General features: G+C 34.3%; 222 protein-coding genes, 21 pseudogenes, 1 riboswitch and 1 other annotated feature (2 of these 245 running past the window's edge). Of the genes and pseudogenes, 65 read left to right on the top strand and 178 right to left on the bottom strand.

Annotated features, from left to right (window positions below; genetic code table 11):
- Positions 1 to 889, top strand: a pseudogene (locus MKY70_RS12695) (glycoside hydrolase family 10 protein); its annotated part reaches 56 nt to the left of the window's first position; the annotation flags it as partial.
- A gap of 57 nt (positions 890 to 946) precedes the next feature.
- Here the strand turns inward: MKY70_RS12695 and MKY70_RS12690 are convergent.
- The 3 genes from MKY70_RS12690 to MKY70_RS12680 form a co-directional block, all read right to left on the bottom strand.
- On the bottom strand, positions 947 to 1,780 hold the full coding sequence (locus MKY70_RS12690) for a DUF3974 domain-containing protein (RefSeq protein ID WP_002035109.1): 834 nt from the start codon (positions 1,778 to 1,780) through the stop codon (positions 947 to 949).
- A 24-nt stretch (positions 1,781 to 1,804) separates the two neighbouring features.
- Entirely contained in the window at positions 1,805 to 2,917 is a 1,113-nt protein-coding gene (locus MKY70_RS12685) for a toxic anion resistance protein (protein ID WP_002085564.1), read from the bottom strand.
- A 348-nt stretch (positions 2,918 to 3,265) separates the two neighbouring features.
- Positions 3,266 to 3,859 carry an O-methyltransferase gene (locus tag MKY70_RS12680; protein WP_002085565.1) on the bottom strand — a complete coding sequence of 198 codons (594 nt, stop codon included), beginning with the start codon at positions 3,857 to 3,859 and terminating at the stop codon, positions 3,266 to 3,268.
- Positions 3,860 to 4,164: 305 nt separating this feature from the next.
- Between MKY70_RS12680 and MKY70_RS12675 the strand changes: the two genes are divergently transcribed.
- Positions 4,165 to 4,323, top strand: coding sequence for a hypothetical protein (locus MKY70_RS12675; protein ID WP_002085567.1), 159 nt, complete (start codon positions 4,165 to 4,167; stop codon positions 4,321 to 4,323).
- A 35-nt stretch (positions 4,324 to 4,358) separates the two neighbouring features.
- Here the strand turns inward: MKY70_RS12675 and MKY70_RS12670 are convergent, their stop codons facing one another.
- The 3 genes from MKY70_RS12670 to MKY70_RS12660 form a co-directional block, all read right to left on the bottom strand.
- Positions 4,359 to 5,228, bottom strand: coding sequence for a sigma-70 family RNA polymerase sigma factor (locus MKY70_RS12670; protein ID WP_002141760.1), 870 nt, complete (start codon positions 5,226 to 5,228; stop codon positions 4,359 to 4,361).
- Positions 5,206 to 6,516, bottom strand: a complete 1,311-nt coding sequence (locus MKY70_RS12665) for a phytoene desaturase family protein (protein WP_088033030.1) — start codon at positions 6,514 to 6,516, stop codon at positions 5,206 to 5,208. Before MKY70_RS12665 ends, MKY70_RS12670 begins: the two co-directional genes overlap by 23 nt.
- Before the next feature lie 86 nt (positions 6,517 to 6,602).
- Complete coding sequence (locus tag MKY70_RS12660; RefSeq protein ID WP_088033028.1) at positions 6,603 to 6,914, bottom strand: luciferase domain-containing protein; 312 nt, start codon at positions 6,912 to 6,914, stop codon at positions 6,603 to 6,605.
- A gap of 205 nt (positions 6,915 to 7,119) precedes the next feature.
- On the opposite strand from MKY70_RS12660, the gene MKY70_RS12655 reads away from it, so the two are divergent.
- The 3 genes from MKY70_RS12655 to MKY70_RS12645 all read left to right on the top strand — a co-directional run bounded on the left by MKY70_RS12655 (position 7,120) and on the right by MKY70_RS12645 (position 9,726).
- Entirely contained in the window at positions 7,120 to 8,508 is a 1,389-nt protein-coding gene (locus MKY70_RS12655) for an HD domain-containing protein (protein WP_341024458.1), read from the top strand.
- Between the two features lie 293 nt (positions 8,509 to 8,801).
- Entirely contained in the window at positions 8,802 to 9,434 is a 633-nt protein-coding gene (locus MKY70_RS12650; protein ID WP_002189603.1) for a cupin domain-containing protein, read from the top strand.
- 124 nt (positions 9,435 to 9,558) lie between these two features.
- Positions 9,559 to 9,726, top strand: coding sequence for a hypothetical protein (locus tag MKY70_RS12645; RefSeq protein WP_002136295.1), 168 nt, complete (start codon positions 9,559 to 9,561; stop codon positions 9,724 to 9,726).
- An 81-nt stretch (positions 9,727 to 9,807) separates the two neighbouring features.
- Here the strand turns inward: MKY70_RS12645 and MKY70_RS12640 are convergent, their stop codons facing one another.
- Positions 9,808 to 11,178, bottom strand: coding sequence for an exosporium glycoprotein BclB-related protein (locus MKY70_RS12640; RefSeq protein WP_341074516.1), 1,371 nt, complete (start codon positions 11,176 to 11,178; stop codon positions 9,808 to 9,810).
- A 485-nt stretch (positions 11,179 to 11,663) separates the two neighbouring features.
- Between MKY70_RS12640 and MKY70_RS12635 the strand changes: the two genes are divergently transcribed.
- On the top strand, positions 11,664 to 11,954 hold the full coding sequence (locus MKY70_RS12635) for a DUF4183 domain-containing protein (protein WP_088033024.1): 291 nt from the start codon (positions 11,664 to 11,666) through the stop codon (positions 11,952 to 11,954).
- A 62-nt stretch (positions 11,955 to 12,016) separates the two neighbouring features.
- Here MKY70_RS12635 and MKY70_RS12630 read toward each other — a convergent pair whose 3' ends face one another.
- Positions 12,017 to 13,243, bottom strand: coding sequence for a DUF4183 domain-containing protein (locus MKY70_RS12630; protein WP_341074515.1), 1,227 nt, complete (start codon positions 13,241 to 13,243; stop codon positions 12,017 to 12,019).
- A 323-nt stretch (positions 13,244 to 13,566) separates the two neighbouring features.
- On the opposite strand from MKY70_RS12630, the pseudogene MKY70_RS12625 reads away from it, so the two are divergent.
- Positions 13,567 to 13,990: pseudogene (locus tag MKY70_RS12625) on the top strand (BclA C-terminal domain-containing protein).
- A gap of 324 nt (positions 13,991 to 14,314) precedes the next feature.
- Here the strand turns inward: MKY70_RS12625 and MKY70_RS12620 are convergent.
- Complete coding sequence (locus tag MKY70_RS12620) at positions 14,315 to 14,872, bottom strand: helix-turn-helix domain-containing protein (RefSeq protein ID WP_113735048.1); 558 nt, start codon at positions 14,870 to 14,872, stop codon at positions 14,315 to 14,317.
- Between the two features lie 107 nt (positions 14,873 to 14,979).
- On the opposite strand from MKY70_RS12620, the gene MKY70_RS12615 reads away from it, so the two are divergent.
- The 3 genes from MKY70_RS12615 (at position 14,980) to MKY70_RS12605 (ending at position 17,344) form a co-directional block, all read left to right on the top strand.
- Complete coding sequence (locus tag MKY70_RS12615; RefSeq protein ID WP_131247146.1) at positions 14,980 to 15,564, top strand: LysE family translocator; 585 nt, start codon at positions 14,980 to 14,982, stop codon at positions 15,562 to 15,564.
- Between the two features lie 837 nt (positions 15,565 to 16,401).
- A complete protein-coding gene (locus MKY70_RS12610; protein WP_341024450.1) occupies positions 16,402 to 16,917 on the top strand; it encodes a DUF3231 family protein in 516 nt (171 codons plus the stop codon).
- A gap of 178 nt (positions 16,918 to 17,095) precedes the next feature.
- Complete coding sequence (locus tag MKY70_RS12605; protein ID WP_088033018.1) at positions 17,096 to 17,344, top strand: WGxxGxxG family protein; 249 nt, start codon at positions 17,096 to 17,098, stop codon at positions 17,342 to 17,344.
- A 228-nt stretch (positions 17,345 to 17,572) separates the two neighbouring features.
- Here MKY70_RS12605 and MKY70_RS12600 read toward each other — a convergent pair whose 3' ends face one another.
- The 8 genes and pseudogenes from MKY70_RS12600 to MKY70_RS12560 all read right to left on the bottom strand — a co-directional run bounded on the left by MKY70_RS12600 (position 17,573) and on the right by MKY70_RS12560 (position 21,282).
- On the bottom strand, positions 17,573 to 18,025 hold the full coding sequence (locus MKY70_RS12600; protein ID WP_088033016.1) for a spore coat protein: 453 nt from the start codon (positions 18,023 to 18,025) through the stop codon (positions 17,573 to 17,575).
- A gap of 14 nt (positions 18,026 to 18,039) precedes the next feature.
- Positions 18,040 to 18,240 (bottom strand): spore coat protein, encoded by a 201-nt coding sequence (locus MKY70_RS12595; RefSeq protein ID WP_088033014.1) that lies wholly within the window; start codon positions 18,238 to 18,240, stop codon positions 18,040 to 18,042.
- A gap of 371 nt (positions 18,241 to 18,611) precedes the next feature.
- Entirely contained in the window at positions 18,612 to 19,265 is a 654-nt protein-coding gene (locus MKY70_RS12585; protein WP_341024449.1) for a spore coat protein, read from the bottom strand.
- A gap of 132 nt (positions 19,266 to 19,397) precedes the next feature.
- A pseudogene (locus MKY70_RS12580) lies at positions 19,398 to 19,487 on the bottom strand (N-acetylmuramoyl-L-alanine amidase); the annotation flags it as partial.
- Positions 19,488 to 19,544: 57 nt separating this feature from the next.
- On the bottom strand, positions 19,545 to 20,279 hold the full coding sequence (locus MKY70_RS12575; protein WP_088033010.1) for an N-acetylmuramoyl-L-alanine amidase: 735 nt from the start codon (positions 20,277 to 20,279) through the stop codon (positions 19,545 to 19,547).
- Positions 20,279 to 20,720 (bottom strand): annotated as a pseudogene (locus MKY70_RS12570) (phage holin family protein). Before MKY70_RS12570 ends, MKY70_RS12575 begins: the two are co-directional and overlap by 1 nt.
- 36 nt (positions 20,721 to 20,756) lie before the next feature.
- Positions 20,757 to 21,044, bottom strand: coding sequence for a hypothetical protein (locus tag MKY70_RS12565; protein WP_341026448.1), 288 nt, complete (start codon positions 21,042 to 21,044; stop codon positions 20,757 to 20,759).
- A 115-nt stretch (positions 21,045 to 21,159) separates the two neighbouring features.
- Complete coding sequence (locus tag MKY70_RS12560; protein ID WP_088033006.1) at positions 21,160 to 21,282, bottom strand: DUF3983 domain-containing protein; 123 nt, start codon at positions 21,280 to 21,282, stop codon at positions 21,160 to 21,162.
- Between the two features lie 678 nt (positions 21,283 to 21,960).
- Here MKY70_RS12560 and MKY70_RS12555 point away from each other — a divergent pair.
- Positions 21,961 to 22,116 carry a DUF4021 domain-containing protein gene (locus MKY70_RS12555; protein ID WP_088033000.1) on the top strand — a complete coding sequence of 52 codons (156 nt, stop codon included), beginning with the start codon at positions 21,961 to 21,963 and terminating at the stop codon, positions 22,114 to 22,116.
- Positions 22,117 to 23,420: 1,304 nt separating this feature from the next.
- On the opposite strand, the gene MKY70_RS12550 is transcribed toward MKY70_RS12555, so the two are convergent.
- From MKY70_RS12550 to MKY70_RS12535, 4 genes and pseudogenes are all read right to left on the bottom strand, one after another.
- On the bottom strand, positions 23,421 to 23,873 hold the full coding sequence (locus tag MKY70_RS12550; RefSeq protein ID WP_088032998.1) for a nucleoside triphosphate pyrophosphohydrolase family protein: 453 nt from the start codon (positions 23,871 to 23,873) through the stop codon (positions 23,421 to 23,423).
- Positions 23,874 to 23,890: 17 nt separating this feature from the next.
- Positions 23,891 to 24,142 (bottom strand): helix-turn-helix domain containing protein, encoded by a 252-nt coding sequence (locus MKY70_RS12545; RefSeq protein ID WP_088032996.1) that lies wholly within the window; start codon positions 24,140 to 24,142, stop codon positions 23,891 to 23,893.
- Between the two features lie 25 nt (positions 24,143 to 24,167).
- Positions 24,168 to 24,239: pseudogene (locus MKY70_RS12540) on the bottom strand (DUF3954 domain-containing protein); the annotation flags it as partial.
- Positions 24,239 to 24,445, bottom strand: a pseudogene (locus MKY70_RS12535) (cell division protein SepF); the annotation flags it as partial. The pseudogenes MKY70_RS12535 and MKY70_RS12540, both read right to left, overlap by 1 nt.
- 229 nt (positions 24,446 to 24,674) lie before the next feature.
- On the opposite strand from MKY70_RS12535, the pseudogene MKY70_RS12530 reads away from it, so the two are divergent.
- Positions 24,675 to 24,821: pseudogene (locus MKY70_RS12530) on the top strand (site-specific integrase); the annotation flags it as partial.
- A 192-nt stretch (positions 24,822 to 25,013) separates the two neighbouring features.
- On the opposite strand, the gene MKY70_RS12525 reads toward MKY70_RS12530, so the two are convergent.
- From MKY70_RS12525 to gabT, 6 genes are all read right to left on the bottom strand, one after another.
- Positions 25,014 to 26,810 (bottom strand): ABC transporter ATP-binding protein, encoded by a 1,797-nt coding sequence (locus MKY70_RS12525; protein ID WP_341024447.1) that lies wholly within the window; start codon positions 26,808 to 26,810, stop codon positions 25,014 to 25,016.
- Positions 26,803 to 28,557 carry an ABC transporter ATP-binding protein gene (locus tag MKY70_RS12520; RefSeq protein WP_289403867.1) on the bottom strand — a complete coding sequence of 585 codons (1,755 nt, stop codon included), beginning with the start codon at positions 28,555 to 28,557 and terminating at the stop codon, positions 26,803 to 26,805. The genes MKY70_RS12525 and MKY70_RS12520 overlap by 8 nt, the downstream gene beginning before the upstream one ends.
- Before the next feature lie 262 nt (positions 28,558 to 28,819).
- Positions 28,820 to 29,416 carry a DUF1349 domain-containing protein gene (locus MKY70_RS12515; protein ID WP_002127357.1) on the bottom strand — a complete coding sequence of 199 codons (597 nt, stop codon included), beginning with the start codon at positions 29,414 to 29,416 and terminating at the stop codon, positions 28,820 to 28,822.
- A 33-nt stretch (positions 29,417 to 29,449) separates the two neighbouring features.
- Positions 29,450 to 30,334: a GNAT family N-acetyltransferase gene (locus MKY70_RS12510; RefSeq protein WP_002031966.1), complete on the bottom strand. Its 885-nt coding sequence runs from the start codon at positions 30,332 to 30,334 to the stop codon at positions 29,450 to 29,452.
- A 262-nt stretch (positions 30,335 to 30,596) separates the two neighbouring features.
- Positions 30,597 to 31,286: an MOSC domain-containing protein gene (locus tag MKY70_RS12505; RefSeq protein ID WP_341024443.1), complete on the bottom strand. Its 690-nt coding sequence runs from the start codon at positions 31,284 to 31,286 to the stop codon at positions 30,597 to 30,599.
- 14 nt (positions 31,287 to 31,300) lie between these two features.
- Positions 31,301 to 32,626, bottom strand: coding sequence for a 4-aminobutyrate--2-oxoglutarate transaminase (gene gabT / locus MKY70_RS12500; protein ID WP_002085627.1), 1,326 nt, complete (start codon positions 32,624 to 32,626; stop codon positions 31,301 to 31,303).
- Between the two features lie 129 nt (positions 32,627 to 32,755).
- On the opposite strand from gabT, the gene MKY70_RS12495 reads away from it, so the two are divergent.
- On the top strand, positions 32,756 to 33,658 hold the full coding sequence (locus MKY70_RS12495) for a LysR family transcriptional regulator (RefSeq protein WP_341026385.1): 903 nt from the start codon (positions 32,756 to 32,758) through the stop codon (positions 33,656 to 33,658).
- 308 nt (positions 33,659 to 33,966) lie between these two features.
- Here MKY70_RS12495 and MKY70_RS12490 read toward each other — a convergent pair whose 3' ends face one another.
- The gene (locus MKY70_RS12490; RefSeq protein WP_341024440.1) at positions 33,967 to 34,290 is read right to left on the bottom strand and encodes a heterocycloanthracin/sonorensin family bacteriocin; all 324 of its coding nucleotides are present in this window, start codon (positions 34,288 to 34,290) and stop codon (positions 33,967 to 33,969) included.
- Positions 34,291 to 35,121: 831 nt separating this feature from the next.
- The gene (locus MKY70_RS12485; RefSeq protein ID WP_113736047.1) at positions 35,122 to 35,349 is read right to left on the bottom strand and encodes an ArpU family transcriptional regulator; all 228 of its coding nucleotides are present in this window, start codon (positions 35,347 to 35,349) and stop codon (positions 35,122 to 35,124) included.
- 181 nt (positions 35,350 to 35,530) lie between these two features.
- Here MKY70_RS12485 and MKY70_RS12480 point away from each other — a divergent pair.
- A pseudogene (locus MKY70_RS12480) lies at positions 35,531 to 35,617 on the top strand (tyrosine-type recombinase/integrase); the annotation flags it as partial.
- Positions 35,618 to 35,729: 112 nt separating this feature from the next.
- On the opposite strand, the gene MKY70_RS12475 reads toward MKY70_RS12480, so the two are convergent.
- Positions 35,730 to 35,981: a hypothetical protein gene (locus tag MKY70_RS12475; protein WP_445662077.1), complete on the bottom strand. Its 252-nt coding sequence runs from the start codon at positions 35,979 to 35,981 to the stop codon at positions 35,730 to 35,732.
- Positions 35,982 to 36,046: 65 nt separating this feature from the next.
- Positions 36,047 to 37,171 (bottom strand): C45 family peptidase, encoded by a 1,125-nt coding sequence (locus MKY70_RS12470; RefSeq protein WP_341024433.1) that lies wholly within the window; start codon positions 37,169 to 37,171, stop codon positions 36,047 to 36,049.
- A gap of 391 nt (positions 37,172 to 37,562) precedes the next feature.
- On the opposite strand from MKY70_RS12470, the gene MKY70_RS12465 reads away from it, so the two are divergent.
- A complete protein-coding gene (locus MKY70_RS12465; RefSeq protein WP_131247167.1) occupies positions 37,563 to 37,994 on the top strand; it encodes a hypothetical protein in 432 nt (143 codons plus the stop codon).
- Between the two features lie 107 nt (positions 37,995 to 38,101).
- Here the strand turns inward: MKY70_RS12465 and MKY70_RS12460 are convergent, their stop codons facing one another.
- On the bottom strand, positions 38,102 to 39,145 hold the full coding sequence (locus tag MKY70_RS12460) for an aspartate-semialdehyde dehydrogenase (RefSeq protein ID WP_341024430.1): 1,044 nt from the start codon (positions 39,143 to 39,145) through the stop codon (positions 38,102 to 38,104).
- A 129-nt stretch (positions 39,146 to 39,274) separates the two neighbouring features.
- Here MKY70_RS12460 and MKY70_RS12455 point away from each other — a divergent pair, with 129 nt between their 5' ends.
- A complete protein-coding gene (locus MKY70_RS12455; RefSeq protein WP_341024427.1) occupies positions 39,275 to 40,144 on the top strand; it encodes a LysR family transcriptional regulator in 870 nt (289 codons plus the stop codon).
- Between the two features lie 113 nt (positions 40,145 to 40,257).
- Here MKY70_RS12455 and MKY70_RS12450 read toward each other — a convergent pair whose 3' ends face one another.
- The 3 genes and pseudogenes from MKY70_RS12450 to MKY70_RS12440 form a co-directional block, all read right to left on the bottom strand.
- Positions 40,258 to 40,863, bottom strand: a complete 606-nt coding sequence (locus MKY70_RS12450) for a PRK06770 family protein (protein ID WP_088032967.1) — start codon at positions 40,861 to 40,863, stop codon at positions 40,258 to 40,260.
- A gap of 102 nt (positions 40,864 to 40,965) precedes the next feature.
- Positions 40,966 to 41,739 (bottom strand): Cof-type HAD-IIB family hydrolase, encoded by a 774-nt coding sequence (locus MKY70_RS12445; protein WP_088032965.1) that lies wholly within the window; start codon positions 41,737 to 41,739, stop codon positions 40,966 to 40,968.
- 476 nt (positions 41,740 to 42,215) lie between these two features.
- Positions 42,216 to 42,550: pseudogene (locus MKY70_RS12440) on the bottom strand (replication-relaxation family protein); the annotation flags it as partial.
- A 166-nt stretch (positions 42,551 to 42,716) separates the two neighbouring features.
- Between MKY70_RS12440 and MKY70_RS12435 the strand changes: the two are divergent.
- Positions 42,717 to 42,938 (top strand): hypothetical protein, encoded by a 222-nt coding sequence (locus MKY70_RS12435; protein WP_000807684.1) that lies wholly within the window; start codon positions 42,717 to 42,719, stop codon positions 42,936 to 42,938.
- Between the two features lie 87 nt (positions 42,939 to 43,025).
- Entirely contained in the window at positions 43,026 to 43,325 is a 300-nt protein-coding gene (locus MKY70_RS12430) for a hypothetical protein (RefSeq protein WP_088032963.1), read from the top strand.
- Positions 43,326 to 43,651: 326 nt separating this feature from the next.
- On the opposite strand, the pseudogene MKY70_RS12425 reads toward MKY70_RS12430, so the two are convergent.
- The 4 genes and pseudogenes from MKY70_RS12425 to MKY70_RS12410 form a co-directional block, all read right to left on the bottom strand.
- Positions 43,652 to 43,759 (bottom strand): annotated as a pseudogene (locus MKY70_RS12425) (N-acetylmuramoyl-L-alanine amidase); the annotation flags it as partial.
- A 590-nt stretch (positions 43,760 to 44,349) separates the two neighbouring features.
- Positions 44,350 to 44,616, bottom strand: a pseudogene (locus tag MKY70_RS12420) (hypothetical protein); the annotation flags it as partial.
- Between the two features lie 734 nt (positions 44,617 to 45,350).
- Positions 45,351 to 46,010, bottom strand: a complete 660-nt coding sequence (locus MKY70_RS12415) for an AAA family ATPase (RefSeq protein WP_088032961.1) — start codon at positions 46,008 to 46,010, stop codon at positions 45,351 to 45,353.
- Positions 46,010 to 46,906, bottom strand: a complete 897-nt coding sequence (locus MKY70_RS12410; protein WP_088032959.1) for a CPBP family intramembrane glutamic endopeptidase — start codon at positions 46,904 to 46,906, stop codon at positions 46,010 to 46,012. The genes MKY70_RS12415 and MKY70_RS12410 overlap by 1 nt, the downstream gene beginning before the upstream one ends.
- A gap of 382 nt (positions 46,907 to 47,288) precedes the next feature.
- Between MKY70_RS12410 and cspD the strand changes: the two genes are divergently transcribed.
- The gene (cspD, locus tag MKY70_RS12405) at positions 47,289 to 47,492 is read left to right on the top strand and encodes a cold-shock protein CspD (RefSeq protein ID WP_002012849.1); all 204 of its coding nucleotides are present in this window, start codon (positions 47,289 to 47,291) and stop codon (positions 47,490 to 47,492) included.
- An 86-nt stretch (positions 47,493 to 47,578) separates the two neighbouring features.
- Positions 47,579 to 47,764 carry a cold-shock protein gene (locus MKY70_RS12400; protein ID WP_000286202.1) on the top strand — a complete coding sequence of 62 codons (186 nt, stop codon included), beginning with the start codon at positions 47,579 to 47,581 and terminating at the stop codon, positions 47,762 to 47,764.
- 43 nt (positions 47,765 to 47,807) lie between these two features.
- On the opposite strand, the gene MKY70_RS12395 is transcribed toward MKY70_RS12400, so the two are convergent.
- Positions 47,808 to 48,359 carry a GNAT family N-acetyltransferase gene (locus MKY70_RS12395; protein WP_002031946.1) on the bottom strand — a complete coding sequence of 184 codons (552 nt, stop codon included), beginning with the start codon at positions 48,357 to 48,359 and terminating at the stop codon, positions 47,808 to 47,810.
- A gap of 230 nt (positions 48,360 to 48,589) precedes the next feature.
- Between MKY70_RS12395 and MKY70_RS12390 the strand changes: the two genes are divergently transcribed.
- The gene (locus tag MKY70_RS12390) at positions 48,590 to 49,138 is read left to right on the top strand and encodes a hypothetical protein (RefSeq protein WP_016092619.1); all 549 of its coding nucleotides are present in this window, start codon (positions 48,590 to 48,592) and stop codon (positions 49,136 to 49,138) included.
- A gap of 65 nt (positions 49,139 to 49,203) precedes the next feature.
- On the opposite strand, the gene MKY70_RS12385 is transcribed toward MKY70_RS12390, so the two are convergent.
- The 4 genes from MKY70_RS12385 to MKY70_RS12370 form a co-directional block, all read right to left on the bottom strand.
- On the bottom strand, positions 49,204 to 50,604 hold the full coding sequence (locus tag MKY70_RS12385; RefSeq protein WP_002031950.1) for a protoporphyrinogen oxidase: 1,401 nt from the start codon (positions 50,602 to 50,604) through the stop codon (positions 49,204 to 49,206).
- A 60-nt stretch (positions 50,605 to 50,664) separates the two neighbouring features.
- Complete coding sequence (locus MKY70_RS12380; protein WP_002141734.1) at positions 50,665 to 51,393, bottom strand: alpha/beta fold hydrolase; 729 nt, start codon at positions 51,391 to 51,393, stop codon at positions 50,665 to 50,667.
- A gap of 115 nt (positions 51,394 to 51,508) precedes the next feature.
- Entirely contained in the window at positions 51,509 to 51,658 is a 150-nt protein-coding gene (locus MKY70_RS12375; RefSeq protein ID WP_002012842.1) for an aspartyl-phosphate phosphatase Spo0E family protein, read from the bottom strand.
- Between the two features lie 241 nt (positions 51,659 to 51,899).
- Positions 51,900 to 52,850, bottom strand: a complete 951-nt coding sequence (locus MKY70_RS12370) for a hypothetical protein (RefSeq protein WP_341024425.1) — start codon at positions 52,848 to 52,850, stop codon at positions 51,900 to 51,902.
- A 442-nt stretch (positions 52,851 to 53,292) separates the two neighbouring features.
- Here MKY70_RS12370 and MKY70_RS12365 point away from each other — a divergent pair, with 442 nt between their 5' ends.
- Positions 53,293 to 53,478: a hypothetical protein gene (locus tag MKY70_RS12365; protein WP_060751765.1), complete on the top strand. Its 186-nt coding sequence runs from the start codon at positions 53,293 to 53,295 to the stop codon at positions 53,476 to 53,478.
- 322 nt (positions 53,479 to 53,800) lie between these two features.
- Here the strand turns inward: MKY70_RS12365 and MKY70_RS12360 are convergent, their stop codons facing one another.
- The 5 genes from MKY70_RS12360 to MKY70_RS12340 all read right to left on the bottom strand — a co-directional run bounded on the left by MKY70_RS12360 (position 53,801) and on the right by MKY70_RS12340 (position 60,680).
- Positions 53,801 to 53,926 carry a hypothetical protein gene (locus tag MKY70_RS12360; RefSeq protein WP_254904968.1) on the bottom strand — a complete coding sequence of 42 codons (126 nt, stop codon included), beginning with the start codon at positions 53,924 to 53,926 and terminating at the stop codon, positions 53,801 to 53,803.
- Positions 53,927 to 54,164: 238 nt separating this feature from the next.
- Positions 54,165 to 55,370, bottom strand: coding sequence for a Ger(x)C family spore germination protein (locus tag MKY70_RS12355; protein ID WP_088032953.1), 1,206 nt, complete (start codon positions 55,368 to 55,370; stop codon positions 54,165 to 54,167).
- The gene (locus MKY70_RS12350; RefSeq protein WP_088032951.1) at positions 55,354 to 56,457 is read right to left on the bottom strand and encodes a spore germination protein; all 1,104 of its coding nucleotides are present in this window, start codon (positions 56,455 to 56,457) and stop codon (positions 55,354 to 55,356) included. The genes MKY70_RS12355 and MKY70_RS12350 overlap by 17 nt, the downstream gene beginning before the upstream one ends.
- Positions 56,454 to 58,034 (bottom strand): spore germination protein, encoded by a 1,581-nt coding sequence (locus MKY70_RS12345; protein WP_088032949.1) that lies wholly within the window; start codon positions 58,032 to 58,034, stop codon positions 56,454 to 56,456. Before MKY70_RS12345 ends, MKY70_RS12350 begins: the two co-directional genes overlap by 4 nt.
- A gap of 411 nt (positions 58,035 to 58,445) precedes the next feature.
- Positions 58,446 to 60,680, bottom strand: a complete 2,235-nt coding sequence (locus MKY70_RS12340) for an MMPL family transporter (RefSeq protein ID WP_088032945.1) — start codon at positions 60,678 to 60,680, stop codon at positions 58,446 to 58,448.
- A 122-nt stretch (positions 60,681 to 60,802) separates the two neighbouring features.
- Between MKY70_RS12340 and MKY70_RS12335 the strand changes: the two genes are divergently transcribed.
- Complete coding sequence (locus tag MKY70_RS12335; RefSeq protein WP_140152383.1) at positions 60,803 to 61,426, top strand: TetR/AcrR family transcriptional regulator; 624 nt, start codon at positions 60,803 to 60,805, stop codon at positions 61,424 to 61,426.
- A 126-nt stretch (positions 61,427 to 61,552) separates the two neighbouring features.
- Here the strand turns inward: MKY70_RS12335 and MKY70_RS12330 are convergent, their stop codons facing one another.
- A complete protein-coding gene (locus tag MKY70_RS12330) occupies positions 61,553 to 62,206 on the bottom strand; it encodes an MBL fold metallo-hydrolase (protein ID WP_002031870.1) in 654 nt (217 codons plus the stop codon).
- Between the two features lie 82 nt (positions 62,207 to 62,288).
- Positions 62,289 to 62,696, bottom strand: coding sequence for a GNAT family N-acetyltransferase (locus tag MKY70_RS12325; protein ID WP_002085668.1), 408 nt, complete (start codon positions 62,694 to 62,696; stop codon positions 62,289 to 62,291).
- A gap of 673 nt (positions 62,697 to 63,369) precedes the next feature.
- Here MKY70_RS12325 and MKY70_RS12320 point away from each other — a divergent pair.
- Entirely contained in the window at positions 63,370 to 63,810 is a 441-nt protein-coding gene (locus MKY70_RS12320) for a MarR family winged helix-turn-helix transcriptional regulator (protein ID WP_050000737.1), read from the top strand.
- 45 nt (positions 63,811 to 63,855) lie between these two features.
- On the top strand, positions 63,856 to 64,677 hold the full coding sequence (locus MKY70_RS12315; RefSeq protein WP_088032941.1) for a class I SAM-dependent methyltransferase: 822 nt from the start codon (positions 63,856 to 63,858) through the stop codon (positions 64,675 to 64,677).
- 364 nt (positions 64,678 to 65,041) lie between these two features.
- Here MKY70_RS12315 and MKY70_RS12310 read toward each other — a convergent pair whose 3' ends face one another.
- From MKY70_RS12310 to MKY70_RS12285, 6 genes are all read right to left on the bottom strand, one after another.
- Entirely contained in the window at positions 65,042 to 65,545 is a 504-nt protein-coding gene (locus MKY70_RS12310; RefSeq protein WP_002012819.1) for a GNAT family N-acetyltransferase, read from the bottom strand.
- Between the two features lie 154 nt (positions 65,546 to 65,699).
- Positions 65,700 to 66,170 carry a DMT family transporter gene (locus MKY70_RS12305; RefSeq protein ID WP_002127321.1) on the bottom strand — a complete coding sequence of 157 codons (471 nt, stop codon included), beginning with the start codon at positions 66,168 to 66,170 and terminating at the stop codon, positions 65,700 to 65,702.
- 19 nt (positions 66,171 to 66,189) lie between these two features.
- On the bottom strand, positions 66,190 to 66,882 hold the full coding sequence (locus tag MKY70_RS12300; protein ID WP_088032939.1) for a Crp/Fnr family transcriptional regulator: 693 nt from the start codon (positions 66,880 to 66,882) through the stop codon (positions 66,190 to 66,192).
- 18 nt (positions 66,883 to 66,900) lie between these two features.
- Entirely contained in the window at positions 66,901 to 67,326 is a 426-nt protein-coding gene (locus MKY70_RS12295) for a DMT family transporter (protein WP_002127319.1), read from the bottom strand.
- A gap of 181 nt (positions 67,327 to 67,507) precedes the next feature.
- Positions 67,508 to 67,957 carry a DUF2798 domain-containing protein gene (locus tag MKY70_RS12290; RefSeq protein ID WP_229180808.1) on the bottom strand — a complete coding sequence of 150 codons (450 nt, stop codon included), beginning with the start codon at positions 67,955 to 67,957 and terminating at the stop codon, positions 67,508 to 67,510.
- Complete coding sequence (locus tag MKY70_RS12285; RefSeq protein ID WP_232301881.1) at positions 67,875 to 68,111, bottom strand: hypothetical protein; 237 nt, start codon at positions 68,109 to 68,111, stop codon at positions 67,875 to 67,877. The genes MKY70_RS12290 and MKY70_RS12285 overlap by 83 nt, the downstream gene beginning before the upstream one ends.
- Before the next feature lie 111 nt (positions 68,112 to 68,222).
- Between MKY70_RS12285 and MKY70_RS12280 the strand changes: the two genes are divergently transcribed.
- Positions 68,223 to 68,825 carry a DUF2441 domain-containing protein gene (locus MKY70_RS12280; protein ID WP_078422461.1) on the top strand — a complete coding sequence of 201 codons (603 nt, stop codon included), beginning with the start codon at positions 68,223 to 68,225 and terminating at the stop codon, positions 68,823 to 68,825.
- Positions 68,826 to 68,858: 33 nt separating this feature from the next.
- Complete coding sequence (locus MKY70_RS12275; RefSeq protein ID WP_088032936.1) at positions 68,859 to 69,812, top strand: nucleoside hydrolase; 954 nt, start codon at positions 68,859 to 68,861, stop codon at positions 69,810 to 69,812.
- Between the two features lie 163 nt (positions 69,813 to 69,975).
- On the opposite strand, the pseudogene MKY70_RS12265 reads toward MKY70_RS12275, so the two are convergent.
- Positions 69,976 to 70,551: pseudogene (locus MKY70_RS12265) on the bottom strand (MBL fold metallo-hydrolase); the annotation flags it as partial.
- 175 nt (positions 70,552 to 70,726) lie between these two features.
- Here MKY70_RS12265 and MKY70_RS12260 point away from each other — a divergent pair.
- Positions 70,727 to 71,644: a tyrosine-type recombinase/integrase gene (locus MKY70_RS12260; protein WP_098776487.1), complete on the top strand. Its 918-nt coding sequence runs from the start codon at positions 70,727 to 70,729 to the stop codon at positions 71,642 to 71,644.
- A gap of 151 nt (positions 71,645 to 71,795) precedes the next feature.
- Positions 71,796 to 72,578: a helix-turn-helix domain-containing protein gene (locus MKY70_RS12255; protein WP_341024416.1), complete on the top strand. Its 783-nt coding sequence runs from the start codon at positions 71,796 to 71,798 to the stop codon at positions 72,576 to 72,578.
- A gap of 420 nt (positions 72,579 to 72,998) precedes the next feature.
- Here MKY70_RS12255 and MKY70_RS12250 read toward each other — a convergent pair whose 3' ends face one another.
- On the bottom strand, positions 72,999 to 73,766 hold the full coding sequence (locus MKY70_RS12250) for a GNAT family N-acetyltransferase (protein ID WP_341024415.1): 768 nt from the start codon (positions 73,764 to 73,766) through the stop codon (positions 72,999 to 73,001).
- Between the two features lie 1,142 nt (positions 73,767 to 74,908).
- On the opposite strand from MKY70_RS12250, the gene MKY70_RS12245 reads away from it, so the two are divergent.
- The gene (locus tag MKY70_RS12245) at positions 74,909 to 75,130 is read left to right on the top strand and encodes a hypothetical protein (RefSeq protein ID WP_341024413.1); all 222 of its coding nucleotides are present in this window, start codon (positions 74,909 to 74,911) and stop codon (positions 75,128 to 75,130) included.
- A 339-nt stretch (positions 75,131 to 75,469) separates the two neighbouring features.
- Here the strand turns inward: MKY70_RS12245 and MKY70_RS12240 are convergent, their stop codons facing one another.
- The 11 genes from MKY70_RS12240 to MKY70_RS12190 all read right to left on the bottom strand — a co-directional run bounded on the left by MKY70_RS12240 (position 75,470) and on the right by MKY70_RS12190 (position 84,136).
- Positions 75,470 to 75,718, bottom strand: coding sequence for a DUF4176 domain-containing protein (locus MKY70_RS12240; protein WP_098167296.1), 249 nt, complete (start codon positions 75,716 to 75,718; stop codon positions 75,470 to 75,472).
- A 6-nt stretch (positions 75,719 to 75,724) separates the two neighbouring features.
- On the bottom strand, positions 75,725 to 75,916 hold the full coding sequence (locus tag MKY70_RS12235; protein WP_098167295.1) for a hypothetical protein: 192 nt from the start codon (positions 75,914 to 75,916) through the stop codon (positions 75,725 to 75,727).
- Positions 75,917 to 75,920: 4 nt separating this feature from the next.
- Complete coding sequence (locus tag MKY70_RS12230) at positions 75,921 to 76,805, bottom strand: WXG100 family type VII secretion target (RefSeq protein WP_098167294.1); 885 nt, start codon at positions 76,803 to 76,805, stop codon at positions 75,921 to 75,923.
- 213 nt (positions 76,806 to 77,018) lie between these two features.
- Positions 77,019 to 77,297 (bottom strand): hypothetical protein, encoded by a 279-nt coding sequence (locus MKY70_RS12225; RefSeq protein ID WP_341024407.1) that lies wholly within the window; start codon positions 77,295 to 77,297, stop codon positions 77,019 to 77,021.
- A 365-nt stretch (positions 77,298 to 77,662) separates the two neighbouring features.
- The gene (locus tag MKY70_RS12220) at positions 77,663 to 78,154 is read right to left on the bottom strand and encodes an HGGxSTG domain-containing protein (RefSeq protein WP_341024405.1); all 492 of its coding nucleotides are present in this window, start codon (positions 78,152 to 78,154) and stop codon (positions 77,663 to 77,665) included.
- Positions 78,155 to 78,320: 166 nt separating this feature from the next.
- Complete coding sequence (locus MKY70_RS12215; RefSeq protein ID WP_341024403.1) at positions 78,321 to 79,064, bottom strand: hypothetical protein; 744 nt, start codon at positions 79,062 to 79,064, stop codon at positions 78,321 to 78,323.
- 205 nt (positions 79,065 to 79,269) lie between these two features.
- The gene (locus MKY70_RS12210) at positions 79,270 to 79,947 is read right to left on the bottom strand and encodes a hypothetical protein (RefSeq protein ID WP_341024402.1); all 678 of its coding nucleotides are present in this window, start codon (positions 79,945 to 79,947) and stop codon (positions 79,270 to 79,272) included.
- Between the two features lie 82 nt (positions 79,948 to 80,029).
- A complete protein-coding gene (locus MKY70_RS12205) occupies positions 80,030 to 80,752 on the bottom strand; it encodes a BRO family protein (protein WP_341024400.1) in 723 nt (240 codons plus the stop codon).
- 17 nt (positions 80,753 to 80,769) lie between these two features.
- Positions 80,770 to 81,162 (bottom strand): winged helix-turn-helix domain-containing protein, encoded by a 393-nt coding sequence (locus MKY70_RS12200; protein ID WP_341024397.1) that lies wholly within the window; start codon positions 81,160 to 81,162, stop codon positions 80,770 to 80,772.
- A gap of 636 nt (positions 81,163 to 81,798) precedes the next feature.
- Positions 81,799 to 82,008 (bottom strand): helix-turn-helix domain-containing protein, encoded by a 210-nt coding sequence (locus tag MKY70_RS12195; RefSeq protein WP_328070191.1) that lies wholly within the window; start codon positions 82,006 to 82,008, stop codon positions 81,799 to 81,801.
- Between the two features lie 1,006 nt (positions 82,009 to 83,014).
- The gene (locus MKY70_RS12190) at positions 83,015 to 84,136 is read right to left on the bottom strand and encodes a protein kinase family protein (protein ID WP_341024395.1); all 1,122 of its coding nucleotides are present in this window, start codon (positions 84,134 to 84,136) and stop codon (positions 83,015 to 83,017) included.
- Positions 84,137 to 85,173: 1,037 nt separating this feature from the next.
- Here MKY70_RS12190 and MKY70_RS12185 point away from each other — a divergent pair.
- Positions 85,174 to 85,500 (top strand): hypothetical protein, encoded by a 327-nt coding sequence (locus MKY70_RS12185; RefSeq protein ID WP_341024393.1) that lies wholly within the window; start codon positions 85,174 to 85,176, stop codon positions 85,498 to 85,500.
- A 123-nt stretch (positions 85,501 to 85,623) separates the two neighbouring features.
- Here MKY70_RS12185 and MKY70_RS12180 read toward each other — a convergent pair whose 3' ends face one another.
- From MKY70_RS12180 to MKY70_RS12155, 6 genes and pseudogenes are all read right to left on the bottom strand, one after another.
- On the bottom strand, positions 85,624 to 86,169 hold the full coding sequence (locus tag MKY70_RS12180) for a hypothetical protein (RefSeq protein WP_341024391.1): 546 nt from the start codon (positions 86,167 to 86,169) through the stop codon (positions 85,624 to 85,626).
- Between the two features lie 586 nt (positions 86,170 to 86,755).
- Positions 86,756 to 87,328, bottom strand: coding sequence for a recombinase family protein (locus MKY70_RS12175; RefSeq protein WP_078175535.1), 573 nt, complete (start codon positions 87,326 to 87,328; stop codon positions 86,756 to 86,758).
- Positions 87,329 to 87,817: 489 nt separating this feature from the next.
- The gene (locus MKY70_RS12170; protein ID WP_098776311.1) at positions 87,818 to 88,567 is read right to left on the bottom strand and encodes a DUF4362 domain-containing protein; all 750 of its coding nucleotides are present in this window, start codon (positions 88,565 to 88,567) and stop codon (positions 87,818 to 87,820) included.
- Between the two features lie 596 nt (positions 88,568 to 89,163).
- Positions 89,164 to 89,523 (bottom strand): annotated as a pseudogene (locus MKY70_RS12165) (MBL fold metallo-hydrolase); the annotation flags it as partial.
- A 645-nt stretch (positions 89,524 to 90,168) separates the two neighbouring features.
- Positions 90,169 to 91,524: an RNA-guided endonuclease TnpB family protein gene (locus MKY70_RS12160; RefSeq protein ID WP_088032933.1), complete on the bottom strand. Its 1,356-nt coding sequence runs from the start codon at positions 91,522 to 91,524 to the stop codon at positions 90,169 to 90,171.
- 353 nt (positions 91,525 to 91,877) lie between these two features.
- Positions 91,878 to 93,191 carry a hemolysin family protein gene (locus MKY70_RS12155; protein WP_033709060.1) on the bottom strand — a complete coding sequence of 438 codons (1,314 nt, stop codon included), beginning with the start codon at positions 93,189 to 93,191 and terminating at the stop codon, positions 91,878 to 91,880.
- A gap of 473 nt (positions 93,192 to 93,664) precedes the next feature.
- Between MKY70_RS12155 and MKY70_RS12150 the strand changes: the two are divergent.
- A pseudogene (locus MKY70_RS12150) lies at positions 93,665 to 93,766 on the top strand (ArsR/SmtB family transcription factor); the annotation flags it as partial.
- 11 nt (positions 93,767 to 93,777) lie between these two features.
- On the opposite strand, the pseudogene MKY70_RS30830 reads toward MKY70_RS12150, so the two are convergent.
- Both MKY70_RS30830 and MKY70_RS30825 read right to left on the bottom strand, forming a co-directional pair.
- Positions 93,778 to 94,476 (bottom strand): annotated as a pseudogene (locus MKY70_RS30830) (DUF7003 family protein).
- A gap of 365 nt (positions 94,477 to 94,841) precedes the next feature.
- Positions 94,842 to 95,015: pseudogene (locus MKY70_RS30825) on the bottom strand (SAM-dependent methyltransferase); the annotation flags it as partial.
- Between the two features lie 141 nt (positions 95,016 to 95,156).
- Here MKY70_RS30825 and MKY70_RS12130 point away from each other — a divergent pair.
- Both MKY70_RS12130 and MKY70_RS12125 read left to right on the top strand, forming a co-directional pair.
- Positions 95,157 to 95,894 carry a ZIP family metal transporter gene (locus MKY70_RS12130; RefSeq protein WP_341024382.1) on the top strand — a complete coding sequence of 246 codons (738 nt, stop codon included), beginning with the start codon at positions 95,157 to 95,159 and terminating at the stop codon, positions 95,892 to 95,894.
- Between the two features lie 82 nt (positions 95,895 to 95,976).
- Positions 95,977 to 97,677 carry a pyruvate oxidase gene (locus MKY70_RS12125; RefSeq protein WP_341024381.1) on the top strand — a complete coding sequence of 567 codons (1,701 nt, stop codon included), beginning with the start codon at positions 95,977 to 95,979 and terminating at the stop codon, positions 97,675 to 97,677.
- A gap of 44 nt (positions 97,678 to 97,721) precedes the next feature.
- On the opposite strand, the gene MKY70_RS12120 is transcribed toward MKY70_RS12125, so the two are convergent.
- The 4 genes from MKY70_RS12120 to MKY70_RS12105 all read right to left on the bottom strand — a co-directional run bounded on the left by MKY70_RS12120 (position 97,722) and on the right by MKY70_RS12105 (position 102,486).
- Positions 97,722 to 98,726 (bottom strand): ABC transporter permease, encoded by a 1,005-nt coding sequence (locus MKY70_RS12120; protein ID WP_341024379.1) that lies wholly within the window; start codon positions 98,724 to 98,726, stop codon positions 97,722 to 97,724.
- Between the two features lies 1 nt (position 98,727).
- Complete coding sequence (locus MKY70_RS12115; RefSeq protein ID WP_341024377.1) at positions 98,728 to 99,594, bottom strand: ABC transporter permease subunit; 867 nt, start codon at positions 99,592 to 99,594, stop codon at positions 98,728 to 98,730.
- A gap of 227 nt (positions 99,595 to 99,821) precedes the next feature.
- On the bottom strand, positions 99,822 to 101,705 hold the full coding sequence (locus MKY70_RS12110; protein WP_088032925.1) for an FtsX-like permease family protein: 1,884 nt from the start codon (positions 101,703 to 101,705) through the stop codon (positions 99,822 to 99,824).
- 13 nt (positions 101,706 to 101,718) lie between these two features.
- Positions 101,719 to 102,486, bottom strand: a complete 768-nt coding sequence (locus MKY70_RS12105; protein WP_140152381.1) for an ABC transporter ATP-binding protein — start codon at positions 102,484 to 102,486, stop codon at positions 101,719 to 101,721.
- Positions 102,487 to 102,881: 395 nt separating this feature from the next.
- Here MKY70_RS12105 and MKY70_RS12100 point away from each other — a divergent pair, with 395 nt between their 5' ends.
- Together MKY70_RS12100 and MKY70_RS12095 are read left to right on the top strand one after the other, a co-directional pair.
- The gene (locus tag MKY70_RS12100) at positions 102,882 to 103,364 is read left to right on the top strand and encodes a DUF2975 domain-containing protein (protein ID WP_341024373.1); all 483 of its coding nucleotides are present in this window, start codon (positions 102,882 to 102,884) and stop codon (positions 103,362 to 103,364) included.
- A gap of 10 nt (positions 103,365 to 103,374) precedes the next feature.
- Positions 103,375 to 103,593 (top strand): helix-turn-helix domain-containing protein, encoded by a 219-nt coding sequence (locus MKY70_RS12095; RefSeq protein WP_341024371.1) that lies wholly within the window; start codon positions 103,375 to 103,377, stop codon positions 103,591 to 103,593.
- Positions 103,594 to 103,758: 165 nt separating this feature from the next.
- Here the strand turns inward: MKY70_RS12095 and thrS are convergent, their stop codons facing one another.
- From thrS to MKY70_RS12060, 6 genes are all read right to left on the bottom strand, one after another.
- Positions 103,759 to 105,678 (bottom strand): threonine--tRNA ligase, encoded by a 1,920-nt coding sequence (thrS, locus tag MKY70_RS12090; RefSeq protein WP_341024369.1) that lies wholly within the window; start codon positions 105,676 to 105,678, stop codon positions 103,759 to 103,761.
- Between the two features lie 304 nt (positions 105,679 to 105,982).
- Positions 105,983 to 106,206, bottom strand: a binding site (T-box leader).
- Positions 106,207 to 106,327: 121 nt separating this feature from the next.
- Positions 106,328 to 107,035 (bottom strand): pseudouridine synthase, encoded by a 708-nt coding sequence (locus MKY70_RS12085; protein WP_002085707.1) that lies wholly within the window; start codon positions 107,033 to 107,035, stop codon positions 106,328 to 106,330.
- A 444-nt stretch (positions 107,036 to 107,479) separates the two neighbouring features.
- Positions 107,480 to 107,845: a VOC family protein gene (locus MKY70_RS12075; protein ID WP_002031902.1), complete on the bottom strand. Its 366-nt coding sequence runs from the start codon at positions 107,843 to 107,845 to the stop codon at positions 107,480 to 107,482.
- A gap of 99 nt (positions 107,846 to 107,944) precedes the next feature.
- Positions 107,945 to 108,574 (bottom strand): YdbC family protein, encoded by a 630-nt coding sequence (locus tag MKY70_RS12070; RefSeq protein WP_088032915.1) that lies wholly within the window; start codon positions 108,572 to 108,574, stop codon positions 107,945 to 107,947.
- 24 nt (positions 108,575 to 108,598) lie between these two features.
- Positions 108,599 to 108,856, bottom strand: coding sequence for a PhzF family phenazine biosynthesis protein (locus MKY70_RS12065; RefSeq protein WP_341026383.1), 258 nt, complete (start codon positions 108,854 to 108,856; stop codon positions 108,599 to 108,601).
- Between the two features lie 156 nt (positions 108,857 to 109,012).
- Positions 109,013 to 109,831: a nucleotidyltransferase gene (locus MKY70_RS12060; RefSeq protein WP_088032911.1), complete on the bottom strand. Its 819-nt coding sequence runs from the start codon at positions 109,829 to 109,831 to the stop codon at positions 109,013 to 109,015.
- 435 nt (positions 109,832 to 110,266) lie between these two features.
- Positions 110,267 to 110,386: riboswitch (glycine riboswitch) on the top strand.
- Positions 110,387 to 110,493: 107 nt separating this feature from the next.
- Between MKY70_RS12060 and MKY70_RS12055 the strand changes: the two genes are divergently transcribed.
- A complete protein-coding gene (locus MKY70_RS12055; RefSeq protein ID WP_002012784.1) occupies positions 110,494 to 111,861 on the top strand; it encodes an alanine/glycine:cation symporter family protein in 1,368 nt (455 codons plus the stop codon).
- 49 nt (positions 111,862 to 111,910) lie between these two features.
- Here the strand turns inward: MKY70_RS12055 and MKY70_RS12050 are convergent, their stop codons facing one another.
- Complete coding sequence (locus MKY70_RS12050; RefSeq protein ID WP_002085719.1) at positions 111,911 to 112,441, bottom strand: DinB family protein; 531 nt, start codon at positions 112,439 to 112,441, stop codon at positions 111,911 to 111,913.
- Positions 112,442 to 112,455: 14 nt separating this feature from the next.
- A complete protein-coding gene (locus MKY70_RS12045) occupies positions 112,456 to 113,223 on the bottom strand; it encodes a DUF3891 family protein (protein ID WP_088032909.1) in 768 nt (255 codons plus the stop codon).
- 204 nt (positions 113,224 to 113,427) lie between these two features.
- Here MKY70_RS12045 and MKY70_RS12040 point away from each other — a divergent pair, with 204 nt between their 5' ends.
- A complete protein-coding gene (locus MKY70_RS12040) occupies positions 113,428 to 113,700 on the top strand; it encodes an HU family DNA-binding protein (protein ID WP_002012780.1) in 273 nt (90 codons plus the stop codon).
- Between the two features lie 64 nt (positions 113,701 to 113,764).
- Here MKY70_RS12040 and MKY70_RS12035 read toward each other — a convergent pair whose 3' ends face one another.
- The 10 genes from MKY70_RS12035 to MKY70_RS11990 all read right to left on the bottom strand — a co-directional run bounded on the left by MKY70_RS12035 (position 113,765) and on the right by MKY70_RS11990 (position 130,405).
- Entirely contained in the window at positions 113,765 to 114,307 is a 543-nt protein-coding gene (locus tag MKY70_RS12035; RefSeq protein ID WP_088032907.1) for a cold-shock protein, read from the bottom strand.
- Positions 114,308 to 114,343: 36 nt separating this feature from the next.
- Entirely contained in the window at positions 114,344 to 115,093 is a 750-nt protein-coding gene (gene sfp, locus MKY70_RS12030; RefSeq protein ID WP_341024364.1) for a 4'-phosphopantetheinyl transferase Sfp, read from the bottom strand.
- 64 nt (positions 115,094 to 115,157) lie between these two features.
- Positions 115,158 to 116,600 (bottom strand): MDR family MFS transporter, encoded by a 1,443-nt coding sequence (locus MKY70_RS12025; protein WP_289403832.1) that lies wholly within the window; start codon positions 116,598 to 116,600, stop codon positions 115,158 to 115,160.
- Positions 116,600 to 116,824, bottom strand: a complete 225-nt coding sequence (locus MKY70_RS12020; RefSeq protein ID WP_000184075.1) for an MbtH family protein — start codon at positions 116,822 to 116,824, stop codon at positions 116,600 to 116,602. The genes MKY70_RS12025 and MKY70_RS12020 overlap by 1 nt, the downstream gene beginning before the upstream one ends.
- Complete coding sequence (locus MKY70_RS12015) at positions 116,821 to 123,981, bottom strand: amino acid adenylation domain-containing protein (RefSeq protein WP_341074513.1); 7,161 nt, start codon at positions 123,979 to 123,981, stop codon at positions 116,821 to 116,823. Before MKY70_RS12015 ends, MKY70_RS12020 begins: the two co-directional genes overlap by 4 nt.
- A gap of 33 nt (positions 123,982 to 124,014) precedes the next feature.
- The gene (locus MKY70_RS12010) at positions 124,015 to 124,908 is read right to left on the bottom strand and encodes an isochorismatase family protein (RefSeq protein WP_088032897.1); all 894 of its coding nucleotides are present in this window, start codon (positions 124,906 to 124,908) and stop codon (positions 124,015 to 124,017) included.
- A 24-nt stretch (positions 124,909 to 124,932) separates the two neighbouring features.
- Positions 124,933 to 126,549 carry a (2,3-dihydroxybenzoyl)adenylate synthase gene (locus MKY70_RS12005; protein ID WP_002192926.1) on the bottom strand — a complete coding sequence of 539 codons (1,617 nt, stop codon included), beginning with the start codon at positions 126,547 to 126,549 and terminating at the stop codon, positions 124,933 to 124,935.
- A 12-nt stretch (positions 126,550 to 126,561) separates the two neighbouring features.
- Complete coding sequence (gene dhbC / locus MKY70_RS12000) at positions 126,562 to 127,761, bottom strand: isochorismate synthase DhbC (RefSeq protein WP_341024362.1); 1,200 nt, start codon at positions 127,759 to 127,761, stop codon at positions 126,562 to 126,564.
- A gap of 26 nt (positions 127,762 to 127,787) precedes the next feature.
- On the bottom strand, positions 127,788 to 128,573 hold the full coding sequence (gene dhbA / locus MKY70_RS11995; RefSeq protein ID WP_002012767.1) for a 2,3-dihydro-2,3-dihydroxybenzoate dehydrogenase: 786 nt from the start codon (positions 128,571 to 128,573) through the stop codon (positions 127,788 to 127,790).
- Positions 128,574 to 129,202: 629 nt separating this feature from the next.
- On the bottom strand, positions 129,203 to 130,405 hold the full coding sequence (locus MKY70_RS11990; RefSeq protein ID WP_341024361.1) for an L-lactate MFS transporter: 1,203 nt from the start codon (positions 130,403 to 130,405) through the stop codon (positions 129,203 to 129,205).
- Between the two features lie 693 nt (positions 130,406 to 131,098).
- On the opposite strand from MKY70_RS11990, the gene MKY70_RS11985 reads away from it, so the two are divergent.
- Positions 131,099 to 131,284, top strand: a complete 186-nt coding sequence (locus tag MKY70_RS11985; RefSeq protein ID WP_002012762.1) for a YkvS family protein — start codon at positions 131,099 to 131,101, stop codon at positions 131,282 to 131,284.
- A 68-nt stretch (positions 131,285 to 131,352) separates the two neighbouring features.
- Here MKY70_RS11985 and MKY70_RS11980 read toward each other — a convergent pair whose 3' ends face one another.
- Positions 131,353 to 131,652, bottom strand: a complete 300-nt coding sequence (locus tag MKY70_RS11980; RefSeq protein WP_002012759.1) for an ArsR/SmtB family transcription factor — start codon at positions 131,650 to 131,652, stop codon at positions 131,353 to 131,355.
- Between the two features lie 336 nt (positions 131,653 to 131,988).
- Between MKY70_RS11980 and MKY70_RS11975 the strand changes: the two genes are divergently transcribed.
- A complete protein-coding gene (locus MKY70_RS11975) occupies positions 131,989 to 132,162 on the top strand; it encodes a hypothetical protein (protein WP_002157923.1) in 174 nt (57 codons plus the stop codon).
- A 160-nt stretch (positions 132,163 to 132,322) separates the two neighbouring features.
- On the opposite strand, the gene MKY70_RS11970 is transcribed toward MKY70_RS11975, so the two are convergent.
- The 4 genes from MKY70_RS11970 to MKY70_RS11955 all read right to left on the bottom strand — a co-directional run bounded on the left by MKY70_RS11970 (position 132,323) and on the right by MKY70_RS11955 (position 137,263).
- The gene (locus tag MKY70_RS11970) at positions 132,323 to 135,412 is read right to left on the bottom strand and encodes an AAA family ATPase (protein WP_088032893.1); all 3,090 of its coding nucleotides are present in this window, start codon (positions 135,410 to 135,412) and stop codon (positions 132,323 to 132,325) included.
- Complete coding sequence (locus tag MKY70_RS11965; RefSeq protein WP_341024358.1) at positions 135,409 to 136,566, bottom strand: exonuclease SbcCD subunit D; 1,158 nt, start codon at positions 136,564 to 136,566, stop codon at positions 135,409 to 135,411. The genes MKY70_RS11970 and MKY70_RS11965 overlap by 4 nt, the downstream gene beginning before the upstream one ends.
- A gap of 15 nt (positions 136,567 to 136,581) precedes the next feature.
- Entirely contained in the window at positions 136,582 to 136,821 is a 240-nt protein-coding gene (locus MKY70_RS11960; protein WP_002085739.1) for a DUF2584 family protein, read from the bottom strand.
- A 184-nt stretch (positions 136,822 to 137,005) separates the two neighbouring features.
- Complete coding sequence (locus MKY70_RS11955; RefSeq protein WP_002012747.1) at positions 137,006 to 137,263, bottom strand: hypothetical protein; 258 nt, start codon at positions 137,261 to 137,263, stop codon at positions 137,006 to 137,008.
- 350 nt (positions 137,264 to 137,613) lie between these two features.
- Here MKY70_RS11955 and MKY70_RS11950 point away from each other — a divergent pair, with 350 nt between their 5' ends.
- Both MKY70_RS11950 and MKY70_RS11945 read left to right on the top strand, forming a co-directional pair.
- Positions 137,614 to 138,666 (top strand): enoyl-CoA hydratase/isomerase family protein, encoded by a 1,053-nt coding sequence (locus MKY70_RS11950; protein ID WP_002065275.1) that lies wholly within the window; start codon positions 137,614 to 137,616, stop codon positions 138,664 to 138,666.
- 160 nt (positions 138,667 to 138,826) lie between these two features.
- Positions 138,827 to 139,459 (top strand): LysE family translocator, encoded by a 633-nt coding sequence (locus MKY70_RS11945; RefSeq protein WP_088032889.1) that lies wholly within the window; start codon positions 138,827 to 138,829, stop codon positions 139,457 to 139,459.
- Between the two features lie 106 nt (positions 139,460 to 139,565).
- Here MKY70_RS11945 and MKY70_RS11940 read toward each other — a convergent pair whose 3' ends face one another.
- The 8 genes and pseudogenes from MKY70_RS11940 to MKY70_RS11905 form a co-directional block, all read right to left on the bottom strand.
- Positions 139,566 to 141,026 (bottom strand): CoA-acylating methylmalonate-semialdehyde dehydrogenase, encoded by a 1,461-nt coding sequence (locus MKY70_RS11940; RefSeq protein ID WP_002031853.1) that lies wholly within the window; start codon positions 141,024 to 141,026, stop codon positions 139,566 to 139,568.
- Between the two features lie 39 nt (positions 141,027 to 141,065).
- Entirely contained in the window at positions 141,066 to 141,956 is an 891-nt protein-coding gene (locus MKY70_RS11935) for an NAD(P)-dependent oxidoreductase (RefSeq protein WP_002031851.1), read from the bottom strand.
- Between the two features lie 16 nt (positions 141,957 to 141,972).
- On the bottom strand, positions 141,973 to 143,682 hold the full coding sequence (locus tag MKY70_RS11930) for an acyl-CoA dehydrogenase family protein (RefSeq protein WP_044439787.1): 1,710 nt from the start codon (positions 143,680 to 143,682) through the stop codon (positions 141,973 to 141,975).
- Positions 143,683 to 143,837: 155 nt separating this feature from the next.
- Positions 143,838 to 144,746: a methylisocitrate lyase gene (gene prpB / locus MKY70_RS11925; RefSeq protein ID WP_002168448.1), complete on the bottom strand. Its 909-nt coding sequence runs from the start codon at positions 144,744 to 144,746 to the stop codon at positions 143,838 to 143,840.
- A gap of 18 nt (positions 144,747 to 144,764) precedes the next feature.
- Entirely contained in the window at positions 144,765 to 146,201 is a 1,437-nt protein-coding gene (gene prpD, locus MKY70_RS11920) for a 2-methylcitrate dehydratase (protein WP_341024352.1), read from the bottom strand.
- Between the two features lie 98 nt (positions 146,202 to 146,299).
- Positions 146,300 to 147,421, bottom strand: a complete 1,122-nt coding sequence (gene mmgD, locus MKY70_RS11915; RefSeq protein ID WP_002127276.1) for a citrate synthase — start codon at positions 147,419 to 147,421, stop codon at positions 146,300 to 146,302.
- Between the two features lie 415 nt (positions 147,422 to 147,836).
- Positions 147,837 to 148,063: pseudogene (locus MKY70_RS11910) on the bottom strand (HesB/YadR/YfhF family protein).
- Entirely contained in the window at positions 148,044 to 149,198 is a 1,155-nt protein-coding gene (locus MKY70_RS11905; RefSeq protein WP_341074512.1) for an MFS transporter, read from the bottom strand. The pseudogene MKY70_RS11910 and the gene MKY70_RS11905 overlap by 20 nt, the downstream one beginning before the upstream one ends.
- A 235-nt stretch (positions 149,199 to 149,433) precedes the next feature.
- Between MKY70_RS11905 and MKY70_RS11900 the strand changes: the two genes are divergently transcribed.
- Positions 149,434 to 149,712: a hypothetical protein gene (locus MKY70_RS11900; RefSeq protein WP_341024346.1), complete on the top strand. Its 279-nt coding sequence runs from the start codon at positions 149,434 to 149,436 to the stop codon at positions 149,710 to 149,712.
- Between the two features lie 82 nt (positions 149,713 to 149,794).
- On the opposite strand, the gene MKY70_RS11895 is transcribed toward MKY70_RS11900, so the two are convergent.
- Positions 149,795 to 152,296 (bottom strand): PBP1A family penicillin-binding protein, encoded by a 2,502-nt coding sequence (locus MKY70_RS11895; protein WP_341024344.1) that lies wholly within the window; start codon positions 152,294 to 152,296, stop codon positions 149,795 to 149,797.
- 466 nt (positions 152,297 to 152,762) lie between these two features.
- Between MKY70_RS11895 and MKY70_RS11890 the strand changes: the two genes are divergently transcribed.
- Positions 152,763 to 152,972 (top strand): KTSC domain-containing protein, encoded by a 210-nt coding sequence (locus MKY70_RS11890; protein ID WP_002035375.1) that lies wholly within the window; start codon positions 152,763 to 152,765, stop codon positions 152,970 to 152,972.
- Positions 152,973 to 153,039: 67 nt separating this feature from the next.
- Here the strand turns inward: MKY70_RS11890 and MKY70_RS11885 are convergent, their stop codons facing one another.
- From MKY70_RS11885 to MKY70_RS11870, 4 genes are all read right to left on the bottom strand, one after another.
- Positions 153,040 to 153,252, bottom strand: coding sequence for a YqaE/Pmp3 family membrane protein (locus MKY70_RS11885; protein WP_002085763.1), 213 nt, complete (start codon positions 153,250 to 153,252; stop codon positions 153,040 to 153,042).
- A gap of 300 nt (positions 153,253 to 153,552) precedes the next feature.
- Positions 153,553 to 154,212, bottom strand: coding sequence for a DUF6944 family repetitive protein (locus MKY70_RS11880; protein WP_002035373.1), 660 nt, complete (start codon positions 154,210 to 154,212; stop codon positions 153,553 to 153,555).
- A 158-nt stretch (positions 154,213 to 154,370) separates the two neighbouring features.
- Positions 154,371 to 155,081 (bottom strand): SDR family oxidoreductase, encoded by a 711-nt coding sequence (locus tag MKY70_RS11875; protein WP_002085764.1) that lies wholly within the window; start codon positions 155,079 to 155,081, stop codon positions 154,371 to 154,373.
- Positions 155,082 to 155,406: 325 nt separating this feature from the next.
- Positions 155,407 to 155,745 carry a hypothetical protein gene (locus MKY70_RS11870; RefSeq protein ID WP_088032883.1) on the bottom strand — a complete coding sequence of 113 codons (339 nt, stop codon included), beginning with the start codon at positions 155,743 to 155,745 and terminating at the stop codon, positions 155,407 to 155,409.
- Positions 155,746 to 155,957: 212 nt separating this feature from the next.
- Here MKY70_RS11870 and gerPF point away from each other — a divergent pair, with 212 nt between their 5' ends.
- Complete coding sequence (gene gerPF, locus MKY70_RS11865; protein ID WP_001141569.1) at positions 155,958 to 156,173, top strand: spore germination protein GerPF; 216 nt, start codon at positions 155,958 to 155,960, stop codon at positions 156,171 to 156,173.
- Between the two features lie 285 nt (positions 156,174 to 156,458).
- Here the strand turns inward: gerPF and MKY70_RS11860 are convergent, their stop codons facing one another.
- From MKY70_RS11860 to MKY70_RS11840, 5 genes and pseudogenes are all read right to left on the bottom strand, one after another.
- A complete protein-coding gene (locus MKY70_RS11860) occupies positions 156,459 to 156,794 on the bottom strand; it encodes a YolD-like family protein (RefSeq protein ID WP_088032881.1) in 336 nt (111 codons plus the stop codon).
- Positions 156,795 to 156,904: 110 nt separating this feature from the next.
- Positions 156,905 to 157,177, bottom strand: a pseudogene (locus MKY70_RS11855) (zinc ribbon domain-containing protein); the annotation flags it as partial.
- A 565-nt stretch (positions 157,178 to 157,742) separates the two neighbouring features.
- Entirely contained in the window at positions 157,743 to 157,964 is a 222-nt protein-coding gene (locus MKY70_RS11850; RefSeq protein WP_002012623.1) for a hypothetical protein, read from the bottom strand.
- 575 nt (positions 157,965 to 158,539) lie between these two features.
- Positions 158,540 to 159,391 carry a peptidylprolyl isomerase PrsA gene (locus MKY70_RS11845; RefSeq protein ID WP_002031835.1) on the bottom strand — a complete coding sequence of 284 codons (852 nt, stop codon included), beginning with the start codon at positions 159,389 to 159,391 and terminating at the stop codon, positions 158,540 to 158,542.
- 143 nt (positions 159,392 to 159,534) lie between these two features.
- A complete protein-coding gene (locus MKY70_RS11840; protein WP_341024338.1) occupies positions 159,535 to 160,530 on the bottom strand; it encodes a glycoside hydrolase family 25 protein in 996 nt (331 codons plus the stop codon).
- 567 nt (positions 160,531 to 161,097) lie between these two features.
- On the opposite strand from MKY70_RS11840, the gene MKY70_RS11835 reads away from it, so the two are divergent.
- Complete coding sequence (locus MKY70_RS11835; RefSeq protein ID WP_002085768.1) at positions 161,098 to 161,292, top strand: hypothetical protein; 195 nt, start codon at positions 161,098 to 161,100, stop codon at positions 161,290 to 161,292.
- 350 nt (positions 161,293 to 161,642) lie between these two features.
- Here MKY70_RS11835 and MKY70_RS11830 read toward each other — a convergent pair whose 3' ends face one another.
- Positions 161,643 to 162,146 carry a MepB family protein gene (locus tag MKY70_RS11830; protein ID WP_002141670.1) on the bottom strand — a complete coding sequence of 168 codons (504 nt, stop codon included), beginning with the start codon at positions 162,144 to 162,146 and terminating at the stop codon, positions 161,643 to 161,645.
- Positions 162,147 to 162,366: 220 nt separating this feature from the next.
- Between MKY70_RS11830 and MKY70_RS11825 the strand changes: the two genes are divergently transcribed.
- A complete protein-coding gene (locus tag MKY70_RS11825) occupies positions 162,367 to 162,579 on the top strand; it encodes a hypothetical protein (RefSeq protein WP_002031831.1) in 213 nt (70 codons plus the stop codon).
- A 92-nt stretch (positions 162,580 to 162,671) separates the two neighbouring features.
- On the opposite strand, the gene MKY70_RS11820 is transcribed toward MKY70_RS11825, so the two are convergent.
- From MKY70_RS11820 to MKY70_RS11805, 4 genes and pseudogenes are all read right to left on the bottom strand, one after another.
- Positions 162,672 to 163,229: a C1q-like domain-containing protein gene (locus tag MKY70_RS11820; RefSeq protein WP_002031830.1), complete on the bottom strand. Its 558-nt coding sequence runs from the start codon at positions 163,227 to 163,229 to the stop codon at positions 162,672 to 162,674.
- Positions 163,230 to 163,366: 137 nt separating this feature from the next.
- The gene (locus MKY70_RS11815; protein WP_002012631.1) at positions 163,367 to 163,942 is read right to left on the bottom strand and encodes a C1q-like domain-containing protein; all 576 of its coding nucleotides are present in this window, start codon (positions 163,940 to 163,942) and stop codon (positions 163,367 to 163,369) included.
- A gap of 785 nt (positions 163,943 to 164,727) precedes the next feature.
- Positions 164,728 to 164,913, bottom strand: a pseudogene (locus MKY70_RS11810) (hypothetical protein); the annotation flags it as partial.
- 516 nt (positions 164,914 to 165,429) lie between these two features.
- Entirely contained in the window at positions 165,430 to 165,651 is a 222-nt protein-coding gene (locus MKY70_RS11805; RefSeq protein ID WP_002189525.1) for a hypothetical protein, read from the bottom strand.
- 76 nt (positions 165,652 to 165,727) lie between these two features.
- Here MKY70_RS11805 and MKY70_RS11800 point away from each other — a divergent pair, with 76 nt between their 5' ends.
- From MKY70_RS11800 to MKY70_RS11785, 4 genes are all read left to right on the top strand, one after another.
- Positions 165,728 to 166,336, top strand: coding sequence for a hypothetical protein (locus tag MKY70_RS11800; protein WP_002012636.1), 609 nt, complete (start codon positions 165,728 to 165,730; stop codon positions 166,334 to 166,336).
- A gap of 282 nt (positions 166,337 to 166,618) precedes the next feature.
- Positions 166,619 to 167,176 carry a site-specific integrase gene (locus MKY70_RS11795; protein WP_254904972.1) on the top strand — a complete coding sequence of 186 codons (558 nt, stop codon included), beginning with the start codon at positions 166,619 to 166,621 and terminating at the stop codon, positions 167,174 to 167,176.
- A gap of 57 nt (positions 167,177 to 167,233) precedes the next feature.
- Complete coding sequence (locus MKY70_RS11790) at positions 167,234 to 167,548, top strand: thioredoxin family protein (RefSeq protein WP_000658777.1); 315 nt, start codon at positions 167,234 to 167,236, stop codon at positions 167,546 to 167,548.
- Positions 167,549 to 168,122: 574 nt separating this feature from the next.
- Positions 168,123 to 169,004 (top strand): cation diffusion facilitator family transporter, encoded by an 882-nt coding sequence (locus MKY70_RS11785; protein WP_140152379.1) that lies wholly within the window; start codon positions 168,123 to 168,125, stop codon positions 169,002 to 169,004.
- On the opposite strand, the gene MKY70_RS11780 is transcribed toward MKY70_RS11785, so the two are convergent.
- From MKY70_RS11780 to MKY70_RS11760, 5 genes are all read right to left on the bottom strand, one after another.
- Positions 168,994 to 169,629, bottom strand: a complete 636-nt coding sequence (locus MKY70_RS11780; protein WP_140152378.1) for a phosphatase PAP2 family protein — start codon at positions 169,627 to 169,629, stop codon at positions 168,994 to 168,996. The genes MKY70_RS11785 and MKY70_RS11780 overlap by 11 nt on opposite strands.
- A gap of 77 nt (positions 169,630 to 169,706) precedes the next feature.
- On the bottom strand, positions 169,707 to 170,462 hold the full coding sequence (locus MKY70_RS11775; protein WP_088032872.1) for a sporulation protein: 756 nt from the start codon (positions 170,460 to 170,462) through the stop codon (positions 169,707 to 169,709).
- Complete coding sequence (locus tag MKY70_RS11770; RefSeq protein ID WP_088032870.1) at positions 170,444 to 171,265, bottom strand: serine/threonine protein kinase; 822 nt, start codon at positions 171,263 to 171,265, stop codon at positions 170,444 to 170,446. The genes MKY70_RS11775 and MKY70_RS11770 overlap by 19 nt, the downstream gene beginning before the upstream one ends.
- Positions 171,265 to 171,447 carry a hypothetical protein gene (locus MKY70_RS11765; RefSeq protein WP_000473368.1) on the bottom strand — a complete coding sequence of 61 codons (183 nt, stop codon included), beginning with the start codon at positions 171,445 to 171,447 and terminating at the stop codon, positions 171,265 to 171,267. Before MKY70_RS11765 ends, MKY70_RS11770 begins: the two co-directional genes overlap by 1 nt.
- Before the next feature lie 110 nt (positions 171,448 to 171,557).
- Positions 171,558 to 171,737, bottom strand: coding sequence for a YozD family protein (locus tag MKY70_RS11760; protein ID WP_002012644.1), 180 nt, complete (start codon positions 171,735 to 171,737; stop codon positions 171,558 to 171,560).
- Positions 171,738 to 171,886: 149 nt separating this feature from the next.
- Here MKY70_RS11760 and MKY70_RS11755 point away from each other — a divergent pair, with 149 nt between their 5' ends.
- Positions 171,887 to 172,042, top strand: a complete 156-nt coding sequence (locus MKY70_RS11755; protein ID WP_002018281.1) for a DUF3930 family protein — start codon at positions 171,887 to 171,889, stop codon at positions 172,040 to 172,042.
- A 4-nt stretch (positions 172,043 to 172,046) separates the two neighbouring features.
- Here MKY70_RS11755 and MKY70_RS11750 read toward each other — a convergent pair whose 3' ends face one another.
- From MKY70_RS11750 to MKY70_RS11705, 10 genes are all read right to left on the bottom strand, one after another.
- Positions 172,047 to 172,709 carry a hypothetical protein gene (locus MKY70_RS11750; RefSeq protein ID WP_044441863.1) on the bottom strand — a complete coding sequence of 221 codons (663 nt, stop codon included), beginning with the start codon at positions 172,707 to 172,709 and terminating at the stop codon, positions 172,047 to 172,049.
- A gap of 273 nt (positions 172,710 to 172,982) precedes the next feature.
- Positions 172,983 to 173,198, bottom strand: coding sequence for a YozE family protein (locus MKY70_RS11745; protein WP_002085796.1), 216 nt, complete (start codon positions 173,196 to 173,198; stop codon positions 172,983 to 172,985).
- Between the two features lie 72 nt (positions 173,199 to 173,270).
- Positions 173,271 to 173,543, bottom strand: coding sequence for a YokU family protein (locus MKY70_RS11740; protein ID WP_002085797.1), 273 nt, complete (start codon positions 173,541 to 173,543; stop codon positions 173,271 to 173,273).
- The gene (ablA, locus tag MKY70_RS11735) at positions 173,540 to 174,958 is read right to left on the bottom strand and encodes a lysine 2,3-aminomutase (protein ID WP_002012651.1); all 1,419 of its coding nucleotides are present in this window, start codon (positions 174,956 to 174,958) and stop codon (positions 173,540 to 173,542) included. The genes MKY70_RS11740 and ablA overlap by 4 nt, the downstream gene beginning before the upstream one ends.
- Positions 174,959 to 175,168: 210 nt before the next feature.
- Positions 175,169 to 176,554: an arginine utilization transcriptional regulator RocR gene (gene rocR / locus MKY70_RS11730; protein WP_002012652.1), complete on the bottom strand. Its 1,386-nt coding sequence runs from the start codon at positions 176,552 to 176,554 to the stop codon at positions 175,169 to 175,171.
- Between the two features lie 178 nt (positions 176,555 to 176,732).
- Positions 176,733 to 177,632, bottom strand: a complete 900-nt coding sequence (gene ablB / locus MKY70_RS11725) for a putative beta-lysine N-acetyltransferase (protein ID WP_002085802.1) — start codon at positions 177,630 to 177,632, stop codon at positions 176,733 to 176,735.
- Positions 177,629 to 178,897 carry a peptidase gene (locus tag MKY70_RS11720; RefSeq protein WP_088032869.1) on the bottom strand — a complete coding sequence of 423 codons (1,269 nt, stop codon included), beginning with the start codon at positions 178,895 to 178,897 and terminating at the stop codon, positions 177,629 to 177,631. Before MKY70_RS11720 ends, ablB begins: the two co-directional genes overlap by 4 nt.
- A gap of 15 nt (positions 178,898 to 178,912) precedes the next feature.
- On the bottom strand, positions 178,913 to 179,575 hold the full coding sequence (locus MKY70_RS11715; RefSeq protein WP_002127246.1) for a CoA transferase subunit B: 663 nt from the start codon (positions 179,573 to 179,575) through the stop codon (positions 178,913 to 178,915).
- Positions 179,560 to 180,258: an acetate CoA-transferase subunit alpha gene (gene atoD, locus MKY70_RS11710; protein WP_341074511.1), complete on the bottom strand. Its 699-nt coding sequence runs from the start codon at positions 180,256 to 180,258 to the stop codon at positions 179,560 to 179,562. Before atoD ends, MKY70_RS11715 begins: the two co-directional genes overlap by 16 nt.
- Positions 180,255 to 181,565: an aspartate aminotransferase family protein gene (locus MKY70_RS11705; RefSeq protein ID WP_033708325.1), complete on the bottom strand. Its 1,311-nt coding sequence runs from the start codon at positions 181,563 to 181,565 to the stop codon at positions 180,255 to 180,257. The genes atoD and MKY70_RS11705 overlap by 4 nt, the downstream gene beginning before the upstream one ends.
- Positions 181,566 to 182,366: 801 nt before the next feature.
- Between MKY70_RS11705 and MKY70_RS11700 the strand changes: the two genes are divergently transcribed.
- Entirely contained in the window at positions 182,367 to 183,116 is a 750-nt protein-coding gene (locus tag MKY70_RS11700; protein ID WP_002012659.1) for a DUF4397 domain-containing protein, read from the top strand.
- Between the two features lie 33 nt (positions 183,117 to 183,149).
- On the opposite strand, the gene MKY70_RS11695 is transcribed toward MKY70_RS11700, so the two are convergent.
- The gene (locus tag MKY70_RS11695) at positions 183,150 to 184,283 is read right to left on the bottom strand and encodes a BA2291 family sporulation histidine kinase (protein WP_002031784.1); all 1,134 of its coding nucleotides are present in this window, start codon (positions 184,281 to 184,283) and stop codon (positions 183,150 to 183,152) included.
- A 241-nt stretch (positions 184,284 to 184,524) separates the two neighbouring features.
- Between MKY70_RS11695 and MKY70_RS11690 the strand changes: the two genes are divergently transcribed.
- Complete coding sequence (locus tag MKY70_RS11690) at positions 184,525 to 184,917, top strand: YueI family protein (protein ID WP_002085811.1); 393 nt, start codon at positions 184,525 to 184,527, stop codon at positions 184,915 to 184,917.
- Between the two features lie 120 nt (positions 184,918 to 185,037).
- On the opposite strand, the gene MKY70_RS11685 is transcribed toward MKY70_RS11690, so the two are convergent.
- Both MKY70_RS11685 and MKY70_RS11680 read right to left on the bottom strand, forming a co-directional pair.
- Entirely contained in the window at positions 185,038 to 186,462 is a 1,425-nt protein-coding gene (locus MKY70_RS11685; RefSeq protein ID WP_002085816.1) for an aldehyde dehydrogenase family protein, read from the bottom strand.
- Between the two features lie 143 nt (positions 186,463 to 186,605).
- Positions 186,606 to 187,961: a hemolysin family protein gene (locus MKY70_RS11680; RefSeq protein WP_002127238.1), complete on the bottom strand. Its 1,356-nt coding sequence runs from the start codon at positions 187,959 to 187,961 to the stop codon at positions 186,606 to 186,608.
- Positions 187,962 to 188,324: 363 nt separating this feature from the next.
- On the opposite strand from MKY70_RS11680, the gene racA reads away from it, so the two are divergent.
- Entirely contained in the window at positions 188,325 to 188,867 is a 543-nt protein-coding gene (gene racA / locus MKY70_RS11675; RefSeq protein ID WP_002012665.1) for a chromosome-anchoring protein RacA, read from the top strand.
- Positions 188,868 to 188,968: 101 nt separating this feature from the next.
- Here the strand turns inward: racA and MKY70_RS11670 are convergent, their stop codons facing one another.
- The 14 genes from MKY70_RS11670 to MKY70_RS11605 form a co-directional block, all read right to left on the bottom strand.
- Positions 188,969 to 189,565: a hypothetical protein gene (locus MKY70_RS11670; protein WP_002085820.1), complete on the bottom strand. Its 597-nt coding sequence runs from the start codon at positions 189,563 to 189,565 to the stop codon at positions 188,969 to 188,971.
- 321 nt (positions 189,566 to 189,886) lie between these two features.
- Positions 189,887 to 191,737: a hypothetical protein gene (locus MKY70_RS11665; protein WP_002136129.1), complete on the bottom strand. Its 1,851-nt coding sequence runs from the start codon at positions 191,735 to 191,737 to the stop codon at positions 189,887 to 189,889.
- Positions 191,727 to 193,544, bottom strand: a complete 1,818-nt coding sequence (locus MKY70_RS11660) for an AAA family ATPase (protein ID WP_002012669.1) — start codon at positions 193,542 to 193,544, stop codon at positions 191,727 to 191,729. The genes MKY70_RS11665 and MKY70_RS11660 overlap by 11 nt, the downstream gene beginning before the upstream one ends.
- A gap of 107 nt (positions 193,545 to 193,651) precedes the next feature.
- Positions 193,652 to 193,912: a hypothetical protein gene (locus tag MKY70_RS11655; RefSeq protein ID WP_002085825.1), complete on the bottom strand. Its 261-nt coding sequence runs from the start codon at positions 193,910 to 193,912 to the stop codon at positions 193,652 to 193,654.
- Between the two features lie 76 nt (positions 193,913 to 193,988).
- Positions 193,989 to 195,416, bottom strand: a complete 1,428-nt coding sequence (locus MKY70_RS11650; RefSeq protein WP_002085826.1) for a basic amino acid/polyamine antiporter — start codon at positions 195,414 to 195,416, stop codon at positions 193,989 to 193,991.
- A gap of 213 nt (positions 195,417 to 195,629) precedes the next feature.
- Positions 195,630 to 197,141: an ABC transporter permease/substrate-binding protein gene (locus MKY70_RS11645; protein WP_002031797.1), complete on the bottom strand. Its 1,512-nt coding sequence runs from the start codon at positions 197,139 to 197,141 to the stop codon at positions 195,630 to 195,632.
- 3 nt (positions 197,142 to 197,144) lie between these two features.
- Entirely contained in the window at positions 197,145 to 198,092 is a 948-nt protein-coding gene (locus MKY70_RS11640; protein WP_033709046.1) for an ABC transporter ATP-binding protein, read from the bottom strand.
- Between the two features lie 102 nt (positions 198,093 to 198,194).
- Entirely contained in the window at positions 198,195 to 198,752 is a 558-nt protein-coding gene (locus MKY70_RS11635) for a YdcF family protein (protein ID WP_002165881.1), read from the bottom strand.
- A gap of 63 nt (positions 198,753 to 198,815) precedes the next feature.
- Entirely contained in the window at positions 198,816 to 200,045 is a 1,230-nt protein-coding gene (locus MKY70_RS11630) for an MFS transporter (RefSeq protein ID WP_341024318.1), read from the bottom strand.
- 1 nt (position 200,046) lies between these two features.
- Complete coding sequence (locus MKY70_RS11625) at positions 200,047 to 200,583, bottom strand: NADPH-dependent FMN reductase (protein ID WP_002031805.1); 537 nt, start codon at positions 200,581 to 200,583, stop codon at positions 200,047 to 200,049.
- Positions 200,584 to 200,728: 145 nt separating this feature from the next.
- Positions 200,729 to 201,625, bottom strand: coding sequence for a phosphogluconate dehydrogenase (NAD(+)-dependent, decarboxylating) (gnd, locus tag MKY70_RS11620; protein WP_002012680.1), 897 nt, complete (start codon positions 201,623 to 201,625; stop codon positions 200,729 to 200,731).
- An 18-nt stretch (positions 201,626 to 201,643) separates the two neighbouring features.
- Complete coding sequence (locus tag MKY70_RS11615; protein WP_328011124.1) at positions 201,644 to 202,993, bottom strand: GntP family permease; 1,350 nt, start codon at positions 202,991 to 202,993, stop codon at positions 201,644 to 201,646.
- Positions 202,994 to 203,007: 14 nt separating this feature from the next.
- Complete coding sequence (gntK, locus tag MKY70_RS11610; protein ID WP_341024310.1) at positions 203,008 to 204,546, bottom strand: gluconokinase; 1,539 nt, start codon at positions 204,544 to 204,546, stop codon at positions 203,008 to 203,010.
- Positions 204,525 to 204,731 carry a hypothetical protein gene (locus tag MKY70_RS11605; RefSeq protein WP_341024308.1) on the bottom strand — a complete coding sequence of 69 codons (207 nt, stop codon included), beginning with the start codon at positions 204,729 to 204,731 and terminating at the stop codon, positions 204,525 to 204,527. The genes gntK and MKY70_RS11605 overlap by 22 nt, the downstream gene beginning before the upstream one ends.
- Positions 204,732 to 204,940: 209 nt before the next feature.
- Here MKY70_RS11605 and MKY70_RS11600 point away from each other — a divergent pair, with 209 nt between their 5' ends.
- Both MKY70_RS11600 and MKY70_RS11595 read left to right on the top strand, forming a co-directional pair.
- On the top strand, positions 204,941 to 205,843 hold the full coding sequence (locus tag MKY70_RS11600) for an ABC transporter permease subunit (RefSeq protein ID WP_341024305.1): 903 nt from the start codon (positions 204,941 to 204,943) through the stop codon (positions 205,841 to 205,843).
- Entirely contained in the window at positions 205,840 to 206,859 is a 1,020-nt protein-coding gene (locus tag MKY70_RS11595) for an ABC transporter permease (protein ID WP_341024303.1), read from the top strand. Before MKY70_RS11600 ends, MKY70_RS11595 begins: the two co-directional genes overlap by 4 nt.
- A gap of 152 nt (positions 206,860 to 207,011) precedes the next feature.
- Here the strand turns inward: MKY70_RS11595 and adhP are convergent, their stop codons facing one another.
- From adhP to MKY70_RS11570, 5 genes are all read right to left on the bottom strand, one after another.
- Positions 207,012 to 208,049 (bottom strand): alcohol dehydrogenase AdhP, encoded by a 1,038-nt coding sequence (gene adhP, locus MKY70_RS11590; RefSeq protein ID WP_341024301.1) that lies wholly within the window; start codon positions 208,047 to 208,049, stop codon positions 207,012 to 207,014.
- Between the two features lie 380 nt (positions 208,050 to 208,429).
- Positions 208,430 to 209,284: a MurR/RpiR family transcriptional regulator gene (locus MKY70_RS11585; protein ID WP_002031820.1), complete on the bottom strand. Its 855-nt coding sequence runs from the start codon at positions 209,282 to 209,284 to the stop codon at positions 208,430 to 208,432.
- A 286-nt stretch (positions 209,285 to 209,570) separates the two neighbouring features.
- Positions 209,571 to 210,206 (bottom strand): response regulator, encoded by a 636-nt coding sequence (locus tag MKY70_RS11580; RefSeq protein WP_002031722.1) that lies wholly within the window; start codon positions 210,204 to 210,206, stop codon positions 209,571 to 209,573.
- A gap of 14 nt (positions 210,207 to 210,220) precedes the next feature.
- Positions 210,221 to 211,318, bottom strand: coding sequence for a GAF domain-containing sensor histidine kinase (locus MKY70_RS11575; RefSeq protein WP_341026382.1), 1,098 nt, complete (start codon positions 211,316 to 211,318; stop codon positions 210,221 to 210,223).
- 172 nt (positions 211,319 to 211,490) lie between these two features.
- Positions 211,491 to 212,384 carry a mechanosensitive ion channel family protein gene (locus MKY70_RS11570; RefSeq protein ID WP_016102084.1) on the bottom strand — a complete coding sequence of 298 codons (894 nt, stop codon included), beginning with the start codon at positions 212,382 to 212,384 and terminating at the stop codon, positions 211,491 to 211,493.
- 251 nt (positions 212,385 to 212,635) lie between these two features.
- Here MKY70_RS11570 and MKY70_RS11565 point away from each other — a divergent pair.
- Together MKY70_RS11565 and MKY70_RS11560 are read left to right on the top strand one after the other, a co-directional pair.
- Positions 212,636 to 212,865: pseudogene (locus MKY70_RS11565) on the top strand (hypothetical protein).
- 105 nt (positions 212,866 to 212,970) lie between these two features.
- Positions 212,971 to 214,166, top strand: a protein-coding gene (locus MKY70_RS11560; protein WP_154214651.1) for an IS3 family transposase whose coding sequence is annotated in 2 segments (ribosomal slippage) — positions 212,971 to 213,277 and positions 213,277 to 214,166 — 1,197 coding nt in all. Because the reading frame shifts where the segments join, the coding sequence is not laid out codon by codon here.
- A gap of 54 nt (positions 214,167 to 214,220) precedes the next feature.
- Here MKY70_RS11560 and MKY70_RS11555 read toward each other — a convergent pair.
- Together MKY70_RS11555 and MKY70_RS11545 are read right to left on the bottom strand one after the other, a co-directional pair.
- On the bottom strand, positions 214,221 to 214,769 hold the full coding sequence (locus MKY70_RS11555; protein WP_002012695.1) for a cysteine hydrolase family protein: 549 nt from the start codon (positions 214,767 to 214,769) through the stop codon (positions 214,221 to 214,223).
- 566 nt (positions 214,770 to 215,335) lie between these two features.
- Positions 215,336 to 215,824, bottom strand: coding sequence for a hypothetical protein (locus tag MKY70_RS11545; RefSeq protein WP_002065200.1), 489 nt, complete (start codon positions 215,822 to 215,824; stop codon positions 215,336 to 215,338).
- Between the two features lie 412 nt (positions 215,825 to 216,236).
- Here MKY70_RS11545 and MKY70_RS11540 point away from each other — a divergent pair, with 412 nt between their 5' ends.
- Both MKY70_RS11540 and MKY70_RS11535 read left to right on the top strand, forming a co-directional pair.
- Positions 216,237 to 216,671, top strand: a complete 435-nt coding sequence (locus MKY70_RS11540) for a GNAT family N-acetyltransferase (protein WP_080449899.1) — start codon at positions 216,237 to 216,239, stop codon at positions 216,669 to 216,671.
- 273 nt (positions 216,672 to 216,944) lie between these two features.
- Complete coding sequence (locus MKY70_RS11535; protein WP_341024295.1) at positions 216,945 to 217,631, top strand: IS6 family transposase; 687 nt, start codon at positions 216,945 to 216,947, stop codon at positions 217,629 to 217,631.
- Between the two features lie 37 nt (positions 217,632 to 217,668).
- On the opposite strand, the gene MKY70_RS11530 is transcribed toward MKY70_RS11535, so the two are convergent.
- The gene (locus MKY70_RS11530; RefSeq protein ID WP_088032854.1) at positions 217,669 to 218,220 is read right to left on the bottom strand and encodes a hypothetical protein; all 552 of its coding nucleotides are present in this window, start codon (positions 218,218 to 218,220) and stop codon (positions 217,669 to 217,671) included.
- A gap of 514 nt (positions 218,221 to 218,734) precedes the next feature.
- On the opposite strand from MKY70_RS11530, the gene MKY70_RS11525 reads away from it, so the two are divergent.
- Together MKY70_RS11525 and MKY70_RS11520 are read left to right on the top strand one after the other, a co-directional pair.
- Positions 218,735 to 220,225: a WXG100 family type VII secretion target gene (locus MKY70_RS11525; protein ID WP_341024291.1), complete on the top strand. Its 1,491-nt coding sequence runs from the start codon at positions 218,735 to 218,737 to the stop codon at positions 220,223 to 220,225.
- Between the two features lie 25 nt (positions 220,226 to 220,250).
- A complete protein-coding gene (locus MKY70_RS11520) occupies positions 220,251 to 220,592 on the top strand; it encodes a hypothetical protein (RefSeq protein ID WP_088032852.1) in 342 nt (113 codons plus the stop codon).
- Between the two features lie 58 nt (positions 220,593 to 220,650).
- Here the strand turns inward: MKY70_RS11520 and MKY70_RS11515 are convergent.
- The 8 genes and pseudogenes from MKY70_RS11515 to asnB form a co-directional block, all read right to left on the bottom strand.
- Positions 220,651 to 220,719 (bottom strand): annotated as a pseudogene (locus MKY70_RS11515) (N-acetylmuramoyl-L-alanine amidase); the annotation flags it as partial.
- 204 nt (positions 220,720 to 220,923) lie between these two features.
- Positions 220,924 to 221,571, bottom strand: coding sequence for a nitroreductase family protein (locus MKY70_RS11510; protein ID WP_088032849.1), 648 nt, complete (start codon positions 221,569 to 221,571; stop codon positions 220,924 to 220,926).
- Between the two features lie 98 nt (positions 221,572 to 221,669).
- Positions 221,670 to 222,545 (bottom strand): D-amino-acid transaminase, encoded by an 876-nt coding sequence (dat, locus tag MKY70_RS11505; RefSeq protein ID WP_088032847.1) that lies wholly within the window; start codon positions 222,543 to 222,545, stop codon positions 221,670 to 221,672.
- Positions 222,546 to 222,677: 132 nt separating this feature from the next.
- Entirely contained in the window at positions 222,678 to 223,640 is a 963-nt protein-coding gene (locus tag MKY70_RS11500; protein WP_002127211.1) for an ABC transporter substrate-binding protein, read from the bottom strand.
- A 234-nt stretch (positions 223,641 to 223,874) separates the two neighbouring features.
- Complete coding sequence (locus MKY70_RS11495) at positions 223,875 to 224,861, bottom strand: N-acetylmuramoyl-L-alanine amidase (RefSeq protein ID WP_088032845.1); 987 nt, start codon at positions 224,859 to 224,861, stop codon at positions 223,875 to 223,877.
- Between the two features lie 106 nt (positions 224,862 to 224,967).
- On the bottom strand, positions 224,968 to 225,303 hold the full coding sequence (locus MKY70_RS11490; protein WP_341024289.1) for a hypothetical protein: 336 nt from the start codon (positions 225,301 to 225,303) through the stop codon (positions 224,968 to 224,970).
- Positions 225,304 to 225,348: 45 nt separating this feature from the next.
- Positions 225,349 to 225,708 carry a GNAT family N-acetyltransferase gene (locus MKY70_RS11485; protein WP_002012705.1) on the bottom strand — a complete coding sequence of 120 codons (360 nt, stop codon included), beginning with the start codon at positions 225,706 to 225,708 and terminating at the stop codon, positions 225,349 to 225,351.
- Between the two features lie 91 nt (positions 225,709 to 225,799).
- Entirely contained in the window at positions 225,800 to 227,701 is a 1,902-nt protein-coding gene (gene asnB, locus MKY70_RS11480) for an asparagine synthase (glutamine-hydrolyzing) (RefSeq protein ID WP_002012706.1), read from the bottom strand.
- A 217-nt stretch (positions 227,702 to 227,918) separates the two neighbouring features.
- Here asnB and MKY70_RS11475 point away from each other — a divergent pair, with 217 nt between their 5' ends.
- Entirely contained in the window at positions 227,919 to 228,386 is a 468-nt protein-coding gene (locus MKY70_RS11475; RefSeq protein WP_002012708.1) for an Hsp20/alpha crystallin family protein, read from the top strand.
- A 36-nt stretch (positions 228,387 to 228,422) separates the two neighbouring features.
- Here MKY70_RS11475 and MKY70_RS11470 read toward each other — a convergent pair whose 3' ends face one another.
- Complete coding sequence (locus MKY70_RS11470) at positions 228,423 to 229,010, bottom strand: SCO family protein (protein WP_088032839.1); 588 nt, start codon at positions 229,008 to 229,010, stop codon at positions 228,423 to 228,425.
- Between the two features lie 335 nt (positions 229,011 to 229,345).
- On the opposite strand from MKY70_RS11470, the gene MKY70_RS11465 reads away from it, so the two are divergent.
- On the top strand, positions 229,346 to 230,320 hold the full coding sequence (locus tag MKY70_RS11465; protein WP_341024286.1) for an MBL fold metallo-hydrolase: 975 nt from the start codon (positions 229,346 to 229,348) through the stop codon (positions 230,318 to 230,320).
- 182 nt (positions 230,321 to 230,502) lie between these two features.
- On the opposite strand, the gene MKY70_RS11460 is transcribed toward MKY70_RS11465, so the two are convergent.
- Positions 230,503 to 230,686, bottom strand: the 3' portion of a protein-coding gene (locus MKY70_RS11460) for a DegV family protein (RefSeq protein ID WP_060750483.1). The gene runs 659 nt beyond the window's last position; 184 of the gene's 843 nt are visible here — the last part of the coding sequence; its start codon lies off the right edge, out of view — the gene reads right to left on this strand; its stop codon occupies positions 230,503 to 230,505.

Here is a 230,686-nt window from a genome sequence, read left to right as displayed (position 1 = left end):
ATCATATAATAATGAGAATTTTTCAACTATCGAAGATTGGCGTCGCAATAATGTAAATGAACTCGTAAAAGGTTTAAATACTGCTATAAAACAAGAAAAATCATACGTGAAATTTGGCATTAGTCCATTTGGCGTATGGCGAAATATAGCTGACGATCCAACTGGCTCTAATACAACCGCAGGTCAAAGAAACTACGATGACCTTTATGCTGACACACGTGAGTGGATACAAAAAGGGTACATTGACTACATTACACCTCAAATATATTGGAATATAGGTTTCACACCTGCTGCATATGATATATTAGTAGAATGGTGGGTAAAAGAAACAAATAACAAACCGATTCACCTATACATCGGTCAAGCGGCCTATAAAATTAATAACAACTCTGCCCCTGCTTGGTCTGATCCTGAAGAATATCCAAAACAAATCGCATTAAATCGTCAATATCCTGAAATAAAAGGAAGTATGCATTTTAGCTTAAAAGATATTAATAACAATCCACTTGTAATTAAAGATAGACTCTCAAAAGACATATATAAACACCCTGCATTAATTCCACCTATGCCTTGGCTTGATCATGATCCACCAAAACACCCTACTTTAAAAGGTGCCATTCCAAGAGATGAAGGTATTGCCGTGGGAATAATTGACAATAGAGATAATGACTCTTCTTATTACGCCATTTACCGTGTGAATGGAAAAAATGAAGTGGATATACAAAACCCAAAACATTTACTTACTACTGTAAGAAAAACAAAACTTGGAGAAATTTACGTAGATAAAACGGCTATTTCTGGAGAAACGTATACGTATGTGGTAACTGCAGTTGATCGATTGCATAATGAAAGCATTCCTTCTAGTTTTACTACCGTTAAGGCAAAATAAAATCTCAAAAAAAAACGCCTTAAAGCTGAGAAATACTTAGCTTTTAAGGCACCTTTTTTATTTATTCTTAAACTTCTCAGTCGCTGCTCTCATCTTCACATTCAAATCATGATCAATGGAGTCACGAATATCACGCTCTACTACTTCCATTTCCTTTTGGAAATTTTGCAAGTATATTTTTAGTTCTTCTTCTTTTTCAGGACGTTGTGATGGTGGTAATTGTACCACTAATGATAACATCGCTGTTAAATCTTTCATTAAGAACGTTTCAAGTTTATGTTGTTGTTCAAACATGCGTTGTTCTTGATAGTACGGCAATGCATTTAATACTGAAATTGTAATGTCATCAACCGTTCTTTGTAGTGAAGGATTAATCGAGCGTTTATATGCTTGAATTGTATTTAATGCATCTGGATATCGATCATAGAAATACAATTTATAAAACGATAAGTCTGTCGGTTTTACAGTTTGCTGCGTTTCTTGTCTTAAGAAATCTTTCACTTTCATCGCGGCCACATCGATATCTTCATTTGTAAGCTTTTTCGTTGTTTTTGCCATTACATGCACTTTTTTCTGTTTTTCTTTCGGTAACATTGAAAATACTTGTTCTCTCGTACGTTGACCTGATGTACAGAAAAGAGTATTCAATGTATGTTGTTCTTTCTTTCCTTCCGTACGAATCCAGCGATAAAAGAGTGGATGTTGCGTAAACTCTTGTAAAAACGGTGTCGATTTGTTTGATAATTTCTCAATGGAATCTTGTGCTCTCTTATATGGTTTCGTCCATGAAAAATAAAGTTTACGTCCGAAGTATACAACTAAAACAACGACAGTAAATGCGATTAAAAGTAATGATCCTAATAGTAATAATACTCCTTGAATGAAACTCATTTTTTCACCTCCTCTAAAAGTCTGTTATTTCCTTGGACGCTGAATGAGTTTCTGCTTCATCTCATCATTAAATGTATCTAGTTCAATTACAAATTTCTTACTAGACTCAATAATACGTTCTGACGATTTCTCAGATGCTTCAATAGCGGCAAATACATTTTGGAATGATTCACGTAATTTATCCATGCTAATTGCAGGATTTTCAAGGAGTTTTGTTGTTTCTTCTGTATTTTGTTTTAATGCTTGAGAATTGCTTAATACCATTGATTCAATCGCTTCATTTGTCGCATTAACTGCATCAATTGTTTTACGTTGATTTGTTAATGCGAGCTGAATTGCAGCTGAAACCGTTATAACGTTTTGCGTCATCGTAATTGCATTACGAATTGCCTCTGATAGCTTTTCATTATTTTTCTTAATGATGTCTACAGATGCGATAGATTGTAATAATACACTTTTTGCTTGTTGCATATTACGAGTACGCACAAGTATCTTTTCTAATGCATCATTTATTAACGGAATATCCCTTTGACGTTCTGGATTTTGTTTCTCAGCTTCAAGCATACCAGCAAGTTTTCTTCCTAAGTATACTTGTTTATCAAGAGCGTGAATTTTATCGTGTGATTGCTCTTTTAACATTTCAAGACCAACCGTATCCTCTTGCAAGTTATCACGGCCAATGAGAAGTGATCTTATAATCTCCTCGATTTGCTTATCTATAGATTGATATTTATGCACGTAATTTTCAAGCGGATTTTTCTTAAACACTTTAAACATAAGTTTCTTCATACCAGTTGCTTTTAATGAGTTTGGATCAAGTTCTGATACCACTTTTCGTAATTCTAACAATGTATTTGGAATTTCTTCATTCTTTCCATTCATCATCGCTGTCACAGGACGTTTTAAAGCTGATAGCGTTTGTCCTGCCGCTTGCTGCTCTTTATCCCCTAAGTCTCCAAGCTGCGACAATACTTTTGATAAATCTGTATTTTGCTCGCTATTTAACTTTTGTACATAAAGATCTGCTTCTTTATTCAGTTCTTCAAGTTCTGCATCTTTTATTACTGTATCCACTACTACTTCTACATTATTATCTTTCACAATCGATACAGGTTCTTTTTTCTCGAGTTCAGTCAACAAAATCGCTCCTTTATTTATATGTGCGAATTTATGTGCACTATATTTCATCTAATATATCGTATTTCATATACATTTTTGCTTGCTTGAAATCGATTTTTCAAGAAATACCTGCTTATGCAGTCATTCCCTGTTTCATAGTATAAGTATACCTGTTCTCGTCATTATTTTCCTCAGACTTAAGACCTAGAGAACAACATACTGAAGACGGATTCTTCATAGCTTACCTTACTTATCACCACTGACTATTAATTTGAAATTCCATTTAGTTACCTTCTTAAATTCATACAATGCTCTATCTTTTGACATATACTATCTTTCAATGTGATAATTATATTAGGTCCACTTCTAATTATTCTTCCGCGCAACAAATGCTCCCTTTTGAAAAGCTAATAACACGGTTTCAAACGTAACGTCTTCTTCAATCATCTTTATAAATCCAGCTAATTCCCCCGCATGAGAAGTTGCATTATCAATTACAAGAAAACCTTTTGGCTCTAAAATACGTTTTATATGTTCCCACCACCACATGTATTGCGTGCGCTCTGAATCTAGGAAAATAAAATCAAATGAACGATCTACTTGCGAATCTAAAAATGCCCCAGCCTCTTGATTATGAATATCGATTCTCTGTGTAAGATTTGCCCTTTCAAAATTTCCAAGTGCCTCTCCAACCCGTTCTGAAGAAAGTTCTACAGTTATAACATTTCCATTTGTTTCTTCTACCGCATTTGCTAGCCACAATGTAGAATAGCCATTTGAAGTTCCAATTTCTAAAATTTTTTTTGCATTGCAGCCCTTTACTAATACTGATAAAAACTGCCCCATTTCACGAGAAATATTTCTTAATTTTTCTTCTCTTTTTTCTTTATGTCGATCATGCTCTTCTCCATATTGTTCAAGTTGCAATAATAATGAATCTAGAGTATTCATTTTCTCCATCGCCTTTCCAAGCAATATGATGAAAAAGTACATGATGCCCGTCTACTTTTCATTATATGCGAAATGCACACCTTTTTCCTGTTATACGACAAAGAATTAAAATTTTTTATAGCATATTGTTTCGTTTTTTGGTAAAGTTAATTTCTACGTGCAATTATTTAATTCACATTATTTTACAATCAGTTTTCAATTATAAGATAATCTAAACCCCATTTAAATGAATCGGTATTTCTAATTCAACTAAGCGCCCTTTTCGGACGCATTTTCTTTTGTTTATATATTTCTGTAAGAAAGGATGCTTACACATGAACGTGATTAACTTAGATGCTGCTAGAAGACGTAAACAGCATAAAAAACTAATGATAACTATACCGATTATTAAACGCATTTATGAAGAAGACGGGGAAATTAAATTCGAGGTAGCCGGCGAAAAAGATGTACCTCTTGAAATGTTAGAAAAATAAAAAAAAAGACGCACTTCTAAAGAAATGCGTCTTTTTTATACTATTACATTTAAGTGCATAAGTTTTTCTGGATTAACCATCATATAAATGTTTGAAATTTTCTCATCCTCAAATATGAATGAAAGTACATACGTCACTTTATTATTTATTGTAACTATAACGCCTGGTGCACCATTTACTATTTTGAAATCAACACTATACTTTTCTGGCAATCGTTTTGCAATTCCAAAGAACAAACGTATAATTTTATCTGCAGAATAAATCGGATTAATTGCAGTTGTAACTTTACCACCACCATCTGCTTTAAATATCGCATCTGTTTTTAAAACTTCTAACATGCCTTGCGTATCCCCACACTGCAATGATGATACAAATTTCTCCACGTAAGCAGCCATCTTCTTCGTACTTAATGTTGACTGCTTCGGCTTATCTAAAATACTTTTTCGTGCACGTTGAAAGATTTTTCGGCAATTCACACTACTCTTTTCTACAATCGAAGCGATTTCTTCGTAGTCATAACTAAAAACCTCTCTTAATATGAAAACAACCCTCTCTACCTCAGTCAGTTGTTGTAAAAGTAATAAATATGCCGTAGAAATTGATTCTTTCATTACAAATGACTCTGATGGATCATCAATCTCTTCCACAAATGGCTCTGGCAACCACATTCCGACATATACGTTACGTTTATGTGCTGCCGAACGTAATTTGTCAATTGAGCGATTTGTTACCATTTTACATAAATAGGCTCTCATATTTTCTATAGATTGAACGTCCTCCATATTATTAAACGATATAAATACGTCATGGACGATATCTTCAGCATCCATAACACTCCCAAGGATTCTATATGCTAACGAAAATAATAATGGTTGATACGCTTCATATAACTGCTCCGTTTCCATGATGAACTGCCTCACTTTCAAATTTCTTTAAAATGTGTAACGCTGCACGTTTCCCGCTTGCTACCGCAGCATCAGCTAATATTTCATCATGCCCAGCCCAATCTCCTGCAACGTAAACACCTGGCATTTCAGGTATATTAGGGCCTGGTTTTTCAACACGGTCAATATGAGGAAAATCATGTACTACCGTTATTTTCGGTAAATATTGCTGTGCAACAACTTCTCTTTTCCAATTCGGATGTAACAATTCCATCATATTTTCTAACTGTTCTTTCTCTTCTTGAATATGATTCAGTTCTAGTACAGGGTTATGGTATTTAATTAGACTCACTACAATTGATCCATCTTCACTTAATTTAGCTGCTCTCGATTGATTCGTGAAAAATATAGGTTGATCCAATCCCAATGCAAAATGATGCAAAGGATTTGGTAATTGTTTTAAACCAATATCTAACGCTGCCACGGTCACTTGTATAGATTGTTCACTCCATTTTTGCAAACTTGTTCCTTCTGTACCTTTTATAATTTTACATGCCTCTTTCGGTGGAGTTGTTACAATAACTGCCCCTGCTTCAAATACTTCATCGTCAAAACAATGTATTCTTTGTTTTCCTTCACAATGCTCTATTTTTAAAACATGCTTTTTAGCCAGAAATTGTACACCACTAGTATTCGCTATTCCTCTTAAATTTGTTATTATCGTCTCCCAACCACCATCTACATAAAGTACTCCTTCTTTCATAGAAAGCTGTATTTGCTTTAGTACGGAAGATGCTAATTGTATTGTAGGAGCATACGTATATGTTGTTGTTCGGCATAATGCATAAAATATATTTCGAACCATTGGATCTTTAATTTCATTTTCTGCCCATGTAGTTAGGCTTATTTTCGGAACTTTTTCTACATCTAAGTTTCCTAAATGAATCATAAGACGAGCGAACTGTACTTTTGCAGACCATGAAAGTAACGGTGTTGATAAAATAGAGCGAAAATCTGTTGGAATGGTATAAATATCCCCTTTCCATATTCCATGTGCTTTTGTAGATGGGATTCCACCTGGAAGATTTACTCCTAGCTCATTAAAAGTTATAAACGCTTCTCCACCTCTATATAAAGCATGTGCACCAAGATTCATACAAATGCCGTTTTTATTTATAGTCATCCCTCGACCACCGAAGTGACTGGACTTTTCTAATACAATAACTTTCCTTCCAGCTTTCGCTAAATATATAGATGCTGTTAATCCAGCAAGCCCACCACCAACAATTGCTACATCAAAATGTTTCATAATAAAATCCCTCCTTATCCGTTCTACATACGAGACGAACGATTAAGGAGGGATGTGACATGAAAATATATTTTTACTTATCTATTTTATTTCATTTTTTTTATTCTGTCATATTGCATACGAAATAACTCAATTGCAAATGGAATATCCTCTTCACTCTTTATATAATAACTTATCCATCCTGATTCAGGTAATACGTGATGTGGTTTCACCAATCCTTGGCTCACTAATTCATCCCGCTTTACCTTTGGAAATGGTAAATCAACTAACTTATCGCCATGCAAATGACCAAGTTCTTTCTTACCATAATTTATTTCAATACCCCCAAATCGATGCGGCTTTTCAGAAACACCTGCCCAGCCAAGTACTTCATTTCTAATCATTTCACTAAATGACATGAACCTTCACCCCTTTTTAATGATTGATGTAATATTAAATTAACACGTTCATTACTTTTTTCCATCAATCCAAAGTATGAATGGATATACGAATATAGTTTAATCTCAATATCTTTATTTTTTTACACACTTAAAACAATTTCAAAGGGTATTTATTCTATTATATAGAATTATTATTAAAAATAAATTTAAGGGATGGATATATATGAGCAAGGTATTATTACAAAAGGCAAATTATCTAAGATCTGATGAATTAAAGCTTTTGAAAAAAGCTATACATTTTGCAGAGCAAGCACATGATGGACAATACCGTCAAACTGGAGAACCATATATTATTCACCCTTTCGCGATTACAGAAATACTGCTAAATTATAAAGCTGACATTACAACATTGATTGCTGCTTTATTACACGATGTTGTAGAAGATACCGAATACTCTCTAGAAGAAATTGAATCACATTTTGGTGCGACTATTCAATATATTGTAAATGGATTAACAAAAGGAAAAAAACTACAAGATCAAAACAAAGTATTATACGAAGCAATTAATTTCAAAAAATTACTAGTATCCTCTCAACAAGATATACGTGTTGGCATTATTAAAGTTATAGATCGCCTTCACAATATAAAAACATTGAGTGTTAAAAAACCCGCAAAACAAGTAGCTTATGCGAATGAAACATTAACACTATTTGCGCCACTTGCAAAGCGATTAGGGTTATATACAATCCAGCATGAATTAGAAAATCTTGCTTTTCAATATCTACATAAAGAAAGATATACTGAAGTACATAAATTTTTAACCGAATATGTGCCACACCTTCAAAAAAATATAACTCATTTAAGAAAAGGGATACATTCTTTTTCTAATACAAACCTTTCATTTGAAATAAACTATGAGTTTCCCCCAGTATATACTGCATACTCACAATTACAAGAAATACAAAATGTATCAGGTATTTCACAAATTTGTATTACAACTACAAGTGTACTAGATTGCTATAAAATTCTTGGAATAATACATCAATTATATAAACCAACTATAAACTATTTCGAGGATAATATAGCACTTGAAAATAGCCATTTTAATAACAACTTAAAAACTAAAGTCAATATGAATGATGCTGAACAAACAATTATCATTCAAACACAATTAGCAAAAACGTTGAAAGATAACGGTATTTTTTCTTTATTGAATGATAGAACTGCAAATATTCAAGCAATATCTTATAAAATAATGGATGATACAATTGTGAATAACAATTTATTAACTACAGATCCAATCACTTTCCGTAGTTTAGTATCGTATGAACTATTTGAAAATACTATTACAGCTTATACTACAGATTTACAACCAGTTTATTTACCTGATGGTGCTACAATCATTGATTTTTCTTTCTCTGCATTTCCAAAAATTGCACATAGCATGAAAAAAGTAAAAGTAAATGGGATGCCTGTTCCACTTAAAACAAAGGTATCTCATTTTGACGTCATCGAAATCCATTTCGATTTAAAACAAAGCTTGGAATTAGAGTGGCTAAATTACGCCAATACTGCTAAAGCACAATTAATGATTCATCAAAAACTATCTTAAATAAAAGGCCAATTCCTTTCTATAAGGCATTGGTCTTTTCATATAACGTAACCATTAAAATATACGAAATAAATTTCAATATTTTTACTCCTAACCTAACATCAATAATTCCGACTTTCATTAGTTCGCTCTAATTTTTATCCGTATTTACATTATGAGAAATAAGAAGCACAACCTATATTCTTTATAAAACAGGTGAATTTATTATGATACAGACAAATGCACATAACTAACACTAGGCACATATCCTAAAGTTGTATCCATACTTACCTATAGAAAGGCAGGTAATACGATTGACTTCTACTATTGACTACACCTCTCCTTCAACGAACTTCACTCATGATTTAAGTAAAAGTAATTTTTTTAAGAAAGATGCCCAAAATTATATAAATGTACTTGGCATAAAACAATTAAACACTCTAGAAAATACTTCTTTATTAGATATTTATTTAAGTACAGGCAACGTTGTAGAACCACATATTCATCAAAATGCAGCTGAACTTGTTTACTGTATTTCAGGATCTGCTGTTGTTTCTTTACTTAATCCATTTACGAATCAAATATTAAACTTACCGATAAAACCAGGGCAAGTTGCCAACATTCCACAAGCGTGGTGGCATTATGAAATTGCTTCAGCAGATAATACTCATTTATTAGCTATATTCGACGCCCCAACCCCAGAAGTTATTTTTGGTTCTGATATTTTAAGATTAACTCCCGCTAATATGATGGCTCATACTTATTGCCTCAATGAACAACAATGGAAACAAGCAGTATCCCCAATTCAATCCACTACAGTAATTGGTCCTCCCGGAAACTGTAATCAAAACCGCGACATGATAAATCAGTCAACTCAGCCCCCTACTCAACAACAAAATCTATATTACCAAGATTCTTATTACTTCCCTCTATACTGGGGGTATTAATTAGTATCATTTTAATAGAACCACCATTTATCTCCTCGGAAAATATCGAGGAGATTTTTTATCGTAACAATTAATAGAGTACATACATATAATATTTATATATTTAATTGGAGGTGATAGTACTATGAGTAATTATAACTATCGAAAAAACTACTCTAATAATAAAAATAGTAGCTCTTCAGCATCCTCTCAATCTTCGAACTCTCAATCTTCCGATTCCCAGTCACAAAGAGATTTAGCCGATCAAGGCTATGTAAAGAAAAAAGGATGTAACTGTAATAAAAATAAATAAGATCTTTTTTAGCTATACAAAAAGGAATACTCTTAAAAAGAGTATTCCTTTTTTCAATGCTCACAATTTAAGACGCGATGCTTAGACGAATGTTATCCCTGCACTTGCGAATCCTGTAATAGCAGTAGCTATATCAAAACCTGGTGTAGTTGATGAAACAACAAGTAATATCTTATCTTGTGGAGCGACCGCAATTGCTTGTGCGCTAATACCACTCGAAGTAGCACCGATAGCAATAAGACCACTAAATGCTGGTGTTAATAGTAACGGTGTACCTACTGGCGTGAAAGTATTACTTGCTGCTGGTGCGCTGTACAACTGCATTTGAATTTGTATGCTTCCTAATGCTAAAGCAACCGCTACAGTTACACTAAAGAATCCTGCTAACGAAGTAATTGTACCTGCGCGAGGAGCTACAAATGCGAAATCAAATACTGGAGGTACAGGACCTATAGTAATTGGGCCACCAGGTGGGACAATTACAGGGAAGAATGAACTTCCAAATCCAAGAAGTGCTCCTGTGTTTGCTAATCCACCTAAAACAGTTGCTAATGTTACTGGTCCACCTGATGCATACGGAATAACAGCTCCGCCTCCTGTTGCACCAGTTGCTCCTGTTAGGCCTGTTAGGCCTGTTGCACCAGTTGCTCCTGTTAGGCCTGTTAGGCCTGTTGGACCTGTTGGGCCTGTTGGACCTGTTACTCCTGTTGCTCCTGTTGCTCCTGTTGCTCCTGTTGCTCCTGTTGCTCCTGTCGCTCCTGTCGCTCCTGTTGCTCCTGTTGCTCCTGTTGCTCCTGTTGCTCCTGTTGCTCCTGTTGCTCCTGTTGCTCCTGTTGCTCCTGTTGCTCCTGTTGCTCCTGTTGCTCCTGTTGCTCCTGTTGCTCCTGTTGCTCCTGTTGCTCCTGTTGCTCCTGTCGCTCCGCCTCCTGTTGCTCCTGTTGCTCCTGTTGCTCCTGTTGCTCCTGTTGGACCTGTCGCCCCTGGAGTAGCATTGATTAATTGAATTAATAAATTAAAAAGAAGTTGTAAAGTTGCAGAATCAACATTTGAGTTGCAGGATATAGGGATAAGATCTAAAGCGAAGAAGAATTGTGCAAGGGCGCTATAAAATTGTTGCAATAATGTTGACAATTGTCCTAAATTAGGTGCTGGAGATTGTAATAAAACTATAATACTTTGAGTTAATTGTTTCAAAAAATTAACTTCTGGGGAAGGTAATAAGGAATTTAAGAAAATTAAAAATTGATTAAATAAATCGAGTAACGCTAATCTGTTTGCATTACTTGGATTTGCAAAAAATGCTGAAATAGCTGATACTAATGAGTTTAGTAAAGTAATTAATTGACTTAATTGTTCCCTAGTAATAGGAACTGACTGTGGATTTTTACAACAATCTGCTGAAAAAACAATCGGATTGCAGTTATTATGATCAAAACAATCATTATGTTTCATTTATTTCCTCCTTACTTTTCTTATAGTTGAGTGTTTTCCTATTCTAAGTACTATAAAAGATGCGATTGAAAAAAGTAGTTAAGTTATATGTTTCTCTTAAAATAGGAAACATGAATTATAATCAAACTTGAAAACGTAATTTAATTATGTTCATGACTCACATATTAATTATATGTTTTTAATAATTGAGTGCTTAGATTAAACACCTATACTGAGGAGCATATTTTAATTTTCCGCACTTATCTTCCAAATTCCATGATATTTTAATTTTGTTATCCATATTAACTACTAAAACAATCAATACTATACTTTCCACTTGTAAAAAAGTACGATTTTAATATAGATGATATTTTATTTATATTTAAATTGTGCTTTTACTATAGTCACGAAGCCGTTTCTAATATGGAAATTTCTCATAAAATATAATATTGGACAAGTTATTCTTTATTTGATCCCAATAAATTTAAAATAGGAGTGAGAAATAAATGCCTATCATTCAACCATTTATGGCATCTAGAAGATTCACATCTACGCTTGGAGTTGGAACAGGTACAGGAGCGGCTTTCGCGATTGCTGCTACAGCTTGTTTAAACGATGCTGGCACTACTGCAACTGCCTTCCCAACTTTTACGTATTACAACCTCTATATAAACGGTATTCTTCAGCCTAGTGTAAACTCCAGTGTTACTACTGGTCCTACTGGTGCTATTACAATTCCTGGCGGTGATGCATTAGACGGTGGAATTCCAATTACAATTGAATTTATCGTCACTTAATTTTAACTAACCAAATTTAGAACAAAAAGGGCAGATTTCTCTTTATAGGAAATCTGTCCTTTTTAATTGATAATAATAAATTGTAGGATAATTGAAGATCCTTGTGAGGGTGGTTCAGCATCTAATAAAGTTAACTGACCAGCTGTAACTTCATAAAAAGGTTGTGGTTGAAGAATTCCATTTATAAATAGATTAATATACGAAACTTCACTTGGTGATAAGATTTGTGTTGTACCGTATTGTGCTATACCATCTGCATTAGTATATATAAGTTTTTCCCCATCTGAAAAAGTAAAATATAATAGGTTTGTTGTTGTGATTGTTTCCGGTATTCCCGTTGGGCCGGTTATTCCTGTTACTCCGGTTGCCCCTGTTACTCCTGTTACTCCTGTTGCTCCTGTTGCTCCCGTTGCTCCCGTTATTCCTGTTACTCCTGTTGCTCCGGTTGCTCCTGTTTCTCCTGTTTCTCCTGTTATTCCTGTTACTCCGGTTGCTCCTGTTTCTCCTGTTTCTCCTGTTACTCCGGTTGCCCCTGTTTCTCCTGTTACTCCGGTTGCCCCTGTTTCTCCTGTTACTCCTGTTGCTCCTGTTGCTCCCGTTGCTCCCGTTATTCCTGTTACTCCTGTTGCTCCTGTTGCTCCTGTTTCTCCTGTTTCTCCTGTTATTCCTGTTACTCCGGTTGCTCCTGTTTCTCCTGTTTCTCCTGTTACTCCGGTTGCCCCTGTTTCTCCGGTTGGGCCGGTTACTCCTGTTATTCCTGTTACTCCCGTCTCTCCTGTTATTCCTGTTTCTCCGGTTGCTCCTGTTTCTCCTGTTACTCCGATTGCTCCTGTTTCTCCGGTTGCTCCTGTTTCTCCTGTTTCTCCGGTTGCCCCTGTTTCTCCTGTTTCTCCGGTTGCCCCTGTTTCTCCTGTTTCTCCTGTTTCTCCTGTTTCTCCTGTTTCTCCTGTTTCTCCTGTTTCTCCGGTTGCTCCTGTTTCTCCTGTTTCTCCGGTTGCTCCTGTTTCTCCGGTTGCTCCTGTTTCTCCTGTCGTTCCTGTCGCTCCTGTTTCTCCTGTCGCTCCGGTTGCTCCGGTTGCTCCTGTTTCTCCGGTTGCTCCTGTTTCTCCTGTTTCTCCTGTCGCTCCGGTTTCTCCTGTTTCTCCTGTTTCTCCTGTCGCTCCTGTTTCTCCTGTTACTCCGGTTGCTCCGGTTGGAAAATTAATAGACGGAAGAGGTGGAAATGTAGGACCAATATTTTTAGAATCCATAACTTCCTTAGACATTGGTAATTTGTCATATCGATTCAAATTTGCATCTCCCTCCTATAGTATTTATTAAATGTTAGATGTTCCGAAATGTTAAAAGGATTATCTAAAAAAACACTATTAATCTCTCGATTAAAATCTTTGTACAAAATCAATTTTAATGTAACTTACTAAAAATGAATGTATTTTAAACAGCATGCCGTTACTATAAAAAATATTATTAATAGAATATATGAAAAGTATCTCCTTTATCATAAAAATGAGGTGATTTTAATTAAAAATAAAGATAGAGAAAATCCCCAAAATAATGACGTACAATTATCCTTCCTTATAGACTAACTAGTCCTACTGGTAGTACTGGACCCATGAGTAATACCGGAGCATAAACGTTACAACAAATTCTATGTTTGCAAATAATACAGTGGGTGGAACAGTTTCAGTGGTACTAACATACTACTCTCAAACAATCAAAGCCTTGATAGCTTTGCAGTCAATAGTGCGAATGATTTATTTACAGTCCCTGTAACGGGACGTTATTATCTTTGTTATCAAATTAATACTACAACTGTACTTCTTGCGGGTTCAAGACTAATTTTAAACGGATCTACATCACTTCTGGGCTCAATTCTATCTCCTGCCTTATCTACTTCAAGTTATAATAATAATTTAATTACAATATTAAATGCAGGTAATACTATTTCTCTTCAAATATTCGGTCTCTTATCAATTGTCAATTTAGTCGGTGGTGGATCAACTGGCGCCTCTCTAACAATTATACGAGTTGATTAATAAATGATTCATTTTTTCTTCTTACCTTTAAATGTCATTCCCCTATACAGATAGTAGAAACTATCTATACTAAATATTCCGGATAAACATTATCAATTTACTCTATACGCTATCAATGTTAAGTTATTTATGAAGACAGTTTCTCCTTTACTAATCATCTCAATATGTATTTGAGAAACATCCTCCAATCCTATACGCGAGAGAAATACTGTATTGACACTCAAATGAGTGTCTTTTTTTTGTAATTTTTCACATAATAAAAACCACCTTGTATAGATGGTTTTATAATTACGCTTCCCTTATATTTTTTATGTACATAAAAAATTATGAAGCTGGATAATAAATTGTCATACTCAACCGAGTTAACGTACTTCCTGAATTATAATAAGCGTGAGGTCTATCCGCCTTAAACCTGATTGAGTCTCCACTATTTAATCTATATTGACAATTATTTACCTCAATTGTCAGTTCACCATCAAACACAGTTATAAATTCCTCTGTTCCTTCTTTATGCGCTTCAGCATATAACTTTCCTTCTGTTTCAATTTCAACAGTATAGATTTCAAAATGTCTATCATCTTGGAATGGAAAAGATGGATAAACTTTATATTTCCCATTGTCTTCAGCCAATACTTGAACATCATTTCGTAAAATAACTTTCGTATCTGGTTGTGGATTATTTATTAAAGAAGTAAAAGACACTTTCAGTCCATTAGCGATTTTCCAAATTGTTGTAAGTGTTGGGCTTGATTCTCCCCTTTCAATTTGTCCGATCATCGTTTTACTTACACCACTTAATTGAGAAACTTTTTCTAAGCTCAGCTTTTCTTTTTCTCGAATAGCTTTTAAATTTTTTGCAAGGATAAGTTGAATTTCCTCCATAAAAAAACACTCCTATACAATATAACGACCATTATGTATAATAAAAAGCACACGTTATATTGTTCTTTTCGGTCATTATAACATACAAAATCAAAGGAGGTTTTGAAATGCCTATATTTTCTTTTTTATTATTCGTCTTTATTAGTAGCTTCACACCAGGCCCTAACAATTTTTTATCCATGACATACGCCAACCAACATGGGTTAAAAAGAAGCATTAAATTTTGCTTAGGAGTGGCTTTCGGCTTTTTCATCATCACTTCATTATGTAGTTTCTTTAATATTATACTTATAAACATTCTGCCAATAATTGAATTTCCTTTAAAAATTTTAGGTGTAGCTTATATGCTGTATTTAGCTTTTAAAATACTCACTAGTAAAAATAGTGCAAACACAAATGATAAAAGCAATAAAAACTTATTTTTAGTAGGAATTATGCTTCAATTCGTTAATCCAAAGGGAATATTATTCGGACTGACTGTAGTATCAACTTTTATTCTCCCTTATTACAATTCATATTCTAGTTACCTTCTTTTTTCATTATTTTTAGGAGTAGTCGGTTTAATGAGTACGTTTAGTTGGAGCCTATTCGGTTCAATGTTCCAAAAACTTTTATTAAAACATAACCAATTCTTTAACATCATTATGGCAGTATTATTAGTTTTTAGCGCTATTTCAATTGTTATCAACTAGCTCCATAACCATCCTAATTCTTAATTTAACAGTCAATTTGATATAAATAATTATCCTTCCACCTATCATCTTTTTTTAGTTTTAAGATGGGGGAACCTTCTAGTGATAAGATTTCCACCGTATTATACTAAATAAGAAATTTACTATATAAGGAGGAGGGTTTCAACATCTAGTCGTTTACGTAATTACAAGCTTATTTTAACGATAGAATCATTAAGTAGGGTTCATAAATTTATATCTCTACTTATACATTTTGTCAGTAATACAAGGGCTGCAGTTAAAACAATTAGCGAAAGACTATTCAGATAGAAATGTTTGCAAATACAAAAAATGCGGTTTCTCTTTTCACGAGAAACCGCATTACATCAATAATTTTGTTGAATTTTAAACTGAATTGTATACAAATCAAAGTTGTAGACTCGCATTTTTAAATGCTTGATTTTTGTACTATTTTATTAGAATATCACATGTTTAAAATGTATATATCAGCGATATTTTATGTCTATTTTGTATAGGTGTTAGCAAGTTAGTTTGCAAACTTGTTAACACTTTTTTATTTCTTCTACAAATATATTTCCTCATAAATCCAATTATATTTACTACCATTGTTACATTTTCTTTCCTCTTCAGTTTTTAATTCAAATTTCTATCCCAAGTTACGTAGAATATATTATTTAAATTTGTACATTATAAAAAAAGAAAGTATTACTTGTAGTTAGGGTGTTCCAAATGAATTTTAGAAACCTATTTTCTTTATTACGGAACATTTTTAAAACCATTTTTTCATTGATAAAAAGTCTTTCAAAAAATTTATTCATTTTAAGGAGGCATATTAAAATGGGAGTTTTAAGTGGCAATCCCCAAAATGAGCCAATGCATTACGGAGAAGTCTTTGGAATTTGGAGTTATCTTGCAGCGGCACAAGGTGCAATTGCTGGTTATCAAGTTCTTATTAACCATACAGGGGATGAGGACTTAAAGAAATTTTTAGAAAACCTTGTAGAGAATGATATCCAATCAGAAGTTGAAGAATTGAAAAATTTATTAAAATTAAATGGTGTTGCATTACCACCAGCACCTCCAGAAAGACCAGTTGCATCTATTGAAACGATTCCTCCTGGTGCTCGTATAAATGATGCAGAAATTGCAGCAACGGTTTCTGCAGGTCTTGCAGCAGGTTTGGTAGCATGTAGCCAAGCTATGGGACAATCTCTTCGAGAAGATGTAGGAATGATGTTTGGAAAATTCCATATGAAGAAAGCACAAGCAGGTGCTACTTTACTACGATTAAATAAGAAAAAAGGTTGGATTATTCCCCCTCCTCTACATGTTCTTCAATCTGATCAAGCATAACATGAAGTAAGCGGTTAACTTTTGTTAACCGCTTCGTTGTATTTACCTGTACTTTTAATACTGGATATTAAAGATATTCCTCATAATTTTAGCCTTATGGTTATGGTTTAGAAACTATTAAACGAAGAATGTACAAAAGAGCTGGAGAAATTAATGCATAAGAAAGGAGGGGAAAAATATGAAGAAGAAATTATCATCTATTTTAAGCGTTTTAGCATTAGCTATTATGTTTTTAGGTACAAATTCCCATGCTGAATACGATGGAAATAATATGAATAGAGTTAATAATGATGTAAGAACTCGAAATGTAAATACGACAAATGATTTAAATGATAATCGTGATAGAAATAATAATTGGGCTTGGCTTGGTTTATTAGGACTAGCAGGTTTATTTGGTCTTAGAAGAAGAGACAAGGAAACACGCTAATGTAGAACATTTTTTCACAAACAATAATCTCTTTATTAAAATAAGTATAAAAGATAAATCGTCTTTCTAAAGGCGATTTATCTTTATTAAAAATAAATTCACTTTAATACTTCGGCAATGGTGAATCTTTAATCCAATCATGATAAATACCCATAGCTTGTACTACAATTAAAACAGTGGATATTCACCTATAAAGAACCACTACATTTAAAGAGCAGGATAAACATTTTATAAAATGTTCAATTTAACTAGTAAAGCTAATAAGATTTGGAGAAGGATTTGAACATTTACTGCTATATCTGTATCAGTTGTTGTTACGGTTACATTTCTAGAATTCCGAATAACAGTTTCTTGCTTATTAACTTGTTTAACAGATGATTTTTGAAATAATTCTTGTGCTACACGGTCAGCTTTTTCACTGTCTGCTATAGAAATACTTATTACAACCACAATAGCTGCTTGTAATGCTGCTTGGATAGATAACGCAGCTTTTGTATCTGTAGTAGTAACTTCTACATCTGCTGAATCAACAATTGTAATAGATTCTTCAGAGATTTGGTAAGTTTTACTTTCTTGTGTAGCCACTTCTGAAACGTTAGCATTTTTAAAAGACGGATGCGGATTTGAAGAATCTAATGCACTCCACTTTTTATTTTCATCTGAATGGCATGCTTTGTCCATAAGTTCACCCCCTTTCAATCCAAATAATTATTAACCTGTGATTGTATTTCAGAAACAATACTTTTAATTTGCTGCTTTTTTTCTGGCGATAAATTTTTTAACTTTTCTTCATTTATCCCATGCCTATTAAAAACATCTGAGAGTAAAAGGTCTATGATTATATTCTTTTGGTCCTTATCAAATTTAAAGGAAGAAAATTTGTTTAAATTATCCATTTACAATATTCACTCCAATCAAATTTACTATAAAAATTTCGAATAACTACCAGCATTATATGTATTTTAATAAGAATTGCTTGGACAAGTAACTTAATCTTCTATTTTCACTTCTTTTTACCAATAAAATTAAAAAGCTGGCTTCTAATAAGAAGGCAGCTTTCCTATACTTCACATATACATAAGTTTCATTTACTGTTAAATAATATGTTTTCCCTTTGCTATTGTGTAGTTATCTACACTTACTTTCGCATTAATCTTGAATATTAATCCAGTCATTATAAGGAGTCCAAGCTTGTACCACTTACTACAACAACGTAATATTTACCTAGAGTGAACCCTTATAGCTAAATATAAACGGGATAAACACTTTATAAAATGTTTAATTTAACTAGTAAAGCTAATAAAACTTGAAGAAGAATTTGAATATTCACTGCAATATCTGTATCAGTAGTTGTTACGGATACGTTTCTGGAATTTTTAATAAGCAATTTTTGTCTATTAATTTGTTTAATAGATGATTTTTGAAATAATTCTTGTGTTATTTTATCTGCTTTTTCACTATCTGCTATAGAAATACTTACTACAACCACAATAGCTGCTTGTAATGCTGCTTGGATAGATAGCGCAGCTTTTGTATCTGTAGTAGTAACTTGTACATCTGCTGAATCAATTATTTCAATATACTCCTCAGAAACTTGATCAATTTCATCTTTTTGTATAGCTTCTTCTAAAAAATTAGCATTTTTAATAAATGAATAAGAGTTTAATGTTTCAGAATCCTGATTTTTTGGTTCAAAATCCTGATTTTCCGGTTCAGAATCCCGTTTTTTTGGTTCAAAATCCTGATTTTCCGGTTCAGAATCCCGTTTTTTTGGTTCAAAATCCTGATTTTTCGGTTCAGAATCCCGTTTTTTTGGTTCAGAATCCTGATTTTTCGGTTCAGAATCCCGTTTTTTTGGTTCAGAATCCCGGTTTAATGGATCCCGGTTTTTCTTTCTTCTACAAACTTCACATTCACACATAAAATCACCCCTTTTAATCTAAAAAAGTAGCAATATGAAAATATTGGCTAACTACTAGCATTTTATGTTTTTTTAAAAAGAATTGTTTGGACAAGTAACTTAATTTTCTATTTTTACTTCTACTTCTTTTTGTTAATTCACATACACATAGGCTTCTTTTTCTGTTATATAGTATGTTTTTCACTTACTGTTGTGTACTTTGTACTGTGGTGATCCATTGACAAAAAAGGCCCCCCAATTAAGGACCCCCTTTGTTTTTTACCAAACTATTCTTTTGTTTTATTTCACATAAGAATAATACCACTTCCGCTCGTCCAACCAAGCCGTGAACTTATCGATATTTCCGGATGGGTATCCATTTGTTACAGCATATCCAATACCGTCTTTCTGAATAACAATTTGTCCGTCAATACCCGCGTCAACCATTGCTTGGGATAAGGCTTGTAAATTACTGAATCCTACGCCTCCAGTTTGTACTTTGAGCAATTGAACTGCCCCGCCTCCAGTTTGTCCTGTAAGAGCATACACAATTGAGTTAGCGATGTTATCAACATTCCATTTAGCCATGTCGGATTCGTTATCAATGAATCCTAATTCGATAAGAATAGCTGGTGCTTTAGTTCCGTTCAGTACCGCTAGATCTGTACGTTGCTTTGCACCACGATCACGCCATCCAATATCTTTTGCTAATTGAGACGAAATTTTAGCCGCCAGATCTTTCTGATCATAATACAGAACTTCCACACCTTGTCCATTTCCGTCACTTGCATTAAGATGAAAAGAAATAACCAAATCCACATTATGAGAATTACTATTACGAACGATATTATTTAAATTTTGCGCTTGAGTGCTTCCTACTTCGTCTGTATCATCATAGACTGTGTGTCCTAAAGCTCTTAACTTAGCTGCAACCGCATCTTTCACCTGACGATCCATAATATGCTCTTTTCGATTTCCATAATTAGCCCCTTGTACAATACCGTTGTGTCCTCCATGTAAACTATAACGTGCCATTACTCAACATCTCCTTTTTTATTAGTATATTCAGAGCTTGTCTTATTGCTCTTACCATCCAAAATCTCAACTGCATTTGTTAAAGTTTGTGGGAGTGGAATCCCCATACGACCAGCATTTTCCAAAAAGTGAAAGTAACTCATTACCCATGAAGAAGAAAATAGTCGCTTCACGAATAGCACTGTTACTTCCAAACGCTGCATCTAATTGAGCTGCAACCCCAACCAAAAGAAAAAGCAACACCTTTTTGGCGATGCCTTTGAAACCAACTTTACTTTTTATTTCTCCGTTATAACCTGCTGCAATCATGCCAGTTAAATAATCAATAACTGCCATCGTCACTAAGATTTTTAATGTTGCATTCCATCCTCCCAAGAAATACCCACAGAAGCCACCAAATGTAGCTATAAATGCTTTCAGTAATACATCAATACGATCCATCTTTTCCTCTCCTTTTCTAAAAATAAAAAAGACCAGCTATTGCTGCTCTTTTTGTATTGTATTTTCATTAGTTGGTGGTTCTTGTGGAGGAGTTTTATCAGTAAATTCAAAATAATCATCTACACAAATGCGTCTTTTAGCAACTCCTAAGTCCAATTCATATAGTTTGGCTCCACGTCTACGTTCATAGCGTGGCCCACGGATTCCCATTAAATCTTCAATGTCACGAGTGCTTAAATTCTCTTTTTGTTTTTGCTTGTTTTTCTTCTTTGCTTGTTTTGATTGTCTATTCCATTCACGTAATTGATCTTTTAGTTCCTTCATTTCCCCATCTCCCTTTTCAAAATAAAAAGGACACCTATTCCTAAAACAGCTCTCATTGCTGCTTTAATGAATTGGTGTCCTCTAGTTTTCTAGCCGGACGATATTTATTATTCGTTTACTTTAAAATACCAGCTTGTACAAAAATGTTTTTCCAAGCGTTATTGACTTGATGTTTCTCCACTGCTTTTTTACGACGAGCAATAGCTTTCCTAGTTTTTCTTTTCTTTAAACCTTTCATTCTCCCAACCTCGCTTTAAAAGAATTATTTTGTTCAGATTCTAGAAAAGTGTTAATATTCTTAACAAAGGAGGTCTACTGATGGAAAAGACTTTTTTAGTTATTTTCATAGCAATTTTCCTTTTAATAATTTTATATTTTGTTGACATGTCACTTTTTTGGAAACAACCCTAAATTACATTCAAAAAACAATTCCCTTGAATAGATCTCAATTTCCTGTCAATACTATAGATACACCAGTCTCCAATTTCCCTGGAGATGAGCAGTTAGCTTTTGCTAGCTGCTCTTTTGTGTGTGCAGGTTTTCTATAAAATAATTTTTAAAACCCTATCCATACTAAACTTGGACTTATATAGCTCAATCAATTGTTCATTCACTAGGCAGACAGTTTATTTAATAAATTGTCTGTCTAATCAATTTGATTATTCTGCTTTATATTAAAATGAAATTTTTATTAAGCTCTTTTTCTCTACCGCATAACATGTTTAATTCTGCTTATACTATAGCTGTAACCTAAAGTTACATATCATTTACTTGTAGGGCCTAATTTTCTTTTGTACAGCAAGTAGTTAGCTAATTATGCTGGCTGCTTTGTTGTGCAAAATGAAGTTTTTATCATGAAACAAACCTTGAATGTTTATAACACTATTAGACATCCTAAAAATAGGAGGTGATATATATGAATAACTCTAAAAAAGAAAAAAATGATGTGACAAATAATACTGTGCTTGGTCTTGATTTAGATGAACAAGCTATGAACGGGTTATACGGAATGCCTGAAACTGATATTGAAGAAAAAGATCACCGTAAAAAAAGCAATTCACCTAAAATCTAGTACATATTTACACATAACACCTTTTTGATTAGGAGCACAATGCAAAAGTGCTTCTAATTTTCGGAGATTAAACCAAATAGCGTTTTGTTAAAAACTTTTCACACTTAAGCTGGACAAGCATATACTATTGTATGGAGACTCTCCATTCATAGAGATCCGCCTTTCTTATCGAAGATCATGCTTATATGTGTGCTCTTTTTACTTACAATGAAATAACGATTTTGTTTAAAAGTTGCACAACCATAAAAATACATGCATACACTATCATGTGAATCTTTTTTCTATATATGCCTTGGTCATAAAGCGCCTTAAAAAGCGCTCTTATTAATTAAATAAGACTTTTAATTAATAACATTCGATATTTTGCTAATACTAATCACATTACAATCTGCTTCTTAACCAGGTTGTATCCAAAAGGGCAGTTGATACAACTTACTGCTCTTTTTTAAAATTTATTACATAACCTTGAGATTTCTGCCCATACTTTACTTAACCATGTAATTTTGTACTCCTTAAATTCATGGATGTAATTTTCTCATTGCAGTTAGCTTTTGTTAACTGCTCTTTCATTTTCATTAGCCTGTCACCATTTGATGAGTCAAACATACACTATGGATATAAGGTATCTTCACTCATATGCCCTCACATTGAAAGAGGGCCTTTTTATTACTTTCGCTACCGTATAAAATCTCTAATTCCGTTTATACTATAACTGTAACTTCAATTTACATATCTTTGCTTGTATGTATGGGCTTCTTTCTTAACAAATCGCAATAGAGCAGTTAGCTAATTGAGCTAGCTGCTTTGTTGTTTCATTCTTCATTCCACGATTTTTTTACAATATATTTTTCTAAAGAATCCTGCTTCAATCTCTTTTCGAATAATCTTTTTTGTATTACACATAATACATTTGAGCCGACTTCCCACCGGCTGTACTCTTTCTAAACGGAGCTCTCTCCTCCGTGTCGGTTAAGAACAGGCAGACAACTTAATTTGTTGCCTGCCATTTTTACGTATACTCGTAAAATTTCTTGTCCATACTGTTTAGAGAAGACATCTTATGCCATTTGGATCGACCTCTAGCACATGATAATTTTACAACCGTTCCTATACAAGGAACGGTCTTATTTTTATCTTCTTGCTCCCTCTTTTTAATTAGAATAACTATTTTGTTTAATTTTTTTCATATTTAAACCGGACAAGCATATGTTATTGTATGGAGATTCTCCACGCATAGAAATCTACCTTTCTAAGAGCATACTTATTAGTGTGCTCTTTTTTAATAAAATTCAAATTTAGTATCACTATATGTCAAAACGTTTTTGACTAGCTTCCCTGCTAAACCCGTCTGGATACCTTTTTGCTAGCTTAGAAATGTTCATTTGCGCAATATCTTCTAAGGTATATCCCATTTCGTGAGACATGATGGAAATGTAATACAAGATATCTCCTAACTCTAAAGCCAATTTATAAGTATTCCCTTCTTCTTCTCCTGGACAATGAGCTGGATCGAATCCATGACCATGAAAAATAGCTTTTTTTACAATATCCGCAACCTCACCAGCTTCTCCCGTAAGTCCTAATGCTGCATTTAATATGCGTCCACCGAAGTCGTTATTTGCATTCCATGTACGTAATGTTGCTTCTTGATATTGATCTAATTCACAAATTTGATTGATATTCATTACAGCTTGTCCTCCCTTTGATTCACTAACTAATTTAGTTGCTGCATATACACCGTTTTCCATTGCTTTCATTTTGTTTTCCCCTCTCTTTAACAAACTCCTAATCCCATTGGACGGTTTTCAATCATATATTTATCAGCTTGATCTATAATAAGAAGTGCCACCTCTGATTGGTGTCTCCTTAATGCTTTTGCCATTTCTGGTAAACTCATATCTTGTTTCCACATTTCACGAAATCGTATAATGTCCCTTTCATCCCAAATGAAGTTAGCTTCTTCTAAAGCGATGTATATTTTCAAACGTGATTCCTTCATCGCTTCATGATTTCTTACTACGCTCATAAGCGAACCTACCTTCTAAAAATCATTATTTTATCTTTTCAGTAAAGTTAGTATGCACGCGATCAACTTTACCATTAACCCAAATTGCAACTTGCTCGCTATTACATATTGTTCAAAGATATCATAACGATCATCTTGTTTGGTTGTGCATGGTAATTCATCCGTACCCTTTGCACTCTTTGGAACTTGGACACGTACATCAGCATATGTAACGCGTCCAGTTCCTTTCTTTACATTAACTTTCATTACATCGAATTGACAAATTGCTGGCTCTACATCGAAAATATTTAATTGTTTAGGCATTTACCATCGAACTCTTTTCGATGAGGCTCAGTAACTCACTTGCGCCTTCTTTACTTAAATACATTCTTCCGTATTGATACTAGATACAAAAACTTCAAGTTCTTGACGATCAATCTCTATTGTTGAAAAGACTATTGAAGCATTACAAAAACATAAAATAAAAATAAATGCTGATAAATTAAGATTGGGTCAAGCATATTTAGATTATGATTTAGTTGTATGTAACAAAATGGGTAAACTGGTTTATCGCGATGGCTTTCATGATACATTTAAAACCTATTTGAAAAAATCCGGATTAAAAAACATTAGATTTCATGATTTACGAAACACCCATGCAACGCTTCTTTTAATACAAGGAGTACATCCAAAGATTGTAAGTGAACGATTGGGCCATAAGGACATTTTCATAACTTTAAATCGCTATTCACATGTTTTACCGGAATGCAAGAGGATGCTGTTAAAACATTTAGTGAGAGACTATTCGGATAGCAATGTTTGCAAAATGTTTGCAAATACAAAAAATGCGGTTTCTCTTTTCACGAGAAACCGCATTACATCAATAATTTTGTTAAATTTTAAACTGACTTGTATACAAATCAAAGTAGAATCCTTTCTTTTCCATAAGAGATTCATGATTTCCTCTTTCAAAAATACTACCATCTTTAATTACAAGTATTTGATCTGCTTTTTCAATTGTTTTGAGTCGATGAGCGATTACAAAACTTGTTCGCCCTCTCATTAAATTATTTAATCCAGATTGAATTTGTAATTCTGTTCTCGTATCAATATTAGATGTTGCTTCGTCGAGAATTAATATATCTGCATCTGCTAAAATCGCTCGTGCAATCGCAAGGAGTTGTTTTTGTCCTTGACTTAAATTCGAACCTTCTGAAGCAATTTCCGTTTCATATTGATTCGGTAGATGTTTTATAAAAGAATGTGCTGATGCTGCTTTTGCTGCTGCAACTACTTCTTCATCACTTGCATCTAAACGTCCATATCGAATATTTTCCATAATCGTTCCTGCGAATAAATACGTATCCTGTAAAACAACCCCTATTTTACTCCGCAAAGAATTAATATCATAATCCTTTATATCTTTTTCATCAATGCTAATTTGCCCTTTTTGAATGTCATAAAAGCGAGTTAACAAATTAATAATTGTTGTTTTTCCTGATCCAGTTGGACCGACTAAAGCGATTGTCTCCCCAGGATTCGCCTCGAGACTCACATCTTTTAAAATCATGTTGTCCTGTGCGTATCCAAATGAAACTTTCTCAAGCCTAACATGTCCTTGTAAATTTTGTACAAGGACTGCATCTTTTTTATTTTGAATTTCTGGTACTTCATCCATAATTTCAAAGACACGTTCTCCTCCAGCAACTGCCGCTTGAATCGTATTCATTAAAGTTGCAAATTGACTAAGTGGTCTTGAAAATTGTCGAGAATAATTAATAAAAGCTGCAATGACACCTACTGTTGTCATTCCGTTTAATACCATTACCGATCCAGTTCCAATTACAAGCCCCATTCCTAAGTTATTAATAAAGTTCATACTTGGAAAAATAAATGCTGAAAACGTTTCAGCCTTCGTTGCTGAAATTCTTAGCTGTTCGTTAATTTCATTAAAGTTATGTACGGTTTCTTTTTCTTTTCCGTATAACGTAGTTACGTCTGCGCCTGTAATAGCTTCCTCAATAAATCCATTTAATTCTCCTAAATCCTTTTGACGCTTCGCAAAGTTTTTCCCACTATAAGCAACTAGTTTTTTCGTAACGAAAAACATAATAGGTACTGTAATTAAAGTTACAATCGCTAAAATCCAATCTAATGAAAACATCGCAATTGTTACACCTATAAACGTTAACGCTGATGAAATGATTTGCACAACACTTTGTGTCAAAGCTTGATTTAAGTTATCAATATCATTTGTCACACGGCTCATTAAATCACCTTGAGAACGTACATCAAAGAATCGTAGAGAAAGTGTTTGGATTTTTTCAAAAATATCTTGTCGTATTTTTTGTATAGTCTTTAATGCAACATTAATCATTACAAATGTTTGTAACCATGTTAATAATACGGTTATCCCATATATTGCAATGAGTAGCATGCACATTCTGGCTGTCCCGCTTAAATCCTTCGGTACAATGTATTCATCAATGATGACCCCCATATAATATGGCCCAAGTAAACCTAGTAATGTCGTGATAAATACAAGAATAATAACGAACATAAGAGATGCTTTTTGATACCCCATATAGTTCCATACTCGCATTATAGTTCCTTTAGTATTCTTAGTTTTTCCCGAATTCGGATTGTTACGTCCACCTTTATTTCCAAATTGTCCTTGAAAATTACGCACGCTCTTCCCCTCCTTCTTGCTGCAGGCTACCACCTTGGGAAAGATAAATTTCCTGATACACTTCACAAGTTGCCAATAAATCCTCATGCGTACCATTTCCAACTAATTCACCGTTATTCAAAACGAGGATTTTATCAGCATCTATAATAGAAGATATTTTTGATGCAATTAAAAATGTCGTTGTGCCACTATATCTTGTCCTTAACGCTTCCTGTATTACAGCTTCTGACTTCGCATCAACTGCCGATGTAGAATCGTCTAATACAAGAATAGATGGCTTTCTCACTAGGGCTCTTGCAATAGATATACGTTGTTTTTGACCACCAGATAGATTGGTTGCACCTTGTGTTAAGTTATATTCATAAGAGTCTTCCAGCTTATTGATAAACTCAGTCGCACAAGCAGATGAAGATGCTAATTCCAATTCATCATAAGTTGCATCTTCTTTGCCATAACGTAAATTCTCTTCTATACTGCCTGAAAAAAGAAGTGCCTTTTGTGGAACGAAGCCAATGGAAGCACGAAGTTTTTGCAAATCGTACGCTTTCACATTAACATCATCTATACATATTTCACCTTGATCAACATCGTAAAGTCGTGGCAATAGTTTCGCCAATGTAGATTTACCACTTCCGGTCGATCCAATAATCCCTATTTTTTCACCTTTACGTACAGTAAAGGAAATATCTTTTAAAACATATTCATTATTTTTCGTATAACTATAGCTAACATTTTTAAACTCTACATTACCACCCACTTGTTTTGGTTCATATACGTCGCCTTCAGTTGTAATATCAACTTCAGTATGTAAGACTTGTTGTACACGATCAGCTGATGGAAAAGCACGGGCAATTTGAATAAATACCATACTAATAGACATAAGTGACATTAAAATGATATTTAAATAGTTAATAAAAGCTAAAATGGCCCCTACTTGGAGTGTACCGTTAAAAACTTTCTCGCCACCAATCCATAAAGTTGCTACAATTCCGCTATTTACAACTAGCATAATAATTGGCATCATCAATGAAATAATTTGTATTGCACGAATATTTATTTCAGTTAAACTTGTATTAACTTTCTCAAACTGTGCGATTTCATATTTTTGTCTTACATATGCTTTTATAACACGTACACCGGATAAATTTTCTTGTAGCTTTGTGTTTACTTTATCTAATGCTTCTTGTACTCGCTTAAATGAACCGCTCGATTGACCTGCAATCAATACAATTGCAACTAATAATACGGGTACCACAACAAGTAAAATTGGAAATAGGTCTCTCGCTGTTACAAAGACTATAATGATACTTCCAATAAATAATAACGGTCCACGGACAAGTACACGTAACGTCATCGTCATTGCCGATTGAATAGATGTAATATCATTTGTCACGATTGTTAATAATTTACCTGTTCCAAATGAATCACGATTTTTGCTAGAAAATGTTTCTATTTTCGCAAACACATCTTTTCGTATGTCTGTAGCGAAATTAATAGCTGCTTTTGTAGAGTACATCATACAGCCAAGTCCACCAATTAATCCAAGCGCCGCCGCTCCTATCATTAGAAGCCCCATTTTTATTACATAATTCAAATCCCGGTTTGCAATTCCAACATCAATAATATGTTGCATAATTGTCGGTTGAATTAAGTCCATCGCAACCTCAAGTACCATAAATAGCGGTCCAATAATAGCGAAGAACATGTATGGTTTTAAATACTGTAACAACTTGCGAAATGATTTCATACATAATCTCCTTTTTTCATGAAATTACCATTGAATAATTCATATTCCTCCTTATTTAAGCGATATAGTCTGTAATTTCTTCATTAGTCCTATTATATTATGTAAATTAATATTTAACATTATTAAATGATAAGTTTTAAATCATTTTTAGTCAATAAAATGGAACTTTAATCTACCAGGCATTTTCACTGCCAGTTGATGTGAATACTCTTTAACTTAATAAAAACCGCATTCTCATTTAGTAAGAATGCGGTTTTCCCATCTATATTTGTTCAATTTTAAAATCGAAAACCTCGGTCTCGAATCCATTATTTTCAGAAGGACTACACGTATAAAAACCAATTTTAACAGGCTCATTACCTATGTCCTCCATCAAATGAGCGATTCTTATTTGTTCCCATCGCTGACTCGTTTTCACATATATTGTATAATCGCCAAGTTTTCGAATAATTCGAAAACGTAATTGTTGCTTAGCAAACTCATTTGGATAGTCTTGCGTTGACCAATCAGAATAGCCATTATTCGTTACGACAGCACCTAAATGTGATGGGCCCTCAGGAATATATTCTAAAGATGTTTTTAACCAACACTTCTCAGAAATCATAACAAATAAACCCGCTTGATCGTATGTCGCATTTGGATTCATGCGCAATTGAACCTCAGCCTGAAAATCTGTCATTATCTCATCATAAAATACATGGCCATTCATTACTTCAAAACCATAATGGGTTTTCAGCCAAAAATCTGTTTCTTCTTTCGAATGGACAATGAATGTATCATTGTCTTCAAGTTTGTAAAATTTAGGTGCGTTCATTACAGTAAGTTGCTCAATATGATTTGGTATATATGATGTTTTCATAATTCCTCCATAAAAAAGCATTTAAATTAATATTTAAAACTCAGTTAATACCGGGAATTTATAACCTTTAAAATCTAATTCTTTATTACTTCGAACCATTAAATACTTACTAGTCTGTAATTCTGTATATTGTACATCATCAATTCCTAATTGATCTGGGTAGAAATAAAATTCAATCTCCGTAAATTCCCCAGAGATTTCCTCACATAATTCATCTAAAATCGGAATTACCGGCGCAAATACTCCAAATAATTTTAGTTTTTGATTTTCTACTGTAAAAACAATCAGCGCATCTAATTTCTCTGAATAATAAAGGTTTTCATTCCATGTTGAATCATACATATTTAAATAAAACGAAGAGCGGTAATTTAACGTTGAAAATTTATTAGAAAGCCTTTGGCCATTTTCAATAATCTCATGTATTAATTGTCTATCCTCTTCATTATAAAAATCTAACTTTTTAAGTTGAGAATCTTTGTAACCTTTATTTTCGTATGATACTGTCATCAAATATTCTTGCACAATTTGAAAACCAAATGGTTTATATAGTTCCGGATTTTCAGTAAACAAGACCGCACACTCGCATTGCTCATCAATTTCCTCTATCATCTTACTAAACAATTGTTTCATTAATCCTCGTCTACGATAATTCGGATGTGTCATTACTGATTGAATACCCGTTGCATTTATTTTTTCACCATTAATTAAAAGCGGAAGTGAAAATGCCGCAACATTTGCAATCGCATTATCATCTTGTAAAAATGATAATGCTTTATATGTATAATCCCAATACCCTTTCTCTGAAAAATCCTGCAATGTTTGGCTCGTAATCCCAAACACTTCTTCAAATAAAGGAAATAACTGTTCTCTTCTCGGTTCTTCTAATAGAAAGTTTGCCATTTTTTCAACATTCCCCATGTTGTCCCTCCATACGTCGATTCCATTAATTTAGATATACTTATATGACCTACTCTCAAAAAATAGGCCTTTCAAATCAATATAGTATCATAAAACTTTTAAAAATGGTTTAATTTATTTTATGTTTTGATTATTAAAAAACAAGTCGAATAAACTAGTATTAAGATTTTTGAATAATATCATGTTTATTATATAACAAATGGTGCTTCCTACTTATCTTTCCGATAATAGAAATACACCATTTTATGCAAATATAATTCACCTATTCTTTGGTTCCCTCAAGTCGCTCCTTCGTACTAATTTCTTCTCCCTTCACTCGCTTTTCAAACGTCTTTCTCCAACTAGTAGACAGTGCATTTACTTCTAAAATCCTTTTTAATCCTTCAGAGTTTTGTTTTTCTTTATGCATTATGCGATTCGCAAACAAAATTGACACACCTTTTGAATCAGGCTTCAACAATTTTAAAGTATCTACCGGTAATATCCACCCTTCTTTTAATACTCGAAAATAAAAACCTGTGTATCCTGTATCTTGAAAATATAATGGCAACTTTGGAATATTATATTTCTTCGCTAATTTAAAACAAGGTTGTCTTGGCTGCGTTACTTGTACAATCGCTTCTCCGAGTTGAAACGTGTCACCAATACAAACATCTTCTTCACGCATTCCGCTTACTGTTATATTTTCACCGAAAGCCCCATATACAAGTTCCTGATTCAACTCTTTTTCCCAGTAAGGATAGTGGTCACCAGTATAAACACAAACCGCTTTATCTACCCCTCCATGATGAACTAAATCCGCCTGTCCATCTCCATTAAACTTTAAAAATGATAAAAAAACAGGTTCCTTTACTTGCTTTTTATTTATCCCTGTTTGAATTAACTTCCCACCATACATAACCTCTTTTGGCAATCCTAGATTTAAAGATAGGATTTCATATACTTTAGTCATTCAAATCCCTCCTCTTACTTGCGGCACAACTTTTCAAAAGACTCATTTATTATTTCAAATCCTCTATCTATTTCTTCGTTTGAGATAACTAGAGGTGGTAAAAAGCGTAGTACATTATCAAATATCCCCGCTCCAATACTTATAAGCCCATTCTTCCAAAAATCTTCAATTAGCTTTACTGTTAGTTCTTTTGCAGGTTCTTTCGTTATGCGATTCGTTACAAGTTCCATTGCAACCATCGCACCGATTCCACGAACATCACCAATCACTTCGTACTTTAATTGCATTTGATGTAGATGTGACATTATTCTATTTCCAATTTGCTGAGCCCTTTCAACTAGATTTTCTTCTTCCATTATTTCAAATACAGCAAGACCGGCTGCACATGATAACGGACTCCCGGCAAAAGTTCCACCAATTTGTCCTCTCCCAGGAATGTCCATCAACTCCGCACGACCGACAATAGCACTTAATGGTAAACCGCCAGCAATTGATTTTGACAAAGTCATTATGTCAGGTTCTATATGAAAATGTTCCGTTGCAAACCATTTCCCTGTTCGGCCAAATCCAGTTTGCACTTCATCCATTATCATTAAAATACCGTATTGATTACAAATTTCTCGTAATCGTTTTACAAATGAAATGGAAGGAACAATAAACCCACCCTCTCCTTGTACTGGTTCCATTACGATCGCTGCTACTTTTTCAGGTGATACTTCTTCTAAAAACTTTTCAAACTGATAGATGACTTGAGAATCCACTTCTTCAGGAGAAACTCCTTCTTCAGCTCTGTAATAGTACGGATACGGCAATATATGCATGTCTGAAACGAACGGACCAAATCCTGCTTTATATGGAGTTTCTTTGGTCGATAGAGACATTGTCATTAATGTTCTCCCATGAAATCCTCGTTCAAACGAAATTACTTTACTCCTCCCTGTTACTTTACGTGCGATCTTTACAGCATTTTCAATCGCTTCCGCACCACTATTGGCAAACATCGTTTTTTTCTTACTTGTACCTGGCACTTTCTCATTAATTTTCTCCGCTAAAGTAATATAATTTTCATATGGAGTTACATGAAAACAAGGATGTATAAATGATTCTGCTTGTTTTTGTACCGCTCTTACAACTTTCGGATGACAATGTCCAACATTTTGCATACCAATTCCACCAGCAAAATCAATAAACTGATTTCCATCTACATCTGTTATTATCGCTCCCCTTGCTTCTTTTACATATAAAGGCGTTAAATGATATATTCCTGTCGGTACAGCCTCCTCATACCTTTTTTGAAGTACTTGTGAATAACTGCCCGGTAATACACTAGATTTCAACAATTCTTCTTCACCTCATCTAATTTTTTAATCAATCCATTTCTGATAAAGTGATTATATATCCCACAAAACCATTGTTCAATTCAATTATTTATATAATAATGATAGGTATATCCTATGATTAAACTTGAGGTGATTTCAATCGAATTACGACAATTAGAATACTTTTTAGCTGTTTCGAAAGAATTACATTTCACAAAAGCAGCCGAGAAATTAAATATTTCACAACCTTCACTAAGCCAACAAATACGTGCATTAGAACATGAAGTAGGCATGCCACTTTTCGATCGAATTGGTAAAAAAATATCTTTAACTGAAGCAGGAAGAGTTTTATTATCGCACAGTAAAACAATCTTTCACGAAGTCGAACAAGCTCGTTCTGCCATTCAAGATTTAAATGGATTACATCATGGTTCCTTAACAATAGGATCTTTGTTAACCGTAGTAAATTATTTACTACCACCAGCTATATTAGATTTCAATAAGCAATATCCAAATATCGAACTCTCTGTGTTGGGGCTTCGTACAGGAGAAATTCGTGAAAAATTATTACAAAATGAATTAGATATTGGTATTACATTTCTCCCGGTGCAAGATAAAGAGATTGTTTCTATCCCACTATATAAAAGTGAACTTACATTAGTTGTGCCAACCAGCCATTCTTTAACTGAACGTAAGTATGTATCTATTGAAGAATTACAGGGCTATCCTTTAATTCTTCTACCTAAAAATTTCTATTTAACAGAACTAATTACATCTCATTGCCAAAACTTTAACTTTAAACCAAAGCCAATTTTAGAAATTAGTACAATGGAATCTTTAATTCAAATGGTCGCACAAGGTATGGGGATTACCGTGTTACCAAAACCGTATATAGACTTTTTGCAAAATGAGCACATACAAGCTATTAAAATTGAAAATCCTACTCCGACAATAGATATAGGACTTATTTATAGGAAAGATAAATATATGTGCGCTGCTACCCGAGAATTTATTGAACAACTAAAGTTAACAGTACATTCTCTACAAAATTAAACATAAAAAGAGATTATCCTATGCAGCCGTTACACAACGCCCTATTAGAATAATCTCTTTTTATAATGATATAAAACATTACATTTTATGGTTTCTTTTCTAATAACCTATTATTCATTATAAGTGCTAAATTATTATCGTATTATTAAGCTACACATCGGCGATATTTTATGTCTATTTCGTATTGGTGTTAGCAAGTCCGTTTGCAAACTTGTTAGCACATTTTTATAAAAATTATATAATGCTTCACAAAGTAGGAATCCGTTTCGATCAATCTTTTTTCAAAATGGATTCCTTTTTGTCTCTTATCAATATTCAAATGTTACAGTAGTACCATTAAAACCATCAAAACAATTAGAGCAATTAGAGCAATTAGAGCAATTAGAACAATTAGAGCAACCACCACAACCAAAACAACTAAAGCAACCGAAGCAACCAAAACAACGGAATCCACCACAACGACCACCGCCACAACGACCACCGCCACCACAACGACCACAACCGCCACAGCGACGAGCATCATCTGTAATATAGTAATATGGATATTGGTTTTGCTGGTCCCAATACACAATATTTCCAGACTGATAATCATTAAGGCTTAACGCTTGTAGTTCTTGTTGAAACTTATTCATTTTCATGACCTCCGTTTATAAACTACAACCCCATCGATGCTTTCCTATATTTCTGCTCGTTAAATCTAAGTAGAAATAGCGCTATAAAGTAAAACTTTAATCAGTGGGGCGTTTACGGGCAGCCCGACTCCCATCTAACTTCTTTGCTCCAGTCGAATTTTGAGGTGGGAGTTTTACTGCCCACAAATAGCGGGTTAAACTAAGTTCAATACGTACACCTACAAAATATGACCTATCACTAGATGATGTACCTTGTTCATATACCTATTTTTAGGTTGTTTTTACTATGGGCTCATTTTTACAAATGGAAATTATAAAATATGAATTTAAACAATAACATTTAGATTTATGTTATCATTTTCTAGTTCTATAGTCGTATATTCCATAATTTTGTTTGGTCATCTTCGTATTTCCAATATGCACTCCCATCATTATTTTTCTTCGCTTCAATAACTGCTAAATCAGAGCTAATTTTATAAGTATTTATAATTAGTGCTTTCTGCTAAGAAAAGTCTATTTTTATGAATGGCAAATCAGCGATGTTTTATGTCTATTCCGCATACGTGTTAGCACTTTTTTATATTTCTTCTATTGCATACACCTTCATAATTTCAATATATTTGCCCTTACCACATGGACATGGTTGCTCTCTTCTATATGATTCTTCCCAGCTCATTTAAACACACCTCTTTAACTACTTAATTTATATTATTATATAAAAAAGCCCTGCCACAAGGCAGAGCGAGTAAGATGGATTACACGTATCATATAACAATTTATATCAGTAACACAAAAGATCATAATTTCATCTTCACTAAAATAAAACCACGTTCATATAATCCCTAAAGCAGTAGCTATCAAACGGATAGCTATTTTTTTATTCTCATAAAAACTATCACGCCTTATCATCAATTCATTATAAACATAGGAATCTTTGACTTTCTCACTCCCAAAATACTTCAATTCAATTATCTGACGTTGATCATTATCAAGAGCATATTTCAATGTCCGTTCAATTTGTTTAAAACGTATCTCATGATTCTTATCGTCACCTTTCATTTTCCAACGATAGTACCCCACTTGCCAGCTACATTTACTCGCATACCCATGTAAGCAAAATGTAGATTTCGGTGGTTCTGCATTTTCTTGAAAGCTTTTTCAGCGCTGTACATCTGCTTGATGTCAAAAACACCTTCGTTCTCGCACTTTACAAACTTCATGAATTCTGTCATTGGCATTTGATATCTCTTTAACTTTAAGGGTATATTCTCATGTCTTACCCAATATGCAAGAAGATGCAGCGAAAACATTCGCGAAGAGTATATTTCGATATGTGTTTACAAAATGTTTGCAAACACATATCGAAATGCTCAAAAGCATTGATTTAAAGGCATCTATAGCACATTGAAATAAAACATTACATATAAACTCATGTAATTTTAGTGCACCTTTTTTGAGATTGGAATATATTTTGTAAAATACGCCCCCACTAGCAACAATACGATTGAGACTAGCCAAGTAAAAATACCGCCAAAATGAAGCCAATATGCAAACAAATTTAAGGTTGCAATTAAAAAGCAACAAATAGAAGTTAATGAACTTTTTAATCCTTTTATCCCCGCTTTTTTTCTTTTTTGATATGTTATATACATCAAAGCGACTAGAAAAAGGATTAGAACAATTAGTAACATAGCTTGTAGCAATGGCAATCCCTCCTGTCTATTCCCACCCCTTCATTTCACCATCTTATTCCTTTTTAATCTTTAGGAGTCATTTCATTTTTCTCTTCTCTCCAAAAGTCAGCATAAGTTTTATTTTTAAAGTTCACATTCACTTCGGAAAACGGAAGGCTTTCTCCAACTTTCAATGAGTACCACTCGTTTAAAAGTGGCGATCCGAAGCAAATATTCAATGTACGATCCTGCAAATCAATTAATACAGAATGCAAAGTCCCAAACCACTCTTCATAATTATGCACCGTCACCCCGATAGGATATTCTTCTTCTACTAATCCTTTTAAAGATTCCATGCTCACCTGTTCATTTCGATTTAAATACTCATGTAAAATGTGATATCTTTTTGTAGATTGTTCTAATTTCCTATTATTTAATTTCTGAATAGGTGAACTGACTGCATGGTTTGTTGATACGGTAAAAGCTTGACTTTCCTCATTAATTGTTGTTATTGATTTATGCCCGTCAAATATTTCAATATGTGCTGCGTTTAAAGGATCCGCTACAATTATATTAATATTACTTGCTATAGGCATTTCTTTTATTAAAGATGTAGCTTCATGCGTATTTCTACATTTCTCCAATATTACTCGAATTACCGCAAAACATTGCAAACCATTTACCATCGGTTTTCTTAAACCTTCAATATTCCCTACAGGTTGACCACATGCTGAAAATGTAATAGATAACCCATGCTCATTAACTCCTTCTGTTCGGCCAAAATATTGAGTAGAAAAGCCACTATGTGCATATGCACCTTCAACATGCGTCGAACAAAAACGCATATCATCTATTTTGGGTGATAAATCAAAATTTCTTAATACATATGTATGCTTTAAATCAGTTTTTTTAGGTAATACTGCACAATGACTACAACCTGCTTTTAATAATGTCTGATAATAATACATCATATTCCTTGAAGGAATTTTCAATACTTCGCAAAAGCCTTCAATTTCTTCATTAATTCCTGGACAATATTGTTTTAGTACATTTCTAGATTCTGTCCAATGGTTATCCCATATTAAATTTTCTTGCTGTATAAATTGTGGAATAAGATACGGATGTTTCTTTACGAATTCTCCTTGTTGCTTACCAATTTCATAATGATTTCCTTTTAGTGACGAAAAATACCCCTTTATTTGATACACATTAAATTCCCCCTCACATTGAATATATCCATATTATACCAAAATCTTCTTGTTCATTCTTGATGTTTTTCGCTCTTTTCCACATACATTAACAATCCTTTTTTCTTTTCAATCAGGTCAGTTAATAACTATTTGATACCTACTCAAAACATTGTTAAAATTACAGTAAGAACAAGTGTTCGAGAGGTTATTAGGATGAGCACAGTATTTCGAAACTAGTTAAAATAATATCAATTGGAATAAACTCTACATTGAACCTGTTTATTAGCGTTCAACTAATTATGAAAATGCGAAAACTTGTATTTCAAAGGGATGCAAATGGCCATATTGTTCAGTTAAAGAAAGAATTTTTTAAATCACCCATTTATTATGATAAAGGGAGTAATTGTATATGAATAAAAGCAAACCAGTTGATGAATTGACTATTGAAGACTTGAAACAAAACCCGATATGGGAATGGGCAATAGATGAAGAGGAAAATGAAGAGTGCGATGAAACGTGGGTAAAACCAGTGGAAACTATAAATTTCACAGAAGAATTAAACGGTTCAATAGTACTGGGCGAATTAATAATACATAATGATGAGAAATCCCCTATGATGTGTAGTATTGATATTGAAAATAACGAGGTATTAATTAGTTCCATTGTTTTTTATAACGAAAAAGAAAATGAGTATTTTGCTATAGAAGATGTAGTGAAAAAGGTTGAGATGCCAATCTCAATTAATATTTATCTCACAATTAATGGAGAGCCTAGATTTTTAAAATTCTCTGCAAATAAAATTGATATTTATAAAAACACTATAAAAACTAACTTAAATTAAATTCAAATTGAAGTTAGGAGAATACTCATTAAGTAAAAAATGGGAAACCATTATAATTAACGGTTTCCCATATATCCTCCTATTTTCAATGTTTATATAAATTTATACTAAATAATCCCCTTTTCCACCAATGTCTCTGCGATTTGAACTGAGTTCCAAGCCGCACCTTTTAATAAATTATCAGAAACAATCCAAAGATGGAATCCTTTTGGCGTATCCGGATCTTTGCGTATTCTACCTACAAATGTATCTCTTTTACCCTCTGCATATAATGGCGTTGGATAAATTTGTTCACTAGGATTATCTTGTAAAATAACACCTGGTGCATTCAGTAGTACTTCTTTAATTTCTGCAACGGTCGCTTCTTTTTCAAGTTCAATATAAACCGATTCAGAATGCCCCGATACAACTGGAACTCTGACGCAAGTAGCTGCCATTTTCAGATTTGGATCTTCTAAAATTTTCTTCGTCTCTTGAATCATCTTTACTTCTTCGAATGTGAAATCGTTGTCTGTAAATATATCCACTTGCGGCAAAACATTAAATGCAATTGGATAATGTTTTTTATCTTTTTTCGCTGGTAATATAGTACTCTTCACTTCTTCTCCTGTAAGTATTGACTTAGCCTGTTCTTTTAATTCATGAATCGCATGAATTCCTGATCCTGATACGGCTTGATACGTTGAAACAATAATTCGTTCTATACCAAATGATTTCCGAATAGGTTGAAGAGCTGTTACCATCTGTAGTGCTGAGCAATTCGGAACTGCAATGATCCCTTTATGTTTCCTTAAAGTATGTGCATTTACTTCTGGAACGACGAGTGGTACATCGTGTGCCATTCGGTATTCACTTGTGTTGTCAATTACAATTGCACCACTAGAAACTGCATGATTTACATATTGTCTAGAAACTTCTCCTCCCGCACTAAAAAATGCAATGTCTACACCTTCAAAACTAGTTGATTTTGTCTCTTGTACAATTATCTCTCGTCCTTTAAATTGCACTACCTTACCAGCGGATCGTTTTGATGAAAGCAATATAACTTCAACTATATTAAATTTAGTTTCTTTCTCTAACAGTTCAATAATTTTCTGCCCAACTGCACCTGTAGCTCCAACAACAGCTACATGATAACCTTTTTTGATCATCTTTTCTCCTCCAATATCACTTAAATGAATATTGCTACAATTTCATTTTATAAAGAATTTAATCATTTGGAAAATTGAAATACATGATATAATCATTCACAAATTATGATAATAAAAGAGGGATTGCTTATGGAAATGAGACATGTTAAAACATTTTGTGCGATTGTTAAATATGGTGGTTTTTCTAAAGCTGCTCATGCGTTAGGTTATGTGCAATCTACTGTGACAGCGCATATGAAAGCATTAGAGAACGATTTACATCTCCCTCTTTTCGATCGATTAGGGAAAAAAGTACTTCTTACAAAAGCAGGTCGTCAATTTCATCCTTATGCCCTAGAATTACTTGCTATTTATGAAAAAGCGCAAGAAATCCCTCAAAATAGTGATAATTTAGAGGGAACATTAACAATTACCTCTAACGAATCATTAGCAGTGTATCGTTTACCACAATTATTACGTACTTACAAACAGGAAAATCCGAAAGTAAATATCGTACTGGAAACAACTACAAACGAACAAGCAATGAATAAGCTGCGTGAAGGAGAAACAGATGTTATTTTCATAATTGGAGAAAGTATGGAACATAATGATTTTATTACGTGTAATTTATGTAATGAAACATTTGGATGGATTTTCCCTGCTCATTTCCCTTCAAACACTGATCCGCTCCTTTTATTACAAAATACTCAATTTATATTTACTGAACAAAGCTGCGGCTATAGACCGATGGTAGATCGTTTTTTACGTCAAAGTGGGAATATTCCCGCTAAAACATTCGAAACTTCCAATGTTGAAGTCATTAAACAATCTGTGATGTGTGAGTTAGGAATTTCAATTCTCCCTTACATCGTTGTACAAGAAAGTTGTCAAAAAGAGCAACTCTGTTTTCAGCCCATCGAAACTCCAGCAGTCATTCAAAGCCATGTAATCTATCATAAATCTAGATGGATATCACCCGTTTTACAATCGTTTCTTACATTATTAGAGAGAATAGAATAGAAAAGTAAGCGAGTAATAACAAAAATGAGTAACTGCTCTAAAAAGCAATTACTCATTTTTGTTAAAACATTTGTGTTCATAACAGTAAAGGTGTTTCAAAATCAATATGTATATTATTTATTAGCTTGTACCTCACCTGCAATTAATTTACTACCTGAATATGTACCTTTTTGTATAAAAACTTGATTAATTAATTCTTTTTGCTCCTTTTCTGACATTACTCCTTTCCCTTCTCCTAAATTTCCACTTTGCAATTTCCAAATCTTGTTGTGGTCCACATCAACCTTTTCATATTTTCCTTGTTTCCATCGTTCTAAAATATCCACATATGTACTTTTTTGTGCAACATCATTACTATTTATAATTTCAAGTAAACTTTCAACACGTTCTTGTGTAATAAAAATATAGCCCCACTTTTGATCAGCTTTTGTTTTTTGATGTGCCATTTCATGTAATGCTGTCTGTATGTTCTCATCTGTCCATTTGAAATTTTTATTAAAGCCACTATTCGGCAATGAATAATTTCCATTTTCTAATATCTTCGCATCTTCGGCTTTTAAATTACTATCAGCTAATACTTCTACTGCTGGAGCGGCTGGTGATACCTTTTTCGCAGCTGGTTTACTGTGATTCAAATAATACAATATCCCATATGTTAAACCTACCCCAATTACTACCATCCCCGCGATAATTCCTAATACTTTAAATAGTGTTTTCATCTCGCCTGTTTCCTCCCACATAGCCCTTTTCATAATTTCTATCTATCAAAAACAGATGTAGCTTCTCTTTTTTCGCAACTTACTGCAATTCATTTTTTCATATTAATTAACATAAATATAACTATTACTTTCCAGAAATGTAGTAACTCCATCCTCATCGTTACTTTTGGCAATAAATTTAGCGACGGATTTTAATTCTTCAACAGCATTGCTCATCGCTACGCCAATCCCACACTTTTCTATCATTTCCATATCATTGTAGTCATCTCCAAATGCAATTACTTCAGATACATCTCGATTTAAGTGCTGTAGAACATGCTGAATGCTATTCCATTTTGAAACATCCGTATGCATAATTTGACATAATGTTCCGTTATCTGTAATGACTGCCTTACACTCATCAGGCAATTCCTTAGTGAACTCCTTATTTATTGAGCCATTAGTACAAACAATTAATTTAGAAGCTTTTTCAAAGTTTAATTTTCTTATATCCATGACTTCACACGGCACATCACCAAAATAATCAGTAACATCAAAATTTGAGTACAGCTTATCATTTATTTCAAGACAAATCTGATGAAGATTATACTTTTTTGCTATTTCTATAATTTCTAAAATATTATTTTTAGAAATCTTCATTTCATATAAAATATCATTACCTTTAAGAACTAGAGCTCCGTTATAACAAATGATAATCTCACTTTTTAACACGTTGGGAATATACTGTTTTATAGCCCTTGGAGGCCTTGCCGTAGCAAAAATCAATTCGTCTCCATTATTTTTACATTCCCTCAAAATATTAATAGATTTCTCTGAAATTGTTTTATCACTTCTTAATAAAGTCCCATCAAGATCTGAAATAATAATCTTTTTCATACTTACATTTATTCTCCTTTCACAAATAATAACTCGAAACATTGATTATTTGTTGAATCAACTGAGCTTTTACGGGTAGTTAATCTCTACCTACTTTTGGTCTCAATTCAATTTTGAGTCTCATTTTCATTTATTACATATTTTCTATTTCCTGAATCATATATGTATTTCCTTATATTGTATTTCTTTTCTTTATAAATTGAAAGATTATTCCGTCAAAAATCCCCATCTTTTTCAAATGCAAATCCCACTCTAAGCATTTCGTTTTAAATTTATAAAAATATGTGCTAGCCTAATATTTTTAGTAGCTGCATAAATATGAGTTTATTGTATGATGGTTTAACATTTTCAAACTTTGATTATATAAGGTTTTAGAGGACATATCAGCGACCATTTCCCTCTTACCATTACTAAGAAGTATTCGTTTAGTTTGCATTTTTGTTTGCAATCTGGTTTGCAAACTTGTTAGCACTTTTTTATATTTCTTCTATATACTTAACTGCTAGCTCTTCTAATTTCTTTTCTCTATATTTGGTTACTGTAAAAAAATGAATGACTGGCATTTCCCCATTATGCTTCGTTTATAAATTCGGGTGAACTCTTCATACTTTTTTAACTTCTCTTCATTCACTTTCATTTTCTGCGAGCGATCTACCTCAACTGCATGAAGTATATTTCCTTCATCACGGAACTTCACATTTGGGACAATCTTCTTTTTCTCTTCATTCTTTTTATATCGTATTTCCGTTTCAATCTGCCAATCATACGGGCAGAATAAGTGTAACCAAGATTCGTTTCTAAGTAACGCATGTATTTCATATCACCAATCAACCCAGCAACTCTACATACTTATAAAAGGATTATTTTATAAAAATATAAACTTGCAAAATACTTACTAGTGTACTAAGTTATTAATCCAATCCTTCTATTAAATTTATTCATATATTAATAGCAAACCGAGAAAAGGAGGTTTTTATTTGGCTGAGCATACAAAATGTGTTTGCGAACAATTAGAAAGATTACAGTTAGGTACAGAAGTAGATGTTTTCCTCACAGGAACAACACTTGAGGATCTCATTTTCACTAACTTTAATCCAGATAATTTTTGTGTAACATTTGTGGATAATACAACAGAACCTGGCTCTATAATTGTTTTGGACTGTCGTGATATTCAAGCGCTGAGAATTGAAGCTGAGTAGAGTAAAGATGGGGCTTTGAAAAAAGCCCCATTTCGTAATTCCCTAAGCATATTTCAATATAAATTATAAAATAGAGGAGCCGGAAAAATGTCAGTTTTCATAAACTATGCTATTACTCCCAAAGTATTTAATCCTAATCTAACGTCTCTTCCGAATAACCAATCTTCTTTTATCCCAACCAAAAAAGAGCATTCTAAAGATATTTGCTATCTTTTAGAAACATTTTACTTAGGAAAAAAAATAAAACAACTTTTAGTTAACGGCACAATATTAAAAGCTTCTATATTTGTAGGTTTCCATAATAGATCATGCCTGGCTACGTTTATAGATGAAAACGGAGATATCACTGTAGTTAACTGTGAGCGTATTGATGCGATTGTGCTCTAATTGTGAATTTACATGTGAATAAATAATCATTATTTTCAAGATAAACGTGTAGTTCTTACACATAACGCCAGTAACTGTTACTATAAGAGACTAGGTCTGAAGAGCACTAATATACAGTTCTTTTTTAGGCTCAACCGAATAAAACTCAACATTCCGTCAATACTTTAGATAGGCATTAGCCAAAACTCATTTAAAGTCCCTAAACTTTCTCCGATCCCCACGGAGAACCAGCCGAGCAGATAGCTTTTGCTAGCTGCTCTTTTGTTTGAAATTAAAATAGTGTTTTTGTTCACCAAACTATTCTTTTGTGAAAAATCACTTCGGCTTCATTTGTTGTTGTGTATTTTATATTGTGGCGATCCATTAACGCTTACTTTAGCATCAATTGTAAACATTAATCCTGCATCTACAGAACCAGCAACACCTTTATCCTGCAAGACGTAGTACCACCATGATTATTTATTTTATTTATATTAATTTAATACACCTTTTAATATGTTTCTCATACTATAAAAACCAAATCCATATGTAATTAAATTAATTATTTGTTGATACATTATAAAGTGTTTCTTTCAAATAAATCGAAGAAAGAAACACTTTAGTTGGTCGTTTGATTACTTTAACTGAGTCCGTATTTTTTCTGATTGGATCATTAGTTGCGGTAATTGTTGCTTTTAATTCATATCAAAAAGCACTTACTAGTCAATAAATATTCTCCTTACCAATTTAATATCAAAGGAGACCAAGATAAATATGTTACCGAACAGAACCTATTCACCTTATCTAAGTTATCGCCCTGTCTATGGTCATTTTCCAATTTCATATATCTACCATATAAACCCTATACACATTCAAAACTTTCCGAAGTACTCCACCCCTGATTACTTCCTACCACCTCATATACAGCATTCATATCCAGTTAGCAGTATTTATACAACTCCCTTTTATAAAAATTTCAACCATATAATAACAGCAAAAACATGGGATAACTAAGAAACTATATATACTCACTTAAAATAAAAACAGGCTCCCTATTTTTATTCATTTCACGTACACGCTCCGGAGTAAGACCGTTGGGTATATTTTTTCGTTTTCCACCTCGCTCTTTCGGGTGTGTATCAAGGTATCTACCCAGTTGGTGTAATTCTTGACCAGTCGGGCAGTTTTTACAAACACTAATACTAAAACAAGCATTATCTGAACGATTGTAATAACAACGTCTGTATTTCTGCTCTATGATATCGCCAATTTCGTATGTGATTTGGATGCATTCTACTTTCGTTTCACTCATTAACCGAATTATTTCACATACACTATTCACTATCGATGCCAATCTTCTCTTCATCCCTTGAATAATTTTTCCAAATCAATACATACTACTTCCAAGCCACTTAATCCACGGCTGGTACTTCTTTCTATTGTTATAGTAGTAACCAGGTAGGTTCGTCACTTATCTGCTTTCTCTGTATATTTTTTAAAATATCGAAAATACTACCTACAAGCTGTTTGAACTAGCAGCTTCACTCTTCTTAAAATGGGACAGCAATTTATCACAATTGACTAACTCATTCGAATTGCTGGCAGACAACCAAAATTGTTGTCTGCTTTTTGTATGGGATTTTTTATTTTGCATATACTACTTTTGAGCCTGTTTACCAATGCAAGCCATTTGGGTGTTTTGAATTCCGACTAAGCTTTTTTTGTTGCATAGATTATTACATCTTTGACAACACTGGTTAAAAGCGCGTTTTCTGGTTATTCGTAGTTCTAATCCAGAATAATTTTTCTCCTAAAAAGGACGGCAGGTACGACTGCTCGTCCTTTTTTACTTATATCGCATACTTTCCCTTTTGACAGCTATGAACTACATTACCCTCATCATCATAGTAAGCAATCTCCCAATAAGGATGGCAGTTGTACGGTTCTATTTCCCCATCGAACAAAACAAACAAATTAGAATACGAACTCACATATTCAATATGTATAAAAAAACAACGAGTACCTTATAAGGCACTCGTTGTTTTTTTATGCTCGATTCTCTTTTAACCACTTCGTAATAGCATCCAGCCTCGAAACATCAAAACGTCTTTCTTCACACACGTTTAAGCTGTTTAAACTTTTCACAATTTCTAATTCATTCGACTTTATACTTTTTGCTTCAATCAATTTACAGTACCCGTCTGTGACGGTATTTAAATTTTCATAATAACGCTGCAACTGTTTTGATATATGTAAATGTTTTTCAAAATTTCTTCTGCTTCTCGTCTCATCAAATTCTTTCCGTTTTCTAAGCTCTTCATCATTCGTATATAAATAAAAATATTGATCCGGAAAACCAATTTCCCTATTTATCATCTTTTCTTTATAAAAGTCTTCTATCAAGGATAATGGCTGATTAAATATATCAAAATGAAAACACCAATTATAACTAAGTGGCTGATATATATCCCCATCAAGTATTACTAATTCATGTTGCTTCGACTTCTGCACTGCCATATTCCAGCGCTCCACTTGTTTTTCAAAATACCATGTTCTATGTTCATTTTTTGGTCTTTCAAATAATAGATTAACTTCAGGTATAATAAATGCACCGTAATTTTTTTCTAATTCACGACATGTTGTACTTTTACCAACAGCGCTCGCTCCCTCAAACGCTACAATCCCCATATTTTCTCCCTCTTTCATTAGCTAATATCTCGTTGTTTCACTTTTCGCCCCCATAACTGTTTCCATAAAACGATTGAAGCGATAGAAAGCATTATTGTTGTAATGATACTACCTTCAATACCAAATGAGCCTCCATGAAGCACTTCTGACCCATTTGTTACAGGTTTAAATAGCGGCGTTGAATATATCGTCATGCCACTAACTGCAAAACCATAGACGTTATATTGCGCCCAATTCCAAATGGAATGCCACGCGCATATCCCCCAAAGACTACTGTCTTTTAAAACGTAAAATGCTGCAAATACACCAACTAATATTATATTCGATATTGAAAGAATTGTAATACCAGGATTAAGTAAATGAAGAAAACCAAATAAAAAGGACGTCACTATAATCCCAACCCATATACGACTTTTAACAGAAATAACTGGAAACAACCAGCCTCGTACAATAATTTCTTCCGTTGCACCTTGTATTAAAAAAGCAATTAAAGATCCTACAATACCAAATATGGCGGTTGCCGTAATTTGTTGCATTTGTAGTTTTACAATCCCTGTTAATATAAGCACAATTACTGGTATTGAAATGAAGAAAAATCCTATTAACGCACCTCTCAAATACTTTCTCATCCATTGCACTTTCCAAAAACCAATGGATGCAAATGACCTTTTCTCTACAAACCTAATCCATAAAAAAATAAAAAATATAGCCCCACCAAACGTTAATATCATCTCAATATTATTATACATTGCCTTTACAAATGATGTATCCGCTTTCGGTAAAAACAGCATAAACAACATGAAAAATTCACCTAAAGTTAAAAATACAATTGCAAGTATAACAGCGAAAATAGGATGAACTTTTCTTCTTCCTTCTTTTGCTGCTTCAATTATTTTAAATTGTTTATTTAGCAATATTCTATCCTCCTTATTATTGTAATCATCTGTATTCTTAAAATATATATCGTTTCCCTTAAACATATTTTTTAAAATAAATGATTTCTGTTTGGAATAAATTCAGATTAGGAATAATATATAAATAAAAGAGATGTCTTCGTGCCTTTTACCAGTATCACCCAATTCATTCGCTGGTATTACCAGCACTTGCTATTTCCCACCATTTGTTGTAAGATAGTAATTAAGGTCAATTTAGCACTATACTTTCTTTGCATATTATCAAGTATCAATCAGGAATGTTTTGTACTCCTTATGGATTTTTGATAATATGTGAACTTTTATTTTCAATCGAATAAGGCCGATCATATTGTAATCTTTTTAAATTTTAGGAGGCATTACCATGACATTAACAGGTAAAGTAAAATGGTTTAACAGCGAAAAAGGTTTCGGTTTCATCGAAGTTGCAGACGGTAGCGACGTATTCGTTCACTTCTCAGCTATCACTGGCGACGGCTTCAAATCTCTTGACGAAGGTCAAGAAGTTAGCTTCGAAGTTGAAGACGGTAACCGTGGACCTCAAGCTAAAAACGTTGTAAAGCTATAATTCAATCAATAAAAAGGTTGTTACCAGCTCGGTTAACAACCTTTTTAATATATAACTAAAAATTTTTACATAAAAGGAGTGGTTACATGTATCGCAATCGAAAGAACGATGTAGCAGAAGTACCACCAGAACAAACCCCTGTTTGGGAATGTGAATCAGAGGATTGTTTAGGATGGATGAGAAAGAACTTTTCATTTGAAGAAGAGCCTAAATGCCCTTTATGTAAAAGTAGTATGAAAAGCGGAGAACGTTTATTACCTAAAATAGGTTGATTTTTACAAGCCCCTCTTATTTAAAATAAGAGGGGCTTTTTTATTAATAATGAATATCCTCTACATCTGTTCGTACAATAGAATACATTAATGCATCGTGTTGTTTATTTCCTTGATGAATGTATCCACGTAACAGCCCTTCTTGTTGAAAACCTAATTTAGATAACATATTACACGAAGTTATATTTTCAGGATATGTAATAGCTCCAATTCTAAATAAGCCTAAATCTCGAAATCCATAAGTAATAATCTCCCTGGCTGCTTCAGAAGCATAACCATTCCCCCAATAACGAGGATGCAAATCATATCCAATCTCTGAGCGTTTACTCCAAAGTTGTAAATTATTTAATCCAATTGTTCCTACTAAATTATTTGTGTCTTTTAATACAATCCCCCAACGCATTGCCTTTTTCTCAAAGTAATTTTTTGAAAAAGATTCAATCATACGTGAAGCTTGTCCAAACTCAGTAAAAGAATTCATACCGTAATAACACGTTACCTCATCTAATGAGAATATTTCATATATTTTTTGACAATAAGATTGTTCTATTTCAACTAAGCGCAAGCGTTCTGTTTCTAACATAGGAAATACCATAGGATCACTCCTTTCTCTCTACTCATTTATTATAGCAGAAAAAGTATTTATAATTAGGAAAGTCCTTAATGTCCCACAAATCAAATATTTCTAGCGATGTTTATCTTATTAATAATATATAACTTCGTTGTATTTATTAATTCCCCTCTAAAAACCACCCCTAATTTATACCCTCTCATGTTAAAATATAGAAAAACAGTAAATATTTCTTACGGAGGTGCTTAAACTTTATGTATATTTTCATTGGCTTATCCCTCTTGCTCATTTTACTCATTTTTTTATTCGCAAAAAAATTCACACCAAACTCATTTATGATGACAAGTTTTAAAGGAAATAGCTTTAAGACATTTTCAGTTGGTATATTAATCGCTGCCACACTCTCTCTTTCATACGGAATGTATCACGCAGCAACATATCAACCTAGATATTTAGATATTAAATTGCAAAATCAAAATTTCACTGTTTTTGGTAATGTTGGTGAGTTTGGTTATTTCTCAGAAGAATTACTAAAAAAAGATGCAGAAGTTGAACTGTATTTTGTCTCTTGGGAAACAATACAATTAAATAATCCAGAAATAATAGTAGACTACCCTTCAGGCAAACAGGAAACATGGAAGCCTAATATAACATTAATTCCTACAAATAAATTAAAAGAAAAACATAGTATTAAAGAACTTTATCGGCTCTCACCGTATTCCTTTGAAGAATCTGGAAAAATAACATTAACTATTAAAGAGAATAAAGCCAATCATAAAAAGATTGCAATTAATGTTAAATAATTACAAATAAAATGTCCCTCCATTATGTTGGAGGGACATTTTATTTACATATGTATTCAATATTATTATTTTGACTGTTCATTCAATGTCGTAATTATTTCATTGGCAGTATTTTTTCCGTTTCCAATACAAGCACCAATTCCTACACCGTAATATGAAGCACCAGCTAAGTATACATTAGGATAAAGCACGGCCAATTTTTCTTGTAATGATTGAACAGCTTGATTATGTTCTAAATGATATTTCGGCATTAAATCTTTCCAATTTGTAACTTCAATTACTTCCGGTTCACCTTTAATTCCGAGGCTCTTTTCAATATCATATAAAGCAACTCGTACTAATTCTTCTTCACTATAACTTTTGATCGTTTCATATACTGGATTAGTGCTCTTATAAAACATTCTTACTAATAGCTTTTGTTTACCAGATGTATGTTTCCACTTCCTGCTTGTCCATGTGCAAGCATCACAATGTAAATCACTGTTTTCCGTTACGATAAAACCTGTGCCGTCAGCCGGTAGTTGTTCATCTAGTATGTCAAAACCTAAGTAAATACTTATAAGCGATGAATTTTTAAATTTATTAAAATGCTCATTTAACTCATTAGACTGTAATAACGTTTGTGCGATATCATGTGGAGCTGCTAAAACGACATAATCAGCTTGTATTGTCTCATGATTTGCAAAAGAAACCTCATACCGATCCCCTTTTTTACTTATCACTGTTGTTACAGCACCTTTATTAATGACAGTCTCCGTCAGCACTTCTTCTAAGCGATTAATAATCGTAGATAGTCCACTTTTAAATGATACAAACTTTTTATTTCCTGCTGACTGAAATTGTTTTTTATTCTCTTCAAAACCTTTAATAATACTTCCATATTTATTTTTATACTCAAGTAAATATGGTAACGTAGATGCCATTGTAAGCTCATTCAATTTACCAGAATATACACCTGAAAGCACAGGTGCAATTTGTCTTTCCACTAATTCTTTCCCTAAAAAGCTTTCTAAAAATACAGCAAGTGATGTATCCTTTGTAAACTCCTTATTTTTCGTAATAAAATCTTTTAAAGCAACGATTTTCCCTTTTTTTGAGACTAGCGTACTGCTAAATAATGATTCAACACTCATAGGAATCCCAAATATAGTGTCAGCAGGAATTGGATGTAATATGTTATCAGAGTATATGTAAGAAATACCTGTTTCGTTATATACCATTTCATTTTCTAAATTTAAATCTTTTACAAGCGGCAAAACATGTTCATTACGAGCTACAATAGAATCTGCTCCAGATTCCATAATAAAATCATTTTCTTCCACACTGTGGATTTTACCACCTAAATACTCTTCTTTCTCAATAAGGATTAAATTTAAATCTATATTATAATCCTTCTTTAATTTTTCTAAATAAAACATAGTAGAAAGTCCAGTAATACCTCCACCGATGACAACGACTGTTTTCATATTTGCTGCGCCCCTAACCGATACAATTAATAATTCCTTTATTATTATAACCAAAAATTATCATAGTCGACTAGCAGCTTGCGCATTCTGTAAGAAATTAGACAAGATATATGAATATATTTTAGGCTGATCATTATGCACTAAATGACCTGCAAACGGAATAACAGCAATATGTATATTGTTGTTTAATTGTTTAAACGTTGTAGCGGCTGTAACTTCATCTGCTGAATCTCCCCCAACAATACACAGTGTAGGTACTTGAAGATTAGCTACATCACCTGTTTCATGAAATGGGTACCACTCCTTAACTTGCCACGATTTCAGCAACCCTTTCCAATCACTTTTTACATGAATTTGATTCATATAAGTTACAACTTCTTCATTTTCCATCAACTGTTGATGACACTTTACTTCATACTCCTGAGACTCTTCCCAATTATCTCGCTCAATAGGAAAGATACCTGAAAAAGTTAATGTCCTCACTTTATCTGGATATTTTTTCGCAAATAATAAAGCGGCTATCCCCCCTAGTGAAACACCCGCTATATGACAACTATTAATTTGCAAATGTTCTAGTGTATCATTCAAATCATCAGCAGAGCAAAGAAAATAATTATCTAATGTACCTCCTGATTCTCCATGTCCCCTCAAATCAGGACGAATTACTTTATATTGTTTTTCTGTAAAAAATTCTACCTGTTCTTCAAACTCTACTAAACCTGTCATACCACCAGAATGTAAAAGCACAATTGGTTCCCCTTCACCTGAAATATGCGTATGTAGTATCATTTATCCCCCCTCCTTTAAAACTGAACATTCTATTTATTGATAGTATATCGAATATATTTCTAAATTACCAAATAAAAAAGAACTATAACATATTCAACTCACGTCATAGTTCTTTCTATTTTAAAAACATAAACCAGTTTATTAATTTGTCAATTTCTTGGCTGAGTGCTATTACTTTTTCATGTTGAAGTCCATAATTTGAGACTAGATTCAATAATTCTTCTTTTTTCAATTCAATTATTTTTTCTAACTTCACTAATTCCATGTCGTCTTTATTCGCTCCAATTTCAAAATATATGTATTTTAGTATAGCCTACTTACATAATAAGTAAAAGTCTCATGCTAATGTAAAATCTTACATATTTGAAAAAACAATATACTACTAACAAAAAAAGAGACTTAAACTAAGCCTATTATTACAGGTCATTATAATTTTCTACCATTTTTTATAAATATGTTAGTTTATGAATGTGTACCATTTACTATTAATTTAAAGTTAGACACTTTTACTCATTAATAATACAACAGAATTTCTCAAATGTTTTATCTTTATATTTTGGAACCCTTGTTAAGTGATCAAAATAACTATATGAAAATTTAAATATGTGCCCAAAATCCCAATTAAATTCGCTGTAGTCTTTAAGCCAAAATGCATTATCTAGCGGAAGTGTATCAACTTGTTTTGCTTTTGTAAGAGGTAAACGATCTACAGGAGAATTCAATATTATTTGGGCATTCGGCATTAAATTGCGACTTTTTCTAAGTACATAAACTAGCTTTAATAGTGGTTTTATTCCTCGTTGAAATAATTCTATATGCCCTAAGTCATATAATATATTAATCGCATGTGAGAAGGTAAGCATATGACCAATTAAATCGTGATGTGATTCTGCCTTATATATAACATTAAATTCAGATAATTCATTTAAAATAAATTCAGATAATTGCTTCGGGTTTTTAATTTCGCTTTGAATCTCCTCATTATTTATAATTAGTTGCTTTACTTCTTTAGTTGTAAAACCAATCCAAGATCTACCGGGAATTGTTTTTTGAAACGATAATATAAGGTTTGCTATATTATTAATATCTTGCTCACTCCCCCAATGACTTAACTCCTTAATGGCTAGTAAACTTAAAGAAGCGTAAATTACATTATGACCAACCCAATGGAGTTCATCAATCGTTTGTTCCAAAGATTTAATTATCGTTTCTTCAGCACTTTGATAATCGACACCTTGTTTATTATCAATTGTTTCGCCTAACCTTTGCTTATGGAGCATCATTTTCGCTTGAGCATAAATGTTACAGGCAGTTTTTTCATCAATGTTATTGTTTTTCGTAAAAAAATAACTAGCAATGGCAGCTGCTCCGAAATGTGCATGCCAAATATCATTTGTTTCTTTTTTACATTGAGATATAATTGAAAGCCCATCTTTTAATACACTTATATTTTCCATCTCTCTTATCCCCTCTAAACCCTAATAAAATAGCGTTTCCATTAAAACTTTTCACCTTTTAACTGGACAAGCATATATTATTGTATGGAGGCATCCACTTATAGAAATCTACCTTTCTTGTCAAAGAGCATGCTTATATGCGTGCTCTTTTTGATTGTATATAAAGACTTCACATACATTAAAAACGTACATACAATAATCATGATCATCTCATTATTAATCATTGAGTATCATTTTCGATACACTCCTTGGTCATAGAGCGCCTTTCTCCCAGGGCGCTCTTTAATTTTCAAATTAGGATTTTGTTTAATTTTTTCATTTTCACTGGACAGCTCATTAATCCTTAATCTATTATCCCCCACCACTAATTTCCAATAGCCTGTACATAGTTACATCCAATTTGGTATACTACAGATAAGGTAGTCAGAAAGGTGATGATGTTATGTACCAACAACAAAACAATAGGGATCGTGACCAAGAAATCATGTTTTCTATGCAGGGTGTCCCAACAAACAAAGCTAACATGAGTCAATTACCTAAATGGATTAGAATATTCGGCTATAGTGCATTTACCTTTATAGCATTAAGCGGTGTATCGCTGTTGATTTTAAGCTTGATTATGGATTAAGTTAATTTATATAAAATATACTTATGTGAAGAATCAAACGGGACATGCTATGGTGACTAAATCCATGCTATGTCCCTTTTTTACATGCATCTCCTCATAGTGACATAAACACTGTGCTTTTTATCTTTTTATATCCCTGTTCCTCGGTCTTTTATGTATCCTCCACCTCCACCTGGGTCATACATCCCCATTCCGCCTCCTGGGTCTGGTGATTCTTTTGAGTAAAATAACATCAATACCCTCCTACTGGATCAGTCGAATTTTTCAAACCTCTACCGCCTGGGTCTTTTATGTAACTGTTCATTCCACTATTCCCCCTTTGTTATACACCTGTACCTGGACCTAAAATTGATTTCCATCCTGTTCCAGGTTCTTCGTTGCATTTCCAACCACCACCGCCTGGGTCGTTGTGCCAACCTACACCAGGATCCTTTGTGAATTCTCCCATGTTCTCCCCTCCTTAATTTAATATACAAATATTGTATCCCACTACATTTGGATCACCTGGATTATTGTATAAAGTGATTTATAGTACGAAGGTTTTAAAATAAAGAATATTAAAACGAAATATTTATCTTCTTATTCATTCAGTTCATACACTACTTCACTCTACACAATAAAAAGCTCTGCAGCATATTTATTAACATGTTCATGCTACAGAGCTATCGTAACTTTCATGTTGTTCATTAAGCCCCTTCTGTACCATAGTCTTCAATTGTTAACTTTACATTATATTTGATTGATGTCTTACTAAACACTTTATCCCAATCCTTTTCAACTTTCTTCCATACTTCTGGATACTCGATTTTCAAACTAGTATTAAAGCCAGCAACATCCGCTTTATATTCCTTTTGAATTTTTTGTAATGTATGCTTCACTAATCGCTTCACTTCTTGTTGGGCAGATTGCTCCGTCCTTTTGAGAAATGTATTATTAAAAGCTTCCTCTGACTCAACCCAATTTTCGGATAATCGCCCCACCGACTGAATATTTACATCAAAAGAGATTTTATTTCCTTTAACATGGGGCTTAATTTTACTTTTCATGGATTTCACTTCATACATAATAAGTTTTTTCGTCTTTTTATCAAAACTTTTCACTAGGCCACTTTTCCCTTTTCCAGTTATCCACATTAAACCTTCCAATTCATTCTCGTTTAAAAAGCCACGAAGTTTTTTTGTACGTCCCTTAATTACAGCAGCACCAATATATTTCACTTCTCCATTTATGGAAATTACATTCGGTAAAAGAAAACTCGCTCCAGATTTCACCTTTCCTGGTAATTTAGCAAGCGGCATAGGTGGTAAAATTCGTGAAGATCTATATTGATTATCCTCAATTTCAATTAAGCGAAATGCTGGAATTTCCCCTGATTCTTTTGATTTTAATGTCTCACTAGCTAGTCCTCTACTAACTACTACCAAACAGCTAGGTCTCATCTCATTATCACGAATATAAATATCCAATAACTGTGTTAAATTATATGTTCGAGCAATACTTTCACTAACAACTATTACTTTCGTATGATGAAAAATGATAGGCCTTTGCCTTCTTAATGCAACTTCACGTATTGATTGATGAAGAGAATCTCCTGTTTCTGCAACATTCATATAAGCTTTTTGTTGTGATACTCCACCTTTCCCTCCATCTGATGATGATTGTGCTTTAACGAATTGATAGGTGGTTGTTATCAAATTCTTCTTCTTATATCCTCCGCCCTTTTCTTCGATTTCTTTCTCAATCTTTGTTTCTTTTTCTTTATCTATCGCTAAACCTACGGCGAAACCTAGTTCTTCAATTTCATGACTACTCCAGCAACCTGTAAGTAATAAGAGCAATACAATTGAAATTAATCCTATAAAAATTTTTCTATTTTTAATACTTTCGCTCATGCCGGTTTTTCCTCCCCTTCGAAATCATAAAGAGAAGAAACGGAAGAATACCAAATAAAATTATTGCTGCGTTACTAATCATATTTCCAAATTCAAATAACTCATTTATGTTTTTCGGAATTGCAGCAACGATATATATTACTGGGAGTAATCCATACAAGAAGGAATGAATATTTTTATTAAAAAGCTGCGCTAACCCTAAAGCAGCTGCATAATAACAAATTGTATACGTCGCAAAGATTTGCATAATCCATATCACTAATAGCAAAGATTCGAATCGTTCAAAAATTAAACCTTGAATTTCAAAACTTCTCATAAGGTCAATTGTAGGCCATGTTCTCATCAATACCCCATCGATAGAAAATGCACCAATAACCATTACAACTGTAATGACATAAAAAAACAAAGGAATCATAGTACCAATTATTACAACCCTTACAGCTTGAGATGGCTTCTTCATAAATGCCAATAGTAACAACATAATTTCCGCTCCCGAATATGCCATAGTTGTTGTTTTTAGGCCTTTTAGTGCAGGAACAATCCCTAACCCTAATACCGGACGAAGATTATCGAGTTCAAATATTCCTACACTCATAAAAGATGTCACTAAAAAAATGAAAACTGTAATTGGAAAAATAATTTCAAATAAACGCGCTATCGCATTTATTCCACCTAAATTTAAATAAAGACTTATCCACATAAATGGCATAATAATAGCCCAGTCAGGCGTACCTTCTAGTAGAAAGAAACTTGTTATACCTTCCAACGTTCTTAGTTCAAATGAAGCGAGTGTAAAAAAGTAACCGATAATCAATAAACTAATTAACACTCCAAGCCATTTCCCTACAAGTTCTTGGCTATATTGATAAAATGTTTTTTCAGGAAATTGTTGACTTAACTTCACGATAATTACACCCGCAACCATCGCAATTAATCCACCTAAAATAACAGTTATCCAAACATCAGGTGTATTCACTTTCTCAGCCGCGGTTCTAGGTAAAGTGAGAATTCCGATAGCAAGTATATAATTGATAAGTATAACTACTGCTTGTGAAGTAGGAATTTTATCCTTTGAGTTCGTAATCATTCCTCTTCACTTCCTTTCCGTACATAGTCTTTTAATTTCAACATTTTCGGACGCCGCTTCATCATCTGAATTGGCATACGAAACATAAAATCCTTCCAATCGCTAAATTGATATAAGACAGCTGGACTAGCATAAGGCACACCAAAACTCTTAAGCCTTGCGACATGACTACATATAAAGAGGAAAAACAGAATAACTCCATATAATCCAAATATTGCAGCAAAAAACATAGCTACAAAGCGAAGAATACGTAATGGAATTGCTGTACTATAATGAGAAAGTGCAAAAGAAGAAATAGCCGTGGTTGCCACAACAATTACCATTATTGGACTCACAATTCCAGCTGATACAGCAGCTTGCCCAATGATTAATCCCCCTACAATTCCCATTGCTGAACCAATCGGCTTAGGGAGTCGTAACCCTGCTTCTCGTAAAATTTCAATAGCAATTTCCATAAATAACCCTTCTATAATTGCAGGAAACGGAACGCCTTCCCGCCCTCCTATAATTGAAATTGCTAACTTAGTCGGAATCAACCCTGGATGAAATGAAATAAATGAAATATACAGGGCCGGGGCAAACAAGGAAATAGCAGCTGTGCCAAAGCGCAATAAGCGAATAAGCGTACCTGGTATCCAACGTTCATAATAATCTTCTGGTGATTGCATCATCATGCTAAATGTAACCGGAACAATTAATGCAAAAGGTGTTCCATCCAATAAAATTGCAACCCTTCCTTCCATTAATGCAGCAATAACTTTATCCGGACGTTCCGTACTCTGTACTTGCGGAAAAGGACTAAGATAATTATCTTCAATAAGTTGTTCTACATAACCTGACTCTGGCACATTATCAATATTAATTTTCTTAATTCTCTTCTTAACTTCTTCTACTAATTCCGGATCAGCAATCTCTTTCATAAAGGCAACAACCAATTCTTTTTTTGCTCGTTCTCCCACATGAAACTTTATTAAAGATAATCCTTCGTTTTCACCATGTAACCGTAACAAAGCAGTATTATCCGACAAAACTTCTGTGAATCCTACCCGTGGACCTCTGACCGATCCCTCTGATACTGGCTCTTCAACATTACGCGTTTTTCCTTTCTTTGTATTAAGTATGAATACATCTGACAATCCATCAATTAATAATGCTGTTGAACCAATTAACACTTTGGACATCATTTTTTGGACAGATTGCACCTCTTCCAATCCACTAATAGGAAGAACTCGGTTTTTAATAAACTCTTTTGAAACTCTTTCTTCCTTATAAGATGATTCATCTTTATACTCATCAAAAAAATTACACATTAATGATTTCATAATATGCATATCAATAAGATCTTTATCTGACAGCCCTTCTAAAAAAACAAGAACTGCGCGGATGCTAGTCCCACCGATGTTAAACTCTCTACAATAAACGTCCGAATTATCAAGAGCCTCTTTTTTTATAACCTCTAAATCTAAATTGAAATCACCTGTAAAATAGGCTTCAGGAACTTTAGTAGGCTCATCTTCATATGTATTACTTTGATCTTTGCTTTGATTAACCATTGAATCTTGAGCTTTCACCTTCATCACTCTTTCTCCAAAAAACCTTCTTATACCACTCTTCTTTACATATCAATATTGGTTTCACTTGAATGTAGTTCGTTATATTATTCCTTTTCTAATGTGCGAATCCAACTAAAAAATCTTGAAATTATATATGGAATGAATAGTACGATAAAGGCTTGTATAAAAACTTTCCACTCAGGTACATACAAAACAATCATGTCCCACATTTTAATCATCCTATAATAATACATATTCTTAGAAATTCCTCACTTATTTGGAATTTCTTATAAATTATTATGTCTGATAAGAAAAATTTTAATGCACTTAAAACTTCATTTTACATTTCATCTATATTTTTCATTGTATATCAGACCAACAAAAAAGAAGGTGGCCTAAAAATCAGTTTTACTGACTTTATCGGCAACCTTCTTTTTATAAATTATCTTCTTTTTGTAATTGCTTTTCTTCTTTCCAAAGCTTTCCTGGCCAAAAAGCGAAGCGTCCTAAAACGACTGTAATCGCAGGTACAAGCAGTGGTCTTACAATAAATGTATCTAGCAATACACCGATTGCTGTCACAATACCGAATTGAACTAAAACTTGAATTGGTAATGTACCTAATACTGCAAATGTTCCTGCTAAAATTAAACCTGCGGATGTAATTACACTACCTGTTTGTATAACACCATTTTTAACTGATTCTAAATGATTTTGTTTCTTTTTATTCTTCCATATTTCAGAAACCATAAAGATATTATAATCCTCTCCTAAAGCAACTAAAAATACGAATGCATATAACGGTATCGCACCTTGTATCGCGGGAGCTCCCATACCGAAATGCAGTAAAATCCAGCCTGCTCCTAATGCAGAGAAGAAAGATAAAACGACAGTTACAATTAAGTAGATCATCGCAACGATTGAACGTAAATACACGAGTAAAAGTAAAGCGATGATACTAATCATAACCGGAATAATAACCGCTTCATCCCGTTCAGTAATTTGCTTTGTATCATATAAGGAAGCTGTTTCTCCGCCAATCCATAAATGATTCTCAGCTTTACTAATTCCTTCATCTTTTAATACCTTTTCTACACTATTTTTCAATTTAGGGATTTGATCTAATGCTTCAATTGAGTATGGGTTTTCCACTAAAGAAACTTCATACATTTGCAATTGATTATTTTCTTTTCCCTTCATTGGCTCTTTCACTTTATTAACAAAAGATAATTTCTCTATTTCTTGTTTAATAGGTAAATCTTTTCCCTTTGAATCAACTACAATCTTTACTGGCGCTAATTCTCCAGCTGAAAAATGATCCGTAATTAATGTAAATCCTTCGCGTGATGGCATATCTTTCGGGAATGATTCTAATAAGTCGTACGTGTATTGAATACGCGGTACAAATGAAGCCAAGCCTCCTAATAAAAATACGGTTAGCATAATAATTGTCCACGGTTTACGTACAACAATATCCCCAAGTTTTTTACTAAAGAATCCTTTAGTATTTTTTACTTTTACTACTTTCTTTTTCTTTCTTGCAAACTCTTCATTCATTTCAGCTGTTCTCGGTATGAACGGGAAAAATGCAACTCTACCGAAAATTAATAATAATGCTGGAAGAATCGTTAAAGCAGCGATTCCCATAATGAAAACAGCCACACTAAATGGAACTGCGAATCGATGAAAAGCTCCATAATGAGCAAGTAATAACGTTCCTAACCCTAATACTACAGTAAGTGCACTCATTATAATTGCTCCACCTGATGCTTTTATCGCAAGTTGCAATGCTTTATACTTACTTTCTTCTTCTAGCAAGTACTCTTTATATCTTGAAATAAGAAATAAACAATAGTCCGTTCCTGCTCCAAACAGTAAGACAGTCATAATCGATATAGCCTGTGCATCTACTTTAATCCATCCATTGTCTGCTAAAAAGCCCAGTGTCGGACTGATAATTCCGTATGCAAAACCAACAACGAGTAAAGGTAAAATTGCTAAAATTGGTGAACGGTACAGTAAAATTAATAAAACCAATACTAGTAGTACAGTAGCAACTAATAATTTCACATCAGCTTGACTAAATAAACTTACCGCATCCGTTTGAATACCTACAGGTCCAGATAATCGAACATGTAAACCAGAGTCGGTAATTTTTTGTTTGAACGGATCTTCATCCACTTTACTATTCACTATTTTTCGTAACTCTTCTAAATTACCTTTTAATATATCTGTTCCTGCAGATTTATTAAAAAATATTGGTGTGACAAATGATGTACCATCTTTTGATGCACTTTTTGATAATACTTGCTCTGGAATTGTATCAAATGGTGGTAACAATGATTGTTCTTTTAAAGGGTCCGTTTTTAACTCTTTATAAACGTCCTGTATTAATTTGTAGTCTTTTGACTCTAATCCACCATCCCGATGCCATACAACTAACAACGGGTTTCCTGCATTATTAGGAAATTCTTTTTTCATAAGTGCTTCAGCTTGCTGTGACATAGCTGTTTCAGGTAAATTTTTCGGATTCGGTTCTTTCGTACTGTTTACTTGTGGTAACGTAAATGAAAGTACTAATGTAATAAGAATCCATACCGATAAAGTTATCCATTGCGTATTCTTCCCTGCTACAAGCCTCCCTAACATATGTAACGGGTGCTTTTTCATAAAACCCCACCTTCCTTTTTTCCTCCAATATTAATTATATATACTGGTCGGTTAATTAATCAAGAATGATTAAAAAATTATGTTATAATTATCTCAATAATAAATGTCAGGAGCGAATGTATTTGGATCAAAAACAACGTCCTCTCGGAAGGCCTCGTCAAAATAAAAATACAAAGTCTACAAAAGAAATCATTTTAGAAGTTGCAACTAGGTTATTTCTCACTCAAAATTATCAAGTTGTTTCAATGGATGAGGTCGCGAAAGAATGTGGAGTTACAAAAGCAACTGTCTACTATTACTATTCAACAAAAGCTGATCTATTTACCGCTACTATGATTCAAATGATGGTGCGCATAAGAGAAAATATGGATCAAATACTCTCTACGAATAAAACTTTGGAAGAAAGATTATTGAACTTTGCTACAGTATACTTACACGCAACGATGGATATTGATATGAATAATTTTATGAAAGATGCAAAAATTTCTTTATCTGAAGAGCAATTAAAGGAATTAAAAAATGCCGAGGATAACATGTATGAAGTGTTGGAAAAAGCGCTAGATAACGCAATTCTCCTTGGAGAAATTCCTAAAGGAAATCCTAAATTTGCTGCCCATGCTTTCGTCGCTTTATTATCAATCGGAAATTTTAAAGATGAGAATCACAATCCTACTCTTGCAAATATAGATGAATTAGCAAAAGAAATCGTTTCGTTTTATTGGAATGGATTAAGTCATCAAAATTAAATTGATTATATTTAATAAAGAGCACATTTGAAATTCCTTCAAACATGCTCTTTATTAATTTAGGGATTTTATTTATATACTAGCAATTAAATTATACTTTAGCACCGATTAACAAAAAATTCTTATCTATAGCTCTTGAATTTGTGCATTTATATTCCCCTTACTTAATCCACCATGGTAACAAACTACAGAATCAATTTCTAGATTTAAATACTTCTTCAAAGAATTTTGCGCTTCTTTTATATCCAAAGTAGTTGGGGCATGAATTCCCCCTAAAATTCCGTTTACACTATACATTGAATCCCCAGCGATAAGAGTTTTACTTTGTCTCAAATATAAACTAATATGACCAGGAGTGTGCCCTGGGGTATGAATAATAAGAATACCACCGCAATATGGAAGTTCTTGGCCTTCAACCAAAGTATCATCCACTTTTCCTTTTGGTGGATTCTGTACTTGTGCATCCTTCAACAAAGGTAACTCCCCCTCGATATATGGCTTATCTAGATCGTGAGCATAGACTTTTATATTACTTCCACAGTTTTGTAATAGTTCAGGAAGACTACCTATATGATCTATATCTTGATGCGTCAAAATCACGGCTTTTAGTTTATCAAACGATACTCCAACCTTACCCATTTCTATTCGTATATCTTCAATTTGTCCAGGAAATCCAGTATCTATTAAAACTGCCATTTCATCATCCCATAAAAGAATTGGGTGAATAATATACTCTTGAAATTCAAGATGTAACATCTCTACCCCTTTAGCAATCTCCATAACATTATTCTCCTTTATAATGAAATTTTTGAAATCTAAAAATTGGCCTGATAAACAAGTAATTCTAAATTACAAAGCCTCGCTATCGTTTAATATGTTTCGTCATACCAATCGAAAATTCCTCAAATCCAATTGATTCATAGTAATATTTTAAATCTTCAACACACATAAGTTGTGGAATAACTCGTTTTTGTTCACAGTGCCGGATTAATCGTTCCACTATTTCCTTTCCAATGCCTTTGGACTGATATTCCGGTAATACACACACTCCGCAAATAATGCCAGTAATTACACCATCTGATATAACACGTCCCATCCCTACTAACTTTTGGTCATCAAAAACATATATTGCATACCAACTTTGCTTACACATTTGCTCTAACTCATTAACCGATAATTCAAGAGAATTCCATCCTAAAGATTCATACATAGTTAATAATTCATTGAAATCTTTAGGGGGTTCAATCGTGTAATTTAAAATAGTTTTCATGTAAATACTCCCTATCATCCTTTTTGTTTTATTCCAAAAAAATTTTGACCGTCGTTAAACTGACTAGAACAATACTTCAATAAGAAAAAATGAAACTCCTTCTCTTTAAAAACATAAGGAACTTAATAAGATTGGTACCATATATATTTTTCTATTTAATATTTGTTTAATATATCAACTAATGGTGAGTATAAAATATATACATTTCAACCATCACCAAATACTGAATCTAAATTACAATTATAAGAAAAAGAAGGTATCTCATCTTTGTGAGATACCTTCTTTTATATCAATCCATCATTATATTATCAACCAAAAATCATACAGCTACATACGATAAGAACAAACAAAACTAATAAACTATTTGAGAAATAACCCATAGAATACTACCCCTTTATTTCATTATGTAAAAGATTTTACCATAAAATTATTTACAGCATAATATCTGAAAAAGACATTAGCTTCATTAGTTTTTTATGTATAAAGTAATATTTTATAATATTTCTATTCTCCTCTCATAAAAAAACTTTAACTTTTCCACTACTGTATCTCTCACGATTTAAATAACATTGATATTAGTAAATAAACAATTACTAATATCAATGTTATTATTTGATTTTAAGTAAAAATAGTAATAAAATAATTACTAAATTGATAAAGGACACGAAAAATAATGACTAATAAAGAATTAATAAACGAATACATGAATTTATTATTAAATATGTCAGGTACTTTTAAATTATTATCAGAGAAATCCACTGAATTTACACATTTAGAGCAACACATAATTGAGTATATTGCCCAGCAAAAAGTCGCTGTAAATTTAAAAATGATTGCTAGTTATTTAAACATACCTAAACAACAATTAAGTGTAACCGTTCGTAATTTAGAGCAAAACGGATACATTGTAAAAAAACAAGATACAGTAGATAAACGAGCTGTTTTAATTTCCTTAACAGATAAAGCTGAAAAAGTACATTATGAAAGATGGAAACAAATTTATAATAATTTCACTAGTAATCTTGAAAAACTCAGTGAAGAAGATCAACGTGATTTAACTTACGGACTGTATAAAACAAATAAAATGCTATCAAAAATGCTAAATAACGACTAATCATATATATATGATATTTTTTTATTATTAAATGGAGGACGTTTCATGGTTAAAGAAATAGATTTACAATCAGTTCAAAGTACTATGCTTATTCCACTATGGGGACGAGCATATGGTAGTGAGAAAAACAAGGATATTTTAGATGATACGGAAGCTATTCGGATTATTAAAGAATGCGACTTTGATTTCTCTAAAATAGCAGATACATTTGGCGAATATGGATGTATCACTTACATTACCCGTGCAAGAAAAATAGACGATACTATTAAACAATTTATTAGAAAACATCCGAATGCTACTATAGTAAATATCGGTTCTAGACTAGACACTACTTTTTCAAGAATTGATAACGGTACTATACAGTGGTATAACCTTGATTTGCCTGATGCGATCGCTTTCCGCAAAACATTAATTGAAGATACACCACGAAATATTAGCATTGCCAAATCATTTTTTGACACTTCTTGGTTCAACGATATAAAATATGATCCAAAAGACGGTATTCTTTTTATATCAGCAGGTGTGTTTTATTACTTTAAAGAAGAAGAACTGAAGGAGATATTTGTCGCTATGGCAAAACGTTTTCCTGGAGGAGAGTTATATTTTGATGCCGAATCAAAGTTCGCACTGACACTTTCGAATGCTACTGTAAAAAAATCTGGTAATAACGGCGCTATGATGTATTTTTACGTAAATAATCCAAAGACAATAGAAAAGTGGTCTTCTAACATAAAAATATTAAGCTGCTCCCCTTTCTTTAAACATATACCTACAAATAAAGATTGGGATGGAAGTACACGAATTATGATGCGGATTGTAAATTTAATAAAGATGTTGAAGTTCGTTCATATACGGTTTGAAAAATGATAAATCTATAGCTTATATATTAATCATATATAAAAGAAGACCTCGATTTTATTAAATTCATATAATAATCTATAGGATAGTTAGTCCATTATGAGGGCTAACTATCCTTTTTTATTTACATAAGTAAACAATAGATATTTAGTTTAATCAGTATAATAAAGATATATAACTTGAAACGTTCGATTGGTTTTTGGGGGAGGGCATAGCCTCGGTGCGAAGGCAACACTCCGCTTTCGAGGACATGCTTCAGTTATAGTTTGTCACTATTTGAATTATAAATCAGTTATTTTATCTTTATCTGGATTCTTGCCCAAACTAATGACCTCTTCTCCTTTTCAATAGTTTCGAGTTAGGTCCGGGATTTCTAAAGGTCGCGTACGTTCCAAACAATCTCACCGCGCTCGTCCCACGTACTGTGATGCCTCTTAAATCCTATCTTTTCTAACACCCGGAAGGACGCAACATTCCAAGCGCCTACAGTCGACCAAAGTCTGTGGCGCCCCGTAGCAATCGCAGCGTCCAGCACAACAGATGCTGCCTCAGTCGCATAGCCTTTGCCATGAGCACTGCGGAACAACTCGTATGCGATCTCCGGCTCTTCCAGTGTGGAACGACCGATAATCAAGCCACAGTATCCAATGAAATCACCTTCGTCTCGTCGGCGAATAGTGAGAAGGGAAATGCCATTTTCGCCTGCTCTCTTACGCATCTCTATAAGCATGCTACGAACGGCGTCAAGGGTTGGCATATCCACACCACGTTCGCCAATTAATTTTCTCATCCAGACTGAATCGGATTCCTCCCACATACTAAGATCAAGTCGTTCAGTTTTCAGCTGGAACTCCATAGCTTTAAATAAAGCTGTCATAGTGGAAACCTCCTAGTTATGTCACTGCACTCATAATATAATGTACACCATCTTCCAACATGTACTGAATCACTTATTTTCTCTCCTTATCGCTCATTTACTACCACCTAAATGTATATGTTCTAATTATTAACACCTTTTTCCTTTAAATTCTTTAGGCCCTATCCTCATTTATAGTAATAGCTTTCTTATTCGAAAAAAAATTTTTAAAAATTCCTACCCCTACAATTAATAGACCTATACCAATTAATTTATTTATTTGTATAGGTACTCTCTCCATTCCAAACAATCCAAATGTATCAACACATAATGCAACAACTAATTGAGTAATAAGGCTAATGAGCACCGTATAAGCTGGACCTAAACTCTTTATTGCACCCATTATACAAATAATTAATCCGATACCAAACAATCCACTTATATAAAATAAATAATTTGCAGTATAAAAGTTAACGCTTATACTTTTCTCTGTAATGATATGAAATAAAACAGAACTTATGAGACCTATTCCAAGAACACATGCAGTTGTTAACCACTGTCCTACAATTTCATTCACTTTCGTATTAAAAACAGATTGTAAGCTAATTAATATTCCAGCTAATATAGCTAAACTAAATCCAATCATAATCCTTCTCTCCCTTTCATTACTCATATATATTATCTTTAGCAACTTCCTTCATTCTAGAAAAATCTTTAATTACAATAACTCCATTATTCTTTTCAATTAATTTTTCACTATAAAATTTTTGTAAAACTCGAATTACATGCCTATAACTTACACCTATAAAATCTGCAATACTTGATACAGAAGTTGAATCTAAATCCTCTTTATACATATTCCCATTACTATCCGTTGAAATCGAAAGTAAATAACTAGCTACACGTACTTCTACCGGATAAAGTAAATTTAGAGCTGTAAAACGAGTCGATATTTTTAACGTGTTCGCAATGTTTTCAAGCAAGAACTTCATAAATATAGGATCATGTAATAACTTATTTCTAATAACTGTATTAGAAATGGAGATTGCTACAACATCTGAACAAGCTTCAACAACATTATGTGCTTTGCTATTTTGTATTAATTCAATATCACCAACAATTGCTAATGGATTGATAAAGCGAAGGATTAGTTTCTTTCCTTCTGGTGTAATCGTGTAAACTTTTACTTTTCCTTTAATAACAAAATATAAACGATGAATTTCATCATCTTTATCGCAAATAAGCTTGCCTTTTTCAAAATGATTTACTTGAAAATTGTCAGTACTTATTCCTGAAAAAATTTCAAGTATATTATAAGCTTTCAAATATTGAATAATTAAGTTTGATTTATTATCCACTTACAGTCCCTTCTTTCCTTACATATTAAACACAAAAATACCTAAAATCATTACTATTGTCCCCACAATATGGTATCTCTCCATTTGTATCTTTTTTATATGAAATAATCCTTTCATTTCAATAACAGTAGCTGTTAATAATTGAGCAACCATAAGTGTTCCAGCTGTTAATGTAACTCCCATTGAATATATCGCCATTGTTTCCGCACAAATAATCAACCCACCAAGTGCGCCAGCTGCTAAATATACTTTTTTTACACCCTTTAAATCCGTTACTTTCTCTTCTTTCTTTAACAAAAATATAGTTGTTGCAATAAGAAACCCAATTAAATGCGTCATAATACTCGTCGACCATATACCGATATCTGAACTAAGTTTCGCATTAAACGTACCTTGAAGTGTAATGAATACTCCTCCAAAAACTGAAAGTAAAATACCTTTCAAAAAAATCATCTCCTAATCTTCTATCTATGATTTAATTAAAAGCTACAATACTACAATGACAAAAGGACAAATGTCACATCGATATGAAAATAATTAGTAATGTACACGAAAAAACACATCTCAAAATATGTGAGATGTGTTTAAAATATTTAATCCATATATAATATTTTAGTAATTAAAACTACGCTACATTAACAGCTTTATTCTTCAAAACAAACTTTCCAAATAAGAAACGTACAAGAGGTCCCATTATTATTAATTGAAGTGGGTACGCCATAATGAAATTTTTAATGAAAATCGAGAAATAAATTGAAGCGAATGAGTCACCATGTAACCCATTATGTAAATACATCATAGCCATTCCGTAAAATGACATAAAGAATACCATTCCGATTACCATTGTTGTTGCCATCGCAATAATCATGTTTACTTTTTTTGATTTATCAAATGGTAATGCAAATACAATCTTTTTCGCACACGGTCCTACGATACATATTTCAATTAATAGCGCAATAATAAATCCAATTATTAGTTCTAATGCGATCTCCTTAATATGAATTGGCCCTCCTGCTCCATTCATTAATAAATTGTAAAACGTCATAACGATAACCATCCCGAGGCACATCATCATACCAAATTGGAGGTTTTCCTTTCTTGTTGTTGGCAATTTTCATCATCCCTTCTCTTTGAGTCTTTGTCATTATATCGATATTGGAAACTCCTTCGTAAGTGAACATTTTGTGAACATTTTTAAAGCGTTTACGTGCATTTCTTCCACTCTTCACTCCAATCCTCCCACTTTATAACTTTTTACTTACAAAGGTTTTACATATTTTGATGTTGAATTATTAAATTTAATATTGAATTATATGATAATTACTACTAGGAGGATAACCGTGAATAAAGCAGAATTTTACGCATATCACATCGTTACAAGGAAAACAATGAGTATCGGACAAATCATTCACTTTGACAAAAATCAAACTAATACCCTCTATCACTTCTTTTTTGAAAGAGAACAATTAAATTCTAATGATGAAGACTCCATTCAAATTTTAAAAAGGCATTATATCAATGAGGAATTACATATAAATAATGAAAATGCTAAAGTAGTTCTGAATTATATAGATCAAACAATTAGAGCGGTTAGAGAAACTATTGTAGAAATGGTTAGACTGCAAGAATTTCCTGAATATCCCTCAAGGTTGTCTTGCTTATATGCTTCCAAAAGCTATGAGGATGCTTTGAAATGGAAAGCGCTATTTGATTCTTATAATCGAGAAGTTTTGCAGATTGTTAAACTACGAGTAATCGGAAGTTCTTTTGAAGGTGATGGAAACCTTTTGCCGAAAGAAGATGGTATTCCTTTCGCTCAAAAAATGGAACAAGCTAGAGAGTATTGGAAAGGAAACGTTAGAAATGAACTTCCTGAGTTACTGATTAATGGGAGAATTGAAGTGGTGGAAATTATTGATGATTTTTCATCAATTAAAATTTAATTCCTGGTTAAATTTTAAAGAATGGAGATTAAAATGATGAAAAAAGTGTACTTCAATCATGATGGTGGTGTAGATGATTTAATATCACTATTTTTACTACTCCAGATGGAAAATATAGAACTTACAGGTGTTTCAGTTATTCCTGCAGATTGTTATTTAGAACCAGCAATGTCTGCCAGTCGTAAAATTATAGATCGCTTCGGCAAAAATAATATTGAGGTAGCAGCGTCCAACTCTCGTGGAAAAAACCCATTTCCAAAAGAATGGCGGATGCATGCATTTTATGTAGATGCTTTACCAATTTTAAATGAGTTTGGGAAAGTTGTTACACCTGCATCAAAAAAACCTGCACATCATCATATAATAGAGACTCTTCTACAAACTGATGGAAAAACAACTTTATTATTTACAGGGCCCCTGACTGACCTTGCTCGTGCACTATATGAATCTCCAATAATCGAAGATAAAATTGAACGTCTCGTTTGGATGGGCGGTACATTTCGTACTGCAGGCAATGTACATGAGCCAGAACATGACGGAACAGCCGAGTGGAATTCATTTTGGGATCCCGAAGCAGTAGCTCGTGTTTGGAATGCTAATATAATCATTGATTTAGTAACTCTAGAAAGTACAAACCAGGTTCCGCTAACTATAGACATACGTGAACAGTGGGCAAAAGAGCGTAAGTATATTGGTGTTGATTTCCTTGGTCAATGTTATGCGATGGTCCCCCCTCTCGTTCACTTTTCAACTAACTCTACCTACTATTTGTGGGATGTATTAACTGCTGCGTTTGTTGGGAAAGCTGATCTTGCAAAAACAAAAACGATTACTAGTATCGTTCATACATACGGACCCAGCCAAGGACGTACAGTGGAAACTGCTAACGGAAGACCAGTAAATGTCATTTATGATGTAAAACGTGATGCATTCTTTGAATATATTACTGAATTAGCTAAAAAAGCTGCTAATCACAACCAGTGTTGAAAGCCGTATAAACCCAGTTGATGAGCCAGCAAAGAAATTTAGAAATTGGTTGGGACTAAATATTTAATTATTAAAAAGAGTATTGAATTAATTTTCAATACTCTTTTTGTGCAGTTACATTGCATTTGGTCAGAACAAGCATCAATTGATTTAGAGTTAGGTTTTACAGATTAACCATTTCATAACCATTTACAAAGTACGTTATTGTTTCTAGCTCATCTTCATTTAATTCTCTATCTAGTTCTTGTTTATATGCTGCCTTTATCTTCTCTTCATCGCCTTTATGAGTTTCCGTATAAGTTCCTACTGTTTTTAATAAACGAATCTCTCGTAAAAATTCATTTCGATCTATAGCTTCCCCATGTGAAAGAATATAGGTCTCGGCATCAAATTTCTCTAATTCTTGTATCAGTTTAAACGTTCGTTTCGTTGTATAGTTCCGCTTTGCAGAAAAGATATCTGCATATATACAGTCTCCTAAAAACAAAATCTTTTCTTCTTTAATATAAATAACAACAGAGTCATGTGAATGGTCTCCGCCCACATGCTCTAACACACATGTCACATCACCAAGGTCTAATTCAAGTTGTTTCTGAAAGGTTAAGGACGGCGGAAGAATTTGAATATTTCTTGATTTTTCACTGAACTCTTTTTTTATACAGTCCGCACAAAATTCAATTTCTGTACCTTCTTTCACTCGTGCGTCCAATGCCTCATCCGACCACTCATAAGAAACAAGGATTGTACAGGCGAGTTAATTCACCCGAGGTAGGACAAGCCTCACAAGGTTATGTTGAATGGTTGTCTATGACAGAAACAATATCCTCACAAGTGACCACTTTTATAGGTTTATCTCAATTATGAGAGCGACCTGTAGAGGTGGTCTTTTTATGTGTACTCAAGGAGGAAACGAAATGGCATTATTTAGGTTCATGATAAAGGATTACCTAGAGGATAAGGAGCTTAGTGGATTAGCACCGAGAACGATACAGAGCTACGGAGATACACTCAATGAGTTTTCTCGCTGGCTCGTTACTGATAAGGACATTATTAACGTAGAGGATGTTACTCCACCAGTTATAAAGAGCTACCTCCTCTACTGTTCCAAGGAGAGAGGAAACACAGTGGTCACTCGTAATGGTAAGCTCCAGCACTTAAAGACATTCTTTAGGTACCTAGAGGATGAGGACATTATAGAGATCCGCAGCAATCCTACTAACAAAATTAAGCCTGCTAAGACGGACAAGACTATCAAGGTTTACTCCGATGAACAGATAAAACAGATGCTTAGATATTACAGGAGGATGCGTTCTCGGGAGAACACGTTGTATAGCTACAGAGGGCATACCGTAATAGTCGTCCTCGCTGGTACAGGCATAAGACTAGGCGAGCTGGTATCCATGAGGTGGGACTCCGTAGATTTACTCAATAAGACTATCACTATCTTTGGAAAGAATCGTAAGAGCCTGTCTACTCCGTTAACGGATAAGGTAGCTCGGGAGTTGCACGAGTGGAGATTATTCTGCGAGAAGTACTACATTAAGATGCCTGCTCATGTGTTTAATGACCACAGAGGTAGCCCACTCACAGTGAATGCTGTCAAATTAATGTTCACTAGGCTATCTCATAGGGTGGGATTCAAAACTACAGCTCACATGTTTAGGCACACCTATGCGAGTAACTGTTTGAGAGCTGGCATGGATATATACACCTTGAGTAAGCTGATGCATCACTCTCAGATAAGAACTACTGAGGTTTACTTACATGCTTTCGGTAACTCGTTAGCTGAATCCAACGATAAGTATAACCCTCTCAATAGGTTCGACTTTTAAGATAAATAAAAAGAGAACCCTGCTCTAGTTTGGCGACCTGACAGGGTTCTCTCTTGGAAGAAAACTCGAAGGAGCTTTCTTGTTTGCTATTGTATCATGCTTACTGGTACTAGCTCAAGAGATGTTCCTTCTCATATAGGAGGAAAAGAATATGAAGAAGTTAAGACAATATGAAAGCTTTCAGTCTGTTGCCGAGATGGACAAAACTATTGATTCTACTCTTAAGGAATATAACTTAAAAGACAGCGAACGAGTGATACTTCTAAAGTTATCAAACTACTCATGTAAATTCGTGGGAGTTTCATATTTGAAGAATAACACGTTAGCTGATCTAACAGGATACTCTAAGCGTTCTATTCAGCGTGCTCTTAAGCGTTTCAGTGAATTAGGAATCATTACTCGTATTAAACAGTTTAAACCTGTTAGAGGTGGCTATTCAGCGTTCATCTGTGTAATTAATCCCTTTGAACGTCACCATGAGTTGGCACCTTGCAAGGAAGCTGTAGAGCCTACTCCTGAGCAACTTGACGAGCCATCTCACGAGAACGAATCCATTACAACTAAAACTAAAAGCTCTAAAGAATTAAAGATACGTAATAGCGCACCTGTTGAACTGGATGATTTAGATTCATCTTATTTGGTTAACTCATGTGTACCTATGGAATTTATCAATGCAGTATCCCCCTTCTTTGGTACAGCTAAGGAGATATATGCTATTTGGGGTAAGGTTAAATTGGCTGCAAGCAAGTATGCACCTGACTTAGTTGATACAACTGAGGTGGCGATCTCAGCGTTCAAACAATCTGTATTTGCTCTTAAGATGAACAACATTAGAAAAGACTTCAAAGGTTATTTATTTGGCGTTCTCTCAAAGATGATGTCTGTTGAGCAAAGAAAACTGAAGAATAAACTTTTCAATTTCCTACAAGATTAATCTGAGGAGGAGCACACACTATTAGGGGGAATCGCCAGCATTTCGGGGAAAGACCACGTTAAGAGCATACATGATTTATACAGTTTTTCGGCTACTTTAGTAACAAACGAGAACCCTAAAACCTACGCTAAGATGTAAATGCATAAAAAGTTGCATAGAATTATAGAAAAAGAAAAAGGCGGATTCCTTTTGAGAGTAGGAGCCCCCTTGTTCTTGCTACCCATAATAGGACGTTATGTTAACCCTACATGAATATAATATGCAGTCCACATGTTATGTTTGCGATCTCACCAATATAACGCAAATTTTGTACACTACGGAATTATTAAGACAAATAACATTGATAAACAAACAAAAAGAAAAAGTGTGTTTTGAACAAAGATTGATCAAAACACACTTTTAGCTTAATAAGAAAACCCCTTATTCAAATACAACCATTTCTCCCACATCTATAAACCCAAATCGCTTATAGATATTTTCCCCATCATCTGATGCCTGTAATACAACTGCTTTTTGTTTATCCTTTGTTTGAGTTAGAAGAAATTGAAACATTTCACTGCCAATTCCTTTACCTCTAAATTGCTCTTTTGTCATCACATCATAAATACCATAACTATCTTTGCTTTCTATTAATAAACCAGTAGTTACAGGCATTTCATCTATGCATCCAATAAACATTTGAACTTCTGAACCTAATTTCATTTGTGAAAACTTATTAAAATAACTTTTTAATGCATCTTTTTCTGGTGTACCTTCAAATAAGCTCATGAATACCTCTATATATTTTAAAAGCTCTTCATTATCTTTCACATTAGTAATCATAAGCTGATGGGAATTTCTTTGACCAACATTAAGAGTATTTTCAAGTTTCATCATTACATTACGTTCCGCTTCTTTTAGATCATATTCCTGCATAAGTTTTGTCCAATCCTCGGTTAAATACTGAGCATCAATCCAAATACTAAAAGGATATTTTTTATGAGAAAAATTATTAATTCCATGTCTAATCTTAGCTGCATTTTTGATACTTGGAGATTTCGGTACTACTACATTGAATGTATCAGTAGGAATTCCTGTATTTGCTATGACGAAATCTTCTTCTGTTATAAGTTCTCCACTAACTGTATGAGTAAATACTTTTAATTTTTCTTCTAAATTATTTATTACTAATTGTTGATTTGTAATCATGTTTTTGCACCTTTCAATTCAATTTAGCGCGCTTTTTTTATTATAAGGTCAATTAAACACTAAATATACAGTGTTCACAGTATTTACATCCTCCCATAATATTCAGAAAACTATGAAGGGGATTTACATTTGGGATTCTATATATGATATGCCCATCCAATTCCAAAACCTGTAGACGAAGAATAATCCGTAGAACTTCCAATAACGATAATTATGTAAATGAGCTGTCCGAACGGATGGCTTATTTTATTTTTTCCCTCCTCAGTATTAACCCTTGAGTTGGTGCTATTAGGTTTATTCTTGATTACACACTAAGGGGTTAACTGATTGGGTTCCCGTTCGGGTTTATACAATTTTCTAAACGTCTTATACTCATTGATGTGCCTACTGAGATGCCACCTCAGGGGGAACACTCTCTCAGATCCCCTCGTAAGGAGTCATAAGCAATCAAGCTATATATTTGCACCTACAGATTACAAACCAGCTGTGCGAGTTCGATAGGGTTACATTATGATATCCTCCCTGTTTTAAGCGTAATCCCGAAAATATTTTAAAAAAACAAAAATTAATAGTTGACGGTTCTAGAACTTTTTACTAAGATGTAATTAAGCCACTCAGGGAACGGGGTGAGCAAGACTATTGGAAAGTAAACAACAGAAGTTTTACGGTAAAGTCAAAGACTTCTATGAGCTGGAGTCCATCGAGGATGCTAAGAGGTTTTATACAGCTTTTAATCAACTCAACAAGATTAACACTGTAGATAAAGCTAATAAGATCGATAAAATGCTAACTCGTATGTATGCTGGCAAGAAGCTAACTGACTAATCTAAAACTACACAAAACAAAATAGCCCTACTCGGTAGTTATACTTTGGCGAGTATACCGAACAAGGCTACGCAATTCAGTCGAACCTATAAGGCTCTTTCCTCCCTATGGTATCACGAGCAGGAATAGCTGTAAAGGTTCGACTCCACAGGAGGCGAATACGTTGAAACTTAAAGAATGGGTTAAATCAACCTTGGTAGCTGGCGGCAGTACTACCTTTCTTTACGCAGCCGGTTACATCGTTTCACTCATGATTGTACACCTGTAAGTATTACCTATCTCGTGTAAATAAATAAAAACTAAAGGGAGAAATTATTATGACAACAAACACTATTCAACCAACTAAATTCGATATGGTTATGGAGGAGATTGATACTCTAGTATCTAACTTCCAAGACTCACTAACTCGTATTACTAATAAAGTGTGCAAAGTAGATACATTCCAACTAGGTGTTACGTATGTAGTTATCTTACGAGCTGGCAAAATCTCTAAAACTCTTAGTTTTAATCTAGATGAATTAACTGGGAAGAATTTTTAACTCCACAGGTTCAAGCTGTACAGGTTATCATTATGAATGTTAACCTGTAATAACTAGCGAGCTGACTCTAATAGGCCAGCTCTTTTGTTTTCCTCCTCAGGGTTACCCATTACGGTAATTGAAATTACAGTTTGTGCACTCGTTGAAACCAATTAGATAGCTCACAAACTTGCTGTTTATCCAGCACAAATCCTCTAACCATCCCCTTCGATTCAATATCAACCCCGAGATAGCCAACTTTCAAGGAAGAAAACCTCATTAGATCCCCTCATCTTTCTTCAAAATAAATAAAGCAAGGATTTCTCCCTGCTCCTACCAACTCTGTATTAATCTCTTCTTTTATATTTTTACTAATTTCTCACGTAGAACTAATTCACTCTCAGTCATATACCCTCTATGCATTTCTTCCACAATCTTATCGTGATTAAAGCATAATACTTTTTCCTCACCTAAATAGCCAACTGGGTAAGGTACGCCTATATAATCAAAATCACGTTTATCTGCTGATACAACCATTCTTCCAATAATCATAATAATTGGTTCTACCTCTTCTAGTTTAACTACTGTTCCAATTGGAAATAGTTTCATAGGTATTTATTCTCCTCTATTTGTAAATTTTTTAGCTAAACGGTCAAATAATATTGAACTTCCATATGCCAACATCCCAATGCCAATCATAGCAATACTGAAAAATAATTTCTGCCATAAATTAAATGGGAAAAACCACCCTGCAATAACAAGTACCATAGTACCAATAATAATCATAAACCGTCCTTGTCTGAACATACTTTTACTCCTTTTTGTCTTTATCAAGTTTAAAAAAGAATCCTCCTCCATGACCATTAGGTGCTGTCGCATACCCCCCGGTCTCTTGTCCTAAATGGACTTTGTAACCATATCCAAACCCATATTCACCTTTTAGTGTAATATCATAGTCACCTAAGAAAGGGATATAATCCGGAATCTCAATTTTATTAAGAACTACTTCATACTTATGTGCTGTTAATTCATAATCATTTTTAAAAGTATATTGATCTATTCCGAATACATAAGATCCATTTAAGAACTTTTGTGTAACTGTTAAATCCTCTGCAAAGGGAAGTTTTTTAGAGGAAGAGTGGTCTAAAGCATTCGCCTCAAACTTCGCTCCTATAAGGTTTCCTTGAACTATATCTTCAGAAATGGTTTTAAATGTATATGGTATATTTCCTTCAAAAAGTCCATTTCCTGCTTTAATGCCGTAATTAGTTCCTTCAGCAAGTTCAAATTCCCCTTTAAATATACTTCCTTCTCCCTTAATCATTAACTTACCATCTGTAGAAAAATCTGTTTTTCCTACGAAAGTTTCATAATCCCCTTTAAAAGGTTTTCCTGTTAAAATGGTGGAAGCCATCGCAATAGCAACATCCATATTATCTACCTGTTCGAATTTATTAGCAGAATCAAGAAGAAACTTCTCAAGAGGTTCTAATATAGTTATAAATTGCGCCATCTTAAAAGATGAATCCCGGAAATCCATATTAAATTTCATATAAGTTGAGCCTAACCAATTACTAGAAATCATATCAATATCTCTTTTTAGTCGCTCCTGTGTTACAGTTGCATTCGTGATAGTTGATCTAATAGTCCCTGCCACTTTTCTCAACTGTTCAGGAGTAACTTTTATATCCCCCATAGCCATTCCCCTTTAAATATTTATATAGAATATTTTACCACAGAAAATTAATTTTACAGAATAATATTTTTTATACTCTTAATAATCCAAAAACTATCTACTCCAAGACTTATCTTTCTAGGTAAAACTAAAGAGGTAACTTAGGATTACTACCTCACGAATAACTATCATATACTAACAGCCACATGAATAAGGTTGAATTAATCGTTCTACTCACGAGACACGACCATCCAGTGTTATCTGCTGGAGGAATCTCAATTCAGCCTCTTCCTCTACCCTACCTGCTTGGTATTCCACCTCACTCACCTCAGTAACGTTAACCCCCTCGAGGTAGGTCAACTTATCAAACAGCTCGCTAAACATGTGTAACACATTAATTTTAACTTGCTGGATATCTTCCTCAGGTGTTACCTCTCTATAGTGTGCTTGTTTGTATATTTCCCCCTCAGGTTTAAACTTATAAGCAACAGCTACTTTAATATATTTGTTCATATTATTTTCCTCTCTTTCTGTTCATCTCTTTTATTTTGTTGTGCGGCTTAAAGGCTTCTCTTTTATATTCCAGCTCACTAATACTCTTAACAGTTACATCTAGCACTTTGCCCCCTGAAGTGTGCTTATCAACCGTTTCCTGCATAGTATCTCTATAGAACGATACTAAAATGGTTCTAGCCGCCTCCTGGGACTCCTATGATTGCTGCCATCTTCTTAGCTTCTGACGAGGTGTGTCTAAACGTGGCTGAGGCTCGATCATCGGCGTCAATTGTAATCACCACCCTTGTATGTGACCTATGAGAACGACAAATAAACCTAGCTCGTTAGTAACTAGGTGGTTATCGTCCTCATAAGTTTTTTATTTAATTACCGTCCATTCCATCGAATAACACTGTTAGATCTACCCCACTAGGGTTATCCGAATTGTCACGACTCTTACGATACTTTCGGTTAAGTCCTAGAGTCTCAGCCTGACGAATTGCTTTTCCTTCAAAGTCCACTAGGCTAACCTTTAAGTTGGTTGCGTAGTTCATACCCACAGAGTCAACTCGCATAGCTTTGATACTATTAATAAGGAAGCGATCTAACGCTACCTCATCTAGCGGCTCCAAGTCGTAATTTTCCTTGTAGTAAATCCAAGTGTTATCGTAAAAAGCTTGCTCCTTCTCAGTCCACTCCTCACGGAACTTACGGGAGTAAATTCCATGGATTGTCTTTTCGTGTCCCTTCTTCAAGTTTGCATCTCTCATTTTCTTTCCCTCCTCAGTGTTAGCTCCTGTAGATTTACCGCCATGCCACCCACAGCGTAGGTTCTTCTCGTTAATTGGCTTAGTAGTACACACTCTGTTTTTCATGATAGCTCCGCAAATGTGAGTATTCTTTTGTAGTTCCTCTTTGATGACCACCATCTCCACAGATTCTCTACTGAGGTCACCACCCATAAGTCTGTCTCTTATCTCATTGGTACGTTCCCTCAGTCCTTCTGGAAGAGGTTTAAGTTGTGAAGGTAATCTACCCATGTTATAACCTCCTGTGTCCTATACCTAAGCTAGACATATACTCTTTGTAGTACTGCTCGTCCTCTTTAGAATCAAACTTGTGAACTACTTTACCGTTGAGCTTGTCCATATAGGTTTGATATTCTTCTTTGTCCTCCTTCTCTTCAGCTAAGCGAGTCAGTTCTTTCTCCTGAGCCAACTCCCGCTTAGCCTGTTCTAGTTTGAGTTTGTTCTTTTCTACTTGAGCTTGTAGCTCTCGGAATCTCATCTTGAGTTGAAATTCCTTAGCCTTCTCGTATAGTTCTTGCTGGCGTTCATTCAATTGAGGTAGTTGCTCACTGAACATTTGAGCCGTTTTAACTTGAGGGAATGCTACGATAGATACCTCACGTAGCTTTGTGGGTTTGCCTGTGGAGTTGGTATAGAAGGAGATCGACACCTTTTTAGCTAGCTTGTTAGCTACCCTTTTCTTGATATCTTCCTCTACAATTCTTAATTTACCTAGTAGCTTACCACCTTTGACAGATACGCTCTCGAGGAATCCTACTGTGTCCTTTACGCTTTCTGAGTGGTCTAACTGAACAGGTACGCTCTTCTCGGGGTTAAACGATTCAGCAAGCGCCTGTAGGTCTGACTCAGTGTAGTTCCTGCCTCGGTGTGTACCGGTAGAAAACAATTCAGCTTCTTTGATTAAGTCTCCGTCAGAGTTAGCTGAGAAAGATTCTGCTAGCTGTCCTGACTCCTTGAACTTCTGTAATACATTCATCTAGTTACCTCCTTTAGTTTACTTATAAGAAAGTCACCTTTTGAATGGTGACTGTTCACCCTTGGTGTTAATCTCTGGTGGAGTCGATCTACCGAGCTAGCAACCTCCATCGTAATGACTTCAGCAGTTACCGGCTCAGCATCCAACTCTATATAGTAACCTTCAAAATGAAGGTTACCTACAAAACGTAGGCAGCCTGCTTAGATTAGATTCGAGACAGGTTAATCAACGTTTGTTCGTTTAACTCAATGTTATTCTTAGCGAATACACCTTTGATAGCTTCTTCTAACTCCCTAGCGATCACCTCGGCTTGTTTGTCTCCCTCAGCAGTGTCCTCGTTCATTAATCCTACAATGAACTTCCAGTCTTCACTACGGGGATCTAAGCTATCAATGGCACCTAGTCCGTACTCGACTCCTAAGTCTAAATGCTGTTCGTATTTAGTATCTAAGCCATACGGATATTCCAATTGGAATGCTTTATTGAATCGTTTGACAGCAGTATCATCTCGGCGAGCTTTCACGTTATGCTTACGTGCTACTTCCCCTCGAGAACGGTAAAGCTCTCTGATGGCTGCTTGCTTCTTAGAACTAATCTCTGATAACTTTTCTCCTGTCCCAGCGATCTGCTTAGATAGTGCTTCTAGTTTGGCTTGTGCTTTCTTCTGAGAAGCTAGAGCGTTCTTGTCTGTCTCATCGATAATCAATGAAGCTTCTACAATCTCTAGAGCCTTACTTACTTTAGTTTGCTCTGATTGAGACTGAGATAGCTGGCTCTGTAGTTCATTCTCTTGAGCTTGTAACTTGTCGATTTCCTTCTGTGCTTGCTCTGTAGTTTTAACCTTTGTAGTACCTGCTAATAAGTTTTTAATTGAGTTCATCATAATAAAATCTCTCCTTTTGGTTTGGGTTTAGTTTGTATTGAGTCGGCTAAGGGGTAGCCTGTGAAGCAATAAGGTTAGGGGATTAAATAATGTCTAACAGTCTAGCAAACTCTTTGACGCCTTTCTGACTAACAAGCATCTGTAGTTTCTTCTTCTCGATAGGCTTGTAATTGATGTAGCCTTCCTTCAAGTATTCATATCCTGCTCGGTGTAACCATGAGCCTCTACTTGAACGCTTGATAACCTTCTTGTCTTTCAACATTTGGTTTAGCTGCTGGGCACTTCTGAGACCTAACTCCTTAGCCGTCTCATCTATAGTCATGTAGCCTTCGATATTTAATACTTTATCGTGATATTCAACTGCTGGAGCTTGTAATTCAATTGTCTTCTTGGCTTGTTCTAGTTGTTTTGTCTTCCTCTGTAGCGACTTCTGAGCTAGGATAAGTGCTCTTGCTATCAAGTCCTCCTCGGTTTCCTCTTCTTGTACAACCATGTAACCTCCATCTCTGCGGATACTTGGTAGAACTTCACTAGTTACCCACTTCTTAAAGGCTTTCGCTTGAGGTTTGCGACTAGCTAGGATTAAACTGTATAGACCTGACTCATTAATCATGTTAGCTTCACCTTGACGACCTAAGTTGAACTTAGACCGTTCATCACTATCTAGTGTTTGTAGCGCTACTGTAGGGTTAGTTAACTCTAGTACATCACATACATCCTTAGCGACAAACCACACTTGTTCATCCTCTTTGATCGCTCTTAATTCACCAAGTCCGCTTTCGAATACCTGTAAGTTATTTGTCATTTTAGCCAGCTCCCTTTTTAAATTACGTTACTTGCTTGTCTATTTGTAATATAATAATAATGAGAAAGACTAGATTCCTCAGGTAAAAACGTATGAGTGCAATCTAGTAAGTCTTGCACATTCCAGATAGTAACGTGTAGTTCATCAGATCCCTCTAGGATTGTAACCTCTCCAGCGATATCCTCTGCTCCGTTATCCCACTTGTACTCATCAATGAAATGAATCTTTTTCTTCTCAGTAGTTGACTGTCTCATATCAACACCCCAGTAGTAAGTGTTAGCATGGACTCCTCGTTTAACATGTAAGTAACCTTTCTCCTGTAACTCCTCTACGTGTCTTTTAACTGTACGCAAGCTCTGTCCTGTTAGCTTAACTAAATCATCGTAGGTAATAGTCGTTCCTACAGTCACTAGAGATTTGATAGCCTCGAGGGTTTGTGCTACCTTGTCCTTAACAGTGAGGTCGCTGAATAGTTCTTTTGTCTCGTGTAGTTCTTTTCTGTTTAGCTTTTCGCTCTCAGGTTGCTCTCCTACTTGAGATAGAAACTCGTTGTATTGCTCCTCAGTAGATAACCCAGTGTAGCCTTTCCCGTTTCTCCACTCTAAGTATTTATCCCAAGTGTTGATTAGATCGCCTCCTCGTATTGTATTTTTAATTCGTTGTATTTCTTCTCGGTGATTTCCTGACAGTCAATGCTGATTAGTTGTGTCGCTCTCGTGTTGTACAAATCACTATAGGTCTTGTCCATTAGACTAGAATGCTTGTCCTGTTTCCCCTCAGTTACCTGAGCTAGGTGGTATCTCTTAAGGACTGTGCGAGTACCAATGAACTTCATCCGAATAATGTACTTGAAGTATCTCTTCATTTAGTCGCCCCCTTAATTGTTCTCTGTATGTGCTGGCTCACTAGTAGATCTCTCTTTTGGTTCTCTTCAGCAAATCTAATTTGTAAGCTCAATTTATAAGATGTTCTTTCTCGTTTGATATCTCTTCTTTTCATTAGTCATTCTCTCCCTTGGTTTGTCCGTTTGTTCTGGCTCCCTTTCGTTACCCTTTCATTACTTTGATTAATCTCTCTGGGTGTTCAATCTGTAAAGCTGTAGCAATCTTGCTCAGTGTGTTCATGTTGATTGATCGTGTAGCTTTCACCCTAGATAATGTCGCCTGTGTAACTCCCGCCTCCTCAGCTAAGCATGTAAGTGTTCTGTTATGCTTCTTACAAATATCCTCTAGGTCTATATAAAACAAGATAGTCATCCATTTTCCTCCTCTCCTATTGAGTTGTATGTCATATCATAATTTAATTAGTTATATCCTCTCTCCAAAAAGGGAGCCAGCTCGGTTGACAAGACCAAGCCAGCTAACAAACCAATCTGGAGAGATTGAGAATGAACAATAAGTAAAACCAAGAGTTAACATTGAAGTGAATAACTCGTAGTATCCCACCGAGATCGCTAGGAGGTGGATAGAGCAGTTACTCTTTGCAGCCTACCTCAGGGGGACGAGATAAACTCCAAACAGAAAAGCTCATTTATTCTTTCTACTAATATAGTAGGTAGTCTACTACCAGTATTTTTTCCTATACTATACAGTAGCGATACTGTGAGGTATCTCTCTTTTTCCTTCTCATATATAGTACCGTTTCCGCACCCTCTGTTTTTGTGCTCATACATATAGTAGCGCCAGTGTAGTGTCCTCTTCTTTTGCTTCATAGATAACATAGCGAGTTGGTAGCCCTCTAGTTTTTATCCTTCTATATACATAGTAGTGATAGCGTATACCAGCCTATCTCGCCACATCGAAGGTTCATGCTAATCCTACGGGCCTTTCCTGTAGAGATTGTACAGTACAAGGGAGAATACGATATGTCGTTTGCTACATTGTTATTTGAGGATGGTAAGCTATCGATGTGGGGGAAAGAAGACAAGACTGAGTAATCTATTCCTTTTTATAGTAGATCTAACAAGCTGCCAGCTCAGGTAATAATATGGTATTAATTTGTAGAAAATTAGTCCAAACAGAGGAAAGAAAAACTGAGGAGCTATACTTCGATAGCTAAGAAATTACGAAGATGACCGTGTAAAATGATAATAAAGTTATTTAATTTTAAAACCTAAAACACGTTTAACCCCGCCTAAAAATCCGAACGGGGTTAAAATATAGTTGTTTAATTTTTGATGTGAAATACTTCGCTGTACTAAAAAATACAATTGGACCCTTCTATATTCGTTTACCTTCTCGTATAAAAAACATATGACATTTTTTAGAACGGTAAATCATTAGAGTCTATCTCTATGGTTATCCTAGACAATCTCATATCTATATTATCTAACACTATTTTTTGTTTATAAGACTCCAATCGTTGTAACCATTGATAAAAATCAACAACAATCGAAAGCGGGATATCAACTGCAGGTCTATATGTATAATAATTATTGACAAAGCAACTTATTAATTTGCTATTATCCTGAATATGTGTTTCCAGAGAGCTATTTCGAATAAGAGTAGATAATCGATTCATTATTATATTAGGGTCACTTACAGGCTCATATCTATCTGTATGGCTTACTATATATTTTGAAAGCATTTCTGCAAAATCCCTATATAGACTCTTTTCCTCCTCTGTAAAGTTTATTGCCAATACACCTTGGGAGATATCAAATGAAATGTCCCGAAACGACACATATCTTTCACGAGGATCTAACCGAATCATCTTATCAATAATATAGTTGAATTTAAAATTAGCAAGACCCTCACCAATAATATTACTAAACAATTTTCCAACAAAATAGATTTCACTTTGATGGTTATATATCCCTTCCTCAGCCGTTTCATTTGGCAAATGTGTTACCGGCCAATTCAAAAGAACACTTCTCCCATCCCGATCTTGTCCTGCTAATTTTTTACCAAAACCGAAATCAATAACCTTAACATCCTCATGTTTATCTATCAAAATGTTTGCCGGACGAATATCTCTATGTAATATATTCTTAGACTCTAGATATTCAAATGCCGATATTGTTTCAGTAAAAATTTCCTCCCAGCCTTTCCCTAAAAAAGGTTTAAAATCAGCAATTGAAACTCCGTCTATATATTCCATTTGAAGATAACCGAGTTTAATTTCAGGGTATAAATAATAGTTATAAACCCTTACAATATTAGGGTGGGATATTGTAAATAAAATTTTAATTTCATCAACAAACCGTTCATAATGCTCGTTAATATAGTTAGTGTCTTTAGGTGCATACTTTTTAAATGCAAAAAACATATCAGTAGTCTCATCTTTAAAGAGATGCGTATCTCCAGTACCACCTTGACCAAGTGACTCAATATGTATGAATTGCTTTACTCTATCAAATGTAACTACAGTACCTGGTTTGACCATTTATCTACACTCCCATTTTAACTATTTTTGTATTATTTTAACATAAATATCTCCTTCTATATAAATAAAACAAGTAAAAATAGTAGTTTAATTTAGTTAATCGCATTCTCCATCCTATTTGATATCGCCCTCTGCTTTTCATTCTTGTGCAATAGTACCACCTGTTAAGTGATTGACTTACGGGACTGCATTAGTACTTCATAGATCCCATCCTCAATAGGTCTTTCTAAAAAGTGCTTATTTTTGGCACTCTGTACCTTTTTGGCCACCTCAAAAATCGCTGTAACCCTTGGTATCACTAGCTTCCGCTAGGGGTTGGCACTTTTCGGCTAACTCTACATGTACACCCAGTAGTTACACCTCTAGAGCTATACCTAGTTAGTTAAACTAATAGTCCTACCTCTAGGTTAATTAATTCTCAAAACATAAATACAAAACCTGAGACAGATAAACTAAAAAGATATACCTCTAGAGAGTGCCTTTAAAGATTTACCTATCTCGTTACAGAGAAAGAAACGCTTTAAAGATTTAACTCTAGAGATATATCTCTTTGGTTGCCATTTCCTATAGTTCTTGTTTTTAAAATCTTTAATACCTTAAAACCCAGAGAAGGAGAACTAATTAGAATTACTAAAGAGCTATAACTACTGGTTTACCAGTTAGTACTTCTCTTTAGGCTTCCTCAGTAGTTCTTTATTTCTTTTCTTACTGAGCTGGATACTCTTAGTTATTCTCTATAGGTATATCTCTAGAGTTTTTTTATTTCTCTAGGGATATTTCTAATTGGTTAACTATCAGATATATCTCTAAAGCTAAACTCATTAGTTTAGTAGCAATAGTGTACTCATGAGACGGCAAACTAATGGAGAACACTGTACGAGTAATCTATTAGAACTATTTTAGGGAGATCGTTGAGTTTCACTGTTAGAGCCGGTACTCGTAAGGAACTTGTAGAGTACGTCCAATAGCTGAATCCCTCAATTGATATTGATAGGACAACTATGAGAGCGAATAGAATAAGCTAAGGGGGATTTCATATGATTAAACACTTTGGATTAGGAGCCTTATTTATAAGTATTGGCTTATTAGGTGCCTGCTCACAAGAAGAAGCTACCACTACGAAGGCACCATTCGAGGACTACAAGCCATCACAAGGGTACATTAATGAGGGAGAGTTTGAAGCTCTTGATTATGATATGACTCGTGAGGAAGTAGCTCAGTTGATTGGCGGTGTAGGTGAACTATACAAAGAGGAGGGCTACATAGAAACCATAATCTACAAAGGTGAAGGCAATATAAAGTTTGCTATGCTGAGATTCGAAGATGGCAAGTTGGATATGTGGAACAAACACGATAAGGAATAATTGCTTTATAGATTGATATAAGGAGTTAGACTGAAGAGGTCTACTCCTTTATTACATTCTTACAGGTACCTCTCTTACCTCCCCATGAGATACGCTATACAAGTGTAACCTTAAGTGCAATAACTATATCCCTTGTCTGACCTGTTCTCGATTATTGAATGGCTTCATTAGTAGTAAACTCAACGATAATCCACACAGTACTAATCCATTTACATATAATTGTGCTGCGCTCTCCTCAGTATTCAATAGTTGAGCACGAACCTCTTTGGCAACTTCAGAGTCACCTCCTAATAGCATTCCTACTCGGAGGATAGCTCTCTTAGGAAATAATCTGTTCTCGTTGCTAGAGTATGTATACTCCTCTCCATTTCTCGATGTTACCGTATATGATCCTCTTCTTTTCATTTTAGGAAAGAAGGAATTTATTTTGTTTCCCTTCATAAGCGTGTACCCATCTGAAACAAGTTCATCCTTGTGAGATCTAAGTAGATTAGTTATCTCTTTATTTGATACATCGTAAAAATCTGCGACCTGTTGAAGAGTAGCCATTTCCAACTCAGGTGGCAACAGTAATTCTTTTACTTTGCTAAGTACCTCCACCTTGTCAACTAAACTATCGCGCTTATCTTTCGGGCTGATTACCCCATTAGTTAATTTTACGTCACTCATGAATATTCCCCCTTTGTTTATTTTAATTATATGTCATCCCCCACCTAAAATACAACAATATCCATTAATACCAAAAATAGTAATACCTAGGTAATACTCAGAATATACGTCCTCGTAGATAGTGAACTAGGGAGAAGGCTCGGTGTTGGGAGAAAACTTTTTAGAAAAAACTGAGGAGGTGGAAACTGATTGGTACATAATGTACTAGGTAAAGCTCTAGGGGGCTGGCTCACTGGGAACTAACTGGGAACCGATTTCCTGTATGTATATTTTCTCTGTGAGGCTACATGCGTACGTGCGCACCCTCCCCCCGCTTTATAATATGTGGGGCTAGAGAGGACGAGCCAAGGAGTATCCCCTCAACGGTCACAGAAAGGCAGCTAACGAGAGCAACTATCAGAGGGCACCACAGAGTCTAGCCATACAGGGCAACGACACAAGCAGTACATCTGAGCTGGCACTCCTCAACCGTACATACAAGTATCAACTTACGTATCCGCTTATCAGATCCGCACACGAGAATACTGTTAGGTGCATACTCGTATACAAATAAAAAAGAACCACGAGGCAGCAACTTAATTGTCACCTATCTCGTAGTTCCTTCTTGTAATTTCCTCTTATTAATCTCTTTATATAGCTTACCTTGAGATATTCCCACTTGACTAACAATGTCCTTGATGGAATATTCTCCTGAGTCATACATCTGTAGAGCTACCCTTATTTTGTCATTGTCTAGTTGAGGTCTACCTAGTTTAACTCCACGTTTCTTTGCGCTTGCTAGTCCTTCTTTTGTTCGCTCTGCTATTAAGTCCCTTTCGAGTTGGCTGATTACTGCCATCATAGAGAACATAGCTTTTCCAGTTGGCGTTGAAGTATCCATATTTTCCTTTAGTGATACGAAAGTAACACCCATATTATTTAACTCCTCGACAGTTGTAAGGATATCAAGAGTGTTTCTCCCTAGTCTGCTAATGGCTTCTACAATAACGGTATCACCTTCTCGTACTGTATCCATGAGCTGGGTTAATCCTGCTCGGTCTTTTTTAGTTCCGGTATATTTCTCTTGGATTAATCTATCATGGCCATACTTGTTTAGTGCTTCTAGTTGTCTATCAAGTAACTGCTCATCAGTTGAAACCCTAGCATAAGCGATTCTCATCAGGTTCCTCTCCCTTACATTTATTGTGCCTTTAATGTAACATTAGATCTCATTAAGTGTAAAGGTTTTATGTAATCTTTTGTGTAATAACTTTATGTAACATCCAAAAGGCTTAACAGCAAGGTTTACTTCCCTAGTTAGATGATTACACTTATCTATCGTTTTATGTAATCTTAGGATAGACTCGAAGGAATAACTGTGAGTATGTTAACAATGAATAAAACTAGTGAGGTAGGACTATAAAGGTTCTACCTCTTTTTGTTTGTATTGATGAGGTAGAACAACACGAATAGTACCTAACTGGGTATACCCTAAGAGTATTTCACCTTCTCAGGTAGAGCTAAATAGTTATAGTTTATACCCTTTATAGTTCCTATGTTGATGTACTGAAAAGTGAGCACATCGAGGTGGGGGTTTACCTATTTAGCGTACCTCTGAGCATTACCTGTGAGGGCGGCATCTTAACGAGGAGCATTAAGATATGTCGTTTTAATTTAACGCTTTTAAGATGTTATCTACAAATATTTTATCGATTTCATGTCCTTGGTTTGTTTGTTCTGAATCCATAATTATTCCTTGTGATTTCTCTTTGTTAATCCACAAATAGTATGTTTGAATTGTTCCACTTAAAAAGTGAACATTTACTTTGAAATTTGGCTTGTGTGTACTAGATGTATTTGAATGTGTATGCCCGATATGGGTGATAGCACTTACGAATGCTTCAACATCAAGTTGCTTTACGAATATGTAGGTCTTATCCCCCTCAACTTCAATAAATTCAATAGATTTATTTTCTATGGAGTTTACTCCTTCACCATCCTTCGCGGTATTATGAAGTATAATACCATCTTCTGACTGTGCGCAATCTCTTAGCATATATACTAGACCATGCGTTTCTTGTGGAGTAACTAGTTTATTACATATATCTTTTCTATAGTTAGATTTGTACTTGTAAGTAAAAGTGAATTTTTCGTCTTTATAAGTTACAGTTTGTAAAGTTGGTACTTTTGCTTCCTCGTCAGTTAAATAATTTTTAATTTGTATTTCATCATTTTTCTTATCTTTTACATTTTGAGAAAATATTTCAAATCGTTCTAGGTTTCTAGATTTTTCTTTAGGTATATGTATAATAATCTCATTTTTGTTCGCTACAGTTGATGATTTCTCACTGCCATCGCCACAAGCAGATAAGGAAGCGAGCGATAAGCATAATGCTCCAACAATTAATGTTTTCTTCAAATTGAGTTCCTCCATAAAATGTATTGTTAATTTAATTATATCAATAATTTACCATAATTACCTAATAATACTTAGCGTCCTCCACGTTCACAAAATCCAACAATATTTCCCTTGAATTGTTATTCTTAAAGATTACTTGAGAACATTAACTCAAAAGTCATACCTGTGGAGGTCGTTACAAAAAGTGCTTGACCACGTTATTTTTGTATTTAACTTATCAGCTTCACCTAGTAATCCCTGCCTCGTGTATTCATGTGTAGAAATCCCCCCGAGGTAGACTACCTAGCTCCCTAATTAGTACTAAACTTGAGAACCCTGACTCAAGAGCTTAACTGTGAGTTATACCTTCTCAGGACAAAGCAAAAGAGATCGACTACATAGTTATCTTCCTCAGATTAACTACATAGTCTATCTCTCTAGTTACTTGTTCGTATACGAGCTAGACAAATCTACTAATTCAACTTTCTTGCCTACCTCACAAGTTTCAACTGAATAGTTATTGACTCACAAGATTGTAACCTCTATAATTTTCCTAAATGAATAACTAAAAGAGTGGTCACTCACTCATAGATAACACCTCATCAAGCTTAACATCTACCTTCTTTCACTCGTGCGTCCAATGCCTCATCCGACCACTCATAAGAAACAAGTGTGTTCATCTCTTTTTTTGTTTCAAAATGTGCGATAGACAATGCATTTTGTAATACAGGCAATCCAAAAATATGATCCCAGTGCCAATGCGTTAATGCTACAAAATCAGGATTTGAGATATTTTTCTCTTTTAGCATTTCTAAAAACAATTGTGTATGTGCTTCTGAATTACCTGCATCTATCATCAAATTCTTTTCTTTTCCAACTACCATTCCTAAGATAGGTCTATCAGTCTCGGAAACAGGTGTCATGTACCAAAATGCGTTTCCTATTTTTTTAATTTGCTGCATAACTATTGCCTCCATTTTATGACTGTGTAACAATTTCCAGCCGAGAAAATTCTTTATTTTGTATTTTGATTACTAGTAAATAACAATGTCAGAAATGAAATCATTCTACATTTTTTATTATCTAGTGGAATACAAATACTAATTTCAACAAGGGCATCCTTTCTCAACATTTGTTACTTTTAATCTATTTTACGCTACGAATTTACATTTAAATTATATTACAATTTGTATAAATGAGATACATTTTACAATATCGAAGGGGTGTTGAACCTGGAATGCAAAGGAACCAATCATGCCCTATTTCGGTAATGTGTTAACAGGTAAAAAGTTGATCAATGAATTTAATAAGGAGGGCTACCATGTTATCAGCTGAGTCAACTATCCCCACTGAGATGAAGCGTTTCAGTGGGGGCTTGAGTTAGAACTCTAGGTCTTTTCATCTATCACTAGACAGTTGACGCTCTAGCATTCATGCCACCTCACAGTAACACCCCAAGTATGTTTTTGGTTGGTACTAGAAACGAATAATCGTTTCCCCACTTGCACCACCCTTTCGAAAAAGAGCAGTTCTTCCTTATAGAAGAAGCCACCACTCAGATGAATCCGGCGTGTGCTACAGGCCCCGACAAGTCGAGTACACATGGATGGTTGACACATCCACTAAGCTATGCGTGAAGCAACAGCCTTACGTTTTTGCACTTCTAATAGAATCGGCGTTTTCACTTTAAGATTGTCATCCAATTCTACAACTCTTGATTTTTGCAATGTATTCAACGCACCATTTATATCAGCGTGAATACATGTTCCTGATTTACTTTGATACAGACCACGAGTGATTCGTTTGCCACTAAAGCGATAATGAGTCCTATCCTCCTTAGACCAAACTGGAATCTTATCTTTATCAAGAAAACTAGCTTTTGAAGTATAGCTTTCTTCTTGTTTTAAAAATCGTATACCTGCTTTTATACATTTATTCTCAATCGCTGCAATCAGTTTATGAAATGGGATTTGAACAAATTTTTGATTATTCTTTTTCCCCATATCAGATTTTTGTTTCCAACCAGTGTTATACCCTACGACAACCATATCTATGTTACATGCTTTCACTTTTTTGAACAACAAGCCGACAGTTTGTGAAATGTAACCATTTATTTGTCGTTCCCGTTTATGCCAAAGTGCAGCCATTTTGTTCGTTACAACTCGTTTAGAAAGTCCATTTTCCACATTTTTCAGTTGGAGATTACGTATCATTTTGTTGAAGTACTGGTTAATAGATTTTAGTTTTTTTCCATCAATTAAAAATGCATCACCTGTATTTGTTACGCAACTTAATAATCTATCTACACCTAAATCGCAACTCAAAGCGTTACTAGTAGTCGTGGATGGTTTCTTCATTTGAGAAACGTGCATTTCATATGTGTAATGCACCTCAAAGAACCGACCTTTTTGCTTCGGTACAATCTCAATGTAGGAGATTTTTTTATTTCTTACATTTTTAGGCATACGTATTTTAATGGAACCGAATTTTTTCCTGAATGCAACATTCATTGGAATCATCCAATACCCGTTATCATCCACTTTTGGAACTTGATAGATTTCAATAATTCGTTTGTCAGTTGAACCAGAATAATTCGGAAACTTAGGACGACCTGCGAAGGTTTCAGGTTTTTTCTTCCACTGTTCCAATCCTTTAAAAAAGCTTTTTACTTCTGTAAATAAGGATCTACGAATCGCTTGAACAGAGTTTGATTGAATGCCCCAGTAATTCATATCGGCTTGCATGGCAGTGTCCACTTCTTTTACAGTAGCCATCTTGTTATTATTCAAGTAACTTTGTTTAATTGTGTATAATCCAACATTTCGCAACGCTTTTGAACTATGTGACATGCGTTGCAGTAAGCGAAATTCTTTCGCAGTAAGGCAAGCTCGTCCGATATTCTGTTTCTGCGTGAATCGTTGTATGTTTTCTCTTTTCTTTTGTTTACGTAATACTTTCACTGCTTTCTTTCTAGCCATTGTTTTCACCACCTTTCTCAGAGGGTTTATTAAAATCATTAGTTACTTTTAACAAATCAATATTTGGAACAAAATGTGAACATGGTCTTCATCGTAATTCCTTTTAGCGCAAGTAACCGAATGATTATTATTATCCAATTTCGTTGTCTTACGATATATTCCCTCCTTATCTAAGGGCAGATTATATCGTAAGACAAAAAGAAACAAATATTCGCCCTCAAAAAATTGTTATGAACGAAACAAAAGAGTTCAGCCTACCTTCTGACGGCAATTCATCTACACCTGAATTGTTGGGTTTCACCCGTAACACAAATCAGATGGAGTCTTCTTGCCAAAAAGGATAAAAGCAGCAACTATACAGTTGCTGCTTCCAACATTTCTTTTTGTATTTCAACACGTTTGATTTGGTGAGGGTCTTTAGAAAGAATTTTAAATGCATATCCTTCGCTATTCACTGTTTGCCCTTCCTGGATATCATAATTCTGCATCAGAATCCAACCACCAATCGTGTCAACATCACTATCATTCATATGTAATCCTAGTAAATCATTTAATTCGCTAATTAATACTTTACCTTCTACGACAACATGACCTTCATTCATTTGCTGGATGGGCGGACGCTCATCTTCATCGTATTCATCACGTATTTCTCCTACAATCTCTTCCAGTATATCCTCAATGGTTACAATACCAGCCGTACCGCCGTATTCATCATATAACACAGCCAACGGAATACGTTTCTTTTGCATTTGTAGTAAAAGATTATGTATTGGTATGGTCTCAATTACTTCAATTACTGGACGCGTATACGATTGAATAGAATTGAATTCTTTTATTTCCTTATTCATATAACGAATAAAGAAGTCTTTCACATTCACCATGCCAATGATTTCATCTTTATCTTCCCCAAATACTGGGTAACGTGTATACTTTTCATCACGGATTATTTTCATATGGTCTGCTAAAGAATTATCTACATGTAACCCTATAATTTCTGTACGGGGGACCATGATTTCTTTCGCAATACGATTATCAAATTCAAAAATATTATTTACATATTTGTATTCAGCTTGATTAATTTCTCCACGTTCATAACTTTCAGAAAGAATCAATCGTAATTCTTCTTCTGTATGTGCTACATCATGCTCTGATGCAGGTTTTAAGCCGAACATTCCTGTTATCATCCTTGCAGAGCCATTTAACAAGCGAATAAACGGATACATGATTTTGTAGAACCAGATAAGCGGAGCCGAAAGTAATAAAGTAACCTTCTCAGCCTTTTGAATCGCGAATGTTTTTGGTGCTAATTCACCAACTACAACATGTAAGTACGTCATAATAGTAAAAGCAATTCCTAAAGATAATACACCTGCAATGGAAGGATTGATGTTCCACTTATCAAATAAAGGATGTAAAAGTCTCTCAATCGTTGGTTCACCTAGTGCCCCGAGTCCCATTGCTGTAACTGTAATCCCTAATTGACAAGCTGACAAATACTCATCCAAGTTTGATGTCACTTTCTTAGCTGCCAGCGCACCTTTCTTTCCTTCTAATACAAATTGATCAATCTTTGATCCTCTTACTTTTACAATAGCAAACTCAATTGCTACGAAAAATGCAGTACATGCGATTAAAACCACTACCATGATTAAATTAAATATGTCCAACTAATTCCCTTAGCTTCCTTGAAACTAAAGGATTCACCTCCTGATATATTTTCTCTTTCCAGACCTACTTCATACACATTGACATGAGATTGTATAAAATCTACATTCTCAAAATGATGAGGGGTACTCTGAGAAAATCGAGGTCATTTAGCCACCTATCCGAGTCAACATCTGAGTCCAATACATTTCCACCGCCTTGATTAAATTATCTATATGTTAGCATGAGAAATAAATCCCAGTCAACGTTTACATTTTGTATACCCTGAAATTCAAACAAAAAGCTTCTCTTTCCTGTGACATAAAACCTCTTAATGTGTGCATCAAACACTATAACATTTCCTTCGCTGCCACTAACTATATTATTTTTTTGTTCATTATTTCCATTCCTTCTCACATTAAAAATAAAGCGAAGAAACATTTATCAATCTTTTTTTAAAATATTTTGACACACATATTAATATTAACTAATACGATTGTTCAACTCAAATGATTTAGATGTGAAAGCGAAGTTCATACATGGCTTTACCGATAAAATAATATTACAAATGCTTCAATGTATCATAGGTGGGGAAAAACAGTTTCTTATTTAAATGTCATCCTCTTCTTGTTTTTCAAAATCACTCCATGTCCAATTGGTCCAATCATTATTTACTTTCCCTACAGTTATCAAATTCACATTATTTAATTCAATCGCTTTAGCTAAACTTTGAAAGAATATGCTCTCACTCGGTTTTTGATCATCACTTATATCAGGATGTTCCCATTCTTCTGTTTGATAAAATAGCTTTGGTTTAAATTCTGCATTGGTTTCATCTAATATGTCCGAGGGATTTACCCAGAATTTCTCCTTATATTTAGAAGTTAAAAAACGAATAAGTTTGGTAGGATGAAATGAATCTGTTTCAATTCCTAAACGCTTATACTCTTCTACAGTTGGTGTTAAAGTGATACGTTCTCCTTTCAAAAGTAACTCCATATGAAAAGGATCTACAAGGAAATGATCTTCATCATCGTACCAATATTCTTCATTTACAAGCGTTAAGATTTAATCGAAACATGAAAAGAATCCTTGCTGTCTCATGCTATTACTATACACATAGAAGTTATTCGATATCTCAAGGTTTGCATCAACGCCCACAACCTCAAATACAATGAGCCACTTGCCTTCCTCTCGAAAAACAGATATCCTGGATTGTGCTAAGTCAAAATTATAGTTATCAAGTACTGGAAAATCAAACTCCTCCGCGTACCTATCTAGTGTTTCAAGTATTTTTTTTGCTTTCATAACATTACTCTCCATAAAGTTAGTATAGTAAATTTTTATTACATTCGTTTTTCTTTATTTAACTCATAAACATTATCTAAATACCAGGACATTTTTTTATGTCCCTCTAAACTGGCAACCATCCAGTTTTATTTATTTGTATATTATATAAAACTCTAATGGCACAGTAAACAACATTTGATTATGACGCTATCCTTCATTTTCTTTATAATTGTATTTTCACAGTCCCCACCATAGCACTCCACTGCAGCTCCTCTTATTCTTCCTTACAATTAAAACAAAGACACATAGTCTATTGTTAATGTGAAATACAGTTTGATCATCTTTTCTAATAACTTACTATATAACAATCGGACGCATTTCTATATAAACGCGTCCGTGACTCTCCCTGTTCCACATGCACTATCTAAAATCCATTCATTTTGTATATTTAATTTTTGCGCCCATGATAGTAAAAACGGAAAATCTGAAAAACTTTTATTTTCTATATCATATCGTTTTGGATTTTCATATTCAGATAAGTTCCATTTTGTTTGCACTTACATTCCCCATTTCATTTTAATATATAATTTATAATGAATTTACAGTTTTTTCTCTATAATTAGTCATAATAATTTGGACTAATCTCCCTCCCCCATTAGTAAGCTGAAAACAAGGGGATAGAATTGGAGTGTGATGATATGGAACGTTTATGGATTCCTATAATCGTTACGTTTTTTTCGTTCGGTGGATTACTATTAGGAGGTGCTGTTGGAATAGCAACACGCCAACTAATTGAAGAAAAGATGCATCGCTTATACGCATTATGTGGTGGGATTTTGCTTGGGCTTTTATCACTTGAAATTATTCCTGAAACATTTTCAAGCTATGAAATAATTGGGCCTATGCTCGGTATAGCTATCGGTATTTTAGTTATGAGCTTATTAGATAACTATTGCCATCATCCGATTATACATAAGAAAGATCAACAAGCATGGCAAACCTTCCTTTTTCTTTCTTTCGCTATATTCATTCATAATATGCCGAGTGGATTTGCGTTAGGAACAGCGTTTATAAATCATAATGACTCTGCCATTCCTTTCTTACTTGCGATTGTCATTCACCATATTCCAGAAGGGTTAGCTTTAATTATTCCATTTCTCTTTACAAAACATAAATACATTTCATTTTTATTAACAACTTTATTACTTTCTCTTATCCTAGGGACCGGTACTGTTTTTGGCATTATGATGGACGGGAAAGCTCTCCATTTACAAGGACTTATTATGGGAAGCGCAATTGGTTCTCTTGGCTATGTCACAATTCACGAAATGCTTTGGAAAGCAAAAAAACAGCTACCTTTCCTTCCGTTTCTATCGTGGTCTATTAGTGGATTTTTACTAATAACAGCCTTCACTCTTTTCACTGGACACCATTAAAACAAATAAGTTATATCATTTGTATATTTTTCCTTTTTCTCCAAAACATAATAGTATCTACCTATTAAAAGGAGGAACGATTATGTTTGGGAAAACAGCCGGTGAAGCATTAGTAGATCTTTTAATTGATTGGGGCGTAGAACACATATATGGTATGCCTGGAGATTCCATTAATTCTATAATTGAAGCTTTAAGAAAAAAACAAGATAAAATTAAATTTATTCAAGTTCGCCATGAAGAAGCTGGCGCGTTAGCAGCGGCGGCATATGCGAAATTAACAGGAAAACTTGGTGTTTGTATGGCTATTGCAGGACCTGGAGCTATTCATTTATTAAATGGTTTATACGATGCAAAACTCGATCAAGCTCCTGTATTAGCAATTTCAGGACAAGTAGAAACCGACTTACTCGGAACGGATTTTTTCCAAGAAGTAAACTTAGAAAGAATGTTTGATGACGTTGCGGTTTATAACCAGCGTATTATGTCAGCAGAACAACTACCTGCTGTAGTGAATCAAGCGATTCGAATGGCCTATACGAAAAAAGGTGTATCGGTTCTTACTATTCCAGATGATGTTCCGAAATTCGAAGTAAAAAATGGTGCCCGTGTTACAAACACTTCTTTTACATTGCCTGATTTATTTCCACAAGAAGAAGATTTAGCTGTAGCGAAACTCGCACTTAATGAAGCGAAAAAACCTGTTATTTTAGCCGGGAAAGGAGCTAAACATGCGAGAGATTCTTTACTTGCATTTGCAGAACATATCGGTGCTCCAATCGTACTTACATTACCAGCTAAAGGGATTGTTCCTGATGAACACCCTCTTTGTATCGGTGGATTAGGATTAATCGGGACGAAACCTTCTTATGAAGCAATGAAGCATGCAGATACTTTAATTATGGTTGGTACTTCTTATCCGTTCACTGGTTTCTTACCCGAAAAAGCAAAAACACTTCATATTGATACAGACCCTGCACAAATCGGGAAACGTTATACGACAGATATCGGCTTAGCTGGTGATGCTGATAAAACATTAAAATGGTTAATTGAAAATGTAGAAAAACACGAGGACCATTCCTTCTTAGAGCAACATCAAGAAATGATGAAAAAGTGGGAAGAAAAATTACACACTCAAGAAGAAGATTCTTCTACTCCAATTAAACCACAACGAGTTATGCATGCATTGCAGAAAGTAGCAGAAGATGACGCAATTCTTTCAGTCGATGTCGGAAATGTAACAGTATGGACTGCAAGGCACTTCCGTATGACAAACCAGAAATTTATCATTTCTAGTTGGCTTGCAACACTTGGCTGTGGTTTACCTGGTGCACTTGCTGGACAAATTGCTTTCCCAGATAAACAAGTGTTTGCAGTTTGTGGTGACGGCGGGTTTGGAATGACAATGAACGACTTCGTAACAGCTGTTAAATATAAACTACCAATTGTTGTCGTTGTATTAAACAATAATAAAATCGCAATGATTAAATTCGAACAAGAAGTTATGGGAAATATTGAATTTGGTACAGACTTAACGAATCCTGATTTTGCAAAATATGCTGAGGCGTGCGGTGGTATTGGATACCGCGTAGAACAGTTAGATGACTTACTTCCCGCCTTTGAAAATGCAGTAAAACAAAATAAACCGTGCATTATTGATGTAGTTGTAGATGTAAATGAAGCACCAATGCCAGCAAAAATCACATTTGGTCAAGCAGCTGGTTATACGAAACATATGATAAAAGAATTATTTGAAGAAGGTACGATTGATTTACCACCACTTTAAACAAAAAAGATAGCTGAAAACAATTTGTCTTCAGCTATCTTTCTTTATTTTTGTACCTCTTTATAGAAAGAAAAATCATTCATAGTAGGTTGTACTTGCTTCTCTACTTTCACTTCTTTATCCTTCCTCTTCGGCATTCTTACATTTCCTAATTTAATCGCATCTTGCATACTATTACTAATAAGATTTCCTGACAAAATTGTCATACTATAAAAAGCAATCGGAATAAGTACAATCCATGTATGAGTAGTTAAGTGACGGAAGTTTTGACCAATTAGGCCAGTCCATTCCTTTGTGACACTATCTGCATCTATACCGCCAAAAATTATTGTTCCGCCAAAAAATAATTCCAACAAACCAAGATGCAAGAGGAGCAATAAAGTACTTACAAATTGCTGGGCTACTAATAAAAGAAATGATGGTAACATATGCGGCCATACATGGCGTTTCAACCTCTGCCACTTACTTCCGCCGAGCACAGTGGCCGCCAACATAAATTCTTCATTCTTAATACGTTTTACTTCTTGCGCCACATACAACATAACAGTCGGTACAGCAAGGCACGCAAGAACTATAATTTGAAACGCAACCCGTAAATGAAACGGAGCAGCAGCCTCTCCACTTTCGAACGTTAAAACTGCATTTAACATAAAATAGGAAATCATAATCATTGGTACAATACTAAACGGATCAAAAAAAGATGAGATAACTGGAAATGAGCGTTTACTGTACATACCAAGTAATAAACCAATAGCTCCTCCAATTACTACACGTAAAACTGCGATAACGATACTTGCACCAACTGTCCATTTCGCTCCTTCTATTATTAACTGGAACAGGTCACGGCCTTTCTCATCAGTTCCGAACCAAAATTTACTCGACGGTGAAAACGGAGCAGCCTCTAATTCTCCTTTTTCGTTATACATCATCGTTAGTTCACGAATATTCCCATCGAAAAACAGCGTATTTCCAATACTAACAATCATTAGTACACTCAAAAAAGTAACACCTAGCCAAAATCTCACATCTCTTTTTACAACTTGCCACATGTTACACACGCTCCTTTATAACATTTTGTAAAAGCGTATGTAATAAACGAAATAGTATAAAAAGCGGTACGTATAATAAAACTAAACTCACTGTAAATATTTCTAATTTTGAATTTTCTTTCACGAAAACGAACATACCGTACGTATTAAACAGCCATTCAATAATATATAAGTTTGATAACATAAATAAAATATTCGTTTTTGCATAATAGACTGTTGTTAACAGGACATTTCTTGAAATATGGTGCGTCAAAATATGTCTTAAACTTAGCCCTTTACTCTTAGCAAATATACTATAATCTTTCTCTAATTCTTCTCTGAAACGTAATAGTAGTAACTTAATAAATAATAATGTTGTAGGTAAAGTAAGGCATATTATTGGTAACAGGCGAGCCCTTTCCTCTCCAAGTCCTGCAAATTTCACTGGCATAAAACCTGTCTTTTGAAAGATTATTACTACTAGAAGTTGAGATAATAAAATTAATAAAATGTCCGGAATACTTTCAAGTGCGACGAAAATCCCATTCCACATACGTTGCTTTGATTGAGAGCGCTGTAATACCCACACAACGATAAGATACGCAATAAGTAAAGATAGTATAAATGCCGAAATAAATACAAACATTGTCTCTATATAATGAATCCATACTTGTGGAAATAACTTTCTTGAATTCCGAAATCCATACGTAATTTCACCTGGTTGAAGTAACTTCTCTCCAAGAAACACAACTGTGTTCCAAAAACCGATTAGATCAATTTGTAATCCCTTAAATAGACGCGGTAGTGCCCCTAAAAATAGAATACAAATAAGCGCCGCAAATAATTGTAAACATGTAACCCCACACCACTTACCAATTCGAATGAACATAACTATTACCCCTTCTGTTTAAATGAATATTCAGAAATGAAATTCATGTATAGTACCTATACCTTGTAAGGAGATACCCTTTCTCTCGACAAAACATATCGATTTCCGTCATTTCTCGGAAGTCATATTATATTTTTCGACCATTATCCAATCTTTTCCTTCTTTATAAAGAACATACTATTAAAAAAGCCCTTGTTTTCATACAAGGACTTTTCCATTAAACTGTTTTATTTCACTACTTCCTCTTTCGGCATTACCATACCTTTATAAAGTTGGACAGTAATCCAATAATAAATGAAATAAATTACTAAGAAGATTCCTATTGGCATCCACACTTTTACAAACGGGTCTACTAATATGAAGCTGAATAAGTTAAGCCCTACTAAAACGTGGGAAATTCCAATAATTGCTGGAAAGATAAATAAATATGAGATTTCTTTATATATACTTTTTGTCAGCATACTACGTCTCACACCGATTTTTCGTAACATTTCATAACGGCGTATATCACGAGAAGCGCCCGTTAATATTTTGAACATAAGGGAACTTGCCATCATTGCTAAAAAGGCAATTCCAAGGAAAAATCCCATAAACATTGTCCCACTCATGAAACTGTTCATAAACTGATAAGTTGTCATTTTCGTAAATAAGTCTACTTTTGCACCTGTTGTTTTTTCAATTTGTTCTTTTTGTCTCTTGTCTATTTCGATCAATAACGGTTTATATTTTTTCATATCATCTACTTTTGCTAATGTCACAGTGTGTTCTGTTCCTTGAATTCCTTTATAATGCTCTTCATCAGCAATTCTTACAGGTTTTCCGTTAAATTGATTATGTGTAATTTGTATTTCTCTTACAACCGCATCTTCCCAATCTTTTGGCATACGAGGAAGCTTATTCGCTACTTCGGGAGCTTCCAAAGCAGAATAGACAGGTTCAGTTAAAGGTTCAGCTACACGTTTACGAGCAGGTTCTTTTAAAGTTTTTGTATCAAAATGATCAGAAATGAGTGGCGGTTTCGCAGTTAAATCGTTACGTAAGTAATAAACTGCTTCTCCATCTACTTTATACTTATACTTGCTTTCTTCAACAATTTCCATTTCTTTTAATGCTGCTTTATCTTGTTCATTTGGATCATGAATTACGACATCATATACACGTGAGAAGTCTGTCATAATACCTACATTCTTTTGAAACGCCATACCTGCTGTCATTGCACCTGCACCTAATGCAATTAACATCGCTACAGTGCCTAGTACCCTCGATAAACTAGTTACTCGAAAACGTAACTGTGCATAAGTAAAACTATTTAATCCCGTTTCATTTCGTTTTTTATTTCCCTTAATTTTCATTACAAAAAGTGGGAGCAACGAGCTAAAAATAAAATACGTTCCTACTGTCGTAACAATTGTCGCTATTATAAATCCTAGTTCAGCAAACATTTTTATATTCACCATAAAATAATATCCTGTACTTACTAGCAATACACCTAGTACTGTCATAATAACAGTGCGAGTCTTACTTTTCTTCACCTCATCTTGCGTTTCATCTTCACGTATTAACTCTAATTCTGTTTTACGTAATAATCGGAAACTATTCATTAAACCAGTAATGAAAAATAATATTAAGAAGAAAATAGATGTAACTAATATAGCTGGTGTGTACACAGATGCGTAATTACCTTTTGCTGAAATTTCCATTCCATTCATTAAAAAATTCCCTGCTACACTAGCGAGTACTATTCCTACTAAAATACCGATAATAATACTGACAATCCCCATACCAAAAGTCTCAATAAATAATAATTGCGCTACTTTTTTCTTTTTCGCTCCAAGCATCATGTACATACCGAGTTCTTTTCTTCTTAATGTAAGTAAAAAAGAATTGGCATATATGATGTAAAAAACTGTAATGAAAGAAAGCAATATTGCTCCAACCCAAAAGACGAGCCTAATACTACCAATGAGACTATTATCTTTTGTAAATTCACTATTCATCGCCATCGTTTGGAACATGTAAAAAATACTAATACTAATGACTAGACCAATAAGTAAAACCATATAATCCTTTAACATTTTTTTCATACTATGACGTGATAATTTGAATAACATAGTCTCGCCCCCCTTACTTCGACTCAGTTGCTGAGCCCATTTGGGCAAGCACACCTAAAATATCTTGATAGAAATTTTCTCGTGTTCCTTGACGTTTTAACTCTTTATAAAGAAGTCCATCCTGTATAAATAAAATACGTTCACAATAGCTCGCACTAAATGCATCGTGTGTTACCATCAAAATACTTACATTGTGATTTTCATGTAAATCTTGCATCGCTTCTAATAAACTTTTTGCATTTTTACTATCAAGTGCTCCTGTCGGTTCATCTGCTAATACGATTGCCGGATTATGTACTAAAGCTCGTGCTGCCGCTGTTCTTTGTTTTTGTCCACCAGAAACAGCAGTTGGATATTTAGTTAAAATTTCAGTAATCCCTAATTTCTTTGCTACTCCATTTACCTTCCCAGTAATCTCACTTGACGGTACACCTTGCAAAGAAAGTGGTAAAGCGATATTTTCATAAATTGATAAATTTTCTAGTAGATTAAAGTCTTGAAAAATAAATCCTAATTTTTGAGAACGAAAATCTGATAATGCATTCCCCTTCATAGAAGTAATATTTGTGCCAGCTATTGTTACACTACCACCTGTCGCTTGATCAAGTGTACTAATCACATTTAGTAATGTCGTTTTACCAGATCCAGAAGGACCCATAATCCCTACAAACTCTCCTTCTTTAATACTTAATGAAACACCCCTTAATGCTTTTGACTGGTTCTCATTTCTTTTCCCATACGTTTTTTCTACACTTTCTACAGTAACTACATTTGTTGACATCTCTTTCACTCCATCCCTTTTGTATAGTATTAATTTCTCACATATTCCTTATCTTTTTCTCATGTAAATCCTTAATATTTTTTTAATTTTTCAAACAGAAAGAAATACATAAGTAGCATGAACCTATTTCCTACTTCCTACTTCCTATTCTCACTTTTCTAAAACTCGTTCATTCGATTTCCCTTACATTTACCTTACATTTTTGTAAGGTAAAAAAGAAAACAAACACTTCATAAGAGCATTTCTTTGGAATGAGAAATGCTTTTTATTTTTATCAAAATTAAAAATATAATTCAATAACAATAATAACACATTAAAAAACAATACAATTTTATTGCAAAACAATAAATCTCATGATAAAATCATGTTGTTATTACATAAGCGAGGTGCTTTTTATGAAACAAGTTACGACACTCTTTTTAAAGCTAGCTATTATTTTTATAGGAATCCCAGTTTTTGCATTGTGCATATTTTTGGTGCCTAAGATCGGGAATTTTGCTGGAGAATTGTATCCAGATATTGCTTATATGCAATATCTTGTTTTAATCGATATTTACGCGGCAGCGATACCTTTTTACTTTGCTCTGTATCAAGCTTTTAAACTTTTAAGCTATATTGATAAGAACCAAGCGTTCTCGGAATTATCGGTAAAGGCTTTAAAGAATATAAAATACTGCGCCATCACGATCAGTACCTTGTACTTACTAGGTATGCCACTCTACTATCTCATGGCGAAAAAAATTGATCCTCCAAGTTTCATACCAATCGGATTGGTCATCATTTTCGCCTCTATGGTGATCGCCGTTTTTGCTGCTGTTCTCCAAAGGCTTTTACAAGAAGCTATTAATATAAAATCAGAAAATGATTTAACGGTCTGAGGTGGAGGATATGGCAATTATTATTAATATTGATGTGATGTTAGCAAAACGAAAAATGAGCGTAACGGAGCTTTCGGAGAGGGTCGGGATTACGATGGCAAATCTTTCTATTCTGAAAAATGGGAAAGCAAAAGCGGTTCGTTTTTCAACATTAGAAGCGATATGTAAGACTTTAGATTGTCAACCAGGTGATATTTTGGAGTACAAAAGCGACAAATACACTCAATAAAAACAAATAACAAATTTCTTCAACCAATGGGATTAGATTGTGAAATTAAGATGAAGGGATAGCAATTAAGCTATCCCTTCTCTTCGTTTATTATTGTTATTTAATATATCTTTAATTACTTTAACTTCAGTATTACATATTAATGGTGTGTTTTATTATCAATCTCTATTTCCTATTTTTTATTTCCTCTTTCATACTTCCCACAAACGCATTTAGTTCAACAACTTCTGACTTCTCTTCACCATATTTCCGTACATTTACAGCTTCGCTTTCCATCTCCTTATCTCCAATAACAAGAACATACGGAACTTTTTGCATTTGCGCTTCTCTAATTTTATATCCTAACTTTTCATCTCGTATATCTCGTTCGACACGAATTCCGGCTTGTGCTAATTTATCTGCAATCCTATTTGCATATTTTTCATGCACTACATTTGAAACTGGAATTACTTTCACTTGAACCGGTGCCACCCACGCTGGGAACGCGCCTCCAAAGTGTTCAATTAATATCGCTAAAAAGCGATCTAAAGATCCTAATACAGCGCGGTGGATTACAACCGGTCTTCTTTTTTCATTATTTTCATCTATATAATTTAAATCAAATTTTTCTGGCATTTGGAAATCAAGTTGGACTGTTCCGCACTGATGACTTCTATTTAAAGCATCTTTAATATGGAAATCAATTTTCGGACCGTAAAATGCACCGTCACCTTCATTTAATCTATATTTATAATTTAATGACTGTAATACATTTTCTAATGCCAATTCTGCTTGCTCCCATAATTTATCATCACCCATTGAATCTTCTGGACGAGTAGAAAGCTCTACTTCATACTCGAAACCAAAAGTTTTATACACATAGTCAATTTGCGCCAACACTGATTTGATTTCATCTTCAATTTGTTCTGGTGTTACAAATAAATGAGCATCATCTTGGCAGAAAGTACGAACTCTTAATAATCCGTTTAAAGCGCCACTAAATTCATGTCGATGCACTTGACCGAACTCACACATACGAATCGGTAATTCACGATAAGAATGTAATTTATTTTTAAACATAAGCATATGGCCTGGGCAATTCATCGGTTTTAACGCAAAACTTTTATGATCTACTTCTGAGAAATACATATTGTCTTTGTAATGTCCCCAGTGTCCTGACTTCTCCCATAATTCTTGATTCATCATAAATGGAGTACGCACTTCTTGATAATTGTACTCATTTTGAATTTCTCTTAAAAATGCTTCTAATTCATTGCGAATAATCTGTCCTTTTGGCAAGTAAAAGGGCATTCCCGGAGCCTCTTCCGAAAACATAAACAATTCAAGTTCACTACCTAATTTCCGATGATTTCTCTTTGCGGCCTCCTCAACAAAATGTAAATACTCTTCTAATTTTTGTTGAGAAGAGAAAGCAACACCATATATACGCTGAAGCACTTGATTGTTACTATCGCCTCGCCAATATGCACCAGAAACATGAGTTAATTGAAATGCTTTCAAATAACCAGTAGATGGCAAATGTGGTCCTCTACATAAATCTACAAATTCACCTTGTTTATACAGTGTTACACTTTCCCCATTAGGAATTGCTTCTAAAAGCTCTAATTTCAAACTATCATTCATTTCTTGAAACAATTCTTTTGCTTCTTCTCGAGAAACCTCAACTCGCTCTATCTTTACATTTTCATTTATAATATTTTTCATTTCTTTTTCTATTTTCGGTAAATCTTCTACGTTTACACTACTTTGAAGATCCATGTCATAATAGAATCCATTTTCAATGACTGGCCCTACACCAAGGTTTACATCACCATAAATTCTTTTTACAGCTTGCGCTAATATATGTGCCGCAGAGTGTCTTGCAATTTTTACCCCTTCATCTGAATCCATAGTAATGATTTCAACTTTCGCACTTTCTTCAATGTTTCGTCGTAAATCAAAAGACTTATCATTAACTTTTCCTGCGACTGCTTTCTTTTTCAAGCTACTACTAATTGCCCCAGCAATTTCTTCTAAAGTAATGCCTTTCACAAATTCTTTAACGCTACCATCTGGAAATTTAATTTCGATCATCTGTTCTTTCATTTTTCATCTCTCCATTTCATAATAAAAAGCACACTCATCCCTAAAATAGGGACGAGTGTGCTTTTACCCGTGGTTCCACCCAGATTCCCATCGCAAATATACAATGGCTTCTTTTACGGTAACGTCGTTTACACGGCACTAGATACTTGATTTCCCCAGTACAGCTCTAAGGTGGTAAGTTATTTTACTGCGTTAGGAGGTTCTCAGCTTTTCTTCCTTTTCTGTATAACCGTTTAAAATAACTCGTGTCCTTTTCTTCGCTTATTATGAAATAAAATATAAAAAAGCATATTCATCCCTAGTAAATAGGGACGAATATGCTTATATTCGTGGTTCCACCCAGATTCCCATCACAAAAAACATAATGGCTTCTTTTGCGATAACGTCGCTTACACGGCACTAGATACTTGATTTCCCCAGTGCAGCTCTAAGGTGGTAAGTTATTTTACTGCGTTAGGAAGTTCTCAGCTTTCCTTCCTTCTCTGTATAACCGTTTAAAATAACTCGTGTCCTTTTCTTCGCTTTTGTAACAATTACATTTATTGTTATTTAATATATCCTATTCATTTTATTTTTACAAGTGTTAAAAATATATTTTTTATTCAAAAAAAAGAAACCAAAAACATTTTTTGGTCTCCCCTTCTCTTTTTTACCAATCTTGTGGTTCGTAATTTAAGTCTGAAAATAGGCGTTTTTTCTCTTTTTTCGATAAATCTCTCCACTGTCCGACTGGTAAATTATTCAACTCAATATTCATAATTCTCGTACGTTTTAACGTGTATACTTGATAACCCAAAGCTTCACACATACGGCGAATTTGACGATTTAGCCCCTGTGTTAAAATAATTTGGAACTCATATTTTGATAACTGTGTTACTTCACAAGGAAGTGTTTTTGTATCTAAAATTTTAACACCTGCTGCCATTTTTTCTAAAAACTCCGGTGTAATCGGCTTATCTACTGAAACGATATATTCTTTCTCATGTTTGTTTTCAGCACGTAAAATCTCATTAACGATATCGCCATCATTCGTTAACAAAATTAAACCGTCTGAGTCTTTGTCGAGACGTCCGATGTGATTAATTCGTAAAGGATGATTCACTAAATCGATAATATTACCTTTTACTGCTTTTTCACTTGTACATGTAATACCTACTGGTTTATTTAAAGCGATATACACATGGTCTCGAGCAATACGAAGTTGCTCTCCATTTACTCGTACGTCATCACCTGGATTTACTTGGTCACCAATTTTTGCAACCTTACCGTTAATAATTACTTTTCTCTCGTTAATTAACTTATCTGCTCCACGTCGAGACGCTTTTCCAGCTTCACTAATAAATTTATTGATACGCAAGTTAGGCACATCCTTTTCATAAAAAATTTCAAGCTCACACTGCTTCTACCGTACAATACAAAAGGGTAAGCCTCCTATTATAACTTAAATATATTAACATGAAAGGGTATATGACGTCTTCACTTAATTACATGTTTACACGAAAATAATTGGTCCTCTTTTCCTTTTCACCTCAAACTGTTTAGCAGTCAATAGATTAACCCTTGAATATAACATCATTTATTTACTTTTTTCATAGATAATATACCGATATAAGTTTGATTAATCATGCCTAAATAACTCACAATATGTGAAAAATAAAAAAGAACCCTTTTGAAAATAATCAAAATGGATCCTTCTTCAACTAAACGAATACTAGTTTTTATACAAAAGTGTTCAATAATTATAATCTTTGATAGAAAACATCGTTCAACAAACAAAATAGTCTCGAACTCCCCTAATTTTTTACGCTTCACTATTTTCTTCACATACTCCAAAAAGAAGCCCTTGATTATCTATACAATAAGCAAAGTAACCCATATTAGGAATAGCAGTTTTAGGTACAACTACTTGTCCACCATTTTCAATAACTTTATTTATGTACTCATCAACTGAAGGTACTTCAATCGAATTAGTTGTCCTAGTAGCACCATCAGGTGATTTCATTAATCCACCATCGATACCAGGTCTATCACTCTCACCTGTAATTATGAACCAATAGTCATGTGGCCCAGGCATTTTTTCAAACTTCCATCCAAAACTATTTGTATAAAATTGAATAGCTTCTTCAGGGTTTGGGACTTGCAATTCAAATCTTAAAACTCTACTCATTTAAATATCTCCCCTCTTATTCTTATACAAAGTAATTGCACAAGGACTAATGTTCTGTATTGAATTTTTCGAAACTAGCTACTTTAATAAGTTCTAACTTTATTTAGAAGCGGCAACAGACCATTCTTCCTTCCGAATAACTCTCTTCCCATTTATATTTTCAACATACTCATTTACATTTGCTGACTGATATAACTCTGGGAAAATTTCTTTCATATAGAGTTCGTGTGCTATTTCATCTTGCCAATACGTTAATACTATGTAACGATTTTCAGTCTTTAAAGACTTCCCAACAACTCCACCTAACATTCCTTTTGCATTTTCCATTCCTTTATTCCAAATTGTTTCTTGCGTATGTAAAAAATACTTTTCTTTTCCTTCTTTCACATCGCAAATTGCAACTCTTACAAATGACCCTTGTGCAGTTACGTCTTTCAAAGGAGTTTCTGTTATATCATACAACGTTTGAAACATTTCAATATTACAGGAAATATATGTGCCTTCTTGATTACTATTTAAAAAAATTGTATCATGAGCATCATTCATGAATGATTGATATGCATTTCTATCTTCCCATAAAGTATATACACACGCTTCCCCTTCATTCCACCCACCAAATTGTCCATAGAATCCGTCTAAACACTGTAAATCACGCCATTTTTCTTGCGCATCAGAAAACAATTCCCTTTTCTCTTCTTCCACCTTGCAAAATATTGTTTTTAATAGCATTTCTAATCCCCCTTATGATACGGTTCATTTCCCACTTGCAATACTTTCTATTTTTCCACCAACGCAAACATTAATTTTACTCTCAATCATCTCTGCTTCTATATGTATTAGAGAATGGCGATTTATCTCATCCCCTTGTCCAACATGCATATTTATCTTTTCCGTTCCAAAATAACGATATTTTATAAGATACGCCGCTAAACATCCATTTGAGCTTCCTGTTGCCACATCCTCTGTGATTCCATAATAATCTGCAAAATCACGGACATTAAGATCATTGATTCCCTAACTATAAAATTCCTAATTTTCCATAAATAACGCAAGTTGATTACCTGAATACTTGCCTTGCGAGAATACATCCACAATGTAAAAATCCCAATATCTCTCCTCTCTTCTATTCTTCAATACAATCTGTTTACATAATGAAATTATAGTTTATTAAATTTGTATATTTTTCAAAGGATCCTCTGCTTTTTCTATCAACCAATCACCAAACGTATCTAAAAATGATAAGATTTCTTCTATATCTTTTATCGGTTCAATTACATATTGTAGTGCTTTCCTCATATTTTTTTCTTGTTCGGGAAAATGCTTACTAAATAACTCATATGCTGGATATAAGTCCCTGGAATACAGCCCTTCTCTATCAATTGTTAATGCTAGACCTGCCCTGACTACAATCTTCATGATCCAACGACAACAATCCTCTATATCATCTACGTCCTTATTATGAATTAACTCTTCGTGTGTTTGTTCAATTTGTTTCCGCAAATGAATGAGATGTTCATACACTATCTCCTGACTTACTTTATATTTAGGTAAATATAATTTTACGTCTTCACCTAATATACATACACTATGTGTCTGAATCATAAATCCTATAAAAGAAAAATCCTCTGAGTTTATTACTTCTTTTTCACTATAAAAACTTAACTCCACTCCTGATATACAATTAAACTGCTTTGTAATTTGGACTTCTAGCTCCTTTCTCCAGCTTAAGTCAATTACTTGAGGATTCTTTCGAACTAATATAATCATATCTACATCTGCAACCCCTTCTATCCCAATCCCTCTTGGAATAGAACCCCTTATATAAACACTGTGCAAATCATCCCGCAAAAATTGACAACAAGTATCCTTTATTTCTTGTATTACCTCCAAAAACACAGGCTGAATTTTATTAAAATGTGCATCGTTTATAATAAATCCTTCATCATCCACAGGACAAAAACGCCCTATTTTTTTTATTCTTGGCAATTTATCAACTCATTTCCCTATAAAATATTGGTTTATTCCACACATACAACAATTATAATTCAAATAATTCAGAATTGAAAATTTGAAAGTAAGACATAAATAATCCTACATTGTTACGTCCTATCTCTTTTATCACCATTCATTTTTCGAATATATAATAAGTAATCTCTCCTGAGATCATAAAATAGAAGATAAATTAGGAATACCAAAAAAATAAGTTTATTTACTATTTCAAAATAAAAAATGATTGCATTTCACTAATTGTATATCTATAATGTTTTTATTGATTCTATACAGAATCAATGCGTTTAAGTTTTTAATTTTATAATTCGGATGAACCATTCAGGAGAAGGTCTATTGATCTACCGACGGGGCAAAAAGTTGCTGAACCAACTTTGAAACTCTCAGGTCTTGTTTACAAGTAGAACTGCATGGGGACGAATCTCTGGAGAGACTCCCTCTCGCTTAATATAGCGCGGAGGAAAACGAGCACCGAAGGAGCAAATCCGCTAATCTAGCGGATAATCTCTCAGGTAAAAGGACAGAGACAAGCGAAAGAAAATGCCGATTTGTATCGGTTTATTTTTCTATCCCTTGTTTCTCCAGAGACCATTTCATTTCCTTGAAGTGGTTTTTATTTTTTCTAAAAAAGGAGAATACAGATGGAGACAGTAAGTAAAGTATTAGAACAAATTAATCAGTATGTGTGGGGGTTACCAACTTTGTTGCTACTCGTTGGAACTGGTATCATTCTCACAGTGCGCTTAAAAGGTTTACAGTTTAGTAAACTAATATACGCTCACAAGCTAGCTTTTAAAAAATCAGAGGATACATCATCTTCTGGAGATATTAGTCACTTCCAAGCACTGATGACAGCTATGGCTGCAACGATTGGTATGGGAAATATAGCAGGTGTCGCAACTGCTGTGACAATCGGTGGACCCGGCGCAATCTTTTGGATGTGGATTACTGCTTTATTTGGAATGGCAACAAAGTATGCCGAAGCAATCCTTGCGGTGAAATACCGTGTTAGTAATGAAAATGGTGAATACTCCGGTGGACCAATGTATTATTTAGAACGTGGTTTAGGGAAAAAATGGCTGGCTGTTTTATTCGCTATATTCGGCACAGCTGCTTCTTTCGGTATCGGTAATATGGTTCAATCTAATTCAGTTGCAGAGGCAATGCGAATCAATTTTTCTTTCCCTCCTGCATTAACTGGTATACTCATGTCATTCTTAATCGCTATCGTTATTTTGGGCGGTGTAAAAAAGATTGGTAGAGTTACTGGATATATCGTTCCTATTAAAGCATTCTTTTATATAATCGCTGGCCTTATTATTATTTTCTATCACTTTGATCAAATTCCAGAAGCATTTTCACTTATTTTTTCTGGTGCATTTCAAGGTACTGCAGCCGCTGGTGGTTTTATCGGAGCAACAGTTGCATCTGCAATTCAAATAGGAATGGCACGTGGTGTATTTGCTAACGAGGCTGGTTTAGGGAGTGCTCCTATTGCTGCGGCTGCTGCCAAAACAGATTCACCTGCAAAACAAGCTTTAGTTTCTATGACTGGTACTTTTCTAGATACATTTATTGTATGTACAATTACGGGGCTAGTATTAATTACTACAGGCGCATGGAAATCAGGTAAAACTGGTGTTGAAGCTACAACATTAGCATTCCAATCCGTATTCGGTACTGCTGGTAGTATGATTCTCGGTATCGCCATTATATTATTCGCCTACTCTACTATTTTAGGTTGGTCGTATTACGGAGAGAAGTGTGTAGCTTATTTATTCGGACAAGGTGCTGTACGATATTATAAAGCAATCTTTATCGTTATGATTGCAATAGGTGCTAATTTAAAGCTAGGTGTCGTATGGACATTTGCCGATATTGCAAATGGACTTATGGCGATTCCAAACTTAATTGGTCTAATCGGATTAAGTGGTATTGTTGTCGCTGAAACGAATCGCTTTTTACAAGCAGAGAAATTGAAAGAAAGTCATAAAAAACAGGCAAGTTAATCACTAAAAAAAGGAATGGCTCATTTATAATAAGCCATTCCTTTTTTCTCTATTTCAATTCCTTTCCCTCCTGAACCATATGTAAATAAAGTACAAAATCCATCATTGTAGATGAATAACCAAGTTGACGGATCATTGCTGTTATATTCCCTCTATGATATGTACCATGATTTACGACGTGTTGCACTAACTCTAAAATGGAAGTGTCTAATGCACCTGCATATGGGTTCTCAATAACAAATACAGTATTTACGTCTTGTATTCTACTTAAAAATTCTTTATATTGATTTGCCATGTTTTCAAACATTTTTTCTAATTCATGTAACGATTTAGTTTCGATTTGTTTTCGTAATTTTTCTCGGTCTTGTATTACTTCACTCATACTTTTACCATGCAATATGTGTAACCACACTTGATCTGTAATATAAATATGTACAAAAGTATCCTTAATTGATGGGAATACACTCTGTATCTGTTCATTAAAAATTGTCTCATAGTTTGGTAACTCTTTTAGTCGGTTGAATAATCGTGTATTAGCCCAAGCATGGTAATCAAACTGTTTTAACATGTAATCTTTCAATCTAAATCTCCTCCTTATTGTATGAAACGAATGTTTTGCTTCTTCATTTCCGCTTCTCTATCAGCTTTTACAATCCCTTTTTCTTTAACTTCATGTTTATTTATAGTTTTATATTTTACATATGTATAAAATTCCGTTTTAAATGGAAACGATGTAATTTGAATTGTTTCTTCATCCACCCATTCAGCTTGAATAGGCTTCTCCCCCTTACTATTAAACATTTCTGTTCCTTCAAAACCCTCTTTAAATAAATCAATCTCATCTTTCTTTTTTACACCAGGTTTATTCATACATACATATAAAGAAAGTTCATCACAAAACTTTAATAATCTATAATGTTTATCAAACATCGCATATTGTTCTTTTGTTAACGTTTTCAAAATTCTTTTTTGTCGTTCCAATTCATTTTTATAAAAAGACATCATCTCTTCATCTTCCTCATTTAATGAAAATGATAAAAAGTGCTTACTACAAAGTAGCGCCCCGTATGGATTTGACTCTTCAATTGCATTCAAACCAATCGTATAAAAAACAAAGCGTAATGAACTTGGACAATCCATAAATGTATATGGAATATTTTTAGTATCATTCAAAATTGGTACTTTATCAAGCTCTATCCATCCTCTATCATGCTCATATATAGCATCAATTGTCTCTTTTAAGTATATTTTTTCTTCAAAAAAATCTTCTATTATATGTCTTGCAATTTCACCAGCTAAAAAACCATGATCATGTTGACGAATTAATATACTTTCTTTCTCATTCTTTTCACGAAAAATCATCCGTATATTCCCCCTCATCCTCATATTACAGCTTGTTGTATGCATCAATTCTTAATTAATCCCTAAATATTAGCAGGGATTCAGTTTCTTTCAACGAAATTAACATAAATATACAGCATTCTTTCTAATCACAAAGTTAGCTTTATCTTTACTAACCATTATACTAAAACATTCATTCTAAAAAAATTTTTATGAGGTGAAAACATGAACAAAACAGAATTAGTTAAAAATGTAGCACAATCAGCTGATATTTCTCAAAAAGATGCTTCTGCAGCTGTACAGTCCGTATTTGACACAATTGCTAATGCATTACAATCTGGCGATAAAGTGCAACTAATCGGCTTTGGAACTTTTGAAGTGCGTGAAAGATCTGCTCGTACAGGGCGTAATCCGCAAACTGGAGAAGAAATTCAGATTGCTGCTGGTAAAGTTCCAGCATTTAAAGCAGGAAAAGAATTAAAAGAAGCTGTTAAATAAACAAGAAACCAGCCATTTTATAGGCTGGTTTCTTGTTTATTGTTTATTGTTTATTGTTTATTTCTTATTTAAGCAGTTCCTTTATATTCTCTGCATGATACACTTCACAAATATAAAATACACATTTGCAGTTACTTACAATTTGATATTTTCTAGTTGGATAAACATTCGCCGCAACAGAACATCCATCAAACAATTCGATAATATTTCCAGATGGCTGATATCCTTCATATAATACGTTTCTTCTTACTTCCATCTTTTCTATAAGGTTTTCAACAGGAATATTTCCACTCTCTAATTCAATCTTTATTGTATCCGGTAAAAACGAAGTGTCTGCAAAAATTAGATTTTCAGATAACACCTTACCTTTATAACTAACATTAGATACGCGATAAAGAAATGTTCCGTTTTTATCAAAGAAATTCTTTGCTTCTTTCGGAATGTATTGTCTATCGAGCGCTTCCTGTTCAAGTACATCAAACTGAACTGTATCTTTTACAAGTTTTTCTAAAGCTAGAATAGATGACGTATTTCTAGAAAACAACATATCTTTAATTGCCTGTACATTATAAGTTAATTCAGTTTTTCTATTTTCCGCTACTAACATGAGGAACACCTCTTCTATAAGAAATTTTATTAAAAATTAACGATGATTTAATAGCAATCCCGCGTCTAACTGCGTAATTTCAGTTACTTCTTTACTAAATATTGCAATGGAAGCCATATAATCTAAACTAGGTCTTACATCTTCCATCATTGTATGTTCTGCTAACTCTTGTCTATCTTTAAAAATCAACAATTTTGGAGGGTCATTTGGAGCTGATACTGTAATTTCTACTGGTGGAATCAATAGTCCTTCACCTGTCGCTTTCAGCACTGCTTCTTTTCGAGTCCAATATGTTAAAAATCCTTCTAGTCGCTGCTCATCAGGTAATTTCATAACTTGTGCTATTTCAATGTCTGTTAATACGCCCTCTGCCATTTTCATAACATCTATATTTGGATTCATTTGCTCAACATCAACACCCATAGGTGCAGATTTAGTAAATGCAACAACAACCCACTCACCCGAATGTGAGACTGATATTTGCGGCATCCCTTCTGGTAACTGTGGTCTGCCATGTTGTAATTTACATACTGGGCACATTCGATCAATTGGCACTTGAACTGGCGACATAGAAAGTACCTTTCCAAGTACTAATCTACTAATTACACAACCTATTATAAAACGCGCACGGTCTGCCGAATGATGATATGAATTTGCTTTCTCTCGCTCTACATCATTTAGTAAATTGTAATGCCATGATTGTAAATCTGAAATTCTTGCCCACCATATTTGACAACTATTCTCATTAAGAGTTGGTACAGAATCTACAACTTTACTCTCTATCATGTAAACTCTCTCCTTTTAAATGCCAATATTACTTTATTTTAAAAGAGTATTAGCATGCTGCAACTCATTCATTTACAACTTCTTTCTCTTTTTGTAATACAGATAACGGCTTTTTATTCTTCTTTGACATTACCTCTTTATCGGAAATACGTAAAGAAAATAGTAATGCTATGAGTAAAAATATTGCTGATCCAATTAATGCTGCTTGATATGGTAAGAAATCTGACTGTACATTATTCTGTACGTTATTACTTCCAAAACCAGATAGTATACTAGCTAAAACAGCAACTCCTATTGCAGATCCTAATCGGTTTTGCACATTGAATATAGTAGTTGCTCTCCCCATAGAAGGTGGCGTGATATTGTTAAAAGCAGAAAATTGAACCGCACCGACAGATTGACCTAAGAAAATACCAATGCCAAACAATAGTGCCCGAATTTGCCATGGATTCGTATCATGATTTACAAAACTTAATAAAATAAATATAACCGCGGTACTTATTAATCCAATAGAGATTACTTTTCGAGCCCCTAATTTCTTATACGTCCATGGTACAATTTGCGAAGAAATCATTAATCCAATCGCCTCTGGGAATGTCGTAAGACCTGATTCCAGCGCAGAAACTCCGATTACATTTTGATACATAAGCGGAAAAACAAATAGCATTCCAAGTAAACCAGCAGATGAAAACAAGGATATGAGACTCATTTTTCTAAAAACGGGTTCTTTTAATAAGCGTAAATCTAACATCGGTTGCTTTACTTTAAGTTCTACAATTATAAACAGTGAAATGAATACAATCCCAGCTATCCCAGTACTTATTATTTCTGGAGAAACCCAACCTTTTGACGGCCCTTGACTGAGTGCATAGATGAGCATCGCAAAACCTGGTGCTGAAAGAACAAAACCGAGAGAATCAAAACGACCAGCCGATTTTTCAATATGCTCTGCTAAAAATAGAAGTCCAAATAGCAACGCAATGATACCAAACGGCAGATTAATATAAAATGCCCAGCGCCAAGACATTTGATCTACAAAGAAACCACCAATAATTGGTCCGATCGCTGGTGCTACAGCAATTGGAAGTACAATAAATCGAGAAATTTTTGGTCTTTCCTCTGGTGAAAATGTTCGGAATAACATCGCCATCCCGACTGGTGTTAAAAGCCCGCCACCAGCACCTTGAATGATACGAAAAATGTTTAATGAAGTAATATCATTCGCAATTCCACATAATGCAGATGCAATTGTAAAAACGAAAAGGGCAGTTAAAAATACTTTTTTCGTACCAAAACGATCGCCTAACCAACCAGAAATCGGAAGAAAAACAGCTAAGCTAACTAAATACCCAACATTTACTGTCCCCATTGCAGATGGGGGTACTTGCAGTTCTTTGCTTATCGTTTGCAGTGCTACATTCACAATCGTTGCATCCATCGCAGCCATAAACATCGCTGTTATATAAACGATGCTTACAACTACTTTTGGATTTATTTTTACTTTCATTATTGTTTTCCTACTAATATTTTTTCGCTAATTTGATTTTTTTTCGGCTCTAAATCATTCCAGTTAACTTCAACGTATTCTAAGCAAACTTGTCTGCTAGCTTCTTCATGTACGACATTCCATCCAATTGGTACATCGAGAAAGGCAGGCCAGAGAGAATACTGGCCCTCCTCATTCATTAATACTTTATATGTGTAATTATCATTTTCAAATGGATTCGTCATACTTTACTTACCCCTTTCTTATTCTGCAAATATTTCGCTAGCACTTGTCCAATTTCTGTAAGTGGACCTGGCTGACATAAATCTTTATGTCTACAATCAATGTCATGCTGCACGATTTCCCCGTCTAAATAATTTAGCCACGTATTTGGAGAAATAGGATCAAACCAGTCTGGTATAACAGTAGATCTAAAGAATAAAATATCCCCGTTATAAACTTTTGGCACATATTTCCCTAACAACCCTACTGAATTTACATATGTTTCTTTCAAGTTTAAAATAGTCTCTTCCTCAAGACTTGCTAATGCACTTCCATCTTTGCGAAGTATTGTAACCGCACTTTCCATAGTAAGTGGTTTACCATCCATGTTATCTGGATCATATCCACCTAAAGCAAGTAATGCGATTAACGCTTCTTCTTCAGTAGGTGCTTCCGTATTCGGTAAGAAGTGACCAGGATACGAATCCAGCATAACGAGTAATTCTACTTCTTCCCCTTCATTTTGAAGTTGCGCCGCCATAGCATGAACAACATTTCCTCCAAGCGACCATCCGAGTAAACGATATGGTCCGTGAGGCTGTATTTCACGAACGTGTTTTAAATAATCCGCCGCCATCTCCTCTAAGCTTTTTGGAAGTTCTTCATTTTCAGCGATACCACGTGCTTGTACACCATAGATTGGATAATCTGTTCCTAAAGATTTCATAAGTCCTGCATAGCACCAACTTAATCCACCTGCTGGATGTACACAAAATAGTGGTAATTGATCTCCGCTTGCTCGTAATGGAAGCAACACATCAAGTGCACTTTGACCATTCCCCATTTCAAGTCTTTCAGCAAGCCCTGCAACAGTAGGTGCTGCAAATAAAGTTCCGATATTTAGTTCAACTCCAAGTGCCTCTTTAATGCGACTCATCAGCTGCACTGCAAGAAGTGAATGACCACCAAGATCAAAGAATCCATCATCAATTCCAATTTGAGACACACTTAAAACTTCTGTAAACAAGTCACATAACATTTCTTCTTGCGGTGTTCTCGGTCCGCGGCTAGAAGATGATGCAATAAATTCTGGAGCTGGCAATGCCTTTCTATCTAATTTACCGTTTGGAGTTAAAGGTAACTCATTTACTACTACAAAAGCGTATGGAACCATATAATCTGGCAAACTACCTCCAACATACTGACGCATTTCATTCGTATCGATCGTTTCATTATTTGATGCGACGATATAAGAAACTAATCGTTTATCCCCTGGTTGATCTTCCCGTACAATAACAGCTACTTGTTCAACTTTAGGATGTTTCATTATTACCGCTTCTATTTCCCCTAATTCAATTCGGAATCCACGAATTTTAATTTGATGATCTGCACGTCCTATATAATCTAACGTCCCATCTTGACGCCAGCGCGCTAGGTCTCCTGTACGATACATTCTTGTACCTGGCTTACCAAATGGATCTGCGATAAAACGTTCAGCAGTTAATCCTGCTCTTCCTAAATATCCACGAGCGAGCCCTGCACCTGCAACATATATTTCTCCAACTACTCCAGGTGGCATCGGTTGTAAATAGTTATCTAATACGTATACTTTAAGATCCGGTATACTGCACCCGATTAAACTATTTGCTCGTAAAGATACGATACTTTCATCTAATTCAATATAACTAACATGTACCGTCGTCTCCGTTATTCCGTACATATTAATAAGCTTCGGTGCGTTATAAGGATGACGACTATACCAATCTTCTAATCGACTTAGTTCAAGTGCTTCTCCGCCAAAAACAACATATCGTAAAGATAATTTTTGACCAACCTCTTCATTTTCACGATCTGCTTGCATCAATTGATAGAACGCTGATGGAGTTTGGTTTAAAACAGTAACCTTTTCCTTAACAAGAAGCTGTAAAAATTCTTTCGGCGAGCGACTTACAGTATGTGGTACTACAACTAAACGCCCTCCATATAATAAAGGTCCCCAAATTTCCCAAACCGAGAAATCAAAAGCGTATGAATGGAACATCGTCCACACATCGTCTGCGTCAAATTGGAACCAATGATCAGTTGCGCCTAAAAGTCTTACTACATTTTGATGAGGTATCATAACCCCTTTCGGTCTACCTGTTGAGCCTGACGTATAAATAACGTAAGCAATATGTGAAGGAGATAACGGCTTCATGCGCTCCATTTCATCTATATTGTCTTCACTATATTTCTCAATTTCTTCTATTACGTTCACATCATCAACTAAAATCTTTAGTGCCTCATCACATTCAATTTCCACATCTGAATTTGTTAAAACACATGATGGTTTCGCATCGTGTAGCATAAATGAGAGACGATCTGACGGATAATCCGGATCTAACGGAAGGTATCCCGCACCAGCTTTAAGAACAGCAAGTAAGCTTACAACCATATTTAAAGATCTCGGCATCGCTAAAGCAACAAGTTGATCAGGACCGATTCCTTTCGCTATTAACAAACGAGCTATTTTATTCGCTTTTCTATTTAACTCTTCATAAGTTAGCTTTTCATCTTCAAAGACAACAGCAATAGAATTTTGATTTACATGAGCCTGCTTTTCAAATAATTGTGGCAATGTCATTTCAGGTACAATTTGAAAACCACCATTCCACTTTTCTAAAACTGTATTTCGCTCTGCTAAAGTTAATATTTCTAATCTACCAATTGATTGATCCGGATGTTTCTCTGCATCATCTAATAATAGAATGAATCGTTCTATTAGTTTTTGAACCGTTTCACGTTTATATAAATCGGTACTAAACTCTAACAATCCGTGTAAGCCGTTTGGAGTACCATCAACTCTGTTACTCTCGCTAATTTCAAATGTTAAATCGAATTTTGCAGAACCAACACTTTGAATTTCAAGGCTCGCTTCTAAATCCGGTACATTAAACGTTGCTTCTGGCGTATTTTGGAAAGCTAACATAACTTGAAACAGCGGATGACTATTTCGAGTTCGTACTGGGTTTAACACTTCAACAAGTCGTTCAAATGGAACATCTTGATTTTCATAAGCTGCAAGGTTTCCCTGTTTCACTCTATTTAATAATTCTTTAAAACTTGGATCTCCTGATGTATTTGTGCGTAACACTAATGTATTTACAAATAAACCAACTATATCCGTGAGTACATCGTCGTTTCTTCCAGCAATCGGACTACCTAATGGTATATCAGTTCCAGCACCTAATCTTGTAAATAAGGCACTTAGTCCTGCTTGCAACACCATAAACAAACTAACTCCATTTTTACGAGCGAGCTCCACTAACCTACTATGCATACCTTCATCTAAATGAAAATGAATTGTTTCCCCGCGATAACTAGTTTCAATTGGGCGCTGGTAATCTGTAGGTAACTCCATTTGATCTGGTAAACCTTTTAACTCTTCTTTCCAAAAATCTAATTGTGTTGAAATAATACTGTCTGGTTTTGTTTCATCACCTAATAGCTGTTGTTTCCATAGTGAATAATCTGCGTATTGAACTGGAAGGGTTTCTAGTTGAACACTATCACCTTGACATCGTGCTTTATAAGCCGCTGTAAAGTCTCTCGTTAACGCTTGTAATGACCATCCATCTCCTACAATATGATGCAAAAGAATTAGTAAAACATGTTCGTTTTCACTCACTTTAAAAAGTTGCAAACGAATTGCTGGTTCGATATCAAGATTAAAGCTATATCTTACAGCTTCAGACAGTGTACTTTCTAATTCATCCTTACATGTATTTGTTATAATCATTTTTAAATTCAATTTATCCATTTCTAGAATTCTTTGATATGAACTGCCAAGTGAATTCGGGAAAATCGTTCTAAGTGTTTCATGTTTCTCAACTACATCATAAAAGGCACCTTGCAGTGCTTCCTCATTCAATTTTCCAGACATACGAATGACTAACGGAATATTATAAGTAGGACTTGGACCTTCTAAACAATTTAAGAACCATAACCTGCGCTGTGCAAATGAAAGTGGAACTTCATTTGGCCTACTTACTTTCTTAATAGCTGGTCTTGCGCTTTTTGCACGATCCAACTGGTTCGCTAATTCAGCAACAGTTGGTGATTCAAATAGCTTTCCGATTCCTAATTCTACACTTAACGTTTCACGAATTCTTGCCATTAAACGAGATGCAAGAAGCGAATGGCCACCCATTTCAAAGAAATTATCATCTATACTAATTCGCGAAACACCAAGTACTTCAGCAAATAAATCACATAATATTTCTTCTTTCGGATTTCTAGCAACTCTCTCATTGTTCATTCCATTAAAATCAGGAGCAGGTAATTTCTTTCTATCAACCTTACTATTTGGTGTTAATGGTAATTCTTCTAGCACAACAAATGCCGATGGTACCATATAATTCGCTAAACTTTCTGAAACATAAGAACGAATTTCCGAAAGATTAATTGGTTCTTTCTCTTCGGCAACGATATACGCAATGATTCGTTTATCATTTGGACGATCTTCTCGTACCATTACCACTGCTTGTTGTATATTTTCATGTCGTTGTAATACCGTTTCAATTTCAGCTAATTCAATTCGGAAACCGCGAATTTTAATTTGATGATCTGCGCGACTAATGTACTCTAACACACCATCCTTACGCCATTTCACAAGATCACCTGTGCGGTACATACGTGCTCCATCTTTTCCATAAGGGTTTGCAACAAACCGTTCAGCCGTTAACGCTGGTTTTCCTAAATATCCGTTCGCAAGTCCTTCTCCTGCAATATATAATTCACCGATAACTCCAGGTGGAACAGGCTGTAACCCTGCATCCAAAACGTACACTTCTGTATTCCAAATTGGTCTTCCAATAGGAGGTATACCATTTTCACTGTCATCAATGTTCATGAAAGTAGACCAAATAGTCGTTTCAGTTGGTCCATATAAGTTATTTATAGAGCAACCTAATTCTTTTAATTTATTTGCTAAATGTGCAGGAAGAGCTTCACCGCCAACGAGTACGTTTAGCCTTTGTAACTTCTCTGGATATTCAGTTATTAACGCCTGCCAGAGCGTCGGTGTAGCTTGCATAATTGTCGCTCTTTCTTCTTGTAACAATGTCGTTAACGCAGAAGGCTCTTGGATTACCTCTTTTTGTGCAATTGTTAAACTTGCACCACTAATAAGAGGTAAATAAATTTCTAGAGCAGAAATATCAAACGCAAACGTTGTAACTGCTAATAAATGATCGTTTTCATTTAATGAAAACATATCTTTCATAGCTAATAAGAAGTTACTTAAACCTTTCATAGGAACAATTACACCTTTTGGATTTCCGGTTGATCCTGAAGTGTAAATTGTATAAGCTTGGTTTAAAAGTGATTCATCATTTTTAAATGGTAGATTCATATGAGAATATGCTTTTAACGCTATTTTCGTTTCTTCGCTATCTAATATGATTTTTTTAATATCATTTTCTATAACTAAAGTAGATGAAACAGATGAATGTGTTATGATACAAACTGGATTTGCATCATTTACTATATAATGAATTCGCTCGGCTGGGTATTCTGGATCTATCGGTAAATACGCTGCACCAGCCTTTAGAACTGCTAGCATACTAACTACCATTTCTATTGATCTTGGAAATGCTAAGGCAACAAACTGATTTGGTCGTATTCCTTCTTCTAATAAATAGTGTGCTAGTTCATTCGCTCGTTCATTTAGCCCTTTATACGTAAGTTTTATCCCGTTACAAGTAACTGCTATTTTATTTGGATTTTTTTGTACTTGTTTTTCAAATAATATAGGTAGATTAATTAGCTCTTCAGCTTTCTTCGTTTCATTCCATTCCAATAAAACTTTATGATTTTCTTCAGGAAGAGTAATGTTTATTTTTCCAATCGGCTCGTCTTTGTGATAATTATTTATCACTAATTCTAATAGATTCATAAATCTTTCTTTATGCAATGCTAGTTCCGTATCGCTATATACTTCCGGATTCGCATCAAAATGAATCATTAACTCATTTTCATCGAAGCGCTTATATACATTAATCGATAAGTCATCGACAGGTCCTGCTGATAAATTATGTGTAATACCACGATTTCCAGCAAAGTTAAGCCCGTAATCAAAAGGCATAACATTCACTAACGGCCCAAACAACCTTTGATTTTCACCTAGTAACTTTAAGTCTCTTCTTAATTCCTCATGACGATATTTATGATGACGACGTACGTCTCGAATTTCTTTAGAAACTTGCTGTATTAATTCTGCAAACGTTATATTTGGAGTTAACTTTAGACGCAGTGGAACTAAATTCATTACCATGCTTGGTGTATGAATAGATACAGAACCAAGACGCCCCATCATCGGTAAACCTAAAACAATATCATTTGCACCTGTTAATTTATGCATATAAATACTTGTTACAGCTACAACAAATTCGGGCCAACTCGTTAACGAAATATTAATATCTTCTAGTAAAGTTTTCGTACTAGCATTTGATAAATAAGCAGTTTCTCGTGAAAATCCATTTGATGTTCTCGGCGCTCGTTCTGCTAAACTTATAACTTCCGGTTCATCTGCAAACTTTTCTAGCCAAAAAGTACGATCTTCCTGAATTTGTTTAGATTCACGATACTCATTATCTTCTTGTACAATTTTTGCAAGAGAACCAAATGGCTTTTCATTCTTATTTGTTTCTTCTATAAGTGATGTATACTCATTCGCTACCTTTTGGCTAAGAAGTGAAAATCCATAGCCATCCATCACAATGTGATGGATGCGCTGATACCAAAAGAAACGATTATTTTCAACTTGAATAAGTGCTTCAGTAAATAATTTATCCTCTGTTAAATCCACAGGCATAGATAAATCATTTTTCATCCATACTTTAGCAGCTTCTTCAGGATTTCCCTCTTTACTAACGTCAATAAAATGCATATGAAACGTTGACGATTCCTCAATAACTTGCCATGGGCCAATTTCATCCTCTTCGAAACGAACATGAAGTGCTTCTGCTTCTGTTATAACTTTACATACAGCTAACTCGAAAATTTCTTGATTAATATTTCCGTTTATTTCTATATATTCCCCAGTATTATAAATCGGATTAAGCGGATCTAATTGTTGCGCAAACCACATACCAGACTGCGCAGATGATAACGAATGACGAATCTTTTGACTATTAGGCATTCTTTACTACCCCTTTATTATGTAGTCTATTTGTTACAGCACTTGTGCTGCTTGTGAAGATAGTAAGCGGTACCAATCATCAACAGTTGGACGTTCTGCTAAATCTGCAAACGTGATTTCTTTCCCTTCGCGGCGCCACTTCTCTACTAAACTCATAATTCTGACCGAATCGAGTCCTCTATTTAATAAATCTTCATCAACTTCAATACTCTCTACAGACTCACGAAGTAGTTGTGCAACTAGTTCATGGACTTCCTGTAAAGTGATTCCTTCACTCTCATCACCCTTTAAACTTTGTAAATCATTTAATAGTAAGTTTGTTGATGTCGTTACTGCACATCTATTAGATGCATACTGCAATGCTTGTTTATGATGCTCTAGTGAAAAATCAGCAACTGCATCTGCTACAAAAAATGGCTCTATACCATCCATAAATGCTTCACAAGCTGTTAAAAGGCAGCCAATATGCGCATAAATACCGCAAATAATAAGTTGATCTCTTCCCTGCTCATTTAAAATTTCTAATAGATTCGTCTTTTTAAATGCACTATATCTCCATTTGGTTAGGAATATATCATCCTCATCTGGAGTAAGCTCATCGACAATTTTCTTTTTATCTGGTCCAGCAGGAATACCGTCACCCCAAAAGTCTTGTAATAACCCTCGTTGTTCTAACGTTTGTCCACCAGGTTGTGCTGTATAAACAACTGGTATACCAAGTTCCTTGCATCTTTCTCTTATCACCTTAATATTTGAAATGAGTTCTACTTTTGGCGATTCTTTATCGCTATATGCATCAAGAAAATATTCTTGCATGTCATGGATTAGAAGAACCGCACGTTTCGGATCTGGCGTCCAATTCACTTTATTTTTTGGTAGTTCTGATTCAATTGGCATTTTATATACTGAAATAGATGGGATAGCCATCTAATCACTTCCTTCCGATTTTTATTATTGTTTTACTGTAATAAGTTTTTCAGCAATGACTTTACGTAATTCTTTTTTGCTTACTTTTCCAACACCTGTTTGTGGGAATGATTCAATAAATTCAATTCGATCTGGAATCTTATAAGCTGCTATACCACGTTCTCTTAAGAACATTTTTAATTCGTTTGCAGTTAGGACTTGTCCACGAGCGATAACAAAAGCGCAAGTGCGTTCTCCTAAATAATCGTCAGGCATAGATACAATTGCTACATCATGTACTGCATCATGTGCTAATAGATGATTTTCAACCTCTTCCGCAGCAACCTTCTCACCGCCACGATTAATTTGATCTTTATCTCTTCCTTCTACAATGATGTAACCTTGTTCATTTACTTTCACAAGATCTCCTGTACGATAAAATCCATCCTTTGTAAATGATCGTGCATTATGCTCTTCCGCTTTATAATAACCACGAATTGTATATGGCCCTCTTGTTAATAAACTTCCTACTTCACCGGGTTTTACATCGTTATCATTTTCATCAACAACCCTTACTTCATCGAATGTAGACATCGGTCTACCTTGCGTATGAATAATGATTTCTTCAGGATCATTTAATCTTGTGTAATTTACTAACCCTTCTGCCATACCGAACACTTGCTGTAACGTACATCCAAATGTAGGGCGAATACGCTTCGCAACTTCGGCACTAAATTTCGCACCTCCTACTTGAATAACTTGCAGGCTCGATAAATCGTCGTTACGGGAAGATGCTGCATCAAGCCAAATCATTGCTAATGGTGGAACGAGCGCTGTAATCGTAACTTTTTCTTTTTCTATAAGAGCAAATGCCTCATCTGGACTACCTCCAGTTGCCAATACTACTTTTCCACCCGCATAAAAAGTTCCAAATGTCCCTGGAGAACTCATCGGGTAATTGTGTGCTACTGGAAGAACTGCCATATAGACACTTTCTGCATTTAAATTACAAATGTCAGCGCTAACACGTAAACTATAAATATAGTCATCATGTGTTCTAGGAATTAATTTAGAAAGTCCTGTCGTCCCTCCTGATAATTGGAGAAACGCAACATCACTTGGCTGAACTTCTGGTAACGGAATCGGATCCATATAAAGATCAGTTATGTTCACGAATTCTTCTTCTTCCCCCACTACGATTACATGTTGTAAAGCGGGAACTTTCTCTTTCACTTCTCTTGCTAGTTTTCGGTAATCAAAGCCGAGAGCCTTATCTGAAATAATGTAAGCACTCGCCTCACCGAACTCGCAAAAATAACTAATTTCACTACTGCGATGAGAAGGTAGTGCAAAAACAGGAAGTGCTCCAATGCGAAATAGCGCAAAGCATATTTCGAAAAACTCTATAATATTAGGCAACTGGATTACAACTCGGTCCTCTTTCTTTATTCCTAAATTCAGTAAACCTGAAGCTAAGCGATCTACCTTTTTATCAAGTTCACTATACGTTATATGCGTATTACTACTTACAACCGCAATTTGATCCCCATATTTTTCAGCGCGTTCTTTTAACATCGAACCAAATGTTTCTCCAAGCCAACACCCTTCTTCTCGATAGCGATTGGCAAATTCTTTTGGCCATTCCGTATAACCTATTAACATTCTTTCTTCCCCCTATTTTTCATTCAGCGCATTATCTCTTAACCCTAAAGCCTTCAACATTGTTTGGAACTTAGCAGATGTTTCTGCTAACTCATCTTCTGGCTTTGATTCAGCAACAACTCCAGCACCTGCATATAAGCGAAGTGTATTCTCTTGCACTTCAGCACAACGAATTGTAACAATCCATTCGCCATCTCCATCTAAATCGCTCCACCCTAACATTCCTGTAAAGAATTCACGGTCAAATGGCTCAATTTTTTGAATAGCCTCTCTCGCTTCTTCCATTGGAGTTCCGCAAACTGCTGGCGTAGGATGAAGAGCAATTGCTAATTCTAAAGAAGACGTATCTGGGTCCTTTAGTTCACCTTTCACTTCCGTAGACAAATGCCACATTGCTTCACTATGAATAACTGAGGGTTTTTCTGGAACATGTAATATATGACAGTAAGGGCGAAGCGCAGCGGCAACCGCTTCAACTACTACCGCATGTTCATGTAAATCTTTTGGAGAAGAAAGTAATTCTTCTGCCCTTCTTTTATCTTCTACTGGATCCTCACTTCGTGGTCTTGAGCCAGCCAACGGATTAGAAATTACTTGCATACCATGACGTGAAACAAGTAATTCAGGACTTGCTCCAATTAACGTCTTACTGTACTCGTTTTCATCTTTCGGCAAATTAACAGCAAATGTGTAGCCGTGCTTATTATGTTCCGCTAATTCACGAAGTAGTTTTTGTTGATCAATTTTCTCGGAAGACTTAACATCCAATGATCTAGATAGAACGATTTTTCTTAAATCTCCGTCCTGAATTTTTGCTATTCCTTGCTTCACACCATCCATATAAACTTCAGGAGCTGGAACCGGTGTCATTTCAAATGTCAGTTTCTCATTTCGTTTTATCTCATTTGTCGTCTCTAACTGTAAACGCTCAGTAATTCTACTATGTTCTGGTACGATAAGTTGAACTTCTTTTCTACGATCAAAGGGCAAAGCACCAACAACGATAGGATTCGGATTTCCGGCTTGTTTTGCATTACTTAATACCGCTTGTACAAGTTCTGGAAAGCTTTCAATTTCACGATGTTTTACTGTAGTAAACTCTCCTTCTGCTAATATTGTTCGAGTTGGTGAAGTGAAAAAGAATGAAGATTCTGTCTTATAATCTTCTAAAAGTTTTTCTGACAGTTCCTTTACGGCTGTAAGTTCATTCATAGTATAATAACCTCCTGAATTTTTTATTAAACTCCTAATGTAGCTCCGCCATCGACACATAAATTGTGCATTGTAATATGACTCGCTTTATCAGAAGCTAAAAACAATACTGCTTCAGCAATTTCTGAAGGTTGTGCAATTTTTTGTAACGGAATACCGAGTCTATATGTATTTTGAGAACCAGCAATTATATTTTCAGCTCCATTCTCATCAGCCCATAGTAATCTTTGCATTTCAGTTTCAGTAGAACCAGGAGAAACTAAGTTGCAGCGAATATTGTATGCTGCAAGCTCTAATCCTAAACACTTCATAAACATTGTCGTTGCAGCTTTTGATGCAGCGTACGCAGCCATTTCCATTCTCGGAGTATTTGCCGCATTTGAACCAACTGTAACAATTGCCCCTGACCTTCTTTGCATCATATGTTTACTTACTGCTCGAGACATATAGAAAACTCCTGTAGAATTTACAGAGAAGGTTTTATTCCAATCTTCATCACTTAAAGAGTGAATTGGTCCCATACGTAATACCCCTGCAACATTTATTAATATATCTATTGGTGCTATATCATTTTCAATACCGTTTACCATATCTTCAACAGCGGTACTATCACTCACATCTAAATGAAATGTTTTCATACGTGTTTCATTTAATTCATTTTCATTTAAGAGTACGTTTAACCCCTCTTCATTTTGATCAACCGCAATAACTGTAGCTCCTCTTTCTAAAAACATTTTGGCAACAACACTGCCTATACCTTGAGCTGCACCTGTTACTAAAACCGTTTTTCCATCAAATTCCCCTAAGTTCATTTCCTCTATCCTTTCATTTGAAAATTGATCTAATTAAACAAATAGTGATAATGATAACGATTATCACTATCAATGTAAAAAATAATACACTTACTAAACTAATTGGTCAAGTGTACTTTTCATCAAAATATTATTCATTGATAATGTTTTTCATTTAATATTCTTACATCGAAATGATAATCTTTCTCAATAAACTTGTCAACCTATTTTTATTTTTCAGATAAAATATTTTAGTACTTCTCAATACAATTACATCTAAAAGCATTAATAAGTACTTACATTAAAAAATTTAATTCGTACTCCTCTTTTTAAAATTGAAGAAGATAAACTGTAGATACCTTCATTTACAAAGCCTTACCAAAAACTCAAGTATATATTTTCTCAACATTTTTCTGAAAATATCGAGAAAGTATATCTTGCAATTACCGATGCATGTCGTGTTTATAATTTAAGATTTAATAAGTATTTCGAATATAATATATCAATTTATGATATTCCAATATAATCCAAACGGATACTTTACTCATTTTTTTGCCTCTAGAAAATTCCACATGTTGTAATTCATAAAAAAGCACCCTATTAAATAGGGTGCTTTTTAGTAAACATAGTGTTAAAGAAGATTTATATACTTACGCTACACTGCGATACTCTTCTTCTTTTTCTTTTTTCTGCTTAGGCACTTGGATTAAAAGTGCGATAATAAATGATACGACACATAATACGCCGATCACCATGAAAGTTGGTTTGAATCCACCTAGAACTGCACCGATAAAGGAACCAGCGAGCGCTCCAAATCCAAATCCTTGATACACAATTCCGTAGTTCTTACTATGGTTTTTCATACCGTAGAAATCACCCACGATAGCTGGGAAAATAGTGATATTTCCACCAAAGCAAAACGCTACACTTGCTACACATACGAAGTAGATACCATAATTTAAATCTACGAAACTTAAAACCAAGACTGAAGCTGCCATAACAACAAATGTACCAGTAACGATTTTTAAACGGCCGATTTTATCTGATAACGGCCCTAAAATAATACGACCTAATGTATTGAAGATTGCAACCATAGCCACCGCATTAGCTGCTGTCGCTGCGCTAAGCCCTACAAGTTGAACACCAATGTCTTTTACCATACCAATTAAGTATAAGCCACTCATACATGATGTAAATAACATAATAAATAATAAGTATACTTGTTTTGTGCCTAACATTTCTTTCGTTGTATATTCCTGAGTTTTTGTTTCATGAACTGCTCCTTGATCTGCAGCTTGATGGATTAAACAAGCGCCAAGGACAATCATAGCTGTAACAATTAAACCCCAGTATATAAACGCTTGTGATACACCAACTGATTCAATTAACTGTGCGTTAATATATTTAAAAATTAAGCTACCTGAACCATATGCAGAGACAGAAATACCAGCAATTAAACCTTTACGCTTTGGAAACCACTTTATTAAATTGGATAATGAAGTGATATATGCTGTACCATCTGCATAACCTACAACACCCCCTGCTAGTACATAAAGCAATATTAATGAGGAAGCTTGTGAACTAAGTATTAATCCAATTCCTAATGCTAGTCCAGCTATCATAATAAGTTTACGAAGTCCCCATTTTTCTTGCAATTTACTCGCAAACAAAGTTGAAAACGCTAAAGACAGGCTAGTAATTGAGAAAGTTATAGCAACAGCGTTAAGACTCCAACCGTATTTACTCACTAAGGGCTGATTGAATAAACTCCATGTATATATCGTACCAAGCCCCATTTGTACTATGACTGTTCCAAGGACAACAAGCCATGGATTAACCGATGATTTTTTCATACCATCTCTCCTCCTCTTTCTATTTCAATGCTATTCGCTAAATATGCTTTTTTTATTTTTATTTTCGCCACCTCATTCGACTTAACAACTTCATTGTATAGGATGTTTTCGCTTATGTAAGCACTTACAAGATGGAGCGTCAAAAATATGGAATCAGTTACAGAAAACGAAGGGTGAAATACAAAAAACTACTTGTTAAATACGTAGTAGTTTTTATAATGTTTTACATCAATACGACTTATGTGTGTTTTCATATCCTCTTTTATACAAAGTTATGCGCCCTGTTACACCATGGCTGGACTTCAAAATTTTGATTATCCTATATAAACAAAAAAACACCATATTCTTTTTAACTCCCCAGCTTTATAACATGTTGCGTCTATATTTCTTAATACAAATCATTTAATAGTCTTGTAATCTGGCTTCTCGTTACAATGCTTGTAATCAAAAATCCCACCATTTCCACTTCCGTATATCTTGTTTTTCTAACGAAACATACAAAAGTACAACGTTTTTTACAATTTTCTACATAAAAACAGAAAATATATAATTCATTTACATAATTTTGCACTTTAATTTTTATTAAACAACAAATATTTTATTGATAAATAAAACTAAACATTCACTAATATATCTATACGTGGTTTAATATATATAATAAACAAACATTTCTGACTTTTATAAGGAGGTACTATGAAAGCAAACGTAGGCGATACTATACTATTTCAACGAAATAACTTAAAGATCACAGCATCTGTACTAAAACTATACACTGAATCGGTCTTAGTTGAAGTCACAGATGTAAGCGGTGGTACTTTTGAATTTGACCGAACAATTGTAAATCATAAAAACTATAAAATTTTAAATGCAAATAAATAAAACAATACAATACAATACAAAATAGCCCCTGCTTAACAGCGGAGGCTATTTTGTATAATAACAATTCATTAATTTACATATCCTAAAACACTAACAATCTTGCTTGCTTTTAAATTATTAATATAATAATAAATTTCTAACCCTCTTCTCTCAGCTCTTAGCACTTTACCTTTCATTTTTGATAAATGCTGCGAAACAGTCGATTGAGGAATATTTAATATTTCTGTTAATTGTGTTACATTACAAGTTTTGCGTGCACTTAATTCATTTACAATTTGTAATCGTATTGGATGCGCCATTATTTTTAAAATATCCACATCTTCTTCAGTTACTAAACTTTTTTTTATCTCGCTCGTATATGTTGTCATAAGACATTCCCCTTTTATTTGAATTCCTTTTTATTAAAATCTGCTTCTAAATAAAATATTATCTCTAAATATACAATTAAGACCCTTATATAGAAATAATAGGATTTTGATTATTTAAAAACAGCAATACTATACAATTTCATCTATTTGGTACATATACATAATACAATTTCAATTTGTGCTCTATGTGAAGTTAGCATAAATTTATAATGAAGATTTTTCAAACAATTCACATCTAACTATATACTTCCTCATAATACTATCCAGTGATTTTAACATATTTTAGGCATTTGTATATACTATTGCAAAACACATTAATATTGAGGGGGACTTTATATGCCAACACCGTCACAAGAACAAGTTGAAGAAGCTCGTGAAACATATGTCAGTCGTATTATTTTAGTTGGTGGTTCAGCTTTATTTTTAACAGGTGGTGTTATATCTGCAATTTCAGCCTTTAAAAGTTATAATCGTTTGGCAAATACGCCACCTTCTTCAAATGATTCATAATTGCATCATTCATTCCTTTAAATAATAAAGATGCCGCCTCTACTATAGAGACGGCTTTATATAAAAACATTATTAAATTCATTTGAACTTAATTGAAAAAACGTTATAACAATTTGGTACAATGTTCAAAGTAAGGATAGATACTTTCAATTTGACAAGCTTATTTCACCACAAACCTCGTCTGACTACACCCATCCTTCTGCTTCGTTACTTCTAATACAGCTGGCATTGCATTTTTCAGTTCTTGAACGTGTGAAATTACACCGATAAAGCGACCTGATTTTTGCAAGTCGATTAGGGCGTCAACTGCTTTCGTTAATGACTCTTCATCTAATGAGCCGAATCCTTCATCGATAAACATCGTTTCGATGGAAATACCACCCTCATACGCTTGAATTACATCTGCCATTCCAAGTGCTAAGCAAAGTGATGCGTTAAATTTCTCACCGCCAGATAATGTTTTTACATCTCGGGTTTGACCTGTATATGCATCATATACATCTAATCCTAATCCACTTTGTCGATTCCTCTTTTCAACTCGTTCGCTTCGTTTTAAATAAAATTGTCCATTTGATAATTTACGTAGTCGTTCGTTCGCAATTTGAACAATTTGTTCTAAATACTCAATTAAGATGTAACGTTCAAAGGATATACGACTATCGTTATCCCCTTTCATTACTTCATATAAATCAACAAGTTCTTGGAATGCTTTTTCTTCCTCATGAATTTGTTCATCAATTCGTTTAATATTTTCATGTAAATCCGTAATATATGATACGGCGTTTTGAGCACGTTGTCGTTTTTCTTTAATAATATCAAGGCTAATTTCCAATTCTTTCACTTGCTCATCCAATGAAGAAATGTCCATATACTCTTTATCTTTTAAGTCTGCTTTTAATTCTTCAATTTGTTTTGTAAGTACTTCTAGAGATGAGTAATAACTTTGGATTTCTTGTTGTAACTTATCCATCTCAGCATCATTTAATTTGGATTCTTTATATGTTAATTGATCTGTAAATCCGCTTTGTTCTAGCTCTTTCATAAAGCGTGTGAACGTCTCTTCTTTCTTCTCTTTTGCACTATTAAATTGATTAGAAGCATTATCATGTTCTGCTTGAATACGTATATTTTCATTTTGCCAATGTTGATACGCCTCTTGTACTTTCTCCCATTCATCTTCCATTAACCTAAGTTCTTGCAGAGCTTGGTCAAACTGTACTTTCCAAGCTTGTACCGTTTGCAAGCTTTCCGGAATATTTTGCTTATCATGTTCATATGACGTACGAAGCTGCATACACTCCATTTCAGTACGGTGCTGCACAGTTTCTACTTCACGCTTTTGTTTCTGGAGTTCTTCTACTTTCTCTTCTACGCTTTTTATATTCACAGCAATTTGCTTACGCGTTTCTTCACTTGCTTTTAACGCATTAACTTCTGCTGCTAATTGCTTTCCTTTTTGAACGAGCGCACTATATGTTTCTACTAATTCTTCTGAGCGATAGCCTCGCTTTAGCACTTCTTCTATCACTTGTTCATATTGAACTCGATAGAAATTCCACTTTTCTTCTAATTGAACATGTAATTTTTCCGCAATAGTTTTCTTTTCTCTTAGCTCATTTAACTCTTTTTCATCAATTGCATTACTTTGCTCTGTAGCTTTTTTCGGGTGGTCCATACTACCACATACTGGACAAGATTCACCATCATGTAAATGAAGAGCTAATATACCAGCTTGTTCACTTAACCAGCGGCGTTCCATATTTTCATATGTACTAACTGCCTGTTGCATCTTATGAAACGCACTTTCTTTTTCTAGCTCGTATTTTTGTTTTTCTTGCCATACATCATATGCCTGCTTTAATACTTTTGCATCTTCTCGCATATTCGTTAGTTCTTCTACTTTAGCTACATATTGTTCAAGCGCTGCTTCTAATTGCTGTAATTCGCCAGACATTCTTTGTTTTTCATTTTTATGCGCTTCTAGTTGTTCATCTAACTTTTGCATACCTTCTTTTAATTTTCCTATTTGAATTTCAGCATTTTGCAAATTTAACTTTTTCTCAGCTAATGATGCAATAATTGGCTGTAACTCTTCTAGTCTTTGAACTTGTTTTTTAGCACTTTCTCGCTCGGATGCCTTATTCTTTAATGCTTCATATTTCTCCTGAGCAAGTGCAAAACTGTTCATTATATGCTCTTTTTTTGCGATTATCTGTTTTAACAAACTTTCAGACTGCTGTTCATATTGCATCGCTTCCTCATGCCATTGCTCAAATGGTAATAATCGCTTCGCCTGTTCCGCATGTTTAAAAGATTTTTCTTTCATTTCGATTACGGCACGGTTTTCTTGTAAAATACTGTACTTCTCATTCTTTTGTTCTAAATCTTTGAATTTCTCATTTACAGCTTTTGCTGCATGAAAACGTGCCTCTGCTTCTTTTAATTGTTTCGTTTTGTCATTTTGTTCTAAGTGTAATTGCTCAACCTCTGCATTGTACCAATTTGTTTCTTGTTCTAATGCCTCTACTACTTGATGTGTATTTACATGCTCTTGCTCCACTAATGTCTCTAATAATGCCCCATCACGTATTGGTAATTTAAATACATTACGGAAATATAGCTCACGTTCTTTTTGTTTTTCTTGTAAGACGTCTTTCCATTGTTTACGCTTTTGATCTAATATCTCACGCATTAATTTATAACGATCTGTTTTAAAAATGCGGCGTAGTATTTCTTCTTTATTTTCCGTTTCAGATGTTAATAATTTCCGGAACTCTCCTTGCGGTAACATGACAATTTGGCTAAATTGATGTTTACTTAATCCAATTAAATCTTCAACTTTTTTATTTACATCCGTTACATGAAAACGATCGACACATGGAACTTTCTCCTCATCAATTACTTCATATAATTCGACTGCATGTCCTGTAATTGTTTTATTTCCTTGTTTTTTATGGCCCAGTTGTCGTTTAATTTCATAACTTTTTCCTTTTAATTGAAAAGTTAATTCCACACTTGTATAAACATCATCATCAGCAAATTGGCTACGAAGCATGTTAGTATCACTGCGCTCTTCTCCACTAGCTTCTCCATATAATACATAACAAATTGCATCAAAAATCGTTGTCTTTCCAGCTCCTGTATTTCCAGAAATAGCGAAAATACGATGCTCACCAAGATCTTTAAAATCGATTACTTCTTTCTGTTTATATGGACCAAACGCGGTCATTATAAGTTGAATCGGTCTCATCCTCGCTCACCTTCCCGTTCTTGCACTGTTTGCAAAACATCTAAAAATAGACGTTCTTTCTCTTCTGATAGATCTAGCCCTTTCATTTCTTTATAAAATGCTTTTAAAAGAGATAAATCATCCGTTTTATGTCTTGAAACAGTTACTTCATTTTCATCTGTGAACTCTCGTCTTTGAATAGATCTTTCAACATGCATTGCATTTGGGTATACAGAACGTATTTTTTCCATTGGCTGCAAGACAGGATTTTCATCTAATAATTTCACAAATACATAATCTTCACTCACTGGATGAAGCAATAAATCGTCTATTTTCGCTTCTACTGTACGCATTTTACGACGTGGTGTAAGTAAACGTTTTTCAATTGTTGTTTCACCTTTTTCATCCAGTTCCACAATATAATATCCTTTTTTATGCTTTTCTTCAGAAATAGAATATGCAAGTGGTGAACCTGAATAACGAATTGTCTCATTACGTACAAAATGCGCTTGATGTAAATGGCCAAGCGCCGTGTAATGAAACTTATCAAAATAATGGCTATTTACATATTCAGCACCACCAATTGAAAGTGGTCGTTCCGCATCACTCGTATTTTCCTCTGCCTCTCCTGAAGAAGTTACAAATGCATGTCCTACAAATATGTGTCTCGCTGCTTTATCCATCGTTTCAGAGAGTTCGTTCATAAAAATACGCATCGCATCATCATGAGAACGAACATCTTCATTTTTCAATATATGTCTAACAATACTTGGATCTGCATACGGAACGAGATGGAAATGAACCTCTCCGTATTCATCATTTAAAACAACAGGATTGTATGGAAACTGGAATTGTCCAACAATATGTAATCCTTGTTTTTTCATTAAATTACTACCAAAATGTATGCGGTCCGGACTATCGTGGTTTCCTGCAACTGCGATTATTGGTGTTTGTAAATCAATAACTATCTTTTGTAATACATCATTTAATAAGTCTACTGCTTCTGTAGGTGGAATTGCTCGGTCATATAAATCTCCTGCAATAATTACAGCATCCGGTTTTTCCTCTTCAACAGCTTGTACAAACTGATCTAACACAATTTTTTGATCTTCAGTCATATATACACCATGAACAAGCTTACCTAAATGCCAATCCGCTGTATGAAAAAACTTCATATTACCCTTCTCCTTTTAGTTTACTGATTGTAGTGAAACAAGCTGATAGTTTAGTGTAGTTTTTCCGTTCTCCCATTCTAACTTTTGGACAATTGCACTACCGATTCTTTCTTCGTTTGATTTATATAAAGGCAATATTTCTTGAATAGTAAATAGATGATAACCATCTAAAATTAATTGAAATAAATTATCTTCTATATGTAATCTTACTTCTTTTTCATTTGAAATAATTTTTGTATGCATCTCAAATTTCATGCTAGATACAACCCCTTTTTTCTAATCTCTACATTTTAATAGTATAGTGGTCATGCAAGATTGACAAGTAAATACACCGCGATGTACATACTTTTTTAATTATAAATATTTTATGTTTTTTTATATGAAATACGGTATGTGAAATTATTAATCTACAAAAATAAAAATGCCCTTTCAGGCATCCTTATTTTTGTAAGTACTCTTTCATAACGTAGTACAATACAGTTATTAGGACAATCGCTACAAAAAACGCAAATACGGCCACAACATACCCATCTTTATTTAATAAAAAGCATATGGAAATAGATATTATAAAAATCGGAAACACGAGACGTACCTTAGCCTTCACTTCTTCTGTCGTATCTGTATGATGAAAATACTGTGTAATTCCTACCATAAGAGATGACAAAATAATAACCGACAATAGTAAAGGTCCTGGCATTCCGATCTCTCCTTTCTCTATTTCTAATTATATACAAACCCCGCGCTCTTTAAAAGTTAGATAATTCAGCCTTTTAACTTTTTCTACATCCACTTTTTAATTTACGCCACGTATACTAACTCAATATAAGTTATACATATAATAGCGCCTTCAACACGACATTTTCAAATAATAGCACTTACAGTAATGTTGTAATATTCCTCTTCATTCTCTGAAATCCTGCAAATATAACTCGTCAAAATATGCGATAAATACTAACACTAAGCACCTAATTTAGACAAAAATTATAGAGGACATTTCAGCATGTATCAAGAAATAAGAATAGAAAGATAAGTAAGGGAGGATTTATAATGACTGAACACGTTTTATTTTCTGTTAGCGAAAACGGCGTTGCATCTATTACTTTAAACCGTCCAAAAGCACTTAATTCTTTATCCTATGACATGTTACAACCAATTGGGCAAAAACTTAAAGAATGGGAGCAAGATGAGCGTATTGAACTCATCGTTTTAAAAGGAGCTGGGACGAAAGGTTTTTGTGCAGGTGGTGATATTAAAACGCTATACGAAGCACGTTCTAACGAAGTTGCATTACAACATGCAGAGCAGTTTTTTGAAGAAGAATATGAAATTGATACATTTATTTATCAATACAAAAAACCAATTATCGCTTGTTTAGATGGAATTGTAATGGGCGGTGGTGTCGGTCTGACAAATGGAGCGACGTATCGAATTGTAACAGAGCGTACGAAGTGGGCAATGCCTGAAATGAACATCGGTTTCTTCCCGGATGTCGGTGCTGCTTATTTCTTAAATAAAGCGCCTGGATATACTGGTCGATATGTTGCTTTAACAGCATCTATTTTAAAAGCTCCTGATGTATTATATATTAACGCTGCTGATTACTTTATGACATCAGATTCATTACCAAATTTCCTTACCGCACTTGAAAATGTAAATTGGAAAAAAGAAGATGTACATACTCATTTAAAAGAAGTTATTCGTACATTTGCAACTGCTCCAAACTTAGATGGCAATCTTTCTTCTTCAGTAGAAGAAATTAATTCGCATTTTGCATTCGATACAATTGAGGGAATCATTCAATCGTTAGAGAAAGATCAAAGTCCATTTGCCCAAACAACGAAAGAAAAGCTATTATCCAAATCCCCTGTTTCATTAAAGGTAACATTAAAACAGTTTATTGATGGCCAAGAAAAGTCAGTTGAAGAATGTTTCGCGACAGATCTTATACTCGCTAAAAACTTCATGCGACATGAAGATTTCTTTGAAGGAGTACGCTCCGTTGTAGTTGATAAAGACCAAAATCCAAATTATAAATATAAACAATTAAGTGATGTTTCAGAAGAAGATGTAAATCGATTCTTTAACTTACTTAACGCTTAAACAAAGAGGCCATATATTGTAGCACACTCTCAGCTACTCTATATTGCCTCTTCTTTTTAGTTAAATAATTTTAAATATAATTTAATTTTATTTAACTAAAATGTATGTTAAACTAACGTTAATTGAATTTTCTAAAAACAAAAAAAGGAAGGCGGATAACATTATGGAAAATTTTTTTCTGTTTATTATTATGTCTATATGTCTTATTATTCTACCCGGTCCTGATACAGCAATGGCTACGAAAAACACATTGATTGCCGGCAAAATCGGCGGCGTAAAAACTGTTTTTGGTACTTGTGTTGCGCTTTTAATTCACACTTTAGCTGCTGTAATTGGTCTTTCAGCACTTATTGTAAAGTCTGCTCTTTTATTTTCTATTTTTAAATATGTTGGTGCTGTATATTTAGTCTATATTGGTATTAAAGCCCTTTTAGCAGTAAGAAACACAGAAGACTTCAATACAAATGACGTTCCAATAAATAATGACAATAAACATACTTCTTGCTTTCGCCAAGGGTTTCTTACAAATTTACTAAACCCTAAGATTGCAGTCTTCTTTTTAACTTTTTTACCACAGTTTTTAAATCCAAATCATAATACATTTATACAACTTCTCGTTATGGGACTTACTTATCTCATTTTAACCGTCATTTGGTTTGCTTTTTATATATTTTTAATTGATAAAATTAGTGCTTTTATGAAAAAACCGAAGACACAGCGTTATATTCAAGGGATTACAGGAATCGTCTTAATTGGGTTTGGTATTAAATTAGCCTTTGAAAGAAATAGTTAACACAATACAAACGAAAATACACTACTCCATTATGAGTAGTGTATTTTCGTTTGTATTATTTTTATAATGAGTGGGAATGCACCCCACTCATTATCATTTCACTTTATTAAAACCAGCGCTCAGTTACAACTTTTTTACGTGTATAAAATTGAACTCCATCCGTACCATTTGTACCAAGATCTCCAAAGAATGAAGCTTTGTTTCCTGCAAATGCGAAGAATGCCATTGGTGCTGGAACATTAACGTTTACACCAATCATACCAGCATCAATATTGTCTCGGAATGTTTGTGCATGTTTTCCATTTGATGTATAAATAACAGCACCATTCGCAAATTTCGATTGATTTGTCAGCTTAATACCTTCTTCTAAATCTTTTACTCTTACAATACTTAATACCGGAGCGAAAATTTCATCTTGCCAAATTTTCATTTCTTGATTTACACCATCAAAGATTGTTGCACCAACAAAGTAACCTTCTCCAACTTCTTCATTGATTTTACGGCCATCTACTAGTAAAGTTGCTCCATCTGCTACACCACTATTAATATAGCCTAAAACACGTTCTTTATGAGATTCACGGATTAATGGTCCAACATAATTATCTTCGTTGAAACCGTCACCTACTTTTAACTTCTTCGTTTCCGCTACTAATACATCAATGAATTCATCAGCAATTTCATCAACTACTGCTACTACTGAACATGCCATGCAGCGCTCTCCACTACTTGCGAACGCAGACCCAATTACACCTTGTACTGTTTTCTCAAGGTTGCAATCTGGCATAACAACCGCATGGTTTTTCGCACCTGCTAACGCTTGTACACGTTTACCATTTTTTGTACCAGTTTCATATACGTAGCGTGCCACTGGCTCAGAGCCAACAAACGAAACTGCTTGAATATCTTTATTTTCTAAAATACTATTTACAACATCTTTTCCGCCTTGTACTAAATTTAATACCCCTTTTGGAAAACCAGCTTCATAGAATAACTCTACAAGTCGCTCAGCTAAAAGTGGCGTTCTTTCAGATGTTTTTAATACGAATGTATTACCGCAAGCAATTGCAAGTGGGAACATCCATAATGGAATCATCATCGGGAAGTTAAACGGTGTAATACCAGCAACAACTCCGATTGGATAGCGCCAAATCGATCCATCAATTCCACTAGCAATATTCGGAAGGGCTTGTCCCATCATTAAATTTGGTGCTGATGTTGCAAGTTCTACCGCTTCAATACCACGCTGTACTTCACCAGTTGCATCCGTTAGCGTTTTACCGTTTTCTAGCGTAATGATTTTTGCAAGCTCTTCTTTATTTTCTTGTAACAGTTGTAGATATTTGTATAGTTGTCTTGAACGATTTGGAACTGGCACTTTAGACCATGTTTTGTATGCCGCTTTTGCCGCTTCAACAGCTTTTTCAACATCTTCTTTTGGAGAAAGTGGAACGTAAGCGATGATTTTTCCGGTTGCCGGATTCGGAACCGCTTCTACTTCCGTACCAGTAGATTCTACCCATTCGCCATTAATATGATTTTTCACTCGTTTAATTTCAGTTGTAATCATTATATTCTCTCCTTTTTTATCATTGTTTTTATAAGTGCACTATTTTTGATTAGAAATTAATTGTTCGCTAACTTTCTTATATAAAGCAGCCATATCGTTTTCACCATATCCTGCCTCACTCGCTTCTTCATATACGTTTAATAGCATCTCACTTACTGGTAAGTGAAGTTCGCTTTCTTTCGCTAAATCTACTGCAAATCCTAAATCTTTCTTTAATAAATTCACAGTAAAGCCTGGCTCATAATTTTCTGATGCAATGAAACTTTTATAATTACGCTCATAAATTCTACTTTGACCGTAACTTACATTTAAAATATCAAACATTTTATCTAAATCCATATTGTTCTTTTTCGCTAATGTTAAAGCTTCACTCACACCAGCTGTATAAAAACCAATTAATAGATTATTAATTAATTTAACAGTTGTACCACTATCAATCTGCTCACTAACATGGAAAACATTCGCTCCAAGTACTTCCATGACAGATTCAGTTTTCTCATACACTTCTTTCGATCCACCAACCATAAACGTTAATGTACGGTTTTCTGCACCAATTACCCCACCGCTAACAGGTGCTGCTAAAAAGTCTACTTTCTTTTCCTTCGCCGATTCCTCTAATTGTTTGTTTAATTGTGGAGATACTGTACTTGTATCAATTAAAGCTACATTCGAGTGGCTATTTTCAAATAATCCTTCTTCCCCAAAATATACCGCTTCCACAGCACGAGGTGAAGGCAAACTTGTAAAAATCACATCGCATGTCTCTGCTAGTTTTGAGATTGATAGGCCGATAATTCCTCCTTCTTTTTCAAAGGAAGCTTCCGCCTCTTTATTCAAGTCCACTCCATATACTGTGTAGCTAGATTTAACTAAATTTTTAGACATTGGAAGACCCATGTTACCTAAACCGATAAAACCAATCTTTTTCATATCGCTTTCCTCCTATTTACACAATATATTTCCCGCGATTTATAATAACTTTCGCAATATCTCTCTTTTTCGTAAATAAGTTTGAGTATAAAGGCACTAATAATTGACGGATTTCAGCTAATATTTCTTGTCTATTTTGTTCTTCTGTGACAGCTGCTGAAAGAATGGAAATCGCAGCTTCTTCTACTTTACGATATCCTTCTTCACAAATAACACCTGTTATCATTTGCTTCGTACGCTCTTTTTCCTCACCATTTTTACTAACTGCTTTCCTCGTACGTAAAAATGCTGATTCCATGACGTACACGTCCGTCAACATATTTGATAATACGCGTGAATATTCTTGCTCTTGCTCAATTTTTAAACCTGGAGTTTTAGAGAGCGTTTTCAAAGATTGTTTCAACAATTTTTTCGCTAATAAAATGTAACGATGGTTTCTTTCTACATTTGCCACATCAATTTCTACTTCAGCATCTTCTATTTGCTCGATTTGCTTCATTAACATTTTTGCAACTGTTAATCTATTAATTTCATTCGTTCCTTCAAAAATACGACTAATCCTAGCATCACGATATAATCGTTCTACTTCGTATTCTTGCATATAACCGTAACCACCATGAATTTGTACAGCTTCATCTACGATATAAGCAAGTGTTTCAGAAGCGTTTACTTTATTCAGTGCACATTCAATTGCAAATTGGGACATTTTTTTCATAAGATCTTCATCACTCTCATGAATTGCTTCATCAATTACACCCGCTGTACGGTAAGCTGCACTTTCTGCTCCATATGTAGAAATAATCATATTGGCAATTTTCTCTTGAATCATCGTAAAATCTACTAATTCCGTTTGGAACTGTTTTCGCTCTTTTCCATATTGAACTGATAAACCGATTGCTTGTTTTGCTGTTCCAATATTTCCAAAAGCAAGTTTTAGTCTAGCGAAGTTAAGAATATTAAGAGCTACGTGATGCCCTTTCCCAACTTCCCCTAAAATATTTTCAGCGGGGATGACAACATCTTCTAAAATAAGCGTCGCTGTTGAAGATCCTTTAATCCCCATCTTCTTTTCTTCTAATCCTATTGATACACCTTCACATGTTCTTTCGACAATAAACGCTGTCATTCCTTTATTTGTCTTCGCAAAAACAACGTATACATCTGCCATATGAGCATTTGTAATCCACTGCTTCTCACCATTCAACTTCCAAGCAGTACCATCTTCATTCAATACTGCACTCGTTTTTGCACTTAATGCATCAGAACCAGCATTTGGCTCAGTTAAAGCATAAGCACCAATCCATTCTCCTGATGCGATTTTCGGCAAATACTTTTCTTTTTGTTCTTTCGTTCCGTAATATATGTAAGGCAACGTACCAACACCTGCGTGTATATTAAAAGAAACGCTAAATGCACCAGCGTAACCCATTTTCTCTGCTACAAGACCTGAGACAGCCTTTCCTAACTCGAATCCGCCATAATCTTCTGGTACCTCAATGCCTAATAATCCAAGTTCCCCAGCTTTCTCAAATAATTGGCGAGAAACTTTATAGTTATGTTGTTCAATATTCTCAATTTGCGGGACAATTTCTTGTTTAACGAATTGTTCTGTCGTTTTTGCAATTAAATCTTCATCCCCTGAAAAATCTTCTGGTGTAAAGAAAGTATTATTCACATCTTTATTGAGTGAAAAAAATTCATCCCATGGTAACTTCGTTTTCTCCATCTGAATCCCCCTATCATTTCGGCCTTCGTTGATCTTTGCATATGCTCGTCTACGATGAGTGGAATATCTTATTATTGAAAACAGAAGGCGATGATTTTTCACATCAAGCAGTTCGTTTTGCCAAAGATGTATTTTCATCGCCTAAATCCTTCTACCTATTGATCTTCAGATAATACTGTTTTTGCAATTCCAGTATCTAACTCTTCAAAGTCATGATATGAAATTGTTTCATATAATTCACTTCTCGTTTGCATATTAGAAAGTGCATCTTTTTGAGAACCTGTTTCCTTAATTAGCGTAAACACATTCTCATATGCTTTTGCAGCAACACGAAGTGAAGTTACAGGATAAATTACCATTTGGAAGCCCATATTCGCAAATTCCTCTGCACTATAATATGGTGTTTTTCCGAACTCAGTCATATTTGCTAGTAAAGGTGCATTCACTTTGCTAGTAAATAAACGGAATTCTTCTTCCGATTGAAGCGCTTCTGGGAATATTGCATCTGCCCCTGCTTTTACATATGCATTCGCTCTTTCAATCGCTGCATCTAATCCTTCCACGCCGCGAGCATCTGTGCGTGCTACAATATATAAACTTGGCGCAACTTCTTTAATCGCTTTAATTTTTTGAACTAATTCTTCTGTAGTAACAAGTTTCTTACCATTTAAATGTCCACATTTCTTTGGTAATTGTTGATCTTCAATCTGAACAGCCGCAACTTTCGCTTCCACCATTTCTACAGCTGTCCTCGCTACGTTTAGTACTCCACCAAATCCTGTATCAATATCAACAAGAACTGGTAAATCTGTAGCTCTAACTAGATCCCTTGCTCTCTCTGCTACTTCAGTAGACGTCACGATTCCTAAATCTGGTAATCCTTTACTTGCAGTGTAAGCAGCTCCCGATAAATATAGAGCTGAAAAACCTGTATTTTTCGCAACAAGAGCCGCCATTGCATCATGAGCACCTGGAATTTGCAAAATTTCATTTGCTTCTACTAAAGCTCGGAAGCGATTCGTAAGCTCCTCTTGTGTCGACTGTTTATTCACAACCCAAGCCATTCTAAATTCCCCCTATTATTAAATTAAGAATAGATCTACAAATTCGTTTACATTCATATTTTCTAGTTTTTCTTCATTTAGACAAGCTTCATGGATTTTTTCTTGTTGCTTACTAGAATAATGACCTGCCATATTTGCAGTGAATTTTCGAACAACTTTTGGAATTGCTTCGTCTCTACGGAAACGGTGGCCAAGTGGGTATTCACATTCCACATTTTCTGTTACAGTACCATCTTTAAAATGAACTTGAACAGCGTTGGCGATTGAGCGCTTGTTCGGGTCAAGGTAATCTAAACTATACTGTTTGTTTTCAACAACAACCATCTTATTACGTAATTCATCTACACGTGGATCATTCGCTACTACATCCTCATAATCATCCGCAACGATATCTCCTTTTAATAAACCTATTGCCGTAATGTATTGTAGGCAGTGATCGCGATCAGCTGGGTTATTTAATGGACCTTCTTTATCGATAATACGAATTGCTGACTCATGAGTTGTAATTGTAATACGATCAATTTCATCTAATCTTTCTTTAAGTTCCGGATGTAATTTCACTGCACATTCTGCAGCTGTTTGTGCATGGAATTCTGCTGGGAATGACACTTTGAATAATACATTTTCCATTACATAAGATTCTAGCGGTCTTGCTAATTTTAATTCTTGCTTGTTAAATAACACATCTTGGAATCCCCATCCTGGTGCAGATAATGCCGTTGGGTAACCCATTTCACCTTTTAATGCAGTCATTGCAAGATGAACACCGCGGCTCGTCGCATCACCTGCTGCCCATGATTTACGTGAACCTGTATTTGGAGCATGACGATATGTACGAAGACTAGAATTATCAATCCACGCATGTGATAATGCATTAAAGATTTCCTCACGCGTTCCGCCAAGCATTTTTGCAACTACTGCAGTCGTCGCTACTTTTACGTATAATACGTGATCAAGACCAACACGGTTTAAACTGTTTTCTAAAGCAAGTACACCTTGAATTTCATGTGCTTTAATCATCATTTCTAGTACTTCACGTACTTTTAATGGTTCTTTTCCTTCTGAAATACGAATGCGGCTAATATAATCTGCAACTGCTAAAATTCCGCCTAAGTTATCAGATGGATGTCCCCACTCTGCTGCAAGCCAAGTATCGTTATAGTCTAACCAACGGATCATACATCCGATATTAAATGCGCCTTTTACTGGATCTAGCACATAAGATGTTCCTGGTACACGTGTACCATTTGGCACGATTGTTCCTGGTACAACTGGTCCTAATAATTTCGTACACTCTGGGTATTGTAGTGCTAAAATTCCACATCCAAGTGTATCAAGTAATACGTAGCGAGCCGTACTGAATGCCTCTGCACTTGTAACCTCTTTATTTAATACATAGTCCGTAATTTCTTCTAATAATGCATCTTTTTGTTTAATTTCATTTGTTTTAATCATGCTATTCTTCCCTTTCTGTCGAAAATTCGTTATTATTAATGATGGGTGTCGGTCAAACACCCATCTGGCGGGCGGCGCTAACAACTCCCCAGTTGTTTTTATTTACTAAATGCATGTCGCTCGCCAATATAATTTACACGTGGACGGAACAAACGATTGTTCGCATGTTGCTCAATTACGTGTGCACATAGCCCTACTGTTCTAGAACTAAAGAAGATTGGTGTGTAAAGTTGAATTGGAATACCAAGCATCCAATATACTGGAGCAGCATAATAATCAAGATTCGGATAAATTCCTTTTTCCTTCTCCATAATTTTTTCTCCAGCTTCACACATTTCATATAGTGTATAATCGCCTTTCACATCACATAACTGCTTTAATGCTTCCTTCATCATAAGTGCTCTTGGATCCATCTTTTTCATATAAACACGGTGTCCAAAGCCCATAATTTTTTCTTTGTTATATAGTTTCTTCTGTAATAACTCTTCAAATTTCTCAACATTACCAGCTTCTAAAAGCATGTACATAACCGCTTCATTCGCACCGCCATGAAGACTTCCTTTTAAGGATGCAACTGCTCCTGTTAAAGCGCCGTATAAGTCGGATTGCGTTGATGCAATAACGCGTGCTGTAAATGTAGAGTTTGGCATTTCATGTTCACTATATAAAACAAGGGAACGATCAAAGATTTTCTCTTCAAGTTCAGTTGGTTTCTTTCCAGTTAACATATAGAAGAAATTCGCACTATATGACAATTCTTGAAGAGGCTCAATTGGTTCCTCATTATTTAAAATATGGTAGCTATTCGCTACAATATTTGGCACTTTACTTAAAAGCTTGTATCCTCGACTTTTATTCACTTCTAACGAGCGGTTTTCGATATCACTATCGTAACCAGCTAATGCAGACACACCTGTACGTAGCCCATCCATAGGATGCGTTTCCTTAGGCAATGCCTTTAGAACATTGAATACACCTTCTGGCACTGCATATTCTTCTTTTAATTTCTTTTCAATTGTTGCTTTCTCATCCTCATTCGGTAAACGTTCTTCTAATAAAAGGTGCACAATGTCTAAATACTCTTTTGTTTTTGAGAGTTCGATTAAATCATACCCTTGAATTACAATTTCACCTTTTACTGTGTCAAGAAACGAAATTTTCGTTTCCGCTGCTACTACACCATCTAATCCCGGGGAAAATTTTTCTTCAGCTTTCATCATTATTTCCTCCAATCCTAATAGATCTTCGTGCACATAACTGTAAGCCTTTACAATAATATGAAACTACATTTCTATTTCAATGTATCAGAGTTTTTAGAAGATTTCAATTTATTTTATAATGATAAGTTTCCTATACTTTTACCGATGTAATAATACAATTTTTCAAAAATAACTTTCATCTTTTATAAAGAAAGGACAGACATCCTTTTACAATTTTTTAAAACGAAATATAACAATTATCCATATAATCCCACTAAATATACCTTTAATCCCTTTTTCTTCAACAAACATAAAAAACCGAGCTGCACTCATGCACAGCTCGGTTTTTTATAATATTTATTTCATATTCCCATAAATATAATTCTTATATAAAATTTATTTATTTTTAATAAAATTATTATTTTACATAATTAAATTAAATTTCTTCCGTTTCTTTACGATAGCTTACAACTAATTCATAGTTTTGAAAGTACGAAAGATCATCAAAATCTATAAAAATAAACTACCGTCTTTCTCAACTGACACTATTTCCCGAACTGATTTCTCAGAAACAATCCCTAAAGAATATCCGGACTGAATTGAGCTATTTCCTCCGTACCTTACAATACATCAAATAGATTCATCATGCTTTATACGCAAAATCTTTTTTGCCTAATCGTTGTTTTACAAAAATGACAAATATAATTAAAGCTATTAATCCTGAAATTGCACTACCTGCGAATAAAATACGGTAACCAAACATTTGTGAAACAACTCCAAGTAAAATCGCAACTAATCCAATCCCTAAATCAAAAGCGGTAAAGAATGAAGCGTTAGCAACTCCTCTTTTACTAGGATCAACAATTGTCAGCATCGCTGCTTGTAAAGCGGGCTGTGCTGAACCGAATCCAACACCATATAATGCCGCTGCAATCATTACACCTATCAAACCATTTGAAATCGTTAGTACAACTATCGCTAAAATAGTAATACATAGTGCCGGAAGTATGATAAAAACTTCTCCATACTTATCTAATAGTTTTCCTGAAATAGGTCGTACAATTGTTAAAGCAATTGCATATACAAGAAAGAATGTCCCAGGATTCACATCAATTGATGACGCGAATAATGGTAAAAATGTTGTTATTCCTCCATATGCAAATGATAAAAAGAAAACAACAACCGTTATTGATAAAACGGATTTTTCAAACAGCTGAATTTTCCCTTTTTCTTTTTGTGGCGTGAATGGCATTTTCGTTATTAACGATAATACGACTGCCATAAAGGATAAAAGAGTTGCTAACAAGAATAGACCATGAAATGAATAATTTTGTACAACCCATAATCCAATCATCGGACCAATTGCCATCGCGATTGTCATCGCCATGCCATACCAGCCCATCCCTTCACCACGACGTGAATCTGGAATAATATCAGTTATCGCTGTTCCAACTGCTGTTGTAGAAACAGCCCACGTCACTCCGTGAATAACGCGTAAAACAGCTAAAAGGACAATAGTCGATGCTAAATTATACGAATACATCGTTATCCCAAAAAATATGAGTCCGAAAATAATAAAAGATCTTCTACCATATTGATCTAACATACCTCCAATAATCGGTCGTATTACAACTGCCGCTATTGTAAACATTCCCATCATCAGTCCAACTTGCGATTCATTTCCACCAATCTCTTTAATAAAGAGCGGGAGCGTTGGAACAAGTAAATAAAACCCCGTAAATAAAAATAACATCGCGATAGTCATTTGTATAAATGATTTCGTCCATAATCGTTCCATTAAAATCCCTCCATAAACACGTAAAATATTACAATCAACACATCAATTGTATATTTTTCATGTTCCCTTGCCCTCCGCTAATAGACGTATCTTTTCATAATAAATGGTCTACCATCAATTTAAGTTGGTCTTACGACTTTATGCCTATGTTTTAAGCAAAAAACCTATATATGTACCTTTATATGTTTTAGAAGAATATACTATTTTATTATTAAACTTAGGAGTGATCGTTTTCATGTGGGTATCACCAAGAATAACCGCCGTTGTCCCATCAGCTCCCTCAATACATGTTCCTGTCGTTCATACAGCTAGTTCTGATGTTGGTATCGAACTTCCTGCCGCTTGGCAACAATATCAATCGACTGACCAATTCACCCCTTCATTTTGGCATCATGGTACACACCCGAGTAGTACTATTTTTTATAGCCCTAGTTATCCAATACCGCCAACTCAAATTTTTTATCATTTCCCATCAATTTACTTTCAAAATTTCTATGGTACTTTTAATATTTAAAAATAATATTACTCTTTATAATACAAAAAGCACCAAAGAAACCGTTTTTCCCGGTACCTTTGGTGCTTTTAAAATGCATTATTTATTGTCCATTATTGGAAGGAGCCTCTCCTGTGTTCCCGCCCGTAGTTGGTGGGGTTGGAGTTTCTTGGCCGCCTCCAGTGGTTGGTGGATTTGGAGTTCCTTGGCCACCTCCAGTGGTTGGTGGATTTGGAGTTCCTTGGCCACCTCCAGTGGTTGGCGGATTTGGAGTTCCTTGACCACCTCCAGTGGTTGGTGGATTTGGAGTTCCTTGGCCACCTCCAGTGGTTGGTGGATTTGGAGTTCCTTGGTCACCTCCATTAGTTGGTGGATTTGGAGTTCCTTGACCATTTCCATTGTTTTGTTCATTTTGCTTATTCTGTTCATCTTGTTTCTTTTGCTCTTCTTGCTTCTTTTGCTCTTCTTGTTTCTTTTGCTCTTCTTGTTTCTTAAGTTCTTCCTGTTTCTTTAATTCCTCTTGATTTTTCTCTTCTTCAGTTTTTTGCTGTTGATCTTGTTTTGGTTGTTCCGTTGTATCCGGTACGCTCGTATTTGGAGATGAATCACGTTTTTCACCTTTTATACGCAATTCACTACCTTCTTGAATAACACTACTTGGCATTTTAAAGCGTGATTTATCTGTAGCCATCTCGCTCATCATTTCTTTAAAGATCAACTGTGCAATTTTCGTATTTTTACTACTAATATACTCGTCTTTACCATCTTTCGTATATCCAGTCCATACTGCCATCGTATATTGCGGTGTATATCCTGCAAACCAACTATCACGAGTTGCACTTTCTGGAATTCCATATTGTGCTAGTTGTTTTGAAGAATAGTTAGTTGTACCTGTTTTACCAGCTACATCTAAAGAGGCCACATTTGCCGATGTACCAGTACCTGATGTAACTACAGAACGAAGCATATCAGTAATCATATATGCTGTAGAATCCGCCATAACTGATTTTGGTTTTTGTCCAAAACTTTGTGACTTGCCGTCTGGATAAACTACTTTCTTAACAAAATGCGGCTTCGTATACTTACCGTCATTCCCAAATGCCGCATAAGCACCTGCAATTTCTGTTGGTGACGCTTCATTTGTACCGATCGCTGTTGATTCTGTCGGTGCTACATTAAATGTAATACCTAATTTCTCAGAGAACTCTTTCGATTTACTAATACCTACCTCTTTAGCTGTTTTAATAGCTGGGATATTACGTGACTTTGTTAGTGCTTCACGCATTGAGATTGGCCCTAAATGACTTCTATCTGCATTTCTAACTTCTTGGCCAGTTGAATACTTAAATGGAGAGTCATCAATTTGATGATAAGTAGCCCATTTTAAATATTCAATTGCAGGAGCGTAATCAAAAATTGGTTTCATCGTTGAACCAGCTGCACGATCTAATTCAATCGCCATATTATGCCCTTTAAATACTGCTTTATTTTCACCGCGCCCACTACCTATAGCGCGAACTTCTCCAGTTTTCGTATCCATAAATGTGAAAGCACCTTGGAATTTATCATTTGGATAATTAATAATATTTGTATTCAAAATATTATCAGCTAATTTCTGTGCTTTTGGATCCAATGTTGTATAAATTTCTAAACCATCAGATCCAATATTAACATCTGGTATTTCCTTTTCTACTTCTTTCACTACTGCATCCATAAATGCAGTATATGGCATCGCTTGTAGTTCAGCTGCACTCTTAATATTTTTATCCACTGGTACTTTCGATGCTTCTTCCATTTCTGCCTTTGTAATATAACCATGTCTATTCATTAAGTTTAGTACAGTATTTCTTCTTTCTGTTGCCCTTTGAACATTTTCTTTTTTCGTTGGGTCATAGTTATTCGGTGCTTTTGGTAAGCCAGCTAGCATCGCAACTTCTGGTAATGTTAAATCTTTCAATTCTTTACCGTAGTAGTTTTGTGCTGCTGTTGCGATTCCATATGAACGGTTTCCTAAATTAATTTTATTTAAATACATCTCTAATATTTCATGTTTTGAATATTGTTGTTCTAGCTTATACGCTAAATATATTTCCTGAACTTTACGTTTTGACGTTTTTTCCATCGATAAGAAGTAGTTTTTAATAACTTGCTGCGTTATCGTACTACCACCTTGAGAGCCATAATCTCCCTTAAGACTAACTAAAACTGCACGAGCAGTACCTTTAAAATCTACTCCGCTATGCTCATAAAAACGCGAATCTTCTGTTGCTAAAAATGCATTTTCTACCAATTTAGGGATTTGATCATACGTAACATTCGTCCGCTTTTCTTTCCCATATTCATATACCAAATTCCCGTCTTTATCATAGATTTTTGAGGATAACGGATTAACAAGTTTTGCTTTCTCAAGTTTTGGTGCATCCTTAATCATTACGAAAAAGGTAGCAACCCCTGCCACTAAACCTACAATACCAAGTAGTAAACAACTGATTAAAAATTTACGAAAAAACGATGTTTTACCTTTTGGTTTTGTTTTTTTAGAAGCTGGCTGTTTTTTCTTTTGAACTTGTCGTCGCTCCTCTCGAGAACGATAATTTTCTGACATGTTACTTTCTCCTGCCTTTCAATTCTCCCGTTGATTTACTTGAAAATATTGAGGTCACTTTCCCAAATACATTTAATCAAGAAAGTATATTGACCTGGAGCATTCAATATTTTCCCAATTCACAGATTATACATTTTAGAATACTTCTTATACAAACTATTTTCACTTCTATTTTTTCTAATAATACTGCCCCTTAAAGCATAGAATGTAAGAAGTGAATTTTTAATACCTCGTATAAATAATATACCTTTTTTTCAAATGGTCAATATTTTCTTATTTATAAATCAAAGGTGAAATAAAAATAGCACAACGATATGTACTTCGTGTGAACTTCCTTATAATTACGTACAACAAACATTTAATATATTGCATATAAGTATAATACTCCTTTAATTATTAGGATTTCAACACGACAATCCCCTTCTCTACAAGAAACCATCTAAAATGAAAAATAAGGAGTTGCGTAATGATGGAGCTATCTCCCGTTATTTCAAAAAAATTAGTTGCTGTTGGCTATAATCCTTTTTCTATGATTTTACGTATTCAACTAAAGAATGGTATGTATGATTTCTTTAATGTGCCAGAAAGCATTTACACCGGTTTATTAAACGCACACTCTAAAAGTTATTATCATAATACTTATATTAAAAATTCTTACCGCTATACTAAAATTTAAACTTGATTGGCATACAAAAAAGAAAGGCGAATCAAATCCCCTTTCTTTTTTGTATGTCAATCGCAATTTACCTTCTATTTCTTTTATTAATTTCATCATACGCTTGAACTTGTTTTTTAAGTCGCCTGTCGGCTTTTTTATCATGTACGACAAGAACTGCGTGTATCGCTCCTGGAACCCAAAAAATTAAGGTTAAAATGAAATTAATAATCGCTTGAAACGGCTTTCCGCAAAATAAAACAGCTACCGGCGGAAGTAAAATTGCTAATAAGTACATCATGTCTGAAAAACTCCTTAATGTTTATTTTTCGATTCTTCCCCATCCATCTCCTACACTATCAAACCTATGAAATCATGTTATTTCTAAAAGCGTATATAAGAACTCATCATTACAAAAATCACATATAATAGTATAACTAAATGAGAAGCCTCTCACTAACGTTAACAAGCTATTTTCACCTGTTCGTTTATATGTATATTCTACGCCTATATGAAAAAGCCTACAAAAACAATTAACACATCCATCTTGTCCTACTTCTAAAATTGAAATACTCCAAACTTCATTGAAATGAGTATTTCATCACCTTTTCTTAGATTCCAATCGTTGTTCCTCTACTATTTCGGTTAATCCAATTGCTGAAATTACAGTACCTATTGCTTGTATCCAAATACCTATTAGCCCTATTATACGTTGATCTTCTTTATCTATATTACTGTCTTCTTTTCCCTTTTCTTCTTTTGGTATATTTTTAATACCTTCATATGCTTGTAATCCCGCACCTAAACTTTGCATTGAATTCCCTAATACGATAATCCACTGTATTCCATTTATCTCATTCAATGCTACTTCTACTCCTAAAAAAGCGCCAATTGATTGCAAACTATTTCCAGTAATTATAAGGAAATCATTTTCTTTCATTTGTTCATTGAGATTAAAATACGTTCCTATTACATTTGAAATATTACCTAAAGCTAATAACTCAATCCCCGTTTTCGCTAGCGCTTTATTTTTATTATCTATAGTTACCTCTTGCTTCTCACATTTATCTTCATCTTTCGCATCATTAGTTGCTATAATTTGTAATATATATCCGAGAGCTTGTAATGAACTTCCTACAATAACGAGATCCGACTCAATCTTTTCTTCTCCTGCAAACCCTCTAGTTGTTCCAATTGCTGCTATAAGATTTCCTCCTACTTGAAACCAGGCACCTGTCAATTCTAAATCGCGTAGGTTCATTTCCCATCACCTATATTTAAATTTTCTAGTACATTCAAAACAAACAAATATCACCTTTAATTCATTATTCTATTTTTCATATGTAATTTTGTGCATCACATAATGTACTAATAATACAAAAGAGCACCTTTCAGGCGCTCTTTTTGACAAGAAGTTTCTCAATGAATGTATGCCGGACATGTCAATGACTCACCGTTTTTATCTATTGATATATTTAATATATAATGAATTGCTTTATGTGACCACATTTCAGGTGTAGGAGATTCTTTTACATATTGAGGTGCACATAAGTGAAGCATTGGAGTGCTAATACTGCCACCTGGATCTAAAGCAACTACTGCCATACCATTTGGTAGTTCCATTGCCATTGACTGCGTGATACCTTCAACAGCAAACTTCGAGGCACAATATGGCGCAAGTTCAGCCTCGCCTTCTCTTCCCCAACTAGAGCTCATGTTAATAATAATTCCTTCTTTCCTAGCTATCATCGCCGGGACGAACGCCCTAATGACATTTACTACCCCGTTCACATTTACACTCATTACACTTTCAAATTCTTGTGCGGTAACTTTCCATAGAGGTGCATTTTGATTAACAATCGATGCATTATTTATTAACATATCGGGAGCCCTATACTTATTAAGAATACGACTTGCCCATTTACTAACTTGGTGATGATTTGAAACATCAATTATTTGAAAATCATGTGAAGCACCGTAATATTTATTAAGCTCTTCAATTTTATTTTTTGAGCGTCCACACCCTGCTATGTTCCACCCCAATTCATGAAACCTATCAACCATTGCACGTCCTAACCCTTGCGTTACTCCAGTAATAATTACAAGTTTCCCAATGTCGTTTCGCTCCAACTTCATCTCCTCCTTTCCATTAATATTACTCTTTTTATTCTTATTCAACTTCTCACTTAAGTATCAATTCATTTCATACTTTAGAAGTATTTTTGATATTACATATTACAAACAAAAAGAGTAACCATCATAGTTACTCTTTTTGTTTGTATCGTTATTATTTTTAAATTGTATCTTCTATTCCCTACATTTCTCACATCGATAAATATAGGTTACACCTTAATGAAAGTATATTTATGTTTACGGTTCGATTTATCCAAATACTTTTCAATCCACTTTTTCAACTTAACAGAGCCCACCTCTATCAATAAATTTCCACCTAGTCTTATAACATACTTTTATTTAAATTCTCAATCTCATTTTGCAACTTTTTAAATTGCTCAAAATGCATTGTTATAGATTGAATACTATTCCTTTCAACATTTTGCTTTACTAATAAAACGCCTGTATCGTGAAAAATTGCTTCAAGTTCTTTCCTTATAGATACTTTCGTAATATATGCGGTTTTAATTGCCGATAAAATTGCTATTTCATTAAACTTTAATTTTATTTCATTAGGACAAAATGCTTTTTCGATCAATGTGACATCATTACTACAAATATAAGCAACAAGTTTACTTGATTCTGCATCTGTTAAATCCACTGTTTTTATAACATTATCCATTACATTTTGCCTCCTTTAATTCCATATATATTAATTATTCAAATTTATTCTTTTTAAAATTCAGCTCTTCATTAATTTTAACATACTTTTTGCTCGATTGATTAAACAAAGCTTCAAACATTTTTCTATTCCGGAATATTTGTCAAATGAACCAATTAGACTATACCTTCATATAGTAATGCAAACAATTACTTATAAAGCAGGTGAAAATTATGCCCTCAGTTGTTGGGAATTTAGTTGTACAAAATAGTAACGGATCTTTCAACTTAGGTGATTTCTACAATGTTTCTCCAAAAGAGAATACGAAAGCTTATAACGGCTCTGGCGCATCTAACGTTGGTTTCGTAGTGAACACTTTTAGTGGGGTTAGCGCGACTAATACATTTGATTCTGATCTAGCAGATCAAAACCAAGTTGGTACGGCCTAACCAGATCTGTAATCATTTTTGTATAACATTTTAAAATTTGTCTATACTATACTCAGGCTGATACACAGCTATCATTGATTTTTTGAGTGCCAATCTTTTTCTCCCTTTCCCTGGGACTAAGCAGCTAGCTTGCAGCTAGCTGCTTTTTCATTTAGTTCTTCACCTCTTCAAAAAATTAGGTTTTAACAGGTAGCCTGACTCACAGCCGAATTTTGAGGTGTGAATCTGCCTGTCCGTAAATAGCTAGATAAATTAAAGAAGCTAAACTTCAAAATTCAGCTTCTTTTAGGTTACATCAATTATGTCCATTGCAGAAAATACATATGTTTTATAAAATGCATCTGTACATTTTACAATTTGTTGAATTGGATTTATATGAACCACTGTCATATAACTCGTAAGTATGTATCCTTCTTCAAAATATGTCACTAACATCTCTTCTTCAGACAATAATGAAGTTAATAATTTGTCTGAAATGCTGTCTTTCGCTTCATTTGTTATTAGCGGTCTTTGGACTTTTAATTTCTCTCCAATAATTTTTTTCATACTTAATAATTGTTCCGACATTACTGTAAACGGAACCCACTCTCTTCCTTTTTCCTGTATCTTTACATAATTCATTTTCTTTACTCCTCAATTTTCTATATCTATCCATTCTTGAACTACCCCACTTTCACTTCGTTTAGAAGTGGGGGATTCCTAAGTAAAGAGTTCTATCGAACTCTAATTTATTAGGCTATCTCCGCAGTCCTTGCGGTTAGAAGCCTTATCGCTTCATTCTTTAGATTGATACTTGCGTTAATATCCCTATCATGATGTGTACTACAAGAAGGGCAGTCCCATTTACGTAGGTTTAGATTTTTAACGTCTTTGTTTTGATATCTACAACAAGAACATAATTGGCTTGAAGCAAATGTTTTCGATACGACAATGACTTGTTTGCCGTATCATTTTGCTTTATATTCCAACATGGTTCGAAACTGTGACCATGATACCTCACTAATTTCACTCCTAAATACACTTTATCCATCTCATATTTATATGTAGCGTAGCTTTCCAATTCAAAACTATTTATGAATTTGTAGAAATCTCCACTCCGAAAGAACATTCGTTCTAATTATACACGAACGAATGTTCTTTCGGAAGTGCAACATGTAAATTTTTCAAACAAAATGCAACTTTAATATATGAAGTTTATTCATACTCATTTATTACTCCCTTTTATTAATCAAATTTCTTTGCACTTCCTATCGCATCATAGAATACGTGTAGCAACAATAAAAGCGACTCCACCTAATGTGAAGCCGCTTTTATTGAACTAATTATATTTCTAATTTTACTTTTCTATCCTAACTAACGTTCTTTCTGGAATACAAATTTCAGCTATATCTCATTCACCATCCTTCAACAAAAGCATACACTTTTATTATGAACGAACTCACAAAGCTTTAGAAACTTATGATGTAAAACAATTCATTCCTCATAAGTTTCATACATATCGACAATTACTACCATTTATCCTGCTATTTGTAGGCAGTAAGATTCACACTCATCAATTTTTCACTTTCTTTATTGAATATGCTTGGGTTGCATTATAATATGTAATTCTCTCTCTGTTTCTGTTTTTTTCGGATTCCGATAATATTCCAGTTTATATTCTAATACTTCATACTCAACCATCCCAATCTTTATCCCTTTTGTTTCTTTTAATACAGCTAATAGAACGCTTATATTTTCATTAGATGATTCAAAAATTTTCCCTCCGCCTTCTCTCTTAAAAATAACTTTCATATATTCTCCCCCAAATTAATTTAATAATCTAGTAAAAATAAAAATATTCATCCTATTTTAATAAGGTGAAGGCTAATAATCAGTGAGGGTTTTGTCCATCACCCACTGATTATTAGCCTTCACCAATCGGGCTTTTACGAGCAGTAAGACTCCCATAAATAGCGGGATAAATAATTCTTATCATCATTAAGAACATACTTTTGTACTAAATGTTCAACATGTCACTTCCTATAAAGTTAATTTATACTCCAATAAATATGATATGTACCATTCTTTAAATTATGTCCTCAATTCACTCTCCACGAAAATATATTTAGTTTATATTTAACAAAATTAATTAACTAAAACATTATCATTTCAACATTTTGCGAATTTAATTGCTTATTCCTTTTATCTACATCCAAATTTTCCTATTGTAATTCTTAATATTTAAATGTAATATTGTATTGTCTTACTATCTATTTATAACTCACACACTAACGCGAAAAGGGAACTCTATATGAGTTCCCTTTTCTATTGAAAACAAAAAAACAGAAATATAGCATTATGCTAAATCTCTGTTTTTCTTCTAAACCTTATTTCTCATCTAAGAATTTAAATGTATCTTTAAATTCTTTATCTGTTACTTTAATATCTGCTTCTTTCAATAGATCATTGATTACTTGTTGTTTCCATTTACCTGTCGCATCTTGCAGTCTTTGTTGTTCTAAATCTTTTCGAATCGTATCTTTTACTTCATCAAATGGTTTCAATTCTTTTTTATCCGTCACTTTTATTATATGATAACCATAAGATGTTTTTATTGGCTCACTTACTTGTCCTGCATCTAATTTATATGCAGCTTCCTCAAACTCTTTCACAGTTTGACCAGGAGCAAAACCAGCGATTTCTCCGCCCTGTTCCTTTGAACCAGTATCTTCCGAATACTGTTTCGCTAAAGCAGTAAAATCTTCACCATTATTTATTTTCTCTTTTACTTCTTTCGCAGTTTTTTCATCTTTCACTAAAATGTGACTTACCTTCATTTCAGGTTTATGGTTATCTTTCACATCTTTATCTGTGACAGTCGCTCTAATCGCTTTCTCAAGTGCAATTTCTGGCTTCATTCTCTCTTTTAATTCATCTTCATTCTTTAATCCTACTTGCTCTAAAGCCACTTTAAACTTGTCACCCATTTGTTCCTTCGCTGCTTCTACTTGTTTTTTAGCTTCTTCATCTGAAACTTTATATTTATCTAGCAATGCCTTATTTAACATCATTTGAGATAAAGTACTTTTTCCATATGTTTGCCTTAATTCTTTACTTAACTCTTTCTCTGTCACGTTTCCTACTTTTGATGTTGCAACATTTTCTGAGGAACCACACGCAGACAATGTTAGCGCCACACATGCAATAATAGTTCCCATAAATAGCTTTTTCTTTTTCAATTCAAATACCTCACTTTGATAAATGTATATTAGGAACTATACAGCGCTATTGTGAAATCAATGTGTTTTCTGCAAGTATTTCTCTTCATGCCAGAGACAAGCTTTATTAAATAAAAAAGCCGGCATAAATCCGACTTTTAACATCATTTAATCTGCACATGTTCTTCTTTGATCCATTTGTTCCCACCTATATCTATATATCCATCTTGACGATTCCAAATACGATAAGGAACCCTCCCATCGACCGCACCTGTATCATTCCCGTTTGGCCCATCGTACGTTCTAATTTCATATCCAGGTGTATACTTTGAATATGCATAAAACCATTGTACATTAAAATGTTCTAACTTAGCCCACTGTTGTTCACCACCTAAACAAATCATATCTTTTTCGCCACCTCCCCAATAACCTTTATAGATTAAATATGGGATTTTTTTCGTAAGTCTTCCTATAAATTGCGGATTCGCAGGATTTTCATATAAATTAGTTCCGTATCCATCATTATATTTTGAAACTGCAATACCAATTCCATTTGGTCGCTTACTGTCTCCAATACTAGATTGATTTGTTTGATTTGAACCTATAAACCAAGAAAGATTTTTATTCCCAATCAATTGATTCAAATCACATTTTCCAATACCAGGAACATTTCCTGAATCAGTATATTGCCAAATATCACAAGGATATGCTGGTTTATTCCCTCCATAACGAGGAATCCAAATAAAATCAGCATCAATATTGCGAGCTCCAAATGATACATACGTGTGATGTCCTACATATAAACCAATTTTTTTTGCACCTAATCGGCGTAATTCATCAATAAATGCTTGAGTCCCACCTTGCATATCTACCATTGTTTGAACTTCTACATCTGCCACCCAAAATTTAGCGTTTTTATCGCCACGATTCCAAAAATCTTGCGCTTCTTTTTTTGCATCTGAAATAGATATAAAACGGCAAAATGCATAATTCCCAAATGGGATACTACGTTTCTTCATTTCTTTCACATAACCTTGATACATAAAATCGATCGTATTCGAACCATCTTGAACTCTAGCAATAACTAAATCTAGCTGAGACGCTGCAATATCCCAATTAATATTTCCATTCCATTTCGAAATATCTACAATATAACCCATTACTAATCAACTCCTTTTTATTATCTTATTCAAAGCTTGTTTTATTGCTAGACCCATACGCCTAATAGCAAGCTTCTATAAGACAAATAAATATATTTTCATCATTTTTTAAAACTAAATAATTTCTTTTTATCCATAATAAATAAGTCCTTCTTTTTTTTCATTTGTAAACGATAAACTTGCGTTTATTTCATACTAAATATTGGGATAAAACTATAAATAATGTACATACTACATATAAGCAATTTTTGCTTATACTCATGAATGACCTCCAAGATTTTTCAATCTCCCTGTAAAAAGGCAGCTAAAAAAAGCTGCCTTTTTACAATTTATTATATAGAGACAAGTTAATTAACGCTTATTCCCTCATATTAGTCTGTTTTTAAGCTTTTTATAAACATGATATATATTTTTTCACAACACTATTTTGATACGTAATAGAAATTACATCAACTCATACAGTATATGTAATAATCAACTACAATAAAAATTACATATTATATTAATATGTCTTCCTAATTAAAAGGAAATAAACATATAACCTCTGTTATGTAAGGAGTTTATTTAATGAAAAAAATCCCTATCGTATTCAAAGTTCCCCCGAATTCAAAGCTAAAAGTTACATTCTATGGTCCTTGTAACGAAGTAATTACAAATGTATCTTTAATTAATCAACTACTCACCCCTACCTGCCAAACTGTATCTCAATATCCAGACTTCAAGAAATATATAACTGAAGTCCGATCATTATCAAATTGTTAATCGTATAATTTTATGATTTATCATTTCGAACAGTACGATAACAAAATAATAAAAAGAGCCGCATCTTTCAAAAGAAACGGCTCTTTTTCATTTCACAAAACATGACTTCATTAAAAAACTAAAATAACTCATTAATTGATATTCTGTTGATATTTTATTGATATTTTACACATATTAATGAAATGCGCATATATTATCGTATGGAGATTCTCCACTCATAAAACCTATCTTTTTTTGAGCATACTTTATTTGTATGCTCCTTTTTTATTCTTTACTTAACGGCTTACCCTGTTAATATTTCCAAATATCATTTGAACGAACATTGAATATTTCAATTTTTTTATTATGTGCTATGAATATAAGTTTAATAATTTATCTGTAGCTACATTTTCAGTATCACTTAAATCGACAAAATAATGAAGTTGCCACAATTGACTCTTCTTAGCTTGATTACTAATAGGTTTATCCCAAATAGGATAAACCCTCATAGCCATTTTCCCTTTTTGATTTTGAGTTTTTAATATTTTTTCTTTTAGAAGAATCTCTTTTGGAAAAATAAATTGTCCTAGGTTATTATCCGCTATACAAGTGATAACTAAAAGGTTAGGAGCTGAATCATAAGAAAATGCCTGATTGCTCATAGAGGCATTCTTCTCCCAAAAAGATACAAATTGTCCAATCTTATTAGGCGTAATTTTTGATACCCTAAATCGGATGCTTCTATTATTTAGCTGGAATACCCCTCCTGCATATTCTGAATTTTGCTTTTCTTCTTTTCGTTTAGTAATTAATAGATTATTAGGTTTGTAAATCATTTCATCTAGTTTTTCAATTATATTACTAAAATTTGTCATGTAAACGCACCTTTTTTATTTTCCAGTATACCAAGAACGTTCGTTCTTGTATATTAAACTTAAACAAATGTTGGCTCTGAATAGTCTTTCAAAGATTATTTTATCTACTCCATCCATAACTTCAAATTTACTTTTATAGTATTTATTACATTACTCTTCCAATTCCTTATATTCTTCATTATTTCATTAATATATTAATAAAAACCGAGGTACATATTACATGAATCCATCCAAAATTGACTTCGGCTCCATAGAGCAACCTTTATTCCTATTAATTTTATATCTTATCGCAATTCTTTTAACACTCGGCATTACATTTAGTATATGTCATTCCCTTTTACTAAATTTAAATGCACCGAGATGGGTAGCAAAACTGTTAGCTATCATATTAACTCTAGGTGTTGCTTATCAAGTGTTTATGAACTTATTTTAATATATTACAAATTTAACACCTTTAACTAAAAGGCCCTACCATAAGGTAGAGCCTTTTTCAAAAAAATAATCCATAAATCACAAACATGTCTTTTATTTTATTGGAGATGGGAATCTTGCAGCTTCAAAATGCGTACTAATAAATCCTGGATCATTTTGTATAATCAGTCCATCTACATCACTCTCAGCAAAAATTTCAACTACATCTCCTGCATGTAATTGAAGTATTGTTGAAACAGCTACGACATTTGCAAAATTGGGTGGACCAAAAAAGTCATTATCTATCGCTATAGCTGGATTATCATTTACCCGAATTTCTACACGCGCTCTATAATTCGTATTACTATCATTAGGTGCAAAGCTGATTGTACCAATAATAGAATAAACCCCTCTAGTCTTCGGAATAAAATCTGATGTTACTGGATTATATTCATTCGCTAAATCAAACTGTTCATTTTGGAATAATACTTTAACAAAAGTATTTGCAGTGACATTTTGATTTACTGTACTAACCGCTCTAAAAGCAGATGCCCTTACAAGTTTATCTTTCTCATTATCACAACACTTATCGTAATAATCTGTACTCTTCTTACAACAAGTATGCTTTGTCTTTTTATAGCCATTGCAATGCTTACAATAATAATAAGACATATTTATATCCCCTTTCTAAATCTATTGTTGTATACTATGCAAAATAAATTTAAAAAGTTTGGACGAGCTATTGCTATTATGAAATTAAAAAACTCCACCGAAAAGCAGAGTTAATAAATTTTTTTCCTTTTTAATATTTATACAATTGGAGATGGGAATCTTGCAGCCTCAAAATGAGAACCGTCTTCTGTACTACTAATAACCCCATCTATACTACTTTGTGCAAAAATCTCGACAATATCACCTGCATGTAATTGAAGTATTGTTGAAACACTTACGACATTACCGAAATTTATCGGACCAAAAAAGTCGTTATCTATAGCAATTGCCGCATTTCCATTCACTCGAACTTCTACACGCGCTCTATAATTTAAATTTGTATCGTTCGGAAAGAAACCAATCGTCCCAATTACGGAATAAACTCCTCTAGTCTTCGGAGTAAAATCTGATGTTGCTGGGTTATATTCGTTCGCTAAATCAAATTGTTCATTTTGAAATAATACTTTAACAAAAGTATTAGCTGGAAGGTTTTGATTAACTGTATTTACAGCTCTAAAAGCAGATGCTCTTACAAGGTTATTCTCCTTATGATCGCAAGAACAGTCATCACATCTTTTACCGCACTTATTATAATAATCACTTCTTTTTTTACAGCAATCATGATTTTTCTTTTGGTAACTCTCACAATTCTTACAGTAGTAATAACAAGACATATATAGTGCTCCTTTCTAATCTACTACTGCATAATATGTATGCTAGACTTGAAAAGTTTGGACAGGTTATTGCGATTACAAAAATAAAAATGCTCCACCATAAGGCAGAGCGAAGAGAAAGTATAACTTTTAAAAACAAAGCACTCATGTAATATTCTGGTTAAATCAGTAATACAAATTATCTAGTTTCATCAACTCGGATTTTCAGAAAAAACTCCTCTGTACGATTTTATTATTATTGAATAGATTATATTGTTAAGTGAGATATGCAATATTTCATATTTTATTATTTCAATATTCCTTTATTATCGTTGAGTTGTAAACATTCTCTTTAAAACACTTTAAAATCAACACTTACTCTATAACAAATACTTTTTCATCCTTTAGAATTACCTGTAAGCATTATATTAAAATATTATTATTGTAAATTATTGACCTGTACAAACGTATAATTTTTTTGTATTCTATGGACAAGGAGTAAGGTAAGAGTTACTCTTTGCCTTTTTTCATAAACTAAATCGGTAAGATCCCCTAACTAGTAAGCTTTCTTTACCTAAACATCATGCATTTCTTTTTGCATACACCGCTACTCTTCTTCGACTGTTTCGTTTACAATCATCAGACACTATTTAACAGTACATAGTTCATTTATCCAGCACTTTCAAAACAGCTTGTACACCGTTAAAATACTTCATGCACTACAAATAAATTATCCGTTCTTGTACAGGATGAGTATAAATTTTGGAATGTCCTGATATTAAATTACTTACAAGGTTTCATACCACTTATACTTTTGGAGACGGGAATCTTGCAGCTTCAAAATGCGTACTATCTTCTACATTACTAATAACTCCAGCTACGCTACTTTGTGCAAAAATCTCGACTAAATCCCCTGCACTCAATTGAATTATGGATGAAACAGCTACAACATTAGCAAAGTTTATTGGACCAAAAAAATCATTATCTATTTCATAGACACCATTTATCAAACACTCCATGTTTCTTCACCTCTTGAATATTTTTTAAATAAAAATACATACTATTTTCAAGCCGTCGTATCCACGGCTAGTACTTCTTTCTTTTGTTACAGTAGTAAGCAGGCAGGTTCTTCACCTATCTGCTTTCTCTGTATATTTTTTTAGATATCGAAAATACTACCTACAAGCTGTTTGAACTAGCAGCTTCACTCTTCTTGTAATGGGAAAGCAATTTATCACAATTAGCTAACTCATTCAACTCACAGGCAGACAACCAAAATTGTTGTCTGCTTTTTGTATGGAATTTTTCATTTTGCATATACTACTTTTGAGCCTGTTTACCAACGCAAGCCATTTTGGTGTTTTGAATTCCGACTAAGCTTTTATGTTGCATAGATTATTACATCTTTGACAACACTGGTTAAAAGCGCGTTTTCTGGTTATTCGTAGTTCTAGTCCAGAATAATTTTCCTCCTATAAAGGACAGCAGGTACGACTGCTCGTCCTTTTTTATTTCCCCAAATACTTTTGTAACAATTCCAACGCTTCATTAATGCTCCCATTTAAATCATCAAGTTCAGCATCTTCTGGATACTCCTGCAAAATCACTACCGCTCGACTTATGACATCTTGTAACTTTTCGATATCGATAAAAGTTGTAATAATTCCCTCTTGTTCTTGCGGATCAGCTTTGCCGTAGCCATTGTGCATGGATATCGTGTTTTCTAGCATCTAGCTCACCTCCTTAAAAAATGCAGGATTTTCCTTTCCATTATCGAATTAGTAATGTTTGAAAAGGGGGTGTAATATGGCAGAAATTAAAGTAGGACTTACACAATTTTTAGACTTCACACTGAAAAGTAGTGCAGCTAAAACGAACTTTGTAAAAAATCTAAAATCTCAACCGGAATACCAACCAGCTTTTGATTACTGGAAACAATTACGAGACACTGTTATTAAATTTCATCAAAACGAACTACCTTTTGAATGTTTCGAAACATTAGTGCAAACGGTTGATCAGAAGAAAAAGCAAAACTACATTGATGTCATAAAACAGTACAAAAAATTTATTAAAAACAAAGACGTCTCTTGGTTCGATCCAGGTAAATCACATTGGATATCAGATGATTTAATCGTCCGCTCATCACCTGAACTCGGTTTGCTCATTAATGATGAGCCGCATCTTATCAAACTGTTTTTCAAAGGAAAAAAAGAGCGAATTGATAAATACAACATCAACTCAACGCTGACATTATTAAACGAATCGACATTTTCAAATGAACATAACGATGTGAATTATACGGTTCTTAACATCCAAAAGAACAGAATGTATACGAATAACTCTATTAATAATGATCATTTAATAGCGCTTGAATCAGAAGCTAACCAGCTTTGTTATATATGGAATAAGATGTAAAGAGTACTATTCATCTCTTTCAATACCTTTTCCATGCATAATTTGGGCACAATTTTCACAGATCCTATCAGTTTAGCCCACCCTGCATTGTTCCTCACGAACAATGCAGGGTGGGCGTTTTTTCGAAAATAGTTTCTTTAACCATTTCCGCATCCTAACTCACCTCCTCCGAAAGAGTGATATAATGAGCTCTCTCCACTAAATCAGCGTTAATCCCCTGGTTTTTTAACCGATGAAGAAGATCTTCGTTTTTTAGAACATGCAAAAGAAAACCGTTATTATATCGCGTATCTTCTTGCTATTACATGTGGAATGCGTAAAGGTGAAATCTTAGGTCTACAATGGAAAGATATTGATTTTGAGAGACGAACGTTATCTGTTAATCGATCCCTCTCTCTTATTACAAAGGAATTCCATGAACCAAAAACATCTTCTGGAAAGAGATTGCTTGTTTTACCTGACATTACATTAATGGCACTTCAGGAACATCTTCAAAAAATCTCAGAGGAAAAAGAGAGATATGGTGAAGGTTATAATGACTACGATTTAGTGTGCCCAACGTATAACGGTAACCCATGTGATTTCAGAAGTTTGACACAGCTCTGGAAAAAGCTTATAAAGAAAAGTGAGGTTCCTGATATTCGGTTCCATGATCTGAGACATACTCGTGTAACAATTATGTTAAAACAAAGTATACATCCAAAGATTGTAAGTGAACGATTAGGACATAAAAGAGTAGGTATCACACTGAAGACCTATTCACATGTTGTACCAGGACTTCAGGAAACTGCGGTGGATCAATTTGCAAACGAATTTTTTGTTAGAAGTTTTCGTTTCTAGGCAAAAACATCGCCTAAATAACCCCAAATATTATAAGTGAAAAAGGAGAAACAAAACATGAAAGAAATCAAATCTGAACAAGAATTCAAAGACATCATCGCAAGCGAGGAGCCAGTAGTTGTTAAGTTCTTTACTACATGGTGCCCAGATTGCGTGCGTATGGACAACTTTATCGGAGATGTAATGGAAGAGTTCAATAAATTTGAATGGTATTCTATTAATAAAGATGAGTTCCCAAGTATTGCTGAAGAGTATCAAGTAATGGGTATTCCAAGCCTACTTGTATATCAAAATGGCGAAAAATTAGGTCACTTACATAGTGCAAATGCGAAAACGGAAGAGCAAGTTACTGAGTTTTTAGAAGCATACTAAGAAACGAAAAACCTCTGAAAAATCATCAGAGGTTTTTTTCGTTTTCAAATTGTTCTTTGCCTTTGTCTCTTTCTGGAAAGTGAATATTATAATGCTTTCTCCTCTTCTTATTGAAGAATTTTGTTATCATTTCTTATATATTACTCACATGAGGAATTACAAAGAGTCATTTTGCGAAAAATATATATGAAAAAAATTTTGAGAATCATTATTCTCGCCCTCTTTCCATTTGCCATAATCATCATTAATTGTTTAATAAAGTGAAACTTTAATCAGTGGGGTTTTTGTTCATCCCCCACTGATTATTAGTTGAACCAATCGGGCGTTTACGGGCAGTTGATCTCCCACCTAACTTCTTTGCTCCAACTGAATTTTGAGGTGGGGGTCTTACTGCCCGTTAATGCGGGATAAATTTCCACTTTTTACTTTTCAACATATTTTTCCTTAACGAAACTTTGTTATCCCCTTCTTAAAAAGCTATAAAACGTCAACAATGTTTGTATAGACCCACACGAGTTTCGTTTGATACTCTATGTATAGAAAGAAATTCCTTGTAGAAAGGCGAGTGATTAAAATGGATTCTCTTTCTCATAAAGAAGCTGATAAAGGTGCTATTGTCAGCATTATAGCCTACATATTTTTATCCTCTATGAAAATCATCATCAGTTATATTACCCTCTCTAGCGCATTACGTGCTGACGGTTTGAATAACTTAACGGATATTGGTGCTTCTTTAGCAATATTAATTGGCCTGAAAATTTCTCGTAAGCCTCGTGACCCAGATCATCCATATGGGCATTCGCGTGCAGAACAAATCGCATCACTTGTTGCTTCCTTTATTATGGCAACGGTCGGATTAGAAGTTGTTATTAGTGCAATTCAATCGTTTTTCAATCCGAAACAAGCAGCACCTAATGTACTTGCTGCATGGGTAGCTTTATTTTCTGCCGTCGTAATGTATTTCGTATATAAATATACGAAAAAGATTGCGATTCAAACAAAGAGTAAGTCGTTAGAAGCCGCTGCAAAAGATAATTTATCAGATGCACTCGTAAGTATTGGTACAGTAATAGGTATAGTCGGATCACAGTTCAAAATGCCTATTTTAGACCCTATTGCCGCTTTAATTGTCGGTCTTATTATTTGTAAAACCGCATGGGAAATTTTTGTAGAAGCTTCTCATATGCTAACAGATGGAATTGACCCTGAAAAAATGGATGAATATGCTGATGCTATCGGGCATATTTCAGGTGTAGAACATATTGTAGATATTCGTGCTCGTATGTATGGGAACCAAACGTATGTGGATATTACAATTGAAGTAGATGCTCGAATGGATGTTAGCGAAAGCCATTGTATTACTGACAATATTGAGGAAATGCTTCGAAAAAAATTCGGAATTTACCATGCTCATATTCATGTGGAGCCCATGCAAAAAGAACCTATTATGACATAGGTTCTTTTTTAATGAACGCCTGATGAAATATAATACATAAAACGAGCCAGCTACCGCCCGCTGCCCATCCGGCTAATATGTCAGATGGATAGTGCACGCCAAGATAAATTCGGCTAACTGAAATAGATAATACAACGAAGCTTGCTATAAAAATAATCAGCAACTTTTTATGCAATGAAATACGATCTTCTGTAATTGTGACGTATGCAATAAATCCTAAAAAAGCAGTAGCATTCATCGTATGACCGCTCGGAAAGCTATATCCAGTTGCTGTAACAAGCTGCGTCACATCAGGTCGTGCTCGTTCATACCATAGTTTGAGCATACTGTTCAAATAACGTGATCCGTAATAATTAATTGTTAGAAGTAATGCACTTAATATTTTTTTTCTAAGAAGAAAATACATTACAAGTATAATGAGTAACGGGAAATATATTCTTTTTGAACCGATAAAGGACACCCAAGTAAAATAGGTTGTCAAATACTCGTTTCGGAAACTTTGAATAAAGTGTGCGACTACATTATCAAATTTTTCAATACAAGCGGTATGATACGAAAGTGATAGTGCGACAAAACAAATGAGTAGTGTACAACTTAACAAGTATAAATGTCGGTATCGTTTCACATACATAACCTCACTATGCAAAAAAATGGAGCGGTTGTTTTAGTTTTCCTCTCCATTTCTTTTTTATGCATAGTTTATTAAAGAATATTATTGTTAATTTTTTGCTGCATCGTTGGAATATCTTCGTTTGTTACTGTAAAGCGAATAACCTTCTCATCAAGATCAAGCGCTTCTGCGAATAAACCAGCCAATCCACGTGATTTTCTATCTACTTCCATAATAATTTCTAATCGGTCGTGGGCACTTGGCAAAATTAATAATTCTAATTCATCTAATTTCCCATAATACTCTCCGGAGACTGGAATAAACTCAAATTCTTGCGCGAATGGAACTTGCTTACGTAATCGATACGGTAATTCTTCGCATTCTATATGACGCGCTTTAAAACCTAATTGATTTACACTATTTAATACACTGTTCAATAGTGCATTCGGCAACACTTGAATATAATCACGGTCACTTGGATCAATACTACGTTTAATATCAAGACCTGTATGAACCCAAACCGTTTTCATTCCAAGTGTTAGTGGTGCTTCAATTGGCATTAAAAACGAAAATGGAATTTCCACTTTTTCATTTGGCTCTACAGAAAATGGATCTGTTAAACGAACTCGCTCTAAATCATACGATGCAGTTACTTTTTTATCATCCACTTCTCTTACATATGACGTCGACAACGTTAAGTAAATGCTTTCAATTTCTTGGCTAACTGAACCTCCAGTTATATGAACCTTCCCTACTATCTCTTCTCCAACTATATACTCATCTTTTTCAAGAACGGTATCTACTTTTGCACTACCAATACCAACGCTTGCTAAAAACTTTTGAAACATGAAGTCTCCATCCTTTCTAAAGCGTAAGCTACATCTTTTTTCAAATCTTGTACATTTTCATAGTATGGCGCTTTCATTTGTAACATTCGCATTAGCATGTCGCGATTATATTCTTCCAGCGCTAACTCTTCATACCAAGGTTTTTCCTTTTTTTCAGTCGATTCATAACTAGCATACAATAAAAATAATACGAAATGACCGAGCGCATAAAAATCGCTACGAAAGTGAACTTCTCGCATCAAAGCTTGTTCACCTTCATAAGTTATAGCACGCTCATCACCCTCACCTTTCAATTTAGCCAATCCAAAATCAATAATACTAATCTGATTTTCTTTCATTAATATGTTTGGAATACGTAAATCTCGGTGAATGATACCTTTACTATGAAAATACGAAACAATTCCTAGTACTTCATATAAAATCCCAAAAACTTCACGTTCATCATATACTTGGCCATCTAAGAAAATACAATCTTCGAAATTTTTTCCCGGCATATACTCCATCACCAAAAAGTTCTTTTTCTCCCATATGAAATGATCATGTAGGTTAGGAATTGACGCATGATTTAATGTTTGTAAAATCACTTTCTCTTGCTCAAATGATTTTCTACCAGACTCATATCTTTGTTTACTTTGCCTTAATTGTTTTAAGACTTTATATTTATTTATTTGCAAATCATTAACGATATATGTAACCCCATAACTGCCCATTCCAATTACTGATTCAATCTTATAACGCTCTGCAACGATTGTATTTTTTCGCAGTGGTCTATCAAATAAAGCTAGTATACGACGCCATTTCATCAGCTACTTGAAAAGAAGCTACGGCTTTTACGTTTTCTTTTATAATGCTGATGCCCATAACCAGATGAACGTCGTTTATAGTCGCTACTTGAATAAGAGCGCCCTCTATGACGATAATCACTACTTGAATACGAACGATGTTTTTTCTTTCCTAATAAAGAATCAATAATTTTTTTGAACATCCCTTCACCTCTTGTATAAAATTTTCTTTTAATTATACCAACAATTCTTGTCTATATTTGTGACAAGTTTGTAAAGAGTAAAAAACGACGAGTTAAGCCCGCCGTTACTTTCAATCTTCCTCTTCATCAAAAACTTCATCAATCATGCATTTCTCTAATAAATACTCAAATGTAATATCTGCCAGGTCCTCAATTTCTTCTCTTTTTGGAACGTACCCTCTTTCAATTAGTCGCTCATAAAAAAACTCCGCAATCTCTTCCGTGTCAATTACGACTTCAATTTCCTTCATGAGCATCACTCCTTTATTTCTGTTTTATGAAAAAATCTCAAAATTATGTATATGAGATTAGAAAAATAGTTTTTCTTTTTTTATAAGTCATATCATGTAGGTAAAGGGCATACGATGTTAGTACAAGCTATCCAAAGGGGGAAATAATAATGGAATACCAATACGAAGTAGAGCAAACAAAAGAAGAGTTCATGCATGAAGATCAATGGGCAGACTCTCTTATTAAATGGCTTTTTATTTTTTTAATAATTGTAGGCATACCTTATACTGCATATGTTGTTGTTCAATTTATTCTCTCTTTCTAGTTAACTATTTTTTCTCTGTCAATTTAACTAAATAATTTTGAACAACATCCATAACAATTTTATATTCTTCATCTTTAAATGTATCGAATAATAAATGATAATCATTATAAATATCTAATAATCCATCAATAATTTCTTGGCGATTCGTCTTTACACTTACTTTTTTTGAATTGTTAATTGACTGCAATTTTCCTAAATCTAATTTATTCATACCAGCTTTATCTTGTTTCATTTTCTTCAAAATTGCATTTGCCGTTTGTGCATTAGCAAGTAATGTTAAATCTGATTCATCAGCTTCTAACCATTCACCATCAGTAATTCGTGACAATTCATATATAGTATCTTCCCATGCATCATTTTTATATCTCCATACTTCTGTACGAAAACCAACAATACGAAAAACATCTTTATCATATCCAGTTACTTGCACGAGATCACCAAACGTAAAGTTATAATTTAATTCAATCCACTCTGTGTCGCCCTTTTTCATTTCTTGCTCTGTAACATGCTGCAAAGTTTGTTCTACATAAAATCCATCGTGATTATTTACTTCGTATACGTAAACTCCATCTAAAACTTTCATATTTGTAACTTTCCCAACGGTTCCATATAGCGTAATCACGACTATGTCCCCTACGTTATATTTAGGTTGTTTTTTCCTTGCCATCAATATCTCTCCTTTTTTAAACGTCGTGATTTTGATAACAGTATATGCAACCTACATAAAAACGCTTATCACAGAAGCTTATATTCATAAATTTTTTCAATAAAAAAGTAGAATTTGTATATAACTTAAAAAAGCTAGTATTTAAACTAGCTTTCACTTTTTATTTATGTTCTAACAGCAAGACGTATTGTAAATAAAAAAGCATAATGAATACTTCACTTCTTTCAAAGTAATGTATTCATTATGCTTTCATTTTCCTAAAACTTCATATCGTTATCTCTCTTGTATATATAAATCCCATGCATCATCAAATATAGACATACTTTCTAGCATTCCACTTAACTCTAAGTATGAACTAATTACATCATAGTCTTCAGATTGCTTCGGAAAACTTAAATCATCATACATCGCCTCTGCTAAATCTGATATTTCATTTTTAAATAAAGCTGCACGGTGCTTCATCATATAATGGTAAAATGTCTTTTTCAAAAATATTCCCTACCTTTCTAACTTGGGTACATTATACAAGGCAAAAAAGAAAAAAACCAGCATAAAAGCTGGTTAAAAGTCGAAATAATTCCTTTTTAATAAACGTGGTCTTCCCATCAACTCTTCGTATGTTAGTTGTTTTGGCAAATCTTTCGTATAAATTAAAAACAACTGATCTTCAATTTCTTTTACAGTATGGTCTGCTTGATAGTCCATTCCACATGAGGAACAAGTAATACATGGTGTCTCTTGGATTTCAATGGCTTTCGTACCATCTGGTAATTCCCAATATACAGTATTCAAGCTTTCTTTCGCTTCTGTACTGTCACACCACATACAATTCATACTACGTCACCCTCATTTTTTTTGTCATCATCTAACTTTGCTATTTGTGCTTGATATTTTTTATCTTTTAATTGATCACGCTTATCACGTTTATCTTTTAAAGAAGCATGCGTTTCATTGACTTCATAATCTTTGCGGCGATTCATACGTTGTAAATCATCTGGAACAAGATTAAATTTCTTATCACTCATCAATCCTGCAACGCCGATATCAGAACGTTTTTCTTCATAAGTCGGATAAATTTCTTTAAAGTAGCCTTCTGCTCTTCCTGGGATATAGTTTTCTGGTTCTGGATACGTTGTAATAACCCCTTCAAAGTTACGAAGAACAACTTTATCCGCACTTTGTGAAATTAAATAGTTTGGCTGAAGCGCAATTTTTCCGCCTCCACCCGGTGCATCGACAACGAAAGTTGGTACTGCATAACCAGACGTATGTCCACGTAAGCCTTCAATAATTTCAAGACCTTTCGAAACTGGTGCACGGAAATGACCGATACCTTCTGATAAATCACATTGATAAATGTAATATGGACGAACACGAATTTTCACTAAATCATGCATAAGTTTTTTCATAATTGGAACGCTGTCATTAATTCCAGCTAAAATTACAGCTTGGTTTCCAATTGGAACACCTGCATTTGCAAGCATTTCACATGCTAGTTTCGATTCTTCTGTAATCTCAATAGAAGTGTTAAAATGAGTATTTAACCATACTGGATGGTATTTTTTAATTATGTTACACAGGTTTTCTGTAATACGCTGTGGGAATACAACTGGTGCTCTCGTTCCGATACGAATAATCTCAACATGCGGGATTGCTCGTAAATTCTTTAATACATATTCTAAAATTTTATCATTAATTAGAAGTCCATCACCGCCAGAAATTAAAACGTCACGTACTTGTGGTGTTTCACTAATATAAGCAATCGCATCATCTAATTGCTTTTTCGGTACGCCCATTCCAATTTGTCCACTAAAACGACGACGTGTACAGTAACGACAATACATAGAACATTGATTCGTTACTAAAAATAGTACACGGTCTGGATAACGATGAGTTAATCCTGGAACTGGTGAATCTTCATCTTCATGAAGAGGATCTTCTAAATCATATTTTGTTTTATATAACTCTTCCGAAATCGGTACTGATTGCATCCGAATCGGACAGCGTGGGTCATCAGGATTCATTAGCCAAGCATAGTACGGTGTAATGTTTAACGGGATCGTTTTCGTTGAAATTTTAACGCCTTCTTCTTCGTCAGGTGTTAAGTTAATTACTTTCTTTAAATCATCTAAAGTTTTGATCGTATTCGTTAATTGCCAAACCCAATCATTCCATTGTTCTTCTGTAACATCTTTCCATAATTCAATATCCTTCCAGTGACGATTTGGTTTGTATACATCATGTAACATTGCTATTCCCCCTTTTTATACGCTCATCCTTTATATAAGCAATAATTATGCCAACTTCATATTCTTGATAAGTAAATGCGAGAAATACCCTATTATATAAGAGAATAAATATTTTTAAGTGCTGTACTAAAACGATATTTACTATCATATTCATTACTTGTTATATATGTAAACGCTCTTTTATTGGTGCAAACACACAAAAACCGCCGGTTATTCGGCGGTTTTGTCATACTTGCTCAGTTTATATTGAAGCGTTTGACGCGGAATACCTAACATTTTTGCTGCTTGCAAAATATTCCCTTCCGTTTCAATTAACGCTTGATCTATTAATTCCTTTTCCATTTGATGAAGAGCTTCCCTAAGCGGTAATATACTTTTCTTCTTCGGAAGTTTCTCTTTCCGAAATGTTCGTGGCAAGCAATTTGCTGTTAACGAATTCCCTTCTGTAATAATGACAGCATGTTCAATCGTATGCTTTAACTCACGAACATTTCCAGGCCATTGATAAGCTTGTAATCTTTCTTTCGCTTCCTTATCAATTTGAAGTACACCTTTTTTATAACTTTTATTATATTCTTTCAAAAAGTAAGACGCTAATAACAGTACATCCTCAGTTCTTTCGCGAAGCGGCGGGATATATAATGAAAACACATTTAATCGATAGTATAAATCAGTGCGAATTTTATTTTCTCTTAAACATACTTCTGGAGGCTGATTCATTGCAGTAATAACGCGAACATCTACTTTTCTCGTCTTATTATCACCAATGCGACGAATAACTCCATCTTCTAATACACGTAGCATTTTTGCTTGTAAATCAAGCGGCATTGAATTCAGTTCATCTAAAAATAATGTCCCTCCATCTACAAGTTCAAATAATCCTGCTCGTTCGATTGCCCCTGTATAACTACCTTTTGTCGTGCCAAACAGCAAACTTTCTAATAGCGACTCTGGCAAAGCTGCACAGTTTTGTGCAATAAACGGCTTGTTTTTTCGTTTAGAAGCTTCATGAATCGCTTGCACAAATAGCTCTTTCCCCGTTCCGGTTTCACCATATATTAAAACATTCGCATCGGTTGGCGCTACTTTTTGTGCTAACTCTTTCGTCTGTTTAAAGCGGGAATCATCAGTTACAATTGTCTCGAATGCAACATGCTTTTTCACCGTTTTTTTGCTAGTCGATCGTTTTATTTTCGATTGTAGATCTACAATCGTATCAGTAAGCTTTTGAATAGTAGAATAATCTTTCGCAATTTCTACAGCACCAGCAATATTTCCATCTATTAAAATAGGTAACGTTGTATTGACCGTACAAACGTCTTCCCCATTTAAATTTTGGTAATGTTGAACTTGGTGTACGATTGGTTTTTTTGTATCTAATACTTTCATCAACGTACTTGTTTCTCTGGATAATGACGGGAATGCTTCTAATAAATGCTTTCCTAGCACATTTTCAATTTTAGATCCATCATGTTTTGCAGCAACTGTATTATAAAATATTGTAATCCCATTTTCATCTACTGCATGTATGGCCTCATCTATACTGCCCAAAATCGCTTCAATGACTTCCTGTGTCGAAACTGCTAGCAATGTCATCCCCCCTTTTGCCGAAAATCCAGCAAATTCAACGCCGAATTTCCGGCACCCTCTGTGCGATTATAAGCATGACGATTCCGTTCTATTATTTTGATGAAATGTATATATATTTTTATTGCTTATTTATGGTTAAGTGAAACTTTAATCAGTGGGGCTTTATTATTAACCCGACTCCCACTTAACTTCTTTGCTTTACAGCCGAATTTTGAGGCGGGAGTCTTACTGCTTTCGAATAGCTTGATAAATCTTTCACCCATATATTCATATCTTCCAACTTATCAAAAATGTAGCAATTATTCGCAAGCCTTCCCGTATATGTATAGCCTAATTGATGAAAGGCTGCATTCATACCGAAAGATAGCGAGCGAGCAATTGTATAAGAACAAAAAATAGATTTTTCTTGGAGCTCTTCCTCCAATTTAATTAACAGACTTTTCATGAAACCATGTTTTCGATATTCAGGTAATGTAGCACAATTCGTTAATTCTGCATTACCTTCTTTCACGTTCATTTCAGCAGATGCTGTACTAATAATTTTCCCCTCGAATTCATAAACATAGTAAATTGTATCGTCTTCCTTCATCGTCTGCTTTACATAATTCCCATCATTTAAAGGTGTCGGATAAACTTCAAATACTTTTCCAAAGACAATTGCTAATTCTTCCGCATCCTCTTCTGTCGCTTTTCTTAACACAAATTCCTCTGGGACTATTTTTTCTTTCACTTCTTTTTCTTTTACACCACTTAAAATAGTATCTTCCTCAGTCCAATGAATACTATTTCGTCTTTCATCATTATGATATTTCACGAAGAAGTGCGCATCGTGCCCTTGAAAATAATGAGGTATCGTTGCTTCCAGTAAGAAACCGAAAGAGAGCCATGTTGAAACATGCTCTCCCTTTCCTTTAATAATACATTTAGTGAAAGAATGTTTCTTTGCTAATTCATCGATTGTTTGTATGATGCTTTCAACATTTCCTGTATAGTGATCAACTCTAATACGTTTATTAAAATAATCTAAAACCCCTTCTACTGTATAATGCTTTGTCTGTTCACTAAAAGATTCATAGTATTTCATTTTTTCACCTCACACCAATCTAGTAATGTACATGCAATTATTTTTGCGGCAGCAATCATTTTATCAACTTCTATATATTCGTTTGGATAGTGTGCTACTTTCGTCTCTCCTGGACCAAATACTATCGTGGGTACGTTAGCTATTTGTGTGAACAAACCTCCATCTGTTCCCCATGGCGAAGCTTCTATAATCGGCTCGTTCCCTTCGATTTCAACAAAGTTATGTTGAAGCGTTGTAATAAGTGGATGATTTTCTTCTAGTTCACCAGGAACCCATCTAGCCCCAAACCATTCTACTTCTACAGGATTTTTTACAAACCAACTATCCACATCTTTTAATTCACCAATCCAGCCCTCAAACTCTTCTTTTGCTGCCTCTATAGTCTCATTCGGCGCAATACCACATCTTCCTTCTAAAATTAATGAATCGGGAACAGAACTTGGCCAGCTTCCCCCTTCAATTTTCCCAACGTTAATTGGAATTGGAATCGGAATCCCCTTAAATAACGGATCTGTAATTCGACCATTTCTCTTCTCTTCTAATTTTCTCAAATGCTCTACAACAAACATACTTTTTTCAATTGCACTTACTCCTTCATAACGTGTACCACCGTGTGCTGCTTTTCCTTTTATATGTAGACGAAACCACATTGATCCTTGTTGTTTCGGAAAAAACTTCATATTCGTCGGCTCAGGAATAATAACGCCATCTGCCTTATATCCTCGTAAAATAGCAGCTAATGTTCCTGCCCCACCGCTCTCTTCTTCTATTACACTTTGAAAATGTATATCACCTTTTAGTTCAATACCAGATTTAATAATCGCTTCCATCGCAAGCATAAGTGAAACATTGCCGCCTTTCATATCTGTTGTTCCACGTCCATATATGCGGTTTCCTATTTTCTCTCCACTATATGGATGATGGTCCCACTGATTTACATCCCCTTCTGGCACGACATCAATATGCCCGTTTAAAATCATAGATTTCCCTTCGCCACTTCCTTTTAAAGTCGCTACAATATTCGGGCTATCTGTAAAACTTGTACGAGGTGATACGAAATAAGGGTGATCTTTCATTTCATTAAAAGCAGGCTCCCAAATATCAAGATCTAGACCTAACTCACGCAACTTTTCAATAACAATTGCTTGCGCACCACTTTCATCACCAGATACGCTCTTTTCTTGAATTAATCGTGTTAAAAATTTTACACTCTCTTCTTCATGACCCTCAATATAATCACAAACTTGTTTTTTTAATTGCTCCATATATTACAACTCCCCTCATTCAATTACTAGTAAATTTGAGCTTATATGAAAATCAGCTGTCGTATGTCGTTTTACATCTTCTACAGTATATGGACTCATTAATTCTTGTAAGACAAGTCCTCTTTGGGTCACTTCCATGACAGCCATGTCTGTAATAATTAAATCTACACATTTTTTCGAAGTTAATGGCAATGTACATTCCGAAACAATCTTTGCATTTCCGTATTTATCAACATGATTCATCACAACAACGACCCGCTTCGCTTTTTGCGCTAAATCCATCGCTCCTCCAATACCTGGAACGCGTTTTCCTGGTACAATCCAGTTCGCTAAATCACCATTTTCACTTACTTGTAACGAACCAAGTATCGTAACATCAAGTAATCCTTTTCGAATCATGCCAAACGCCATGCAACTATCAAAATAACTTGCTCCTGTAATAAGAGATGTTGGTAAACCAGCTGCGTTACATAAATTCTCATCTTCATTCCCTTTACTTGGCGTTGGTCCCATACCAACAATACCGTTTTCCGCATGAAACATAACATTCATATCTTCTGGCAAATGATTCGGTACAAGCGATGGAATTCCAATACCTAAATTTACAAGCATACCATTCTGAATTTCTTTCGCTGCACGTCTTGCAATCTTATCTCTTACTTCTACGCCCATACCCATTTCCAATTCACTCCTTCCGATGGCACGATATAATTTACAAATACACCTGGGACGACAATTTCTTCTGGATCTAAACTTCCAAGTGGAACAATTTCTTCTGCTTCTACAATCGTTATGTCACCAGCCATAGCTACGTGTGGATTCATATTACGAGCACTTTTATCAAATACAAGATTGCCAAACGGATCCGCTTTTTTCGCATATACAATTGCGACTTCAGCCGTTAAAGCTGTTTCAACTAAATATGTCTTTCCATTCATTTCAACTGTACGCTTTCCTTCTTCTACAATCGTATCAACACCAACGTCAACTAAAATACCACCAAGCCCTACACCACCAGCGCGAATACGCTCTGCGAGTGTTCCTTGCGGAGAGAATTCAATTTGCAATCTTCCTTCATTTAATTGTCTTCCCGTATTTGGATTTGACCCAATATGAGAAGTAACTAAAGATTTAACCCTTTCATTCGTAACAAGACGACCCATTCCTACATCAGGAAATCCAGTATCATTTCCTATTAAATTTAAATTTGTAATGCCTTTATCTAAAACAGCTTGAATTAAAGATGGAGGGGATCCGATTCCTCCAAATCCCCCAAACATTAATGTCATATCATCATGGAACAAAGAAATTACTTCCTCTATTTCTTTTAATTTACCGAATGTATTTGTAATAGTTGTCATGCGATACTATGCCCTCCTTTTTGCATCATCTCTTCCACGCTCTTTACAAAAATTGAAAGTAATTCATCTAACTCGGAATATGTAGTTGTCATTGGTGGTGCAACAAGCAGTGCACTATCCTCTTTTCCTGCTTGCCCTGAAACAGCTTGGTATAAGAGCAGTCCATTTTTAGCAGCAACTGAAATAAGCTCCGACGCTTTTGTAAACGGTTGCAATTCTATTCCAATTAGCAATCCTTTTCCACGCACATCGGCAATGATTGTCGATTGTTGCTGAACTTTCTGCAAACCTTTTAATAAATACTCTCCCTTTTCTGCTGTTTTTTCAGGTAAATTATGTTTCTCCATATATTCAATAACAGCTAAAGCCGTTGCTGCAGACAATGGATTTGCACTAAGCGTATGCCCGCTCATTACAGAACGTGATCCACGTAAAATTGGCTCCATAACACGGTCACTTACAACTGTTGCTGCCATTGGTGTATAACCTGCTCCTAGCCCCTTACCAAGGGTCATAATATCCGGTTCTACACCCCAGTGCTCCATCGCAAACCATGCACCAGTACGACCAAGTCCAGTCATTACTTCATCCGCAATAAATAATATATCGTAATGACTACAAATATCTTTAATTACTTTATAGTATTCTTTCGGTGGGACAACCGCTCCTCCAGCAGCTCCGATAATCGGTTCAGCAATAAAAGCTGCAATATGTTCTGCACCAATTCGATCAATCGCTCTTTCTAGTTCAGTCGCACAAGAAAGTTGACATGTTGGATATACCTTTTGTACAGGACATCTAAAACAGTATGGAGCTGGAATAGTCGGATAATCTTCCAAAATAGAAACGAAACGTTGTCTGCGCAGTGGATGCCCAGACATAGATAAAGCTCCCATTGTAATCCCGTGATAGCTCATCCACCGTGACAAAATTTTATGTTTCCCTTGAATGCCACGCTCCTGAAAATGCTGAATTGCGATTTTCATAGCTGTTTCATTTGCTTCCGTACCACTATTCACAAAAAAGCTCCAGTTCAAATCTCCTACACATAAATCACTTAACTTCTTCGCTAATTTTTCAGCTGGTTCACTCGTAAACTGTGATCTATAAACGAAAGCGATCTCCTCTGCCTGTTTTTTTATAACTTCTGCTATCTCTGCTACGCCATGTCCAATACCTGCCGTAATCGCTCCAGACGAACCATCAAAATATTTATTTCCGTTTTGATCATACAAATACACACCTTTTCCATGTGAAATCATCGGATACGGCTGACCAACAAGTGGTTTAATTAAGTAATCGCGCATAGCGCTCCCCCATTTCTCCAATTTGTATATGTATATGAAGAAAATTGACGTTTCTTTCATAAAAAAGAATCCTCTGCAAAAGCAGTGAATTTATCAAAAAACTATTATAAAATATACAAATGACTGCTAAATATTATTTTAAAAACAGAAAATTCAGAACTAAAAATGAAGACCAACCTTACCTGTACGCTTAAATACCCCTTCCTGATTTAAGATAACAGCAAATTGAATATTTTTTTAATATAATATCAACTTTCCTCAATTGCTGACATTGTGTAAACTTCGACGAAACTCCCGTTATTCTCCTTCCTATTATCCTACTTTATATTGCATATTTTCAAACAAAATTCGACATTTTACTTCGCCTCATTTATCATAACTATTTCTTAACAAATAGTACCACCTGTTTAGAACAATAAAAAAAGAACCGATTAACCACATTAATCAGTTCGGCACGACGCTCTTTTATCGGTATTACCTTATCCAACGCATCACTAAAATTAATAGAAATACTCATAATACAAATCCATAATTCGTCCCACAGCCTATAGCACCAAATCCTCCATAACTTCATTCCCAATAACTATGGGGATATCCCCATCCCAATGGTTCCACTCCTTCCATCAAAGTCAAACTACCTTTCCTTTATAATTTATGTAGGACAATTATCGATTTGTATGTGTGTTTGCCTATAAATAAAAAAATCCCCATTTAAACTTTTCCTTCTAGAAAGGCAAGTTTTTTGCATAACCTCTTTCTAGCTTCGCATATATTTGTAATGATGATAAAGGAGGAATGTTCATGACTCAATCCGAAATTGAAAAATACGGCCAAGAAGCTGCACGTTACGAACAGCTCGCTCGTTACTATCAATATAGCAATCCTAAAAGATATGTAGAACTCTATATGAAATACTATGATGCAATTACAAAACTTGTACAAGCATATGAAAAGAGAGATTCACAAGAAGCGACTTTACCGTCACATATGAGAATCTTCCACACAGCTCCCCATACACCAGCAGTTGATATTATAATAAACGGACAAAAGGTTATTAAAAATATTTCTTTTAAACAATTCAGTCCGTATTTATCATTAGTGCAAGGTAAATACCGTATTGATATTGTCCCTGTCGGAAACGAAACTCCAATATTTTCAGCATTAGTACCAATAATGGGGAATCACACTTATACCCTTGCAGCGGTCAATAGCGATAATCATCTCCAATTACAACCCATTCTTGATAATACTCATTTACCATCTGGTCAAGCAAAAATACGATTTGCACATTTTTCACCAGACACTCCAGTTGTAAATGTAAATTTAAAAGATGGGGATCATTTATTTGAAAATGTACTCTTTAAGCAAATAACAGATTTTTTACAAGTTAGCCCTGGTACAGCAGATATTGAAGTTTCACTTGCTGATACAAAAAAAGTACTATTAACCATTCCAAAATTCAACGTTGAACCAAATACAATTTACACAATTTCAATAGTTGGTTATTCAACTGAGGATCCAAAATTAGAAACCGTTATACTTACAAATTAAAACAGTCTACACCATTCGCATGGTGTAGACTGTTTACTTTTGAAACGTAATTTGAAATTCTGTCCAATCGTTATCCGAACGACACAATATGGATCCTTTATGTTTTTCTACAATTTGTTTACATACAAATAGTCCAATACCAGTTCCTAGCTTTTTAGTAGTTACAAATGGCTCAAAAATAGTCTCTACATTGTCTGCTGGAATCATAGGTCCATTATTTTTTATAACAATGCGAACAGCCTGATCCTCTTCAAATACATCAATGATAATTTTCCGCTCTTCTTTCACCGATTCAAGAGCATCAATCGAATTCATTAAAATATTTAAAACTACTTGCTTCACTTCACTCCGGTAACCAACGAGTGGAATAGGATACGGCAAATTCTTTTCAATCAAAACATTTGCATTAACTAAACTTGGATATAAGAATTGTATAATATCTTGAAATAAGTCATTTACCAAAAAACGTTCAGATTCATTCCACATTTCTTTTTTCGATACAAGTAAAAATTGCGAAATCCTAAAATTTAATTGATCTAATTCATGTGAAATAATATCTAAATACGATAGATTAGGGTGATCTGTCTTCAATAACTTTACAAATCCCATAATCGAAGTTAGCGGATTACGAAATTCATGTACAAAACTAGCCGACATTTGCCCTAGAATCGTAAGCCTTTCTTTATGTGTTTCATTTATATATTGCTGTTTTTCTTCTAAATTCCTCGATATAATTTCTGAGTATTTTAAAACGGTATAATAAATTAATTTGTCAAAACAAGTATGTATTTTGGCCATAATCGGTTTCAGTTCTCGAGCGCTTACATCCAATTCGCACATTGCTTCAAAAAGTTCATTTCTTCCCACATTTGCATTGTAAACAAAATCTCCAATATTCGCATCTGCCCCTGCACGCTCAATGGCAATTTTCTCACATAATGGCTGAAGATAATTAATGTCTTTATCTTCCATAATAAGCTCGATAATTAACTCTAATAAATTCGCTCCATTTTGAACTACCTCTTGTTTAAATGGATCTTTTTCGGAAATTATCATTTTGTTTTTCCAGTTCTCTACGAATTGGTGCCTGTTGTTTTTCAAGTGCGAACAAAATACTTCTTTAATATCCTTATCGATTGGAAAAACCTCCATTCCCTCCATTTCCATACGACGAATACCCTTTATATTTTGAATATTAACACAAAAAATACATTTCGTTAATAGATTGTTGTCACATTTTGTTAATTTCTGTTGATAAAATTTATTTTTCCCTTCTTATATAAATAAGTTTTATTCATATATCCCTTTTCTCTTCTCATTTTTTTAATTATTTTCCTGTTCAAAACTACTTTTTTTTTGCATCCTTTTTAATTCTTGCGTACAATAAGAAGTGAAAGGTGTGAAAAATATGGTAAATAAAAATGTGGAAGACTATCTCCAAGAAGGCATATATGGCCAAAAGCAAAACAAACCAGAAGAACGTAATATGTACTTAACTACATTACGTGAGCGTGTAGAAATCGCTTTAACAATCGGTCAAGTAATGCAAAGTAATGTGTATACAGAAGTAACGGGTAACATACGTTCTTCTCAATCATTACAACTATTCCTAAATGGAAGCATTGCTTACCCACATTTATCAAAATACATTAAATTAGCAACTGAAAAAAACATTCCTTTTACAATTGTTCAAAATAAAGGTACTGAAACACCAATAGGTTTAGTACTCTCTCATAGCACTGCTGTAGATAAAGAACATATTTATGTCGAAGATGATATTTTCAAACAAGAAATGAAGTAAAAGGTACACTTGATTAAATGTAATCGTTCCGAGAAACGTAAAACAAACAATAAAAAACGAGTATGGAATCGTAAACATTTCCTGCTCGTTTTTTATTGCGGTGTTTAAGCTCGATCTACTTTATTTTTTAATACACACTAATTTCATTTCTGTCATTTCTTCTATTGCATATTTAATCCCTTCACGGCCTGTGCCACTCTCTTTCACACCGCCATAAGGCATATGATCTACTCTGAACGTTGGAATATCATTAATCATGACACCACCGACTTCTAATTCATCAATTGCACGCATTGCCTTACATAGATTGTTTGTAAATACACCTGCTTGTAATCCATAACGTGAATTATTTACTTGTTCTAAAGCCTCATCAAATTCTTTAAATGTATTTACAGTCATAAGTGGACCAAATACTTCTTGGCACTGAACAGATACATAATCTGGAACATTTGTTAATACAGTTGGTTCAAAAATCCTTGCATCACGTTTGTTACCACCGTATACAACATTAGCTCCTTCCTTAACTGCCTCTTCCACCCATGAATTTATACGTTCTACATCTTTTTTTGAAATAAGTGCTGATACATCTGTTTCTTCATGAAGCGGGTCTCCTACTACAACGTTTTCCATTGCTTTCGTTAATTTTGTAATAAACTCTTCCATTTTGCGTTCATGCACAAAAACACGTTGTACTGAAATACAAACTTGTCCATTATTCACAAACGCGCCCCATTTTACACGTTCAATTATTTCGTCTGTCAATTCAACATCTTCATCAATAATTACTGCAGCGTTCGATCCTAATTCTAACGTCACTCGTTTCAACCCGGCTTTTTCCTTAATTCCAATACCTACTTTCGGACTTCCTGTAAAAGTAATACTAGCAACGTTCTCATCTTTTACTAATGCCTCACCTACAACAGATCCAGGTCCAGAAATTATATTGAAAGCTCCCTTTGGTAAACCAGCTTCTTCAAATAATTCTACCAATGCATACGAAGAAAGTGGCGTTTGGTCGGCAGGCTTTAGCACAATAGTATTTCCAGCCGCAATTGCTGGGCCTACCTTATGTGCTACTAAATTAAGTGGAAAATTAAACGGTGTAATAGCACCAATAACCCCGATTGGTTGTCGAATTGTATACGCTATACGGCCACCTGCTCCTGGTGCAGCATCTAATGGTAACGTCTCACCATATATTCGCTTCGCTTCTTCAGCTGCAAACTTATATGTTTGAACAGTGCGATCTACTTCTCCCCGTGCAGCACGAATTGGTTTTGCAGCTTCTTTTGCGATAATCTCTGCAAACTCTTCTCTTCTCTCATCCATTTTTTGTGCAACCTTTTCTAAAATAGTTGCACGGTCGTATGCGGATAATTTTTTCATTTCTTTCATTGCATTTTTGGCCGAAACTATTGCTTCCTTAACGTCATCTTCTGTACCTTGCGCAATCTCCGCTAATGTTTCTTCAGAATATGGTGCATACAATGGTTTATACGTCTCTACTGATTTCCATACCCCATTTATATATAAATGTTTTTTCATAGTGGTTCTCCTTCCGAATATATGTATACAATAATACATTTCATTTATTTCACCTAGTGAAAGGTCTGACTTGTGTAATTGTATCATAGCCCTAATACATCAAAAAACATTTTGCTCAAAAAAACTCTGCTACAAAGCAGAGTTTACGAACTAATTTGTTCTTGGAGCGAAATCTTTTTTTCATCTCCTACAATAACAATCGATTCTGAAGGTTTCGTTACTTCTAATCTCTTAATATAGTGTCCATCTAATTTTTTTACGCAAAATTTATAATTTTCAATCTCAATGGTATCACCCTCGGAAATCTCAATATTTTTTGTTAGGATCCAACCGCCAATCGTATCGACATCATCGTCGTCAATAGTCAAACCTAATAATGCGTTCACTTCACTAACAAGTACTTTTCCCTCTAAAATCGTTTTCGTCTCACTAACTTGTTGGATTTCCGGTTGTTCATCAGTATCGAACTCATCTTGAATATCCCCTACAATTTCTTCTAAAATATCTTCAACGGTTACAAGACCTGATGTACCACCATATTCATCAATTAATATAGCGATATGTGTTCTTTCTCTTTGCATTTTTAAAAATAGATCATGAATCGGGATAGATTCAATAACTAAAATAATTGGCCTAATATATTGCTCCACTGTCTTTTCACTAACAACTCGGTGCTTCACAAAATCTGTAAATATATCTTTAAAATTCACAAAGCCTATTACATGGTCCTTATCACCATCAACAACCGGATACCTCGTATATTTTTCATGAGACATTTTTTGTAAAGCCTCTTCAGCAGGCATTTCTTTATTTAAAATATTCATCTCTGTTCGTGGTACCATTATTTCTTTCGCAATACGATCATCAAATTCAAATATTTTATTCACATACTTATATTCAGATTGATTAATCTCACCATTTTTATAACTTTCTGAAACTAACAACCGCAATTCTTCTTCTGAATGCACTTCATCATGCCCTTTTGGTGGTTTCAACCCAAGAAACTTTGTAATTAACCGAGCTGATCCATTTAAAATCCAAATGAATGGGAATGCAATACGATAAAACAAAATGAGTGGCTTAGCAACAAAGAAACTCACTTGTTCTGCTTTTTGAATCGCAAATGTTTTTGGAGCTAACTCTCCTACTACCACATGGAAAAATGTGATAAACAAAAATACTAAAATTATAGCTAAAATGTCTGCGAGTTGAGTAGGGACGTTCCAATTTGCAAACAACACATCAAACATGTGCTTTAGCGCAGGTTTACCAGACCACCCAATCCCAAGAGCTGTAACAGTTATTCCTAATTGACAAGCTGATAAATATTCGTCTAAGTTTGTAATGATTGTTTTGACAGATATTGCACGATTATTTCCTTTTGCAATTAAGTAGTCAATTCGTGAACTCCTCACTTTAACAATTGCAAATTCTGCTGCAACGAAAAATGCCGTTAAGGCAATTAAAACAATCACTATACTTATACTATATATGTCCAAATACTTTTCCTTACTTACAGTGTAAGCAAGGAAGCCACCTCCTACTTAAATTTATTCAAGTGAAGTAAGCATTCTTATACTCTAATAAAATTCTACATTAGTAACCACCTTTTTATATATTATATGCATACATAAAAAAGATATTTATAATTATGATAATCTAATTAGCTTATTATCGTCAAACTATAATAAGCCCAATTTTCCGATAACTAAAAATGATTTATATAAATAGTATGTGCTAAACAGCTGAACTTCGTGAAAAAACACTTTCTTTGCCGATTCCACACTTCTTTTGTCACACCTGAAGGGAACTTGCTACATAACTAGAAATCATTCAACAGGATATATATAGGAGGGATTATTTTGGAATATAAAACACCATTTATCGCAAAGAAATTAGGTGTTAGCCCAAAGGCTGTTGTCCGGATTGCACAACAATTAAATCTTACGATTAAAAAAAATAAATATGGTCATTTTATTTTCACACAAGGTGATTTAGATCTAATGTTAGAATACCATCGCTCTCAAATGGACCAGCCTCAAAACTCTCAAACTACTCAAAAACCATCTTCAAATGATGTAGAAAAATTAAAAACTCAAGTAAACACAATTGTTCAAAACACATCATCGAATGATTTTGAGCAATTAACAGCTCAATTTACCACAATTACGAGAAGACTAGATCGAATGGAAGAACAAATGCAAGATAAAGCAAATGATGTCGTTACATACCAACTTTTACAACATCGCCGCGAAATAGAGGAAATGTTAGAACGAATTCAAAAACTAGAAGCTGCCCTAAAAAAAGAAGAACCAATATACATTACTCCTGATGCAAAACCAACATATGAAAGAGAAAAGAAACCGAAGCGTCGTAAAATGATTTTTAGTATATTTGGACTATAATATTTTAGACCCTTATTCTGAGAATAAGGGTCTACTTTTTGTATGAAAACAGATGCCCGTAATAAGTAACTCTTCTTCATACTATACATATTCATATATTTTCATTTTGTTAACATAATATTTTTACTGTATTCTGCAATAAGTGCCTGCGCATGAGCATTCCCTTGAATAATATCACGGAATTCTTTCAAAGAATACAGATGTGTAGCACCTTTTCGAGCATGAATTCGCACTGGTACACCTTGTAAAGTATCATGAAACTGGAATGGACTATCTATCGGTTCGATTGGAAAACCGAGTGTAAGTAAATACATATACATTCTTTTTGTAACTGCTGCAATATACCATTCCGCTTTCGTCTCTAACGCATGCATAAATAAAATAGCTGCCAGCCTTTTGAAATGTCCTCTCCCCCGAGACGTTTTCGCAATACTTAACTTTCCTATTTCATACACATTTTTCAAATCTTTCACTAAATCATTTTTAGAAAACGGATAGAAAAACTCAGAATTTGATTGTTCAGGTACTGTAAACTTAATACATTCTACTGTACCAATATGATGTTCATCTTCTATTAATAAAAATCGTGATGGATTTAAATTACGTTCTACAAACATTAAGTTTCTTTCTTCACAAAAATCTCCCCACAGTTGCTCGAACCAAAAATGCTCTTCCTTTGTTTGAACACGCTGGAACATATTTAACCGCCTTTCCCATCGCCGCTCTGTTTTTGATAACGCTTTCACTTACTATCATATAAGAACAAATCTTCGTATGCAACTAAAAATATTTATGTCTTATTATATTCTGCAAAATGAATTAAATTCCTACTTATTAGTCATTAATACACATGCAAAACCCCTTAATTCCCCATACTGTTACAAACATAACAAGATTCAATTACTCTAATAAAAAATGATAATCACTATCAAATCAAGTTCGAACCGTATAATGTGTCTTTCCGTACTGCATATAATTCTTCTTAACCTAAAGAAATCCTTCATTAAAAAGGATTCCTTTTACATTTTATTACTTTTTAACCATTTCTCAAAAATTTGAATCATCCCATGCTTCCCAGCCAACTTCTCTTCTCCTTGTTTCGTTTTATATGGATATAGTTGTAAAAACACTCCACATCCAGATTCAATTTTTTTACTATGCATATGGCTACCTGGATATACACAAATCACTTCATAAATCGCTCTTCGCTTAAAAATTCGTTTACCATTCTGTTCTTCTACATACTTAATAGACCAGTATTTATACATTTGCTCCGTTGCTTTCGTATTACCGACAGGCTGAAAAATATTGTACATAGGGCTGTATTTCACTTCGATAATAATAGAAGATTTATATACATACTTCTCTTCTTCCTTTACATAACAATCTAAACGAATATCCGGCTTCTTTGTGTCCTCTCCGTTATAAAAATTACTTCCTTTGCTTAGTGCAATAAGAGGGTGTGTTTCAATTAAATCATTAAACGCGACGTGCACTTTTATATCATCTCGATGTAAAATCACTGTCGTTCCATCTTGTAATCCGTCTAAATAAAAATGTTCTTGTATTTGTTCACGAATAGGATTCTTATCTTCAAATCCGATTTGTTCTAATATAGAAATAACGATAAAAAAAGCGTAATACTCATACACTAAAAACGTTGGTTTATATACGAATAATAAAGATGGAGGTTGCTCCGTATGTTGCGGTAACAATTCTAAATGGTGGATTAATTGTTGATGCGGTATAGATAAAGTGTTCGAATTAATGGTAGCTGTTTCAGAAACTTCCCTCCAAAATGGAGAATACAATAAATTTCGAAAGTATTGCACACTTTCATATACGATATGAGCTAATATTTTATATTCTTGTATTTTCACAGAACTTTTCCGTAAATCTGCTTCTTTCAGTAAATGTAGATTTCTATATTTTTGTTTTTCCCTATCCGTCACGGATCCATTTCGTTCAATCGTTTTCATAATTGTTTTAACAGCTTGAAATTCATCTGACTTTTTCTTCTTTTCTCCTTCTAGTATTTCAATAGTTTTACGTACAAAAATTTCTGCTTCAAGTAAATAATAATAGAATTGCATCGTTTTAAATTTAAGAAATGCATTTTCAATACTATTTTTTTGCTCCTTAAATTTACGGTTGTAATATTTCGCATAAAGCTTTCTTTCTGTCATAATGGCAGTTTTTCTCGTTGCCTTCCGCGCTTTCGTTTCCCATTCATATTCGTGTACAAATTCCGCATTCGATTCTACTTTCTTAAAAATTTGTTTTATTCTTTTCATTTTTTGTGGCAACTTTCTTAACAATACCAAATAAGAAGAATCTTCAATATCGCTAAGTGCTGAGAAAGTTTTCTTGTAATAACCTCTATCTAAAATTAACTCGTTTAAAATTGACTTCACATAATCTTGAATCATTTCAAATTGGTCATCAAAAAAGTTTTTAGGAACAACTTGAAACGCACCATAATAAGTTTTATCTTCTATACGCACTTCAAAATGGTATAAGCCACAGCGCCACGGATAAAAAAATTCAGTTTTTCCATGTTCATACACTAATACTCTTTGTTTTTTTTCATTTAATTCATATTGTGACTCTTTTATATTCTTTTGTCCCTCATATACTTTATTCCATATGAATGTAATATCCATTGGATTTTGATAATGGAAATGTAATTTCAGTGGTTTTAATTCCTGTACTTTATAAATACATTGAACTAATGCTGTAGTAGACGTACAAAGCCGGTTTAAAAGGATAAAATCGCCTTTCCCCTCAGTACCAATAATTAGCTTCAATACAAACGGGAGCGTTTCTTTCGTATCGACGATTGCTGTTTCATAACGCTCCTCATTTTGCATAGCCATACAGCTCCAGTTCTCTACGCTTTTGTCTTATATAAGCTAAAGAATGTTCAAATGTAGATACACGATTTGCAAGCGGAGACTGTAAAAGTGGTATCAATGTCGCTCCCCTTTTTGCTTCTTCAGAAAGTAGAGGGCCCACTGTCATTTCTGTCCCCCTTAATTTCGTTAATACACGCTGCTTTATTTGCAAATCAAAACCTTCTTCCCTGCTAATCATATAGGACTGATTATTTTGGAACGGTATATTTTGCAAATACGTAGCGATTGCGCTTGCACATCGGAAAGAAATTCCTTTTGATATATCGTGTGATGATAATACATCATGTAACTTATCCAATAACTCTAATTCCTCTTCAGTATACACTTCGATCATCTCTTTATTCCTAAACCAATTGAGTCGAAATTCTCCCGTTGTTACTTTCAGCGGGGGTTGCTGAACAACTTTCTCATGTTCTATACTCATCTCGCAAAACGGAATTTTTTGTAATGTAATCAAATTTGTTCGATCTAATAATCGATCGGAAAGCTCTTTCGTCGTTTCATCAAAATTTACAGTGCCTACGAAAATAATATTCTCACCAATTTCCACTGAAGGTGGAATTTGATTTTCTATTTCTTGTACTTTCTCATACAAACTCAAAATACGATTTTTCTTTTCAAGTTGAAGAACGGATAGAAACGGAGTAAACCAATGCTCAATATGTGACATGTTCATTTCATCGAACACAATTATATACAATTGATTTGGATTTTCTTTAGCCTTTAACAATGTCCGAACTAACTTCGTTTCACTTTCAATAAAATTACCATTCGGATGAAGGTAACCGAGAATATCATGTGGTTCTTGATACGATGGTGAAATCGGAATCCAAATTAATTCTTCCCCATAACGTAACCCAAGTGATTCTGCATAAGCTTGCACAAAGCGTGATTTCCCAACACCTGGTATACCACCAACAATTGTTAACATATTGGTTTTAATACTAATGTGAAAATTATATATATCTGTATCATCCAAATATAACCCTTTATTACGAACCATACTTTGTACATACTGCAAAAAAGAGGATTCACGCTCATCCCATTCCCAGTCATCCTTTTGCATTTTAATATCTTCTACTTCAACTAACTTACCTTCTTCAGCAATTCGTTTATTTAGTTGGTCATACACATTTTCACTTACAAAATATAAATGATCATCTACTGCTATTTCTACATGTTTCATCCAATCGTTTATTTCAATATATTTGCATTCTTTTCTTTGCTCAAAATATGAAATTGAACTTATTGATGATTTTAACGATAAATTTCCATATAGCCTTCCTTCATGCCACAATAATTCTGGAGGCTCAAAGTCTTTTGGTAATTTAGGCATAAGAAATGATAAATAACCGTTGCTTAACTTCCGTTCCAATGACGCTCTCTTTTTATAATTTGAGACCTTTGGTGAAGGAATCACTTTATATGAAGATGCTATTTCCCGAGGCTCTTCTGTGCATATTAATTCCAGAAATAAATTTCCACGATCATAATAAAGACGAAACATAACCAGTTGCTTTTCTAATTTATGCTTCTTTAAATCAGTAAAGATTTTTTCATTCTTTTTATTACTGCATAATCCTTCAAACAAATATTTTCCAGTCGGAAATAACTCTTGTAAAGTTAAAGGTATTGAAGAAAGACATTGTACAAAGAAATTTTCTCCATTCTTCTCTCCCTCAGCTTTTGCAAACTTCCCAATAAACCTCATATAATACATTCGCTTTATAAAACTTGGATGAAGAGCTTTATGTAATTTCAACGTAGTCACCTTCTTTTTTTCATACTATCCTTATTGTATGAACTACAATCTAAAACTAGAAATAAAAAACCTGACGTCATCCGTCAGGTTCAAAATTAAAACGTATATTAATGAGAAGGAAATGCTTTTTTTTCTTGTAAAATGGCATTATGAGCGATTTTCATTTTAGCAAGTACGTACCGTAATCGATCTTCGGCATTTTCATCTTTATTTTGCTGCAAACTCGCCAAATTCTCTACAGAACTCGCTAAATTTTCAATCACGCCTCGAAGTTCAGGATGATGATTAAAAAAAGATTCTTGTACTAATACTTTCCTTAAATCACTAGCTAAATCCATAATTCTAGACAACTGTTCTTTTTCTTCCATTTTCATCCCTCCTGAATATCTTATGTATTAAATATTCTCTAGACAAGGAAAAAAGCCCTTTAAATTAAAAGGACTTTTACATTTTTATAGTTCCTGTCAGTAACATATAAAGTGATGTAATAGCTGCAATAACAATTGCCCACATCACATATCGCTCTTTGCCTGCAAAACAACGATTCCCTTTTTCTTTTCTTGCAAACATATACACGAGAATCCCAATACCATATACGATTGAAACAAGCAATAAATTCTTTAAACCAGCTGCATAAATTAACCATACAGAGTATAGGGAAGCAATTAATGCTAACAATCCATTTTTTACTCTCGCAACTTTCAGCTCTTTCGTGATGACTAATTTCAATTGAAATAGCGCTGATAATAAGTACGGCAGTAATATAGATGTTGACGCAATAAAATACATAATTTGATATGTCGATTGTGAAAACAAAACGATTATAAATATAGTTTGGGCAACGATATTTGAAATCCACAATGCCATATGCGGCGTTTGTTTCTTATTTGTTTTCGTAAAGACTTTCGGAAACACGCCGTCTTTTCCTGCTACGTGAGAAATTTCAGAAACAAGTAAAAACCAGCCAATTAATGTACCTACAAGTGACGCAACTAATCCAATATTAATTGCCATTGCACCCCATGGCCCAACAACATGTTCTAATACATGTCCCATTGAAGGAGTCTCTAATACTGAAAGTTCTTTTCTTGTCATGGCTCCCATTGACAGAACAGAAATTAAAATATAAATAGACATTACTAAAATAAGTCCAAGTACTGTCGCTTTTCCAACGTCTCTACTATTTTTAGCTCTTCCTGATAATACAACTGCTCCTTCAACCCCAATGAACACCCAAAGGGTTACGAGCATTGTATTTTTCACTTGACCTAGTACAGAGGAAACTGAGATAGTTCCTTCGCCCCAAAAGTCATGTGTAAATGTATCCCAGCGAAACGCTGTTACCATCACGACAATAAATAATAAGATCGGAACTAATTTCCCAATCGTTGCGATAACATTCATAATGGAGGCTTCACGAATTCCAAATAAAATTAGAAAATGCAATGTCCATAATAAAAGTGATGCACCTACGATTGACGCAACATTATTTCCGCCTTTAAAAATTGGGAAGAAGTAACCTAATGTACTAAACAGTAACATAATTGTTGCAACATTTCCTAAAATCCCTGCTAGCCAGTATCCCCAAGCACTGTTAAAACCAATATATTCACCGAATCCAGCTCGTGCATAACTATAGATTCCGCCCTCAAGCTCCGGTTTTTGTCTTGCTAACGTTTGATATACGAGCGCAAGTGGAATCATTCCCATTGCTGTAATACACCAACCAATTATCGTTGCACCACTATTTGCTCCTACTGCTAAATCATGCGGTAAACTAAAAACACCGCCACCAACCATCGTTCCAACTACTAATGCGATTAACGGAAAAAACCCTAACTTCTTTTCTATTTGTACCACCCCATCTGTCATTCTAGGTGTTATGTTCGTTCAACTATTAAAGTCACCTTTTTCTCTAATAGACGTTTCTCTTATATTTTTTCAGGAAAACATTACTTATTCTAAAAGAAAATGAAGAAAAATGGAATACTTTTTTGAAAAAATGTATAAGTATGCACAAAAAAACCGTTCATTTTGTAATGAACGGTCATTTCATACATATAAAATTGTATATTTATTGTAAAATTAACGAAGTAACTTCTCTTTTTGTAAAAATTGTTTTGCGACTTCTTCGCTACTTTTCCCATTCACATTTACTTCATAATTCATTTTTCTCATTTCTTCATCTGTAATCTTTCCAGATAATTTATTTAATACTTTTTCGAGTTCAGGATATTTCTGTAACGTCTCTTTTCTTAATAATGGTGCTCCTTGATAAGGCGGGAATAGTCCTTTATCATCTTTTAGCACTTTAAGCCCATATTGCTCCAATTCACTATCTGTTGAATATGCATCGATTACGTTAACATCTCCCGATTGTATTGCACTATAGCGCAGTTTCGGTTCCATCGTTTTAACATTTGAAAACTTATAGTTATATAATTTTTGCATTCCTTTATAACCATCTTCACGATCAGCAAATTCTAATGTAAATCCTACTTTAGCTTCCTGTGCAACTTTTCCTAAATCAGAAATTGTATTTATGTTATTTTGATCTGCTATTTTTTTCGGCATGGCTAGTGCGTATGTATTGTTATACTCCATTGGCCTTAACATAACCATATTATATTTCTTTTCCATTCCAATACGAGCTTGTTCATATACTTCATCACGATTTGTACTTTTCGGTTCTTCTTTCACGAAAGTAGATAAAGCTGTACCTGAAAATTCTGGGTATATATCTACTTCACCTGATTTTAACGCTTCGAATACAAATGCTGTTTTTCCAAGGCCTGGCTTTAATTCCACTTGTAAATCTGTATCCTGTTCAATAAGTTGCTTGTACATTTGAATTAATATTTCTGGTTCAGATCCAAGTTTACCAGCAATAACTATGTCTTTCTTTTCGGTATTCCAAAGAAATGGAGCAGCTATCATTACTACAACTATACATATCGTCAATATAACGCGCTTAGAAGAGCGTTTCGGGCTCTCAAGTATGCGAAGTACTATATCAAAGAATAAAGCGAGTAACGCAGCTGGTACGGCCCCTAAAATGATAAGCGCATGGTCGTTTCGATCTATGCCTAATAATATGAGCTTACCGAGCCCACCAGCGCCTATTAAAGCAGCTAATGTAGCCGTTCCAACAATTAATACCATCGCTGTACGAATACCAGCCATAATAATTGGCAATGCGAGTGGAAGCTCTACCTTCCATAATCTTTTCCAGCTATTCATCCCCATAGCTCTCGCCGCTTCTATAAGTGATTCATCTAATTCCCGTATTCCTGTATATGTATTTCGTAAAATAGGTAATAGTGCATACACAACTAATGCGATTATAGCTGGCAGTTTTCCAATTCCTACTAACGGAATTAATAGTCCAAGTAAAGCAAGTGAGGGCACTGTCTGCATAACAGCAGAAGTCCCTATAATAAATTCAGCCATTCGTTCTTTTCTCGTTAATATAATGCCGAGTGGCACTGCAATAATTACTGCAAAAAATAGTGAAATAAGCGATATTTGTAAATGCTCACTTAATGCACTTAGCAATTCTACTTTTCGTTCTTGGAACGTTTGAATAAAATCAGTCACTGTTTAGCCTCTTTCCTTCATTTGTTCAACAATGTAATTGACAATATGACGACTTGTTAACGCTCCAACATATTGACCATGCTCTTCAACCGGCACTGACTCTTCAGTTTGTAAGCGGACTAGTGCTTCTTGTAATGACGAATGTAAAGATAAAGCATTCCCTTCAACTCGTATACCCTCGTCTAGCGGCAATACCTCTTCTATACTCTTCCCCTCATACCAAGGTCGTCCACGATTTCCAATGAACTCCTCTACAAACTCATTTTTCGGGTTATGTATAATTCCTTCTGGTGTATCTAATTGAACAACTTTTCCTTCTTTCATTACACAAATACGATCACCAAGTGATAAAGCCTCTTGCATATCGTGCGTTACGAACACGATTGTTTTTTGAATCTTTTTTTGCAATTGTACGATATCCTTCTGAAGCTGCTCCCTACTTAACGGATCTAACGCACTAAATGGCTCGTCCATAAGTACAATTTTCGGGTTTGCGGCTAATGCCCGTACGACACCAACACGTTGTTTCTGCCCTCCCGACAATTCATCTGGCATGCGATCACGATATACATCTGGATCGAGCCCAACCATCTGTAGCAAGTCATCGACACGTGCTTTTATTTCCTTTTTGGTCCATTTTCTCATTTCAGGGACAACTGCAATATTTTCAGCAATTGTCATATGTGGAAACAGCGCAATCTGCTGCAACACGTACCCTATATTCCAACGTAGTTCGTTTATGTTATATTGTTGAATATCTTTTCCATCGATTAAAATTGATCCTTCCGTCGTTTCAATTAAACGGTTAATCATCTTCATTGTCGTTGTTTTCCCGCAACCACTCGGACCAATGAGAACAAAAAATTCTCCTTTTTTAATTTCTAAATGTAATGAATCCACTGCTTTTGTGCCATCTTCATACGCTTTTGACACATGATTAAATTGAATCACAGACACAACTCCTTTCATGTTGTTTCCTTTATTTTGATGGAATATAGCATTCATTTCAAATGATACGCTTTATTATACAAAAAAAGAGCTCTCATTTGAGCTCTAACGGTCGAACAATATTGTTTTCATAATTGCAGCATATTCACGCACATACGCTTTTTTCTTAGAGCGTCTCGGTGTTTCAGCAGCCAAAGCTTCCATCTTTATCCCTAAACGCTTTGCAATTATTTTCGTTCGATATAAATGATACGTATTACTTACAACTACCGCATGCTTTACATCATATAAATCCATACTAAACTTTAAATTTTCATACGTATTTGTAGAGCAGTCTTCAATTAAAATACGATTCTCATCTATACCATGTACCATTAAATAGTTTCTCATACTGTGAGCTTCCGGTATATCTTCATCTTCCCCTTGACCACCTGAAACAATTACTTTCACCTCAGGGTGAGCATGTAAATATTCCAACGCTATATCCAAACGATTTTGAAGAGATAAAGACGGTCTATCTCCAAATAATTTTGCACCTAATATAAGAACGTATGGAGAGTGATTACTCAATGTTTCACGAGCAACTTTATTCATTCGAAACGTCATATAAATGATGTATAGCGGAGGTAGTAATAAGATTATAAGCAATATCCATTTGTTCATAAATAAGTTAACACTCCCTTTCTTTTTATTATATAGAAAAAGAAAAGGAGGCAGAAGTATTTTTTAAACAATTGATTTATTAGACACATTCGCTTCCGTTTTACGTTTTGAAATTACATAATAAAAAGCAATCCCTAATGATAGGATCAATATACAGCTCAGTACATAAAACGGGATCATCACCCCTGCTTTAGATACGCCTGCCGTAAACAACATTAATAATACAATTCGAATTCCTGTACCAATTAATCGAAATAAGCTGTCCACACGTCCCATTACTTCATTTGGAATTTCTTCCATCATCAATACATTTCTCGCCACTCGTGTTCCAGCATTTCCAATCGCATGGAAAATCGCTAGTCCATATAATAACATAATGGAAGGCTCAATAATCATTGCGGTAATTGAAATTACATAAATAACCATCGTCATAACGATTGAAATTTCTATTTTGACATATTTCATCATGATTGGAATACTTATTCCTGCAAGAACCGCTCCGACACCGTACATCATACCTTCAATTGCGTATACAGAGGCACTAGCTTTGAGTATATCTGAAATATATACTGGGATTAAATAATTTGCCATCATGACACCGATAAACGGCATATAAGTCGCTAGTAAAAACCAAAATAACTTAGGACGCTTTTTCATAAAGTGAATTCCTTCGAACAATTGCTTCTTAAATGTTGCTTTCCGTTTTACTTCTTTTTTCTTTACATACGGTACACATAAGAAAAGAAAAAATGCTCCTGCAAAAGTTAACATATCCACTAACAAGATCCATTTCAAAGAAATAATCTCAATTAAAAAGCTAGCAGCCGCTCCTGAAATAACTTGCGTTAATTGTCCTTGTATCTCCATCGTGCCACTTAAACTTTTATAATGTTCAGATTGAAATATTTCTTGGTTGAATGCAAAAATTGTAGGATAGAATAATAGATAATAGAAAGAACCTGCTATATAAATAATGATGTAATGAATAGAATTGTATGATTGCCCAGCAAATCCCCAAATAGCCATCATTCCTATAATCGCTATCCCAATACCTTCGTTACATAACAACAAAGATTTTCTTGAAAAACGATCTATACTTTGCCCAATAAATGGCGTTAATAAAAACATGATGAGAGTCGCAACGATAGAAACATAACCAAATGTTGTCTCTCCTCCACTTTCCTTAATTAACAACCACGGAATCGTTATCATAACAATCCCGGAACCAATAGCGGATAAACTATTGGCTCCTAGAATGTAATACAAGCGAGAATCATGATAAAGAGAGGACATATCACTCAACTCCTAATTGTTTTTTCACCTCTTTATATACGCTCATATATGCTTTTAATTCTTTAACTAAATCATGAATTAATGGTTTTGCATCTTCTCCAAGTTCACTATCTTGCACATGTAATCCATCAAGCACGACTTGTTTTGGAATTGCGTTTGCGTAAACGCCTCTAGCGACAGTGCGCATACTATTTAATGCGTTTATTCCCCCTTTACCTCCTCCAGCAACTGCTAGTAATGCGACAGGCTTATGGATGAATTCACTGCTACTTAAGTAATCTAACGAATTTTTCAGCGCTCCGCTCATCGCATTATGATATTCTGGTGTACATAGTACTACTCCATCCGCAGCTTTCACTAAAGCTTTTAATTTTTTTACTGCCTCTAATTCACGTTGTGATTCTTCTCCATTATATAAAGGCAATTCCGCTACTGCTAAATCGTATAACTCCCCTTCAAATTGCTCTGCAATATATTTTGCCACAACGCGAGTTCTTCCAAATTTTCTTGGTGTACCATTAATTACGACTAGCTTCATAACCATTTCTCCCCTTTGTTTTAAAATTCTACCTTTATATTATCAGAAATTTCTATACAAAATACAGTAAAAAGAGGTAAAAGCTTTCATAAAATAGTATGAGAAATAAAAAAAGAACTCATACTTTCGTATGAGTTTCACAAAACTAATTTTTCACAACCTCATGTCCACCGAATTGATTACGAAGAGCTGAGACAACTTTCCCATGGAATGTATCATCTTCTTGTGAACGGTAGCGCATAAATAATGACATAGCGATAACTGGTGCCGCTGCTTGTAATTCAAGCGCAGTTTCAACAGTCCATTTCCCTTCTCCTGAAGAGTTCATAACACCTTTAATGCCATCAAGTTTCGGATCTTCTGCAAATGCTTTTTCAGTTAAGTCCATTAACCAACCACGGATAACCGATCCGTTTGCCCATACTTTTGCAACATCTTCATAATTGAAATCAAAATCACTTTTATCTAGTACTTCAAATCCTTCAGCGATTGCTTGCATCATTCCGTATTCAATACCGTTGTGAACCATTTTTAAGAAATGCCCACTACCGACGCGGCCTGCATATGAATAACCATTTTCTACTGCTAAATCTTTAAATAAAGGTTCTAGTTGATCATAAATTTCTTTTTCTCCACCAACCATTAAGCAAGCACCGTATCTAGCTCCTTCCACACCACCTGATGTACCGATATCTACATAATGTAAACCAAAGCTTTTCGCTTCTTCAGCACGGCGTAACGTATCTTTATAGAATGAATTTCCGCCTTCAATAACGATATCGCCTTCCTCTAATAATGGATATACATCTTTTAGTACTGACTCAACAACTTCTCCTGCAGGTACCATTACCCAAATTGTACGAGGTGCTTCTAGTTCAGCAATCATTTCTTTTAACGTATGACGAGCAGTAATCCCTAATTCCCCTGCCTTTTCAACAAGCTCATTATTTACATCGTATACAACTACTTCATGCTTGTCTTCATGTAAGTGTTCAGCTAATGGGAATCCCATTTTTCCTAATCCAATTAAACCTAGTTTCATATTAATCAATCTCCCATTCTATACAAATATATTTAATAACGAAATTAATCCAAGTGCTACAACAGATAATATTGTCTCCATTGCGGTCCATGTTAATAATGTTTCTTTCACAGTCATTCCGAAATACTCTTTAATCATCCAAAATCCAGAATCATTTACATGCGATAATATTAATGACCCTGCTCCTGTTGCAAGTGCCAGTAACTCTACATTTACTCCTGGTGTACTTGCTGCAATCGGTGCTACAATTCCAGCTGCTGTCATCATAGAAACAGTAGCCGATCCCGTTGCAACTCGGATAAGTGCAGCAATTCCCCAACCTAATAATATCGGTGAAATATGTGATTCTTTCGCCATCTCCGCAATTGTAGTTCCGATCCCAGAATCTAATAACACTTTATTAAAGGCACCACCTGCACCGATAACTAACAGTATGTTTGCAATTGGGCCTAAACAATCATTTGTAACTTGTAAGACTTTGTCTTTAGAAAACCCTTTTGCATAGCCAAGACTAAAGAAAGAATATATCGTTGCAATTAATAATGCGACTATTGGATCTCCAATAAAATGCAATACTTGTGCAAGTTGGCTTGTTTTATTTAATGCTACTTCCGCTATCGATGCACCTAGCATAAGAAATACTGGAAGTAAAATAGTAAACAATGTATTTCCGAAGCTAGGAAGTTCCTTCTTCTTATCTCTTTCAATAAATTGCTCCGCTATATTTAACGGTACTTCTTTATGTATACGAGCACCAATCCATTTCCCGTAAAGCGGACCTGCAATTATTGCAGTTGGAAGTCCGACAATTAATGCATACAAAATTGTCTTCCCTACATCTGCTTTAAATATACCTACCGCTGCCATAGCTGCTGGATGCGGTGGAACAAGTCCGTGTACAACCGAAAGACCTGCTACTAGCGGAATACCGATTGTAATAAGTGATACCCCTGTTTCTAACGCAATTGTAAATACTAACGGAATTAATAGTACAAATCCAACTTGGAAAAATACCGGAATCCCTACTATAAATGCAACGAACATCATTGCCCAGTGAACACGCTTTTTCCCAAAACGTCCAATTAATGTGTTAGCAATTCGTTCAGCACCGCCAGACTCAGCCATCATTTTTCCAAGCATTGTTCCTAAAGCTAAAACAATCGCTAAAAACCCTAACGTATTACCGAGACCTAATTTAATAGAATCGATAATCCCCGGATGTTGTGGTGAAGTTCCAATTAAGGGCATCCCCATTGCTAGCCCAACTCCGATTGCTGTTAAAATTAACGCGACAAATGGATGCCATTTTACTACCGTAATTAGTAAAAGTAATATAACAACAGCCGCTAGTACGATCCCAACTACCATTTCTCCCAATCCCCCTATTGTTTACGTTGGAAAGCAGCTATACAATCAAATTCTTCTTTCAAACGATTGTAAAGTCGTTCATACATATAAAACATCTCTAAATATAAAGCCGTATTTTCTTTATTCGGTACATGGTGATGGACAATATCAATCCAATCCTTCACCTCTTCAAGAGAATCAATTTTCCCAATTGCATACAAAGCAAGTGCTGCTGCCCCAAGCGCAGATGCTTCATGACTTTCTGGAACAAGCAATTCTTTCCCCATCATGTCAGATAACATTTGTCTCCAAAATGCAGATTTCGCAAAGCCTCCTGAAACACGTATTTCAGTAAGTGGCCCTGTACAATCTCGAATGGCAAGTGCTACTGAATACACACTCATACAAACACCTTCCATAACTGCTCGTATGAAATGTTCACGTTTATGCTGAAGGTTTATCCCGAAGAATGTACCTCGAGCATTTGCATTCCAGTAGGGTGCACGTTCTCCAGATAGAAACGGTAAAAATAGTAATCCATCTGCTCCAGCTGGTACACTTTCTGCATACTTAATTAATAAATCATAAGGATCAATTCCAAGCTTTCTTGCTACCTCTTGCTCTGGGCTACCAAATTCATCACGTAACCATCTAAGTAATACTCCACCGTTATTCGTTGGTCCGCCGATCACCCAGTGCTCATCTGTTAATGCGTAACAAAAAGTTCTTCCTTTTTCATCTGTATTAACACTCGATGAAATTGTTCGAACCGCACCACTTGTCCCGATCGTAATTGCAGCTGAGCCAGGTGATATTGCACCGACACCTACATTTGCAAGAACACCATCACTTGCACCAATAACAACCGGAGTATCCTCACTAATACCCATCTTTTGTGCTAATTCCGGCTTCATTCCCGATAAAATATATGTAGTTGGTACAGGTGTTGATAATTGTTCTGGTGACATATTTAACATAGTTAAAACATCTTCATCCCAGTTTAATGTTTTTAAATTAAATAACCCTGTAGCAGATGCAATAGAATAATCAACTACATAGCGTGAAAATAATTGATAAATGACATACTCTTTAATGGAAATAAATTTATGAGCAGTTCTGAATAACTCCGTTTCTTCTTCTTTCATCCACAATAATTTAGAAAGTGGTGACATCGGATGAATCGGTGTACCAGTTCTTCTATAAATGTCATGACCATTCATTTGTTGTAATAGTTTTTCTGATTGCTTTGTGCTTCTATTATCTGCCCAAATAATAGAGCGCGTTAACGGCGCACCGTTTTCATCTACAGCAATTAAGGCATGCATCGCTGTACTAATCCCGATAGAAGAAATATCTTCCGGTGACACATTACCCTTTTCAATGGCAACGCTTACAGTTTTATATACAGCAGCACATATTACATCAGGATCTTGCTCAGCCCATCCGACGTTCGGTTGAATAATTGGATAATCAATTGCATGTGAAGCAACGACTTTTCCTTTCTCAGTGAATACAACCGTTTTCGTACTTGTGGTACCGATGTCAACCCCGATTACTCTCCCCCTTGTTTCCATGCGAATCTTCCCTTCGTTTCTAGCAAAATACGATCTAGTAAACCGTTTACATGAATTAGTATATAAAATATTTTTTCATAAATCAAGTTACGAAAAGAAAATTTTTTCCAAACCGAAATATACCTCTCATCTTCTAAATCATTCTCTTTATCTTTTTTAAATAACCTTTTTAATTTATCAAACATTCTTCCCCCTCCACCTAAAGATAATAATATATAAGTTCTCGTTTTCTTAGCTTGATGGACATAGGGCGTGGCTGCTTACTATCACTTTTTTACCTTGTAAATATATGTTCCATACTATAAAATTTAATAGTATTTATATTTTTCTGAAAAATCAAAACAAAATATGAACTTTATTGTATAATGTTGTAAAAAGATGTCGGAGGGATTTAATGTTATATAAAATATCTCAATTCACAATAAAACTTTCATCAATTCTTTTATCACTCTTACTATTACTAAATTTACCTTATTTATTTATCACTCAACAGGGATTCACTTTTCAACCAATTCATTTTTTTAATCAGATCGTTACTATGTTAAAACAGGTTTTCTCCCCTGAATCATTAGTAGTTATGGGATCAGACCCGAAATTTGGTCATTTCAAAAAGACACCATTATTTCCAACTGTTTTAGAACCTTACCTATATTCATTTACTGTATTATTTATAGCCTTTTTGCTTGCACTCTTTCTATCATCTAGTATGGCATTTTTTTATTTTTTAGCAAAAGATTATATAAAAAAATGGATAAACCGAATTGTGTTCATATTAGAAGCTGTCCCTGATATGATGATGATGATTTGTTTGCAAATATTTTTCATATGGGTACTTCAGAAATTAGGGGAATCTCCTGTCACCATTATTTCTTTTAATGAAAATCGAGCTTATTTACTCCCTATTTTATCTTTAGCAGTCTTACCTACATTACAAATGTTTCGGATGATGGTGTTATACATAAAAGAAGAACATGAAAAACATTACGTAGAGGTTGCATATGGAAAAGGACTTTCATCAAGTTATATACTATGCATTCATTTATTCAAAAATATATCTATCCACTTCTTTCATCATTTAAAAACGATTTTTGTTTTCTTACTTTCTAACTTATTCATTTTAGAATTTGTTTTTAATATGGAAGGTATTATTCAATTTTTATTTAAGAAGGCGTTTATTTCACCTCCAGCTGCATTTATCATACTTGTTATGGTTATTTTACCGTTTTATGCCATTTTTCAAATAATCTCATTCATGATGAATAGATGGAAAAAGCAATTGAAAGGAGCAGCATTATGAAATCTATTTGGAAATCAAAACGATTTTTAATCGGCTTTACTTATCTATTCATACTTGTTTCAGCTAGTTTTATTTATAGTTGGTTCTTTAAAGATAACATCCCAAAACCTCCTCAGTTACTTTACAATGACAATAACGAATTACTTGGAAAGGCCCCCTTTTCGCCATCGTTAATGCCGCCTTTTGGATCTGATCGTTTTGGAGAGTCTGTTTTCTTACAAATTGTAGAAGGAGCAAAATTCACCATTTTATTAGCCGTGGCAATTAGCTTCTTTCGAATTTTATTCGGAACATGTATAGGAATCCTCTTAAGTTTATACGCTCCAAGATTCAAGAGATTTTTCCAGGCATGCTCAGAAGTTTTTTACTATATTCCTACTTTATTTATCGCATTTATACTCATCACGCCCGTTAATATTGTAATCATATCAAATGCTGATAGATTAGATCCAAATATTTCATTTGCGTTTTATCAAGTTCTCGTACTTATTTTCGTCGCTCTACCTACACTTTCTTTATATATCTCCTCAGAGGTTGATGAATTTATGAAACGAGATTACATTTTAAGTTCACAATTACTGGGTGCTAGCCGTTTTCATATTATCAAAAAACACTTACGAGTCTTATTACTTGATCGCTTATTTGTGTTATTTATGGAACATATCGTCCAAACACTCATACTCGTTATCCATTTAGCGTTGCTTGATATTGTAATTGGTGGGATACAAATGCGTGAACTCTATGACGGAGTACTCAAACCTGTTTCTCTATCGAATGATTGGGCAGGCCTTATTGGATTAAATCGTTATGAAATGAATATTTCATGGTGGATTATTTTGTATACTCTCGTTTCATTCTTTATTACGATTCTATTTATTAAGCTTATGACAATCGGGATTCAAGATGCACTGAAAGCAAGCGATTCGCAAGTTGTAGCAATTCAAACCGTTCCAAATCATAAAAAATTTGTTAAAAGTAAAGATTCTTTTTCGTTTGTAGATAAAGTGAACCTTTAATCATGTCTCATCAATCAAGTATTAATTGGCATTGATATTAGTAGAATATAAAAAAGATGATCTCTATTGAATACGAGGGATCATCTTTTTTATGCCGTCTAACTTTTTTAAATGTCCTTTGCTAGACTCATGCTTTTTATATTTAAAATGAATTATTTACACTCACAATTATGCTGTTTAAAATTGATTACCATACGCCCTTGAATTCTACCTTGTTCCATTTCTTCGAATACATTTTGTACTTTATCTAGAGAACACGTTTGAACAACCGGCACTACTTTTCCTTCTGCGCCGAACATAAATGCCTCCTCCAGATCCTTACGAGTACCAACTAGAGAACCAACTACTTCAATTCCGTCTAATACAAGTCGTGGAATGTTTAAATCCATAGTTTCTACTGGTAAACCTACCGCAACTACTTTACCGCAAGCACGTACTGCATCAACTGCTGAGTTGAATGCTACTTTAGAAACTGCTGTTACTACAGCAGCATAAGCACCATCAAACTCCTCTTGAACAATTTTATCAGCAGGACCTTGAGAAATCGGATTGATAGTCATATCAGCACCAACTTCTTTTGCTAAGGCTAATTTGTCGTCATTGATATCTACTGCAATTACCTTTGCACCAAATACATTTTTAGCATATTGAATAGCTAGGTTACCTAATCCACCACAACCATAGATTACGATAGGTTGACCAGGTTTAATGTCTGATACTTTTATAGCTTTATATGTAGTTACGCCCGCACATGTAATTGATGATGCTTGAGCAGGATCTAATCCTTCTGGTACCTTCACCGCATAATCAGCTGTAACAATACATTGTTCAGCCATACCACCATCTACTGAATAACCAGCATTTTTTACTTCACGGCAGAATGTTTCTCTCCCCGTTACGCAATATTCACAACGTCCACAAGATTGGAACATCCATGCAATACTTACACGGTCACCTATCTTTAGTGAAGTAACATCATCAGCAATTTTAGTAACAATACCTACACCCTCATGACCAAGGATGCGGCCATCGGTGTTTCCAAAATCATGATTCGCAACGTGTAAATCAGTGTGGCAAACTCCACAATACTCTACATCTACTAACGCTTCACCCGAGTGTAACGGACGTAATTCTTTTTCAATAACTTCAATATTTGCTTTGCTGTTTTTATTAACTACTACTGCTTTCATATGTGATCTCCCCTTTAGTGTTTTAGAGTTTTAATGAGTTTATCTCACAACTACTGTCCTCACTATTTTGGCTAATTATTGTACCAAATTTAAGTGTTCAATCATCATTACAGGTTCATCATAACATGGAATTTCATAAGCTTATTGTAAAATATTGAACAATATTTGAATTATTACCCAATACGTATTTTGATGTATCAAGCTACTTGTTAAATTTCATATGCAAAATATCGAGGTTTAAAAAATGAAGGGTCTAAAAGATGAGAGATTATTATTATAGGTAATTGGCATATTTCTATAGACACTTAGAACAAGTAGATCTAGAGGGTATATCAACAGACTACTCGCCAATATAAAAAGCTCTTCATTTGAAGAGCTTTTTATATTCGCTTCATCGAAATAGTTTCACGTATACTTTGTAAATTTTGTAGTGTTTCCTCTTGTCGCTGCAATGACAATCCCACATACAAAGTATCTAATAAACTAAGCTGCGCTAATCGTGACGAACTTGCTTCTGTACGAAATTCCGTCTCACGCGTCGAAGTATATAATGTTATATGAGCAAGTTGGCTTAATGCCGATTTTTGATAGCTCGTAATCGCAATAATTTTGGCCCCTCTTGCTTTCGCTACTTCTAACGCTTCAAGTAAACCTTTATTACTGCCCGAATGAGAAATTGCAATGACCACTGCTTTTTTTGTCAGCAAGCCCGCTCCCATAATTTGAAAATGTGAATCCGTATGAGCAATACAAGAAATACCTGTTCTCATAAACTTATGATAAGCATCCATCGCAATAATACCTGAACCACCATTTCCATAAAACTCAATTCGTTTCGCTTCATTCAGCGCACTTACTGCCTGTTCCAACGCGTTATCGTTTAACAAATGTAATGTATCTTGCAGTCCTGTAATATGTGAATGAAAAACTTTTTTAGCAACAGTGACAATATTATCTTCTACCGATACTTCCTCATGAATATTTTGCATCGGGGTATGTACAATCTCACGAGCTAATGTAATTTTCAAGTCTTGGAACCCTTGAAAACCTAAGTGTTTGCATAAGCGGAATATCGTTGCTTCGGAACTATTCGTAACTTCCGCTAATTCCGTAATCGATTTATGTACAACATCTTGTGGATGTTTCAAAATATGTTCGGCAATACTTCGTAATTTCGGTGATAAACCATTTAACGAAGCCTGAATCTTTCCAATCCCACTTTTTGTACCAGGCATAGCGTATCTTCCCCTTCCATAGTAGCTTTATCCCGTATTAACGGGCAGTAAGACTCCCACCTCAAAATTCGATGAATGCAAGGGAGTTAGGTGGGAGATCAACTGCCCGTAAAAACCCGATTGGTTCAACTAATAATCAGTGGGGATGGCCCCCCCACTGATTAAAGTTTCACTTTATTGTACCTAATTATTGAAAGAAGAAAAACCTTTATTCGGCATCTCTATACATTTTAATTTCTCATATGTATTCTTCCGTAGCATATGACACAATTATTCATACTTATTTCTAGTTTTCACCATGCTTTACTGCGTATAAGGCAGCTTGTGTACGATCATCTACTTCCAATTTAGCCAATACGTTAGAAACGTGTGTTTTCACAGTTTGTTCTGTAATATGAAGTTCTGCTGCAATCTCCTTATTGCTTCTTCCTTTCGCAATTTCACGAAGTACTTCTTGCTCCCTTTTAGTTAACATAGAAAAAGGATTCTCTTTTTCTTTCTTGACTGCTGATCGTCCTAATAGTGCTGGTGTTACTTTCGGGTGAAAATTTGCGTTTCCTTGATATACCGCAACGATTGACGCAACAAGTTGATCTGGCTGCACTTCTTTTAATTGATAACCATCTGCCCCAGCTTCTAATGCTGGTAAAACGTAATCTTGTTCTGAAAAACTACTGAGCATAAGAATTTTTATTGTCTCATCGTATTGTTTTATACGTTTTGTCGCTTCAATACCATCCATTTTCGGCATTGATAAATCCATTAATACTACATCTGGCCTTTCTGTTTGAACGAATGTTAATGCTTCTTCACCATTTGCTGCTTCCCCAATAATTTCAAATTCTTCTCTCGTCTTCAAAAAGAATACGAGTCCCCTTCGCACGATATGATGATCTTCTACAAGTAATAATTTAATTTTCACTGACGTTCTCCCTCTCAAACCGGTAATTGAATTTCTATCTTTGTCCCCTTTTCCGGTTCTGCTTTTATTCGGAAAATTCCCCTCATTAATTCAATTCGTTCTTTCATGCTTTTCAAGCCAAGTGCTGACTCTCTTACTTGATCCTGTATAAATCCTATTCCGTTATCTTCTATGTAAAAATGCAACTTATTATTTTCTATCCTTAAATGAACACATACTTTTTCACATGAGGCATGTTTTTTACAATTATGTAATGCCTCTTGGCTTATACGCCATAAAACTTCTTCTATTTCATCTTCAATTAAAACCATTCCATCAATTCGAACTTCCACTTGAATCCCTAACAGTTTTCCGTAATTTTGAATCGCTTCTGCTAAACCTTTCTCTAATCCTTCAGGCCTTAATTGCCAAATCAAAAGTGTCATCTCTTGTAATGCTTCCTGTGATAATTCTCCAATATAACTTAACATCTCTTGCAAGTCTCTATCCTTCGTCATATTTAGAGTCCCTTTCGCTGTTAGCATAATTGAAAATAACAATTGTTTAACAGAATCATGTAAATCACGAGCCAATCGATTCCTTTCAGCTACAACTACATATTTTCGTTCTTTCTCAACTAATTGAATACGTTGTATTGTCGTTCCAATTTGAAATGCAATCGCTTCTAATAACGCTAACTCCTCCTCAGAAAAATGTGTTTTATGAGGCGAGGCTACATTTAATAGACCAAATTTCTCTGATCCAGATCTTAGCGGGATTGTCGCATGATGTGTAACATCTTCTGTCTCGCCCCAATTACATTCAATCGCATCCTCTATTCGTTTACATTCAATAATATTTGTCGCTTTTTCCAATCTTCCATTCACAAAACGTTCTACACACCAACAATCTCCTTCACACATCGGCTTCTTTTCCTGCCACGTAAGAGCTGGGGGTAAGTTTTGGTCTACAAGCATACGATGCTTTCCACTTTCATCAATAAAGAATATCCACCCTGTTTGTAAATTCATAACTTGTAATAATGTATGTAACACTTTTCCTAACATTTCCTTTAAGTTTGTCGCTTCATTCAGTAACTCAGCAATTTTTTTTAATGCTTCTAAACGATGCATCTCTTTTTCATCTATGTTCATTCTCATCACCAACTACCATTATAACATTAAGAAATTTCTAAATACTACAAACAAAAAAGAGCTGAATTCCTTCAACTCTTTTTCAGGAGATATCCCATACAGTTCATTCAAATCCAAATCCTAAATAAAAACAGAAATTAGCTAATTTTCTTTAACTGTCTGATAAAGATTGTCCCCCATGAATATGCTGTAAACTTTCAGTGTTAACGAACATATTCGCTGCTGGCATTTGCACTTGATTTTTATGGAACATAGACATTAATTCAAATCTTACTTGTCTAGAAGTTTCAAAATAATCTTCCGGTTTAATCAAACCTGTAATACAAAATTCATATCCAACATATTTAAGGTTAGGATTTAAGTCTGTAACTCCAACATATTTAAATGGCTCAACAGCTTCATCATCTACTCTATAAAGATTTTGCTCCAATTTTTCATTACAAATAACACATACTTCTTCTAACAATTCTTTAACTCTTGTAGGATCTTCCTGATAACTTACCGTGATGCGTTCAATAACTCGCATCCATCCTTTATTAAAATTTTGTATCGTTCTAATCTCTCCGTGTGGTATGGTAAGGAGTTTCCCTGACCATTCACGAATTTGCATAAAACGAATACTAATTTCCTCAATAGTTCCTGAATTTGTTCCGTTAAAAGTTACAAAATCGCCAACTCGAAACTCTTTGTCCGCTAATCTTGCGAAGCCTAATATGACATCTTTTAGCATCTGTTGTGCAGCAAAACCGATGACGACTCCCGCTATCCCTGCACCTGCAATAATACTTTTTATATCTACAAATTGACTAATTAAATATATGATCAGACTGATGATAATGATATATCTAAAAATAGATCGAATAACACTTTGAATCGTCTGCTCTACCTCTTCATCAAAAAAGCTTGATTTTTTAAAAAACCAATCAATAATGCGGTTTATGACAAAAGAAATAATGATAAGAACTAAAGCAAATAGTAAAAATCTTAAAAGTAAAAATTCCCTTACATAATTAAAAAACTCCTCAGTATACGTTAATAAACTCATCCATCCACTTCCTTACTAATGAAAATTTCATGCAAAACTGATTTATTGTATTACTTTTTGGTTCCCTTCAAACTTGTTATACATTCTTCTATAAATATAACCTTTTTCATTATCTAAAGGGAGCTGACAATTGAAAATTTTTTAAATGACTTTATTTTAAGACTGCACTACTCATCTTAATAACAGGAAAACATTCACATGACACCGAATAGTTCATTTGAAAATATTTTGACTCGCGAAGGTTACTAACAATGGGCTATATCGAAGAACTAAGAGAAGTTATTGGATCAAGACCACTCAATTTAGCTGGAGTAGCTGTTTTCAATGAACAAGGATAAATATTACAGAATTTACATGTGGCTTGTTAAAAGCAGATGGAGTTGAATCATTGCATGTACAATTTTTCGATTTAAACCGACTACCAGAAAAGATTAGTCCGTTCATTAAAAAGTTAATTCAAAAACAAGTCGTTTCTATATAAATGTAAAAAAGAGGCCTTTTCGTGATATTATCCCCTTTAGGTAGACAGTGTAAAAAGACCATGTACATACATGGATGTTACACTATTACTTGGAGGGGATTTTTCATGACTAAAAAAGGCTTAACTTTTAATATATATTCAGAAGAATTAAAGTTATCAGCTGTTCAAAGTTATTTAAACGGAGAAGGAAGTTACAATACGATAAAGGAAAAATATCAGCTTAGAAGTTCTACTCAACTTAAAAATTGGGTGAAAAAATATAAAGAATGTGGTGAAATTACAGATACACGTGGAAAAAACAGTGGAATGAAAGGGATACCAAATCCTCTAAAAGGCAAACGTGTTCATTTCAATACCGTTGAAGAGGAACGCGACTACTATAAGGCTCAGGTTGAATATTTAAAAAAGCAATATCCAAATCTGTAAATGGAGGCGTACTAAAATATAAAGAGAGATATCATATCATTGAATCATTAAAGGGGAAATATCCAGTTAGGTGGCTTACGAAATTTGCTGGTGTACATCGTTCAAGTTACTATAAGTGGATTCATACAAAAGGCATGAAAAACATGCGACTAGCATCCGAAAAACGATTAAAAAAAGTAATACAATCTATTCATGTAAAGCACAAGGAATATGGTTATCCACGTATGAAAATCGCTTTACAGGAAGAAGGATATTTTATAAATCATAAAAAAGTATATCGCTTAATGAGCGAGCTCAACATTCAATCTATTATTCGAAAGAAGCGTCGCTTCTTTAAAGGGAACTATTCCAATGTTTTTCCGAATGTTTTAAACCGTGAATTTAAAGATCGTCAACAAAATGAAGCACTTGTTACAGATATTACGTACCTACGATTCCAAGAGGGATTTCGGTATCTTTCTGTTGTCCAAGATATTTATAATAACGAAGTTGTTTCTTGGAAAATATCCAAGCGCAATGATAATGAACTTGTATTAGATACAATTGAAATGTTGGCACAAAAAAGAGATGTGCGTGGAACCATTCTCCATTCAGATCAGGGATTCCAGTACACATCTCATGCCTACAACAAACGACTTTTAGATTTAGGTATCATTGGCAGCCACTCTCGCAAAGGAAACTGCCATGATAATGCCTGTATCGAGTCATTTTTCTCCCATTTTAAATCGGAGATGTTGTATTTGAATCATTTTAAAACAGAAGAAGATTTAATACAAGCAATTGAAGAATATATTTACTTTTATAACTATAAACGGTTCCAAAAACGACTCAACCATCGAGCTCCGATAGAATATCGAATCTCGATGGCTGCTTAGTCTTTTTAATACTGTCTACTTGACAGGGATAAGACCATTCGAAGGCCTCTTTTTTTACTTCACTTCTGCATTTAAACAAGATTTAAAATGTCCAAGTGCATATTCATGCCCTTGCGCATTAAAAGATGCTACTGCTTTTTCATAAACCACAATTTGAAACCCTTTGTTATAAGCATCTACTGCTGTATGAAGGACGCAAATATCTGTACATACACCTACAAGATGCACTTCCTCTATTCCTCTTTCTCTTAGCTTCATTTCTAGATCCGTTCCTGCAAAAGCACTGTAACGTGTTTTGTCCATATAGTATACATTCTCTGCATTTTTATATTTCTCGCATACATCTTGTAATTCACCAAATAAGTCTCTTCCATTTGTACCTGCTATATTATGAGGTGGAAACAATTTCGCTTCTGGATGATATACATCATTGTCTTCATGTTTATCGATCGCAAATACTACGTAATCACCTTTTTCAATAAATTGTTTCGTTACACTTACAAGTTCCTTCTCAATTTCTTGACCTGGTTTCCCGCATGTTAAAGCACCTTTTTCAGCTACAAAATCATATGTATAATCAATATTTATAAGAGCTCTTTTCATAACTACAATCTCTCCTTCTTCTGTTTCACAGTAAACAATAGAAAATTTGTTATTACGACATCGTATGTACTATTCGACATTTCAAATGAAATCCCTACATTTCCAACTCAATACTTACCTTAATCCGAGTTTATCATAAAGCGTAACTTTAATCATAGGGCGGTATTATCCTTCACCAATCGGGCTTTTACGGGCAAGTTGATCTCCCACCTAACTTCCTCGCATGTGCCGAATTTTCAAGTGGGGTTCTTATTGTCCGTTAAGGCGGGATAAAACCGATACACAATGACAAAACATACAGCTCCAATTAACAAGTCATGAATGTGATAATTGAGCGTAACTTCAACCGCCTCTTGTAAAGTAAACCAAATGACCGAAAACATTATAATAAATAAGAAAATACGAATAACTCGTTTCAAACTTTCAATTCCTTCCTCTTACATGATAGTAAAGAATAAGTTCTTTCTATTCATTCGTACTAGAAAGTGAAACAAATTATTCTCAATGACATAATTCAATCCAAACTAAAAAGTACACTACTTTTGAGTAATGTACTTTTTTCCATATTAAGACGCAGGTTTCGTTTCAAACGTCGCTTGATTCAAGCTAATGACTTTTCCTTTTGGATCATTGTTTTCAAACTGAGCTGCGGTAATCGTATGACTACCTGTCTCAAGCGTCTTTTCTTTTAATTGTACTGTTGTCTGTGTTGTACTAGTTACTTGATGTTTATCTGCAAATATTTGATCTACAAATACAAATGTTTCTTTATCGTTTTGAAAATTGGAAAGTTCTAATTCGACTTGCTGAATTAAAGTATCCTTTTTTATGAATACAGTTGGTATATTGCCATTTTCAGAAGTACCATCTGGAGTAGTTACTTTTACTTTCCCTTCTCCGATTGGCACTGCTCCTTCAGGAAATACGACCATATTCTCATCACTTGCATTTACAACTTGTTCTTCCTGGTTTGACTGTGCATCCTCTTTTTCCTTTGGAGTACCACAGCCTACTAATAACAATACAGACAATCCAGCGATTATGAATTTCTTCAAAATTCATTCCCCCTGTTATTTCATTATAATTTATTATACAAAAATAACTTCTTGATTTTAAAACTAGTTTTTAACACTTTCATGAACAAATATTAGCTTGCTCACGATTACTGTACCATACTTTTATTTTAAGAACATTAATTTTTTTTAAGAAATAAATAGTAATTCCACTCTATTCATCATTTTAGCCCAATTCACTAAAGAAATATCCATTCAAAATAAAAAGACATTGTTTAAGGTAATGTACCTCAAAGACAATAAAACCAAAGGTGTGGACATATTATACATGTACAATATGTCCACACCTTTTTTATTGGGATAGCACCAACATAACGCGGATTCTGTACGTTAAGATAAATATTGTAAATATTAAATGTGATATAATCGGAGAAAAAAATGTGGGGGATCCTTAGTGAAGATAAGAAAATATAATTCTGATGACATCAAACAATTTACAGATTTAATGCCAGATTTAGGTTACCCTAGTTCATTAGATGAAATGAAAGTAAGAATGAAACGTATCGAATCCAATCCAAATTATTACACCTTTGTTGCAATAAATGATAATAACTTAGTAGGGATGATAGGAATAACAATTCATACAACGTACACAAACAATGATGAAAAGATTCAAATAACATCGCTAGTTACAAAGAAAGAATATCGCGGTCAAGGTATTGCGAAAGCATTGATTAAATATGTGGAAGAATGGTCTTTGAAAAAAGGTTCTGATTTTATTTATCTTCTAAGTGGAAAAAGTGAAAAGAGGATAAAGGCACACGAACTATATAAATTCCTTGGTTACGAGATAACAGGTTATAGGTTTGTAAAGCGTATGAATAAATAGATATTATTTAACAGTTGAGTGCAGTTGCTAAATAATTAAATCCCAATTTCTTATGTATATAACTGAGAGATTGGGATTTTTTATACTGGATATCCTTAGCGTGCGAAATTCGGGTTTTGATGGTGCTACCCCATCACCATCAAGCTAAGAAATGCAAATACCTCAAAACGAAAAAATGAGCATTTTGTTACAAGTTAGTACAAAATTTCGTTCTGTTGCAAAGTTTCCTACATGAAGCTACACTCTAGAAAACAGGATATAGGAGAATCAGACATGAGGTACTTTAAAGGAAAACAATTCAAGAGAGATATCATTTTAGTAGCTGTCGGCTACTACTGCCGTTTTTCTTTAAGTTATCGCGATGTATCTGAAATCCTGAAAGAACGTGGTATTTCAATTCATCCAACAACCATCATGCGATGGGTTCATGAATATGGAAATCTCATCTATCAAATTTGGAAAGTAAAAAATAAATCTGCACGCTTATCTTGGCATTTGGATGAGACGTATATCAAAGTTAAGGGAGAATGGCATTATCTCTATCGTGCAATTGATAAAGATGGAAACACGTTGGATATTCAACTTCATAAAAAACGGGATCATCAGGCTGCCTATGCCTTTATGAAAAGATTAGTAAAACATTTTGGAGAACCAACAGTTCTCACTACAGACAAAGCTCCGGCCTTGCTTTGTGCGTTTAAAAAACTGAAGAAGAACGGCTTTTATGTACGTACAAAACATTGTACCTTTAAATATCTCAATAACCTGATTGAACAGGATCATAGGCATGTAAAGAGACGTTTTGCCAAATCCGCAGGATTCCAAAATCTTCGTCATGCTTCACGAACCATAAAAGGGATTGAAACGATTCAGGCCATATATAAACAAAGACGAAGTCTTGAATCAGACTCCGTCTTTTCAGTGTACAAAGAACTACAGCAATTAGTAGCGATTGCTTAAAGTCTATTTCCAATCTGTAGACCTCTCTATATTTTTTCTAACTTTGCAACAGAACCTTTTCGACTTCTTTTTGACTCTGTAATAACTGTACTTTTGTTTGTTTTAATTCTTTTTTCACCTTAAGAAAATCCCTCTTTAGTTCCTTGATATTGTCTTGATTATCTATTAGTAATTGATTTTGTTTAATCACTTCATTTATAACTTCTTTTCTGTTATTATTCCCATTTGCCCAAATAACGAAACCTAATGCAGTTACACTAGCAAATGTACTTATAAAATCCAGATTTTCCTTACCAATATAAATAAAAGCAGAATTAGGAAATAATATAATTCCGGAAACAGCAATAAAATGCATGATTCCCACTAATAATATTTGAGTTGATTCACTTTTTATAAATTTCTTGTGCCCAATATCCATTTTAATTATAGAATCACTCAACGTTAAACAAAATCCGGCTATAGAAATACCTGTGACTAATGCTGGGGATATTGTCGCAATACCGATAAAATATATACCCCCTAAAACTACTATTGCTCCTCCCATACACATAGCTATTAATTCTATAGTCTTTACCCAATTAGACTCCATAACCCTTCGACCCTCCAATATCTTATCTTTTCTCTATTATTAAGATATCATTAAACTCTATTTAATTGTGTTAATATTTCGACTTTAATCCCTACAGTTTCAGGGGAAAACAACACAATATTCATCATGCGTTAATGTTATATAGCTTTAGCGATCTCAGCAAGTAATCTCATGAACAACGGAATCATTTGAACTACAATATAACCAATCCCTGCCCTTGAAATAAGAGAGAATCCCCGTTCCTGGCTACCAACCATAATGAAAAGCCCACCGCATAACGCTACAACGGATGCATTTTATAATAATATGAAATTGAAATTTATCAATATTATTGATGTAAAATAAAAAAACGGCTACAATTGTGGCTCTTATTGTTACTTTACATACACATAGGCTTTATTTACAATTAAACAGATCTTATTTCACATAAATATTATTATACTAATCTAAAGTTTCCGTATTTACATTTTTTCTTTTTACCTCATAATTTTAATTGGGGAAAGGGAGGAAAAAAATGGTTCAAATCAAAGTAACACCTGAAATGCTAGAAGAAGTTGCTAATCGTGCAAATAATACCAGAATCGCATTAGAATCTATACATAATAATCTATGTAATGAAATAGATCATTTGTGTTTTCAATGGATTGGTGCCTCTAATCAACAATTCATTCAAATGTTCAATGATGCAAGACCAAAAGCTTTTACATCTATCAATTCGATTATAAAAGTGGAAGAGGATTTGAAACGAATTGCCGAAAAATTCCGTACTGCAGATGCTTCATATGACGAAAATCTTGAAGAAGGAGCAATGTGTGGTCCGTTAAATAGTGAGAAAAAAGATGAATCTTTACGTGACAAAGTTTGGCATGGTCTCAAAGAAACTTATGAAGATCTTAGTAAAGTAAAAAATTCAGATGATTCTTTATATGATAAATTTAAACATGGTATCGATGCAGCGTATAAAGATGTGAATAAAATAAAAGACGCTATAGATGATGAAATTGAATCTACTTTTGAAAAAGCTGGATTAGGTGTCCCTTATCACTTTAAAAAGGGAATAGGCGACGCTATAGGTGATGAATTATTAGGACTTGCAGATGCAGTTATCCATCCGATTGACACATTTAATAACACGATTGAAGCCGTTTCTCACCCAGTCGATACGTTCAATGCGATAAAACAAACAATTTCTGATTCTTGGAATCGTGATGTTACCAATGGTAACTCGTATAGTAGTGCAGAATGGTATGGAAGCGCGACTGGTCATACTATATTGGCTGTTGGACAACTATTCGTAGGAACAAAAGGCGTGGATAAAATCGCAATGTTGAAACCTGGCGCAAAATTATCTGAGATTTCACGAACCGCTAATCAAAGCTTGCAAGACGCTGCGTCCTTATTCAATCGTAATCACAATGAGTTTGCTTTAGCTGGCGGAAATAATATACGCTCTGCATTTGATACACCTGATTTTAGAAAAGCTGAAGAAAAACTATCGACTCATCAGTTTGCTAAAGACGAGTCTGGTTCTAGCAGAAATAATCCTGTTAATGAAAATCATACTTCATCACTCTCTACTAGCGAAATCATATCTAGTTTACAAGAAACTGAGAATTCCCGGTCAAACTCACTTAAACATATCCTTGAAGGGGAAATAAACCGGAGAGGCGAAGCAATGGGGTACCACTCAGAGTTTTTAGAGAATACTCACGGAAGAATAATTCCCGGCACAGATCGTAGAATTAATGATTATGGGGCATACAAAGCCCAAGTGGAAGTGAATGGGATTCCTAAGGCGGCGAATGGTGGCTATTCTACCTTTTTCCCTAAAGATTGGCATCCACAACAAATCGTAGACAATATAAACGAGGCATACAGCAATAAAATTCACATGGGTGGTAATACTAATATCTATGATGGAGTAGGGATAGACGGCCTACCTATTCGTTTGTTTTTAGATGGTAATGGTAAAATTATTTCTGCATTTCCAAGACAAGGTCGATAATTTAATTTTTAAGGGAGAAAATAATATGGATTACAAATTTGAGTTACTTAGTACAGGAAGTTTAGTTATTAGACTGCCAAAGGAATTCGATATTTTAGAAGCTTTTTTAAATGTAGAGGTATCTGAATTCGGTGATTGGATCGCAGAAACTGTAGATAAAGTTTTAAATGAAAAAAGTGATTATGAAAAAATAAGTGCGAATATTTTTGGGGCAGATGTTCGAAAAGATAAAACTGTTATATTTAATAAGTATGATGAGGATGAAATCGAAATCCCTCTTGAAATAGAAACTATTACATTAAGAAATCTAATAGATATTTGGTTAAATGAACACACAAAATTGAAAACCGAAAAATATAACAATTAAATGATGTTACATACAGCACGAAAAAGGCCGCCTATAATAGGTGGCCCTTTTCGTTAAATTAACGCACATTCACATACGTATCAATAGCCGTAATATAGAAAACTTGCCCATGACTATTATGCACTTTACAATGAAGAAAATAAATCCCGAGAATATCGAATTACGAACTAACATTTTATGATTTGATGTATAACGTATATATTTTTTTGATTCTCATCATTACAACGCTATAAACGGAAATACAAAAGGATAATCAGCCTACATAATAGACTAACTATCCTATAACTTATTACCTAATTTTAATCATTTCAATGTCTTTTCTACATAACATTTAGAAAATAAATGTTGTAATCTCATCAACTTCTTTTCGAGAAAGTTTCTTCGGCTTATCTTTCGGAAACCCGAGTGAAATTACCATATTAATTTGTTTTTGAGGCTCAATTTGTAAATATTGTCGCAGTTCATCTTGAGCTAATAATACAGGTCCTGTCATTGGACAGGTCCCCAGTCCTCTCGCATGTGCAGCCAGCATTAAGTTTTGTGCTGCTAAACAGCTACTCTTAATTCCTTCCTCTTCCCATATTGAATCAGGAACGAAGGCAATTGGATCAAATATCTTTTCACGAAACTTTGATTCATATGGTGTTGCCAAACATACGATTAATACTGGCGCCTCAGAGAAAGCTGTCGCATATGGACCGAAAGAACGTGTAAGTAATTTCCCTGCTTTCTCTTCTCCATTTTCTGCTGCTTTTGCTGCAAGTTTATGTAATGCATCCCATGTCATTTGTTCAATTTCTTTAATTTTCTCTCGGTTCATAATGACCAAGAACTCCCACGTTTGTGAGTTCGTATCACTCGGTGCATAACGAGCACAATCAATAATTTCTTTTATATCACTAGTGGATACTTCTTGTTCTGTAAACTTTCTAACACTTCGTCTACCGTGAATTACTTCTTTAAAATCTTCATAATTCATATATTAAATCCCCTTTTTACAGCGTTTTCAAAACTTGTCCTATGGTTGAATTATATCATGAAAAAAAGCTGGGGGAATACCAGCTTTTTTCCTCATTATTAATTTGTCACTTTAAACAAACTAATACTTTCTTCATATGCAGCTTGTAGTTTTTTCGTAATTGTTCCTCTTTCGCCGCTCCCAAACTTCTCATCACCAATTTGAACAACAGGGAATATTTCAAGTGGTGTCGCTGTAAAGAAACATTCGTCAGCCTCGTATACTTCTTGCAATGAGAATTCACGCTCTTCTACTTCAATATGTAAAACTTTCGCTAATGTAATAACGTAGTGACGAGTAATGCCGTGTAGAATGAAATTATCGGCCGGATGTGTAATTAATTTATTATTTTTCACCATAAAGAAATTCGAATGACACCCTTCTGTTACAACTCCATCTCGTACTAATATCGCTTCTTGATACCCTTGCTCGTTTATTTTATTTTTAATCATGATATTAGGTAGAAGGTTTAAAGATTTTATATGACAGAACTTCCAGCGTATATCCTCTTCTACAGTAACCTTTATTCCTTGTTCCATAGTAGCGGTAGGTCTTGGAAACAAAACAATATTCGCAAAATATGTTGGCTGTAAATCTTTTTCATACACATGATTTCGAGCTTGAGCTCCACGTGATATTTGAAGATACACATTCCCATCCTCTTGAAATTGATTTCTTTCAATCATTTGATGAAGTTCTTCAACTAACTCTTCCTTTGTAAACGGCGGAACAATATTTATTTCCCTCATAGATTTAAAAAAGCGTTCCAAATGTAAGTCTAATAAATGAGGCTTCCCATCGTATAGCCTAAATACTTCATATATGCCATCACCAAATTGAAAGCCCCTCTCCTCTAATGGGACCATCGGCTGTTCTTCCTTCGTATTCACAATTCTTCCGTTAAACAAAATCCAATCTTTATGAGTAGCTTTCATTCCTTTCCACTCCTTTATTCCATGATTGGTTTTATTGTACAACTTATCCACACTTAAAAGAAGGAATTTTCTGTATTTAACTAAACAAAAAAAGTACATCACCTATTTAAAGTGATGCACTCAACCATTCATTTATTTCAAAAAATATTTTTCAATATCATCTAGCATTAAGTTTGCAGCTTTAATACCGCCTGCTGTATTCCAAATTACTTCATCCACTTGGAATACTTTATTGTCTTTAGAAGCCTGCAGCTGCTTAAAGAGTGGGTCTTCTGTCCATTCTTTTGCTAACGTGGTTCCTTCGTTATTCTTATCTGCATCTTTATCAGATGTGAAGTAGAATATGTAGTCCCCATCCATATTCGGAATTTGCTCTTTTGTAATTCCTTTTATCGCAAACTCATCTTTATCTTGTAGTGGTGGTCGCTTAAATCCAATATCATTTAAAACAGCACCTGAGAATGAGTTTTTCTGATAAATACGAACGTCACCTGGTACGAAGCGAATAATAGAAACTTTAGAATTCAATTTATCTCCTAACTTCTCTTTCATTCCTTCAATACGTTTTTTATAATCTTCAAGAGCCTTTTGCCCTTCTTTTTCTTTATTTACAGCTTTTGTATAGAGTGTAAAGTTTTCTTTCCAATCCCCGCGCAATGTTTCAGCGTACACAGTTGGCGCTATTTCGTTCAATTGCTCATATATTTTTTCATGACGCATTTTATTCCCGATAATTAAATCTGGCTTAAGCTTCATAACTGCCTCTAAATTAATATCACGCTCAGTACCTACAACTTTCGTATCTTTTAAATCTTTCGCTAAATGAGGATACCATTCATCACCAGCACGTGGTTTTGTAGTTCCAACTGGTGTTACTCCGACAGCTAAAAGCGCCTCCGCACCCTCATTTGTTAAAACAACTACTTTTTTAGGTGTACCATTTACTGTTGTTTCACCCATTGCATGCTTTACAGTATACGAATCTTTTGCTTTAGCCGATGTATCATTTTCTTTTTTCTCTTCTTTGCTACACCCTGCAATTATTACCATAAGTATCATAATGCAGAACATAAATATTTTTTTACTATGTACCATATGTCCTCCCTAGATGAAATCGATTATCATTAACAATTAAAGATTAATGTATATTACATACATTGTCAATGTATATCAGAAAACTTTTTTAATATATACAATTTAGATTCTATCCGCTATTCAAATGTTTATTTTTAAAATAAAGTGTATAAGTATGAAAATAATAAACGTTCTTAAAATGCGTATCTACGTTATACATAAATACGCATTCATATTACATTATAAATTCATTTCCTAATATTGATTATATTTAATATATGATGGATCATTGTACACCCATTGATTTCCACCAAGGTTCAACCAACCGTTTTGATTAATATATACTAAATAAGATTCTGGATTATTTAATTTACGAATAACTGAAGAAGATGTTGATGGACCACTTCTTAAATTCACATTCGTTCCTTGTATATATGCGACACCAATTGCACTTCCATCACTATTGCTCGTCTTTACAAAATTAATGTACGAAGGGTCATTATACACCCATTGTCCATTTCCTAAGTCCAACCATCCATTACTTTCCTGATATACGACATACGACTCTGGGGAGTTTAGTTGACGAATAACCGAAGAAGACGTTGATGGACCACTTCTTAAATTCACATTTTTCCCAAGTATATAGGCGATCCCCTTCGTTTGTGGTGTTGGCTGGGGATTTGGAGGATTGGGATTTGGAGCAACTCCAAAAATAGCTGCTATCCCATTTGCATACGCTTGACTTAAGTCTTCAATAAATTGTGGATTTTTCAATAAATTAGCATCAAACGTTGTATCAATAAAGGCAGTCTCTGTTAAAATTGCATCCATTGCAGTCTCTCTTAGTACCGCATAATTTGCTTTTTTGGCTCCTCGGTCACGAAGACCGTATTTTGTTAATACAGGATTGACTGCTGCATGCATCTTTTGTTGCTTTTCATATGCGGAACTACTATTAGATAGCGCGTTGTAAATATAACTTTCAAATCCAGTTCCACCGCCACTATTAATGTGAAATGAGATAAAATAATCTGCACCAAATGAATTAGCAATATTAGCACGTTCTGATAAAGAGATAAACACATCACTATCACGTGTCATTTTAATATTGATTGGATAATTTGCAGATAAAATATCTCGCACACGTCTAGCAATTTGAAGTGTTAACTCTTTTTCCACTAACCCATTACCAACAGCACCAGAATCATATCCACCATGCCCTGCGTCTATAACAAGTTTCATATATCTTTTTCGTTCCTTTCTTTATTGTAATAAGCTTTCATTTCTACTCGTCCTATTTTATGTTAATTGTACAAGTTCCGTTACAAGTACAAATAAAAAAACCCCCTTATGTAAGGTGGTTTCTATCGCTTTGCTTTAGCCAATTTAAAATGAATATATACGATTGATAATGGATGTAACGTATGCAAAATAAAAGAAATAAAAGAAATATCCCACCGCCGCTATATAGCAACCCAAACTTCAAAAAGATGTTCAAAAGAGGTGGGAAATACGTTATGTTTTGCAATACAAATAGCATACAAAACAAAATTAAAAATACGGGAATATATTGTAATTCATATGGTCTTCTCTTCTTATACATTCTTTTCCGAATAAAAGTCTGGCATAGTTCTGCTACTATAAAACAACCTCCAACTAATACAAGACCAGAAGTTATCGTCATACGTCCACCTACCTTATATTCATATCATCACCTAATCAATATTCACTATATTTTCTTTACATATATCCCATTTTCCTCAATAAAACCAGATCCCTCTATGAAAGATTTAGCTTGTTCCGTAAACATCTCTTGCAATACTTTTATTTCTTTCACATTTCTCTGTTTCATCATTTCTTCAAATGTAAAATACGTATTTGTCCCGTATCCATAACCTTGATAATCAAAATGAATAATTAACTGTGACAAAATAGCACTCTCTTCTTGAACGCTATAATCTATTACACCAATATATGTATCATCAACCTTTACACAATACTGAACCTTTTTCTCATCTAAGCTGTGTGAATGAAACATTTCTTTTACAGCGCTTTCATTTTCTGTATTTACTTTCTCAAACGTAATCATATGTTGTCCATCCTTTTACTATTATTGTATCAATAATAAATGCAATTTATGAAAAAAACCTTAAGATCGAATGCGACCTTAAGGTTTTTTATTAAACTAAGCTATACGCACGCTTTGTTTCTTCGTGGAACTTATTCGTATCGTATTTATGCTCAACATAAATTTGATGCCATACCATAAACGCAAGTACAGTCCAAATTTTACGGCTATAATCGCCTTTATCTGCACAATGTGCTTCCAGTAAGTTTAATACATACTGTTTTTCGATTAAATGCTCAGTTTTGCTTTCTTTAATAATATTTACAGCCCAATCGTGCATTTCATCTTTTAACCAGTGACGAATTGGTACTGGGAATCCAAGCTTTTTACGATCTAACACGTGATCCGGAACAATTCCACGAGCAGCTTCACGTAATATAGCTTTCGTTGTTCCGTTTGCAATTTTAAATTCTGTCGGAATTTTAGATGCAACGTCAAATACTTCTTTATCTAAGAACGGTACACGAAGTTCTAATGAATTTGCCATCGTCATTTTATCAGCTTTTAATAAAATATCGCCGCGTAACCATGTGAACATATCAATGTACTGCATTTTACTTACATCATCATAATCTTTAATTTCGTTATACAATGGTTTCGTGATATCCATATAGTTAACACTTTCATCGTAATACTTCATTAATTCAGCTTTCTCTTCTTCACGGAAGATTTTCGCATTTCCATAGTAACGCTCTTCGATTGGCGTACATCCACGCTCTAAGAAGCTTTTTCCTTTAAACCCTTCTTTAAGAGCACCACTTAATGCCTTTAGAACACTCTTTCCTGGGCTAGGAATGTAAGAGAACATTTTTAACGAGTTTGGCTCACGATAAATGTTATATCCACCAAATAGCTCGTCTGCACCTTCACCAGAAAGAACAACCGTTACATGTTTACGCGCTTCTTTCGCAACGAAATACAATGGTACAGCTGCTGGATCCGCTAAAGGATCATCCATATGCCAAATGATTTTGGGGAACTCATCCATAAATTCTTGCGCTGTAATGAATACGTTATGGTTTTTAACTCCTAATTTCTCAGCAGTTTCTTTCGCAACATCAACTTCACTGAAACCGCGTTGTTCGAAACCAATAGAGAATGTTAATAGATTTGGATTCATTTCTCTTGCGATAGAGGCAATAATAGATGAATCGATACCACCAGATAAGAAAGAACCTACTGGTACATCACTACGCATATGTACTTTTACAGAATCGTATAATACATCACGAATTGCTTGGATATGCTCCTCTTTCGTTGCGCTTGAAGCGTTGAAATAAGGATTCCAGTAGCGATGGATTTCCATCTCTTTACCGATTTCTTTTACGAAGTAATGACCAGGCTCAATTTTGTTAACATCAATTGTTAATGTTTCTGGCTCTGGACCATATTGGTACGTAAAGTAGTGTTGTAGTGACTTTGGGTTTACCCCTTTGTCTTCCATTACATGCATAATACTTTTCTTCTCAGATGCGAAGAATGTAGTATCACCTTGTTGTGCGATGTATAAAGGCTTAATACCGAAGTGGTCACGTGCACCGAAAAGTGTCTTTTCTTCACGATCCCAAATCATAAATGCGAACATACCACGAAGGTAGTCTACACATTTTTCTTTCATATGTGCATACAATGCAATGATAACTTCTGTATCAGATTGTGTAGCAAAAGTTGCACCTTTTTCAAGTAACATTTCACGTAGTTCTACATAATTGTAAATTTCACCATTAAAAATAATTACATATCGATCATTTTCATAAGTTAACGGCTGATGTCCTGCCTCTAAGTCAATGATACTTAAACGGCGGAAGCCAAATTGTACATGTTCATCACGAAAATATCCTTCGTCATCTGGACCGCGGTGGAAAATCATCGTGTTCATATTTTCAAATTGATGTTTTTCTGTTTCTGAAAACTCTCTAGGGTTTTCACATAAACATCCTACAAAACCACACATACTTCTTACCCTCTTTCAGTTTTCATTCTGTCTCAATACTACTATATCAACCCTATTTATACTAGCATAATCAACTGAATATGGCGACCAAAAACTATAAAAAACTCACTCCATTTCACATTTTTAACATTTTTTTATGAAAACATGAAAACTAGGCACTCACCTTTCTCCGCTTTTGTCATATGATATTGCAAATTGATTTCTAGGAGGTAATACCATGAGTGAAGAAAAAAAAGATTCTTCTCGCCCACCGGTTCGTAATTATTTAAAACAAATTGATGATTTTTTCGAACAAACGCCTCTTCGTGGCGTAATTGCTGATTTAAATCATTTTTTCCAAAAAGGAAACCGTTTATTAACATTCCCAGTAGATTTATACGAAGTTGGTGACGAACTCGTCGTTACAGCCGAACTACCAGGTATACAAAAAGAACAAATTCAAATTGAAATACAAAGCGAATACTTAAAAGTCTCTGTAAAAGAAGATATACTTGAAGAGACGGAAGAAGAACAAACATCTCATAACTATTATCGCCGAGAACGTTCTATTTCAGAAGCGTCAAGAATTATTAAGTTACCATATTTAATTAATAAAAAAGCAACGAAAGCTTCTTATCAAAACGGTGTATTAGAAATTCGCGCACCGAAATTACCACAACAGCATGACATATTATCCATAGACTGAATACTAATAAAAGAAGGGTGCTTAGCACCCTTCTTTTTAAGAAGCTAATCGCTTCATATCACGTATAATATCTTCGTATGGCGTATTGCTAATGCCGCTATATTTTTTCATTACTTTTCCATTTTGATCGACTAAGAAAAATGATGTACCGTGTATTACTTGCCCATTCTCTGGTTTATCTACAAGCGATTGGAAGTTATCTTTTGAAAACTTTGTAATATCCTCCAGTGAATAACCTGTTAACAAGTTCCAGTTACTTGTATCCTCTGTAAACTTTTGAATGAATGCTTTCAAATTTTCTGGTTTATCAAGTTCAGGGTCTACACTAAACGAAACAAACTGAACGTCTAATTTCTCTTCCTTAGCCATTTTCTGTAATTTCGCCATATTAGCAGTCATTGGCGGACAAACTGTTTGACAGTTTGTAAACATGAAATCAGCTACCCAAACTTTCCCTTTTAAATCTTTTGTACCAAACGGCTTTCCTTCTTGATTTGTAAATTGGAAAGTTTCCAAATCCCAGTTTAACGGTTTACGGAGTTTTGCCCCTGAACTGCTACAACCTGCAAGTACAAAGAGACATAACACAACCATAAGACCAATTAACTTTTGATAACGCTTCATTATTAAACCTCTTTTCTCTATCCTTAATTTATGTAAGTTATGTATATCATAACAAAAGTAAACACTATGAGAAAATTGTTTACATCATTTGTTCACGAAATCGTACGAATTTACGTATGTTACTTCTTTATTTCAAGCGAATTACTAGACAAAATATATTTTACTACTATTATTTCTCTAACCATTATTTGCGAAACGAAGTTCATTGTTAAATTTGTAAATAAATCTCCCTATTTTTTTACAATTACTTAAACATTAATCCATGTTAAACACTGTATTCCTTAACAACATTTCGGTACAATACAACTACAACGATTTTAAATGAGGTGATGTTCATGGCAAAGCGCTATGAAAATATGGATAATGCAAGTACAAAAAAATCAATTCGCTCCTTCTTACGTTGGCGTAAAGAGAGAAAGCAAAACAAAAAAGACTTTTCTTTTCTAGTAGAACAATCACCTGTTAAACAAAGTAAATTTCTACTAAATAACTTTAAAAAAACGACTGTCACATGGATTGGTCATTCAACTTTTCTCATTCAAACGAACGGCTTAAATATTTTAACAGATCCAGTATGGGCAAATAAATTAAAGTTAGTTCCACGACTTACTGAGCCAGGGCTCACTATAAAAGAACTACCTAAAATCGATATCGTTCTTATTTCACACGGTCATTACGATCATTTAGACTTTTCATCTCTTCGTCAACTAAATGATGATACCTTATACCTTGTTCCTATTGGGCTAAAAAAATTATTTACTCGTAAAAAATTCACCAATGTAGAAGAATACAACTGGTGGGAAAGTACAACAATTGATGAAGTCTCTTTTCACTTCGTACCTGCCCAGCACTGGACGAGAAGAACATTATTTGATATGAACACCTCTCACTGGGGAGGATGGATCATTGATAATATGACTTCTTCAGAAACCATTTATTTTTGTGGTGATAGTGGTTATTTCCAAGGATTTAAAGAGATTGGCAAACGTTTTTCAATCGATATTGTACTTATGCCAATTGGTGCCTATGAACCAGAATGGTTTATGAAAGTATCCCATGTTTCACCGGAAGAAGCTGTGCAAGCCTATCTAGATATAAACGCTACACACTTTATTCCAATGCACTACGGTACTTTTGCGCTAGCAGATGAAACGCCGAGGGAAGCTGTAACACGGCTTCGTAATAACTGGAATTTACGCATGCTACCGTGGGAACAACTTCATGTTCTCTTTTTGGGCCAAACTTTCACTTATAGCCCTACTGTTCCAGATAAAGAACTAGAAAAAATCACAGAAATCTCTCATGTATAACAGAACTACTTTTTTGAATAATTTATCATATACTATAGAAAATCGAAAAGGGTGTTTTCCATGAACGATTATTTACAGACTCGCTATATCATTAGCGGAAGCGCCTGTATTGCCCTTCTCATTTCTTACTTCATATACACATAAAAAAGCTACTTGAAAATTCATTTCAAGTAGCTTTTTTATTACTCTGCTAAATACATAAAACCAATTGCTCCTGGTCCTGTATGAGTACTGATAACTGGTGTTGTATAGAAAATCTCTGATTGAGTGAATCCATTCACTTTTTCAACAGCAGCTTTTACACTTTCTGCTAAAGGAATTGCTTTAGCATGTGGAATCGCAACAGCTTTCACTACTTTTCCAGCA

Source organism: Bacillus sp. FSL R9-9492 (assembly GCF_038007365.1).
Lineage (GTDB): Bacteria > Bacillota > Bacilli > Bacillales > Bacillaceae_G > Bacillus_A > Bacillus_A mycoides.
This window is presented reverse-complemented; position numbering and strand designations above follow the sequence as displayed.

What these genes read in the sequence shown, in the direction of transcription:
- MKY70_RS12305 (WP_002127321.1), bottom strand. Translation starts at nt 66,170, where the DNA reads ATGATTGGATTTAGTTTAGCTATATTAGCTGGAATATTAATTAGCTTA.
- MKY70_RS11775 (WP_088032872.1), bottom strand. Translation starts at nt 170,462, where the DNA reads ATGTTTCAAAAGTTTTTAGCAAGCGTTGGTATTGGTAGTGCAAAAGTA.
- MKY70_RS11695 (WP_002031784.1), bottom strand. Translation starts at nt 184,283, where the DNA reads ATGGAAATGGAGGGAATGGAGGTTTTTCCAATCGATAAGGATATTAAA.
- MKY70_RS11980 (WP_002012759.1), bottom strand. Translation starts at nt 131,652, where the DNA reads ATGACAACATATACGAGCGAGATAAAAAAAAGTTTAGTAACTGAAGAA.
- MKY70_RS11985 (WP_002012762.1), top strand. Translation starts at nt 131,099, where the DNA reads ATGAAAGCAAACGTAGGCGATACTATACTATTTCAACGAAATAACTTA.
- MKY70_RS11705 (WP_033708325.1), bottom strand. Translation starts at nt 181,565, where the DNA reads ATGCGCGATTACTTAATTAAACCACTTGTTGGTCAGCCGTATCCGATG.
- MKY70_RS11900 (WP_341024346.1), top strand. Translation starts at nt 149,434, where the DNA reads ATGTGGGTATCACCAAGAATAACCGCCGTTGTCCCATCAGCTCCCTCA.
- MKY70_RS12395 (WP_002031946.1), bottom strand. Translation starts at nt 48,359, where the DNA reads ATGGTATTTCCTATGTTAGAAACAGAACGCTTGCGCTTAGTTGAAATA.
- MKY70_RS11840 (WP_341024338.1), bottom strand. Translation starts at nt 160,530, where the DNA reads ATGGGTTATATTGTAGATATTTCGAAATGGAATGGAAATATTAATTGG.
- MKY70_RS12505 (WP_341024443.1), bottom strand. Translation starts at nt 31,286, where the DNA reads ATGACTAAAGTATATGAAATCCTATCTTTAAATCTAGGATTGCCAAAA.
- MKY70_RS12360 (WP_254904968.1), bottom strand. Translation starts at nt 53,926, where the DNA reads ATGGGAGAATTCACAAAGGATCCTGGTGTAGGTTGGCACAACGACCCA.
- MKY70_RS12560 (WP_088033006.1), bottom strand. Translation starts at nt 21,282, where the DNA reads ATGAAAGGTTTAAAGAAAAGAAAAACTAGGAAAGCTATTGCTCGTCGT.
- MKY70_RS11635 (WP_002165881.1), bottom strand. Translation starts at nt 198,752, where the DNA reads ATGAACAAATGGATATTGCTTATAATCTTATTACTACCTCCGCTATAC.
- MKY70_RS12315 (WP_088032941.1), top strand. Translation starts at nt 63,856, where the DNA reads ATGGTTAAAGAAATAGATTTACAATCAGTTCAAAGTACTATGCTTATT.
- MKY70_RS11665 (WP_002136129.1), bottom strand. Translation starts at nt 191,737, where the DNA reads ATGCAAAATGAGGAGCGTTATGAAACAGCAATCGTCGATACGAAAGAA.
- MKY70_RS11805 (WP_002189525.1), bottom strand. Translation starts at nt 165,651, where the DNA reads ATGCTAGAAAACACGATATCCATGCACAATGGCTACGGCAAAGCTGAT.
- MKY70_RS12380 (WP_002141734.1), bottom strand. Translation starts at nt 51,393, where the DNA reads ATGATACTACATACGCATATTTCAGGTGAAGGGGAACCAATTGTGCTT.
- MKY70_RS12665 (WP_088033030.1), bottom strand. Translation starts at nt 6,516, where the DNA reads ATGAAACATTTTGATGTAGCAATTGTTGGTGGTGGGCTTGCTGGATTA.
- MKY70_RS11870 (WP_088032883.1), bottom strand. Translation starts at nt 155,745, where the DNA reads ATGGATAATGTTATAAAAACAGTGGATTTAACAGATGCAGAATCAAGT.
- MKY70_RS11720 (WP_088032869.1), bottom strand. Translation starts at nt 178,897, where the DNA reads ATGGAGCAATTAAAAAAACAAGTTTGTGATTATATTGAGGGTCATGAA.
- MKY70_RS12615 (WP_131247146.1), top strand. Translation starts at nt 14,980, where the DNA reads ATGCCTATATTTTCTTTTTTATTATTCGTCTTTATTAGTAGCTTCACA.
- MKY70_RS11625 (WP_002031805.1), bottom strand. Translation starts at nt 200,583, where the DNA reads ATGAAGCTAGTCGTAATTAATGGTACACCAAGAAAATTTGGAAGAACT.
- MKY70_RS11880 (WP_002035373.1), bottom strand. Translation starts at nt 154,212, where the DNA reads ATGAACCTACGCGATTTAGAATTGACAGGTGCCTGGTTTCAAGTAGGA.
- MKY70_RS12640 (WP_341074516.1), bottom strand. Translation starts at nt 11,178, where the DNA reads ATGAAACATAATGATTGTTTTGATCATAATAACTGCAATCCGATTGTT.
- MKY70_RS12670 (WP_002141760.1), bottom strand. Translation starts at nt 5,228, where the DNA reads ATGGAAACGGAGCAGTTATATGAAGCGTATCAACCATTATTATTTTCG.
- MKY70_RS11815 (WP_002012631.1), bottom strand. Translation starts at nt 163,942, where the DNA reads ATGTCTTGTTATTACTACTGTAAGAATTGTGAGAGTTACCAAAAGAAA.
- MKY70_RS12375 (WP_002012842.1), bottom strand. Translation starts at nt 51,658, where the DNA reads ATGGAATTAGTGAAGTTAGAAAAAATAATTGAATTGAAAAAAGAAGAA.
- MKY70_RS11485 (WP_002012705.1), bottom strand. Translation starts at nt 225,708, where the DNA reads ATGATTACGTTTGAGAAAGTAAATACAGAAAATGAAAGCGCTGTAAAA.
- MKY70_RS12645 (WP_002136295.1), top strand. Translation starts at nt 9,559, where the DNA reads ATGAGTAATTATAACTATCGAAAAAACTACTCTAATAATAAAAATAGT.
- MKY70_RS11905 (WP_341074512.1), bottom strand. Translation starts at nt 149,198, where the DNA reads ATGGAACGATTATGGACGAAATCATTTATACAAATGACTATCGCGATG.
- MKY70_RS11595 (WP_341024303.1), top strand. Translation starts at nt 205,840, where the DNA reads ATGAAATCTATTTGGAAATCAAAACGATTTTTAATCGGCTTTACTTAT.
- MKY70_RS12465 (WP_131247167.1), top strand. Translation starts at nt 37,563, where the DNA reads ATGAATAAAAGCAAACCAGTTGATGAATTGACTATTGAAGACTTGAAA.
- MKY70_RS12330 (WP_002031870.1), bottom strand. Translation starts at nt 62,206, where the DNA reads ATGGAGATTGCTAAAGGGGTAGAGATGTTACATCTTGAATTTCAAGAG.
- MKY70_RS12275 (WP_088032936.1), top strand. Translation starts at nt 68,859, where the DNA reads ATGATGAAAAAAGTGTACTTCAATCATGATGGTGGTGTAGATGATTTA.
- MKY70_RS12235 (WP_098167295.1), bottom strand. Translation starts at nt 75,916, where the DNA reads ATGTTCAGACAAGGACGGTTTATGATTATTATTGGTACTATGGTACTT.
- MKY70_RS12565 (WP_341026448.1), bottom strand. Translation starts at nt 21,044, where the DNA reads ATGAAGGAACTAAAAGATCAATTACGTGAATGGAATAGACAATCAAAA.
- MKY70_RS12660 (WP_088033028.1), bottom strand. Translation starts at nt 6,914, where the DNA reads ATGTCATTTAGTGAAATGATTAGAAATGAAGTACTTGGCTGGGCAGGT.
- MKY70_RS11685 (WP_002085816.1), bottom strand. Translation starts at nt 186,462, where the DNA reads ATGAAAAAACATTTATATATAAATGGGGTATGGAAATCAGTAGAGACG.
- MKY70_RS12185 (WP_341024393.1), top strand. Translation starts at nt 85,174, where the DNA reads ATGATTAAACACTTTGGATTAGGAGCCTTATTTATAAGTATTGGCTTA.
- thrS (WP_341024369.1), bottom strand. Translation starts at nt 105,678, where the DNA reads ATGAAAGAACAGATGATCGAAATTAAATTTCCAGATGGTAGCGTTAAA.
- MKY70_RS12455 (WP_341024427.1), top strand. Translation starts at nt 39,275, where the DNA reads ATGGAAATGAGACATGTTAAAACATTTTGTGCGATTGTTAAATATGGT.
- MKY70_RS12350 (WP_088032951.1), bottom strand. Translation starts at nt 56,457, where the DNA reads ATGATTACGAACTCAAAGGATAAAATTCCTACTTCACAAGCAGTAGTT.
- MKY70_RS12005 (WP_002192926.1), bottom strand. Translation starts at nt 126,549, where the DNA reads ATGTTAATAGGTTATACGGAATGGCCAAAAGAATTTGCCAATCGCTAT.
- MKY70_RS12260 (WP_098776487.1), top strand. Translation starts at nt 70,727, where the DNA reads ATGGCATTATTTAGGTTCATGATAAAGGATTACCTAGAGGATAAGGAG.
- MKY70_RS11500 (WP_002127211.1), bottom strand. Translation starts at nt 223,640, where the DNA reads ATGGTACATAGTAAAAAAATATTTATGTTCTGCATTATGATACTTATG.
- MKY70_RS12400 (WP_000286202.1), top strand. Translation starts at nt 47,579, where the DNA reads ATGTATCGCAATCGAAAGAACGATGTAGCAGAAGTACCACCAGAACAA.
- MKY70_RS11965 (WP_341024358.1), bottom strand. Translation starts at nt 136,566, where the DNA reads ATGAAGTTTTTTCATACAGCGGATTGGCATTTAGGTAAGCTTGTTCAT.
- dhbC (WP_341024362.1), bottom strand. Translation starts at nt 127,761, where the DNA reads ATGAATGAACTTACAGCCGTAAAGGAACTGTCAGAAAAACTTTTAGAA.
- MKY70_RS12120 (WP_341024379.1), bottom strand. Translation starts at nt 98,726, where the DNA reads ATGTGGCAAGTTGTAAAAAGAGATGTGAGATTTTGGCTAGGTGTTACT.
- MKY70_RS12365 (WP_060751765.1), top strand. Translation starts at nt 53,293, where the DNA reads ATGTACCAACAACAAAACAATAGGGATCGTGACCAAGAAATCATGTTT.
- MKY70_RS12680 (WP_002085565.1), bottom strand. Translation starts at nt 3,859, where the DNA reads ATGGAGAAAATGAATACTCTAGATTCATTATTATTGCAACTTGAACAA.
- MKY70_RS11575 (WP_341026382.1), bottom strand. Translation starts at nt 211,318, where the DNA reads ATGCATCGTTTAGAAGCATTAAAAAAAATTGCTGAGTTACTGAATGAA.
- MKY70_RS11765 (WP_000473368.1), bottom strand. Translation starts at nt 171,447, where the DNA reads ATGTTCAAAAAAATTATTGATTCTTTATTAGGAAAGAAAAAACATCGT.
- MKY70_RS11755 (WP_002018281.1), top strand. Translation starts at nt 171,887, where the DNA reads ATGGAATACCAATACGAAGTAGAGCAAACAAAAGAAGAGTTCATGCAT.
- MKY70_RS11760 (WP_002012644.1), bottom strand. Translation starts at nt 171,737, where the DNA reads ATGAAGGAAATTGAAGTCGTAATTGACACGGAAGAGATTGCGGAGTTT.
- MKY70_RS12445 (WP_088032965.1), bottom strand. Translation starts at nt 41,739, where the DNA reads ATGAAAAAGATTATTATTTCAGATCTTGATGGGACTTTATTAAGAAGT.
- MKY70_RS11615 (WP_328011124.1), bottom strand. Translation starts at nt 202,993, where the DNA reads ATGGTAGTTGGGATCGTACTAGCGGCTGTTGTTATATTACTTTTACTA.
- MKY70_RS11950 (WP_002065275.1), top strand. Translation starts at nt 137,614, where the DNA reads ATGACTGAACACGTTTTATTTTCTGTTAGCGAAAACGGCGTTGCATCT.
- MKY70_RS12460 (WP_341024430.1), bottom strand. Translation starts at nt 39,145, where the DNA reads ATGATCAAAAAAGGTTATCATGTAGCTGTTGTTGGAGCTACAGGTGCA.
- ablB (WP_002085802.1), bottom strand. Translation starts at nt 177,632, where the DNA reads ATGAAATACTATGAATCTTTTAGTGAACAGACAAAGCATTATACAGTA.
- MKY70_RS11535 (WP_341024295.1), top strand. Translation starts at nt 216,945, where the DNA reads ATGAGGTACTTTAAAGGAAAACAATTCAAGAGAGATATCATTTTAGTA.
- MKY70_RS12370 (WP_341024425.1), bottom strand. Translation starts at nt 52,850, where the DNA reads ATGGAAAATATAAGTGTATTAAAAGATGGGCTTTCAATTATATCTCAA.
- MKY70_RS12250 (WP_341024415.1), bottom strand. Translation starts at nt 73,766, where the DNA reads ATGATTACAAATCAACAATTAGTAATAAATAATTTAGAAGAAAAATTA.
- MKY70_RS11860 (WP_088032881.1), bottom strand. Translation starts at nt 156,794, where the DNA reads ATGAATTATGTAAAGATACAGGAAAAAGGAAGAGAGTGGGTTCCGTTT.
- MKY70_RS11825 (WP_002031831.1), top strand. Translation starts at nt 162,367, where the DNA reads ATGAATCCATCCAAAATTGACTTCGGCTCCATAGAGCAACCTTTATTC.
- MKY70_RS12255 (WP_341024416.1), top strand. Translation starts at nt 71,796, where the DNA reads ATGAAGAAGTTAAGACAATATGAAAGCTTTCAGTCTGTTGCCGAGATG.
- MKY70_RS12010 (WP_088032897.1), bottom strand. Translation starts at nt 124,908, where the DNA reads ATGGCTATCCCATCTATTTCAGTATATAAAATGCCAATTGAATCAGAA.
- MKY70_RS12115 (WP_341024377.1), bottom strand. Translation starts at nt 99,594, where the DNA reads ATGTTCATTCGAATTGGTAAGTGGTGTGGGGTTACATGTTTACAATTA.
- MKY70_RS12095 (WP_341024371.1), top strand. Translation starts at nt 103,375, where the DNA reads ATGGCAATTATTATTAATATTGATGTGATGTTAGCAAAACGAAAAATG.
- MKY70_RS12015 (WP_341074513.1), bottom strand. Translation starts at nt 123,981, where the DNA reads ATGCCTAATAGTCAAAAGATTCGTCATTCGTTATCATCTGCGCAGTCT.
- MKY70_RS12475 (WP_445662077.1), bottom strand. Translation starts at nt 35,981, where the DNA reads ATGTTACTAATTGTTCTAATCCTTTTTCTAGTCGCTTTGATGTATATA.
- MKY70_RS12595 (WP_088033014.1), bottom strand. Translation starts at nt 18,240, where the DNA reads ATGGATAATTTAAACAAATTTTCTTCCTTTAAATTTGATAAGGACCAA.
- MKY70_RS12520 (WP_289403867.1), bottom strand. Translation starts at nt 28,557, where the DNA reads ATGAAATCATTTCGCAAGTTGTTACAGTATTTAAAACCATACATGTTC.
- MKY70_RS12610 (WP_341024450.1), top strand. Translation starts at nt 16,402, where the DNA reads ATGGGAGTTTTAAGTGGCAATCCCCAAAATGAGCCAATGCATTACGGA.
- MKY70_RS11990 (WP_341024361.1), bottom strand. Translation starts at nt 130,405, where the DNA reads ATGAAAAAATCATCGGTTAATCCATGGCTTGTTGTCCTTGGAACAGTC.
- adhP (WP_341024301.1), bottom strand. Translation starts at nt 208,049, where the DNA reads ATGAAAGCAGTAGTAGTTAATAAAAACAGCAAAGCAAATATTGAAGTT.
- MKY70_RS11520 (WP_088032852.1), top strand. Translation starts at nt 220,251, where the DNA reads ATGGATTACAAATTTGAGTTACTTAGTACAGGAAGTTTAGTTATTAGA.
- MKY70_RS11510 (WP_088032849.1), bottom strand. Translation starts at nt 221,571, where the DNA reads ATGAATTATGAAGATTTTAAAGAAGTAATTCACGGTAGACGAAGTGTT.
- MKY70_RS12385 (WP_002031950.1), bottom strand. Translation starts at nt 50,604, where the DNA reads ATGAAAACAGTCGTTGTCATCGGTGGAGGTATTACTGGACTTTCTACT.
- MKY70_RS12490 (WP_341024440.1), bottom strand. Translation starts at nt 34,290, where the DNA reads ATGAATAAGTTTCAACAAGAACTACAAGCGTTAAGCCTTAATGATTAT.
- MKY70_RS11585 (WP_002031820.1), bottom strand. Translation starts at nt 209,284, where the DNA reads ATGCCTGGTACAAAAAGTGGGATTGGAAAGATTCAGGCTTCGTTAAAT.
- MKY70_RS12290 (WP_229180808.1), bottom strand. Translation starts at nt 67,957, where the DNA reads ATGATGATGTGCCTCGGGATGGTTATCGTTATGACGTTTTACAATTTA.
- MKY70_RS11820 (WP_002031830.1), bottom strand. Translation starts at nt 163,229, where the DNA reads ATGTCTTATTATTATTGTAAGCATTGCAATGGCTATAAAAAGACAAAG.
- MKY70_RS11700 (WP_002012659.1), top strand. Translation starts at nt 182,367, where the DNA reads ATGACTCAATCCGAAATTGAAAAATACGGCCAAGAAGCTGCACGTTAC.
- MKY70_RS12240 (WP_098167296.1), bottom strand. Translation starts at nt 75,718, where the DNA reads ATGAAACTATTTCCAATTGGAACAGTAGTTAAACTAGAAGAGGTAGAA.
- MKY70_RS12325 (WP_002085668.1), bottom strand. Translation starts at nt 62,696, where the DNA reads ATGAAAACTATTTTAAATTACACGATTGAACCCCCTAAAGATTTCAAT.
- MKY70_RS11800 (WP_002012636.1), top strand. Translation starts at nt 165,728, where the DNA reads ATGGCAGAAATTAAAGTAGGACTTACACAATTTTTAGACTTCACACTG.
- MKY70_RS11670 (WP_002085820.1), bottom strand. Translation starts at nt 189,565, where the DNA reads ATGTTCCAGCGTGTTCAAACAAAGGAAGAGCATTTTTGGTTCGAGCAA.
- MKY70_RS11490 (WP_341024289.1), bottom strand. Translation starts at nt 225,303, where the DNA reads ATGACGATAACTTCTGGTCTTGTATTAGTTGGAGGTTGTTTTATAGTA.
- MKY70_RS11525 (WP_341024291.1), top strand. Translation starts at nt 218,735, where the DNA reads ATGGTTCAAATCAAAGTAACACCTGAAATGCTAGAAGAAGTTGCTAAT.
- MKY70_RS11690 (WP_002085811.1), top strand. Translation starts at nt 184,525, where the DNA reads ATGGTAAATAAAAATGTGGAAGACTATCTCCAAGAAGGCATATATGGC.
- MKY70_RS11570 (WP_016102084.1), bottom strand. Translation starts at nt 212,384, where the DNA reads ATGAGTTTATTAACGTATACTGAGGAGTTTTTTAATTATGTAAGGGAA.
- MKY70_RS12070 (WP_088032915.1), bottom strand. Translation starts at nt 108,574, where the DNA reads ATGCTATTAAAAACAATATTTTGCAAGGTGGAAGAAGAGAAAAGGGAA.
- MKY70_RS11835 (WP_002085768.1), top strand. Translation starts at nt 161,098, where the DNA reads ATGAAAAAAATCCCTATCGTATTCAAAGTTCCCCCGAATTCAAAGCTA.
- MKY70_RS11960 (WP_002085739.1), bottom strand. Translation starts at nt 136,821, where the DNA reads ATGAAATTTGAGATGCATACAAAAATTATTTCAAATGAAAAAGAAGTA.
- MKY70_RS11650 (WP_002085826.1), bottom strand. Translation starts at nt 195,416, where the DNA reads ATGACAGATGGGGTGGTACAAATAGAAAAGAAGTTAGGGTTTTTTCCG.
- MKY70_RS11785 (WP_140152379.1), top strand. Translation starts at nt 168,123, where the DNA reads ATGGATTCTCTTTCTCATAAAGAAGCTGATAAAGGTGCTATTGTCAGC.
- MKY70_RS12035 (WP_088032907.1), bottom strand. Translation starts at nt 114,307, where the DNA reads ATGTTAGTAGCGGAAAATAGAAAAACTGAATTAACTTATAATGTACAG.
- MKY70_RS11600 (WP_341024305.1), top strand. Translation starts at nt 204,941, where the DNA reads ATGTTATATAAAATATCTCAATTCACAATAAAACTTTCATCAATTCTT.
- prpB (WP_002168448.1), bottom strand. Translation starts at nt 144,746, where the DNA reads ATGGCTTGGGTTGTGAATAAACAGTCGACACAAGAGGAGCTTACGAAT.
- MKY70_RS12125 (WP_341024381.1), top strand. Translation starts at nt 95,977, where the DNA reads ATGTTTGGGAAAACAGCCGGTGAAGCATTAGTAGATCTTTTAATTGAT.
- MKY70_RS11975 (WP_002157923.1), top strand. Translation starts at nt 131,989, where the DNA reads ATGCCAACACCGTCACAAGAACAAGTTGAAGAAGCTCGTGAAACATAT.
- MKY70_RS12055 (WP_002012784.1), top strand. Translation starts at nt 110,494, where the DNA reads ATGGAGACAGTAAGTAAAGTATTAGAACAAATTAATCAGTATGTGTGG.
- MKY70_RS12225 (WP_341024407.1), bottom strand. Translation starts at nt 77,297, where the DNA reads ATGAACAAATATATTAAAGTAGCTGTTGCTTATAAGTTTAAACCTGAG.
- MKY70_RS12485 (WP_113736047.1), bottom strand. Translation starts at nt 35,349, where the DNA reads ATGAAAGGTGACGATAAGAATCATGAGATACGTTTTAAACAAATTGAA.
- MKY70_RS11955 (WP_002012747.1), bottom strand. Translation starts at nt 137,263, where the DNA reads ATGCCAGGACCTTTACTATTGTCGGTTATTATTTTGTCATCTCTTATG.
- MKY70_RS12110 (WP_088032925.1), bottom strand. Translation starts at nt 101,705, where the DNA reads ATGTTATTCAAATTATCACGTCATAGTATGAAAAAAATGTTAAAGGAT.
- MKY70_RS12340 (WP_088032945.1), bottom strand. Translation starts at nt 60,680, where the DNA reads ATGAAAAAGCACCCGTTACATATGTTAGGGAGGCTTGTAGCAGGGAAG.
- MKY70_RS12600 (WP_088033016.1), bottom strand. Translation starts at nt 18,025, where the DNA reads ATGGACAAAGCATGCCATTCAGATGAAAATAAAAAGTGGAGTGCATTA.
- MKY70_RS12345 (WP_088032949.1), bottom strand. Translation starts at nt 58,034, where the DNA reads ATGAAGGTGAAAGCTCAAGATTCAATGGTTAATCAAAGCAAAGATCAA.
- MKY70_RS11465 (WP_341024286.1), top strand. Translation starts at nt 229,346, where the DNA reads ATGGCAAAGCGCTATGAAAATATGGATAATGCAAGTACAAAAAAATCA.
- MKY70_RS11830 (WP_002141670.1), bottom strand. Translation starts at nt 162,146, where the DNA reads ATGACAAATTTTAGTAATATAATTGAAAAACTAGATGAAATGATTTAC.
- cspD (WP_002012849.1), top strand. Translation starts at nt 47,289, where the DNA reads ATGACATTAACAGGTAAAGTAAAATGGTTTAACAGCGAAAAAGGTTTC.
- MKY70_RS12450 (WP_088032967.1), bottom strand. Translation starts at nt 40,863, where the DNA reads ATGAAAACACTATTTAAAGTATTAGGAATTATCGCGGGGATGGTAGTA.
- MKY70_RS12025 (WP_289403832.1), bottom strand. Translation starts at nt 116,600, where the DNA reads ATGAAAGTAAAAATAAATCCAAAAGTAGTTGTAAGCATCGTTTATATA.
- MKY70_RS12075 (WP_002031902.1), bottom strand. Translation starts at nt 107,845, where the DNA reads ATGAGTAGAGTTTTAAGATTTGAATTGCAAGTCCCAAACCCTGAAGAA.
- MKY70_RS11655 (WP_002085825.1), bottom strand. Translation starts at nt 193,912, where the DNA reads ATGGAAGAAAAAGAACAGTTGTCTAGAATTATGGATTTAGCTAGTGAT.
- MKY70_RS12160 (WP_088032933.1), bottom strand. Translation starts at nt 91,524, where the DNA reads ATGGCTAGAAAGAAAGCAGTGAAAGTATTACGTAAACAAAAGAAAAGA.
- MKY70_RS12620 (WP_113735048.1), bottom strand. Translation starts at nt 14,872, where the DNA reads ATGGAGGAAATTCAACTTATCCTTGCAAAAAATTTAAAAGCTATTCGA.
- MKY70_RS12040 (WP_002012780.1), top strand. Translation starts at nt 113,428, where the DNA reads ATGAACAAAACAGAATTAGTTAAAAATGTAGCACAATCAGCTGATATT.
- MKY70_RS12675 (WP_002085567.1), top strand. Translation starts at nt 4,165, where the DNA reads ATGAACGTGATTAACTTAGATGCTGCTAGAAGACGTAAACAGCATAAA.
- dhbA (WP_002012767.1), bottom strand. Translation starts at nt 128,573, where the DNA reads ATGAACTTAGGGGAATTTGATGGAAAAACGGTTTTAGTAACAGGTGCA.
- MKY70_RS12510 (WP_002031966.1), bottom strand. Translation starts at nt 30,334, where the DNA reads ATGGGGAATGTTGAAAAAATGGCAAACTTTCTATTAGAAGAACCGAGA.
- MKY70_RS12635 (WP_088033024.1), top strand. Translation starts at nt 11,664, where the DNA reads ATGCCTATCATTCAACCATTTATGGCATCTAGAAGATTCACATCTACG.
- MKY70_RS11930 (WP_044439787.1), bottom strand. Translation starts at nt 143,682, where the DNA reads ATGGAGAAAACGAAGTTACCATGGGATGAATTTTTTTCACTCAATAAA.
- gnd (WP_002012680.1), bottom strand. Translation starts at nt 201,625, where the DNA reads ATGAAACTAGGTTTAATTGGATTAGGAAAAATGGGATTCCCATTAGCT.
- MKY70_RS11630 (WP_341024318.1), bottom strand. Translation starts at nt 200,045, where the DNA reads ATGTCCTCTCTTTATCATGATTCTCGCTTGTATTACATTCTAGGAGCC.
- MKY70_RS12230 (WP_098167294.1), bottom strand. Translation starts at nt 76,805, where the DNA reads ATGGGGGATATAAAAGTTACTCCTGAACAGTTGAGAAAAGTGGCAGGG.
- MKY70_RS12355 (WP_088032953.1), bottom strand. Translation starts at nt 55,370, where the DNA reads ATGAGCGAAAGTATTAAAAATAGAAAAATTTTTATAGGATTAATTTCA.
- MKY70_RS12585 (WP_341024449.1), bottom strand. Translation starts at nt 19,265, where the DNA reads ATGTGTGAATGTGAAGTTTGTAGAAGAAAGAAAAACCGGGATCCATTA.
- MKY70_RS11750 (WP_044441863.1), bottom strand. Translation starts at nt 172,709, where the DNA reads ATGGCAAGGAAAAAACAACCTAAATATAACGTAGGGGACATAGTCGTG.
- MKY70_RS12100 (WP_341024373.1), top strand. Translation starts at nt 102,882, where the DNA reads ATGAAACAAGTTACGACACTCTTTTTAAAGCTAGCTATTATTTTTATA.
- sfp (WP_341024364.1), bottom strand. Translation starts at nt 115,093, where the DNA reads ATGATAGAGAGTAAAGTTGTAGATTCTGTACCAACTCTTAATGAGAAT.
- MKY70_RS12245 (WP_341024413.1), top strand. Translation starts at nt 74,909, where the DNA reads ATGACAACAAACACTATTCAACCAACTAAATTCGATATGGTTATGGAG.
- MKY70_RS12575 (WP_088033010.1), bottom strand. Translation starts at nt 20,279, where the DNA reads ATGGCACGTTATAGTTTACATGGAGGACACAACGGTATTGTACAAGGG.
- MKY70_RS11555 (WP_002012695.1), bottom strand. Translation starts at nt 214,769, where the DNA reads ATGAAAAGAGCTCTTATAAATATTGATTATACATATGATTTTGTAGCT.
- MKY70_RS11970 (WP_088032893.1), bottom strand. Translation starts at nt 135,412, where the DNA reads ATGAGACCGATTCAACTTATAATGACCGCGTTTGGTCCATATAAACAG.
- MKY70_RS12690 (WP_002035109.1), bottom strand. Translation starts at nt 1,780, where the DNA reads ATGAGTTTCATTCAAGGAGTATTATTACTATTAGGATCATTACTTTTA.
- MKY70_RS12105 (WP_140152381.1), bottom strand. Translation starts at nt 102,486, where the DNA reads ATGTCAACAAATGTAGTTACTGTAGAAAGTGTAGAAAAAACGTATGGG.
- MKY70_RS12390 (WP_016092619.1), top strand. Translation starts at nt 48,590, where the DNA reads ATGTATATTTTCATTGGCTTATCCCTCTTGCTCATTTTACTCATTTTT.
- MKY70_RS11475 (WP_002012708.1), top strand. Translation starts at nt 227,919, where the DNA reads ATGAGTGAAGAAAAAAAAGATTCTTCTCGCCCACCGGTTCGTAATTAT.
- MKY70_RS12655 (WP_341024458.1), top strand. Translation starts at nt 7,120, where the DNA reads ATGAGCAAGGTATTATTACAAAAGGCAAATTATCTAAGATCTGATGAA.
- MKY70_RS11940 (WP_002031853.1), bottom strand. Translation starts at nt 141,026, where the DNA reads ATGATTACAACTGAAATTAAACGAGTGAAAAATCATATTAATGGCGAA.
- MKY70_RS11850 (WP_002012623.1), bottom strand. Translation starts at nt 157,964, where the DNA reads ATGAAAGTTATTTTTAAGAGAGAAGGCGGAGGGAAAATTTTTGAATCA.
- MKY70_RS12550 (WP_088032998.1), bottom strand. Translation starts at nt 23,873, where the DNA reads ATGAAAGCAATGGAAAACGGTGTATATGCAGCAACTAAATTAGTTAGT.
- prpD (WP_341024352.1), bottom strand. Translation starts at nt 146,201, where the DNA reads ATGATTAAAACAAATGAAATTAAACAAAAAGATGCATTATTAGAAGAA.
- asnB (WP_002012706.1), bottom strand. Translation starts at nt 227,701, where the DNA reads ATGTGTGGTTTTGTAGGATGTTTATGTGAAAACCCTAGAGAGTTTTCA.
- MKY70_RS12020 (WP_000184075.1), bottom strand. Translation starts at nt 116,824, where the DNA reads ATGACGAATCCATTTGAAAATGATAATTACACATATAAAGTATTAATG.
- gerPF (WP_001141569.1), top strand. Translation starts at nt 155,958, where the DNA reads ATGCCCTCAGTTGTTGGGAATTTAGTTGTACAAAATAGTAACGGATCT.
- MKY70_RS12210 (WP_341024402.1), bottom strand. Translation starts at nt 79,947, where the DNA reads ATGATGAACTCAATTAAAAACTTATTAGCAGGTACTACAAAGGTTAAA.
- MKY70_RS12180 (WP_341024391.1), bottom strand. Translation starts at nt 86,169, where the DNA reads ATGAGTGACGTAAAATTAACTAATGGGGTAATCAGCCCGAAAGATAAG.
- MKY70_RS11895 (WP_341024344.1), bottom strand. Translation starts at nt 152,296, where the DNA reads ATGTCAGAAAATTATCGTTCTCGAGAGGAGCGACGACAAGTTCAAAAG.
- ablA (WP_002012651.1), bottom strand. Translation starts at nt 174,958, where the DNA reads ATGTTACATGATGTATACAAACCAAATCGTCACTGGAAGGATATTGAA.
- dat (WP_088032847.1), bottom strand. Translation starts at nt 222,545, where the DNA reads ATGAAAGCTACTCATAAAGATTGGATTTTGTTTAACGGAAGAATTGTG.
- MKY70_RS12190 (WP_341024395.1), bottom strand. Translation starts at nt 84,136, where the DNA reads ATGGTCAAACCAGGTACTGTAGTTACATTTGATAGAGTAAAGCAATTC.
- MKY70_RS12515 (WP_002127357.1), bottom strand. Translation starts at nt 29,416, where the DNA reads ATGAAAACATCATATATACCAAATCATATTGAGCAACTTACTGTAATG.
- gntK (WP_341024310.1), bottom strand. Translation starts at nt 204,546, where the DNA reads ATGGAAACAAGGGGGAGAGTAATCGGGGTTGACATCGGTACCACAAGT.
- MKY70_RS11740 (WP_002085797.1), bottom strand. Translation starts at nt 173,543, where the DNA reads ATGAATTGTATGTGGTGTGACAGTACAGAAGCGAAAGAAAGCTTGAAT.
- MKY70_RS12130 (WP_341024382.1), top strand. Translation starts at nt 95,157, where the DNA reads ATGGAACGTTTATGGATTCCTATAATCGTTACGTTTTTTTCGTTCGGT.
- MKY70_RS11605 (WP_341024308.1), bottom strand. Translation starts at nt 204,731, where the DNA reads ATGTTTGATAAATTAAAAAGGTTATTTAAAAAAGATAAAGAGAATGAT.
- MKY70_RS12175 (WP_078175535.1), bottom strand. Translation starts at nt 87,328, where the DNA reads ATGAGAATCGCTTATGCTAGGGTTTCAACTGATGAGCAGTTACTTGAT.
- MKY70_RS12220 (WP_341024405.1), bottom strand. Translation starts at nt 78,154, where the DNA reads ATGAAAAACAGAGTGTGTACTACTAAGCCAATTAACGAGAAGAACCTA.
- rocR (WP_002012652.1), bottom strand. Translation starts at nt 176,554, where the DNA reads ATGACATTGCTAGCAGTTTCGACACAGGAAGTCATTGAAGCGATTTTG.
- MKY70_RS11885 (WP_002085763.1), bottom strand. Translation starts at nt 153,252, where the DNA reads ATGATGTACTTATTAGCAATTTTACTTCCGCCGGTAGCTGTTTTATTT.
- MKY70_RS12320 (WP_050000737.1), top strand. Translation starts at nt 63,370, where the DNA reads ATGACTAATAAAGAATTAATAAACGAATACATGAATTTATTATTAAAT.
- MKY70_RS11470 (WP_088032839.1), bottom strand. Translation starts at nt 229,010, where the DNA reads ATGAAGCGTTATCAAAAGTTAATTGGTCTTATGGTTGTGTTATGTCTC.
- MKY70_RS11935 (WP_002031851.1), bottom strand. Translation starts at nt 141,956, where the DNA reads ATGAAAAAGATTGGTTTTATCGGTTTAGGTAACATGGGTCTTCCAATG.
- MKY70_RS11790 (WP_000658777.1), top strand. Translation starts at nt 167,234, where the DNA reads ATGAAAGAAATCAAATCTGAACAAGAATTCAAAGACATCATCGCAAGC.
- MKY70_RS11495 (WP_088032845.1), bottom strand. Translation starts at nt 224,861, where the DNA reads ATGAAACTTGTTATAGACGCAGGGCATGGTGGATATGATTCTGGTGCT.
- atoD (WP_341074511.1), bottom strand. Translation starts at nt 180,258, where the DNA reads ATGACAACTATTACAAATACATTCGGTAAATTAAAAGAAATAGAGGAA.
- MKY70_RS12605 (WP_088033018.1), top strand. Translation starts at nt 17,096, where the DNA reads ATGAAGAAGAAATTATCATCTATTTTAAGCGTTTTAGCATTAGCTATT.
- MKY70_RS12555 (WP_088033000.1), top strand. Translation starts at nt 21,961, where the DNA reads ATGAATAACTCTAAAAAAGAAAAAAATGATGTGACAAATAATACTGTG.
- MKY70_RS11770 (WP_088032870.1), bottom strand. Translation starts at nt 171,265, where the DNA reads ATGAAATGGCGTCGTATACTAGCTTTATTTGATAGACCACTGCGAAAA.
- mmgD (WP_002127276.1), bottom strand. Translation starts at nt 147,421, where the DNA reads ATGATGAAAGCTGAAGAAAAATTTTCCCCGGGATTAGATGGTGTAGTA.
- MKY70_RS12215 (WP_341024403.1), bottom strand. Translation starts at nt 79,064, where the DNA reads ATGAATGTATTACAGAAGTTCAAGGAGTCAGGACAGCTAGCAGAATCT.
- MKY70_RS12430 (WP_088032963.1), top strand. Translation starts at nt 43,026, where the DNA reads ATGTCAGTTTTCATAAACTATGCTATTACTCCCAAAGTATTTAATCCT.
- MKY70_RS12205 (WP_341024400.1), bottom strand. Translation starts at nt 80,752, where the DNA reads ATGACAAATAACTTACAGGTATTCGAAAGCGGACTTGGTGAATTAAGA.
- MKY70_RS11715 (WP_002127246.1), bottom strand. Translation starts at nt 179,575, where the DNA reads ATGGGTATGGGCGTAGAAGTAAGAGATAAGATTGCAAGACGTGCAGCG.
- MKY70_RS11530 (WP_088032854.1), bottom strand. Translation starts at nt 218,220, where the DNA reads ATGGAGTCTAATTGGGTAAAGACTATAGAATTAATAGCTATGTGTATG.
- MKY70_RS12310 (WP_002012819.1), bottom strand. Translation starts at nt 65,545, where the DNA reads ATGACAGCTTTATTTAAAGCTATGGAGTTCCAGCTGAAAACTGAACGA.
- MKY70_RS12045 (WP_088032909.1), bottom strand. Translation starts at nt 113,223, where the DNA reads ATGATTTTTCGTGAAAAGAATGAGAAAGAAAGTATATTAATTCGTCAA.
- MKY70_RS12415 (WP_088032961.1), bottom strand. Translation starts at nt 46,010, where the DNA reads ATGAAAGAGGGAGAAAATATGGGGATTGTAGCGTTTGAGGGAGCGAGC.
- MKY70_RS12545 (WP_088032996.1), bottom strand. Translation starts at nt 24,142, where the DNA reads ATGAGCGTAGTAAGAAATCATGAAGCGATGAAGGAATCACGTTTGAAA.
- MKY70_RS12195 (WP_328070191.1), bottom strand. Translation starts at nt 82,008, where the DNA reads ATGACTATCTTGTTTTATATAGACCTAGAGGATATTTGTAAGAAGCAT.
- MKY70_RS11890 (WP_002035375.1), top strand. Translation starts at nt 152,763, where the DNA reads ATGATGGAGCTATCTCCCGTTATTTCAAAAAAATTAGTTGCTGTTGGC.